Consider the following 223,173-nt stretch of genomic DNA (forward strand, 5'->3'; position numbering starts at 1 on the left):
GGGTCGCGCGGCGGCTGAGCGCCTGGATCTGTTTCGCCGACGAGTGCGGTCAGACGTTGCGGGCGAGGAAGGCCACGACCTGGGCACCGCGCGGGGGCACGCCGGTGGTGTCGGTGACCGCCGCCGGTAACGTCCGGGTCTCGGTGGCGGGTCTGGTCTGCTACCGGCCCGGTGACCGCTCGCGGCTGATCTATCGCACCATGCTGCACCGGGGCCGTAAAGGTGAACCGAAAGGCTTCCGGGAGAACGACTTCGCCCGGATGCTCGACGCCGCTCACCAGCAGCTTCACGGACCGATCATCCTGGTCTGGGACGGTCTCAACGCCCACAGGTCCGCCCGGATGCGTGCGCTGATCGCCGCCCGGCCATGGCTGCGCGCCTACCGGCTGCCGGGCTACGCCTCCGAGCTCAACCCGACCGAGAAGGTCTGGTCGGCACTGAAACGCAGCCTGGGCAACCTCGCCACCCGGACCGCCACCGCCCTGGAACACACCGTCAAGAACCGCCTCAAACGCATGCAATACCGCTGCGGCCTCTTCGACAGCTACCTCACCGCCACCGGCCTATCCCCACCCAAACCCTGACCCCGAAAGGTCTCTAGCGATGACGGTTCGAAGTTCGAGCTGCTGACCGGGGCCACGAACGGCGACAACGACGGTGAGCACTGGAAGCTCACGACGACGGACGGCACGCAGTACTACTTCGGCCTGAACCGGATTCCCGGCTGGGTGGCGGGGAATGCGGAGACGAACTCGGCGCTGCGGGTTCCGGTGTTCGCCAACCGTGGCGACGAGCCGTGTTTCAACAGCGGTTCGTTCGGTGCGTCGTGGTGCTATCAGACGTGGCGGTGGAACCTTGACTACGTGGAGGACCCGCACGGCAACACGATGTCGTACTGGTACACGCGGGAAGAGAACGTCACAGGCCTGTTCGCCAACCCCGGCGCTACAGCGGCGTACGACCGGGCGGGGTATCTGAACCGGATCGACTACGGCACCCGGAAGAACCAGTCGCTGTCGACGCCGGCGCCGATGCAGATGGTGTTCTCGGTGGGGGATCGGTGCCTGGCGTCCTGCTGGTCGGGGTCGAACCCGGTGACCGCGAACTGGCCCGACACGCCATGGGACCTGAAGTGTTCTGCGGTGCCGTGTAACAACAACATCGCGCCGTCGTTTTGGACCATCAAACGGCTGACCGGTGTGACGACGAAGGTCAGAGGCAGCACCGCCTACCAGGACGTGGATGAGTGGACGCTGACGCATCAGTATCCGTCGACGAACGACACCACAAGCCCGTCGTTGTGGCTGGCCAGTATCACGCACGCCGGCAAGGTCGGCGGCAGCAAAGCTCTGCCGGCGGTCACGTTCGGCGGCACCGCGTACGCAAACCGGATGGACTTCAACGTCTCCGCCGGCGTGCCGCAGACGAACAAGTACCGGGTGACCAGGGTCAGCAACGGCACCGGCGGCGAACTGCAGATCACCTACGACCCGACCGACTGTTCCATCTCCGCGCCGCCGGACCCGGACAACAACGACAAGCGATGCTTCCCGCAGTACTACGCGCCGCCGCTGGCACAACCCGGTTGGTCGTGGTGGAACAAGTACCGCGTGTCGAAGGTCCTGGAAGTGGACCTCGTCGGTGGTAGCACCACCCCCGTCGAGTACAACTACGACTACACCACTGCGGGTTCCTCCACGCCGGTGCTGTGGCACCACAATGACAGCATCTGGGACACGAAGGTGTCGAAGCGGACCTGGTCGGCCTGGCGCGGCTACTCAACTGTCAAGGTCACCAAGGGCCCGGCCGGCGATCCACGCGGCTACACCGAATTCCTGTACATGCGCGGCATGCATAAGGACCGCACCGACGCTGGCCTGTACACCCGAACGGCGACTATCACTGCGTCCGAAGGCGCCGTGCTCAACGATGATGACCGTCTGCACGGCTTCCTCCGCGAGGAACGCCACTACGACGGGCCGGGTGGGCAGCTGCTCTCGGCGACGTTGAACGACCCGTGGCAGCAGCAGACCGCCTCCCGGACCATGACGCCCGCCTGGGCGGCACCGAACGTGCAGACCGCGGCGTTCCTGCAGACCTCCCGCAAGCAGAGTCGGATCTGGATCGCTGCAACGTCGACGTGGCGGCGCACAGACGTGCAGACCACCTTCGACTCGACTTACGCGCAACCGACCTTGGAACAGGACCTGGGCGACACGAGCATCGCCACCGACAATGTGTGCACCTCGACGACCTACGCGCGCAACACCACCAACTGGCTGATCGACTACAAGGCGCAGACGCTCACGACCGATTGCACGGCCAGTCCAGCGCCGGCGAATCACCTGAGCGGAAGCCAGACCCTGTTTGACGGCAACACCACTGCTGGCGTCATCGGTACCCGCGGTCTGGCCACGAAGACCCTGGCATTGGAGTCCTTCACCGGCAGCACGCCGGTATGGACGCAGGCCAGCCGTTCCGTGTACGACGACAACGGTCGAGTGCTGGACAGTTTCGACGCGTCCGGCGACAAGACGATGACTCGGTACTCTCCCGCGTCCGGCGGACCCGTACTCAGCGCCACCACCACGAACCCGGCCGGCCACATCTCCACTGCGACGTTCGACGGTGTCCGCTCGCAGCCGGTGACCAACACCGACGCGAACGGCAAGACCACGACCCTGGCCTACGACCCGCTTGGACGGCTTACCCAGGTGTGGCTGCCCGGCCGGGCGTTGAACCTGACACCGAACATCGAGTACGTCTACAACGTCCGGGAAACCCCGGCCAGCTCGGTGCAGACCAAGAAGCTCGGTCCGAACGGCAACATCATCAGTAGCTACGAGTTCTACGACGGACTGCTCCGGGCGCGGCAGACCCAGGCACCGGCACCTGTCGCGAACGGCGGCCGGATCATCACCGACACGAAGTACGACGGCAGAGGCCTCGTCGCGAAGTCCTCGATCGCCTACGACAGTTCCAGCGGACCGGCCGACGCGATCAAGGCCGTCGCAGAGAACACGGTGCTCAGCCAGAACCGGTACACCTACGACACCATGGGCCGTAAGACCATCGACGCCCTCTACGGCGCCGGCCCCACCAACCCGACATTCAAGTGGCAGACGACCACCGCCTACGACGGCGACCGTACCACTGTGCTCACGCCCACGGGCGGCTACGCCACCACGTCGTTCATGAACGTCCGCGGCTCGACCACGCAACTGCGGCAATACTTGGGCAGTACGGCCACCGGGACCTACCAGGCAACGACGTACACATACGACCGGCTCAACCGTCTGACACAGGTGCAGGACCAGTCCAGCAACGTGTGGAGCACCCGCTTCAACCTGCGCGGTTGGGCGGATCAGAGTACCGACCCGGACCGGGGTACCACCAACACGGTCAAGTTCGATCTCGACGGCCGAGCGGTCACCACGACCGACGCCCGCGGCATCAGCCTCACCACCGCCTACGACTCCCTCGGCCGGGCGACAGAGTTGTATGACGGCATCGGCACGACCGGGTTCAAGCGGGCCTCATGGCTGTACGACACCGTCGCCAACGGTCAGCTGACCTCGACCACCCGATACGTCGGCACGGACAGCTTCACCAGTACGGTCACCGGTTACGACGACGGCTACCGTCCGCTCGGCACCACCACGGTCATTCCCTCAAGCCTCAGCATGCCGTGGCTGCCGAGCGGCTCCTACACCACGTCGATGACGTACAAGGTCGACGGGTCCATCGCCACGCTGACCTACCCGGGCGCCGGCAACCTGCCCGCAGAGACGCTGACCACCACCTACGACGACACCGGCAAGGCGCTCACCCTGACCGGTATGGAAACCTACATCGCCGGGACGAGCTATTACGCCTTCGGCGACCCGTACCAGCAGATCCTCGGCTCCGGTTCGAAGCGGGTCCGCCAGACCACCGTCATCGACGACTCGACCCGCCGGCTTACCAGCACCAAGACGGAGACCGAGAACTCCGCGAACCCGAACACATGGATCGAGCGGCTCACCGAAGGGTACGGCTACGATCAGGTGGGCAACGTCAAGAACATCACCGAGACCCTCGCCGGGTCAGTCGTGTCGAACCAGTGCTTCAACTACGACGCGCTGCGGGAGCTGACCGAGGCGTGGACGACCGCCGCGGCTGTCTGCCAGGCAAACCCGTCCGCGGGCGCGATCGGCGGACCGGACCCGTACTGGACCAGCTACCGGTACGCCACCGGCACCAGCGACTACAACAACGGCAACCGTACGCAGGAGACTCAGCACTCGACCAGTGGCGGGACCGACACCACCCGCAACTACACCTACCCGACCACGGGCAAGCGGCACACCCTCACCAGTGTGACCGCCACCGGCGGCAGCAACGGCACCGACAGCTACACCTACGACGCCGCCGGCAACACCCAGACACGCAACATCGCCGGCAAACCAGGGCAGACTCTGACCTGGGACAATGAGAACCACCTGGCCTCCATCGCTGACAGCAATGGGACCAGCAGCTATATCTACGACCCCGCTGGTGCCCGCCTCGTGGCCAAAGATGCGGCCGGCGCGACCGTGTACCTCTCCGGCTATGAACTGCGCAAGGTCGGCAGCACCGTAACCGGCACCCGATACTACGGCGTTGCCAGCCGTACCCCGTCGGACCTGACCTGGCTCGCCAAGGACCATCACGGCACTGGGCAACTCGCGATCGCCGCGGCGACTCAGGCAGTCACACGGCGCAAGACGGATCCCTTCGGCAGGCCCAGGGGTGCCGACCCGAGTTGGCCCAACACACAGGGGTTCGTCGGTGGCACCCGCGACGTCACCGGGCTCACCCACCTCGGAGCGCGCGAATACGACCCGCTCAGCGGTCGGTTCATCTCCGATGACTCGGTCACCGATCCAGCTGATCCGCAACAGGTCAACGGATACTCCTACGCCGCGGCGAGTCCGGTGACGAACATCGACGCGACCGGGATGCGGACCTGCTCCGATCCGACCGACTGCGCTGGCGACGACACCAACGGGAACATGGCCTACAGCCCTGAGGCGGCGAAGCGGGACAAGTTCAAGAGGGAACTGGCCAAGCTCAAGAAGAAGACCTACAAGAAGGGCAAGGACTACGACCGAGGGGACTTCCTTCCGTATGTAATGTCGCAGACCATCGTCGATGCCGCCCAGTGGGTCGGGATCGACGCCCGGATGCTGATGGCAATCATCTTCAGGGAGGGCGGCCGTCAGGGGCAGAAGACTTTCTACGAGGCGATCGACTACGGGGCGCTCTGGTGGAGTGATTCGCCGTCGATCGGCGTCGGTCAGCTTATCGAACGCAGATTCGACGAGACCGTCGCGAATCACCCCGAGCTGGGCATGTTCAAGTTCACCGACATGGTTGAGAACGACCAGCTGGCGATCGTGGTCGCTGCCTATCACATCAAGGATATTCAGGATGGGATCGAGGCGAACAAGGCCGATTTTAAGGGACCGGCTAAGGGTAAGAGCCTGGAGTACATGACGGCCTACTCGTACAACAGGGGGCCTGCCGACGCGATCGCGGACGCGAAGAAGGGTGAACTCTACGGCGGGAAGTCGGACAACACCGGCACCTACTATGCCGACATCATCATGAGCCACTATGATGCCGCCGAACGCTTCCTCTGCAATTCCGACTATTGGACCTGCTCGTGAGTCGACGGTACCGCCTGGTCGCCCTCGTCGTCGCCGCTGCCGCGGTGCTCGGCATCGGCGTTGTGCTGTACCTGCGGCCGTGGAACTGGTGCGTGCAAGGCGACTGCCGGGCCGCGAACTGGACCGCTGACAGAACTTCGATCGCAGGCTTCACTCAGTCGGATCGGCAGTATCTGCAGGGTCACGTGGAAGTGGTGCTGGTCGGTCCGTCGGACCGCATACCGGGCATTCTCACGTACTACGCCGGCCCGATTGATCTGCAGAGCGCCAACGACCGCAGTCAGGGGCTGTACGAACAGATCGCACACGGTGTGGGAAACGTCGATGGTGGCGGCGGTTCGCGATGCAGCGTGCTGCTGACGCGGTTCGCGCAGGGGCGAGCGCCGCTGCCGAGCTTCCGCCTTTCCCGGGAACAGGTCACGGCCGTCGCCAATGGGCAGTCGGTGGTGCTGGTGCTGAGTGTCGGATGTGGCTACTCGCAGACTTCGAACTGATCGAACGGCGATGGAACCGATCGGCTGACATCGACGTGTAGCCGGGTATGGACGCGAACGTGTGCTTCTCGGGGCGGTGCGGCCGGCCTGGTACCAGCCGCCGACGTCCGGAAAGGTGCTGAACTCTCCGCCGCCATCGTGCCGTGAGCCGCGCACGTCGGCGCAGCGGATGCGGACGGGGACGCGGGCGTGGACGTCTTCAAGGACGGACGAACACTGCCATCCGCGGAGCCGGCCTGAAGCCGTTCTTCTCGTAGAACAGTGCAGCGTCGCTGTCCCGGGCGGTCAGCAGGTACCAGTGACGGACGTCGGGCTTACGGTCGGCCAGGGCTCCGAGCAGCGCGCTGCCGTGTCCCTGCCGTTGGCGTGCCGGCCGTACACACAACTCCTGCAACAGGAAGTGGTCCTCGGCTCCCGAGCGTTCCAGGTGCCCGATCGCGAACCCCAGCAGCTCGCCGTCCGGGGCGCGTAGACCGACGCCGTGCGCACGGGGAGTCGCGAGAAAGTCCCCGAGGCGCCGCGTGGCGTCCTCCACACGCCAGGACTCGTTCCACGGCGGCGCGTTGAACGTGGCGACGTACAGCGAGGCGCAGGAGCCGAGGTCCTGCTCTGTCAAGGCGCTGATGATCACCCAGAGAGGATCCCACGACCACGACCGGCGACCTGGTATGCCGGTGAATTCGGAGCCCAGGTCCGGGATCACCTGCGCGATGTACGGCCGAGCCAAGCTCGATCTGCTCGCCGGCTACAGGTTGTAGGGGTAGATCTCGACCTGGTCGGACGGCACCCGCAGCTCGATCCAGGAATTCCATGCCTCGGCCGGCACCGGCCCGTCAAATTCCAGCAACACCAGCGAGTCGCCGAACTCCAGATCCGCCAACTCGGCCGGCCCTCGGAGCCGGGCGCGGAAGACGACCACCCCGGCGGCCATCCACAAGCCGGGCTGGGCCACAGCCGAGAACCAGGAATTTCGGCCCCAGTCCGCATTCACGTTGATCGTCCACTCGACGTGAAAGGACCCCGCCGAGACCGACGGATCTCCGCACCACCGCATCCTCGCCTGACCGAACGGAACCCGGCACACCACCGACACGCCATCCGGCGTGCGGACCGCGTCGCTCACCTCAACCAGCACAAACTGATCTTGCCTGATCAGTGAACGGAAGACGCGCCAGAACCCAGCTCCTCACGGACGGAGGACCGCCACTTCCCAGGCCCGTTGAGGGTTTCCGGCGCAGGCAAGCGGAGAACTGGTCGCAGAGCCTCGATCGACTGTTCAAGGATACGATTCATGGACATGGCACAGAGCACGCACACCGTGTCCGGAGACTTCGACCTGACGATGGACGAGCTGCGCGTCGTTGCGCGGTACGTGGTCGGGCACGCCGAGGACGTCCTGCCGGTCTTCGAGCAGGCCGTTCCCGACGATCCTCGCCCCCGCGCGGCGATCGACGCGGCCTGGGTGTTCATCAACGGCGCCAACAGGACGAAGTTGCAGCGCGTCACCTCGCTCGACGCGCATCGAGCCGCCCGGTCCGCACCCTCCGAGGCCACGCGACTGGCCGCGCGATCCGCCGGCGACGCCGCCTCGGCCGCATACCTGCACCCCATCGCCCAGGCCAGCCAGGTCGGCCACATCCTGCGAGCCTCCGCGAGCGCCGCCCGCATCGGGGAGCTGATGGCGGGCGGTTACCCCACGGTCGGGGACGCGCTGCTGGAACGGTCACGGCAGCGCGCGACACCGCCGATCATCGACGTGCTCCGCCGCTACCCGCCGGCCCCGACCGGCAGCAACCGTGTCGCCCAGCTGATGAGCACACTGGACCACGCCCTGCGAACCGGGCTACCGCCGGGCCGGACACCGACGATCTCCGAACCAGCACCGGCAGAACGGTAGCGGTGACGGTCAGGGGCCGTAATCAATCCACGGGGCGGCCACGCCGTTCAGTCTCACACGGCGGCGCTCCCGGGTGAGACTCGAAACCGCCCCTGAGCGGCTCTGAGCCGTTCGGCGGGTGCCTGCGCTCCGGCCGGGCGCCTACGCTCTGGCGATGTCGCCCGTCTGGAAGATCACCGCCGCCGTCGTTGCCGTGGCGGCGTTCACCGCGGCCGGCTCGCCGGTGTTGCCCGGTCTCCGGCCGTCCACCGTCCGGGCATGACGCTTGCCTGGCGGGTCACCGCCATCCTCGTCGCCGTCTCCGCGGCCGGCTACGTCGTGCTGGACAAGTTCGTGATCCAGCCGCTGACCTGGCGGATCGAACCCGGGATCCTCGGCCTGTACGCCGGGTTGATCGCCTTCGCGTCGACGGTCGCCGTGCCGGTCCTCACGTTCCTCTGGCTGACCCGGCGCCTGCGGCCCCGACCCGCCACGTTCACACTGTCCGCGGACCTGGATCGGCCGGCCTTCGTGGCAGCCGAGTCGCCGATGTACCGCGGCATCGCGACCATCGTGTTCATGATGATGGCCGCCAATCTGATACCGACGGAGCGAGTGCCAGACAGCTACCGGATGCGTCTGTCGACGCCGCTGGGCTTCGTCCCCGTTCTCGTGGTCGAGGCTGCCGTGCTGGCCGTCTTCGCGCTGGTTCTTGTGTGGCTGCCCAACTCGTCGGTACGGCTGACCCCGACCGGTCTCACGGTGCGGTATCTCCTGGGTTCCCGGAGCATCGACTGGCACGACCTGTTCCCGGGCGGCCCGCCGCCGACGGTCCGCAGGACCATGCCGCTGCGCTACCGCGGCCGCACCGGACGAGCCAGGCAACTGGACGTCCTGGTGTACACCTACCACGTCGACCGCGAGTTCCTCGCCACCGTCGTACGGCACTACGCCGAGCGCCCGGAGCACCGCCCCGACATCGGCACCCAGACCGAACTGGACCGCCTCCGGATCGGCTTCCAGCACCGGGTGCGGCGGCCCGCCGGCGCCGTGACTATCCTCGCCGAGGCGGCACGGAGCCGCCCAACGGGAGGAAACTGATGAAGTCCCGCAGGAATGTCCTGCTTGCTTTGGCGCTGTCCGGCGCACTCACCGTCACCGCGGCCTGCGGCGACAAGAACCAGAACGGCGACGTCGCGCCGGCGGCCAACGGATCGACCAGTGCCGCGGCGTCACCGACGGCCGACGCGCGCGCGGAGCTGACCAGCGCGTTCAGCAAACTGAGCGGCGTCACCGTGACGTACACGTCGACGACCGATTCAGGCGCGATGGCCAGCAGCAAGTTGACGGGCTCCAGCGACCCTGCCAAGAAGGCCAACAGCGGCACGATGACCATCACCGCGCAGGGGCAGCAGATCAACGGCGATGTCATCGTCGTCGGCACCGACCTGTACCTGAAGCTGAGCCTGCCGATTCCGGGCGTCGACCCGAAGAAGTGGATGTACATCGACGGCACCAAGACGTCGCTGAGCAAGCTGGGCCTCGGCAGCCCGGACGACCCGGCCAACGTCAAGGGCCTCGCTGACACGATCGTGTCGGTCGAGCGGACCGGCACGGGCACGTACAAGGGCACGCTCGACGCCACCAAGCGCAACATCCCGGCAGCCGCCGCCGCCCTGCTCCAGCAGATGGGCGACGCGGCGAAGTCGGTGCCGTTCGAGGCGGCGGTCAGCGCCGAAGGCTACGTCACCTTGCTGACGGTGAAGATGCCCGGCGTCGGCCAGGTCCCGCCGTCGACGGTGACGTCGACGTTCGCGGACTTCGGCAAGCCGGTCTCGATCAGCAAGCCCGCCGCCACGGACGTGCAGCCCGCCCCGGCGGCGCTGCTCGCCCAGTTCGCCTGACCCACCGGCAGGGCCGCTACCGCGACGGTCGGTAGCGGCCCTGCCGCTGTCATCGGCAGCACAGGTCTGAGACCGCTGGGTCCGCCCGGTGGGCAGGTAGTTAGAGTCTGCCGATGGTGCAGCGGTGGCGGCAGGTTCTGGCACGGCGGTGGCGGCACGTGGTCATGTTCGGGCTGCCGCTCGCCGCGGTCCTGCTGTCGCTGGTCGTCAAGCCCGCCGCCGAGCCCGCACCGTCGCACGGCGGGCTGGATCCGGCGGTCGGTGCGTGCTGGCAGGGGCACGGGCTGCACGTCGTGCTCACCGCCGAGGCGACCCCGACCGAGAGCGTGGCCTGCGAGGTGCCGCACCAGCTGGAGACCGTCGCCGTCGGGCATGTCCCGAAGGCCCTCGCCCGCCGTGACGCGCCGCCGCAACGGGCCGAGCTCATGGGCGAGTTCGCCGGCTGCGGGCGGACGGCGGGGGAGTATCTCGGCGCGGACTGGCGGACGCTGGACGTGTCGCTGCTGCTGTTCGCCCCGACGGCCGAGCAGTGGCAGGCGGGCGCCCGCTGGTACCGCTGCGACGTGGTGGCGCTCGGCGGGGACATCGACAGCGTCCGGGACCGCGAAGGCTCGGTGCACGGCGACCCGGCCGGTCACGGACCGTCCAACGACCTGACCCTGAACTGTGCCGTCAGGTTCGTCGCCGACGACGAGTGGGCCGGCACGAAACGGACCCCGTGCACGGAGCCGCACGACATGGAGTTCGCCGGCGTGGCCGAGTCGGCGGCGCCCGCGTTTCCGGAGACCGCGGCGGCCCGCGACGCGGCGTTCGGGGACCAGTGCCGGGACCGCGCCCTCGCGTACACCGCGATGCCCGGCGACCTGATGCGCGGCCGTGCCGTCACCGTCGGGTTCCTGCCGACCGGCGAACCGTCGACGTGGCCCGGCGGCGACCACTACGGCCGCTGCTGGGTGTTCCTGCCGCACCCGGTCACAGTTTCCATCCGCGGGGCCGGCGACCTGCCCGCCTGACCGCGGCGTCGTCCGGGGACGAAGCGTATGGACGGCGCCTCCTAAGATCAGCGGATGTCTTGGCTGCGGTGGGTACGCCGTACCGTCGCTGTGGCTGTCAGCGTGTGTGCGCTGGTGGGTGCGGTCCGGCTGGTCGCGCCAGCCACCGGCGGCACGGGCGGCGAGCCGAATGGGGTGCGGCGGCAGCTGGCGTTCCTGCGCGCCGCGCTCGACGACGGCGCCGGTGAGGACGCGCAGCAGCTGTACCCGGAGGGGTACTTCTTCCTTCATGTGCTGTACGGCCTGACCTGGGTCGAGCTCGGCATGCGCGGCCCCGCGGGCGAACGGGCGACGGCGCTGCGCGAGGCCCGGTGGGCGTGGCGGCACCTCGACGACCCCGCCGGCAAGGCACCGTTCAGCGAGAGCCTCACCCCGCCGTACGGCGTCTTCTACCAGGGCTGGAGCAACTGGCTGCTCGGCGGCGTGCTGAGCCTGCAACCCGCCGGGCAGCGCGACCCGGGGGAGCGGGCGCGGTTCGCGGCGGCGGCCGAGGCGCTCGGCACCGCGTTCGCCGCGTCGGCGTCGCCGTTCCTGCAGGCGTATCCGGGCCAGGCGTGGCCGGTGGACTCGACCGTCGCCATCGCGTCGCTACGGCTGCACGATGCGCTGTTGCCGCCACGGTACGGCGCGACCGTCACCCGCTGGGTCGCCGGCGCCCGCGAGCGGCTCGACCCGAGGACCGGCCTGCTGCCGCACCGCGCCGACCCCGCCACCGGCGAGCCCCTCGAGGTGGCCCGCGCGACGTCGCAGAGCATCATCCACCGGTTCCTCGGCGACATCGATCCGGCGTTCGCCCGCGAGCAGTACCTGCGCTTCCGCGACCAGTACGTCGTGCGCCCGCTCGGCCTCGGCCCCGCCGTGCGCGAGTACCCGGCCGGTCTGGACGGCCCGGCGGACGTCGACTCGGGGCCGCTGCCGCTCGGCGTCAGCCTCTCCGCGACCGTGGTCACCATCGGCGCCGCCCAGGTGCAGCACGACGCCCCGCTCGCCGCGGCCCTGGCCAACTACGGCGAGCTGGCCGGCCTGCCGCTCGGCACGCCGTGGACCAAGCGGTACGCCCTCGGCCTCGTCCCGGTCGGCGACGCGTTCCTCGCCTGGTCGAAGACCGCCCGGCCGTGGGTCGCCCAGACACCGTCTGCGCCGCCGGAGACCATCCACTGGTGGTGGCGGCTGCCCCTGCTCACCCTGCTCGCGGTCCTCGGCACCGCCCCGTGGATCCCGGCCCTGGTCCGCCTCCGCAAACGCCGCCGATCCCGACCAGCCGGTGGCGCCTGACGGCGGGGGCGCCTGACCGCGGTGGCGCCTGATCAGCTGGTGGTGATGACCGTGGTGGCGACGGAGACGGCGGTCATCGAGGCGATGAGGGCCTGGATGCGGGCGACGGCCTGCTGGACGGCGTCGGCGGCCCAGTTGTCCTTGCCGATCGCGTCGATGCGCGCCTTCAGCTCCTTCTTGTCCCGGCCGGGGAACAGCTTCCGCGCGAGGTCGACCGCCTGCACGAGCCCGAGCAGCGCCGCCGTCCGCGCGGGCACGGGACCGTCACCGTCGAGGGCGGCGGCGAGGTCCCGCCGGACCGCGGTCTCGGCGGCGGGCTCGGTGCCGGTCGCCGACGCGTACCGGGTGCGGGGAAACACCCAGAGGACCCGGTCCTGCTCGCGGCGCAGCACCCCGGCCTCGACCTGCCGGTCGAGCAGCCGCCCGCGCAGCCAGTCGGCCAGCGGCTGGATCCAGGCGTCGGGCTTGCGCGGCTTCTTCTCCAACACGACACGGTCCAGGGCCGCGTCCGCGACCGGGTCCCCGGTCGGCGTGGCGTCGGTGACCACGACCTGCTCACCGGCGAGGTCGATCCGCCCGGCCAGCATCAGGTCGAGCAGCACCGCCCCGGCGAGCCCGTAGTCGAGCGCCGGATCGCCGACCAGGTGGTTGCCCTCGTCGTCGAGAGCCAGCAGCAGGAAGTGATCCGCGAGACCGTCGCTCATGATCCCACCGTAAGCCGTCCGCGCATCCCGTGCAGCACGCGGCGGCGTCACCCGTGAACCCGCAGCCAGCGGCGGCGGGTGGCCGCGGCGATGCCGTGGACCAGCCGGGCCAGGTCGGCCGCTCCCTCGGCGTCGTCGGCGCGGCGCACCGTCGTGAGGATCGGCGCGACCTCGTCGAGTTCGACGCCCTCGCGCAGCAGCACGAACTGGAGCACCAGCCCGGCGAGGCGGGCGTTGCCGTCGTCGTACGGGTGGAAGAAGGCGACGTCGAGGTAGGCGCGTGCGGCCCGGGCCGTCACCGGTGTGTCCCGGTCGGCGGTCTGCGCCAGGCAGGCGCCGAACCGGTGCTCGGTGTCGGCGTGCAGCCCGTACCGTTCCCGGCCGTTCTTCGCGTGCGCCGGCGCCCGGCGGAACGTGGCGACTGGGACCCCACGGACGGTCCGGTTCCAGCGGGCCAGGAGGTCCGGGGTGAGGTCGGCGCCGGCGGCGGCCTCGCGCCGCACGTGGTCGTACGCGGTCAGCAGCCGGCACTGCCGTCGCGAGTCGGACCCGGCGGCCCAGCCGGCGAAGCCGTCACGGATCGCCGGCACCGGCACCTCCGGGTGCGGGACGAGCTCCCGCCAGCCGACGGTCTCCCGCAACCGGAGCCACACCGTCAGGTGATCAGGTTCGGTCAACGGCCACCCGCTGGGCCAGGTCCTCGGCGACCGACAGCACGACCGCTCGCTTCGGCTCCACCCAGCTGCGGAACCGGCCGCCGACCGCGTGTTCGATCAGCTCCCCCCGCCGGGCCGACTCGATGCCGGCCGCTTCGAGGAACCACCACAGCACCGTCGTGCAGCAGCCGTACCAGCCAGCCTCGTACTGCGTGCGGTCACCGACGGCGGTCACCAGGTGAGCGACCGCACGCTCCCATCCGTCGATGTCGTCGCCGAGGTGCGGCAGGAACCGGTCGAACCGCTCCGCCAGGTCGTCCAGCCAGGCGCGCCACTCGATCAGAGCCGCCGAGATCGCGGCAACGGTCGCTTCGGGTGTGGTGACCGAGTGCCGGACGCAGCACCAGGAGCCGACCGGGCCACCGTCGAGGTCGCCCTCGCCGACCGACCAGCGCCAACCCACCGCCCACCGCCCGTACCGGGCGGCAAGCCCGGACGACACGCTGTCCAGCCACAGGCCTCTGAGCCGCCTGCCGGCGCCCGGAAACCCGGTCGCTGCGACAAGGTCGCCCACCACCGCCCGGACCGTGTCCGGATCGAAGGGCCGATCCTGGACGTCGGTGTCCGCCCAGCTCAGCTGCCACGGATAGGGCAGCGGGCCGTCCGGGGGCACGGTGTACCGGATGACCTGGATGTCGCCGCGAACGGCCCGCCAGGCCGGCGGCCCGCCGGTGCCGTCCACCTCCGCCGGGGCCGCCGCCGCGAAGCGGCCGCGGGCGTCGGTCGCGAGCTCGACCAGCAGTTGGTGCCAGGCCACGACGGCGTCGGCGAGGCGGGACAGCGTCTCCTCCGGGGTCGGGGCCGTCACCGCGGGACGCTCCGTCCGCCAGACCGGAACGGACCCGCGACCTGGACGTCCTCCATCGCGACGGTGTACCACCAGCTCACCACCCAGTCGCCCAGGTGCTCGATCAGCGCCTGCGTCATCCGGTCGTACCAGAGGTCGACGAGCCGCCAGTCGGTGCCGGCCGGCGGGACGTCGGCGGCCGGCGGCAGCGCCCGCACCAGGTCCGCGACACCGGCCGGGTCGACCGCGGGACGCGTGGCGGGATCGACGTCCCGCCACGCGAGTTGCCAGAACTGCGGGAGGGCTACTGGGTCAGTCGTCACGCTCGGCCTTCCGTACGGCAGCCGGCCAGCCTAACGGGTTCGCCCTCCTGCTCGCCGCCCTGTTTACGCCGCGGCGCGCTCGGCGACGGGGCGGCGGCGCAGGACCGGGTCCGTCAGCGACCGTGGGCGCCAGGCGCCGTCCGCCCGGTACAGGTCGGTGCCGGGCGGCACGATCTCGTCGATGCGGTCGAGGGCGGCGTCGTCGAGGGTCAGGCCGGCGCCCTTCAGCGAGGCGTCCAGCTGGGCCATCGTGCGCGGGCCGATGATGACGGACGTGACCGCGGGGTGCGCGATCGGGAACGCCTGTGCCAGCTCCGGCAGCGTGCAGCCGAGGTCCTCGGCGACGGCGACGAGCTGCTCGACCACGTCGAGCTTGCGGGCGTTCTCCGGCAGCGACGGGTCGAACCGCGCCGGGTTCAGGGCGGCCCGCCCGGCGGACAGGTCGATCGGGTCGCCCTTGCGGTAGCGGCCGGTCAGGAACCCGGACGCGAGCGGGCTCCAGGTGAGCACGCCCATCCCGTACCGGGCGGCGACCGGCAGGACGTCCTTCTCGACGCCGCGGGCCAGCAACGAGTACGGCGGCTGCTCGGTCCGGAACCGGTGCAGCGCCCGGTGTTCCGCGACGTGGTGCGCCTCGACGATCTCCTCGGCGGGGAACGTCGAGCAGCCGAACGCCCGGATCTTGCCCTGCCGCACGAGGTCGGTGAGCACCGACAGGGTCTCCTCGACGTCGGTGGTCGGGTCGGGCCGGTGCACCTGGTACAGGTCGATCCAGTCGGTCCGCAGCCGCCGCAGGCTGTCCTCGACCTCCCGCACGATCCAGCGCCGCGAGTTGCCGCCCCGGTTCGGCCCCTCACCCATCGGGAAGTGCACCTTCGTAGCGAGCACGACGTCGTCCCGCCGCCCCTGCAGCGCCTCGCCGACGATCTCCTCCGACTCGCCGGCGGAGTACATGTCGGCGGTGTCGACGAAGTTGATGCCCTGGTCGAGTGCGGCGTGGATGATCCGCACGCAGTCGTCGTGGTCGGGGTTGCCGACGGCGCCGAACATCATGGTGCCGAGACACTGGACGCTGACCTGCATGCCGGTCCGGCCGAGAGCGCGGTATCGCATGTCGCGCAGCGTAGGACCTGGAGTGGACTCCAGGTCAACCGCCAGACCATCGACGTCGTTCACGAGCGCCCGAGATGATGTTGGGTGGCCGGGGTCGCCGCGGTGCGACATGATGACGCCGTGTCCCCATCCCGTCCACGGCGAGTGCCGCGTCCGCGCTGGCGGTGGCTGGCCACCGTCGCTGTCGTCACAGGGTCGATCACCGTCGGCTGGGGCCTGCAGCCGTTCGGTCGCGCGGTGGACACGATCGGCCTGGTCGCGGGCCTCGGGCAGCTCGTGTTCGCGGCGATCGCCTGGCGTCAGTCGGTCACGGCGACCGGGCCGGGCACGCCCGACCATCAACGCCTGCTGGAGGCCGCCAGGTTCCTGCGCCGGCAGATCCTCCAGCAGTGGCACGAAGAGGTCGGGGACCGCCGGCTGCGCCACCCGCGGCCGCTGCAGCTGCGCTGGGAGAACGCCGTGCCCGGCCGGCCGGCGTCGCTGACCGTCACGCCCGGCAACCTCGTCGACGAGACGACCGGACGGGAACCGGCCGCCGCACTGGTGGACGCGTTCCGCCGGCTGCAGCACCGTCAGCTGGTCATCCTCGGCGAGCCGGGCGCCGGCAAGTCGACCGTGGCGATGCTGTTCGTGCTGGCCGCGGCCGGCCGGGACGACGACCCGGTGTCCGTGCAGCGGCCCGTGCCGGTCCTGCTGAGCCTCGCCGCCTGGCGCGCCGACCAGGAGACGCTGCACGAGTGGATCGCGCGGCGGCTGGTCGAGGACTACCCGGAGCTCGCCGACGCCGCACGGTACGGCCCGGACGCCGCCGCGCGTCTGGTGGCCGAGCGGCTGGTCCTGCCGGTGCTGGACGGGCTGGACGAGATGCCCGCCGGGCTGCTGCCGGACGTGTTCGACGCGCTCAACGACGTCGCCGGGGTCGGCGGGCTGCAGACGGTGGTCACCTGCCGGCGGGCCGAGTTCAACGCCGCGCTCGCCGACGTCGCGCCGCTGCGCCTCGCCGCGCTGGCGGTCATCAGGCCCATCCGGGTCAGCGACTCGATCGCGTTCATCACCGGCGAGCAGGTCGACGCCGACCGCTGGCGTGAGGTGGTCGAGCGGATGCGGCAGGATCCGGCGGGTCCGCTCGCCACCGCCCTGTCGACGCCGCTGATGACGGCGCTCGCACGGGCCGTCTACGAGCGGCCGCACACCACGCCGGCGGAGCTGTGCGCGCTGCCCGACGTCCCCGCGATCCAGCAGCACCTGCTCGACCGGCTCCTGCCGACGGTGTACCCGGCCGCCCGCCTGCCGGTCGCCGAGCGGGCGCTGTCGTTCCTGGCGGCGCATCTGCAGGAGCGGCTCGCGACACCGAACCTCGCCTGGTGGCACCTGGCGCGGGCGGTGCCGACCGGGGTGGTGGTCTGGTCCGTCGCGGCCGTGATCGCGGCGGTGGGTGCCGCCGCGACGGCATACGTGCAGCCCTTCGGGTACGGCGCGGCGCCGGATGCCCTGTTCGGCGCCGGGATCGGGCTCGCGGCCGGCACGGTGGCCGGGCTCAACGCGGCCCGCGGCATGACCGCCACCAACACGCCCGCGACCGGCCGGCGGCGCTGGACGGGGCTCGTCGGCGCGGCGGCCCGCGACGGGCTCGCCGGCGCGCTCGTCGTCTGCGCGGCGACCGGCTGGTACTTCGCCGGCCGCGCCACCTCCGGCGGGATCGGCCTGCTCTACCAGCTCATCCAGCTGCTGGTCTTCGGTACCGGCCTCGGCATGGCGCTCAGCGTGGTCCTGCAGGGCCTGGCGCTGGGCCGCGGCTCCACGCCGAACCGGGCGGCGCCCCGCCCCGGCCTGCTGGTGCCGCGGCTGGTCTCCGGGCTCGGCATGGGCCTGGCGTTCGGGCTGCCCGCCGGGCTCACGCTCGGCGTGGTCGCCGGGGTGTCCGAGCGCGACCTGCGCAGCGGCCTCATCGCCGGGCTGCTGACGGTGCTCGTCGTCGGCGCGACCGTCGGCCTGCCGGTCGGCGTCGGGCGGTGGTTCGCCACGCCGGTCGAGGCCGACACCCCGCTCACCCCGCGCACGGTGCTGCGCGGCGACCTGATCAGCCTGACCGTCACCGCGTTGAGCTGCGCGGTGACCGCGGGCCTCGGCGACGCGCTGCTTACGATGGTCACGTCCGGCATGAGCAGCGGGTCGCTGGTCCAGTTCGCCGGGATGTCGACCGACTCCCCGCTGGAGGCGGCGCCGTGGGCGGCGCTGGTCGCGTTCGGCGCGGTGCTGCTCGGCTCCGGCGCGCCGAGCGTGTCGTACATGATCGCGCACGGGTGGCTGGTCCTGTGGCGGCGGCTGCCGTGGCGACTGTTCACGTTCCTCGAGGACGCGCACGAGCGGGCGATCCTGCGGCAGCTGGGTTCGGTGTACCAGTTCCGCCACGCCCGCCTGCTGGAGCGCCTCGCCGCCGGGCACCGCCCCGGCCGCTACGGGCGGCTGGTGGAGACGGGCGCGGAGGTCGGCGCGATCCTGCGCGGTGAGCGCCCGCCACCGAGGCGGGCCGCTCGCCTCGGCGTCACGGCGGTGGCGATGCTCGTGCTGCCGGCGCTGCTGGTGACGGTGTCGTTCCCGGTGGCCCGCGACCGTCTCGAGGCGGCGATCGCGGCCGAGGACAGCGACGACGCGGCCGAGCTCATCGACAAGGCGGACACCCTGCAGGAGTCCGATCCGATGACGGCGCTGCGGCTGCGCGCCGCCGCGGCGGAGCTGGACTCCGACAAGTCGTCACTGGTGGACCTCGGGTCCGTCCTGGACCTGCTCGCGACGGGCGAGGTGCTGACCTGGCGGCGGGCGGCGAACGAGATCGTCGAAGGCGACCAGTGGCTGATGATCAACGATGCCGGCGGCCGTGGCACCGCGTGGGGGCCTGCCGACACGTCGGCTGCCGGTCCGGTCCCGCTGGGTGACACCGGACCGCTGTCGGACTTGTTCAACGACGGCAGTTGGGCGGTGTCGGACAGGTCGCCCCGCCTGGTGTGGCAGCTGTCGAATCCACGGCTGGAGTCCGCCCACATCGACGACGAGGCCGAGCTGAGCGCCGGCCCGGACGGCTGGCTGCTGTGCCGGTACCCGGACGGGCGGCTGACCGCCTTCGACGCCCGCGCCTGGCCGGCGCGTGAGGTGCCCCTGACGACCGACGTCACGGAGACGGTGACCAGCTCCGCAAGGTGGGTGTTCGCCGGCGGTGGCGGCGGTACTCACGTCCGTGTGATCGACTTCGCGGCCGACCCGCCCCGGGTCACGCCGCTCGCCGACGCGGCCGGCAAGCTCGACGCAGAGGTCAGCGACGGGATCCTGGTGACCGGTTCGGCCGACGGAACCGTCACGATCTGGGACCCCGCTGATCCCGGTCGCCCGCGCTTGCGGATCGACGCCGACGCGGCGGACCTGACCTACGGGAACCGGCTCGTCTTCGTCGACGGCCGCCTGATCGACGTGCGGAGCGTGCCTGTCCGCTCGGTCGAGGCCGACGAACTCGTGAAAGTCGTCCCCGGTCATGACGACCGTGCCGTGGTCCTGTCCGATGGCGTCGTCGCGTTCGTCGACTTCGGCGTGGACCCGCCGGCGAGGCGGACGCTGGCGACCGGTGTGGACACGGCCGAGCTCGTCAGCGACGATTCGGTGCTGCTCGGATCCGATTCCAGCGACACCACGCGGCTGCTGGACCTGACCCAGGATCCGCCGCGGGTCACCGCCACCGGCGAATTGCTGATGGACGGCGGCGTGTTCGCGGACGCCTCCGGGAACTGGTCGGTGTGGAACCAGCACCTGCCACCGGTGTACGTCGGGCCCGGCGACCGGTACACCTCGGCCGCGGTCGGCGACGACGTCGCCGTGCTCGGGCAGCGGGACGGCAGTCTCCGGATCGTGCGGCTCGCCACCGGGCAGCAGCGGGTCGTCCCGCTCGGCGGTCCCTTGACGTCGGCGGTCTACCTCACCGACGACGGGCGATGGGCATCCGTCATCGTGGCGGGCAAGAAGCAGGCGGTGAACGTCTCGACCGGCGAACTCCAGCTGATGGGCAAACGCGACGACTACCGGGCGGTCCGCGTCTACCGGACGAACGGGCGTATCGGTGACTGGATCGCCGTCTGGAAGAACCCCGCCCAGCCAGGCACGACACCGACCCTGCGGCACATCGCCGGCGACCCGATGGTCGCCGCGTGCCGGCTCGTCCAGAAGCCGTTGTCGCCGCACGAGTGGAGGACGCTCGTGCCACGGCTGGCCTACGTCAACCCGTGCTGAGGAGCCTGATCCCCATGGCGAGCCTTTCCGAGCAGTTCGCGCACATCGCCACCGGCGCGATGTACGACGACCTCACCGCCGAGCTGATCGGCGCCCGGCAGCGGGCGGTGCTGGCGACCAACGCCTACAACGCCTCGTACGGGCGACCGCAGGCCGAACGGGAGGCCCTGCTCCGCGAGGTGCTGGGCACCGTCGGCGAGGGCGCGCAGTTCGAGCCGACGTTCCGGTGCGAGTTCGGCACGAACATCCACGTCGGCGCGAGGTTCTTCGCCAACTTCGACTGCGTCATGCTCGACGGCGCACCCATCACGATCGGCGACGATGTACTGATCGGCCCGAAGGTGGGCCTCTACACCGCCGACCACGCCCTGGACCTCGCCGAGCGCAAGGCCGGCGGCTGCCGGGCGAGGCCGATCACGATCGGCGACGGCGTGTGGATCGCCGGCGGCGTGACGATCCTGCCCGGTGTGACCGTCGGCCACGGCGCCGTCGTCGGCGGCGGCAGCGTCGTCACCCGGGACGTGCCCGCCGGCGCGCTCGCCGTGGGCAACCCCGCCCGGGTGCTGCGCCAGATCACCGACGCGGACCGCACCGGCTACGTCCCCACGCACTGAGCACCGCCGCCCGGGCCGCGAGCGGTCAGCCGGGCAGGAGCGCGCGGCGCATGCTGGTGGCCAGCCAGCGGCGGAACGCGTCCTCGGGCCAGCCGCGCTGCGACACCAGGGCCGCGTGGTGGCCCGGGTCGTTGTAGATCCACAGCACGTCCGTCGCGGTCTCCGTGTCGAGCGGCGGGGCGAGGGTGCCGAGCGTCTGGACTTGCCTGACGACCATCGCCGCGCCCGCCCGGCGGTTGCGCTGCAGGGTGTCCCACAGCTCGGCGACCTCCGGCGCGTCGTCGGCCGCCCTGCGGACGGTTTCGAACAGCAGCGCGGCGCGGCGGGCGATGACGACGCACGCGTCGGCGTAGGCGTCGAGGACCGTGCCGGGCGTGGTGGCGTCCCAGACGGGGCGGAACCACGGCCTGTCGGCGACGGCCACGGGCTCGTCGTCGCCGGCGAGCGCCTGGTCCAGCACCTGCTTGAGGAGGGCGGGCTTGGAGCCGAAGGCGGCGAAGACGGTCGGCCGGGCGACGCCGGCGGCGGCGCCGATCTCGGCCAGCGAGGTGACGACATACCCGCGCTCGACGAACAGTTCGCCGGCCGCGGCCACGATCGCGCGGCGGGTCCGCTGGGCGCCCTCCTCGCGGACGGACGACTGGTACCGCCGCCGCGGCTTGCCGTTGACATCACTCATGGTTCCGCCATACTAGCAACGTATTCATTAGACAGCGGTATGGCGAATGGAGTGGGGCATGTCAGACACGGAACAGGTCCGTCCGTACGTGCGGCGCGACGGCGAGGGCGAGGCGCTGTGGTTCCTCGGCAGCCTGGTGACGGTCAAGGCGGCCGGTGCGCAGACGCGGGGGCGTCTCACGGTCGTCGAGTTCGTCAATCCGCCCGGCTTCGCGCCACCGCTGCACCGGCACCTCGAGGAGGACGAGCTGTTCTACGTGCTGTCCGGCACGGCGCAGTTCCACTGCGACGGGCAGGTGCTGCCGGCCGGCCCGGGTGACTTCGTCCTGCTGCCGACGGGACTGCCGCACTCGTTCGTCGTCGGCGCCGACGAACCCCTGCGCACCCTGCAGATCACCACGCCGTCGGGTTTCGACCGGTTCGCCGCGGCGGTCGGCGAGCCGGCGCGGGCGCCCCGGCTGCCCGACCCCGGACCGATCGATCCCGTCGCCCTCGGCCACGCCGCGGCCCAGCACGCGATCGAGCTCCTCGGACCCCCACCCGGGCACTGAACGGGCCGTGGAGACGTTTGTCCGGACCTGCCCGGGGTAGTCCGGAAGGCCTGCATGAGCCCACTTCATGGAGGTACTCGCCATGGTCACCAGCAAGCCCGCGAAGGCCGTCAAGCACGCCGTCGAAGCCGCCGCAGAGAAGGTGGCCGACCTGCTGACGCCCGACGTGCCCGGGTCACCGGGCAGCGGGACGCCGACGGTCGAGGAGCCGACGGCGCCGGCGCCGCCGCTGCCGGCGAAGCAGGACCAGGGTGGCCCCGACACGCGCACGCCGACGGGGGAGAAGACCGGCGCGCCGCCCGCGGCGAACGGACAGCAGGGCGCATACCTGACCACGGCGCAGGGCGCGCGGCTGCGCGACACCGACCACTCGCTCAAGGCCGGGCCGCGCGGGCCGACCCTGTTGCAGGACCACCACCTCCGCGAGAAGATCACGCACTTCGACCACGAGCGGATCCCGGAGCGGGTGGTGCACGCGCGCGGCGCCGGCGCGCACGGCGTCTTCACCGGCTACGGCACCGCGGACACGTTGACCCGGGCCGGCTTCCTCAGGAAGGGCAAGGAGACCGACGTCTTCGTGCGGTTCTCCACGGTACTGGGGTCCCGCGGCTCCGCCGACACCGTGCGCGACACGAGGGGCTTCGCGACGAAGTTCTACACCGAGGAGGGCACGTTCGACCTGGTCGGCAACAACATGCCGGTCTTCTTCATCCAGGACGGCATCAAGTTCCCCGACATCATCCACGCCGGCAAGCCGCACCCGGACCGCGAGATCCCGCAGGCGCAGAGCGCACACGACACGTTCTGGGACTTCGTGTCGCTGCACACCGAGGCGCAGCACCACGTCATGTGGAACATGTCCGACCGGGGCATCGCCCGCTCGTTCCGGATGATGGAAGGCTTCGGCATCCACACGTTCCGGCTGGTCAACGACGCCGGCGAGACGGTGCTGGCGAAGTTCCACTGGAAGCCGAAGCTCGGCGTGCACTCCCTGGTGTGGGAGGAGGCGCAGCTGCTCAGCGGCATGGACCCCGACTTCCACCGCCGCGACCTGTACGACGCGATCGAGTCCGGCGCCTACCCCGAGTGGGAGCTGTGCGTCCAGGTGTTCCCGGACACGCCGGACGAGACGTTCGCCGGGATCGACCTGCTCGACCCGACGAAGATCGTGCCGGAGGAGCTCGCACCCGTGCAGGCGGTCGGGAAGATGGTCCTCAACCAGACGCCGCGGGACTTCTTCGCCGAGGTCGAGCAGGTCGCGTTCCACCCGGGCCACCTGCCGCCCGGCATCGACGTCACCAACGACCCGCTGCTGCAGGCGCGGCTGTTCTCCTACCTCGACACCCAGATCACCCGGCTCGCCGGCCCGAACTTCGCGCAGATCCCGATCAACCGGCCGCACGCGCCGGTCAACGACATGCTCCGCGACGGCTTCCACCAGCAGGCCGTGCACGCCGGGGTCGCACCGTACCGGCCGAACTCCCTCGACGGAGGCAACCCCTTCGTCGCCGGCGACGCCGAGCACGCCTTCTCCGACACCCCGGTGACCGTCGCGGAGGCGCCGAAGATCCGCGCCAACCCGGCGTCGTTCGACGACCACTTCAGCCAGGCCCGGCTGTTCTGGGCCAGCATGTCGCCGGTGGAGCAGGAGCACATCGTCCGCGCGTACACCTTCGAGCTCGGCAAGTGCTACGAGCAGGCGATCAAGGAACGGCAGCTGCAGGCCCTCGCCAACATCGACCCGGTGCTGTGCGCGCAGGTGGCCGCCGGGCTGGGCCTGCCCGCCCCGCAGCCGGCCGCGCCCGTGGCCGCGGTGACGCCGAGCCCTGCCCTGTCACAGGTGGGGCGCGTGTGGCCGCCGGACGGCCGCACCGTCGGCGTCGTCGTCGACCCTGAAGGCGACATGGCCGATGTACGAGCCCTCCGCGAGGCCGTGTTCGCCGCCGGCATGGTGCCGCTGCTGATCGCACCGCACGGCGGGATGGCCGGCGGCCTGCCGGTGCAGCGGACGTTCGCCACCGGCCGGTCGATCGAGTTCGACGCCCTGCTGCTCGCCGGCGCGCCCGTCCCCGCACCCGACGCGCCCCCGTCCCGCGACGCCAAGCCCGCCGACGCCGCTGTCGACCCGCGGGTCCTGCTGCTGGTCGAGGAGTGCTGGCGGCACGCCAAGGCGATCGGCGCCTGGGGCGCGGGCACCACGGTGCTGACCGCGACCGGCGTCACCGGCTCACCGGGCGTCGTCACCGGCGATGCCGCCGAGCAGGTCTTCGCGGACGTGCTGCGGCTGATGGGCGCGCACCGGGTCTGGGAGCGGTTCCCCGCCACGATCGTCTGACCGCCGCGTGGGCGGTGAGCGCCGGGGATCGGTGGCACGATGACCGGGTGTCGCATCGGCGGGCGGTGCTCGGGGTGGGTGCGTTCGTGCTGACCTTCGCCGCGCTCGCTGTCACGGCGCTGGTGATCGAGCGGATCGAACCGGCCGCTGCGCCGGTGCCGGAGTCGGTGCCGGCGTGCGTCGTCGGAGCGGTCACCGGTCTCCCCGAACGAATCGGCGGCCGGGTCGCGGGCACGCTGGCAACCGGCGGCTGCGACTGATGCCCGGCACCACGGCACCGGCATAACGGCCGGATCGGCGGGTAGCGTGCCGCGGTGAACGCACGGACGAATGAGCCACGCGTCGGGATCACACCGAATCTGTTCGGCATCGCGTACGGGCTGACAGGCCTTGCCGGCTGCTGGGGCTACGCCGCGGTGCTGGGATTCGCGCCCGCCCTCGTGTCCGACATCCTGTGCATACTGGCGGCCGCGGTCTGGCTGACGCTGCTCGTCGGCTACGTCACGCAGGTGTCGCGGCGGGCCGGCGGCTGGGGCGCCGAACTGACCGACCCGGTGCTGGGACCGTTCATCTCGCTGATCCCGATCGTCGGCATGCTGCTGTCCATCGGCCTGATGCGGCACGACCGCGGGGCGGGTCAGTGGCTGTTCGGGGTGTTCGCCATCGTCACGGTCGTGCTGGCCGGGTGGATGACCGGCCAGTGGATCGCCGGCGGCCTCGACATGGACAAGCTGCACCCTGGGTACGTGCTGCCCACGGTCGCCGGAGGGCTCATCGCCACGATCGGCGCGGCGCTCGCCGGCTGGCCTGGCCTCGCCCGGGTGTTCTTCGGCCTCGGGCTCGTGTCGTGGCTCGTCATCGAGTCGATGATCCTGGCCCGGCTGTACTTCCGCGGGCCGCTTCCCCCGCAGCTGCAACCCACCCTGGCGATCCTGGCGGCGCCGCCCGCCCTCGCCGGCCTGGCGTACCTGGCCATCACCCACGGCAAGGTCGACGCCGTGGCCTTCGGGCTCGCCGGCTACACGCTCCTGGCGGCCCTCGTCCAGCTCCGGCTCATCGGCATGTACCGCCACCTGCGCTTCAGCTCCGGGTTCTGGGCGTACGCGTTCCCGTACGCGGCGGTCGCCACGTTCGGGCTGCACTGGATCGCCTACGGCCACCCACCGGGAGCCCGGATCTGGGCCTGGGTCGTCATCCTGGCGATCACCGCGCTCGTCGCCGCCCTCGCGGCCGAGACGACAGCGGCGCTCGCCCGGCACCGCTTCCTGCCGCAGCTGCGCTGAACCTCACCGCCGGCGGGTCGGCCGGTACACGAGCTCCTGGGTGCGCCCGTCGAGGGTCCGGCTCTCGAGCAGCTCGAGGTCGAAGTCGGCGGCGCCCTTGAGGATCGGGCTGGTGCCGGTCAGGCCGGAGATGACCGGGAAGATCGTCACCTGCAGGCGGTCGACCAGTCCGGCGGCCATCAGCGCCCAGTTCAGCGACAGGCTGGCCTGCGAGCGCAGCGGTACATCGGACTCCTCCTTGAGCCGCTTGACGATGTCCACCGCGTCGCCGCTGACGATGGTCGCGTCGGGCCAGCCGAGCGTGTCCCGCAACGTGGAGGAGATCACCGTCGCCGGCATCCGCATCGTCCGGACGTTCCACTCGTCGAGCGTGTGGGGGTCGATGCCGGAGGACATGATCTCGGCGTTCTCCCGGAAGGTGGTGGCGCCGAAGACCATGCGCTGCGGGGTGTCGAACAGCGCGGCGCGGTGCGCGAGCAGCTCGGGGCCCTGCTTGCTCCAGTAGCCGCCCCAGTCGCCGGGCTCGGCGTAGGAGCCGTAGCCGTCGAGCGTGGAGAAGACGTCCCAGGTGTAGATCGCGGTCATGTCGGTTCCCTTCGGTTCGTGCGGCGGCCCTCTGTCGGCCGCCCTCACTCATGTCTACGAACGGCCGCCACCCGATCCGACATCGCACCAGAATATTTCCGCGGGAGTGCGCGTGCCCGAAGCAACGGCGGAGAACTGGATGTTCGGCGGTGCCCTTGTCGCCGGCCGACGTGCACGATTCGGTCATGACGGCACGCGACGACGATGTGGACACCGATGCCCCCGAAGGTCCGGTTCCGGCGGCCGGACGTGGGCAACGGGTGCTCGACGTGCTGGACAAGGCGATCGGCGTCCACGGCTCGCTGGTGGCCAGGAACATCGCCCGGGCCCGCCAGCGGAACCCGGACGCGACACCAGCGCAGGTGATCCGCAACCTGGAGCGGATGTACGTCAGCGCCCTGGCCGGGACGGGTGCCGCGGTCGGCGGGGCCGCGGCCGCGCCCGGCGTCGGCACGGGGGTCGCGCTGGCGCTGTCGGCGGGCGAGGTGCTCTCATCGCTCGAGCTGACCGCCCTGTTCGCGCTCTCGGTCGCCGAGATCCACGGCGTCCCCATCGACGAGCTGGAGCGCCGCCGGACGATCGTGATGGGCATCATGCTCGGCGGGACCAGCTCCGCCACCATCAGCAAGGTCGCCGAGCGCACGGGGCAGCACTGGGGGCGTCAGGTCGTCGCCAAGGTGCCGACCGAGACGTTGCGGCAGATCAACAAGATCCTGGGCAGGAACTTCATCACCAAGTACGGGACCAGGCAGGGCATCATCGTGCTCGGCCGGGTGGCGCCGTTCGGCATCGGCGCGGTGATCGGCGGTGGCGCCAACGCCGCCGTCGCCAGTCTGGCCGTGCGGGCCGCTCGCCGCGCGTTCGGCCCGCCCCCGGAAGTGTGGACGTACGAGGGCGAGGTGGTGGATGTCGTCGACGTTCCCTAAGCGGCGTTTCCGACCCGCTGGACGTCGCCGTCCCACCAGTCGCCGGTGATGCCGGAGGCGAGCGCGATGTCGCGGGCCGCGGTGTAGGCGGCGAGCGCGCCGTCGCGGTCGCCGAGTGCCTCGCGGGCCCGGCCGACCGAGCCGAACAGCGCATTGGCGCGGAAGAACCGCTCCCGGTCCTTGCCGCCCTCCACGGTGGTGGGTGTCGTGTCCGCCGCCTCCGGCCCGGCCGTGCGCAACGCCTGCTCGCACAGGTCCTGGGCGCGGGCGCGCAGCGCGGCGGCCTCGGCGTCGCCGGGCGTGTAGGCCCGCTTCTTGAGCAGCCGCTCGATGCCTTTGCGTGCGGTGTCGCGGCCGTACCGGCGGACCTGCTCGACGAGCCACAGATCCTCACCGGCGGCCCGCAGCGCGGTGGCCTCCGCGGCCCGGGCCAGGGCCACCGCGAGCCTGGCGGCGAGACCGCCCGAGAACCGGACGTCGTTCCAGTACGCCTCGCCGCGGTTCCGTTTGGCGTCCGGTGCGCCGATGGTCCGCTCGACCAGGGCCCAGTCGTCGTCGGCGGCAGGGTCGCCGACCGCCAGCCGGCACTCGTGCCGGGCCGCGGCCAGCTCGGCCACGCGGACGCCGCCGTCGATGCAGGCGGTCAGCCACGGGATCGCCTCCGCGTACGCCCGCTGCCGGGCCAGCGCCAGCCCCATGTCCTCGGCCCCGCCGAGCGCCACCATGCCGGCGGCGTCCGGGTCGGTCGTCAACGCCAGCAGGAACCGGAGCGCCTCGTCGTGCTTGAGCCCTTCCGACCACATCCACTCACCGATCGCATGCGCGGAGAGGTGCGCGAGGGCCAGCCGGTCGAACGGGTCGCTCACCCCGACGCCGGCCTGCAGCGCCTTGACGGTACCGGTGGCGTTCCAGGACTTGCGGCCGGCGATCCGGTCCACGACCGGGCTGCGGCGCCGGACCTCCGCCAGTAACGACACCGGCACCTGGTGATGGCCGGTGTAGTCCTTGTCGCTCGTCCACGGCGGGACACCCCAGTCGCCGTCGGTGGCCGCCAGGAGCCGATGGACCAGGGCCGCCTCGGTCCGCTCGCCCGCCGCTTCGAGGCAGGCCGCGGCCTCCCGCAGCGGTGCTCCGGCGTGCTCGTCGTCGAACTGTGCCCAGTCGCGTCCCTCGTTGCCCTCGCGGATCAGCGACGGGATGACCACCGGCGGCGGCAGGACCGCGGCCCAGAACCGGTGCGCCAGCACCGCGTAGGCGGACAGCCGCCCGACCACCCGCCGCTCGCTCCCGTCCACCTCGACCGTGAGCTCCAGGTCCGGCCCGTGCACCTCGACCCGGAACTCCGGCACCGGCCGCGACACCCCGAGCCAGAACTCGGCGTACCCGGCGAACACCGCCGACAGACTCCCGGCCAGCTTGGACATGCGCCGAACCCTACCGGCCCTGGTGGTCGTGGCGGCCGGCAGTGTCCGTGCCGAACCCGGGCGTGTCGGCGTCTGATGCTGGCACGATGGATCGATGGTGACGATTCGACGCTTCGACAATGCCGACGCCCACGCCGTGGCCGGCATCATCGAACGCTGCCTGCGCGAGGTCAACAGCCGCGACTACCCGAGCGAGATCATCGAGCGGATGTGCGTCCACTTCACGGCGCAACGCGTCCAGGAACTCGCCGCGCAACGGCAGATGTTCGTCGCCGAAACAGACGGGATCACCGGCACGATCTCCCGCGCCGGCAACAAGGTCCACAGCATGTTCGTCCACCCGACGTCCGCCGGCCGCGGCATCGGACGACTCCTCCTGCGCCACATCGAGGCGCTGGCCGTGACCGACGGCTACGACCACATGGAGACCAGCGCGAGCATCACCGCGCACGACTTCTACCGCCGCCTCGGCTACGTCGACGTCCGCTCCATCGAGACGGACTTCGGCCTGAACCACATCCTGCGCCGGGACCTACCCTGACGGCCGTTCACCTCCTGCCGCGGTACCGTCACCGGCCGCACAGCGAGTCGGCGGCGGTGCCGAACCTCCCACGATGTCCCGCAGCCCGCCGGGGTACCGGTCACGAATACTCGCCCAGGACGAGAACTCCACGGCCGCCCCGAGCGTGTCCCCGGCGTGCACACCCAACAAGCCCCCGGCCACCCGATCCCGACGATCCACTACCCGCCCTGTCGCGTCGACGCCCACCGCACCGCTACTCGGCGCTCTGATCTGGCTCGGTGATGTCCTCGGCCATCGCGAGCAGCTCCGGTGCAAGCTTCGTGCGCGCGGCCAGCACCTCGACGCCGACGAGGCGGCCGGATCCGTCGAAGTCCAGATTGATCATTCCGTCGACCCCGATCGGGTCGCACGCGTACATGCGGGCCACTCTGGCGCCCTCGGCTCCGGGCTTGAGGTAGATGTAGGCCGCATTCACGGTCTCGTCGTAGGTGACCTTCAACTGAGCCATGCCCCAGCGTCCCACGACGGTCAATCTTGCCTGTTGCAGGCGAAATGCTTCCAGAGCTTCAACGACGTTCACGCGTCGGCGTAGCCTGAAACGCCATGGCGGTCCGGACCGTGCCGTACGGCGGCTGAAGCCGGGCGCCACTCGCGCTGTTCCGTTACAACTCGAAGTGCCGCCAGGACGGACCGGCGTACGCCGGCGGGTCCTCGCGGCCCCCCTTGATGCTGTGCCACCGCGCGGGCCAGTCGGCGGTGGGTCCGGCGAGCATCGCCCGCACCGCGGCGGCGCTCTCGTCGGGCCGCTGCGGGTCCCACGGGGCGTCCACCCAGATCTGGTACTCGTCCGGCTCCTCGAGCCACACCTCGAGTTCTCCGGTGCCGATCACGCCGACCCGCACGCCCTCGATCCCTGACGGCAGGGCAAGGCCGGCGAGGATGAGCCGCCCGGCCCGGTGCATCGCCGTCTCCCAGCTGCGGTCGGCCTCGATGCGGGCAACCTCGGCGTCGTACGCCGCGGCATCGAACAGGATCGTGCGCCGCTCGCCCACATGACGAACGCCGCGCCGGTCACCCACCTCCCAGCGCACCACGTCGCCCTCGCGGCGGACCCGCGCTTCGATCGCGCAGCAGTCCGGGCCGCAGCTCGGGCAGCAGGCAAGCGTTGCGGTCGTGAGGTCGCCGGTCGCCACGAAACGGTTCACCGGCACCAGCGCGTCCCACGGGTCCGGGCCGTCGTCGCCGTTGGCGTGGCTGATGTCGACGCCGTCGATCCGCACGATCACCCGCACCTGCTCGGCGGACCGCGCATGCAGCGCTCTCTCGAGCGACAACGACAGCGACGACACCACGACCGCATCCTACGGCTACGCGTGCAGCCGATGAGTTGAGACGTTCGGCCTCAGCCCTGTACGAGGACCCAGACTCGGTCGAAGCAGCCGATGGCAAGATCCTCACTGCGGATCCAGAAGTACAGCTTGCCCATGTCGCCCCACATCCACTCGATCCCGAGGCCGTGCAAGTCGGTGTCCACCTGCCACAGCAGCCGCCAGCCTGCGGCGTCAGCCTGAAGATCCGGGACGCGTGGGTCGCGGTAGCCGGCCGCCGTGAGTTCGATGCCGTTGGAGACGAGTTGGCAGTCGAGATGCATCGGATGCTGTTGCGGATCCGGCCATCCGAAGGCGCGGTGAACGCGACCGGGTCCAGTATCGAGCCGGAGGCGTTCGTAGGTCAGGGATGCAGGAGTGGCCAGGCCCAGATGGCTTCAATCGCAGGTTCCTCCGAATGCGGCATCGTCAGCACCCGGCGTCCCTCCGCAGCAATGGCCGGATAGGTGACCGCGCCGGCGGGCGACTGCGCGGGGGAAGCGGTGGCAGTGTCGGTGACAGTGACCCGCCAGCCCCGGACGTCCTGCGGGGTAAGGCCCCAGCCGGCCTGTTCCTCCACGTCGAAGAAGAAGCAGAGCAGGCTGTCGGCCGGCAGGAGCTGCTCGCCGATCCACCGGTTCAGCTCGTCGCAACGCCACTTGCCGATCAGACTCAGCGGTCGGCCGTCGTCCTTCGTCGGCCACGCGAAGCCCATGCCAACGAGTGGACACCCCCGAACCGGGTCACCGCAGCGTCCGCGTCACACGCTTCGGTTGGCTGGATGCGCACCGACGGCAACTATGAGTGCACGATCTGCCGCAGGTAACGCGCGCAGGGATCACCTTCGCGAGTGCTGGCGGTACTGGCCAGGGGCTAGGCCTTGCTCCCGTTTGAACGCTTTGGCGAAGGCGAATTCGGAGGTGTATCCGGCGCTCTGCGCTATGGTCTGCACCGATGTGTTGCTGTCGCGCAACAGTCGCGCTGCCAAGGTCATCCGCCACCAGGTCAGGTAGCCGAGGGGTGGTTTGCCGACCAGTGAGGTGAACCGGCGAGAGAAGGCCGCCCGCGACAGCCCGGCCTTCGCGCCCAGCGCTTCGACCGTCCACTGCCGGGCGGGTTCCTGGTGGATGTGGCGCAGCGCCGCGGTGATCGCGGGATCGGCCAGCGTCGCGGCCCAACCGGTGGCCGGGCCGCCCTCGGTCTGGTCGGCGAGCCAGGCCCGCAGGATGTAGAGCAGCATCATGTCCAGCAGAGCCGAAACGACGGCTTCGGTTCCGTGGCCGGGGTTGGCGATCTCGTCGCCGAGCAGGTTGACAGCAGCGTGCAGCGGCGAGCGGTGGCCGAGGCGAGCCGGCAGGTGAATCACCTCGGGCAGTTCCTGGAACAGTGGATGCGGCCGGGTCTGGTCGAGCGTGTAGGCGCCGCACAACAGGATCGTGGCGGCGCCTTCGCCGTCGTCGGCACTCGGCACCACCTCCGGCAGGGCGGCCGAGGGTGCGCCCGCCAACGGCCTGGACAGGCTGTCGGCCAGCGCGTGCCCGCAACCGTGCGGCAGGCACACCACATCGCCCGGACCCAGCGCGATCGCCGCGCCATCCGGCGGGATCAGCCAGCACGTCCCTTCCAGCACCACGTGAAAGCCGGCCCCGGAGAACGGCTCGGCCCGCACTCCCCACGGGACACGTTTGCGGATCTCGGCGGAATGTGGCCGTCCCGTGCGCATGACGCGGATGGCGTCACTGAGTACGTCCATCTCCAGATCGTATCGCCCGACGGCACCGATCGAGACGATCAGACATGGATCGAAGACCTAGAACCATGGAGAGCGGTCTTTGATCTCCATACGGTGAATGCAGTCAACTGATCGGTCTGTTACCAGAGGAGCAGGACATGAGCCACTACACCGCCGTCGCGACCGCCACCGGCCGCGACGGCCGCGCCTTCAGCTCGGACGGCAAGTTGGACGTCACGCTCGCCCTCCAGAAGGAGTTGGGCGGCACCGGCGACGGCACCAACCCCGAGCAGTTGTTCGCGGCCGGCTACGCCGCCTGCTTCGCCACCTCGATGCAGCTGGTGGCGCAGAAGAAGAAGATCGACGTCTCCGGCATGTCGGTCACCGCTGAGGTCGGCCTCGTCCCGAACGGGCAAGGCGGCTTCCGTCTCGAAGTCACCCTGCGGACGAAGCTGCCGGAAAGCCTGCCCCGGGAAGCCGGTCGCGAACTCATCGAGGCCACTCACCAGGTGTGCCCGTACTCCCACGCCACACGCGGCAACATCCCAGTCGAACTGCTCGCCGGGTAACCGCCGGACGCCGCCTGGATCGCGACCACCGGAGTCCGCGACGCAGGAACCCGCCGCATGACACAGCTCGGTGAGCCCACCAGACTCATCAGCATGACAAGGACCAGAGGGAGCACATCGTGACCGAGTGGACCAACGACATGGCCATCCAACGCTGGGGAACGATGCCCCGCACCTTGTTGGAGCAGATGGCGCACGACGGCGACTTCGCCAAGCGCCACCTGATCAACCCCGTCCTGTTGCACATGCTCGGCGACGTGGCCGGGCGGCGGGTGCTTGATGCGGGCTGCGGCAACGGCTATCTCAGCCGGATGCTGGCCGGGCGCGGCGCCCGGACCGTCGGCGTCGAGCCCGGCCAGTCCCTGTTCGACTTCGCGGTGGAGCAGGAAACCGTTGCGCCGCAAGGCATCCGGTACATTCAGGCCGACCTGTGCGCCCTGCCGGACCTCGGCGCACCGTTCGACGCCGTGGTCGCCAGCATGGTCCTGCCCGCGATCCCGGACTGGACCGGCGCCATGCAGGCGTGCGTGCACGCGCTCAAACCCGGCGGACTGTTCGTGTTCACTGTCAACCACCCCTGCTTCGAACAGCTGTGGACCGCCTGGCGCGACCACGGTGAGTACCGCACGCACCGCTACCTCGCCGAGTACGAGATCCCCGGGCCCAGCGGCGCCAACTTCCACCGCACCCTCTCGACCTACCTCAACCAGCTCACCAGCCTCGGCTGCCACCTGACCGAGATCGCCGAGCCCGGACTCGCCCCCGACGTCGCCTCCGACGGCCCCGACGGCATCGACGCCTACGTCCACTTGCCGAACTTCCTCATCGTCGCCGCACGACGCGCAACCTGACCATCGCGGCCCGACCCGCCGCGCCACCGGTCACGATCTTGGCGTCCGGAGCCGCTGTCCGCTCGTTGCTGCGCAGTGAGAATCCGCGTGCCGTCGCTGTCGGCGCCGACGCCGTTCGCTGCCCGACTTGATCTGTGCAGGGCGCGAAGCCGGTTCGCTGCGGGCGTAGCGGTCGAGGCTGCTGGACGCGGACCCGCTGCTCTACCGTTCGGTCATGTCCGACGTCCTGCTGGTGCATGACCTCGTCGAGCGGCTCACCGGCTGGCTGCCGCGGCTGATGCCATCCGGCGCGCGACGCGACGCGCTCATCGCCGTGCTCACCGAACGGTTTGGGGCCGCGGACACCCCGGTCACCGGCGCCGACTGCGTGGCGGTCGAACAGTGTGCGTGGACGGTCTCCCGCCATCTCGCGCTCACCTTCGAGCCCGGCGGCACCGGCCGGCCCGACACCGTGTCGCCGGGGTGGCCGGATCCCGACCCGGACGTGGTCCGGGCTCGGGCCGCGTGCGTTTCGCAGGTGCGGCGGCTGGCGGACGGCACCTGCCTCATCAGCGTCGATGACCTCGACGCCGTCAGCCTCGCCCAGCCGTATCTCGACGCCGCGTTCGCCCTCGCTCACGGCTCGGCCCGGATCCTGCTCGACCTGCGCGCCAACGGGGGCGGCGACCCGGCAACGGTGGCGCACATCGCCGGCCGGCTGCTCGGGGATGCGCCGACGCAGCTGTCCGAGGTCGTGTACCCGGACCGGCGGCGCCAGTGGTGGACACCCGCCCTGCCGTCCGGCACGAGTCTGCGGCAGCCGGTCGCCGTCCTCGTCGGCCCGGGCACGTTCTCGTCCGGCGAAGCGCTCGCGTATCACCTGCAGGCACGGGGCAGGGTGGCCGTCGTGGGTGAAACCACGCCCGGCGCCGCCGATCACATCACGCCGATCCGGCTGGCGCCGACGGTCCTGGCGTACCTGCCCGAGGCGTACGTCGTCGACAGCATCACCGGCACCAACTGGGAGGGCGCCGGCGTCGTGCCCGACGTCGTCAGCCCGCCCGACACGGTGATCGAGACCGCGGTGGAGGCGCTGCGCTGACGGCTGCTGGGTGAGCCGGGCCAGGATCAGGGCAGTTCGCAGGGCCGTCAGGAATCTTTCCGCGCGGGTCAGCCGCTGGCCTTCGGGAGCACGAGTTCGGCGAACACGGCCCGGTGGTCGCTCCCCGCGATGCGATGGATCACGACCTTCCGCACTCCGACGCGCTTGTCGGCGAGGATGTGGTCGAGCGTCACGCTCGGGAAGTACCACCGGTTGTCGTAGGGCCACGACGTGGACAGCCCGGCACCGGCGGTGTCGGCGGCGTCGTGGTACCCCTTCGCCACCACCCCGCGGAACGCCTCATGGTCGAGGGTCGAGTTGAAGTCGCCCATGAGCACGCTGACCGGTCCGCTCGGGGTCGCCGCCGGCTGCGCCGCGAGATCGGCGTGCCAACAGGCGTCCGTCACGCGGCCCATCGGGGCGCACGGGTGCGCCGACTCGACGTACACCTCCGGGGCGCCCGGCACCTGTACTCTGCCGTGCGCCTGCATGAAGCCGCCGGCGAGCTGCCGGTACCCCTTGTCGGTGAGCGGGAAGCGGCTGTAGACGGCCGAGCCGCCCGCGTCGGCCCGCGGGTAGGTGACCGCGTCCGGCATTGTCTCGTCCAGCCCGGCCGCATGCAGTGCGGCACGCGCTTCGGCGGTGTACTCCTGGACGGCGAGCAGGTCGACGGCGCCGTCGCGGACGAGGCGCACGATCTGGCCGGGGTCGGCCTGGCCGTAGAGCATGTTGACGGTCATCACCCGCAGCGTCGGTCCTGTCTGAGCCCCGGCGCCGGTGTCGGCGATCCAGCGCGGCAGGACGCACGCGGCCAATGCGACCACCACCCCCGCAGCCACGACCGCCGGCCAGATCCGTTTCGTCAGCACCGCGAGCGCCAGCGGCACGAACGAGACCACCGCGACGTACGGGGTGAAGGCGAGGAGCTGGATGGTCGGGTAGCCGCTCTCCAGGCCGAACACCCGCACCGCCGCCCATACCGCGAACGGCGCCATGATCAGCCACAGCAGCACGGTCAACCACCGCCGCCGCTGTAGGGTCGCAGCAGCCGACGTGCCCGGCAGAGTCTCCTCGGTGCTGATCATCCCGCTAAGGGTAGGGGACCAGGCGAGTCGTCACGTGGCGGGTCGTTGGACGAGCGCGCAGTCCCCTGGGGTGAGGCGGAACACCGGCCAGCCGATCTCGGTGCGCCAGTCGGCCGGCGTCGGGGTGTCGCGGGGGCCGACCACGTAGGTCTCGTCGACCGGGCCGTCGACGGCCAAGGCATGCTCGACCACCCAGGATCCCAATCGGCCGTACGTCACGTCGATGTCGTCGTGCCGGCCGGAGTGCACGGCTACGGCGACGTCGACCGGTGGCAGTTCGACGATCTCGATGGGGCCGCTCACGCGGGGTTCACGGACCGGGCGGTACACCGTCATCGTCCCGGCGCCGGCGGTGAACAGCTCGTTGGCGTAACGCCCGCCGGGTGGGCCGGTGCGTTCGGACGGGCCGAACGCGGCGTCGAGCTCGGCCATCGTGGCGTCGTACCAGCTGGTCGAGTCCTCCAGTGTGACGTGGCCGCGGATGGCGGCGACGGTACGGGCGGGCACGGAGCGCAGCTCGACCTGGAGGTCCTCCGGGTCGGGGCGCAGCAGGCGGCGCAGCGACACGACGGCGGCCCGGGTCCGGTCGAGCTCCGCCTCCAGCCGGCGCAGGTGCTCGGCGATGAGGTCCGCGCGCCGTTGCGGGTCGCCGGAGGCGAGGATGGACTTCACATCCGCGAGGGGTACGTCGAGCTCGCGCAACCGGTGGATGACCTGTGCGGACGGGATCTGCTCGGGGGAGTAGTAGCGGTAGCCGGTGAACGGGTCGACGGTGGCCGGCTCGAGCAGGCCGGCTTCGTGGTACCGGCGCAGCGTCCGCACGCTCAGGTGGGTCAGCGTGGCGAACTCCCCGATGGTCAGTCCTTGGCGCATGCCTCCAGTGTTGACCCTCTCCCTGCGGGAGACTCCACCGTTGGCCTCATGAACCTTCCCCCAGCGATCACGACATACCTGACCGCTCACAACGCCCGGGACGTCGACAGGGCGATCACGTCGTACGCACCCGACGCCACCGTGATCGACGACGGCCGCAGCCATCACGGCACGGATGAGATCCGCGAGTGGCTGGCCGGCGCGGCGTCCGAGTACACGTACACCACCGAACTCATCTCCGTCACGCGGCTCGGCGAGGATCGCTACGACGTGGTGCAGCATCTGGAAGGCGACTTCCCGGGCGGGGTGGTCGACCTGCACTACCGGTTCACCCTGCGCGGCTCCGCCATCGTCCGGCTGGTGATCGAGCCGTGAGGACGTGGTTCGCCGCAATGGCCGAGGACCCTCCTCCGCGCCGGGGACGTGAGGCAGGACCTCCGGCACCCTCGCCGGGCGGTCACGTCAGCGGGAGTTGTTTCGGCCCGGCCTGCCCTTGAACCGCCTCTGTACGATGCACCCCGCGTTTCAAGATCGCATCGCGTCAACGTACACAAGGCATTCAGGAGCGTTCCACATATGCTGTCCCAGCTGCAGTATCACGCGCGTTCGTTGGCCCTGGCCGGGCGAACCGCGGAGATTTCACCCGACGCCGTCGCGGCCATCGACCGGTTCGCCGCTGCGCGCGGCTTCCCGCTGCCCGCATCGGTGCGGGAGTGGTATTCACTCACCGCCGGCCAGGAGACGCTGCGCGCGTTCAGCAACGAGGACCGCGTGTACGCGGCCCACGAGCTGGGCCGGATGGAGGAGTACTGGCCCGGCGACGAGTCCGACCAGGAACGCGAGTGGGATCTGGTCGCCGAGCGTCAGCTGCTGCCGTTCATGATCGAGAATCAGGGAGTCTGCTTCTGGGCGGTCATGCTCGACGGCAGCGACGACCCGCCCGTGATGATCTCGTTCGACGACCTGGAGCCCACCGACGAGTGGACGATGCTCACGGCTTCGTTCTCGGATCTGGTGTACACCCGGATCTGGGACCACCAGGCGATGTGCGGCGAACGGACGCTCCGGGCACCGGTGACGAGCTTCGACCCGGCCGCCTGGGCGGGTCTCGGTACACGGTTGGAGGAGCGGCCCACGGACAGCAACGGCCAGCGGCACCGGTTCGCCGGAAGCGCCGACGACCAGCGGGTCCTGCTGGAGAAGGACGCGTGGGGCCAGACCGGCCAGTGTTACCTGTGGGCGGCCAGCGACGACCTGCTCGTCGACCTCGTCACCACCGTGCGGGCAGCCAGCGGCCTGGCGACGCAGCTCAGCACGTACTGGGGCGCGGAGGCCCTCGACCGCATTGGCCATCGCCTGGAAGCCTGAACCATCTCGCCGACGCGCGCGGCACGGCCCGGGGGCTCGTGGTGTCGAGCCACCGTCCCCGGCCGGCCGCCCTGTCGTGGTTCAGGCGGAGAGCAGGCCGCCATCGATGATCACGGACTGTCCCGTCAGGTAGGCCGAGCCCGGACCGAGCAGGTACACGATGAGGGCGGCCACCTCCTCCGGATCGCCCTGCCGGCCCAGCGGCACCCGCGCGACGATGCCGTTCAGGGCAGCGTCGGTGTCGGCCTGGGCGTTCCAGTACGGATCGTTGAACGGGGTGTCGATCCACCCCGGGCACACGCTGTTGACGCGAACTCCGCGGCCCGCGAGCTCGACCGCCAGTGATCGAGTCAGGCTGATGAGTGCACCCTTGGACGCGGCGTAGGCGAACGTGCCGGGGCTGCCGCGGTGGGCCGCGGTCGAGCCCGTGAACACGATGCTTCCGCGGGTGTCCGCCAGCGCCGCCACGGCCGCCTGGGCCAGCAGGTAGGGCGCCCGCACGTTCACCGCCATGGTCGCTTCCCACGCCTCGAACGCGAAGGCCTCCAGGGGGGCGACGACGTGCAGGCCGGCGGTCACGACAACGTGGTCGAGCCGCTCGAATGCCTCCAGGGCGGCGTCCACGGCGGCCTTCGGCGCGTGCCTGTCGGCCAGGTCGTGGTGCCCCACGACGATCCGTCCCGGGGCCTCCTGCGCCGCCACCTCCCGGGCCGCCGAGTCATTGACGTCGGCCAGGTAGACGTCGGTGCCGGCGGCGCGCAGGGCTCGCACGGTTGCCCGTCCGATGCCGGTGGCGCCGCCGGCGACCAGCGCGACGGTCACTCGCCCGCCACCGCGTACGCCCGGTAGTTGGCCGATCCCGGGCCGGCCGCACGGTTCTTCACCACGGCGGCCGCGCGGTAGACCGCCGAGCTCGGCGTGGCATCACGGACGACGGCCGGGACGTCACCGCCCTTCGCGTCGCTGCCGGCCAGGGCGTCGAGGATCCGTGCGAGGAACTGGGGCAGGTCGTTGGGCAGCTGTGAGGTGATGAGGTTGCCGTCGACCACGACGGCCTCGTTGCGCCAGTCGCCACCGGCGTGAATCACGTCGTCCTTGATGACGGGGACCGACGTGACGGCCCGCCCCTTCACGATGTCCGCCGTCGCCAGCAGCCATCCCGCGTGGCAGATCGCCGCGACCGGGGCGGCCCGGTCGTTCAGGGCGCGGACGAACTCGACGAAGCGCGGTTCCCGGCGCAGGTACTCGGGCGAGAACCCGCCGGGCACGATCACCGCGTCGAAGTCGTCGGGCGACACGTCCGCGATGCCGACCTCGGCCACCGCCGGGTAGCCCAGCTTGCTGGCGTACACCTCGCCCGCGCGGGAGCCCACGATCGTGACCCGTACACCGGCCTCCCGCAGCCGCAGGACCGGATACCACAGCTCCAGCTCCTGGTACAGGTTCTCGGCCAGGACGGCGACTCGAGCCTTCTGCAGTTCCATTCAGTCCTCCGTCAGACCGCGATCGACAGGATGCGTCGGGGGTTGTGAATCATGATCTGGTCGAGCTGTTCGTCGGTGACGCCCTTGGCCTTCAGGCGCGGCACCCAGCTGGTGAACATGTAGTTGAGGTTGACCTTCTCGTTCTCCAGCTGCGGGTCGGTCTCGGTGACCGTCGCCCGGGGGTTGAAGAACCACCGGTCGAACGACAGGACGATGCGGTTCAGGTAGCCGTCCTCGATGAGCTCGATGAGGGCGTTGGCCATCGCCTCGTCCAGCTCTTCCGCGCTGCCGACGCGCCAGGGAATGCCGATGTGGTCCAGCTGGACGTTCGCGCCCATCTTGAGGACCTCGCGCATCATGTTGACCTGCGGCGGCACGAAGGCATGGCCGATGATCACCTTGGAGAGGTCCATGCCGACCTCGTCGAGGATCTCGAGCTGCTCGCGTCCCGGGTTCGTGACCTCGAAGTCCATCGGGTCGATGTGGGTGTTGATGCCGCAGCCGGTCGCCATGGCCGCCTTGCCGGCCGCCCGGATCAGGCGGTCCTCCACCTCGTGGACGTGGCGGCCGTACGCGCCCACCGGGCTCGGCTTGGGGAAGACGCTCTCCTGGCCGGTGGCGATCTTGATGGCGCCGGCCTTGTACGGCGTCTGCTGCCAGGCGAACACCATGCCCTCGGTGAGGTCACGCACGAAGAAGTCGGTGAGCTCCTCGACGGTCTGCCGGCGCCAGTAGTACGGCACGCCCATGCGTTCCGGGAAGAACCCGGTGATCGCCACGACGTTGATGCCGGTGCGCTTGGCGACGTCCACCATGAACTGCGGGTGGCGGCCGACCTCGGCCGGGGTCATGTCGATGAGGGTGTTGTAGCCGTTGGGGATCATGCCGGTGACGATTTGATCGCTGACCCGCTCGACGGCGGCGGGGTGGTCGAACACGGTCCGGTGGTCCAGCTCGGCCCCGGGGTAGCCGTAGAGCAGGTGCTCGTGGGTGAGGATGCGGCCCGACTCCTCGGCCGGGACGTCACCGAGCACGGTACGGAAGATCTGCATGACGAATGCTCCTTCGACGTCGGCGAGCGGGGCTCAGCCGGCCAGCTCGGTCCGCAGCCGGGTGAACAGGGAGGGAAGGGCGTCGGCGTCCACCGCGACGCGGTCGGGATCGACGTCGAGGACGAGCTCCCGGACCAGGTGGGCGCCGGAGCCGCTGGCGAAAATGGGCACCTCCGCGGCGCGCAACCGGCGCAGGAGCGCCACCTGCTCGTCGCTGGCCGCCGGGCGGCCGGTCACCGTCCCCGGCACGACCAGTGCGTCCACGTCCTCGGACACGACCTCGTCCGGGACCGTGTCCCCGAGGATCGGGTAGCCCAGGTGGCTCTCACACGGGCCGTCCCCCGGACCGACGACCTTGACCTCCGCCCCCTCCTCCCGGGCGCGCAGGACCGGGTACCAGAACTCGAGCTCCTGGTAGCCGTCGAAGGCGAAGACGACGATCGAACGGTTGGACAACGTCATGGGGATTGACCTGGCCTCTCAAGAGAACTGGTCTATTACATGAACCAGTTGCAGTTTGCCACACGATGGATCGGCTGGGAAGTTCGGCAGGAGCCGGGCTGAGCCGCTACAAAGCCGCGGTGAACCTGTCGAGTGCGTGCGACGCCGCCCCGAGCAGTGCCGCGTCCTCGTCGTCGCGCACGTGGTGCAGCTCCGTGCGGGCCCAGCGCGGCCGGGTGCGGTCCCAGTGGGTTCGCACCGCCCGGCCGAACCACGTGTCCGGGGCCAGGGGTGCCCCGGCAAGGACGATGCGCTGCGGATCGTGCGTCGCGACGATCGTGCGCAGGCCGGCGGACAGGGCGAACGCGGACCGGTCGAGCACACCGACCGCCTGGCCGTCGCCGTTCTCGGCGGCGTCCTGCAGGTCTCCGGCGTGCAGGGCGCGCCCGCTGTGTGCGCGGGCGGCGAGCAGGGGGCTCAACCCGTCCTCCGCGAGCGCGCCCGCGGCTTCGGCCAGGACCCGTCCGGAGACCAGCGCCTCGAGGCAGCCGGTGCCGCCGCAGGGGCAGCGGGGGCCGTACACATCGACCACCACATGGCCGAAGTCGCCGGCGCCGCCGAGCCCGGGGTCCAGCGAGCCGTCCCTGATCACCGCTCCGCCGATGCCGGTGCCCATGGTCAGGACGGCGGTCGTGCCGTGCGGCCAGCGCGCCGCCACACCCAGCGCGGTGGCCTGCGCGTCGTTGAGCAGATAGGTGGGCAGCGGCAGGTGCGGGCGCAGTGCCGCCGCAACGTCGGTCCCGTCGGTGAAACCGAGGTTGAGGGCGGTGCCGACGATGCCTTCCTGCACCACGCCCGCGAGTCCCACGCCCACCGCCGCCGGAGGCTGGGCCAGGTCCGCGGTGGTGTGCAGGACCATCTCGGCAACGGTGACGTACTGCTCGGCCAGGCTCGCCGGCTTGGCGCGGCGGTCCTTGCGCACGATCCGGCCGCCCGACACGGCGGCCGTCCGGATCCAGGTCCCACCCCAGTCGACGGCGGCCACGAGAGTGTCGTGACCGCCGTCGACCGCGAGGTCATTCAACGCAGCCCGGCCGGTACTCGCCGGCCACCGAGAACAGGCACGAGGCTGGCTCGTGGCTCATGTTGTAGAACGAGTGCGGCGTGCCGGCCGGGATCCGCACGCCGTCCCAGGCGTCCAGCTCGACCCACTTCTTCGTGCCGGTCAGCTCGACGTGCAGGTTGCCCGACTCCACGAAGATCACCTTGTCGGCGCCGTGGCTGTACACGTCGCTGCGCTGGCCGCCCAGGAACGACATCTTCCCGCCGGTGAGGTGCTCGGTGCTGGCCAGGATGCCCACGAGGATCTCGCGGCCCCGCGTGGTGCCCTCCATCCGCCAGAGGATGTCGGCCTCCCGGATCATCCAGGTGGTCCGCTCGCGCGGAAGGTCGCGGGCCATCGGCCAGTTGCCGAGCAGCTCGTCCTGCCCCTGCTTCGGCGGGCCGTCGAGCGGGGGCTGGGCACGCGCGTAGGCGCCGCCCGTTCCGGCCTTGGGGGCGGGCTGGAAGAACTCGAGCATCCGCAGCTGCGTGTTGCTGTGGTTCCACTGGTAGTGCCAGGTGTCCTTGCGGAAGAAGATGGCCTCGCCGGGGTTGACCACGAAGACCTCGCCGGTGACCGGGTTGCTCTGGACCATGCGCCCTTCGAGCACGTAGAAGAGCTCGTCGGCGCCGAACACCGTGGGGTGCTCCGGCGAGGAGATCGCGGAACCGTTCGGCGGCATGCCGACGATGTTGAGGTTCATCGTTGCGTCGTCGGCGTAGAACCAGTCGCACAGCCGTCCAGTGGTCTCGTCACCCCACGTGCGCCGCTCAAGGTCTCGGTACCGAAGGACCTGCGGCTCGCGGATGCTCTCGTCTGTCATATCGCCTTCTCGGGTCGGACGCTCTCGCGTTGAGGCCAGCCAAGCGGTCAAGCTAACTGGTCTACATGTTGAACCAGTCTGATGGATCGGGTCGACGGTGTCAAACGACTGCGGCCTGCGCAACAAGCGACTCCCCGGCAGCGGACGGCCTGGCGCTAGGATGCATCCCGGCCAGCGCACACCACAGCGCACCGCAACAAACCAAGGAGGGCAGCCCCGTGGTGAAGGCACTCGACCTCAAGGTCTCCCCGGCCCGGATAGAAGGCCGCAACAACGCGGTCGAGGCCTACCGCGCCCTCCAGGAAGCGCTGACCGTCGGGCAGTTCCCGGCCGGCACCCGGCTGCCCGGTGAGCGCACCCTGGCCGCCGAGCTCGGGGTCAGCCGGGCGACGCTGCGGCAGGTGCTCAGCGCCCTGGCCGACGCCGGACGGATCATGCCGTCGCCGCAGCGCGGCTGGTTCGTTGCCGAGAACCGGCTCGTGCACGAGCCCAACCGGCTGCGCGGGCTCAGCGAGGTCGCACGCGAGCGCGGCATGGAAGCGTCGTCCCGGGTCACGCGGGCCACGGTCCGCCCGGCCACACTGGCCGAGGCGGAGGTCCTGGGCATCGACACGTCCCAGCCGGTGTTCGAGCTGCGCCGGGTCAGGTTCCTGGACGGGTCACCGCTCAGCGTCGACCATTCGTGCCTCGACGCCGTCCGGGTCCCCGGCATCGAGGACGTCGACTTCACCGGCCAGTCGCTCTACGACGTCCTGCGCGACCGGTATGACATCGCGGCCAGCCGGTGCGACTACGAACTCGCGGCGGAGGCGGTCAACGCGATGGAGGCCAAGCTGCTCGGCCTCGAGCCCGGTGATCCGGTGCTGGTCGGTTACCAGAAGACCTTCGACCAGCACGACCAGTGCTTCGACGTGGGCCGTCAGCTGTACCGCGGGGACGCCTACCGATTCCAGGCGTCGCTGTTCCGCTTCTAGCCCTTCTGCTAGCCCTTCATGGCGCCCGATGCCATTCCCTGCATCAGCCGCTTCTGCACGACGAGGAAGAAGATCACCACGGGGATCGTGAAGATCACGCTCGCCGCCATCACTCCGCCCCAGTCGGTGTAGTAGCTGGAGAAGTACTGCTGCAGGGCGACAGGGAGCGTTTCGATCTCGGGCCGCTGCATGTACGTCGCCGAGAACATGAGCTCGTTCCACGACGTGATGAACGCGTAGACGGAGCTCGCCGCCAGCCCCGGCCAGGCCAGCGGAAACACAATCGATCACACGGCCCGCAGCCGACGTCGGGTCTGGTCCGAGTTGATCTGCCGTTCACCCGGCCAGCCCCACTGCCCCGCACGGCCGGACACCGGCGGGCGGTCGGTGTGGACTGGGGCTACAACACGCTACTCACCGGCGTGACCGCCCGCCTCGGCAACGACCGCGCCGGCCGGGCCCGGGTCACCACGACCGGTAAGCCCCTCACCTTCGACGCGACCGGCGTGTCCGCGAAACTGCTACGCCTGCGCACCATCCGTGAACAGGTCCGGACCCGCCTCGACCGCTACGACCGGCTCCTCGAAGGACGGCCCGACCCCGCACTGGCCGTGAAACGAGGCCGGCTCGAGGTTGAGCACGACCGGGTGTGTGCCCGGATCCGGTTTCTTCGCAAGAGCCTCGCCTGGGCCGCCGCGCGTTGGACAGTCGACCATGCCTCCGCCGTGCGATCCACCGTCATCTACATCGAAGACCTCACGTCGATGGAGACCTGTGGGTTGGGTCGGACGTTGAACCGCCGTCTCGGCGTACACGTCCGCGGGCTCGTGTTCACCGCACTCACCCATCTGGCCGCGGTCGAAGGCATCGCGGTCGTAACCGTGCCGGCGCATCCGCGACCGGCGGGCCCACCGCGGATTCCACCAGCATGTGACAGCGACACCGTCACATGCTGGAACAGTGCCGCGGCATAGCCTTTCGTAGGATTTCAGAGACGCTCACGCCGGGATCTGCGGGAGCCGGAGGGGAACCCCCTCCGGCTACCCGACAAGGCGCCTGTTCGCAATTGATCCACCATGCGGACAGCCCTTAACGAAGGGCCGAGGCCTAGTGACTACCCCTTCATCGCGCCTGATGTGATCCCGTGGGCGAACGACCGCTGCAGCACGAGGTACACGGCAATGACGGGGAGGGCGGTCAGAATGGCGCCGGCGGACAGGTAGGTGTAGTCGGTCGTGTACTGGCCCTGGAAGGTGGCCAATGACATCGGTGCCGTCAGTTCGCGACCGCCGGAGAGCATGACGAGCGGCACCAGAAGATCGTTCCAGGTCCAGACGAATGACAGGACGATCAGCGCCAGCAGTTGCGGCATTGCCATCGGCAGCAGCAGGCGTACCAGGATGACGAAGCTGTTGGCCCCGTCGACCCGTCCGGCGTCGGTGATTTCGTGTGGTGCGTCCCGGAAGAACGTGCGCATCCAGAAGCATCCGAAGGGGAGGCCGAGCGCCGTCTCCACCAGGACGACGCCGATCAGGTTGTCGGCCAGCCCCACCTCGCGGAAGTCGAAGAAGAGCGGGATGATCAGCGACTCGTTCGGCAGCATCAGTCCGGCCAGGAGGATGAAGAACAGCGCGTTGCGCAGCGGGAGCTTGAACCGGGCGAGGGCGTAGCCAGCGGGCACCGAAAGCAGCAGTGTCAGCAGCGTCGCTGTGATGCTCACCTTGAAGCTTGTCGCCAAGGCTGTCCCCATGTCGGCGAGGTCCCAGACGGCCTTGAAGTTGCCGAAGTGGAAGGAGTCGCTCAACCTGATGGTGCTGTCCTGGGTGTCGGGCTCCCCCAATGCCATGATCACGACTCCGATGAGGGGGACCATCGCGAGCGCGGCCGCGCAGGTGACGACCACCTGGCCGGTGAGGGCGTGTGCCCGGCTCGTTCTCATCCTTTTCTCCATGGCCGGAGGATCAACATTGTCAGCACGAGGATCACCATGGTCAGGAGCACACCCATGGCTGAGGCGAGGCCGAGGTCTCCGACGAAGAACGCCTTCTGATAGACGAGGAAGGATGGCACCTCGGTGGAACTTCCCGGTCCGCCCTGGGTAGTCACATAGATCAGGTCGAAGTTGCGCAGCGCGGCGGTGACCGCGAGCACCGTGACGACCGTGATCTCGTTGCGAATGCTGGGCAGCGTCACCGCGAAGAACTCGCGGACGGGGCCCGCACCGTCCATCCGCGCCGCCTCGTAGAGTTCCACGGGTATGCGCTGCACACCGGAGATGAGCAGCACGAGGGCCAGGCCGAGGAGCATCCAGGTGCCGATCAGCCCGACCGAGGGCAGCGCCCAGGTGAAGTCGCCCAGCCAGCCGCGGGCCCAGCCGCCGAGGCCGACCGCCCGCAGCAGCGAGTTGATCGGTCCTTCTGGGGCCAGCAGCCAGCGCCAGGCGACACCGGTCACCACCGGGGCGATGACGTACGGCAGGAACAGCGCCGCCCGGAATACGGTCAGCCCTCGGATCCGTGTGCTGCCGATGATGCCCACCAGCACTAGGGCCAAGGCCGTGGTGAGGAGCGCGTAGAAGCCGATCAGCACGAACGCGTGCCCGAACGCGGCGCGGTTTTGCGGGCTCTCCAGGATGGTTCGGTAGTTCTCCAGACCAACCCAGCGTGCCGGGCTGATGCCGTCCCATGCACTGAACGACAGGTAGACGCTGTGCAGGAAAGGCAGGATCAGGAACAGACCGTAGAAGATCAACGCGGGTGCCAGGTACCCGAAGCCGACAAGGGTCGTGGACCTGCGCTGCTTGCGAGCGGCGACTCCCGCCCCGTTCGGTTGAACGGGGCGGGAGGTCACCGTCAGTCTCGACGCCAAGAGCCTGCCGCCTTCGCGAGCGGGTGGAACATGCCGATCAGCCCTTCGCCAGCGATTCCACGAACGGGCCGTAGGACTTCTGCAGTTCCGCCAGCAAAGCGTCGACGCTGAGGGCGCCGGACATGAGCTGGTCGAATGTGCGGGAGATGGTTGGGTACAGCTCCGGCGCGCCCCAGTCGACGTACGGCACGGGTGTGCCCTCGCCCACCAGCTTGAGGCCGTTGCGCAGCGCGTCCTGTGACGGGACCGGCAGGTTTGCCGCGTTGATCGCGGTTTCGGCGTCCGCCGGTGGCTTCGATGGGATGGCGCCACCGGCCAGGAACTGCTCGGCTGCCTTCTGGCTGGTGACGAAGTCGATGTACTTGGCCGCCAGGTCCTTCTTCTTCGCCTTTGCCGGGATGGTCCATGGAATATCGCCAGCACCGACGGCCGCGATTCCCTGCCCGGACACCGACGGGAAGAACACCATCCGAAGCTTCTTGGTCTGCTCCGGCGTGCCCTTGAGCGGAGTGAAGCGGGAGCTGGTCAGGGAGAACAGGCCCTTGCCGGAGATGAAGTTGGCGAGAACCTGGTCGGTCTTGTACGCCGTCCAGTCCGGCGCGAAGTAGCCCTTGTCGCCCCAGGACTTCATGGTCTTGGCGGCCCAGGTTGCGCTCTCGGAGGTGAAGTTCGCGTTCGCGTGGTGGAACACCAGGTCCTGCACGGCCTTCGGACCGCCGTGGGCCAGCAGCAACTCACTGAGCAGCCATGCGGCCAGCTCGCCGCTGGCCGATCCGAACTGCATCGGAATCTCCCCGGCCGCCTTGGCACGCTGCATTTGGTCTTCGAGCTCCGCGATGGTCTTCGGCGCCTCGGTGATGCCCAGCTTCCCGGCGATCTCCGTGTTCATGAGCAGGCCGATCCATGCCGTAGTGGCTGACATGCCCCACAGCGGGCCCTCGCCCATCAGCTTCCCGTCCGTGCTGAAACGGTTGAGCTGAAGCTGGGAGGCGGTCTGGCGGGTGTCCCAACCGTGCTTCTTGGCGTAGTCGTCCATGTTGGTCAGCAGACCGCCCTTGACGAAGGCGCCCAAGGCCTGGTAACCGCGGTTGACCTGCGTAACATCCGGCGGGTTGGTGCCGGAGAGCTGAAGCTTGGCGATGGAGGCCAGGTCGTCGAAGCTCTTCGCGACAAAGTCGACCTTTACGCCTGGGTTTTCGTCCTCGAACTGCTTGTTCAGCTTCTGGTAGACGGCCAGGTTGCCCGGCGAATTGGCCAGGCCGCTCTGCACGACCAAAGTGCCGCCGCCGGTTTCCTCGCCAGCCGGCGAGGACGAGCAGGCGGTGACAGCGACTGCGACGACGGTGGCTAGCAAGGCGGTAGCGAACCGGGCATGGCGCCCTTTGGCGTGTCTATTGGGCATTTGCGGGTTCCTTCTCTACTCGGCGCGGCCGGCTGGCCGGGCTCGCTGGTGCTGCACCCCGCGGAGCGAGGGTCGGAATCGCAGGGATTAGGTGGCCTGGGAGCGGACGTCGGAGCGCCGGCGGAACCTTCGGGCGGTGGACATCAACGGCGCGGCGGAGACGTGAACCGATCCTTTGCCGCCTCGGGTCTTCACTTCCAAGCAGCAACTGGTCTGCGGAGGAGACCAGATTGCAATTCCATGATCGGGCTGTCAAGGCTCGCTGGCGATCATTGCGGCCTTCGTTACCCACCCGTGATGCAGGTCATACGGGTCGTCACGTCGTGCGCGACGTGACGGAGACAAATCGTCGTGAAGGCCTCGACTCCGCCGACTTCCTGCCCGGCTCGAGACTTCCCGGTGAATGCGCGCTCGCCGCCCAGCTGGAGATGATCCTGCGGCAGGTCACGGAGCCGCGCATGAAGTTCATGCTGGTCGTGCGCACTCCGCCGGATCTTGCGCTGACGACGTATCCGGTGCTCGCCGCGTCGATCTTCGAGCCGGCGGCGCACGATCCTGGCGTGTCGTTCCGGCTCGCTCCGTGGCGGCACGAGCAGGCATGTCAGGTGTGGGAGTCGGCTGAGGGTGAACACAGACACCGTTCACGGACCTGCCGCCATCCGTTCAACAGCTTGCAACGGTGCCGCTCTACCTGGCGCTACTTCATTCGGCCGGGCGGGCCGGCCCTGAACGTGCAGCGTCGGCGTACCGGCTGGTCGACCACTGCATCCGCGGCATCCTCCGTCGGGCGGGCGTTGACGCAGCGGTCACGTTCGAGTCCCTGTCCGACCTCGCGATGGCCCAGGCCCCATTCTGCTGGCCCGTCACTCCCTGCGCACATGCTGCGGCGGACCCCGCCGGGCAGTGCGGGACCAAGCCCCGTCAGGGCATTGACCGAACTGCCGCCGCTCGTGGTCAACGCCGGCCTGGAACCCAGGTTCGCGCACGACGTCATCCGCGAATACTTCGTTGCTGCCCGCATCGCCGACGCACTCGTGGAGATGGGCCGTTCCGTTCCAAGTGTCAGCGCGATCAACGACCTGGCGGAGCAGGCTACCGTGTCCGCGGCAGCGCAGGGGATCCTCGAGTTCGTCGTCTGCCGGGTCGACGACCGTGACCAGAACCTCGTGCCCGCCATCGCTACGTCGCCCGCCATCTCTGTCGACGTGGCGTTGCCCGTGCTGTTACGGAACCCTGCCGCAGCGACGAGATCACCGCAGGTACTGCGGTCGTGCGCTGCCCGCGCGACGCACCCGCAGACGCTGAATCTCGCCCGGGCCCTCCTGTCCAAGCCGGAACTCGCCACCGCTCTCAGCGGAACGTACAGCGAATGGGTCGTCACCGCGCTGCGCACATTCGGCCCGTCAGTGTGGACGGAGATGCTGGCGCATCTTGAACGGTCTCTTGACGCCGGAATGGCGGAGGCCCTGCTCGGCACAGCCGACTTCGAGCAGGGGAGGAGGCGGCCTTCTTCGCGCGCCGTGCTGTGCTGTTCCATGGTCTGTCCGATGATGGCTGGCTTGAAGCTCTCGTTGCTCACGAGGACTGGCGCGTCCGGGCGGCGCTGGCGAAGGGTCTGCTCCTCGAAGTGGGCAGCCGGCAACGACGTGACCAGGTCAAACAGGCTGCCAAGCTGCTCGGCCTCGAGCCCGGTGATCCGGTGCTGGTCGGTTACCAGAAGACCTTCGACCAGCACGACCAGTGCTTCGACGTGGGCCGTCAGCTGTACCGCGGGGACGCCTACCGATTCCAGGCGTCGCTGTTCCGCTTCTAGCCCTTCTGCTAGCCCTTCATGGCGCCCGATGCCATTCCCTGCATCAGCCGCTTCTGCACGACGAGGAAGAAGATCACCACGGGGATCGTGAAGATCACGCTCGCCGCCATCACTCCGCCCCAGTCGGTGTAGTAGCTGGAGAAGTACTGCTGCAGGGCGACAGGGAGCGTTTCGATCTCGGGCCGCTGCATGTACGTCGCCGAGAACATGAGCTCGTTCCACGACGTGATGAACGCGTAGACGGAGCTCGCCGCCAGCCCCGGCCAGGCCAGCGGAAACACGATCGACCAGACGGCGCGTAGCCGGCTCGCCCCGTCGACCAGAGCGGCCTCTTCCAGCTCGTACGGGATCTCCACGACGAACGAGCGCAGCATGAACGTGCACAGGCCCACGGTCAGAGCCAGGTGGCTCAGGGTCAGCCCCTGGAACGTGTTGAGCAGGCCGGCGTTGCGGAACAGCGTGAACAACGGGATGACGAGGATGGTCTGCGGCAGCAACTGCGTGACGAGGATGACGACCGTGAGGATGTGCCGGGTCCGCAGCCGGTAGCGGGCCAGGGCGTAGCCCGCCAGCAGGGCGATCAGGCCGGTCAGCACCGTCGTCGCCACGGCGACGATGAGGGAGTTGCGGAACTGGGTGGGGATGTTGCCGTCGAGCAGGTGCGTGTACCGCTCCACCGTCGGCGACGTGACGATGAACCGCGGGGTGCGGGTGAACAGCTCGCTGTCGGGCTTGACCGACGTGACCAGCATCCAGAAGAACGGGAACAGGCTGCTCACCACGATCACGGCAACGAGCAGGAACAGCGCACCACGGCGCAACAGCGACGTCATCGAACGTCCTCTCGGTTCAGCCGGACGTACAGCACGCTCACCGCGGCCAGCATGAGGAACAGGACCACGGCCATGGCCGCGGCGGAGCCCTGGTCGAGCTGGGCGAACGCCTCGAGCCAGGTCAGCAGGGACAACACCTCGGTCGAGTGGTCCGGGCCGCCGGGCGGTGTGGTCATCACCAGGAAGTGGTCGAAGGACTGATACGCCCAGATGGTCGAGATCGTGGTCATCACGACCAGCAGGGGACGGATCATCGGCAGCCGGATCCGTCGCAGGATCTGCCAGGCGCTGGCGCCGTCGACCCGGGCCGCCTCCACCACTTCACCGTGGGTGCCGCGCAGCCCGGCGAACAGGGAGACCGCCACGAAGGGGACCGAGTGCCAGACGACAGCGATCGTGATGGCCACCATGGCCGGTGTACCCGTGCTGAACCAGGAGTAGCCGTTGAAGGAGTCGAGGCCGAACCAGTTGACCAGCAGCCAGTTGACCACGCCGTACTGGTCGTCGAACAGCCACTTCCAGACGATGCCCGACGCGACCCGCGGCATGGCCCAGGGGAGCAGCACGATGACGCTGAGCACCCTGGCCGCGCGGGGTGCGGAGTCAAGGACCAGGGCGATGGCCAGGCTCAGCAGGATCGTGGTGACGACCACCGCGGCCGCGAACAGGGTCGTGCGCAGCAGCGCGGCGGTGTAGTTCGGGTCGGCGAAGATGTCGCGGTAGTTCTGCAGCCCGACGAACGGTCCACTCTGCAGGTACTCACCGTCGAAGAACGACAGCCAGATCGTGCGCGCCACGGGGTATCCGACCACGCCGACGATCACCGCGAGCAGAGGCGCCAGGAAGGCCCACGGCAGGAATCGTTTCTCGAAGCTCTGCTGCCGGTGCGGCAAGCGCGGCGCGCGCAGCGCCCTCGGGATGGCCGAGGACGCCGCGCGACGGATCGTGGTCTTCACATTCTCAACCAATTGCCTGGTTCACCTGGTCCGCGAGTTCCTTCATGGCGACGTCGGCCGTCTTCTTGCCGCTCATGATCGATTGCATGGCGTTCACGATGGAGTTGGCCCCCTCGACCTTGCCCCAAGTGGCCACCGGCGGAATGGAACGGGTGTGGTCGGCCTGTTCGGCGTACGCCTTGAACAGCGGGGCGGAGAACGACCCGGTGGCCTTCTCCTGGGCCAGCGCGTCGTTCGTCGCCGGAAGCAGGCCCAGGTTCGAGGTGACCGGCACGAGGTTCTCCTTGGTCATCATGAACTTCACGAAGTCGTTCGCCACCGCCTTGTTGTTGCACTCGCGGAACACGGCGAGGTTGCTGCCGCCGGCGAACGTGTCGTTGTTCCCACCCGGGCCCTTGGGCAGGACGGCCGTGGCCAGCTTGCCCTCCAGATCGGGGCTCTGCTTGAGAATGGTCCGCAGATCCCACGATCCGCCGACCATCATCGCCGTCTGGCCCAGGCCCATGGACTTGTCGACGTCGGCCGCGGTCCAGGCCGAAGCGCCGGCGGGCGACAGGCGATCCTTGGTCAGCAGGTCGGAGTAGAACTGGAACGCCTGGACGGACTGCGTCGAGCCGGCCTCGGAGACCCACTTGTCGCCGCTCTGCTTGGCGATCTCCCCGCCCCAGTTCCAGATCAGCGGCAGGTAGTACCAGTGCGCGCCGCCGATGATGCCGAACCCGTTGACGCCCTGGTTCTTCGCCTGAATGGCGAGGGCGTCCTCGCGCAGCTCCTGCCAGGTGGCGGGGGCCGCCGTCTTGCCGATCGCCTCGAGCATGTCCTTGCGGTAGATGAGGGCGCGGACACCGGTGTCATAGGGAACGGCGTACGACTTGCCCTTGAAGATGGTCGACTCGATCATGCCGGGCACGTAGGTGCCCTGCAGCGTCTTGGGGTCGTTGGCGTAGACCTCGAGGGCGTTGAGTGCCGCGAATTCGGGGGTCCAGGTGTTGCCGATGAGCGCGACACAGGGGACGCTGCCGCCGGCGATCGAGGTCAGGTACGTCTGGTGTGCGTCTTTACCGAGGAACCGGAGGTTCACCTTGGTCCCCGGGTGTGCGGCGGCGTAGTCGTCCGCCAGCTTCTGCATGATTGGCTGCTGGGTGTCCCCGATGGGGTCGCCCATCCAGAAGTCGATGCTTCCCTTGATCTCGCCCGAGCTGTTTGCGCCCGAGTCGCTTGCTCCGCCACAGGCCGCGAGGGCCAGAGCCCCCGCCAGCCCGATGGCCACGGCGACACGGCCGCGCCATAAGTTCCTTGCACGCATCGCTGCTCTCCTCTGCTCGGGACCGAAGACCTGCTAAGCGCGGGGTACGCGGTGCCTCCGGACCTGTCAACCTGCCCGGCTGTCTGACAGCCGGATAAGTTGTCCCTCAGGGTGCACCGTGGTGAGGTGGATCGCAAGGCCCTCCGCTCGGTTCGTTACGAAGTTTCCTTGCGCCCGGGGCCCACAGTTTGGTACACACGCGGGAGTGATCAGTTTAGGATCACCGCTGGTCAGAGCGGTGTCGGACGGCCGCAAGGCGGCTCGGAAGGATGAACATGTAGTAACACGACTCAGTATCTTGACCTTGTGCTAGCAGGTCAAGAATGGTTTGGTCGTAGGCATGTTCCTGCGGTTCACCTCGCGGACCAGCGCCGACGGCGCGGTGGTGCGCTACGTCGCCCTGGCCCACAACCGGCGGGTGGACGGGCAGATCAAGCCGGACGTACTGATGAATCTGGGCCGGGAGGACCAGGTTGACGTGGCCGGGCTGCAGCGGCTGGCCGCGTCGATCGGCAGGCACTTCGGCGGCGACGATCCGGCCGGTGTCGCGCCGGCGGGTGCGGCCGCCAGGGCCGCGTCGCTGGAGGTCGTCGATGTCCGGACCATCGGAGCCACCTGGCTGCTCGACGCGCTGTGGCACCGCCTCGACGTGGGCGCGGCGGTGCGTGCGGCCACCGGCGCGCGGCGGTTCACCGCCAACCTGGAACGGGTGTTGTTCGCGCTGGTCGCCCACCGGGCGGTGGCCTCGACGAGCGGGCTGCCGGCCGCGGAATGGGTGCGCGAGGAGGCCGCCGTGCCGGGACTATCCACAATGGACGATGAACACGTCCGCCGGGCGATGGATCTGCTCGTGGACGCGGACACGCAGGCGCGGGTGCAGGAGTCGCTGTTCCTCGCCGTGACCGACCGGCTCGACCCGTTGTTCTTCGACACCATCGAGTTCGCCTGCGACAACGGGGAGCGGATAGTCATCGGCGTTGCCGCGACCAAGGAAGGCATCCCGGTCCGCTACTGGTGCTGGACGGGTGGCGCCGGTGCCGGCTCCGTCCCGGCCGAGGTCCGCGACGACCTGCTGGACCGGCATCCGGGCCGGGTCATCACGTTGGTCGAGCGCGGCTTCTCCGGCGCGGACGACCTGGCCGGCCTGGGTCGCGCCGGCGATCACTACATGGCCGGGATGCGTATGTGCGACGGCAACCGCCTCGTCGAGGCGGTGTTGTCCCGCTCGGGCCGCTACCGGTACGTCCGCGACGATCTGCGCGTCCGGGAGGTCCGCATCGACGGTCAGGACGCCCGGTTCGTCGTCTGCCACGACCCGGATCAGGCGCAGCGCGACCGCCGGCAGCGCGACGAGGCAATCGTCCACATCCAAGCCGAACTGGCCCGGATCGCCGACCAGTGCGCCGGAGACGACGCCGGCCGCGTGCGGGCCGAGTGCGCGCTACGCGACCACCCCACCCTCGGCCGCTGGCTTGTCCGGCGGCCCGACGGACGCCTGAAGGTGGACCTGGCGAAGGTCAAGGCCGAGGCCAGGCTCGACGGCAAGCACCTCATCGCCACCTCCGACCCGCACGTCAGCGCCGAAGACGTCGCCTTGGGCTACAAGAACCTCCTGGAAGCTCGTGACCTCAAGGCGCGGCTGCTGCCCGGAGCGGCCGCCCACAGCTCGGGACACCGCATCCGCGCGCACGTGCTGATCTGGTGGCTGGCCCTGCTGCTGACCCGCGTCGCCGAGCAGTCCTGCGGTCAGACCTGGCGGATCATCAACCGGCAGCTCGGGCGGGTGGCCCAGGTGACCCTCACCGGTTCGGCCGGCACCGTCACCCAGACCACGCCGCTGAGCCCCGAGCAGGCGGCCATCTACCGGGCGCTGACCATCCAGCCGCCGGCCCGGGTCACCGCGTCCGCCCCCGGTCGCCGACGAGCTCGCGGGCATTCTCGCTGAGCACGGCCGAGCGATGCGTGTCGCCGAGATACTCGCGCAAGAGGTTGAAGCGCTCGGCCACCTCGTCGAGCGACGAGAACGGGAAGTCCGTTCCCAGCACGACCCGCGAGTCGTCGACGAAGGACAGCAGCGCGCCGAGGTCGGCGGCGGTGTGGGACAGGGCGGTGTCATAGCGAAACGCCGCCAGCGCGCGCAGGACGCCCTGCGCGGCGACGGCCGCGAGCTCCGGCATGCCTTCGGCCAGCACCATGCGCGGAGCGACGACCGGCATCGCGCCGCCGCAGTGCGAGAAGACCCACCGGATCCGCGGAAATCGGCGCGGCACATCGGTGAGGAGCAGGTTCGTGATGAGGCGCGTCGAGTCGAAGAGATACTCCAGGACCGACGGCCGGAGGGGGATCTCGCCCTCGGGCCACCACGCGGGCAGCACCGGGTGCACGTGGATGAAGGCACCGCGGTCGTTCAGGGTCTCCAGCAGGCCGTCGAACTTGGGATGGCCGACGTACGACCCGGCGTAGCTGGTGAGCAGGCCGACGCCGACGAACTCCGGCCGGTCGAACACCCGCTCGATCTCGGTGAGCGCGGCGTCGACCGAGGGCAGCGGCAGGCAGGCGACAGCCGCGAACCGCCCGTCGCCATCGCGGACCACCTCGGTGAGCTCGTCGTTGGTGTCCCGGCACAGGGCCGTGGTGAAGGTCTGATCGCCGAAGTAGAACCCGGGCGAGGCGACGGACAGCACGGCCAGGTCGATGCCCAGCCGATCCATCATCCGGACCGAGTCCGCCGGCTCCCACACCGGAAACGGTGCGCCCGGCTGAGCCTGGATTCCCAGTGCCGTCAACCGGCTGACATAGGACGCCAATGGCGCGTGGTGATGAAAGTCGACGATGGTCATGACACCAGCTCTCGGACGGCACGGATGGTTCGCAAGAGGTCTTCGGGCCCGCCCGCCTCGTGGCCGTTGAACTGCCACACGGTCATCTCCTTGGGCCCGGCAAAGGCATTGTATGCAGCGAAAACGGTGGAAGGCGGGCTCACGACGTCATGCAGGGCGACGCAGAACCGGCCGGGACAGGTGGCTCGCCGCGCGAAGGACACGGCGTCGAAATAGGCGAGGGTCTCGAAGGCGAGCCCCACCGAACCGCGGTGGGCGGCCAGCCATTTGACGATCTCCCCATGGGGACTGTGGTCCGTCACCTCGACCGCGCGCCGGAAGGCGGACAGGAACGGCACGTGCGGCATCGCCAGGCGGACATCGTCCCGCAGGCCGGCCGCCACGAGCGCCATGGCACCCCCCTGGCTGCGTCCCGTCACCGCGATCCGGTCGCGCGCCACGGCCTCGTGGGTCGTCACGGCATCGACGAACCGGTACGCGTCGGTGAACAGGCGGCGGTAGTAGTACCGCTCGGGATCGAGGATGTCCCTGGTCATGAACCCCGGCGCGGACGGGCCCGCCCCATGCGGGTCCGCGGTGTGGCCGGCCCGCAGGGCGCTGCCCTGGCCGCGGGAGTCCATGACGGCGTGCGCGAAGCCGGCACTGGCGTAGGCGAGCGACTCGACCGGGTGCCCGCGTCCGCTGCCGTAGCCCAGGTACTCCACCACGAGCGGCAGGGGGCCGGTTCGCTCGTGCGGCAGCAGCAGCCACCCCCGTACGTCGTCCCCGGCGTATCCGCCGAAGGTGACGTCGTACACGTCAACGGTCCGGACCAGGGCATCCACCCGCTCAAACCGCGGATTGAGGGGATGAGCGCCCTGTTCGTGCAGGGTCCGGCTCCAGAAGGCGTCGAAGTCCCCGGGCTCGGGGTGCGGGTACTCGTACCGCACCAGTTGATCGAGGGGGAGGTCTACCCGCATCGCACGACTCCTGTCCGACTGTCCGACAGGAGTCTAAGCAATGACGACCGCGGCGGGGAAGGGACAACCTGTCATGCAACCTGATAGCCTGCCAGGCGAGTGAAGCCAGGAGCTACAGGTGGAGGAACGGGCATGGCGCGGACAGTCGCCTCCGGGTACGACGTCATTGCCGTCTCGGGTGACCCGGAAGAGCGGGGATACCAGTACGGCCTCGCTGCGAAGACCCGGATCGAGCAAGCGTTGCGGACCTATGCCGACGTGTTCCGGCACTACGCATCGTGGGACTGGGACGCCGTGCGGCGACACGGACTCCGGTTCGCCGGTCCTATCGAGGACTTCTCGCCGGCGTCCGCGCGGGAGATCCGGGCGATCGCCCGCGGGGCCGGCGTCGAGGTGGCCGACATCCTGGCCCTGAACACCCGTAGCGAGATCATGTTCGCCGCTCCCGGGCGAGCCCGGGCGGTGGCATCCACCGAGTGCACGTCATTCGCGCTGACCCCGGAGCGCACGACCTCCGGTGCCGCGCTGATGGGGCAGAACTGGGACTGGATCGAGGGGGCCCGGGAAACCGCGATCGTGCTGCAGGTGCACCGGGACGACGGCCCGGACTTCGTCACGGTGGTCGAGGCCGGGATGCTGGCGAAGGTCGGGATCAACTCCAGCGGTGTCGGCCTGTGCACCAACACCCTCATCTCGGACGGCGACGAGGGCCGGTTCGGCGTTCCGTACCACGTGCTGCTGCGATCGGTGCTCGACAGCGACAGTGGTGCGGAGGCCGCCCAGCGGATTCAATCCACATCGCGGGCAAACTCCGCAAATTATCTCATCGCGGATGCGGCCGGGTTCTGCGCGGACATAGAGACCGGACCGGGCGACGGCCCGTGCGGCGTGATCACTCCCGTCGACGGTGTGGTCACGCACGCCAACCACTTCCTGGTCGACGGTCTCACGGGGGTGGACCGCTATCTCGAGCGCAAGGCACACACGCGCAACCGGCTGCACCACCTGACCGCGCGCGTGCAGCAACACGACACGCACACGATCGAGAGCCTGCAGGAGGCGCTGGCCGACCACGCGGACGCACCGCACAGCGTGTGCCAGCACCCGGACGCGGCCCAGCCCGTGGCCGAGCGCACCTGCACCATCGCGGGGATCGTGATGGACCTGTCGGCTCGCTCGCTGGTGTACGCCGCCGGCAGCCCGTGCGAGTCGACCTGGTCAGTGCCGGTGCGCTTCGATGCCTAAGTCTGACCGGCCGGCTGCCCGACAGGCTGTTAACCTGGCAGCCGTGAAGGTGATCCCTGTCGCGCAGCGCACCGCGGCGGAACACGTGCGATCGCAACTCGTCGAACTCATCGAGTCGGGTGAGTTCGCGGTGGGTCAGCGGCTGCCCTCCGAGGCCGAGCTGTCCAAGTCGTTCGCGGTCAGCCGTTCGGTGATCCGTGAGGCACTGCACAGCGTGAACGCGCTCGGTCTCACCCGTTCGTACGCCGGCAAGGGCACGTTCGTCGACGCGCAGTTCGCGCCGTCCCAACTGCTGACCGGCAAGTATCTCCCCCGCGACCTGCACGAGGTCCGCCGGACGCTGGAGGTGCCCTTGGCCGCCCTCGCGGCCGAGCGCCGTTCGCGGACCGACCTCAAGGCGATGACCGAGCTGCTCGTGCGGTTCCGTGAGGAGCAGGACCCCTCCATCCGAGTCGGCATCGACGCCGACTTCCACGTGGCCATCGCCACCGCGACCGCCAACCCGCTGTTCCCCAGGCTGGTCTCAGAACTCCGCTCGGTCCTGCAGGAGCAGGCCATAGCCGCGGCCGCCGTACCGGGCCGGGCGACCCAGGCGGCCGACGAGCACGACGCCATCCTCGCCGCCATCTCGAAGCGCGACGCCGACGCGGCGGCCAATGCGATGAAGCTGCACCTGGCCGCCGTGGAGGACACCGTGACCAAGCCCGGACGCCGGAAGTAGCAGCGCACTCGGGGACGTCCTGACCGTCCGTCAGGACCACTGCTGGTGACCGGGACTCCTCTCTCCGGGGCGTCCTGTCGTGCCGAGGTCACCGCACTCGATCGTGCTGCTGGCGCGTGCCCCTACCAGAGGGGCACCTGATCGGGATGCAGGACGATTCGGTGCCGCTCGGTGGCCTCGGCCTGTTCGCGGTCCCAGGACTCGGGCCCCAGCCTGAGCCCCGGCCTGGCCCAGACGTCATGGGAGTCACCCGCCAACCAGGCACCGAACCATTCAGGCAGGGTGAGATGCAGCTTGCACGACTCGTACTCATCCGACCACCACATCTGCCCCTGCGGGTGCCGGCAGTCCAGCAACGCCCACATCGCACAGCCGAGATCGCAGAAGAACACGACACCGCGCGGCGGCGGTGGGTGTTCGCCTGGCTCGGCCTCAGCGCTGACAAGCTCCAGGTACCCATCGACCATGGGAATGTTGGACCAGCTGTTCGTCAAGCCCTGGATGCCGCCGTGAGGTCCGATACCACCATCGCCGAGCTCACGGTAGATGCGGCGCAACAACGGCGGCAGGCGATATCCGATCACCGCCTCGGCATCCCTGATGACCTGCTCGGAGACCGGCGGAGGCAACAACGACGCGGACGGCGAATCCGTCGGGCGACCTGCCTCCACCCGCGCCCGAATCGCATCGAAGATCTCGTCCTCAGTCATGCTGCCGGTCCCCTCAGCGTGAGCGTGTCCACCACGATGGTGGCCGAACCGGCGCGTCATCGGGGTACGCCACGACGCAACGAGGAAGCGCCGAAGTCACCGACAGCACCGGCACCCGTCTCGAGAGCGGCCATCAGCGCCCAGAGGAAATCACCAGGAAGTGGAACGCGCTGCGGCAGCAGATGAGCGGCGACACGGCCTCGAACCCGATTCCGGAGGGAGGCCCGAAACGGAGCTTCTACGTTGACCGAGGGCACTCTGTGACCGATTGATCGCCAAACCGGAGGCCGTAGACCGGCCAGCGCCCAGCGCTTGCGGCTTGATCGACCCGGCTCAGATCTCACCGCGGAGGTCTGCTGTGGCGCACCGAGACCTGACCGGTGACCACCAGGAGGTTGCGGGACACGGCCCTCGCCACCGGGCCGATGACCAGGTCTTGCCGTGCGATCCGTTACCGTGGGCTGGTGTGCGTGGAAGTTGAGGACGTCTTGCGAGCGGCCGCTGCCCAGGACGCTGCAGATGGCCGGACCGACCGTTTCACATACCAGCTTGCGTAGCGCTGCACGGCGGCAGGTGGTCGACGGGTTGGCGGACCGGATTCTCGGGCTGCGGCTGGAGCACCCGGCGCGGGTGGGGATCGACGGTCACTCCGCTGCCGGCAAGACGACGCTGGCCGACGAGGTGGCCACCGCCCTTCGAGGGAAGACGGCGCGGCCCGTGCTCCGGGTCGCGGTCGACCACTTCAAACAGCATGTCGACCAGCGCACGCGGTATCCGTCCGGCTCGCCGGAGAGCTACTACTTCGAGATGTACGACGTCGACGCGATCCGCAATGAGCTGTTGGTGCCGCTCGGTCCCGGCGGCGACCGCCGCCACCGCACCCAGATCATGGACTTCAGCGGTCGCACGCCCGTCGACTCCGGCGTCCAGGTGGCCTCGGACGACGCGATCCTGATCGCGGATGGCGGCTTCCTGCAGAAGCCGGCCCTGGCGCGGCACTGGGACCTGCGGGTCTACCTCCACATCGACGTGGCGGACGTGCTGTCCCGCGGCACGGCCCGTGACCAAGCGTGGATGGACTCGGCGGAGGCCGCCGCCGAGCGGTACCGCACGTACTACATCCCCGGCGAGGAGCTCTACCTGGCCGAGATCCGCCCCGCCGAACAGGCCGACATCGTCATCGACAACCGGAACTTCGACGACCCCCGCATCATGCCGAGGAGCAGGACCGAACAGCGGTGAACTGAACCGTCAGCGGCCGGTGGTGCCGTCGAGGTGTTCGCGGAGGATGTCGGCGTGGCCGGCGTGGCGGGCGGTCTCCTCGATGAGGTGGACCAGGATCCAGCGCAGGGACGGGCCGCCGGCGCGTAGCGGCCTGGTGAGGTCGGGGCAGGACTCGACGAGTTCGTTGGCGCGGGTGATGGTCTGCCGGTAGTCGGTGAGGATGCTCTCGACGGTGTCCTTGGTGGTGGGCCGCATGGTGCGGCGGAGGCTGGTGATGCGGTCGCCGAAGAAGTAGTACCGCTCCACGTGCGCCAGGTGTTTGGCGAGGCCGAGCAGGTTGGTGCCGGAGGGGACGCCCGCGGTGCGGGCCTGCGGCTCGGGGGCGCCGGAGACCTTGGCGGTGATCGCGTCGCGCAGGTAGTTGAGGAAGCCCAGCAGGACCGACTTCTCGTCGGGGGCGGTCGACGGTGGTCCGGAGTCTCGGTGCGCCATGTCGCCAAGCATCGCCGCCGGGGTTGCGTCACGGCGAAGGAACGTGCGGATCCGCAACAGGCGGCAGCGCCGCGTAGCCGGCGAGGAGGATGTCGACGGCCTCGGCGAAGCGGTGGTCGAAGTCCAGGCCGGCGCGGGTGGTGATGACCTCCAGGAGGTTGGGGAACTCGGCCGGGTCGAGGTCGCCGGCGTGCTCGTCGAGGTTGGGGTCGGAGTCCTCGTGGCCGGGGGTGCGGCCGGCCTCGGCGAGGGTGTGTCCGATCGTGAAGGTGGCCACGACGTTCACGACATCCATGGCGCGGCCGAGGGGCAGTCCGGCGGCGCGCATCGCGGCCAGCCAGCGCTCCGACATGCGTAGCGCGTCGGGGGAGTTCACGGGGCGGGTCGCGGCGAGGGGGAGCACGCCGGGGTGGGCGAGCAGCGCGGCCCGCAGCGAGTGCGCGAAGGACCGCATCCACGGCACCCAGTCGTCGAAGTCCACGGACAGTCCGGCGAAGGCGTGCTCCATCACCCGGTCGACCAGGCCGTCGAGCAGCGCGTCCTTGTTCGGTACGTGCCGGTAGAGCGACATCGCCTCCACGCCGAGGTGCGCGCCCAGCTTGCGCATCGACAGCGCCGGCAGGCCGTGGGTGTCGACGTAGTCCAGCGCGGCGTCGAGGACCCGCTCCCGGCTCAGTCCGGCCTTCGGCACGCGCGCTCCCTTGACGATGTTTACGGCGTAAGCAAAACTACCAGACAGCGGCATGCTTACACCGTAAACATGGAGGCTGACGTGCTCGTCCTCGCCCTGGTCCTGATCCTTGCCGTGGTCGCCTACTTCCTGGTGACGACGCTGGTCGACCTGTACCCGTTCAACAACGTGCGCGACGCGAAGCGCGAGGAGCAGCGCACCGAGGTCGCGATCAACGCGCCGGTGATGGCGCTGCCCGCGGTGCTGCTCGGGCTCGGGAAGGTGCTGCACCTGCCGGTCCTCGGCTACGCCGCCGGCACCCTCGCCGCACTTTCCGTGGCCGGCGGGCTGATCCTGTGGTGGATGCCGTACCTCGCCGGCCGCACCGCACCGTGGGCGACCGCCGGCGCCGGCGTCACCTGGGCGGAGCTGCACGCCCGCACGTACGCCCGCACCGTCACCGTCCTGCCCCGCATCGGCGACCGCCCCCGGCCCAACCTGGAGCACATGATCCTGCACACCCTGATGCTCGCCGCGGCCGTCTGTACCTTTGCGGCGGTGTGAAAACCCGGGTATGCAAGGTGCATGGACCCCGAGGAAGTGGCCCGCCGCTGCGCGCGGACCGTGTGGGACGGTGACGAGGCGAGCCGCGCGCTCGGCATGCGGCTCGGCGACGTCTCGCCCGGCCGGGCGACGATCGCGATGCGCGTCCGTGACGACATGGCCAACGGCCACGGCATCTGTCACGGCGGGCTCATCGCGAGCCTCGCCGACAGTGCGTTCGCGATCGCCTGCAACACCTACGACGAGGTGACCGTGGCCGCCGGCTTCGACGTCACGTTCGTCGCGCCCGCGAAGCCCGGCGACGACCTGACCGCCGTCGCGCAGGAGCGGGTCCGGCAGGGGCGCAGCGGCCTGTACGACGTCACCGTGCGCACCGCCGACGGGTCGGTCATCGCCGAGTTCCGCGGCCGCAGCAGAGCACTCGGCCGCCGCATCCTGGAAGGGCAGGAACGAGCGTGAGAGACCTGAGCCCGCGCCCCGGCGACCTGGAGCCGATTGAGACCGCGTCCGTCGACGAGTTGCGCGCCCTGCAGCTCAAGCGGCTCCGGTGGACGCTGCGGCACGCGTACGACAACGTGCCCCTCTACAAGCGCAAGTTCGACGAGGCCGGAGTGCACCCGGACGACTGCCGCTCGCTCGAGGACCTGGCGCGTTACCCGTACACGACGAAACAGGACCTCAGGGAGAGCTATCCCTTCGGGATGTTCGCGGTCCCCAGGGAGCGCATCGCCCGCATCCACGCATCCAGTGGCACCACCGGACAGCCCACCGTCGTCGGCTACACGCGGGCCGACGTCGACATGTGGTCCGACGTGATGGCCCGCTCGATCCGCGCGGCGGGCGGGCGCCCCGGCCACCGGGTCCACGTCGCGTACGGCTACGGCCTGTTCACCGGCGGGCTCGGCGCGCACTACGGCGCCGAGCGGCTCGGCTGCGCCGTCATCCCGGTGTCCGGCGGCATGACCGAGCGGCAGGTGCGGCTCATCGTCGACTTCGAGCCCGACATCATCATGGTCACCCCGTCCTACATGCTGACGATCCTGGACGAGCTCGACCGGCAGGGCGTGGACCCGAAGCGGCTGAGCCTGCAGGTCGGCATCTTCGGGGCGGAGCCGTGGACCGAGGACATGCGCCGCGAGGTCGAGGAGCGGCTCGACATGCACGCCGTGGACATCTACGGGCTGTCGGAGGTGATCGGGCCCGGGGTCGCGCAGGAGTGCGTGGAGACGAAGGACGGCCTGCACGTCTGGGAGGACCACTTCTACCCCGAGATCGTCGACCCCGTGTTCGACCATGTGCTGCCCGACGGTGAGCGCGGCGAGCTGGTCTTCACGTCGCTGACCAAGGAGGCGCTGCCGATCATCCGGTACCGCACCCGCGACCTGAGCCGCCTGCTGCCCGGCACCGCCCGCACGATGCGCCGGATGGAGAAGGTCACCGGCCGCTCCGACGACATGATGATCCTGCGCGGCGTCAACGTGTTCCCGACCCAGATCGAGGAGCTGATCCTGCGGGTGCCGGGCCTCGCCCCGCACTACGTCTGCGTCATCGACCGGCCCGGCCGCCTCGACGAGCTGACCGTCCGCGTGGAGGCCCGCACCGAGCCCGTCGACGACACGCTCGCCGCGCAGCTCGTCGCGCTGGTGAAGCACAACGTCGGCGTCACGGTACGGGTGCAGGTGCTGCCGCCCGGCGGGCTGGAGCGGTCGGTCGGCAAGGCGAAGCGCATCCTCGACAACCGCCCGCGGTGAACTACGTCCTGGTGCACAGCCCGCTGCTGGGGCCCGCGTCGTGGGCGCCGGTGGCGGCGCTGCTCGATGCGGCGGTGCCGGCGTTGCACGAGATGCCCCCGTCCGGTCAGGCCATCGTGGAGCGGGTCGTCGCGTCGGCCGGGGAAGGCCCGGTGATCCTCGTGGCGCACAGCAACGCCGGCTACTTCATGCCGGCCGTGGTCGGCGCGATGCCGCGGCGGGTCGCGGCGTGCGTGTTCGTGGACGCGTCGCTGCCCGCCCGCACCGGCCCCACCACGGGCATCGTCGCGCCCGGCGCGCTGGACAGGCTGCGGGACAGGGTCGTCGACGGCCTGCTCCCACCGTGGACGACGTGGTGGCCCGGCGCCGACTTCGCCGAGCTCGTCCCGGACCCACTGATCAGGCGCGCGGTCGAGGCCGAGCAGCCGCGGATTCCGCTCTGGTACTACGAGCAGCGGCTTCCCGTCCCGGCCGGCTGGGACGCGGTGCCGTGCGGATACCTCCGGTTCTCCGCGCACTACGCGCCGGCCGCGGCGCAGGCCGAGGACCGCGGCTGGCTCGTCGAGCACCTCCCGGGCCAACACCTGCACCAGCTCGTCGACCCGCGAGCGGTCGCCGACCGCCTCACCGCCATGGGCACCGCGCTGAGCGGCAGGAGCTGACCGCCGCCCGGTTGCGCATTCGCCGTTCCGGTCCTGCCCGGCGGGGCACGCCCATAGGATCAAGGCGCGAACACCCACAGCCGTGAACGGCCGGGTCCGCGCGGCCGCCAGTTCTAGGGAGCGGGCGTATGGCGACGATGCTGTACCGTCTCGGCGTCGTCGTGGCGCGCCGTCGCTGGGTCGTGGTGGGCGGCTGGGCCGCGGTCCTGGTCGCCGTCGCGGTGTCGGCGACGCTGCTGGCCAAGCCGACGACGTCCGCGATCAGCATCCCCGGCACGGAGTCGCAGCGGGCGATCGAGCTGCTGTCGAAGAAGTTCCCGGGCACCGGCGGCGCCAGCGCGCGCATCGTGGTGGCCGCCCCGCCGGGGCACACGCTCGACGAGGCCGAGTACACCGCCCGCGCGGCCGACGCGCTCGTGGCGCTGGCGAAGGCGCCGCAGGTCATCGCGGTGACCGGGTTCAACGAGGCGACGCTGAGCGCGGACAAGCAGATCGCGTTCGCCGACGTCCAGTACGCCGTGCCCGTCTCGGAGGTCACGCAGGAGGCGAAGGACGCCCTGCAGCGGCTGGCCGGCCCGGCCCGGGCGGCCGGGCTGCGGGTGGAGTTCTCCGGCGGTGTCGTGTCCACCACCGAGGCGCACGGCGCCAGCAGCGAACTGTACGGGGTGATCATCGCGTACCTGGTGCTGGCGCTGACCCTCGGCGGGCTGGTCATCGCCGGGATGCCGCTGCTCAACGCCGGTGTCGGCGTCGGCATCGGGATGCTCGGCATCCAGGTCGTGACCGGGTTCGTCGAGCTGAACTCGACCGCGCCCGCCCTCGCCACGATGCTGGGCCTGGCGGTCGGCATCGACTACGCGCTGTTCATCGTGGCCCGGCACCGCCAGCAGCTGCGCGACGGCATGCAGGTCGAGGAGTCGATCGCCACCGCGTCCGCCACCGCCGGCAGCGCCGTGATCTTCGCCGGCGTCACCGTCATCATCGCGCTGTGCGGCCTCGCCGTGGCCGGCATCCCGTTCCTGACCGTCATGGGCCTGTGCGCCGCGGCCACCGTCGCCGTCACCGTCGTCCTCGCCGTCACGCTCACGCCCGCCGTCCTCGCCGTCGCCGGCCACCGGATCACCGCCAGCCGCATCAGGACGCTCAACCGGCGCGCCGAGCCGAAGGCCCACCCGTTCGGCGCGCGGTGGGCGCGGATCGTGACCGCCCGGCCGTGGCTGACCGTCGTCGCCTGCCTCGCCGTCGTCGGCGGCATGGCGCTGCCCGTGCTCGACCTGCGCCTCGGCCTGCCGTCCGACGGCACCAAATCCACCGGCACCACCGAACGCCGCGCCTACGACCTGCTCGCCAAGGGCTTCGGACCCGGGTTCAACGCGCCGCTCACCCTCGTGCTGTACGGGCCGGGCCGCACCGACATGAAGGCCATCGGCGAGCAGGCCGCGCCGCTGCTGCGGGCCGACCCCGACGTCGCCGTCGCCGTCCCGGCCGCCACCAACCAGGCCGGGGACGTGGTGATCCTGTCGGTCATCCCGAAGTCCGGGCCCGACTCGCAGCAGACCAAGGACCTCGTCCGGCGCATCCGCGCCGCCGGCGAGCAGGCCAGGCAGCAGGCCGGGATCACCGCGTACGTCACCGGCACCACCGCCGTCAACAACGACGTCTCCGACAAGCTCAGCGCCGCCCTGGCCCCGTTCCTGGTGCTGATCGTCGTGCTCGCGCTGCTGCTGTTGCTGCTGGTGTTCCGGTCGATCCTCGTGCCGGTGAAGGCGGTCGCCGGGTTCCTGCTGTCCCTCGGCGCGTCGCTGGGCGCGGTCACCTGGGTGTTCCAGCAGGGGCATGCCGGCGGCGTGTTCGGCGTTCAGGCGCCCGCCCCGATCCTGAGCTTCCTGCCCGTCCTCGTCATCGGCATCCTGTTCGGGCTGGCGATGGACTACGAGGTGTTCCTCGTCTCCCGCATCAAGGAGGCCTTCACCCACCACGGCGACGCCCGCCGCGCCATCGGCGACGGCATGCGCGACAGCGCCCGCGTCGTCACCGCCGCCGGCCTCATCATGGCCGCCGTCTTCACCGCGTTCATCTTCGGCGGCGACGTCATCATCAAGGCCATCGGCTTCTCCCTCGCCGTCGGCGTCGCCGTCGACGCGTTCATCGTCCGCATGACCCTCGTCCCGGCGGTGCTGCACATCCTCGGCCGCGGCGCCTGGTGGCTGCCAAGACCGCTGCAACGGCTGCTGCCGAACGTCGACGTCGAAGGCGCGACCCTGGTGCGACCGGTCGTCGTGATCAAGAAGGCGCCGGAGCCGGTCAGCGCCAGGGGATCTGCGCGGAACGGTGGTAGTTGACGCCGTCGGCGTCCCAGCGCGGCCCGTACGCGGCGAGCCGGCGGGCGAAGGAGTCCCAGTCGTGCGCCGACCGCGGCGACCAGCCCAGCTCGGCGACCGCCGCCAGGCGCGGGAACGCCATGGCCTCGACGTCGGCGTACGAGCGCAGCGTCTCCGACCACAGCGGCGCCTCGATCCCGAGCACCGCCGCCTCCGGCACACCCTCCATGTGGGTACGGTGCCGACCTCCGACAGGCCGATCGGCTTGCCGCCGGCGATGCCCAGCATGGCGTTGTACCAGGCCTGCGTCGGCTGCTTGTTGACCCACGCGTCGAGCGTCGCGAGGTCCACATAGGACGCTCCGGGCCAGTAGTCGGCGACGTGGCTCTCGCCGCCCGCGATGTCCTTGAGGTTCCAGACCCAGACGAGGTTGTTCAGGCCCTTGGTGCCGGACAGGTAGTCGTGGGTGATCTGGAACAGCTTGCGGCTGCCGTTCGCGCCGGGGCGACCGCCCCACCACGACCAGCCCTCGTTCATCTCGTGCTGCGGGCGGAACAGCACCGGGATCCCGCTGTTCTTGAGGTCCTGCAGGTAGGGCACGGCCTCGTCGAGGCGGCGCTTGAAGGCGGTGTTGAGGGCGGTGCCGTTGGTGACGAGCTCGTTCCACTGCGCGTCGCTGAGCCTGCTCATGATGGCGCCGGTGCCGTAGTCCCAGTGGCAGGACTGCGCGACCGTCGGCGGGCACATGTGCCACACCAGGGCGGGGATGGAGCCGGCCGCCCACACCGCCTTCGCCTGGGCGATGACGGCCGGCCGGGCGTTGATGTCGTTCTGCTCGAAGGCGAAGTCGCCGGCCCACGACCCCGGGTATTCGCCGGTGATGTCGTGCACCTTCTGCTGCCAGGTGTTCGGTGCCGAGCTGGGCCCGTCCTGCTGGCCGGACAGGATGTTGCGGCCGGTGATGCTCTGCAGGTAGGTGACGACGTCGGCGACGGTGGCGGTGCCACTGGGCGTCGGCGCCGCCGCGGCGGGCACGGCCGAGGCCGCCGCCCAGACGACGACGGCCGACACCGCGAACGCGGCAAGTCGCATGAGGGGTTCCTTCCGCTGGCGGTCGGTGCGAACTGAACCGAGTAAGTCAGCTAAAACGGGTTAAGTCAACCGGCTACAGTTGCGCGTGATCGAGCGACGGATCTTCGGGCTGACCCGCACGCTGCGGGCCGCCGCGGCGGGTGACGTGCAGCGGATCCTGATGTCGGCGGACCCCGGCGAGGACCCCTCGTACACCTGGCGCGACGACGAACGAAGGGTCGCGGTGGTCGTGTCGGTCATCGATGCCGACCACTGCCAAGTCGCGCTGCTGGACGGCGGGCGGTGGCACGACCTGGTCGACTCCGACGATCCCACCCTGGCGTGGGTGTCGCTGACCGGGACGCCGGGGGTGGTGCCGCTCGCGTCGATCCTGCCGTGCCGGTTCGCGGTCGACGCCCTGGAGACGGTCACCATCGGCGCAGGGTTCGACCAGCTGCGCGCCACCCGCCGCTGGCGGCCCGCGCCGGCCTGGGTCGGCGACCGGCGCGGGTACCTGCTGCGGGACCTCGTCGAGGTGCTGTGGGACGCGGCCGGTTCGCTGCCTGTCGATGAACCGGAGGCCACCGCCGGACCCGTCGGGCTGCGGCACCTGGCGCTGCTGCGGCGGCTGCACGACCGCGCCATGGGCGGTGGCCTGGACGCGGTGCTGGCCGAGTTCCCGCCGGACCGGCTCGACGCCGCCGCGCGCGCCGCCGACTACCTGGGCCTGCCCGACCTGCGGGCGGTGCTGCGCGACGCCGACGACGACGCCTACGAGCGGCTCGCCTCGCCGGACGGGGAGGACGCCGGAGCGATCCGGGCGGCGGTGCAGCGCAAGCTCGACGCCGCGCCTTGGGAGTTCGGGGTGACGGACGTGCCGGGGCGGGCCATCACCGAGTTCCTGGCTGATCCGGAGCGGGTCCGGTAGGAGGCCAGCTGGCTCAGCCGGTGATGACGCGCAGGAAGGCGTCGGCGATGACGGCGTGGCCAGGCAGGCCCGGGTGGACGCGGTCGTCGGCCCACAGGTCCGGCGGCGACACCTCGAGGACGGCGTCGAACGCGTGCTGCGTCGCCACGTGCGGCGCCCCGAACTCCTCCGCGAGCCTCGCCACCACCGCGGCGTAGCGGTCGCTCTCGGCGCGCTGCGGCTCCGTGCGGTCGGGTTCGATGAGGTACGGGTCGGCGAGCAGCAACCGGCAGCCGGTCGCGTCGACCGCGCTCCGCAGCAGGGTGCGCAGGGTCGCCTCGTACTCGTCCAACGGCACCGCCTCGTGCGGCCGCCCGGCGAACGCCCGCCACACGTCGTTGATGCCGATCATCACGACCAGCCAGTCGGGCCGCTGGCCGATCGCGTCGCGGTCCCAGCGTGCGGCCAGATCCCGGACCGTGTTGCCACTGATCCCACGGTTGACCCAGGTCAGCGGGGTACCGGGGAAGCGGGCCGTGACGAGTGCCCGCACCAGGCTCATGTACCCGTCACCGTAGGGCGCCCGCACGTCCCGCCGCCCGCAGTCGGTGATGCTGTCGCCGATGAACACGATGCGCTGCCCAGCCTCGAACATCATCGCGCCATGATCTCATCCGCCCGGCACGATGTGTGCGACCTCCCAGATCGGGGCACTACGGACAGCGTGCGGATCGTTGTGGTGCTGGTCCTCGTGGGTCTCCTGGCCGTGGGCTGCGGCGACGGCGGCCGGCGTGACGCCGCTTCGGCCACGGCGACGCGGCTGCTGACGGCGGTCCGCGACGGCGACGGCGCCACCGCCTGCCGGCTGCTCGCGCCCGGGACCGTCAGCGCCCTGGAACGGTCCGCCGACGCCCCGTGCGCCGCCGCGATCCTCGACGAGGACCTGCCCGCCCCCGACGCGGTGCGCCACGTCGACGTGTACGGGCAATGGGCCCGCGTCGTGCACGCCGGCGACACCGAGTTCCTGGCGGTGTTCCCGGGCGGCTGGCGGGTCGTGGCGGCGGGCTGCCAGTCCCGCGGCGAACGCCCGTACCAGTGCGCCGTGGAAGGAGACTGAGATGCGGCTGATGTTCGTGCTGTGCCTGACGGTCGTCGGCGCCGGTCTCGCCTACGTCATCACGATCGGGCTGCTGCACCGGTGAGCGGGGCACGGCGGGTCCTGCGAGAGCACGCGCTCGGCGTGGTGTTCGGCGTCCTGTTCGTCCTCGCCCTGGTCGGCCAGGGCCTCGCCGGGCACGCCGACTTCAACCAGCAGCAGGTCACCGACGGTCTCCTGCCGGTCTCCCTCGGCCGGTACCTGACGTCGGCGGACTTCGCCGTGGACGTCGCGGAGAACTGGCAGTCGGAGTATCTGCAGTTCTCCCTGTACATCCTGGCGACGGTCTGGCTGCTGCAGAAGGGATCCCCGGAGTCCAAGCCGCTCGACCGGCCCGGCACCGAGTCCGACAAGGACCAGCTCGTCGGCGCCTTCGCCCGCGACGACTCACCCGCCTGGGCCCGCACGACCGGCTGGCGCCTGCACCTGCTGTCCAACTCCCTCGGCCTCGTCATGGGCGGCATCTTCGCGCTGTCGTGGCTCGCCCAGTCGATCGCCGGCGTGGCCGCCTTCAACGAACGCCAGCTCAGCCACCGCCAGCCCCCCGTCTCCTGGGCCGCCTACCTGACCGAACCCGACTTCTGGAACCGCACCCTGCAAAACTGGCAGTCCGAGCTCCTCGCCGTCTTCTCGATGGTGATCCTCTCCGTGTACCTGCGCCAACGAGGCTCCCCAGAGTCCAAACCCGTCGGCGCCTCCCACACCTCCACCGGCATCGAAGGCTGAGGCGGACAACACGGCCGGCGTCGGTCTACCGTGGCCTGGTGATCGACCTTCCGCTCTTCGGTGCTCGCCTCGCCCGGCTGCTGGAGCATCGGGACGTGCCTGCGGCCGGCCTCACCGAAGCCGCGGGGGTGCCCATCACTCAGGTCGACGCGGTCCTCGCCGGGGCGGAGCCGGACGACGAGCAGCTACGTGCAGCGCTGCACTACCGAGACGGCTTGCAGGCCGCTGGCGGCGTTCCCTACATGGTCGGCCACTGGCACTGACCCGCACGCTCATTGGCCGGAACCGGTCGTTCGTCGCTGGGAGGTGCCGCGCGGATCGCGGCATGAGTGCGCACGTGATCTTGGGTGAAGCGTTGCACGGGAGTTCGAGGGCGTCCGGCCCCTCGCGGCGTCAGGTAGCGCTGGGGGCCAGCAGCGCGGTGAACGCGAACGCGGTGTCGATCGTGGCGGTGAGGGCCGGGCCGTCGGTGGTGTTCCGGGCGGCCCAGGCGGCAAGCGCGGTGATGAACGTGGTGAGGCCGCGGTGGACGCCCTGGAGCAGGTCAGCGAGGTGGGCGCGGGTGAGGGTGATGTGCGGGCCGGAAAGGATCGGAGCGTGGTTTTCTGGTGGCCCGGCGTCCTGCCAGACGGTGATCCGGTCGCCGATCGACATCGTGGGGGTCGGGTCGTGGCCGAGCCAGGGCGGTTCGCTGCCGCTGAGGGCGCGGGCCCAGTCGCGCCAGTCCTCCAGGCTGGAGCAGCAGCCCGGCACGATCGCAGTGTTGGTATCCGTCAGGATCAGGCCGGCACCGCCGTGGCCGTGATCGCCGTCAGCTGCGACGAGGAACGGGCCACGACGCTCTGCGTCGTCCTGAACCCTGCGAAGCTGCGGGGCTGGCACCGCCGCTGAGCCTTGTACTGGCAGTACATGGTTGCGAACGAGCAGCGGCGTCAGCGTTGAGGCATGAAGAAGGTAACCATGCGGAATACCATTGATCTGACCGGACGGCTCGCCGTGGTGACCGGAGCGAGCAGCGGCCTCGGACTCGGCCTGGCGACCCGTCTGGCTGCGGCCGGTGCCGAGATCCTCCTGCCGGTCCGTGATGAGGCCAAGGGCGAGGCCGCGCTGAGCCGCATCCGCGCCGAGGTGCCCGGTGCCGACGTGTCGCTCCGTGAGCTTGACCTGGCCTCGCTGAAGTCGGTGGGCGCGCTGGGGGACACTCTGAACGCCGAGGGGCGGCCGATCCATATCCTGATCAACAATGCCGGGCTGATGACGCCGGCCACGCGGCACACCACCGCCGACGGCCTGGAGCTGCAGTTCGGGACCAACCACATCGGGCACTTCGCGCTCACCGGCCGGCTGCTGCCGCTGCTGAGCGCCGGCGGGGCCCGGGTGACGACCATGACCAGCAGCGCGGCGCGGCACGCCAAGCTGAACTGGGAGGACCTGCAGAGCGAGCGGGCGTACGCGCCGGTCCGCGCGTACAACCAGTCGAAGCTCGCGAACCTGCTGTTCGCGCTCGAGCTCGACCGGCGTTCGCGAGCGGCCGGGTGGGGCATCGTCAGCAACGCCGCCCACCCGGGCACGACCCTGACCGGCCTGTACGCCGCCGGTCCCAACATGGGCCGAGAGAAGCCCTCGCCGATCGAGGCCGTCATGAAGCGCCTGGCGAGCTGGGGCGTGCTGGTCCAGGGCGTCGACCGAGGCCTGCTCCCGGCCCTGTACGCGGCCACCAGCCCCGAGGCGGGGGGCGGCCACTTCTACGGTCCGGACGGGTTCGGCCAGTTCACCGGCGGTCCGGCCCAGCTGGACCCCTACCGACCGGCACGCAACGAGGCCGCGGCCGCCAGGCTGTGGGACGTCTCGCAGCGTTTCGCCGGCGTCGAATTCGTGACGGTGTGAGCATGGACCGCGCCCGGCTGGCCGAGTACCTGCGTACCCGTCGTGAAGCCCTGCAACCGGAGGACGTCGGCCTGCCCCGCGGGCGGCGGAGGCGCACGCACGGCCTCCGCCGCGAGGAGGTCGCGGTGCTCTCTGACATGTCGATCGACTACTACAGCCGCCTCGAGCAGCCGCGCGGTCCCTATCCCTCCGAGCAGATCCTCGGCGCGCTCGCCCGCGGGTTGCGCCTGTCCATGGAGGAGCGTGACCATCTCTTCCGGCTGGCCGGGTACGCCACTCCGCGCCGCTCCACCGACGACCACGTCAACCCTGGGATGATGCGCATCTTCGACGGTCTGCGAGATGCCGCGGCGCAGGTGGTGAGCCCGCTCGGCGAGACGTTGCTGCAGACCCCGCTGTCCGTCGCCCTGATCGGCGACGAGAGCGTCCACGAAGGTCTCACGCGCAGCCTGCACTATCGCTGGTTCACCGACCCGGCGACGCGGTTGCTCCGGCCCGCGGAGGGGCCGCTCATCGTCGCGGACCTGCACGAGTCGTACATCCGCGACGGCAAGGATTCCCGGGCGGGTGCGCTGGTCGGCGCGCTGCTCGAGGAGAGCCCGGAGTTCGCCGCGCTCTGGCGCGAGCATCCGGTGGCGAACCGCTACTGTGGTCCGGTCCAACTCGTGCACCCGGAGGTCGGGCCGATCGACCTGCACTGCCAGCGGCTGATCGACCCGGACCAGTCGCAGCAACTGGTCGTCTACACCGCGCAGCCCGGCAGCGAGAGCCACGAGAAACTGGAGCTCCTGAAAGTGATCGGCGGCCAGCACCTCGAGGCGCCGGCCGCCGATCTCGGCGACGGCCGGTCACGCTGAGCAACACTGGTTGAATCTCTCCCAACCCCTGCCCGGCGCCAAATCAAGCCGTCACCCGAGATGCTCTTCGAACAGTCTGGGGCCAAGTCAAGCCGTCCACGTGGGGGCCGGCGAAGGCCGTCAGAATCAGTGATGGATTTCACCCGGAGGCCGCGCACGACTCGCGGCATGAGAGCGTGGCTCGGAACCGACATGCATCCGGCGGTCGCAAGTACGCTTGGCGGGTGCGCCGGGCAAAGGCGGATGGGAAAGTCCGTTACTAGCTTTTTTGCTAACGACCGCAAGGTATGAGCCGGTTCGAGTCCGGTAGCCCGGCGCGCCTGGTCAGCGGCTACTTCTTTTATTGGATCTACGACCCGTGCACGGCCGATCATGGTCGGGCGGACATTGCCGGACGGCGGGCCTCCGGCTCGGGGAACATGCCGCCCGCGGCCTCGCACGGCTGAGCAGCCCATAGCTGTGCGCTGTTCTGCGCAACCACTCAGCGGGGCTCTACGGCGAGCGCGAATGCGAGATCAGCGAAGGTCGGAGGGGTGGTGCCGGCGTGGTTGCACGCGTACGACCGCTCACCGTTCGGTAGCCGCGTCACGATCATGCCTGCGTTCCCCGACCAGCGATCGATCCGGTCCCAACCGGTGCCAGTGACCTTGTAGACGTTGCTGACCTGCAGCAGATGCTGCGGCGAGTCGTAGTGCACCGTGAAGGGGACTGCGGCGTCTGACGGCCAGAGCACGGTCTCGGCGCCCTGACCATTGATCGTGCCTCGGGGAACGCGGAGGGCGACACCATGTTCGTGCCGGGTGTCCGGTGCGATCACGCGTATCGTCGTCACGCCATGTTCCGGCACGTCGAGCCACGTGTCGCCTGTGATGACCTCGAACTCACCCCAGCGGACTGACTCCGGCGGGTCGAACGGCACGCCCAGACGACGAGCGCGCTTGCCGTGGTCAAGCATCGCCGTGGCGATCGACAGCTCCGTTCCCGCATAATCCATCGCTGCCCAGCGATCAACGTTCGACGCCCGGGTAAAGGTACCGGCAACCGAACCCCACACGTCACGCCAGACCACCGGGGTGGCGGCGGTGCAGTGCAGGATCGCCTGGTGCACATCGAGGATATCGACATCATCGACCGTCTCAACAGAGTGGTCGGCACCTTCACTGAACCGAACGCTCAACGAGCCGTTCGGCCGCATCACGACCTGAATGAACCGCCGTGCGACGTCTCCGGCAGCGATAGTCGCGGTGTGGCTGTCCGACTCAGGCAGTGCGTCCAGCGCGGCGTAGAGGAGGTCCGGCATGGGCAGGGCGTCCTCGTCGAAATCCGTCGCCAGCCTGTATCGAACAGCCATCTAACCTCCAGCTTGTCACGTCCTCTCATCACATTATGGGATTGACCGGCGACCGTCCGGCTAGACACCGGTTGACGAGGTCTAGCCCGTGTTTGGTAAGTCGTTGTGGGTTGTTAGCTGTTCGTCGGTGTGGCGGTGATCGAAAAACGGCGAGGTCTCCGGTAGTTGGTGGTTCGACCAAGAAGCACCAAGCCCGGAGACCTCGTGGATACCATAGCGGTGGCGAGGCGGCACGACCTTACCGACGCGCAGTGGGCGGCGCTGGCCGCGGTGTTGCCTGCGGCGTCGGTGCTGGGTCGGCCGCTGAAGTGGAGCAGGCGGCAGCTGATTGACGGGATCCGGTGGCGGATCCGGGTGGGTTCGCCGTGGCGTGACGTGCCGGCGGAGTATGCGCCGTGGCAGACGTTGTACTGGTTGTTCCGCCGGTGGCAGCGTGACGGGACCTGGCAGCGGGTGCTGACCGCGTTGCAGGCGCACGCTGATGCGGCTGGGCGGATCCGGTGGGACGTCAGTGTGGACTCCACCAGTGTCCGGGCGCATCAGCACGCTGCCGGTGCTCGCCGTGATGGTGGCTCACAGAAGGAGCCGCCGGGTGGGGTGGACGTCGAACCGGACGATCACGCCCTCGGCAGGTCGCGGGGTGGCCGCACGACGAAGGTGCATCTGGCGTGTGAGCAGGGGCGCAAGGCGTTGTCGTTGCTGCTGACTGCTGGGCAGCGTGGTGACAGTCCGCAGTTCGTGCCGGTGTTGGAAGGTATCCGGGTGCCGAGGCTTGGTGCCGGCCGGCCGAGGACCTGTCCGGATCGGGTCCTGGCCGACAAGGCGTACGCAGGTAAGGGCAACCGGGATTATCTGCATCGGCGTGGTATCCGGGCGACGATCCCGATCAAGGCCGACCATGCGGCGAACCGGCGCAAGCGCGGGTCGAAGGGTGGCCGCCCGCATGCCTTCGACCCCGAGGTCTACAAGCAGCGCCACGCGGTGGAGTGCGGCATCAACCAGCTCAAACACAGCCGCGCCATGGCCACCAGGTACGACAAGCTCGCCGTGCGCTACCAGGCCACCGTCACCATCACCGCCATCAACAAATGGCTCTGACCCGACTTACCAAACACGGGCTAAGAGCTCGCGACGTTCAGAGGTCCTTACCGGCATCCGCTCATCGGCAGAACAGGAAGCCCTTGGCCTCGCCGTTCTGGTCACCCGCTGTGACGTGCACGGGCCGGCCGACGCGCACCAACGGCGGCAGATGCGTGCGTTCCCGCGCTAGACCGTCGCAGATCCCTCAGGATCGACCCGAGTCGGCGTCGCGGTTGGAGGGTCCATAGCGTCTGCGGTGAGCAGGCCGCGCGCTGCCAAGAATGTTCGGAGTTCGGCGTTCTGCCGCTCGGTCAGCACGGCTCGAGGCAGGTCGAAGATCCCGAAGTGTTCCACCCCGAAGATATATGCTTCCGGAACGACCCATACGCGTTGCACCAGTGGCCAGTGATAGGTCACGGCGGACAGTTCAGTGGTAGCGTGCACCGCTTCGTCGTCAATCACGTAGTGGCGCGCGGCGAGCCAGAACGTTGGTACGGCCATCAGCGCCACATACTTGCGCCAGGCCCGCCACAGCGCGAAACCGACGGCGACGGTGAACAACACGCTGACCCAGACAGCGGTGACGCCATCGACGTCGTCTCCGAACGTGACGACCACGTATCCGAGCAGCGCAAGTCCGACCGCGACAGCCACCCGCGGAACAGCAGCACGCCTGGCACCCGGCACCAGATGCCTACGGAAGTACTCCTGCGGCCGGGCGAAGGTGAACTCGATGAGCACGCAGCGATGCTACGGCGTCCGACCATCTCGAAGATCACCGCACACGCTCATCGGTCGTGCTCCAAGGTCAGGTTCCGGAGGCCATGTAGGCCGCGAGGATGTAGTTGGGATGGCGGTCGAGGTTGTTGCGAGCTCGGTCATAGCGCATCGTCGTACGCGGGTCTGCGTGGCGGGCGGCGATCTGCACGTCGCGCAGGCTGACGCCGGCGTCGAGCATGGTCGTGACGAACGTGTGGCGGAGCATGTGCGGGTGCATCCGTGGCATCCGGACGCCGGCGGCCGCGGCCAGGTGCCGGAGCCGGCGGGATGCGGCGTGGCGATCCATGCGTCCGCCGAGCGTGTTGCGCAGGATCGGCCCGTCGGAGTGGTTGCCGACGGCGCGTTCGATTGCCCGGGCCACAGCTGGCGGCAGTGGGACGAGGACGACCTTGCCGCCCTTTCCGCGTACCCGTAGGACGCGGTGGCCGTGCTCTTCGCCGAGGTCGGTGATGTTGGAGCCGCAGGCTTCGAAGATCCGTAGCCCGAGCAGGCCGAGAAGCGCGATGAGAGCGAAGTCGTTCGGATTCGCCGACAGCCGGGCGGTGGTGATCAGGGCCTCGAACTGCAGATGCCCGAGCCCGAGCGTTGGTGACTCAGCGGGGACGGCCGGCCGGCGGACGTAGTCGGCGGGTGAGTGCGGCAGGATGCCGTCGATGACGCAGGTCCTGTAGAAGCCGGTCACGATCGACAGGCGGCGTGAGACGGTAGACGGCTGGTAGCACCGCACGTCCTGCAGCCAGCGCACATACCGTTCGATGTCGATTCGGACCGTGGCGAGCGGGTCGAGCTCATGGTCGGCGCACCAGCGTAGGAAGACCCGCAGGTCGGACTCGCTGTGCTGTCGGGTCAGGCCGCGGTAGCGACCGAGGTAGGCCGCTACCGCGGCCCGCAAGACAAGCTCACCCGAAGGCTCGAGATGAGCGCTGGGGACAGGAAACGCAGCCATGTACTACGGTGCGTCACCGGCCTTGATGAACGCCAGCGCTCCCGCCGCGGCATGAGCGCGCACGTGATCAAGCACGTCGGGTTCTTCGCAAGGCCCGGCGCGGTGTGGCAAGCAGGGCGATGTCGTTCGCCGTGGGCCGCGCGGCTGGCTGCCTGCCACGACGGCTGTCAGAACGGGGGTGCGTCGAGCGCGTCTGGTCCGTTCCCGTTCTGATTGGACGGCGCGGGCTCTGGTACAGGCCGGTTCCAGTGGGCGAGTAGCCGTCTCGCACGGCCCGGTGGTCGCCGTCGGCATCGTTGTCCAGCACTGCCCGAAGCCGGATCGCCAATTCGGTGCGGAAGCCGAGCAGGGACGGGTCGTCGGTGAGGCGGCCGGCGGCGACGACAGCCGCAGCACGAACTGCCGGGTCGCCGTCATCCACGAACGAGGCGACGACCCGGAAGATCGTCGGTCGAGCGGCCCCCAGCGCAACGACGGCGGGCGCATCCCGCAGATCGTCGCCGTACTTCAGGGCCAGCACCGCTACCTCGTTGCCGACGTCGTCGGCCATGTCACCGAGCCAGTCCAGCAACACGACCCGCAGCGGCCGAGGACCCACGACGCCACGGTGGTCGATGGTGACCGGCGCCACTGTGCGGGGATCGGGCAGGATCGTCGCGAGGTACACGGCGGCGGGAGCGGTCGCCGGGTAGATGGAGTTCCCGTGGTTGATCCGGTCGAGGTAGCGCAGCGCCTCCGTGCGCGCCGATGCGTCGTCGTCCAGCAGTCGCACAAGGACGGCCGGAAGCTCGGTCGCCAGCCCGGTGGCGTGCTCCAGCGCCGGCCAGTCCGTGTCACTGAGCACGGTGGCCGCGTCCGGCATCGTGCCCGCTTCATCGGACTCGGAGGACGAAGCAGCCAGCACAGCAGGACACTACGCGACGACTCCGGTCGTCCCTGTCAGGGCGGCGACGAACTCCCTGCCCTGTGCCGTGACTCAGCAAGCAGCGCCCCCAGTAGGTCGTCGACCGGACCGCACCCCTGCTGTCGCGGTAGACCGTCAAGCTCGGCCCCTCCGGCAACAAGACCGATGACATCAGGATGCACCAATATCGACAGGCAGGATGGGTGCGCCACCGTCGTTAGCTACGCCAGGTAACAGACGTGTGATGGCCTCCGCCCGTGACGCGGCAGATGTGCTCACCCGATCAAGGCCAAGCTGGCCGTCGGTGCCGGGCCTGACTGGCAGATGTAGGTGTCAAGCCGAACGTGACCCCGGCCGGTGGCTTCAGCCGGGGTGGTTCGGCGACGGTGGTGCGCACGATCCGTAGCAAACCCGGATGCCGGGTGCTGTCGGGTTCGGGCAGTATCGCGCTGTGCCTGAGGTGCTATGGGACGAGGTTCAGCAGTGGTTCGACCCGGTCGAGAACGGCAGCGCACCTGACGTGATCGTGGCCGACACGACGGTAGCCGACTGGGGTCGACTGCTCGGATTGGTCCAGTCGCGTGAATGGGCGTGCAGGTATGAGGTGGGTGGCCGGGTACTTCCGGTGCCAGACCGCGCAGCGCAGCTGTTTGCTCGTGGCGTCGACGGAGAACTGCCGCTGTTGAGGGTGTGGCCGGACCGCGACCTGGAGTGGATCGTACGGCCGTGGGCAGCGGAGGAGATTCTCAGCGATGCGAGTCTCTACGAGATTCAGGGCCAGGATCGGCTGGACGTGTTCTGCCAATTCCTGCGGACGTTGGGCAGTGCGCTCGGGAAGAGCGTTCTCGTGTACAGCGAGGGCGACAACACATATCCGCCGATGATGGTCTATAACGTGACGGACGACCATGAACCCTTTTCATCCTGCTTCTCGCGGTTCGGGGGACGGCCCGGCACCATCGCTGTAGACGATCCGCTACTCAAATCCGCCGATCATGTTCGACCACATCGACTGGTCGCTGGCCACCGCGACGGGATCCCATGCGCGGAACTGCTCGCGAACGATGTGGCACAGTGCTCGGTATGTCCCGTGGAAGTCGATGTCCCGTACGGCGTCACCGGACTCTCCAGCCGCACGCCACGCCGTCACATCGGCCGCGTCGGCGATCTCTTGCTCCCTGATAAGGATGGCTGCCAGTCGGCACCAACGCCATGCGAACTGTACGAAGGCACCCGTGCTGGAGTTGACGAGCTCGTCGGGTATGCCGTTCGGATGCTGGTGAGCGAGCGCCGGGGGCAGGTCCCGAACGGGTGGAACAGCGAAGACGGCCCCGGTGGACTCGCAGGAGACCAGGAGCACGTCCAAGCACTCTGCGATGACATACCCCGTGACGTTCCCTGCGGAGTACCCGGGGTCTGCGCTTCCCTGGAATGCGGCACCGACTCGCAGCAAGGAATCGGGTTGCACGATCCTGGGCATGCCATAGGTACGCAGGATCCGTTTGTCCTCTTCAGGGATCCGCCACAGGGCCAGTGAGGCGGGCGGCTTCACGCTGAGGGTTCCCGAGTCGGTCAACTCGTCAAGCTTCGCGTCCAGGACCCGCGCCACCGCCTGTCGCGGCGTGTCGGCCGTCCAAGTCTCGTCCCACCTGAGGAAGCCCTCCATGCCAACAGTCTCCATCGTGGTGATGCTCGTAAGCGCGCCGACCGAGCCGTGCTGAGGCGGTCTGATGCCTGACCAGGATCTTCCTGTCCTACGCTGCCACCATTCCGCCTTCCACCCGTACGCAGAATTGCCTGGCCGACCGCATCCGCCAACGCCGGGTCACGTGAGCCGTTCTCACGACAGGTAGCGATTCGTCTCGATGCGGCACAGGACAGTGATGGCCTGCACGATGGCGGTGGACCGACGTGGGCAACAGCGCAGTTTGGTCAGGATCTTCCAGCTTTTGAGGGTCGCGACGGCGCGTTCGCCGATGCCGCGAGCGCGGGCGTGGCAACGATTGACGCTGCGCTGCCGACGGTAGAGCCGAGGACGGTGGCGCTGGCGTTTGAACGGGGTGCGAATCGTACCGCCGGCACCTTGGTATGCCTTGTCAGCCAGGGTCATGACGCAGTGGCCAGTGAGCCTCTCGATGAGATTGTGGGTGCGTGCGGCGGTCAGGTCGTGGATAGCACCGGGCAGGGCTGGTGAGGCCCAGACAAGCCGGCCGGCGGGGTCGGCGAGCAGTTGCACGTTGACTCCATGGCGCTTGTGCTTGCCGGAGTAGTACGGGCGCTGGTTGGCGACGCGATCAATCGGGATGAGGGTGCCGTCGAGAATGCCGTAGGCCAGCCGGGCCGCGCGGCGGGCGGCGGCAGCGACATCGTCGCCCAGCCCAGCGAGCAGATCGATGCCTTCTCGAACGTAGCGCCAGGCGGTGCTGGTGCCGATGGCGAAACCAGCAGCAAGCCGGGCGTAGGTGTCGCCATTACGCAGGTGTGCCAGAACCAAGAGCGCTTGTTTGCCTGGCTCCAGGCGCCGCCATCGGCTTCGACACTGGTGGCGTTCCCGCCGGATCAGGTCCGCGAGGTAGTTCAGCGTGCGAGTGGATACCGCAATCGTGGCAGGATAAGACAGCAACGAGGCTCCCGGTTGACGTTGGTCTTGGTCGACAGCTGTCTTACCGGAGCCTCGTCTTACGTCGATCCGCGTCCGACACACGATCGATGAGCTGCGGCGTCAGGATGAATAGGCTCCATGTCGTGTTCCTCTCCGGGCTGTGGTCGTAGCACGACGACGGCCGTCTGCGCCGCAAGCATTCGGTGGCCAGTCGTGTGGCGCGCGAGAGAAGCCGGCCGTCTCCTTCGCGACGTGCTCCACTCGACACGACGTCGTTGGGCGTTCGGCCTCCGTTGCGAGGTGTTACGAGCGACTCGCGGCAGATCCGGATGCCGGGAGCGAATCAAGCCTGTGGACTCCGGTTGTGTGGAACGTAGTGCCCGACACTGCCCCGGATCTCGGCAACGAATTCGATCAGCAGCGGCGATAGTTGGGCGGTGCCTACGTATTGGACGGCCTCTCGGATCGCGAATCAACTGCACCACACCGCCCTGGCGCCGTTTGGCTTCGTCCGGGCCGGCCGGATTTGTGAGCGACTGGACGGTGGCCTGCGCCGCACGCTGAGCGTGCACACCCGCACCAGCGGATCGCGGCCCCAGGTTCAGCTGAACGTCGGCGTTGCGGTCGCTGATTTGCCCACTCCGGTGACCAGCCATCGCTGTGACAGTCTGAACGGCACCGCCGAAACGGCAGTCGGCCGCGAATGGTACCCACTGCCTGCGAGCGATCAGCCACTTCCGTCGGACCTGCTCGCCGACGTGTCTGGTCCACTGCTGGAGTTCTTGCTGGCTGCGAAGGACCTTGACGGTTTCGTCCTGTGGGCCCAGGACATCTACCTCGGCCACGAGCACCCAGGATGGTGGGGCCGGTTCCGGCCGGTACTGCCACAGGGCACCGGACCGTTGGAGGCGGCGGCGTTCGCTGCAGCCGCCAAGGGCGACACGAAGCTCGTGGAGTTCCTCACCGCGCGTGTCGAGAACGAGCAAGTCGGTGAACATCACTTCGACGATTTCCTGGCCGAGCTCCGGCAACTCCATCCGGGCGTCCAGCAGCGTCATCCGATAGTCCGACCAGTCACGTAACGCGTTTCTGCCGCCACTTCCACAGGTAGGGGCACGACCCGCGCCGACCTTGATCAGGTGCGCGCTCATCGGCTGGACAGGAAGCGTCGGCCACGGCGAGCCGTTGACGGTCCGTGACCACCACGGTCGACCCCGCCGCGACGCGCACCAACGGCGGCAGATCCGTGCACCATCAACTGGTGGGCCCGCGTGTTCTGACATCATCACAAAAGTGATTGACCTGGTCCTCGTCAACGGTTTGCCGGGCTCGGGAAAGACGACCTTGGCGACCGGGCTGGCGCCGGTGCTCGACGCGTCGCTGATCTCCAAGGATGCAATCAAGGAGGCTGTCGCGGAGATCGTGTCCGCCGCTCCCGGCCAGGCTTTAGGGATCGCGGCCAGCGAGATGATGTGGACGCTGGCGGCGGCCATGCCCGGCAGCGTGATGCTGGAATCATGGTGGTTCAAGCCGCGGGATCTCCGTTTCGTCGAGGCTGGACTGCGCCGGTGCAGTCCAGCGAACGTGGTAGAGGTCTGGTGCGACGTGCCAGCTCACGTCGCAAAGGGGCGGTTCGCGGCCCGGCAACGACACCGGATCCACGATGACCGGCGTCAACTCGCCGATGCGTGGCCCCGGTGGGAGACGGAGGCGGAACCTCTCGGTATCGCCCCCGTGGTGCGTGTCGACACACGCGGTGCAGTTGATCTGGTCGACGTCGCAGGTCGGATCGCGAAAGCCAAGACGTAGGAATGCGTGGCAGGCGCGACAGCTCAACGCTCATCAGCGGCTACTGTGCGCGCACGTGATCAAGGAGATCGACGGCGTCGCGGAGCGCGCTTGTGCCTAGTGACGATCACGGGAACAATCTGTTGGTGCGTCGCTGGATCGTCGGTTCTGCCGTCGTCGCAGTCGTCGTTGTGGCGACAGCGGGGGTCGTGCTGTGGCGCCGTGTGTTCGACCCGCGGCAGTACCCGCACAGTGATCACGTCACGCTCAGCAGCGCACTGAACTGGGCGCAACTGACGCTCCCGGAGTGCGGTGAGCGCGGGACGCGGTACTGGCACTTCGGCAACCTCTTCGGCGAGGTCGACCTGCTGCTGCGGATGACCGCGCCGCGCGGGTGCGTCGAACAGTTCCTGGCAGCGAACGCGGCCGAACCCATCGACCTCGAGGACAGGCATCCCACGTTCGTCACCAGCACGCCAGATGCGTGGGGCTGGCCGGACGAGCGGCCCCTCAACCACTACTCCATCCCCGCCAAGCGACCCCCCCGACCGATCACGGAACTCGCCGCCGACCTGGACGCCACACCGCTCGCCGACCTGTTCATCCACGTGTCCAGCCACTGACGCCCTTCGCCCAGTCGACACGTTCGCCGAGGTGACCAGTCCTGCACGCAGCCAGATCCGCTGGGAGATGAAGAAGGAACGGCTACCGGCAGCCGTCATGCACGAAGCGCTGCACCGTCCAGTCGTGGGCGGCCGCCGGCACCGAGCCGACGGCGAGAACCCACTCGTCGCCGAGCGTGCCGATAACGAGGTCGCCGTTCTCGAACCGCAGCACGAGGCCAGCAGCGACCGCGTCGCCGTCGTGGCCGACGATCACGGCGCCGTCGGTGAGCCGAGCGCCGATGAACCCGGACAGCACGTCCGGACGCCGTGCCGGGCCGACCCTGGTCTCTCCGTACTCGTCCATGTCGTAGGAACGGTACGGATAATCCTTCGCGAGCAGAAGTTGGTCGCCGCGGCCGTGCAGACCGACCGGCATCGCGCAATCGAAGAACAGCCAAGCGTGGAGCAGGCTCTCAGCGTCCGGTCCACGCCGTCCCTCGTACCAGTGCCGGGCCTCCGTCACGGCGTCGAGCCGTCGGCCCACCATGCTTTTCAGCCACGACGTGACCATCTCGGGATCGCTGAAGCCTATGTACGGCACCCGGTGCTCGACCCGCAGCGCCTGCCACACGGCGCGGGCAGTGGCCTCGTAGACGTCGCCCACGCTGGTGTCGACCTCGGTGATGACCACGGCGGTCACGACTGCCCTCGCCGCCGCGGGCAGTCCACGCAGAGCCCACCGAGCGCCCAGCTCAGCTTCCCGCCGGTGTTCGTCGACCGCGACGGCGGTCACCTCTACCTCGGACCGGCTCGACGCTGCGACCTCGACGGTGACCTGAGCGAATCGCGAGAAGCGATTCGTCTGCCGCAGCAGGCGGAAGGTCGTCATGGTTCTGATGATTCCAGGCAGGTTCCGGCCTCGGCATGTCGAGGCCGGACAAACCGGCAGGACCGGCGAACGGTGAAACACAAAAGTTGGTCGCACGGACCTGCCCACACCCCCCGACTGCCACCTGACCAACCCGGCAACATCCGCTCATCGGCTTCCGCGCGCCGCAACCAGCCCGGACAGTTGCGCCCCGTAGCGATCGGATCGCGGCATGAGCGCGCACCTGATCACGTCGGTCTGACGGCCGGGCGCCGAGCTCGCTCGGCGGCGTGTCCGGACGTTATGATCGGCTCGATAGCTGGCTGAACCCCGTGGTGCGGCGGTAGACCGAGCTCAGACCTGCGTTCTTCAGCAGCGCCTCAAGGACTCCGCGACGAGGTTCATTCCACCCGGGCCCAGGATGAGGTCCGTGCCAGCGGCTCGCAGCGTTGCCGCATCCGCCCGCGCCGTGACCAGACCGATGCTGCGCATGCCCAGCTCCCGCGCTATCCGTACGTCCAATGGTGTGACGCCGACGAACACGCACGTGTTGACGTCAACCTTGACGAGCCCCGCAGCCAGTTCGGCCGACCATGTGGAAGGCTTGAACGCCGTGGGTGAGTAGTTGCACCGGCCGACGGCGGTCACCAGCGAGGCCAAGTCGTGCCGCCGCAGATAGCCGTCGATCGCCATCTGCGATGCGTCACTGGCGATCGCCACGGGTTTGCCCGCTGCGTGCGCTGCTCGGATCACCTCGTGCCCGCCGGGCGTCGGCACCGCTTTCGGTACCGCCTCCCATTCCATGTTCGTCATGAGATCCTCGGCAGCCAGGTGCAGGCGCGCATCGTCGCGGGTCAGCGCGTACCGCAGCAGCGGCATCGGGTCGTCAACGTCCCGCAGCCACCCCTCCACGGCATGACCGCGCTCCTCGATCGCCTGACGGAGACGGCCAGCGACCGCCGCATGCCGTATCACAGCCCACAAATCACATACCGGCCCGTTGAACGACATCAACAGCCCACCCGCCCGAGCCACAACCGCATCAAGCGCGGCCCCACCCACCCGCGCCTCCACCATGGCCGACATGCTATCCATCGGCGCTCACACGGCGGCATGAGCGAGCACGTCGCCAGTGCGGCACTGGATTGGTGGGGATACGGGTCGATCAAGCTGCCGGATCGGCCCCGCCGCGCGGGGAGCCGGGAGTAACGCCCACTCGCCGGCGCACAATTCCGGATTGCGGATGCCTGCAACGAAACGACCGGAATGAGTACGGCTCAGACAAGGTCGCGCCAGAACTCGACGCTCGCTTGTGGCTCCCACGAGCCTTCGCCTGGGCCGAGGCGACCGAACTCCCGGTCGATGTAGTCGGCGAGATTCAACCCGTAGTAGATGATGTCGGTCTGCCACATCGAAAGCACTGGGTGACCGAAGGTCCTCGACTCACCAGGGAGATACCGGTGCCCATACACCGGCACCATCTTCGGGACCTGCGCCAGCATCGCCGTCGCCGTCGCCACGGCGGATGCGGTGCCGCTTGGGCGTGACCCCCAGCCGTCGTACCAGAAACCGTTGTTCTCGACGTCGAACAGCACTCCCTCGCGGGGCCAGTCCAGCAAACTGCGAAGCTCGTCGCGCTTCCCGCTGCGCCAGTCGGGCCACGGCTCCGGATGCGTATAGATGACGCCCGGCTCGCGTGGCTGGGGCCGGGTGTTCACCGGAAGTCCTGCGGACAGGAAGCCGCGGTGGTCCGCGGCGAACCGGAACCCGAATTCTCGCTCGATCTCGTCAAGTTCCGAGTCCGTTAGTCCAGGAGCGACCACACAGACGGACCTGAGCCGTAACCGCCGCATCGCTTCCTGACCGAGACGACGGCCATCACCCTGTTGATCAGTCTCTTCCGCCACGACCCGAGAGACTACCTCGCCGACGTGCCACGGAGCTGCGTCTTCGTCATCGCACCAACGCACTCACATCGGCACGACAGGAAGCGTCGGCCACGGCGAGCCGTTGACGGTCCGTGACCAGCCACGGTCGACCCCGCCGCGACCGCGCACCAACGGCGGCATGAGCGTGCGCCGGAGCACGCCTCGCCGAGTGTTGTCGGCCACGCCTGGGCAGCGCGCCCGAGCCGTAGTCTTACGCGGTACCAGTACGGAAATTTTGGTCGATGAGAGCGGCGGTCAGGTTCGGGCGCGCACCAGAGATCGGGACCACATCGGGTTCGTTACGCGGGTAACTGCCACATTTTGACCCTGGAGAGGGTTCGGCCTGTGTCGACAGACGGCCACAACTGTATACGCCAGGCGTCGCCGGGAGTGGTCGAACCGGGCCATCGGCGGTTGACGAAGATCCTGTTCGGTCTGCTGGCCGATCTTGGCGAGTGCAAGAAATTGGCGATCTTCCATATCTGGAGTCCACAGCGGCCTCGGCGACGCCCTCCGGGGCCGTTATCGTTAGGACCCGAATTCCGGAGCCCGCGACATGCGCCCGGCCGCATTCCTCCCGGCCCCGTCCGGCATATTTCGCGGCCGGTCGCGGCGGCCGGCAGGACCACCATTCACAGCACGGCGGCCCGCGCTACGGCGTGTAGACGGTCGCCTCGCGAGAGGTCTGCCGGATGCCGTTCGGGCCGTCGAACACCCGCCGTCCCCACCAGGTCATCGACTTGGCGTCGAAACGGTTCACGATGTCGAGGTTGCTCACGTCCCCGCTGTTGCCGCTCCAGGACCACGCGAGATAGCCGATGCCGTGCGCCTGCGCCTCGGCCATGACCGCGTCCTCGTCGACGTCGCCGTCGTGGTGGGTGTACGCGAACTCGGTCACCGCGATGGGGAGCTTCGCCTTCAGGTACCGCCCGGCATAGTCGTGGATGTTCGTGGCCCGGCCGAAGGCGCCGTAGATGTGGATGGAGAAGACGGTGTTGTGCTGCGGGTCGGCGGCGAAGACCTCGGCGGCGTGGTCGCGCATGGTGAACGACAGGTCCTGGCCCCAGTCGGGCGCGTCGACCAGCAGCGTCTGCTGGATGCCCGCCTGGCGCAGGCGGCGGATCGAGTCCGTGGTGTCGCCGGGCCAGGTGCGGACGTTGTCCAGGACGTACGGTTCGTTCGCGACGTCGACGACGGCGTAGCGCTCCTGGTCGATGAGCGCCTTGCGAATGCCGATCCAGTAGTCCACCGCCCGCGCCTGCGGAATGGCCTCCGGCCGGTAGCCCCAGCCCGTGGTGTCGTTGACCACCAGGACGCAGATGAGGCGGTTCTGCCGGCACAGGGCGATCACGTGCGCGACGTCGGCCGCGTCGTTGCGCTTCGCAACCACGCCGGTGGACAGCTCGACCCGGACGGTGTTGGCGCCCATCGCCTTGACGTCGCTGAACACCTGAGCCGTCTTCTCCGGGAACACGGCGTGGTTCTCGCCCACGCCGCGCATGACGAAGACGTGGTTGTTGGCGTCGTAGAGGAGCCCGTCGCGCACGTGGAACCCGGGCCGGACCGCCGCATCGCTCGGCCGGGAGGAACCACCGGGCCCCGGCTCCCGGTGCGAGTGGTGCAGCCGCCCCGCGAGCACGAGCGTGGCCACGACGGCGAGCGACGCCCCCGCGACGGCGGTGCGCTTCCTCATGAACCACCTCGGACGGGATGTCCCGGCAACTGCCTGGCAACGTCGTAGCGCAGCCGGAGCACTTCCCCGAGGCCGGTCGTCTAATCCGGCAGCAGCGGCTTCTCCCAGACGGAGACGTGCTGGGCGCTCTCGCTCGCAAAGCGGCATGAGCGTGCACGCACCCATGTGGAGCACGAGCTACCTCATGCCCATCCCGCGAGCGACGTCTTAGGATCTCGGCACGGGTCCGTGCGGCATGGCAATGAGCCATTGTTGAGATTGACGTCCGTGCCGATCCTCGAACCAGGGACTCCACCGTGGCTTGGCATCTTCATTCAAAGAGAGGAAGCGGCGGTTGTGTGATGATTGAATAAGGTATCCGGCGCCGTCGGCCGATTCCTCCAGCCTCCAGCGCTGCCACGGCTCACCATTCGGCTCCCACATGACCGGGTGGACGTCACCCGAGGTCTCGGTCGTGGAATCGAGCGCGAGCCCGTTAGCAGCAGAAACGACGCCCACTTCGCCGGCGACGCCGGTCGGACGAAGGTACCACAACTGGTGTCGGTGAGCGTGCGGTGGCCATGACAATGCCCAACTGCCGTTGTCGACCGCGAACGCGGTGTCGAGGGCAAGGCCGCTTGCACGACCGATGATGAGAAACGGTCCAGCGACTTTCGACTGACGCTTGAATACAGTCCGAATGTCATCTATACCGATGACAATTCCTGGCAAACGAAATTCGACCCTAAACCGGACCATGTCGGCACGCTACCCGCGTGGTCGCTTCCGCAGTCCATCCATGCGGCCAGCGATCATCGACCATACGGTTGAGAGTAGGCGGGTTGGATGCATCGATAGCAAGATCGGTGAACGTAGATCCACATGACCGCCGGTTTGGCCGCTTGGTCATGTGCACTGTCATCGGCACGAGCGCGCACGGGCCCAAGGGGCACGCACGCTCCACCGGGGGTACGGAGCGTCACGAAACTGATGAGCCGCAGCGCGCGACCGGCGGCATGAGCGGACGTCAAGATCGTTCTTGTCCAGCCGCAGTGTCCTTATCCGGTCCGCTTGAAGTCGTAGGCCGCTCGGCGAGCTTGCGTTCCATCGCTCCCCACAGAACTTCGTGATCGTCCACCACGATCATGCTCATGTACTCGCGCAGCAGGACCGAGTACTCGATCACGAACGCCTGCTCTGGCAGCCGCCGGATCCAGGCGCCAAGGCGCGGCAAGCCGAAGTAGTCGTGTGCCGCGGCGGCCTGCTCGATCTCCACGGCCGTACGCTGTTCAACCGCGCTCTCGGTGCCGTACGCAGAAATCGTGGTAAGGAGGTCCACCACCGCCCACAAATGCCGGTCGCCCGCCAGTCCATCCGCTGGCGGCGCCGCCGCGCACACCCTGTTCCACGCAGCACGCGGATCAAGATCCATCCGAAGACTCTTGCACGGCCTCGGCATGCCCGAGGCCCGCGCCCGACCCGCAACCAGACGGGGTTCAACAGCCACGACCAGCTGCATGCTCATCCGTACAAGCGGCGAGTCGTCCTCCCGCTGCGGCGTCAGGATCTCGACCGCCCAGCGTAACGATCACCAAGTCGACCCGCGCCCGCCCTGCGGCAGATCCGGACGCCATGATCGTCGTCAGGGACGATCGTGTGACGAGCTGGAGCTGGCCTCACGCCAACGTCCTCCAACGCTGGTCTACGCCAAGGCAAGCGATCAGCCGGGTCGCGGACACGTTCAGGAAGAGCTGGAAGTGATACGGCGGATCGTGTACGTCGACAGCGCCGATGAGTATGGACTCGTCGCCGCGCGCACGCAGCGACTGCACGGCGTCGGCGAAACCGACCTCCGAGGTACCGCGTCGCTGGACCAGGCGCAGTCGCCGTGCGTAGATGGCGGCAAGCTCTGAGGCTGGCGTGCTGCCTTCCCAGACCTGGATGTTGGCGCCCGCCGCCACTGCATGCCGGCACGCCGCGAACGCCTCACCGTCTTGGTCCAGCAGGCGAGCGAGATGACCGCGGTCCATCGACCCAGCCTACCGAGTCCCATGACCCACTCCGGTCTCCACAATGACCCACCCGACCTGCAGCCAGACTCCATGAGGGCATCGAGCACCGAGTCGTGCTCTACCAGCGGCAGAAGCGCGCATGTGATCTTCGTGTGGACCGCTGTGCTCAGGGCGGCGGTGAGGCAACGACGCGGGATGATGAGACCGTGTTGATCAGCGAGACGAAAACACTGCTGACGTCGATGCTTGACCATGCCGGGGTACGCCCAGGCAAGGCCGCCGACGACGTGCTGACGACGGTCGAGGTCTTCCGGCGATTCGCCGCCGTCCCGGTCGATGACGCCGCGCCGCCCGAGGAGGACGGCGACGGGGTCCTCGCCCAGTTCGGAACGTTCGACTTCGGTGGCGTGCGTGAGTTCTGGGCCGATCTCACCCGGCAGTTCATCGAGGCCGACGACGAGGACGTGCTGTGGCAGCTGCGCTGCACCCTCCACTGGACTCCCAGTGCCGAAACCGAAGCGCTCGGGTCCGGGAGCCTGTGGTCCTTCGGCATGCCTCTCGGCGATTTCTTTGCCGAGGCTCTCGCCCTTCCCGGCTGGGCATGGGCGCTGGCCGGCGTACAGGCCCCTCAACACCTCACGATCGAACTCGATGAGATCTGAATGAACTTTGTCGGCACGAGCGCGTACTGGCCGGTGGGCCGGGCAGACGGGAGCGGCGTGCGGAGCGTGATGATCGATGGGGAGCTGCTGTGCCCGGTCGGCGGCATGACAGCGCGGTGCCGTCCGCTACGCCGACGGTGGCGTGCGGGCGGCCAACGCGCGTTTTAGTCCCCGGCGCATTCGCCTGGATGCACCGGGGAGTCGGCCGAGCGGGCGGATCTCTTCCGATCGCAGCTCGGGTCGCTCGGCGAGCGTCAGGGCCGCGGCGTACGGCCGGACGCCGGCACGTAACAGTTCCGTCACTCGGTCGAGCACCGCAAGCAGCACCGGACGGTCGGCGCCGGCGTGCCGGGCGACGAGCAGGAGTACCGCGTTGGAGTCCCAGTCGGTGTACTTGCCGTCGAGCAGACGCCGTAGATGTGGCGCCGCAGCCCGCGGATGCCGGGCAACGGCAAGCCGAACGAAGGAGTACGGGCTGCCCGCCAGCACAGCCAGCCCGCTGTCGTTCAACCGCGGATCATCGAGGACCCGCAAGTAGTCTGCCGGTGATCGGGCGGCTGGCAGCAGGTCGTCAAGGTCCACCCTCGTATCCTGCCGAACTGCCGACGCGTCCCGACCGGACGCGTCCAAGGTGGGAGATGCACGCTTCTCGGCACGGCCGCACGCCGGCGTCCAGCGCTTCACCACCTTGGTTGGCGAGCAGATCGCGGCATGTGCGTGCACGTGATCAAGCGCCCTGTCCTCGACGAGCAGGAAGGGTCGGAAGTTGCGGATGCTCCCGGCTGAGCTCTCGGATGCCTGTCTAGGCTCGCCGAATGGCCATGCCGCAACGCATCCCGATCGCTCATGAGCCGGATCACCGCACCGACACCATCGGGCGCTACGCGGCTGGCTACTTCTACGCGGCGGTACACGGTGCCAGGCGGGACGTTGACGACCTGGATGAGAGCTTCGCCTGGTACGCCTACGTCCACCGCTTCGACCATGACGGCCGGCACGAGGCATCCACGATTCGCCGGATCGCCGTCAGCCGCTACCTGACCGACCCGGAGGCCGCCAACCGTATCCTCGCCACGCTGCTGGACGAACTCGATGCACCGCGTTTCGACGACATCGCCATCCAGCCCTTTCGCCTCACCTACGACGGTGTCCTGTTCGGCCTGGTCGACGAATCCGACGCCGACCGCGGCGACTGGGCCGAGCTCTACCCCGACAGGCTCGGCTTCACCCAACCATGGGACGGCAGCTACAGCACCTGACGCCGCCGGATCGCGGCGGGTCCGGACACGTGATCACGGTGGTTTGTCGGCGGTCTCGCCCGTGTCATTGTCGGCGATAGGAGCCGCGCATGGGGTGGTCTCGTGACGGGTTGCTGTGATGGGTTGGTGGCGGTCATGATCGCCGTGTGGTTCAAGCGGAGGTCGATGTTGCTCGGCTGCTGTTGCAGGCGCGGGAGGTGTGTGCTGCCGCGCATGCCGAAGGCTGGCTGACGTCGCCGGTGGTGGGGTCTTCGCCGTTGCGGCAGGCGGTTCGGCGGCTGGCCGAGCTGCTCGGCGTGGAGGACAGCCGGCCTGGCGTGCCGACGGTGGACGACTTGGTGTCGTTCGCATGTGCGGTGCCCGACGATGGGTACCGCGCGTCGGTGTTGTCAATGCTTGTGCCGTATGTCGATGAGGCCAAGTTGTCGACGCTGCTGGCCGCTGGTCACGCGATCGACGAGGAGTATCAACGGTGCCGGGTGTTCGTGGCGGTGGCCCCGCGCGCCTCGACCGGGCAGTTGGCTGGCATGGTCGCCGCTGTGCGCGGGTGCGCGCTTTCCCGGGACCGTATGTTCGGGTTGGTGTCGCTGGTGCCGTACCTGGTCGGTGTCGACCGGGCAGCTGCTATCGACGCGGCCCTGGACGCGATCGAGGACAACGGCCAGTTCTATTTCGTGTCCAACAATGTCGGACGGCTCGCACCGTACCTGACCCCGACCGAGCTCGACCGGGCACTCGCCGCCGCGGACCGGGCGGTGGCCGACGAGAAGGATCGGTCGAATCTCCAGACCCGGTTCCCATCGCTGCGACCAACCGCGTGGTGGGCCGAGGCGGTGTCCGCGGCGGCGACCATCAAGGACGGGAACCTCCGCGCGGTGACGTTGCGGGACCTGGCGAAGGAGGCGCCTGGTGAGCACCTCGACGCGGTGGTCACCGCGGCCCACGCCATCCGCAACGGCAGCGCCCGGACCCGCGCGCTTGCCGAGATCGCCCCGCACCTTCCCGAGACCCGACGCCCGGAGGTGATCGACGCCGCGCTCGCCGCGCTGCTCGCCACGCCGGTCCGCGACGAGCTGCGCTACCTCGCGCGGAACGTGCTGCTACCGCTACTCAACCACGACCAGGTCGCCGCGATCATCGACACCGATTCCCGGAAGCGGCACGCGGGCGCCGAGTCGCTGGCTGCGGCAGCTCCGTACGCCGCACCCGAGCACCTCGCTGCCGCCGTCGCTGCCGCGATCGCACCACACAAACTCGGTGACCCGCTGCCCGACCTGCCGTTCGGACTGCGCCACGGGTTTCCACGGATCGTCGAGTACCTGCCGGCCAGCCACCGCAACCTCGCAGCGCTCAGCGCCGTCTCCATACGCGACCAGATCGGTGTCGGTGAACACCTCTGGGCCCAGAATCTGGCGCTGGTCGCCAAATACCTCACACCCGCCCAACTGGACCAGGTGCTGGCCTCGATCGACCCGAACGGCCCACCCGTCGCGGTCAGCAACGCCATCGAGCACCTCGCCGCGCACCTCGACCACGGCCAACTCGACACCGCACTGACCACCATCCTCGCCATCGACGACGAAGAAGGTCGCGGTCTGGCACTGACCGGCATCGCCCCACACCTCACCGAGGACCACATCGGACGGCTGGTCACCGCCGTGCTCGACCTGCACGACCCGCGAGTCCTCGCCGAAACCCTCACCACGGTCCTGCCACACGCACCCGCCGAGCAGCAACCACTTCTCGCACAGACCGTACTGAACGCCGCATCCACCATCGACGACCCCGAAGACCGAGCCGGATGCCTGCTCGCACTGGCCGCGACACAACCCGGCCTCCACCGCGACGCCGCACTGGCCCGCGCCTTCACCGCGATGACCGCTCTGACCGACGCCAACGCCCAGGTGCGCATGTTGGACTGCTTAACCCCGCTCGTCGCTACACCACAGCACGACGCAACGACCATCGGCACGCTCGAACAGCAAGCCCCATGACTCGGCGGACAGCAACGACCCGCACCCGAGCGACAACACGACCGAACCGTTCCCAGACATCGATCCGAGGCGGACGTCGCCAGCACACCCGGCAGCGCCTGTAACTCTCGACAAGAGCGCGCACTTCTCGTCCGTGGTCGCCGACCGGCCAGCCGCCTACCGAGCGTGACGTGGCTAAGGGAGCCGGCGCGGGTGCTCAGCGGCAGATGTGCGCACCTCATGGCGGCCACAGAGAGCACGTGACGAGCCTGCCGTCCTGGCGACGAATACCGCGGACTGGACCGATGGCGCGGGGTGGTTCATCGGGTGGTTACAGTGACGACGGGTCAGGCACAGGCCGGACCTTGCCACGATCTCGTTTGTGCGAAGCAAGCGCCCTGTCTCGGCCTGTCTTGGCCTCGTCGTCGCTGCGTTCGTCGCCGGTGCCGGTGGCTGTACGAATGTCGCCGAGCCGGTCACTGTCGAGCGGTCGGTGTCGCCATCCGCCGCGCCCCCAGCCCGCCCCACGACGCTCAGCGTCGTCGCAGCGGGGGACCTGTTCGTGCCGCCCGACCTGACCGCGCAGGCCGCCGCTGACGCACGCGCGGCCGGCAAGCCTGGCCACGACTTCACACAGATTCTCGCCGCGGTCGCCCCGACCATCCGGTCGGCCTATGTCGCGGTCTGTCATGTGGAACAGCCGCTCGCCCCACCAGAGGGACCGTTCACCGGATATCCGACCTTCAGCGCGCCCCCGCAGCTGGCCGACGCCGCGGCCCACGCCGGCTTCGACACCTGCTCCACCGCCTCGAACCACACACTGGACCACGGCGAGGAAGGCGTACGGCGCACACTGGACAACCTCGACCGGGTCGGACTGCACCACAGCGGATCGGCGCGCTCCGAGGCGGAAGCCGCCACGCCCAACGTCTTCAGCGTACGCGGCGTGAAGGTCGCGCAGCTGGCCTACACGTTCAGCTTCAACGGCATCAAACGGCCGCCGGACAAGCCGTGGGTCGCCAACCCCATCGATGTCCCGAAGATTCTCCAGGAGGCGCACGCGGCCAAACAGGCCGGCGCGGAGATCGTCATCCTGTCCATGCACTGGGGGTGGACCGAATACCAGAACACGCCGGACCCCGACCAGATCAACCAAGCCACGCGGCTGCTCGCCAGCCCTGACGTCGACCTGATCATCGGCATGCACGTCCACGTCGTGCAGCCGCTGGAGAAGATCGGCGACAAGTGGGTCGCGTACGGCTTGGGCAACCTCTTGTGCCGATTCTCCGACGGCGCGCCAGAGAACACCCAGGACTCGGTCGTGCCCCGGTTCACATTCACCGAAGTCACCCCCGGAACCTGGCGGGTCACCGACGTCGCGGTACACCCGATGTTCATGGCATACCACCCGCAGGCCCGCTTGGTCGACGTCGCGGCAGCGGCCAACGGCGCCGCGCCCGGCACTGGCTACGCCCGCGTCCTGCAGCGCATCTCCGGCTACGTGAACATGCGCGGCGCCGCGGCCGCAGGGCTCCGGATGGTGGGCCCGACCGGCCACTGAACCGCGAGACTCCCTCTGCCAGTGCAGTAGGCGGTTAGGCGCACGCATCGAATTCGGCCGACGTGGCCGGGGTCGTGTCGGTGCAACCGCTGCGCCCGCATACACATGCGTAGGGGAACGCCGGGAGGTTCGCTTCGATGTGCCGCTCGTGCGCCACGATCTGACGATGGATGACGGCGTTCTCATGGCGTCGTCGTGACGACAGTTCCCGCCCTGGCCGAAGCCGCGCGAATGACGCCGTGGCCGTGTTGACGGCTTCACGCACCGCTGCCAGTACACGATCCCAATCAACGTCGGTCGGAACCTCGACGACGGCACTCCCGGCATCCAAGGCTGCGGATCGAAGCCGTGCGCCGATCAGCTGGTCACGCTCGACCAAGGCCTCGACCCGAAGGCGGGCCGCGTCTTCCCCTGCTACGAGCCGGTTCAATCTCGCCGTGCGCGTACGCTCGGCGGTGGTGATCAGCCAGATCGAGCCGATGGGTGACCACATTGCCTCCGCTCGCGGGTGGAGTTGCGGCCCCTCGACGAGCGTCGGTACCCCCGGAACCTGTGCCGCTCGGACATCGTCCATCACGGTGGGGAGTCTGAGTGCAGACGTGCGGTCGAACTCGTCCGCCGCGGCCACCGAGCCCAAGGCGAGGACGTCATCGAGTGCCGGCCCGAGGGGGCCGAGGCGTTCCAGGTGGTCGTAGGTGTAGGCGTCCACTGGGTGCAGCGCGAGGTCAAGCTCGCGGGCGACCTGGCGGACCATCGTCGACTTCCCGGATCCCGGTGTGCCACCAACCCAGAACATCGGCGTGCTCGTCACCATGCACGCCATGCTGCCACGCGACCACCAGGCGCCGTCCGCGCATCAGCAAGGACGGGAAGCCACGACCTCGCGGAGCGGTCGCCGTCTGTAGCCCGCAATGGCGGGCCGCCGCGGACCAACCGCGGCTGACTACTTGTTAACTGGCGTTACGACCGCAGCCTGGCCAGGCTTGGTCGAGGTGACCGGTGGGATCGCTCGTTCGGCGGCTGCCCCCAGCGGTTCGGTGTGGCTCCGTCGGCCCAGTGCCGAAGCGCCGGGCAACCGCTCGGCGAGCCGAGCGGTGCTGTGTCAGGACGCCGGGACTTGCGCCGGTCTGCCACGATGCGCCGCATGTCCGAGGAACCGATCTTCGACCGGGACGCGGCGCGCCGCCTTGCCGGCGCCGGGCAGTGGGGCGGCCTGCGCCGGCTCCTGGCCGCCACGGTCGACACCGAGTTCGGGCCGGTGAACGCCCGGTGCCACGCGCACCAGACGCACGGCTCGATCGACGATTACCTCGACGAGGTCGAGCCCGCCCGCCGGCACGCCGCCGAGCTGACCGACGCCGCCGTCTCCGCCGGTCAGCCGGCACCCGCTCTCCACGACGAGATCTGGTTCGGGCTGGTCACCGCGGGTCTGCGCGGCCGACGCTACGGCATCAGCGCCGACCTGCTCGAGCTGGCGGTGACCGAAGGCATCTGGACCTCGCGTCGGGCGCTCACGCAGCTGCACCGTGACGGCCGGCTCGTCCCGGGGCACGGCAGGTCCATCCTTCAGCTGCTCCCGCACGTGCCGGAGGACGACCGCCGGCGGCTGATCGCCTTGGCGTCGGCCAGTACCGCGGCCGCCGAACACGACTACGCCCGGGTCTACGGATGGGTCGACCTGCTGCCGCATCTGACGCCCGAGGAGAGGCCCGCGACGACTGCGAGGATCCTGGACGAGCTCCGCGCCATGGACGAGTTCACGTTCCGGAACATGCTGCCCGTCGCCGCCCCGCACCTGTCGCACGATGAGCTGCGGCAGGCGTTGGCCGCCGCGGCCGATCATCACCCGGGGCTCTGGCGCGCGCTCGTGGCCGAGGTCGCGCCGCTGCTGTCCTGGGAGCAGGTGCTGCAAGCCATGGAGACGCTGCACACGCTGGAGTCCCCGGCATGGCGGGCCGAGGTCTTGGCCGCGTTTGTGCCGCGCCTGCCGGCCGACATGCGCGCCCGGGCCCTCGACGACATCCTGGACGCCGCCGCTGACTGTTACGAGGATTTCCGAGAGCAGCTGCTCGCCGACATCGCCGTGCACCTGTCGGCCGAGCAGCTCGATCGTGCCGCGGTCCTCGCCGCCGACAGCGCGTATCTGGTGTCCCGGGCGCGGATGTTGGCCGTGCTCGTCCCGCACGCGCCGGACCGGTGGCTGCCGCAACTGTTCTCCACCGCTCTGGAAACCGCCGACGAACAGGCGCGGGCGCATCTGCTGGCCGCACTGGTGCCGCGCCTGCCGGATGCTCCACGCCGCAAGGCCCTCGCCTCCGCGTCCGCGCTGGCCGGCCCGTGGGCGCGGGCGCAACTGCTGACAGCGCTCGTACCGCACCTGCCGGACGGCACCCGCGGCATCGTCATCGACCGTGCGCTGGCCGCGGCGGCCGCCGTCGGTGGCCCATGGCGGGGCACGGTGTTGCGGGCCCTGATCCCGTACCTGTCACCCGAGCGCCTCGACTCGTGGCTCGACACCGCGCTCGCCGAGATGGCAGCGAGCCCGGACGCCGTCGACCTTCAGCTGATCGCCGAGCATCTGGCGGACCGGCACTGGCCCTCCGTGTTCACCGCGGTGACAGCCGCCGGACACGACCCGAAGCGGCTGCTGCACGCCTTCGTCCCGCACCTGCCGGACGATCAGCTGGAATCGGCGCTGTCGCTCGCCACGACCATCCTTCGCGGGCACGAGCTGCAAGCGGTGATGACGGCGCTCGCTCCGCGACTGCCGCCCGAGCGTCGCGTCGCGGTGCTGCGCAAGGCCCTCGCCGACGCGACGGTCGTCATCGGCGACGCGAACGAGCGCGCGCCGGTGCTCGCCGCGCTCGTGCCCCACCTGCCGGCGGACCGGCTGCCGGAGGTCCTCGCCGCCGGTGCCGCGCTCAGCGACCCGTCGCACCGGGCGGAGGTGCTGGTCGAGGTAGCCCTGCGCCTGCCCGCCGCGCTGCCGCAGGCCCTCGACGCCGTCTTGGCGGTCAAGTTCCCGGCTCGCCGGGCCGCGCTGCTGACCCTGCTCGCCCCGCACCTGCCCGCCGACCTGCTCCGACGGGCCGGGCCCGCCCCGCTCGCGCCGGCCGGGGACCGGGAGCATGACGTTGCCGTCGCGTTCGAGGAGGCGATCGCCGCCCAGCGCGCGTACGCGCTGCGCGACAACCTGCCGCCGCTGCTGCCGCAACTGTCCGCGGACCAGCTCGAGCGTGCCCACGCCACCGTCCTCGCGCTCGACTCCGCCGCCGATCGGGCAAGGATGCTCACGGCGCTGGTGCCGTGGTTGCCGGTGGACCGGCGCGTTGGCGCGCTCCGGGAGGCCCTCGACGCGGCCGGCGAGATCGTCGACACGCCCTGGCGGATATGCACCCTGGCCGGGTTGGCCCCGCTGCTGCCCGTCGCCGACCGCGATTTGCTCGTCGCCGACGCGCTGGCGTTGACCCTCAGCACCGCCGTCGCCGAACACTCGCGCCCACAGACACTGGTCGCGCTCGGTCCGGTGCTGTCCGAAGCACAGCTCGACCGGGCGATGGCCGCCGCCGTCGCGTTCGACGACGGCAACCGTCGGCGGCAGGCCATGGATGGCCTCGCGTCGCACCTGCCGCCACCGCTCGTCACCCGGTACGCCGGCGTGGCCGCGCGGGACACCTTCACCATGACGGCGATGGCGCGACGGGCCTCGGCGATCGTGACGGCCGAACCGGGCCAGGCGCACGTGGCGCTCGCGGTGCTGCGGGCCGGGCTCGCCGCGTCGGAGCGCCGCATCGCGTACGCGGCCCTCGCCGAGCTCACCGGGTTCGTGGCGGCGGTCACGGACGGCGACCTCGGACCCACTCTCGACGCGGTGCTGCAAACGGCCGCGTGGTGGCGCTGACACGGCCCGAATCCGGGTGAGGCCGCATGATCGTCCCGATACTGCGGTGGCCAACTGCTCAGGCATTGCGTCCATTCGGCTGCGCACCCTCCGCTGACGGCGGCAGCGTTCAGCGGCATCTTCGTGACGTAACTCTGTTCCGCAGCCCTGGCCCCTTCGCCGGGCGGTATCTCCATGCCGCCCGGCTCCACGACGAGCTGGAACCAGATCATGAACAAGCGGGTACGTACTTCATTCATCGAACCGACCGCGGCGACCAACCTCGCCTGGGGCGATGAACTGCCGGCCAGGAGCCGGGTGCATGTCCGCGCCGACGGTGTCCGGGTCATGCTGGGCGGCCCGGGTCGTGCTGTCCGACGTCACCGTGACCGTGTCGGTCGGCTCCCGGCTGGCAATCGTCGGCGAGAACGGGCGCGGCAAGACGACGCTGCTGCACGTCGTGGCAGGCATGACGGTGCCGGATCACGGCGCGGTGCACCGAACGGCACGATCGGGGTGGCCCGGCAGGCACTAGAGTTCGGCCGAGGTGCCACGGTCGGCGCCCTGGTCGCGGGCGCGATGCAGGCGTCGCACCACGCTCTGCGCGCCCTCGACGAGGCCATGGCCGAGGGCCGCGGCGGCGCCAACGCGGCCCCCGCCGTCGTGGCGGCAGTGTCGTCGAAGCGCGCATCACCGCCATGATCGGATGCACTGACATCGGCATGAGTGCGTACCGGATCGTGGCTGATGGAAGGCTTCAATGCCTTGCGCTGGTGTCCGGTGACGTCTGGCGGACGGGGCTGCCGCCCCGATGCGTTGTCGAGCGCTCGGATCGCTGCAGATGGGGATGCCCAACGTCGCCAGTCATGGTGAGCGGGTTCAGCCGTTCGCGGTGGGGCGCCGTCGACGAGATCGGCTGGGCAGCGGTCGCTGCCGCCTCCGCCTCGTCGCTGATCCGAGTCATGCCTGCCCTTGCCCGAGCGTCGAATGGGCAGTTGCTGTCCCTCGAGCCCTCGGCTGCGACGCACGGGCGGGGCGGGCGCGTCCATCGACCGGTTGACCCGCGGACGTCGCGGACCGGTCACGATGGAGATCGTGACCGATGCATATGCCATCGAGGCCAAGGGCCTGCGCAAGACCTACGGCGCCCACAATGCGGTCGACGGGCTTGACCTCACCGTCGAACGGGGCGAGGTGTTCGCCCTGCTCGGGCCGAACGGTGCCGGCAAGACCACGACCGTCGAGATGCTGGAGGGCTTCCGCAAGCGCAGCGGCGGCGAGGTACGTGTTCTCGGCGTCGATCCGCAGCGCCGCCCGCTGGACTGGCGATCCCGGATCGGCATCGTGCTGCAGTCCACCGGCGAGTTCGAGGAGCTCTCGGTGCTGGAGGTCGTGCAGCATTTCGCGAAGTACTACCCGAATGCCGACCGTCCAGATGAGGTGATCGAACGGGTCGGGCTGCAAGGGAAGCGTAAGGACCGGGCCAAGGTGCTTTCCGGGGGGCAGCGCCGCCGGCTCGACGTGGCGCTGGGCATCATCGGCCGGCCGGAGCTGCTGTTCCTCGACGAGCCGACGACCGGCTTCGATCCGCAGGCCCGCCGCGAGTTCTGGGACCTGATCCGGGACCTCGCCGCGGGCGGGACCACGATCCTGCTCACCACGCACTACCTGGACGAGGCGGAGACGCTGGCCGACCGGGTCGGCGTGATCGCCCGCGGACGGCTGATGGCGGTCGCCACGCCGGCGACGCTCGGCGGCCGAGGCAGCGCGGCGGCGAAGGTCCGCTGGACCGCCCCGGACGGCCCGCAGGAGCACGACACCGACACCCCGGCGAAGTTCGTGGCCGACCTGGTCGCCCGGTTCGGCGGCGAGGTGCCGGAGCTGACGGTCACCCGGCCGTCGCTGGAAGACACGTACCTCTCGATGATCCAGGAGACGGCATGACTCTCACGCTGCGTCTCGGGCTGCTGCGCAGCGGCCTGGAACTGCGCCAGTTCTTCCGCGGCCGCGAGTCGGTCATCTTTTCCTTCGCGCTGCCGATCCTGCTGCTGGTCGTGTTCGGCTCGGTCTTCGGCGGCGTCGACGTCGCGCCGGGGGTGACACTGACGCAGTACTTCGTGGCCGGCATGATCGCCGCCGCGCAGCTCACCAACGGCTTCCAGACCCTCGCGATCCAGATTCCGATGGAGCGCGACCGGGGCGTGCTGAAGCGGCTGTACGGTGCGCCGATGCCGGCAGGCTCGTACTTCATCGGCAAGGTCGCGATGGTGTACCTCATCGGTGTGGGCGGCTGCGCCATCATGCTGGCGATCGCGACCGCGTTCTTCCACGTGACGCTGCCGTCGACGGGCAGGCAGTGGTTCACGCTGCTGTGGGTCTCGCTGCTGGGCATCGCCGCCTGCACGCTGTGCGGGATCGCGTTCTCGTCGATTCCGCGGGAGGCCAAGCGGGCGCCGGCCGTGGTCACCCCAGTGGCGCTGGTGCTGGAGTTCATCTCGGGCGTCTTCTTCGTGTTCACCGACCTGCCGGCGTGGATGCAGCAGGTCGCGGCGGTGTTCCCGCTCAAGTGGATGGCGCAGGGCATGCGGTCGGTGTTCCTGCCGGACGCGTTCGCCGCGAACGAGCCGGCCGGGTCTTGGGAACTGGGCCGGGTTGCCATCATGCTGGGGGCGTGGGTGATCGTCGGGCTGGCGCTGTGTCTGCTGACGTTCCGCTGGACCAGCCGGGAGGACAGTTGAACGAAGTGCCGCCGGGCGGGCACGCGTGGGACCGGTTCAATGCCGTCTGGCATCTGGTGGCCGTGGCGGCGCCGGTGATGGCCGGCGTGCTGGTCTGGGCCGATGACGCACTGGGCACGCGCTCCCGCCTGCTGGCGTCCCTGCTGCTGTGCCTGTTTCTGGTGTGGTACTGGCGGGTCGGCGCCCGCGCCGTCCGGAGCCCCGGCGAACGGCGCGGGATCGTGCAGCTCGCCGGGGCCCTCGTGCTCTTCGCCGGGCTCATCATGGTGACGATGACCGCGGCGTTGCTGCTGTCCGTGCTGTTCCTGCACCTGTTCCTGTTCCTCGAGCGGTGGCGCGGCCGGCTGATCGTCCTGGGTACCGTCGCCGCGCTGCTCATGGCCGGCATGTTCGTCCATCTCGGGATCTCCGCATCGACCGCGGTCGCACTCCTGCCGACGGTGGTCGTCCCCGTGCTGTCGGCCGGGCTCCTCGGCGCCTACATCTCCGCGCTCATCTCACAGAGCCGCGCCCGTAGCGTGCTCATCGCCGAGCTGACCGAGACCCGCGCCGCGCTGGCCCGCGAACGACACACGGCCGGCATGACGGCCGAGCGCGAGCGGCTGTCGGTCGAGATCCACGACACGCTGGCGCAGGGCTTCACCAGCATCCTCATGCTGACCCAGTCGGCACGGCTGACCCTGGAGCGCGACGCCTCCCCGGTCCCCGACCAGCTCGACCTCATCGAGCGCACCGCCCGGGAGAACCTGGCCGAGGCGCGCTCCCTGGTGGCCGCACTGTGCCCGCCCGACCTCAGCGCGCGCAGCCTGACCGAGGCCCTGGCCCGACTGGCCGAGCGGCACACCCGCGACACCGGCGTCCCCGTGGATGTCGAGAGCGACGATCCGCCGGGCGGCGGGATGCCCGAGCGCGACGCCGTGTTCCTCCGGGCCGCTCAAGAGGCCCTCGCCAACATCCGCCGGCACGCCAAGGCATCGTCGGTGCGCATCGTGCTCTCGCCCGCCGCGCTCACGGTCAGCGACGACGGGCAGGGCTTCGAGCCGGGGCGCGGACACGGCGGCTACGGCCTGCCCGGGCTGCGCAGCCGGGTCATCGGACTCGGCGGCACCTGCACGGTCGTCTCGGCGCCGGGCGCGGGCACGACGGTCCGCCTCGAGCTGCCGATGCCTTTGCCGGAGGAAGTTTTGACCGTACCGCCGGACTCACGGTGACGGTCCGTGTCCTGCTTGTCGACGACCACCCGGTAGTCCGGGTCGGGCTTCGCGGCATGCTGGAGATGACCGAGGACCTCCACGTGGTCGGCGAGGCGGCGTCAGGCGACGAGGCATGGACCCTCACCGCCACGCTGCGGCCCGATGTGGTCCTGATGGATCTGCGGATGCCCGACGTCAACGGCACCGAGGCGACCGCGCGCATCACCGCGCGCTTCCCCGATGTCCGGGTCCTGGTGCTCACCACGTACGACACCGGCGAGGACGTCCTGCGCGCCATCGAGGCGGGTGCGGTCGGCTACCTGCTCAAGGACACCCCGCTCGCGCAGCTGGTCGACGCGATCCACGCCGCGGCCCGGGGCGAGTCGGTACTGGCGCCCCTGGCCGCCGCGCGGCTGGCCGATCGGCGCCGGGCACCGGTCGCCGAGCAGCTCACGCCGCGGGAGGCCGAGGTGCTCGGCCTGGTCGCCCGCGGACTGTCCAACCCGGAGATCGGCCGCGTGCTGTTCATCAGCGAGGCGACGGTCAAGACGCACCTGGTACGCGCGTTCGTGAAGCTCGGCGTAAGTGACCGGACGGCCGCCGTGACCGCCGCGCTGTCCCGCGGGATCCTGAGCCCACCGCCGTAGTGCCGTGCGTCCGGGTTTCCTCAATCACGAAGACCGGGCCTGGCCAGCGGCAGATGCGGACACGCAGGCATGGCGACCTTGGGGGAGATCGACGGACGCGCCGTCGAGGCCGGGTGGTGGTCGCTCGTCCTGGAACAGGTCGACGACGGGTTCTTTGACGAGCCACCGCTTTCGCGCGGTCCGGTCCCAGTTCGCGCCGCGGGTCACACGGTGCGCTACGACGTGGGCGTGGGTGACGGTCGTGCGGCATGATCTGGCGCTGTGGATTGGACGTCGGTGTTCGAGTACCGGGATCCTCGGCCGGGAGCTACGCAGCGGCAGCTTGCCGACTTCGTGACCGAGGTGCGTCGGGCGCCCACCGAGCAGGAGATCACCGACGTCGCCGCGCAGCAGCACAACCTGTTGCCGCCCGGCGGCCCGGCACCCGCCTCACACCGGCCGATCGACGCGAGCCGGTGGCAGCTGCCCGAACGGCCGCTGCCACCCAGGTACCTCGCCCTGCTGGCGTGGTCGGGCGGCGGCGCCTTCGGCAACGGTGAGCGGTGGCTGCAGCTGTTCCCGGTCGATGGCCCAAGCGGAGTACGGGCGATGACGCTGGCCTACCACCTTCCTGAGTACATGCCCGGGGCACTGCCGTTCGCGTTCAACGGCGGCGGCGTGTTCTACCTGTTCGACATGCGCGAGCCCGCCAACGCCGACGGCGAGTACCCAGTGGTCGCCGCGCACGCAGGCAACCTCGGCTGGGCCACCCACGAGGAGTGCTACCCGCCGGAGTGCTGGCCCGTGGCCGACGACCTGGCGCAGGCCTGCCGAGGGCGAACCGACATCGAGGAACTCGCCGACTGCGACTGCCACGCTCCGCCGACCGGGTTCACCCCTGACCTGCCCGAGACCGCCGACATCTACGTCGACCAGGTGCCGCCCGACTCCGTCGCGACCCTGCTCCAGCTCAGGAAGCTGCTCGCCGTCACCTGGCGGATCGGCGCCCTTCGCGACCTGCTGGCCGGCCAGCCGATCCTTGCCGTACAGGGCGGCCGTCCGTACGCACTCCACCGCGTGCTCGAGCAATCCGCGGAGCTTCGGCCCTACCTGTTCTACGACGCGGACGGGAGGCTCGAACCGGTATGGCCCACGGCGACGCGTGCATCGCTGCACCGCGGGCTATGGCACTCTCGGACCGTGAGCGACGAAAGCGCGACCCCTTCGCCGGGCTACCCAGGCCCGAGGGCTGATCACGCTGATACATCGAGCCTGCCGCTCCGCAGCCCGGGCATGACCGACGACGAGATCATCGCCGCCGCGCGGACGGCCGCCGCCGCGCGGGGGCGGAACTCACTCGCCGATGCGCGGATCACACGGAGCCAGGCGGAGGCCGAGGTACTGCTCTCCGACCCGGCCTACGCCCGCGGCGGGGGCCTTCTCGTGGTCATCGACCCGGTGACCGGCACGGTGCTGCGCGTCGTGCCTCAGCTGTAGCCCCAGCCGCGGGCGCCCGTGCACACGGCAGTGAGCAGTCGGCGGCACGAGCGCGCACAGCCGCACGGTTCGATGCGCCCGCCAGTCACCACGAAGCGTGAGGATCCTCGAGCCGGTTGCCCCCAGATGAGACACGCTGAGCGCCCGCCCGTCGGCGGCTGCGCCGTGACGTTCGGGGGCAGTCCGGGTTCGGATCTCCTTGTAGGGTGTGCGCCATGATTCACGCGGGGACATTCAGGAGAGCCGCTTGGCTCACGGCCGGTGTTCTGTCAGTCAGCTTGCTCGTCGTTCCGGTTTCGCCGACGTGGGCGACGTCGGTCAGCGGGACGCTTGACCCGACGTTCGGTGGCGACGGCACGGTGCTCGCCGACGGCAGCGGCAGCGGCAAGTCCGACGAAGCCGCCGACGTCGTCGTCGCACCCGACGGGAAGATCGTGGCGGTTGGGTATTCGCTTGTCCGCCCGTTGGGCGAGGAGGAGGGAGACCAGCCCGATTACGACTTCGTGGTGGCCCGGTACAACCCCGACGGCAGCCTGGACAGCACATTCGGTGCCGGCGGCGTGGTGCAGACCACCTTCGGCGGCACCCAGAGCCGGGATGAGGCCAAGGCCGTGGCCCTGCAGCCCGACGGCAAGATCGTCGTGGCGGGGAGCACGGACCGGGACCTTGAAGACGGGAGTCACTTCGCGCTCGCCCGGTACAACTCTGACGGCAGCCTGGACACCACGTTCGGCGACGGCGGCCTGGTTGTCGCCCAACCCAGCACTTTCACCATCGACGCCGCCGAGGGGATGGCCATTCAGGAGAACGGCCGGATCGTGGTCGTCGGCAGTTCGGACGCGCTGGCCGGCGGCTCGGACTTCGACTTCGCGGTGATGCGGTTCATGCCCGGCGGCGCGCTGGACACCAGCTTCGGTGCCGGCGGCAAGGTCCTGACCTCGTTCAACACCGGCCGGAGCCTGGACACCGCGAAAGCGGTCGCCATCCAGTCCAACGGCCGCATCGTCGTCGCGGGAATCTCCAACGCGGGGGGCAGCGACGACTTCGCGGTGACCCGGTACAACCGCGATGGAACCCTGGACGCCACGTTCGGCACGGGAGGCAAGGTCCTGACCGACCTGGGTGGCCTGCATGGCGTCGACCGGGCCGGCGCAGTCGCCCTCCAGGCCAACGGGAAGATCGTGGTGGCGGGCTCGGGAGGCGGCTTCAGCCTGGTCCGCTACCTCCGCGACGGCACCCTGGACCCCACTTTCGGCACCGGCGGGTTCGTCAACACCCCGCTTGACGGGCGGCCGCTGGCGGTGGCTGTCCAGCTCGACGGCCGGATCGTGGCCGCCGGGGTGTCGTGGCCGGCACCCTTCAGCACCGACTACAACTTCACCCTGCTCCGCTACAACCGCAACGGCACGCTGAACACCTCGTTCGGCGACGGCGGCAAGGTGACGACGGACTTCAGCGGCAGCGGAAGCCACGACCAGCTCAACGCCCTGGCGATCCAGCCGGACGGCGGGATCGTCGCCGCGGGGTCGTCCTACTCGCCGGGCCACCAGAACGACTTCGCCCTGGCGCGGTACCTGCCGTAGGCGTCAACGACGCGGGTGAGGCCGACGCCTTCGGCCTCACCCGCGGCCGTGCCCGCACTGATCCGCCACTTCGATCTCGCCTGGCGCGATCCTCAGGGCGACCCACCGCCGGCTCTTCGACGTCCAGCACCTGGTCGCGGCGCTCGTCACGTTCGGCGCCCGTGCCCTTCTGCCGGTATGGCGCCGGGCGCGGTCCGGACGTGCGGTCGTGGCCGCCCGCCGTAGAAGTTCCCGCCGGGCCTGGGTTTCGGGTGGGCGGAACCGCGGTATCTGGCCCGGAACGGGCCGGCTGACCCCGCCCGCCGGCGCGGTGTCATGGCCCGCCGCCGACCTGGTGAGGTGTGCCGTGCAGGATGCGGGCGGCACGGCCGGCCGGATGCCCGCAGGCTCCGGCTTCCTGCGGCGCGAAGTGGGGCTGTGGGGCCTGACCTTCGTGTCGCTGGGCTCGATCATCGGCTCCGGCTGGCTGCTCGGCGCGCTGACCGCGGCGCAGGCCGCCGGGCCCGCGTCGCTGATCTCCTGGCTGCTTGCCGGTGGGATGCTCGCGCTGCTCGCCCTGGTCCACGCGGAGCTCGGCACCTCCTACCCGGTCGCCGGCGGCACCGCGCGGTTCCCCGGGTTCGCGTTCGGCGCGCTCGCCGGACTCACCGCGGGCTGGGCCGCCTGGCTGCAGGCCGTGACGATCGCGCCGATCGAGGTGGAGGCAAGCCTGCAGTACCTCAACAACATCGCATGGGTACGCAGCCACCTCGGCCTCCTGCACGCCGACGGCACGCTGTCACCGGCCGGGCTGGGCTTCGCCACCCTGCTCATGTTGCTGTTCACCGTGATCAACGTGCTGGGGGTGCGGCGGCTCACCAGGAGCAACGCCGCCGTCGTGCTCTGGAAGCTCGCGGTTCCGGTGCTCACCGTCATCGTCGTTGCCGCGCTGACCTTCCATCCGTCCAACTTCACCGCAGGCGGAGGGTTCAGCCCGTACGGTGCCCACGGCATCTTCGCCGCACTGCCCGCCGGTGTCGTCTTCTCCCTACAGGGCTTCGAACAGGCGATCCAGTTGGGCGGGGAGGCGCGCGATCCGCAGCGGGACCTGTCCCGCGCCGTGATCCTGGCCATGCTGATCGGAACAGTGCTGTACATCCTGCTGCAGATCGTCTTCATCGGCGGTCTGGACCCGCGCTACCTCGCCGACGGGTGGACGCATCCGGTGGGCGCCGGGGACTTCGGCCCGTATGCGACCATCGCCGCCGCGGCGGGCGCCGGCTGGCTGGCCGCGCTGCTGTACGCCGACGCGTTCGTCTCACCCGCGGGGACGGGACTGGTCTACCTCGGCGCCTCGGCCCGGCTCTCCTACGCGCTGGCCCGGCAGGGCACCCTGCCGCCGGCGCTGAGCTACGTCAGCCGCCGCGGCGTCCCGGTGTACTCGATCGTGCTGGCGTTCGTCGCGGGAGAGCTGGCCTTCCTGCCGTACCCCAGCTGGCAGTCGCTCGTCGGGCTCGTCACGTCGGCGACCGCGATCATGTACGCGTTCGCGCCGGTGTCGCTGACCGCGCTGCGCCGGCGTGATCCCCAGCACCACCGCCCCTACCGGGTGCCCGCCGCCGGGGTCGCCGCACCCGCGGCGTTCGTCTCGGCGAACCTGGTGATCTACTGGGGCGGCTTCGAGGCGACCTGGAAGCTCCTGCTGGCGATCGGCGCAGGGCTGGCACTCTTCGCGATCACCGTGGCGCACACCCCCGACCGGGCACGGCCCGCCATCGACTGGCGTGCATCATCGTGGATCTGGCCCTGGCTCATCGGGCTCACCGTCATCGGCTTCCTCGGCCGGTACGGGCGCGGCGCACGCCTGTGGCTGCCCGGCTGGATCGACCTGCTCGTGGTGATCGCCTTCAGCCTCGTGATCTTCGCCTACGCCGTCAGCGTGGCGGTGGACAGCGAACGGGTACGTGCCGCGGTCGACCGGGAACGGCCCGAACTCGCCGCCCCGCTGGAGCGTGACAGACCGTGACGATCGGGTCCCGTCGCTGGTTAGGACCGTTGCCCGTCCTGGGCGACATCGGGCACCGGGGTGCCACCGGTCCGGGTGAGTGCGCGGGTCAGTGCCGGCTGGCTGGCCGGTTCGGCCAGAAGCAGCAGTGCGCTCCGCCCCTTTGGCAGGGCCTGCATCGTCCGCTCGACAGTGGTGTCGCTGAGGCCGGCGTCGTGCCGGCGCGCCACCATCGCGACCGCACCCGCGCCGATGACCAGACCGGTTATCGGGAGGCCGACGAACGTGCCCAGCACCACCCCCCAGGCGCCGCCGGCGAGGGTGCCGTCGATCGCGTCCATGTCCCGGGTCTCCTGCACGTGTATCCGGTCCGTCTGGTCGGACCAGGCGACCACGGCGTCGTCGAGGCGCACCGGACGGTGCTGGCGCAGCGCGGTGATCAGTGCTGCGCGAGCCCCCGCTACGTCGTCGAACGAGTAGACCATGGTCCGGTCCGCGCGCAGCTGGGCCGGGCGGCGCAGGTGCCCGGCCAGCGGACGCCGCCGCATCTGCCAACCGGCCAGGAAGCCCAGGAGGACGGCCAGCAGGTGCCCGACGTCCGTGAAGGTGCCGCCGTTCAGCAACGGCACGACCACGACCGCGATCGCCAACGGCACCAGGTACCGCCGTGCACGCACGGGCAGGGTGAGCGCGAGCGCGCCGCCGACGGCGTGCGAGCCGTAGCTCGTGCCCACATCACTGGCCACGGTGATCGCGCCGCCCAACCAGCCGCCGCGGACGCCCGCCAGCAACAGCCCGTACACGAGGCAGCTCGTCACCGCGTTGGACCCGAAGAACACCACGAGCAGCCGCCGCCACCCCCACAGCACCTCGGCCACCGACAGGAGCAGCAGCAGCGGGATCATCGCAACCACGCCAGCCCGTTCGTCGAGCACGAAGGCACTGGTGACCAACGTCCAGATCCGGTGGGCCTGCAGGTTGGCCACGTTGGTGGAGTTGGCGAGGACGATCTGGGTCCGGACCTCCGCACTGACGGCGTGGTTCAGGATGACGTCGACGCCGATGACGATCAGCACGTACAGCGGGGCCAGCCGCACCTGCGCGAGGAACGACAGGCAGATCTTCGCCTTGGCCGACCGGCCCTCCGCGCCGAGAAGAGCGTCGGCGAGCTCGCCGCCAGGCAGGTAGGAGGCCGCTACAAGGCCAGGAGGATCCCGGTACAACCGGCACCGGCTCCGCACGCCCATGAGATGCGACCCATCAAAGATGATCTCCCCGTCGAGTGTACTGCTGCCGGATGAGGCCTGCTCACCGAGTCCGAGCGCTTCGTCCTGCGGGCACAAGCCGAGCGACGGGTTCCCGCCGCTCCTCGTCGGGTTCGACGAGCGCCTTGCACAACGCCACTTATGATCGTTGGGGTCGTCCGGATGGGCAGGGGTGCGGATGCGGGTCGGGATCTCCGGGACACACGGGACTGGGAAGACGACGCTTGTCGAGGCGCTGTGTGCGCACCTACCGGGCCACGTCGGGGTGGATGAGCCGTATTACCTGCTCGAAGAGGAGGGCTACGAGTTCCAGTTTCCGCCGTCGCTGGAGGACTACCGGGCGTTGCTGGCCCGCTCGGTGCGGAGCCTGAGCTCGTCGCCGTCGCCGTCCGGGACGATCTTCGACCGGACGCCGTTGGATTACCTCGCATATCTGGCCGCGACCGGCGCGGACCCCTCGGAGGAAGCCGATGGCGCACGGTTACGCCAGGCGTTCTCGAGCCTCGATCTGCTGGTCATCACGGTGATCACACCCGAGACGGAGCAGATTCTGCCGGCGGTGGAGTTGCCTGGCCTTCGCGCGCGAATGAATGACGCGCTGGTGGAATTGGTCTACGACGACCCGCTGAACGCCTGGGAGGACACGCCGGTGTTGGAGCTGAGCGGACCGCTCGACGGCCGGCTGGACACGGTCCTCGCCGCCCTGAAACAGACCTGACGGTTGTAACGGTGAGGTGGGCGGTCGCAGCCACTCCCACGCCGCGCAGCACCCGGATCTCGGCATGTCTGGGAGCCGGGCAAACCCACCGGCATGCAAGGCGTCCAGACACCCGCGTGATCGGTACAGACCACTCCGCGTGCTCACAGTGAGGTTCGATCCCGCCGATTGTGATGTGGTCGAGCCGGACAGCGGTGGCGGCGGGCGCGCATAAGGGGCATCGTCGTGGTTATGCGATCTTCTCACCGTGTGCGGGTGGCGGCGCTGCTGGTCGGCCTTGGTCTCGGGTTGACGGCGTGCGGCGGGAGCTCCGCGCCGAAGGCCTCGTGGTCGGGGGCGCCGTCGGGTCAGCAGCCGGCCGGAGGTGCGTCGCCTTCGGTGTCGCCGGCGCCGAGCGGTAAGCCGGTGCACGTGCGGTTGTACGAGAAGGACGGGGCGACGTACGGCGTGGGCATGCCGATCATCGCGTACCTGTCGGCGTCGATCACCAGCGCGAAGGACTTCGACGCGGCGACCCAGGTCACCGTCAACGGAGCACCGGTCGAGGGCGCGTGGTACTTCCAGAAGTCCACGATCTACGCCGGCTACCCGATCGAGGCACACTACCGCCCGGCCGAGTTCTGGCCGGCGCACGCCGAGGTCGCCATGAACCTCGACACGAAGGGCAAGTCGGGCGGGGCCGGGCTGGTGTACGACAACAGCCTGACCCTCGACATGAAGACCGGACCGGCGAACGTCGGCAAGGTCGACGGAAAGACCCTGCGAATGGTCGTGACCTCCGACGGCAAGCAGGTCTTCGACTTCCCGGTGTCGCTGGGCAAGGCGAGTACCCCCACCTTCAACGGCACCAAGGTCGTCATGGAGAAGAAGGCGGTCGAACACATGGTCGGCGACGGCTATGACGAGCAGGTGCCGTGGTCGGTACGGGTCACCAACTCTGGCGAGTACGTCCACTCGGCCAGCTGGAACGGCGGCAACATCGGCCAGCGCAGCACCTCCCACGGCTGCACCAACCTGACCGAGGCAAACGCCAAGGCGTACTTCAACTTCGCCCAGGTCGGCGACCCGATCACCTACACCGACACCGGCGGCCCGACGATGCCGACCTGGGACGGGTACGGCGACTGGAACGTGCCCTGGAACACCTGGCAGGCAGGCGGCGCGGTGCCGGCAAACTGACACACCTCCGGGCGAACGCGGACACCGCAGCCCGCAGCCGGCCGTGACGCCCTTCCCGCATGCGGGTCGCGCCAGACCCGGATGCCCGCTGATAGAAGCGGGCGGGCCCGTCCGACAGTTGGGCGCGATCGGCTCGTGAGCTCAGTGGCGGCGGATGGGCGATCCGCCATCGCGGACCTGCGCAACGACACTCCACCTGCCTGTGACCCCAGTTCGTGAGCCTGTTTGTCGCACCCGGTCATGGAAGACTCGATCGTCGCAACCGCAGGGCTGGGGAGGTCGCATGGCGATCGGCAGTGATCAGCGTCGCCGGGAACGGCGCCCTCGGATCATGCGCCAATTCGATCCGCGGGAGGTCGAGGCAGCGCTGGATCTGCTGGCCTTGACCGACATGGCGTGGCACGATTGCTACGGCCCGCACGAGCTTGAGATACCTGCAGGTGTTCTCGATGACGTGCTGCTGCTTGCCCGTGGCAATCTTGCGCACCTCATCCGCGTCGCCCGGGAGGCGGTCGCGGACTTTCGCGACGTCCGGATGGCCGCCGACGAAGAGCGCGCAAAGAAGACGTAGCAGACAACCACGCATCGGCGAAACGAAAGCCTCGCCCACGATGCGTCGCTGAAAGGTTTGTGACGAGCGCCGCTCGGTCCAGCGCACCACCGGCGGCATGTGCGTTTGGGCCATCCTGCACGACCGGCTTGCCGCCCGGTTCAGCCTGAACATTCGGCGCGACAGCGTCCGCGGGCGATGGCGTCAGGCCGAACCTCCGGCGCCGCCTGGAGACTCGGCCCGCCGGTGCGGCGGTGCTGCTGGCAGGGCCGCCGGCGAAGCGGACCGGCGCCCCGTTCGACGGTGAGCGCGTGGTCGTGCAGGTCCAGGCGTTCCGAGTCCCGAACCGCTGAGCCTGACGTCGAACCCCGTTTGCACCGGGCGGTGCCGTACCCGACACTGTTGGCGATCAATTTAGCGACGGGGGGTCGCGGGTGCGGCGTGCGGGTGTGCTGACGGTCTTCGTGGTGAGTGGCGCGTTGCTGGCGGGGTGCCAGCAGGAGAAGGATCCGGCGCCGGCCGCGTCGGCGAGCCCGTCGGCGTCGGTGGCGCCGTCGACGGCGGCCGGTGACGCCGCCAAACCGGTCGTGGGCAACTGCTGGACGTCCTACACCGCGACGTTCACCGGCGACAAGATCAACGAGCTGACCGTGGACGAGCTGCACCCAGTGGCGGACTGCGCGGCGCGGCACCTGACCGAGACGTTCCACGTGGGCACGTTCCCCGGTGACACGCCGCCGGCCGACCCCGAGGTGCAGCGTGTGTACGCCGAGTGCGAGGCGAAGGCGGCTGAGTTCCTCAGCGCGGACTGGCACGACGGTCGGCTGGCGCTGCTGCTGTTGCCGCCGACGGAGGCGAGGTGGGACGCGGGCGTCCGGGCATTCCGCTGCGACCTCGTCGAGCGGCGCGGTATCAGCGATGCGTCGTCATTCCGCACGGGCTCACTCAAGGACAGCCTGCGCGGCGCGCGTCCGATCGGGCTGGGCTGCGGCACGGTCGTGTACAACACGGACCCGAAGCGTACGCCGCTGTGGATGCAGCCGGCTGCCTGCGACCAGCCGCACAACGGCGAGTACATCGGGACCGTGCGCGCGCCCGCCGGTGCTGCCACCGCCCCGGGCACCGGCGATCACCTGCGGCAGGAGTGCGCCCAGCTGGTCGACCGCTATACGGGTCGCTCCTTCGCAAACCTCGCCACGCAGCTCGGGCAGCAGATCGGGCTCCTGTGGTGGCGGGTGTCGGACCACAACTGGGACGCCGGCGAGCGCAGCGCCCGGTGCGTCCTCGTCGTCGAGCAGCCGATTGCGAAGTCCCTCAAGGCCTGACCGGCGAGTCGAGAGCCGCCCGGTGTCGTCCACATGCGACATCGACGGGCCTCGCCCACCTGCGTTCGATGGAATTGCAGTTCCGCCGCGGCTGACGCGGGACAGCACGCGGCATGCTGCGGAGCCGAGAGCACCGCCCGGTCGGCAGCACGCGACCGCCCGTCACCTGAAACTGGCCTTGGCCGCGCTCGCGGTCTACGCGGTCACCGTAGTGGTCGATACAGGATGCTTGGCAGGCGGCCAAGAGACGCTATTAGCCGCCTGCCAGCTCTTTCTCAGCCAAACCCGCTAACGTTCAACCCTAGCGATGACCGATCAGAACGTAGGCAACAACTACGACGATGACGATCACGCAGAGGCGGACGGTCCGGCTATTGCTTCCTAGGGCGTACCGGACCGTTCGCCACATCTCGCGAGAGACTGGCATGGCTTCCCTCCCTTCACAGTCCATGTGGAGCGCGATTACACCGTGCACATCCGCGCGCTTGAAACGAAACCAGCAATCGCTGTGCACAGCGGACTGACAAAGCTGGGAACTTCCTGATAGTGCGCTACTTTGGCTTACGCTCCGTGCGTGCCGACCATAGTCGGCCAGGTCAGTGGCGTTGCGGTTACCCGGTTCGGGTGCTCAGCGATCGCGTGTACCACCCCGCCTTACCGGAAACCGCGACGAGGCTCGGCGGCGGCGATCTCGGCGCGCTACCCCGCACGGCGCCCCTTCCTGATCCAAAGCGCCAGGTCCGGGCTGGGAGCGCCGGCAACGCTCATCGGCATCGAGCGCGCACAGCCGCACGGTTCGATGCGCCCGCCAGTCACCACGAAACGTGACGGTCTTCGAGCTGGTTGCCGCGCGAGAACTGCGGCATGCGCGGACGTCCGATGGGACACTGCCCGGGGTGAGTTGGTCGCTGTTCGGTTTCCGCATTGCTATGCCGCGATCCGGTCGCTAGGCCGCCCCACGGTACGATCCTGGTCCCGGCCGCGCCGCAGTGCGGGCGCTGGACCACGGGTTGGCGCGGCGTCCTGATTGCAGGTCTTCGCTACGCTGCCAGGTGTGGCATTGCAGGGTCCGGGTCGCGGCATCGTCTGGGCGCCGGACTCGGTGCGGGCGAGTCTGGAGGAGCCTGTGCGGCCCCGGATCGGCCTCGCCGGATTCCTGCTGATGGTGGTGGTCGGGTGCGCGTTCACATGGGTGCCCGCGTTTGCCGTGTTCGCCGTGACAGGTGCCGTCGCGCCCTCCGTGACCGGCGGCGCGGGCGTCGGCGAGATCGCCTTGTGGGCGTTGCTGTTCGCCGTCCTGACCGGGATTGTCGAAGGCGTCACCGCGTTGATCGGGAAGCTGCGCGACCGTCGCCGTGCGAGGGAAGCGGTAGAGGACACCGAGGACGGGCCGGTCTGGGTCGCCGTCGTGCGGGTGGCCCGGCACACGGCGCAGACGGCGGTCATCGCTGGGCTGGTTCTTGCGCCGCAAGGGCTCGGTGCCGCGGAAGTTGCCTGGCTGGCCTGCGGTCTCGGCGTCCTGCTCAACGCGCTGCCGGTCGCGGCGGTCAACCTGCTGCGCCGCCGCCGGCGCCCGTCGGCTGAGCCGGCCGGGGCGTCTACGCCCTACCGCGGGCGGCTGCTGCGGTGCGGTGCCGCAGCAAGATCGGCTCCGCACATCTGGTAGCCGCAGGTCGCGCAGTGGCCGGTTCCGGGAGCGTCACGCTTCGCGGCGGAAGCCCGGTGGGGCTTCCCGCTCATCGGGGTGCACCTTTGTTTCACTCGATTTGATGTTGGTTCGAGTGCACCGGTGACCGTCGGGCCATCGCTCTGCTCGCTCGATCTTCGAGGTTCAGCATGGGTTCTGCGAGGCCCGGCGGACCGAGATGCCCCGATCGGCCACAGGGCTACTGTCACTGCCGGGCCCGTGACCACCCAACTTCCAGTCGAAGATCATCGATCAAAACTTCCAACCGTGGGCGCTCACCGCCGTCAGGGCAAGGCATCCGACCGGCATCGCCGCCCCGAACCATGCCTACTTGCGTGTACGGTGAAGATCATGTGCGCCCGGTTCAACGCCGGATCACGTGGTGCGCTTCGGCGGGGCGCACCGGCTGAGCCAGGCGGCGGCTTCGCCCGGCGGGAGTTCGTCCTCGAACTCGATCTGGGCCACCATGCCGGGGTAGATGCGAGCGGTGTTCCATGTGCGGGTGACGGTCGGCGGGTCCATCACCACCACTCGCACCCCGTCGATGGCGGCGATGTCGGCGGGGATACCGTCCCATACCCATTCGCCGGCGGCGTCGTTGAGGATGATCGTGCCGGTGATGGGCTCGTCCAGGTCCAGCACATCGCCGGTACTGGCGGCGACGAGGTCACAGTCGGCGGGGCGCTGGCCCGGTAGCTGACCCAGCGACTCGGGCCCGATGAGGAGTCCGGCCAGCAGGGTGTGCAGTTGCCGGTGGTCGCCGACCCCGGTGATGCGGAGCCGGTAGCCTCGTCCGGTTTCGCGGTGCAGCGCGATGAGCGGCTGCTCGTCGAGCACGTGCAGCAGGCCGTGCAGAAAGTGCGCCTGTTCGACGATGTGCCGCGCTATCTCGATGAGCTTGGTGAGCCGCTCCCGCTGCGGCAGCGCCGCCCGGACAGCCTGATGCTGCGCGAGGAACAGCACCGGCTGGACCCAGATGCCCACGAAGGCCCATGCTTCGGCGATCTCGACTGCCTTGTCCCGGGCCACGCCGTGGCTGCACACGACATCGACGAAGCGCTGCATATGCTCGGCGGCGGCCTCCTCGCGGGCGGCCGGCGGTGCCTGCGTGCCGAAGAGTTGGTCCCAGGACATGTTGAACACGAATGTGTTCTCAACAGCGGTGCAGGCCCGTTCGACGAACACCGGCACCAGGGCGTTGATGTCGCTGCCAAACAGGCACAGGTTGGCCGTGATGCGGGCGAGCCCGGGTGCGGCACTGAGCGGCAGGTGCTCCAGCAGCGGCCGGAGGTGCGCCAGTGCTACGTCGACCTGTTCCCGTGGCGTGTACCCGCCGGTCTGAGTGATGCCGTGCAGCGCGTCGGCGTAGGCGTCGAGGTCGTGTTGTTCGGTCGCTTCGCGAAGCGCCGTGGCGTACTCCACCAGTGTCCGCACGGCACGCATTCTACCGACGAGCCGAGGACCCGCCGGCGGAGGTGCGGGTCATCGCCGCCTTCCTCTCGACCCCCCGAGGGGACCGTTCCTGTGCTCAACCAGAACGATCTTGGAATCCGCTCATGGCACCCCTCTGTGTCAAGAGGCGGCGAGGAGGGGTGTTCTAGAGTGGGTTGCGGCGGGTCCGGGAAGTGGCTTCTCCGAAGTGCTGGCTGTCGGGATTGAGCCGGCCGCGCTGGATTGCAGAGTCGCTCCCGCTTGCCCTCCGGGGCCCGTCCGCATGCGTCGTGCGTCCTTGACCATCTGTTGATAGACCACATTGGACAGTCGGCGTTTGAGGCTGCGCATGGCTTCCATTGAGGTTTTCCCCGCGGCGAGCTTCCTGCGATAGTAGGCGCGGCCTTCGGTGTCGTTGCGCAGCTGGACGATGGCCATGATGTGCAGGACCCGGTTGATGCGTCAGTTCCCGGTCCTGGACAGCCGGTGGCGGTGTTGATCGCCTGAGGACGCGTCGATGGGTGCGGTGCCGTTCCAGGACGCGAAGTGGTCGCGGCTGGCAAATCGGTCGATGTCCCCGATATCGCCCAACAGTCGAGCGGCGCCGGATGGTCCGATCCCGTTGAGTTGCTGCAGTGTGCTGCCGGTCGATGCGACCAGCTCGGTCAGGTGGGTGTTCGCGGCCTTGATCTTCTTGTCGATGACGGCGATCTCGATGATCAGCTCCGACGCCAGCTGCCGGCGGGTGCGTCCGACGATGTCCCGCGGCCGGACGGTGTTGAGCAACGCGCGGGCCTGCGGTGCGGACAGGAACGTCTTCGCCCCGCTCGGGACGAGCTCGAGCAGCAGGTGATGCTGCCGGCTCACCGCGTCGGTCCGGGCGTGCCCCAGCGTGTCGCGGCGGTCGACGAGCAACTTCAGGGCGACCGTGGTGTCCGCGACGGTGACCTGCCGCAGGCCGCAGGCCGCTGGCGCGTAACGCGGCGACCGCCACGCAGTGCGCGTCGGCCGGGTCGGTCTTGCGGCCCTGGGCGGTGTCGAACAGCCGCGCATGAGTGAGCCACACCAAACCGCGGCGGGCAGCCGCAGAGAGAGCGATCCTCCCCGTCATCTCGACCAAGCCTGGCCGGGCTGCGGTCGTACCGCCAGTTAACAAGTAGTCATTTGTGTCCTTTGTGGACGCCCTGGCGGGGTGGAAAATTGGGGGGTGGTTGCCCGCCGACGTCGTCGCGGCTTGGTTCGATGAGACCGTCAAGTAGTCTGACGCTGGGAGCCGGTTCCAGGGCCCTGCATTGTTGCCTCGAGCACGCGAGTCCGCCTCTTGTTGTCCCTCGGCCCCGCGGGCAGCCACCTGATGGTGTCTGTGCCCGCACGACGAGGAGCAACGGGATGGAAGCTATCGACGAACCAGTCCAGTTGGTGGAGCGGGTCGCCGCATTGGACATCGGCAAGGCCGGCCTGATGGCGTGCATCCGGGTGCCGAACGACCGCGCTACGGGCCGACGACGTCAGGAGGTTAGGGAGTACGCCACGACCACTGGGGCGCTGCTGCGGCTGGCTGACCGGCTGCGGGAACTGGCGGTGACCCGCGTGGCGATGGAGGCGACCTCCGACTACTGGAAACCGGTGTTCTATCTCCTCGAAGCCGAGGGGTTCGAGTGTTGGCTACTCAACGCCACGCATGTGAAGAACGTGCCCGGCCGGCCCAAGACCGACAAGCTCGACGCGGTCTGGCTGGCCAAGGTCGTCGAGCGAGGCATGTGCGCACCGAGCTTCGTACCGCCAAAGCCGATCCGCCGGCTGCGGGACCTCACCCGCTACCGCCGTTGCCTGATCCGGGACCGGACCCGGGAGAAACAGCGTTTGGAGAAGCTCCTCGAGGACGCGCAGATCAAACTGTCGGTGGTGGCCTCGGACATGTTCGGGGTCTCCGGCCGGGCCATCCTGGCCGCGTTGATCGCCGGGCAACGCGACCCGCAGGTCCTGGCTGAACTTGCGCGTGGCCGGCTCCGTTCGAAGATCAGCCAGCTACGGGAGGCGTTGACCGGCCACCTCGACAACCACCACGCGCTGCTGTGCGCCAAGATGCTCGACCGGGTCGACGCCATGACCGCCGACATCGCCGAGGTGAGCACAGCGATCGAAGCCACGATCGCTCCATACGAGGCTCAGGTCACCCAGCTCGATGAGATCACCGGGATCGGCGTCACCTGCGCTCAGGAACTCATCGCCGAACTCGGCGTGGACATGGCCGTGTTCCCGACCGCCGCGCACCTGGCTTCCTGGGCCCGGTTCGCGCCTCGCGCCAACCAGTCCGCCGGCAAGAACAAACCCGCCACCACCGGCAAAGGCAACCCCTGGCTGGCCAGCACCCTCGGCGAAATCACCGCCGTCCTGGCCCGCAGCGACACCTTCCTCGGCGAACGCTACCGACGCCTGTCCAGACGCCGCGGCAAACTCCGAGCCATCGTCGCCACCGGCAACTCGATCCTCACCATCGTCTGGCACCTACTCAACGACCCAAACGCCCACTACCACGACCTCGGCGCCGACTTCCACGACACCCGCTACCACCAACGCCACCAACACAACCTGATCACCCAGCTCGAACGCCTCACCGGCCAGAAGGTCACCCTCACCACCGGAGACCAACCAGCTGCCGCGTAATCCCACAAGCCACCGGAGCTCCGCCCCGGTGCTGCCGCCTGCCCACTCACTGAGCATTTTTCGAGTCAGCCGCCGATCGGGCGCTGCGGCTCGCGAGCCATCGTCACGGTCTGTACGCGGCCCTGACAGACCGGGACCTGCCGATCGTGCGCACGACCATGCCGATGTGCGCGCACCCGGACGCGCCTGATACTGGTGATCTCATTTCGGGGCGATGCTGATAAGAACCGGATGCGAGGAGGGCATGTGGAGCGCGGCGAACTTTGGTGGGCTCAGATCGACGAAAAGCGGCCCGTCGTGCTGCTCTCGGGGGGCACGGGGCCGGAATTCCTGGCCATGCAGATCGTCGAACCCGCCACTCCGTCGCAGAAGCTCGGTTTCGTCCTGATGTCTGGCGAGCAGGCGGTCGATGTCGACGAGCGACGCCGGATCGTAGAGAAGGCCGGGCCGGACGCACGCGCCATCGGCATCGAGGTCGTTTTCGGAGCCGAGGAGGGCCTGGGGGAGAGCGGCGTGGTTCGCGTGGCGCTGCCCAAGGACGGCAAAATCTTCTGCACCTGGGAGACGACTGTCAGCGTGGAGTTCCTGATCGAGAAGATTGGCGTCCTATCCCCGGCCAAGCAGCACGAGCTGGACATCGCCCTGTCGCTCGCCGGCCGGGAGTGATTACGCCTCAGCCTGGGGCTGCGCAGCCGTCCTCGATCGCCCGACGGCCCACGCCGGTGGTGCGAATTCCGCACCGCTCTTCCGGGAGGTTGACGCCGCAAGCCCATGGTCACGTGCGCGGATCTGCCGCTGGGCGCTCGTGCGCAGGTGCCCGCGTCCAGCGGACCGAGCTGCCATGGACGGCCGGTTAGGTGCGCCAGGGCAGTAGGCCCGCCGGGTCGGTCAGGTGGGGATCGATGGACTGCACGAACGCTGCGTGGAATGGCCATCCTCGTTCACCTGTCTCGCGGGCGAGCAGGAAGCGAAGAAAGTGCCACAGGTCGCTGGCGACCAGGTAGTCGATGCGGTCCGGATCGGTGGTGGTCTCGATGAACGCGACCCTGCCGTCGAGCGGGCCGTGCGTGATGAGCACGTACGTGTTTCCGCAGCCGTCGCCGGCGACCGGGAGCCAGCCTCGGTCGATGAACCCGGGGTGGTACGACCTGCGGTGCTCCATGTCGATGGGCGGCCGGTCGGCGCGGGCGCCGAAGACACCACCGGGGCCGATCACATCGCCGCGGCACACGCGCAACCACGCCACGAGCGGGGGCGGCAGGGTCAGGGCCAGTCGGCGCGCCAGATCGGCGATCTCCGCGTCGTCGGCACCGCCCGCTGCCGCCTCATCCGGCGGTCGCGGCACCCGGGTGAGAAGGTCATGCACCTGAGCGACGAGGTCCTCTGTGTTCACCGCCCCAAGTCTTGCAACACCTCCAGGGATGCACGAGTCTGCCGCTGGTCTGGCCTGCGGCTCGGCGGTGACCGTCACGCTGCGTACGTCGTCCCAGCGGCCGGCGTTGCGGGACATGCGCGCTCGTAGCCGAAAAGCGTGCATGTGATCATGCCTGCCGATCATGAGCCCATGTTGATTATGAGCTGGCCGACGGCGCACTGACCCGACGGGACAGTGGTTGCGGAGCCAGTGGAGTAGCGTGGCCGGCCATGACGCAGGTTGTTACCCCGCCGATCCGGCCGCCGGCTGCGGTGCGTACGGCATTCTGGCTTGCCGTCGCATCCACCGTGGCCGGTGGGGTGAGCGCCGTGCTGATCTTCTTCGACATCGACCTGTTGTCCGGCGGCCACGGCGAAAAGGTCGCGTACGGTTCCGCGGGTTTCGCTCTGGTGGTGCTTGCGTTGCAGTTGTTGCTGGCACTTCGTATGCGCGCCGGTGCTGGGTGGGCCCGGATCGTGCTGACGGTCCTGATGGTCGTCATGCTGCTGGCCGTGCCGGGGGACGTGTCCTACCTGGCGGGTCACACTGGCAGCGTCCTCGGCTTGGCCGAGCTGGCGGCATCGTGCCTGCAGGGTCTTCTCGCGCTGGGATATCTGGGCGCCGCGCATCTCCGTGGCACCGGGGCGTGGTTTCGGCGCCGGTGACACGGCCAAGCGACCTCTCGTCCCGCAAATTGAGGCGCGAGCAGCGGAACAGTGGTTCACTGACCGGCCAGGCCTTTCGGGGCCGACGGTGGGATTCGAACTGGCGCGAGCTGTGGCCCAGTTGCTCACCGTGCTGCTGGCCCGAGCCTGGGACGGGGGAGTGTCCTTGACGCCTCCACCGGGGGCGGGGGTTACCGGCGGCGGGCGAGGTGGGCGATGACGTCGGCGATGATCTCGACCGTGGGGGGCAGGGCGCGGAGGATCCGGTCGTACACCTGCTGCCGGGGCTGCTCGGGGAGTTCCAGGTACGCCGAGACGGTGGACAGGTAGCCGACGTAGTCGGTGGCGGTCATCGTGAGGCGGCGGGGGAGCAGCGACTGGCGCACGTCGTGGAACCATTTCGAGCGTTGCAGCTCGGTGCCGGGCCACTGCATGGGCTGCTCCGGGGGCGTGCCGTCCGGGGACAGGATCTCGTCGGTGTCGAGGAACGGGGCGCGGGCCGCCTGCACCGCGGCCTCCACGGCGGGGTCGGCGAGCTGGACGGGGCCGCCGAAGTTTGCGAAGACGCCGCCCGGCTCCACCAGATCGGCCATCCGCGACCAGCGGCCCGCCGGCGCCGTCCAGTGCAGGGCGGCGCCGGCGAAGACGAGGTCGTGCCGCGAGTCCAGCGAAAGGTCCTCGAACGCGGCCTGTACGGTGCGGACGTCCGCCGGCACGTGCTTGCGCAGCTCGGCGAGCATGGCGGGGTCGGGGTCGGTCGCCGTGACCGTCACGCCCGGGCGGGCGAAGCAGCGGGTGGCCTTGCCCGTCCCGGCGCCGATCTCCAGGACGGTGCGGACGGGTCTGCCGGCGTACGTGAGGATCAGGTCGGCCAGCTCTGACGGGTACTCCGGCCGGAACCGCTCGTAGGTCTCCGCCACCGACCCGAACCGCAACGCTCGCACCACCATGCCCGTCATCCTCACACAGTGCGGCCCTATGATCGCGGGCATGGGACTTGCGGTGACTGTCGGCAACCCGTGCATCGGCTACGACGAGGAGGGGGAGGAGCACTACCGGCGGCAGTTCGCGGGGCTCGCCGCCGCGCTCGCCGCGGAGGGGCATGCGTGGACGCCGCCGGACGGGGCGCCGCCGACCGGGCTGGCCCGGCCGTATGTGGGCAGCTTCCCGTACTCGTGCCTGCACTACCTGCGGCGGGCGTATGCGCTGCACGTCGAGGGGCAGCCGGTGACGCCGGTGGTCGACGGCGATCTCAAGGACGCGGACGGGTTCGTCGACGACGCCGCGTCGATGCTCGACTCGCACCTGCTGTGCCACTCGGACTGTGAAGGCTTCTACGTCCCGGTGCCGATCGCGGATCCCGTCTTCCTCGATGAGGGCCCGGGTGGCGGCATGGTCGGCTCCAGCCACGGCCTGCTCGACGAGCTGCGCCGGGTCGCCCCGCGGATCAGCGTCCGGCTCGACGAGGACGGCTCGCTGAGCGACGCGGAGGCCGACCGGCTCGGCGCCGAGGGCGACCCGTTCGAGACCGAACAGATGGTGTGGCTGACGCTGCACGAGGCGTGCCGCGTCAGCATCGCGTCCGGTCACCCGATCGTGTTCCACTGACACACTGACACTGACTCACGCCGGGACCCGGCGCACGACCCGCAGCAGGTACGTGGCGCGGTCGAGCGGGTTGTGGTCGGTCCGGGCGCGGGCCGGCGGCGGGCCCGGCACGGGTTCGTAGCGGTCGAACGCGGACTCCAGCACGCCTTCGCCGCGGGTCAGGCCGGGCAGCCGGACCTGCAGCTCGTGCACCGCGGCCGCCGGGATGCCGCCCTCCAGGACGCAGGTCGCGCCGTGCGTGACGGTGCTCGACGGCACCGCGTGCAGGCGGGACAGGACGGGCAGCAGCGCGCCGAGCTGGTCGGCCGGGGCCTCGAGGTGGAAGCGGTGCACCGGCTCGTGCACCACGGTGCCGGCGCTCCGCAGCGCGGCCATGAGGACCAGCGGGGTGAGGCTGCGGAAGTCGTGCCCGGTGCTCGACATGCTCTTGTCGAACTGCTGGTGGGCGTGGCTCTGCCGGGGCCAGTACCCGGAGCGGGTCATCGTGACTGTGCAGTCGGCGACCTGCCAGCCGTGCAGACCCTGCTGGAGCGTGGCGGTGACGGTCTCCTGCACCGCGGTGAAGAACGCCGCCGGCATCGCGCCCGCCTCGACCTCCAGCCGGAACGTGACGCCGGCACCCGGGGGCGCCGGTTCGACGCGTAGGCCGATCGTGGCGAGGAACGGGTTGCCGTCCTTCTGCCCGATCTCCACTGCCTCGCCGGTGCCGGCGGGCCGCTCCACGCAGATCGTCGTGGTGTCCCGGAAGGTGACGTCGATGCCGTACTCCTCGGCGAGGGTCGCCTGGATGACCTCCTTCTGGACTTCGCCGTACAGCGACACCGACGTCTCGCCGCGCACGTCGTCGTGGCGGACGTCGATGAGGGGGTCCTGCTCGGCGAGCTGGGTGAGCGCCGTGTACAGCGCGCCGCGGTCACCGGCACGCACCGGCGCGACGACCGATTCCAGGCTCGGCGGCGCGAAGTGGTGTGCCGCCGTCCCGTGCGGCTCGCCGATGCGGTCGCCGATGCGTGCGGCGCCGAGGCCCCACACCTTGCCGATCCGTCCGGCCGTGAGGGCCCCTGACTCGGCCGCGCCGCCGTCGTCGAACACGGCGATGCCGGTGATCTTCTGTTCTCCGTTCGGCAGGTGTACGCGTTCCCGGGCGCGGATGGTGCCCGCGAACATCCGCACGTATGCGATCTTCTCCCCGGCTGGGCCGCGTTCCACCTTGAAGACGCTGGCGGACGCCGCCGCGTCGAGGTCGCCCTCGGCCGCGGGCAGGTGCGTCACGATGCCGGCGGTGAGCGCGTCGAGGCCGGCGCCGGTGACCGCCGAGCCGAAGTAGACGGGGTGGACCTCGGACCGGCGGGTCTGCGTGGTCAGCGCGTGCAGGACGCGTTCGCGCGGCACCGCCGTACCGTCGACGAATGCCGACAACAGGTCGTCGTCGTGCTCCGCGAGGACGTCGAGCGGTGGCGGCGCCGGCACGAAGTCCGCCGCCCTGGTGCCCAGCCCGGCCGGGGCGCCCATCGGCACGATCGCCGGGGTGAGCCGCCGGGCGAGCTCGCGCAGGACGGCGTCGCCGCGCGCGCCGCCACGGTCGATCTTGTTGACGAAGACGATCGTAGGGATCCGAAGCCGGCGCAGGGTCCGCATGAGGATGCGGGTCTGCGCCTGGACGCCCTCGACCGCGGACACGACGAGCACCGCGCCGTCGAGGACGTGCAGGACGCGCTCGACCTCGGCGATGAAGTCCGGGTGGCCGGGCGTGTCGATGAGGTTGACGGTGACGTCGCCGACGGTGAACGACACCACCGCCGACTTGATGGTGATGCCGCGCCGACGCTCCAGCGCGAGCGTGTCGGTCTGCGTGTTGCCGTCGTCGACGGAGCCGGGCTCGTCGATGACGCCGGCGGCGTGCAGGAGCCGCTCGGTGAGGCTGGTCTTACCGGCGTCGACGTGCGCCAGGATGCCGAGATTCAGGATGCGCAAGGGGCGTCAGGTCCTCGAGATAGGCGGTGATGGCCATCTGGGTGAACACAGACGCAGCTCGCATCCCTGACTCCTTCGCTCTCGGATCTACCTCCACCCTCGCCCGGTTACGGTGTCGCCGCAACCGATTTAGCTCAATCCAGCGGGGCGTACCACTGGGCGCCGGTGAGCAGGATGCGGGTGGACTGCTTGCGGTTCCACTCGACGCGCATGCCGTGCTTGCGCAGCACCGGGAAGACCAGGTCGTCCAGGAAGCGCTCCAGGTCCGCCTTGTACGAGGCCTCCTGCTCGGCCTTCGGCAGGGCCTCGTAGGCGTCCTCGTCGAAGTCCTCGGGCGGGTAGGCGCCGTAGCCGAGGTAGACCGAGCCGTTGGCGCTGGCGGCGAGGGACTCGGCGTCCTGTTGGTGGTACCAGAGGAAGCCGTGCCAGTGCCGGGAGTCGTCCCGCTCGTCGTCGATCTCGCCGGACGCGCAGGTGCCGCAGCAGCTGAAGTTCTCCCGCGCGACGACGCCGAGCTGGTTGAGCTCGGTGAACGCGGCGGTCAGGTTGCTGCGCACGGGGCCCCACTGCCGCTGCTGGTCCAACCGCGCGTAGACGGCCTGCTCGTAGGCGGCCGCGAGCTGGTCGTCGGTGAGGCCCGCGCGCTGCTCGTCGTCGTCGAAGTAGTCGACGAACCCGGCGGCGTCGTCGCGGCCCTGCACGATCCAGGACCAGATCTCGTCCTCGATCTCGCTGCGCTCGGGTTCGGCAACCTCGTCGGGCAGGAACCGGACGCCGGAGGGGCGGTCGTTGTAGGCCCATTCGCTCATGCGGACGATCATGACACGCCGCCGCACATTGACATGGATGAGTCTAGACGGTGCGTGACGGAGGTGTTACAGTCCGACAGTTAACATTCCTAACAGTAGATGAGGTGGGTATGGGCACCAAGGCACGGCTCGCGACCGCGGTCACCCTCAGCGCACTGCTCACGGCGGGCGCGCTGGCCGCCACCGCCGGAGCGGCGAGCGCCGCCCCGACCGACTGCACCGTCACGTACGGGTCCAACTGGGCGCAGAGCCTGTGCACCGGCGGTACCGGCGAACACCGCGTCTCGATGCTGCAGCAGCACTTCATGCCCGGCGCCGGCGGCATCATCTGCCAGGGCAACTGGGCGCCGGTGGGTGCCGTGTCCTACACCAGCTGCGCGAGCCACACCATCGTGCGCGTCTGGGTCGACACCCGCTGACCTACCCGAACGACGGTGCCTGGGCGCGGTCGGGCTCGATGAGCAGCACCACCCGGTCGCTGCGCAGCGGGTAGGGCGCGCCCGTGTACTTGACGGCGATGCGGTCGATCACCCGCCACGCGTCGTCGCCGTCGAGGACCTCCGTGACGCGGCCGCGGATCAGCGCGGTCGCGTACGGCTGGGCGTGGTCGATGATGGAGATGGCGACCCGCGGGTCCCGGGCGACGTTGCGGGCCTTGCGTGACCCCGGCCCGGTGAGGACGGCGAGCCGGTCGCCCTCCCGGTCTATCCAGACCGGGACCGAGTGCGGCGAGCCGTCGGGCAGCAGCGTGGCGATGTGGGCGTAGTTGACGTCCTCGACCAGGCGAGCGACGTCGGCGTCGAGCTCAGGCATGGTGGTCTCCGTCTTCGTTGTCGTATTCGTCGTGTGGGCGCAGCCAGCCCATGGTCTCGGTCTGCGGCCAGCCGGGCGGCGAGTCCTCCCAGGCCTCCTGCCGCCCGAACGGCGTGAGGTCGAGCAGGTTGAAGTCCAGACGCAGCCGATCGACGCCGCGGCCGGTGGTCGCGTAGGTACGGAACACCTCGTCCCCGTCGCGGAGCAGGACACTGAGGGCGAAACCCTCGATGCCCAGGTCGGCGTGGAAGTCGTTGCCGTGGCTGGAGTACCACGGGACCGTCCACTCCATCCTGCGCCGGACCGGCTCGATCTCCGACTGTGGCGCGCGGGCCATGAGGATGAGCCTGGTGTCGCGGGCGGCGAGGTGTGCCTGCGCGTGTGGGGCGAGGTTGTCGGTGAACGTGCTGCAGCCGGTGCACAGCCAGTCCTGGCCGGGCGCCAGCATGAAGTGGTAGACGACGAGCTGCCGCCGGCCGGCGAACAGGTCGGTCAGGCCCACCTCGGTGCCGTCCGGCGCGGCGAACCGGTACTGCGTGCCGAGGCGCACCATCGGCAGCCGCCGGCGCTCGGCGGCGAGCCGGTCGAGGGCGCGGGTGAGCTCCTTCTCCTTGACCAGCAGCGCGTCGCGCGCTGATTGCCACTCCGCCGGAGTGACGACCGCGGGCAGGGGCATGACGACCTCCCTCAGTAGGTTCCCTGAGGAAACTCTATCGCACAGAGTCTCCTGAGGGAACCTATAATGGTGGAATGCAGCGCACCCAGTTCGCCGGCATGGCGTGCTCCATCGCCCGCACCCTCGACGTGATCGGCGAGCCGTGGTCGCCGCTGATCCTGCGCGACGTGTACGTCGGCATCAACCGCTTCGACCAGCTGCACGACGACCTCGGCATCTCCCGCAAGGTCCTTACGCAGCGCCTCGCCTGGCTCGTCGAGCAGGACGTGCTGGCCCGCCGGCAGTACTCCGACCGCCCGCCCCGGCACGAGTACGTGCTGACCACGAAGGGCCAGGAGCTGTGCGACCTGCTGCTCGTCATGGTCGGCTGGGGCGACCGCTGGACCGCCGGCGACGCCGGCCCCCCGGTCCTGTACCGCCACCACGCCTGCGGCGAGATCGCCCACGCCGAACTGCACTGCTCCCACTGCGGCACCCCGATGCGGGCCACCGACGTCGACGTCCTCCCAGGCCCGGGCGCCGCCCGCTGACCCACCCCCCCGCGTGTCCGGTCAGCCGATCCAGAGACCGGTCAGCCCGTCGGCGCGCGGCGGGGTGACCTGGACGCCCTCGCCCGCGAAGAGCTCCAGCTCGACGACCAGCCCGCTGCCGACGTGCAGCACGACGCTGACGTCGCCCCCGCCGGACGCCGACACGGCGAAGTAGTCGTCGCGCCCGTTGGCGCTCAACCGGGCGACCGCGGCCGCGGGAACCGGCGGTCCGTCGCTGCGCAGTCCTACCGACCCGCAGCCACACCGGCAGGTGGAGACCACGCGCACTGTCGCGACCTGCTCGCCGAGCTCAGCGACGCCGGCGAACTCCACCAGTCGAGCCACCAGGGCGCGCTCCGCCTCGGTGAGCGCCCTCGGCTGCGGCAGCTCGACAAGCTCCGGGACCGGCTCCATCACCACAGCACGGTAACGCCGGCCCGGTCATGTGCGCCTACTGATTAGAGGCACAACGCGGCGCTGCGGTAGCAGTCGATGATCGCCGAGCCCTTGTGGGTCTGGTCGACGACCATGATCTCGACGTTGGTGATGCCGCCGGGGGTCGTGCTGGCGTCCAGGGTGAAGGTGCCGATCGTGAACCACTTGCCCGTGGTCCCACCGCAGTAGCTGCCGTTGCCGGTCACGGGTGCGTACCTGTAGTCGATCAACGTGCTTCCCTGGTAGCCCTCCGCCCGGAAGTAGCCGCACTCGCCGGCGTTGGCGTAGAACTTGACCGAGGTGAGGGTGACGGACCGGTTGCCCCAGTTCATGCCCCCGATCGCCTCGACACCGATCTTGCCGGCGCCGTTCGCGTGCACGGACGCGGCCGTGAAGCTGCTCGGGGCCGCGCTGGCGGCGGAGCCCGACCCGAGGACGGCGGCGGCGACGACGCAGATCGCGATACCTGCCTGCAGGATCCGTCCTCTGAACATTTCGGGCTCCTTCGGCTCTCCGCATGGCATTCGGCACCATTCGGTCGAGACCACCCTACATAGACCGCCGACGACTTCCGTGGACCGGTCAGCCGCGGCGTGGCTGCCCGCCTTCGGGTTTCACGACCCGGTCACCGACCTCGAGCTGGCTCCACAGGTCCCGGTCGACCTTGACGTCCACGTGTGTCCCGTCGTCGAGCCGGACCTTCAAGCGCCGGTAGAGGTTGGAGCCGTCGAGCAGCCCGCGCGACTTCTTCGCGACGGTCCCGCTCCACGCGTTCTCGTTCGTCCTCATCGAATTCCCCCTCGTGAACGACCACTTCGCAGCGGTCATGCGTCAACCGTACGAATTCGCGGGACCGGGCACACCCGTCTCGAGACGGGTCTTGCGTCTACGACTTCAGGATGAGAGCCGACAGCGGGACCAGCCCGCGCGGGCGCGGCCGCGGGTAACGTACGGCGGCATGGGGGACGGTTACACGGCGCGCTTCTCGCGGCGCTGGCGGGTCGCCGCCGCCGTGGGCGCCGTCGTCGTGTCGGCGCCGCTGCTCACGCCCGCACCGCTGGTCGTGACCGGGGCCGCCGGGCGGACCGTGACGGTGCTGCTCGTGCTCGCCCAGGCCGCCGGGTTCTGGTGGCTCGGGGTCCGGCACCGGCTCGGGACCGCCGTCGTGCTCGCGGCCGCCGCCGGGCTGCAGGTGCTGTACCCCGGCGCGGGGCCGGGCCTCGCGTTCGTCGCGGTGTGCACGTATGCGTGGCTGCGACCCGCCACCGAGACGCTCTGGGGGCTGGGCCTCGCGGTGCTCGCCGCCTGCGGCCCGGCCGTCGCGCGCGGGCGCTGGACGATGGCCGGGCTGTGGCTCGGCGGCGTCGTGCTCGCCTGGAGCTGGGGCGCGCTGGTGCGGGCCCGCGGCGCGCGGCGGCTCGCCGAGCGGCGGCAGGCCGTGCTCGAGGAACGGGCCCGGATCGCGCGTGAGCTGCACGACGTGCTCTCCCACACCGTGTCGGTCATGGTCGTGCAGGCGGCCGCGGCCGACGACGTGTTCGACGTCGACCCGGCGCGGGCCCGCGAGGCGCTGCGGCGCACCGAACAGGCCGGCCGGGAGGCCCTCGCCGAGCTGCGCTGGTTCCTGCGCTCCGTCCGGGCCGACGACGATGGTGACGCCGGGGCGCAGGCGGCGCCGCAGCCGGGCCTCGGCGACGTCGAGCGGCTCGCCGCGACGGTGAGCGCCGCCGGGCTGCCGGTGACGGTACACAGGGAGGACACCGACGCCGTGGACGTGCCGCTGGCCGTGCAGCTGTCGGCGTACCGGATCATCCAGGAGGCGCTCACCAACGCGCTCCGGCACGCCGGCGCGGGCAAGGCCGAGGTGGTGATCCGCAGCGGACCTTCCGAGGTGTCCGTCGAGGTCCGCGACGACGGCCGCGGCGGCTCCGGTGCCGGCACCGGGCAGGGCATCCCCGGCATGCGGGAGCGCGCCGCGCTGCTCGGCGGCACGCTGCGGGCCGGGCCGGCGCCCGGCGGCGGGTTCGAGGTGGCAGCGCGGCTGCCCACGAAGGAGCAGAACCGATGAGCGCGGCGCAGCGGAGGTGACGACATGACTATCAGGGTGCTGATCGCCGACGACCAGGCGCTCGTGCGCTCCGGCTTCCGGATGATCCTCGAGGCCCGCGACGACCTCGAGGTGGTCGGCGAGGCCTCCGACGGCGAGCACGCGATCCGGCTGGTCGAGCAGACCCGGCCCGACGTGGTCCTCATGGATGTGCGGATGCCGGGCCTCGACGGCGTCGCGGCCACCGAGCGGCTGACCGGCCGGCCCGGCGCCCCACGGGTCATCATCCTCACCACGTACGACCTGGACGAGGCGCTGTACGCGGCGCTGCGGGCCGGCGCCAGCGGGTTCCTGCTCAAGGACGTCCGCCCGGCCGACCTGGTCGAGGCGATCCGGGTCGTGGCCCGCGGCGACGCCCTGCTGGCGCCGAGCGCGACCAGGCGGCTGCTGGACCGGTTCGCGGCCACCGACGTGACGCCACCCGCCGCGCACGGGGCGTTGGAGCAGCTCACCGGCCGGGAGCGGGAGGTGCTGATGCTGCTGGCCCGCGGCGCCACCAACGCCGAGATCGCCGAGCGGCTGGTCGTGACCGAGGCGACGGTCAAGACCCACGTGTCGTCGATCCTGCGCAAGCTCGGCGTCCGCGACCGGGTCCAGGCCGTCGTGCTCGCCTACGACCTCGGACTGGTCCGGCCCCGGCCCTCCGCCTGAAGTCGTAGGCGCGGGACCAGTCGCCGGATGGAGGTGCGCCCGCCGCCGCGTTCCTAGCGTCGGTGCCATGATGACACCGCAGCAACGCCGGGCCGTTCGCGTCGTCGTCGGCCTGCTCGTCGCCGGTCTCGCGCTCGGTCTGGCCTTCGCGGCGCTGACCCTGCTCTTCCGCGGCGACGTCCTGGCGTACCAGGAGAGCCGGCACCCGCACGCGGACCCGGCCGAGCTCGCCCGCACCCTGTGGACGCGGCCGATCCCGATCCTCGTCGTCGCCGGGCTGTACGTGTGGGTGGCCCGTCAGCTGCTGGCCGGCGCGCGCCGCGCCTACCGCCGGGTCCGCATCGTGTCGGTCCTGGGTTTCGTCGCCGTCGGCTGGCTGCTCGTGTCGGCCGAGTACCCGGCGTGGCTGCGCGTCGTGCAGGGCGTCCAGTTCGCCGTCCTCGCCGCCCTCATCGCCGCCGTCAACCGGCCGGTGGTCCGTGCCGCTTTCCCGCCGGTGCCCGACCCGCGCCCCCGCAACCGCCGCGCCGCGCTGCTGCTGGCCGTCCTCGCACCGGTCGCCGCCGAGGTCACGCTGGGCACGGTGCCGCTGCGGCTGGCCTGGGCCTGGCTGGTCTTCGCCCCCGTCTACAGCGCCGGCGCCCTGTTCGTGCGCGAGGTGGTCCGCCGTACGGGTGGCGGCTACCCGCACCTGCTGCTCATGGGCGTCGCGTACGGCCTGTTGGAGGAGGGCCTGGCCCTGCAGAGCCTGACCAGCCCGCACCTGTACCACGCCGCCGACTGGGCGCCGCGGCTGTTCGGCGTCAACACCGCGTACGCGGAGCTGAACCTCGTCTACCACGCGGTCTTCAGCATCGTGGTCCCGGTCGCGCTCACCGAGCTGTGCTTCGCCCGCCACGGCACGGCGCCCTACCTGCGCCGCGGCGGCGTCATCGCGGCCGGGGTCGTCACCCTCCTCGGCGCCGCGCTGCTGCGGGTCGCGGTGCCGCCGAGCGAGGATCCGGGGTACACCATGCCGCTGCCCGCAGTCGTGGGCGTCGCCGCCGCGATCGCCGTCCTGACGTTGCTCGCCCTGCGGGTGCGGGTCCGCCCGGCGCGCCCCGCCACGCCACCGCGGCCCGCCGTCCTGGGCGCCCTCACGGCGGTGACGGCGCTGGTCTTCCTCGGCGCGATCTGGCCGTTCGCGGGAGCACGGCAGCCGCTGTTCACCCACGGCGCCTGGGCGCTGCTGCCGATGGCCGGCGCGGCCGCCGTGGCCGCCGCCATGTTCGTCGCGCTGCGCCGCTGGTCCGCGGCCGGCGGCTGGACCTCCCACCACACCGTGGCGGCGTGCACCGGGGCACTCGCCGGGCACACCGTCTTCGGCCTGCTCGGCCACGCGGACACCCTGCCGGACCGCGCGTACCTCACCGTGGTCACGGCGCTCACCGTCATCGCCGGCGTCGCGGCCGCGAAGCGGCGGTGTGCGTGAAACGGCTGGTGTTCATTGCCGCCGGTGTGGATGATCGCCGGCATGGACGAACGCGGTGCCGGCTCGCTGCCGGTGTGGTTCAGCGCGACGGCGCGGTTCGCCCTGTACACGGAAGACGCCGGCTACTACCTGCCGAGCGTGTCGGTCTACACGTTCAAGGCCACTGATCACGCGGGCGCGCTTGTCCGAGCGCTGGAGCTCGGGCGCGCCGCGGAACAGGCCTACGTCAACGCGCACGGTGTCCGCGTCCGTGTCGCGCTGGTCGAGGTCGAGTCGGTCAACATGATCGGCGACGACCTCGACGGCGCCGAGGTGTTCTGGTGGCCCGGCGAAGAGCAGGACGCATCTCCCTACGCATGGGACCACACCTTCACGCCCGAACGTTCGACGCCGCACACCGCCCTGTAAGCAATCGATCCGGGTCTGAGCCCGAAAGGACTCCATCAATGAACAGCCAGCGCAAGCCACCGACGGTAGTGAAGGCGCTGTTGTGCGGGCGGGCGCCGCTGGGTGACGAACGGTTCGCCGGGACCCTGCGAGGATGGTTCGAGACCACCCTCGCAGGCCCGGCGGGCTCGTTGTGGCAACGGCTGATCGCCCGGCCGGTCCAGCCGGGCGACGCCACCAGCTGGGGCGGTTCCCCGCCGAGCGACGTCACCGGCCCGCCGGAGCGGTACGTCGGCGAGCCGGGCGAGACCTGGGCGGAGTACGGCTTCATCCCGGAAGGGCATGAGGAAACCGTCGGCGTGCAGCCGTTCACTTTGGCGGGCTGGGCCGACTGCCTCGACAATGTCGGCGTCGCCACCGGCACTGCGGAGCTGAGCATCTTCAAGCTGCGCCGCCGGGCACACTTCGGCGCGCCAGGTTCCCCCGGTGTGTTCGTCTCCGCTGCGGTCCGCACCGGCGGAGACGGCGCATTGTGGTACAGGCTGACGTTGAGAATCCCAGTAGACCGGGCCGGCACCCTTCTGCCGGTGATCCGGGCGGCGGCGCAGCGCGGCAATCCGACGTACGGCGAGATCTCCTATGCGGCCAGACTGCGGCAGTCGGCCCGCGAGGTCGCGCTCAACCAGGACGGCGAAGCAGGGCTGCTGTCCTCGGAGCGCTTCGCCCGCGGGTACTCATGGCTGACGGTGATCGCCCAGCACCTCGGTGAACGTCTGGGTGGCGTCGAGGCGCTGCGTTACAGCGGGGCCTTCACCGAGGTCCAGGCGCTGCCCGACGGCGGGTTCTGGTTGCTCGCCACCGACCGGATAGCTGACTACGGACCGGATCAGGCAGGCCGCGTCTTCAGGGCGCTCCGACCGGTCCTCGATCTCACGAAGCGTCCTGAGGCCGAGCGGTATTACGACGAGCCGCGGTTGTTGGCGTCGGAGGATGTGGGCCTTCCGTCGTAGGCTCAGACGGCAGGCGACCGCTACTCGACCCGCGATGGTCGGCTGGCGGTGCGCCCCGCCACGGGCTTCCTCGGACAGCGACTACTGACTCTCGATGTGACTGAAGGCCATTTGGACGGCGAGATGGCCGGCTGTTCGGAATGACCTTTCGCTGGAGTCGACCTTGTGCGCCACCAGGATTCGTAGCACGACGGTCACCGCCACCTCGGCTCCGGTCACCCGGTCTGCCAAGGCGTCGGATAGACCCTCGGCCAGCGCTGCGCGGTACCCGGACAGCGCTTCCGGGTTGTTGTAGCCCGGGTAGCGGACATCCTCGGCGACGGTGAACGCGAACCCGGGCGGGCCCGGCTCGAAATCCACGGTGACGTCGGCGAACACGCAGGTGCCGCCGGTCTGAGGGGAGTGCCGCACCCGGACACCACGGACCGGATGGGGCGGGAACCTCCGATCCATCACACAACGGTACTTCAGGACGGCTGAAGCACTCCGCGTCCACCACCCACGAGGCCAGCCACCAGACCGAGCCCGATATCGATGGCCGAACGCAGCATCGGCAACCTCGCCGGCCACTAACCCCACCGATAACTACACTCGCGCAGGTGCCGCTCGATCCCGCCCCCATCTTGCGCCCGAGCGTGCGGGTACTGCTCATCGACAACGCCGACCAGTTGCTGCTGTTCTCGGCAGGTGAGCGTGCCGACGGAACCCTTCGCTGGTTCACGGCCGGCGGCGGCGTGCACCCCGGTGAGAGCCATGAGCAGGCGGCACTGCGGGAGATTCGCGAGGAGACCGGTCTCACCGACGTAACGCTGGGCCGGGAGGTGTGGCGCGGACGACCGTGGACCACGGTCCGAAACGGCGTCACCTACGAAATCGAGCAGCGCTACTTCCTCGCCCGCGTCACAGCCTTCGAGATCGACACATCCGGCTTCGAGGACTTCGAGAGGGCTACCATCACCGGCCACCGGTGGTGGACCGTCTCAGAGTTGGCCGCGACGAACGACCCATTGCGGCCCGCCGGGCTCCCTCAGCTGTTTGCGCACCTGCTCAGCGACGGACCACCGGACGAGCCGATCATCGTATCCGGCTGATCCAACTACATGCCGCTGCCGTACTGATCGACCTTTTCGTCGAGCAACACGTTTCCGGCTTTGTCGAAGTACGTGATGGTCAACCTTTCCGTGTCGAACGTCCACTTCTCAACGCCGTGGGCGGCCAGTGCTTCAGACATTTCTGCGTAGCCGACGCCTCCTTGCTCGACCTGCTGCATGTACTGCAAGAACTGCTCTTTGTCGCAGGTCTCGGCAATGGCGAACGTCTCGTGGAACACCGGGCCGACCAGCCGATGCCCGTCCACGCCGAGATATTCGGAGTGCCCGTCGGTCACGTATGAGTCATACGCCTCGATGCCAATGTTCCGCAGCGCCCGTAGATAGCCGCCCAACGTAGCTCTGCTGCCAAGGCGGTCGTGTATATCGGTGATTTGCTCAAGCGAAAACATGGCGGCAGTGTAGAGGCCCGGCGCATCGAAGTTCAGCGGTACTTCCGACACGGGCGCGACCCGTTCGACCTGTAACGGCCCCGGCCGTTACAGTGACCGGCATGCGGTTCCTCATGGCAATCATGGTCGCGGCGGTCGTCCTGTTGTCGGGTGTGGCCTGCGGCGGTGACCCAGGCACCCCCGCGTCCAGCGCCGCCGCCCGGACCGGAGGCTCCCCGGGCCCGGAGTGCCGCGGCCTCAAGGACACCACCGAGCTGTACGTGCCGGCCTTCATCGAGGCCGACGGCAAGGCCCTCGCCGCCATCAAGCGGGGCGACAACGCCGCCGCCGCGGCGGCGGCCGCGGAGCAGGACGGCTTGGCGAAGGAGTGGGCGAAGCAGCTGCGCCCGCAGACCGCCATCGTTTCCGACCCTGGCCTCAAGGAGGCCCTGAACCGGCTCGTCGCCGCCCTGGAGCAGTTCTCCGCCGCGCGCGGCACGCCCAAGACCGGGGTGGTCGACGCCGCCGACGCCGCGAAGACCGCCCTGGACAAGGTCTGCGCCTGACCGGAAGTTGGGCGTGGGCGGGATCGCGGCGTGCTTGACGCGTGAAGCGACGCGAGCGCGCCGGCGAAGGTTGGGACGGCCCGTTCGGCTGGAGATGTGCGGTTCGCCGGCGATCTCGGCGTTGGAGCGGCCGGTCGCGACGAGTCTCGCGACGTCGCGTTCCCGTCCCGTGAGCACGTCGGCGGCGGGCCGGTCGGGCGCGGCGGGCGCCTCGGTGATCAGGTGCCGCAGCAGCCGTACCGTCACCTGGGGCTGATCAGGGTGTCGCCGGCCATCGCCGCCCGGATCGCCTCGATCATCAGCGTCGGGCCGCACCGCCGCCGCCGTACCGCCGAACGCGGGAATGCCGACCAGTTCGTCGGCACGGGTCAGGGCAGGCTACGGCGCAGGATGAAGTTGAGCCCGAAGTCCGTGTCGGTGGAGCGGACGTCGACGTAGCCGAGCCGGCGGTAGAAGTCGTGCGCTGAGATGCTCGCGCCGGTCTCCATGTGGTCGTGGCCGTCGGCCGCGGCCAGCGCCTCGATGTGGCGCATGAGCTGCCGTCCTATGCCACGACCGGCGACGCTCGGGTGCACGAACATGGTGTAGACCTTGTTGCCGTCGCGGGAGACCGTCCCGACGATCCCGTCCGCCTCAGCGACGTACATCTCCCGCTGCGTGGCGAGCTCCCTGACGCGGTGTTCGGTGAAGTGCCCGCACATCCGCTCGATGATCTCGATCGGATAGTCGCGACTGTTGACCTCACGGAGGCAGCGCTCGATGATCCCCGCTACAGCGGGCGCGTCGACGTCCTGGAGCCGCCTGATCGTCGCCATCGATCCATCATGCCTCCTCGCCGGCCCGCCCCGCGGAAGACCGCCGTCGCTGCGCGGCTGATGCGTGCGCCACCACGTAACTCAACCCGCCTCAGCGGCGGGCATTGAAAGCCGTTCGTCCAATCATCGGAGGGCGGGGAGCGGGGCTACATTCACTGGCAGGAGACAGATCACGCGGGAGGCGGCGTGCTGGTCAGCGACGTGATGTCAGCGTTTCCGGCGTACATCCGGCTCGGGGCCACCATCCGGCGGGCGGCGGAGCTGGTCAGCGTGTCGGAGGTCGGCCAGCTCATGGTGCTCGACCACGACGACCGGTTCGTCGGGTCGGTCGGTGAGGAGGAGCTCGTCCGCGCCATGCTGCCGAGCTTCGACGAGGTCGCCGGGGGAGGGGGCAGCCTCGACGACGCGTTCCGGCTGTTCCTGGAGAAGGGGCGGGCGCTGGCCGAGCGGATCGTCGACCCGCTCGTCGCGCGCGACACCGCCACCGTACGGCCCGGCGACGAGCTGGCCCGGGCGGCCGTGGTCATGGTCGACCGCGGGATCCGGCGCCTGCCCGTCGTCGACGGCGGGAAGCTCGTCGGCACGCTGTCGCGGGCCGACCTCTGCCGTGCGGTGATCTACCATTCCTGACGTCCGGCTGGTCCTCGTCGACCGGCACACCGGGGAACGCGCCGAACGGGTGTGCGCGCTGCCGGCCACGCTCGGCCGCGACGGCAAGGTGGCCTCCGTGGTGCTCGACGACCGGGACGTGTCGCGGCGCCACGCCAGGCTGGAGGCGGCCGGCGACACGCTGCAGGTGACCGACCTGGGCAGCACCAACGGGACGTTCGCCGGTGAGGAGCGGGTGACCCGACGGGCGTTGGCCGCCGGCGAGGTGCTGCGCATCGGGCGGTTCCAGATCCACTGGCTCTTCATCGATCCTGAGGCGACGGCGTTCATCGACCCGGGCGAGCGGACGTCGCTCCGGCTGGTCGGCCCGCCCACGGTCCCCGCCAGAGCGGTCGTCGACAACGCCGAGGCGCACAACCGGCGGGTGGGGCACGAGCTGGACGGGTTCCTGTCCCTCGCGCACGGTTTCCTGCCGGTCGAGCCGCCGCTCACCGCTTTCCCCGAGTCGCACCGGGCCTGGGACGACATGACGGACCGGCTGCCGGAGCTGTTCCGCCGGCTGGCGCTGCGCCGGGCGTTCGACGCGCTGCCGGTGCTCGACGCGCGCCCCGAGGCGCTGCCGGACAGGTACCTGCTGCGGGCCTCGACAATGCTCGGGGTGTTCGCGCACGCATACCAGTACATGGCGGTCGACCCACCCAAGGCCCTGCCGGAGTCGTTGCTGCGGCCGTGGACGACGGTGTCGCGGCGGCTGGGCAAGGCGATGCCGGCCGTGTCGTACATCGACCTCTTCTTCTACAACTGGCGGCTGAAGGACCCGTCGGGCCCGCGGGCCCTGGACAACCTCGACCTGCTCGTCCCGACCTGGGACAACGCCGCCGAGCGGGTCTTCTACCTGGTCACCACCGAGTTCGCGATGGGTCTGACCCCGGTGCTGGGGGCGATGCTCGACGCGCAGGAGGCCGTGGTCGCCGACGACCCGGCCCGGCTGGAGCGCGCCCTGCTGGGCATGCTCGGCGGGCTGCGCCACGTCACCGAGGCCGTCTATCCGCAGATCGACCCGAACCCGCGCGGGCGGCACCCGCTCGACCAGGTGCTGTGGGCCAAGACGGTCGGCACCGCGGGCGTGCCGATCTTCGACGGCGCCCCGAGCCCCAGCGGCACCGCGCAGCCGCACTTCCACGCCATCGACGCGTTCCTGGAGCGGCGCGCCTACGGCTCGCTGGTCGGCCAGCAGAGTGTCTACCTGGCCGGGTTCTTCCCGCGGCACTGGCGCGAGCTGGTGGCGGCGCTGCGCGAGGTGTCCGTGCGGCAGTACGTCGAGCAGACCCGAAACCAGGCGCTGCGCGGCGTCTACAACGCGGTCCTCGACGCGTACGCCGGCGACCGGGGCTGGATGGGGCTGCACCGCATCAAGGCCTACGGCTTCCTCGAGGTGGCGTTCAAGGTCGGCCGACAGGTCACGACCGGGGCCCGGTTCACGGGCCTGTTCAAGGACCGCACCTGGGACCGGGTCGACGCCGAGCTGGCCGTGGTCCGCGACGAGCGGCGCCCGCCGGTCGGGCCGCCGGTGGTGTTCGGCACCGCCCGCCGCGGCCGGGTCGTCACCGCCGAGCACGGCGCGTGGACCTGCTACCTGGAGCTCGACGTGACCGGCCAGGGCGTGCAGCACCAGCCCGGCGACCGGGTCGGCATCCTCGCCGAGCACGACGACGACCTCGTGACCCGCACGGTCGCCGCGCTGCAGGCCGGCGGCGACGAGCTGGTCCGGCTGACCCCGGCCTGGCAGGCGGCGGTGTCCGCCCGGGCCGGCTACGACGGCGACGTCGACGTGCTGCCGCTGCGCACGCTGCTGCGCTTCGCCCAGCTGCGCCCGATCGGCCGCGGCGTGGCCAAGCGGCTCGCCCGGCTGAGCGCCGTCGGCTCCTGGGGGCGGATCGTGGACGCCCGCATGGAGGACCAGTGGGAGCTCTGGGACGTGCTCAACCTGCTGCACGCCGGCGGCTGGGACGTCACCCGGCTCTGGAAGGCGGACCCGGGCGAGCCCGACGCGTTCTGCGCGGTGATCCCGCCGGAGCCGTTGCGGCTGTACTCCATCGCCTCCGCTCCGCCGCCCGGCGGCCCCGTCACCGCGCTGCACCTGGTCGTCGGCGGACTGGAGTACGCCTCGGCCCGAACCCCGTGGTCGTACCCGCGGAACCGGCGCGGCGCCGCCTCCCACTTCCTGCGCCGGGCGAGCCTGGAAGGCCGGGCGAAGGTGTCGCTGCGCATCGTGCCCACGCCCCGGTTCCGGCTGCCGGCAGACCCGGCACGGCCGGTGCTCATGTTCGCGGCCGGCTCCGGCATCGCCCCGTTCCTCGCGTTCGTCGCCGCCCGCACCGGCGCCGTGCCCGACCGGCTCTACTGGGGCCTGCGGACCCCTTCGGAGTTCGTCGAACACGACGGGCTCGACGCGGCGGCCTCGGCCGGCCGGCTGCGGCTGCACGTCGCGTTCTCCCGCGCCGACGCCGCCGTCACCTTCGACGGACAGCGCCACGTCGCCGGGGACGGTGAGCGGCACCGGGTCGACGACGCCGTGCGGGCCGACGCCGAAGCACTCCAGGACCTCCTGCGCCCGGCGGACGAGGGCGGCGGCGGAGCACACGTCTACATCTGCGGCAGCGCGGACTTCGCGGCCGCCGTCGTGCGGGCGCTGACCGGCATCATGCCCGGCGACGGGCGGGAGTTCCTGCGCCGCCTCGTCGCCGAGGGGCGGCTCGGCGAGGACGTCTTCACCACGTACCTCGGCCACGCCCAGCAGGGCCCCCGCTTCGACGTGTCGGACCTCGCCCGGCGCAACACCCCGGAGGCCGGCTACTGGATGGCGATCGGCGGCGCCGTGTTCGACGTCGGCGAGTTCCTGCACCTGCACGTCGGCGGGCCGCACATCATCCGCAACCACGCCGGCCTCGACGCCACCGCCGCCTACCGCAAGGTGCTGCACCACACCCACGCCGAGATCGACGCGCAGCTCGCGATGTACCACATCGGTCACCTGCGCCGGCTGCGCTTCGGCTCCCGCTGGGGCGTCGTGCTGACCGAGGAAGGGCTGCGCTCGCTGCCCCTGGAGGAGCTCTTCCGGTCCTGGGTGCGTCTCGTGTACCTCGTCGTCGGCATGGAGAACGCGCTCAGCGCCGACTACGGCTTCGCCACCGCCACCGCGACGGCCGGCGAGGACCCGGCCGAACTGACCCCGTTCAAGGCCCAGTACGTGCTCGAGGCGCACCGGCGGTTCCTCGTCAGCTACCTCGACGGGCTGCTGCAGGAGGACCTGCGGACCCTGTGGCGGCAGACGGTCGGCTTCTGCGACCCGGCCCAGGACGTCGGCGCGTACGACGACGCCCTGGCCGCCCTGTCCGGCACCACCCACGCCGCGCTGGTCCGTCACAGCGGCCCCGCGGTACGCGAGCTGCTGCTGACCGGCGAGGACCACCGGCGGGTCACGGCCCTGTGCCACACCTACGCCCACGCCGACGTCCAGCTGCTGCGCGACGTGAAGACCGCCCTGCTCACGGGCGTGCGGGCCTTCGAGACGCACGAGGCCGACGTCGTCGAGCACGCCGCGGCCGACCTGCTGGGGGCCGCCCGCGCGCCGCTGGACGTGATCGCGGCCTACTACCGGCGCCTGGCCGGCCAGACCCGCGGCCATGGCATCACCGCCGCCGCGCCGGTCGAGGAGACGATCCCACCCGACCGCGGCCTACCCGGCCACGGCGGCCCACCCCTCACCGTCGCCCCGGAAGCCCTGTGACCGCCTCGGGGCCCGCTTCGTCTTCTGTCACGTGAGCAGCGGCGTCGGGTACCACGTCGGTACCCGACGCCGCTCGTGTCACCGCCGGGGGCGGTTCGGGATGGCCATGCAGGATGGCAAGGTGCGGACGACCGCGGGGACCGCGATTGTGGTGCGGCCGTCGCGGTCGTTGCGGATGGCGTAGCCGAAGGCCAGGGCGTCGGCGGCCGGGATCTTGTCAGGCCGGATGGTGATGACCACGCCTGTGTCCTGGAACTGGTAGGAGACCGGATAGCGGTTCAGTTGCTCAGGAGTCGCAGTGGTGAGGAACGGGAACATCGGATCCATGTCGAGCGGTGTCGTGCACTGATCGGCCGGGACCATGCGCATGACGACGGTGCGCGCACCGGCCCGCGCCAGTTCGGCGTTGAGCTTGTCCGTGTCCTTCAGGCGGTCGGCACGGAACGAGACGGCGATCGACCCGTCGGCGTGTTTGTCCACTGTGTATGCCGCAGCGGGTTCGGCGATGACGAACGCGGTGGCGGCGGCAGCCACCGTCGCACCGGCCACCGCGGCGACGAGCCGGCGACGTCCGCGCCGCCCGGGTGACACTTGTGGCACGGCGAGGACCCGCTCGAGCAGGGCCTGAGCCTGCGAGTCGCGCGGATCGGGTTCGAGCATGGTGAGCGCAGGGTCGGCCGCGCGCAGGCGGCCCAGAGTGTCGTTCATGGACTGGTACTCCCTTGGGGAACGATGGATGGCCGGGTGCGCCGGGCCGTCGAGGTGTCCTGCTCGTCCGTCGCCAACAACCGCTGGGCGAACCGTCGCCGCGCCCGGTGCAGCCGCACCTTGAGCGCTGTGCGCGTACATCGCAGGACGAGTGCCGCTTCGGCCACGTCCAGCCCTTCCCATTCGATGAGCCGTAGGACCTCCTGGTCGGCCGGGGACAGCTCAGCGAGCACCGCACGGACGCGCATCTGCTCGTCGACCCGGGCCGAGTGGTCCGCCGCGTGGACGTCGCCACCGGCAGCCGCCTTGTCGGTCAGCCGTTGCAGGCGCGTCCGCCCCCGCAGTTCGTTGGCGATGACCTGTCGGGCGGTGGAGTAGAGCCAGGCTCGGGCGTGGTCGGGCGGCAGCTCGCCGAGCCGGCGCCAGGCGATGAGGAACGTGCCGGCGACGATGTCGCCTGCCGCGTCGGCGCCTACCCGACGTGTAGCGAAACGCGTCAACTCCGCGTAGTGGGCCTCGAACAGTTCCTCGAAGCGCCTTCGAGCGGCCGCGTCGTCTGGTTCCATATCTGGGAATGTCCGCCTGGAGGCCTCTGGTTACCGGTCTCGAACTGTAGGTTCACGCGATCATGGTTTCGCTGAGCCCGGCTGGGACCAGGATGATCCCGGGGCCGGTTCCTTACCGAACTCGTACGTTGCCTTGACGTTGCGCTGAAGTCGAGCACGTGTCTCCACGTGTGCGGCCCGCCGATCCCGGTGGGCCGAGGTCACGAGAGATGGAGACGGAACATGAACACCAGCATCGCGAGGTGGGGCCGGCGACTCGGTACCGCCGCGGCACTGTCCCTCATGGCCGCTGCGGCGACCGCCGTGCTGGCCGGGCCGGCGTCGGCGTCGGGCATCTCGGGGCTCGACATCGTCGAGGACAGCAGCGGCGTCAACAGCGGCCCGGACAATGAGGCGTACGCCGAGTGCCCGGCCGGCACCAAGGTCGTCGGGGCCGGGGTCACCAACACCGGCCTCGGCCAGGTCGTCGTCGACATCCTGCGGCCGGAGACGCGGGCCGTGTACGCGCACGCGTACGAGGACGGCAACGGGTTCTCCGGCAGGTGGAGCCTGACCGTCCGCGCGATCTGCGCACCCGACGTGGAGCTGATCAACTACGAGATCGTCGGCGTGACCAGTACCCCGGACTCGAGGTCGCCGAAGGACATCACGTCGACCTGCCCGGGCGGCAAGGCTCTGATCGGGATGGGTTGGGCGCTCGCCGGCGCGGGCGGCGACGTGGGCGTCACCGATGTGATCCCGGCGTCGGATCACGTCTACGTCCGGGCGTACGAGGAGAACAACTCCGCGACGACCGCCGCCTGGAGCGTGACCGCCTACCGGATCTGCGCCTCCTCGCTCACCGGCCTGGTCATCCGCACCAGCTCGACGACCCCCGGGTCGGGCAGCCAGGGCAAGAGCCAGCCCTGCCCGGTCGGCAAGGTCGCCCTCGGTGGCGGCGCGAACATCGTCGGCGGCACCGGCAACGTCGTGCTGCACAACCTGTGGCCCGGCAGCTTCTACGCGAACCAGTGGCTCATGAGCGCCAACGCCAGCGAGGACGACGACGGCGCGCCCGCGGCGTGGCACCTGACGCTGAACCAGATCTGCGTCGACGACTGAACGGGCGCGGCGCGGAGGTGGCGGCGTACGCCTGATAATTCGTATTAGCATCTTGACGCCGGCCGATCGGAACCGCGAAACTCACTGATCGGCCGGCGTCCGATGGGACTTCCTGCGCCAAGAGCTCGGGTTCGGGTCAGCCAATTGAAAGGCAACACATGCGCCGTCTGCTCTCTGCCCTTGCGGCATCCGCCGCGACCGTGGCGCTCGTCGCGACCGCGCTCGTCGGCCCCGCGGCGGTCGCTGACGACGCCCCCGCCTTCGGTGCCCCTGACGCCATCGCCGCGGACTACTACGGGGCACTGCTGCGGCACACCCGGTGGGTCGAGACAGTGTGGGACCCGGCTGCCGGCGCCTATCAGCTGACGGACTTCAACTTCGCGGTCGTCCTGGGCAACGCCGTCCTGCTCACGCACGGCGACTACGACGCCGACCTCGCGGGCGTGAGCAAGGACGTGCTGCGTGCGCACACGTTGGCCACGATCAGGAAGTTCGCCGCGGACAACCGGCTGGTCCGGGCGAACGGCACATGGGGCAAGAGGCTCTTCTGGGACTCGACATTCGAGTCGTACTTCCTCGACGCGGGCCGGCTGCTGTGGGCCGAGCTGGACCCGGCCACGCAGGCGAACCTCAAGACCATCGCCACAGGCCAGGCGAAGTACGCCGCCGACCTGAACTTCGCGCAGGACCCGCTGTCGGGCAGCTGGGACGCGCGGTGGCCCGACGGCGCCTACCAGGGAGACACGGCGCTGGAGGAGTCCGGCGTGTACACGCAGGCGCTGGCCCCGGGCGTCGCATGGGCGCCCGACGACCCCGACGCGGGACGCTGGACCGACCAGCTGAACACCTGGGCCCGGAACGCGGCCGGTCAGCCGACTGCGGACCGCAACAACCCGGCGCAGGTCGGCGGAGCGCCGATCTCGAGCAACACGATGCACAACATCCGCGACACCTACCTCGTGGAGAACCATGGGGCGTACGCACCGCACTACCAGTCGGACATCTGGCGTTCGGGCGGCCGCAACTCCATCCAGTTCATCCTCAACGGCCGGCCCGTGCCCGAGGTCCTGCTGCACCAGCCGAACTCGGCCGAGCTGTGGAACTCGCTCCAACTCGGCATGTCGGCGCAAGGCGAGCCCTTCATGCCGATGGTCGCCGACCGCGAGTTCCTCTACGGCCGCGACGTGATCCCGCTGGCGTTCGTCGGCCAGGTACTTCGCCGCCCCGAGGCGGTGACCGCCGAGAAGCACCTGGCCGCCGGCCTGGCCGCCTATCAGGCGTATGCACCGACGAACCGGCTGACGAAGTTCTCCGGCGAGGCGAAGTACGAGCCCGAGGCGCGCGCGGAGATCGCGATCTCCTACCTGCTGCACGACCACGCAGCCAGATCGGCCGCCGGGCCCGTGCAGCCACTGACCGACGCGCAGGCCGTCGCCGCCGCCGCAGGCATGCGCGACTACGGTGCCAGCGCTGGGATCGTCATGCAACAGACCACGACGGCGTGGGCGGCCGCCCTCAGCAAGCCCGGGTACGTCAAGTTCCCGTGGGTGCCCGGCCACGACTCGTGGCTGTTCCAGGTCTCGGGCGCGACGCCGTTCCTGTACCCGTCGACGAGCGCGAAGATCGCGTCCCGCGACGTCACGACGTACACACGGCCGCGCGACGGATTCGACGGCACGGCGTCGGTCTTCCAGGTCGGGTCCGGCTACGCGGGGCAGGCGACGCTGCCGACCGGCGCGGCGGTCTACGCCTCCACGGGCGCCGGAGCCGATGACGGCATCGTCTCGGTTCGCAACCTCGACATGGGAGGCGCGTTCGGGCTCGACGGCTCGCGGACCTACACGACAGCCGAGGGCACCACCACGGTCGCCCCGCAGGCCAAGATTCCCGCCGACCCGGCCGACGCGAAAGCCGCCCGCGTGGACGACCTCACGTTCGACGCGCCCACCACCGCCCGGTACGTGCGCATGCTCGGCCAGCAGGGCAACGCCAAGTACGGCTACTCCATGTACTCGCTGCACGCGTACGGTCCGACGACGCCCACCGATGTCGCGGCCGGTCGCCCGGCGACGGCGTCCAGTGAGGACGTCGCGAGCGGGTACACGGCGGCCCGTGTCACTGACGGCAACCCGTCGACCCGCTGGGCCGTCTCGGTCGCCGAGCGCACCCGGCCGGACTCCTGGATTCAGGTCGACCTGGGTGCCCCGACCGTGCTGGGTTCGGTCCGCGTCGCGTGGGAGTCGGCCGCCGGCGCCCGTTATCTGGTCCAGGTCTCCGACGACGGGCGGACCTGGCGCACGGCCGCGGCCTACGGCAACGCCCCGGCGGACGTCAACGTCGCGCGCCTCGACACCGTGGACCTGACCCCGCCCGGGCAGACGGCACCGGCGCCGGTCACGACGCGCTACGTGCGGATGCAGGGGGTGCGGGGCAATGCCCAGTACGGCTACTCGCTGTACCACTTCCGGGCGTTCGAGCCGACCGGCACCGACGTCGCGGCCAAGCGCCCGGTGACGGCGTCGAGCGCCGACAGCGGCTTCCCCGCGAGCGCCGTCACCGACGGCAGCCCGACCACGCGCTGGGCCGTGTCGAAGGCAGACCGCCTCCGGAGCGACTCGTGGATCCAGGTCGACCTCGGCGGGCCCACCGCGCTGTCGCAGGTGCAGCTCGGCTGGGAGGCCGCCGCGGGAGAGGAATACCGGGTTCAGGCCTCGATGGACGGCGTCACCTGGCAGGACGTCGCGCGGCACCGGGAGACCGGCAACCGCGTGCTCGAGTCGGACGGCGGGTGGATCTCCGTCGAGAACAAGGGCGGGTTCGTCGTCCGCGGCTCCGACGCCCCGATCACCGTCTCCCGCGCGAGCGACACCCAGCAGGTGATCCGCCTCGCCGACGGCGGCCAGGGGCCGCGCCTGATCGAGATGGTGCCGGGCGCAGCCGCCGCGACGGCCGCGCAGTCTGCGCGCCCTGAGCCGACGACGTCGAACCCCGCCACGCAGACCGCGTTGGTCGACGGCTTCCTCGTCGTCTTCAACCTCTCCGGCACCGAAGCCACCACGGCGGTCACGATCCCGCACGGCGGCGGTGCTGTTCCGCTGTATGCCGGCACTCAGCGCGTCGGGGCGACGTCCTCCGTGCTGGACGTGACGCTCCGCCCGGGCTCGGCCGTCGTGCTCACCCCGCGGGTCACCGCGGTGACGCCGGGCAAGGGGACGGCCCCGGCCGGACTGACCGCCGTGGTCGACGACGCGCGCACCATCCGCGTCTCCTCCAACGGCACCGTCCGTTCGGTGCAGCTCCGCAACCTCGAGACCGGGGAGGTGCTGGGCGCCGGCCTGCCGCCGACGGGCATGGTCAAGACGGTGTCCTTCTCCTCCGCCCGCCCGTACCCGGTCGCGGATCTCGCGCTCGGCACAGAGACCTTCCCCGCGTCCGTGCTTCCGCAGGGCATGACGTCGCCGTCCCTCGCTGTCGACGGCGACCGGGGCACGGCCTGGGTCCCAGGACCGGACGGGCGCATGGTCGTCGATCTGGGGCGGTCCGCCGCGATCGGCACGGTCGGGCTGACCTGGGACGGGGCGCAGGCACCTGCGGCGACAGTGTCGGTCAGCGACGACGGCCTGACGTTCACCGACGTCGGCTCGGTCGCGGCGGGCACGCAGCTGGGCTCGGTCAAGCTGGGCGCCACAGCACGGTACGTCGCCGTGACCACCACGTGGCATCAGGGCGACGCCAGGCTCAGCACACTGGAGGTACGCCCGGGCGCGTAGCGCTAGGACCAGCCGTGAGCAGCGCGGTCAGGCCGAAGTGGTCGGAGACGTACCGTGGGCGGTCGTCGACGGCGAACGGCCGGTCGCCGAAGCGCTGGATCTCGACCGGGACCAGGTGCTCGCCGCGCAGCAGGATCCGGTCGAGGCGGCCTGGGCGGCCGTTGGGGTCGCCGATCGCCGCCAGGGGATTCGCGGCGGGGTCGAAGGTGTAGCCGGCGTCGTACGGGTACAGCGCCGGCCACACGTCGACGATGCCGGGCATGGGGATCGGGGTGTCGTCGCCGAAGTTGACGTCGGCGAGGATCACGGCGGCGTCGATGTCGGGGCGGGACAGCCGCTCGTCGAGGAGCCGCAGCTCGTGGGCGCGGCGTCGCGGCGCGTCCGGCGCGCGGTTGCTCGTCAGGTGGGCGGCGGCGAAGGCGACCCGGGCCCCACCGACGGGCGCGATGCCGACCACCTGCCGCCGGTGGGACTCGATGCGCAGCGGCCGGCGGCTCAGCAGGACGGTGCCGTAGGCGGCGTCGGCCGCCGGGCCGTCGGACACGTGGTAGCCGGACCGCACCCAGTCGGCGACGAGCAGCGCCGACCACAGCTCGTGCGTCACCTCGTGCAGGGCGATGACGTCGGCGCCGAGGCCGCCGAGCAGCTCGACGCACGCCGGGACGCGCCGGTGCGGGTAGGTGCGGTGGCGGTCGTGGGCGTCGGAGAGCACGTTGTACACCGCGACCTGCACCGGCTCCCCGGCGGACGGCGCCGCTCGGACCGGGGTTCCGGGCGCGGACGGACGCAGTGCTGCGAGGTCCGCGCCGACCAGGTCGATCCGCGCCTGCCGGTCCCACACGACAGTGTCGCCGGCCCGCACGTACCGGACGCGATGCCACGGCACGTCGGACCCGGCGACGAACGCGGGCAGCGGCGACTCGCGGATGCCGGCGCCGCGCTCCTCGTAGCCGATGACGAACCGGCGTGCGTCGAGCGCGGGGTCGTACCGGATCCGCGACACGACCTCCTGGATCGGGCGCATGCCGGTCAGCTCGGCCGGTCCGGGACCGTGCCGGCCGCCACCGGCGGCAACGCGGGCATCATCGGCGAACCGTACCCGGTTGAGGGCAGCGGCGGCGGGTGGTCGGTCGCCGGCCGCGTCCATACGACGCGACGCCGGCGACCTCGGCGAGGTATGGGCACCGGAGATCGTCCACCAGGACAGCAGGTACCACGTCTACTTCTCCGCCGGTCGCAGCGCCGCCCACCGCATGTACTCCGCCAACGGCAGTTGGAGCAGCAAGTACTGCCTCGCCGAGCTACGGCTCTGGGCCGGCGGCGACCCGACCTACGTGTGGGACTGGTACAAGAGCAACGGCTGCCTCTTCGGCTCCTACGCGCCGAACATGATGACCGGGTGGGATGCCACGCTGTACGTCGACGGGCCGGGGCACCACACGTTCGTCCTCGAACGCGGCGACATCGCGACAAGCCCGCCGTCCGGGAACCGGTTCCCGACGATGTACCACGCGGTCGCCAAGGGCACCCCGTACTCGTGGTCGAACCGGTACTGGTACACCGGCACCGCGGTCTGGTGGGGCAACGTCACCTACCGGCGCGCCAACGTCCCCGGCCCCACCACAGACCTCGGCTACGGCCTGAAGTTCTTCGAATAGGCGGCGATGGCGCGAGCCGGCCGGGCACCGGGAGGTGCGGGTCGACCTCGGCGAGCGGTCCTACCCGGTGCGGATCGGCTCGGGCGTACGCCACGACCTGCCCGGTGTCGTGGCCTCGACCGGTGCGCGCCGGGGCTGCTCGGCCGGATCGACCACGATCGGGTGGTTGAGCACCACGAGGTGGTCGCCGGATACGGGCTCGGCACCCGGCTCCCGCCGGCCGTCGAGGACGACGACCTGCTCGCCCTGATGGGCCGGGACAAGAAGGCGCTGGGTGGGTTCACCTTCGTGCTCGACGGTCCCGATGGTGCAGAGTTGGTCCGGGGTGTGGCGGAGCCGGTCCTGCGCGACGCGCTCCGGGCGCTGCGCAGCGGCGCCGCCTGACCCGGACAGATTTCTGCGCACAGCGCTTGAGGTTCCACCGGGTGGAAGGTGCAGGTTGAGATCCATGGACGACGCGACGGGCCTTTACACGATCGGGCAGCTCGCCAGCCGCACCGGTCTGCAGGCCCGGACCATCCGGTTCTGGTCGGACAACGGCGTGGTTCCGCCGTCCGTCCGGTCCACCGGCGGATACCGGCTCTACGACGCGGAGGCGGTCGCGCGGCTCGACCTGGTCCGGACACTGCGTGACCTGGGGCTCGGCCTCGAGGCCATCCAGCGGCTGCTGGCCCGCCAGACGACGCTGAAAGAGCTCGCGGAGACGCACGTCAAGGCCCTCGACGCCGAGATCCGCACGCTCCGCCTGCGCCGCGCCGTCCTCCGCACCGTCGCGCTACGAGACAGCACCACCGAGGAGATGGCCCTGATGAACAAGTTGGCCCGGTTGTCGGCGCAGGAACGCCAGCAGATCATCGACGATTTCGTCAACGACGCCTTCGCCGGAGTCGACGACGAGGAAGCCTCGGTCGTCGCCGGTTGGATGCGCCAGCTCCCGCTCGAGCTGGCCGACAACCCGACGTCCGAGCAGGTCGACGTCTGGATCGAGCTGGCCGAGCTGGTGTCCGACGAGTCCTTCCGGCGCAAGGTCCGCGCCATGGTGCTCAGCGGTGGTGACGACAACCGCCTGGAGTTCGGCCTGAACATCAGGCCGCTGGTCATCGAGCACGCGGGCGGCGCCGTCGAGCGCGGCGTGGCCCCCGACTCGCCCCGCGGGCGGGCCGTGCTGGACCGGATCGTCCCGGCCGACCTGCCGGACGACGAGGCCGCCTCGTTGATCGACTGGCTGGAGATGGTCGCCGACCGGCGGGTCGAGCGCTACTGGCAGCTGCTGAGCGTGCTCAACGGCGTCCCCGCCGCGCCGGCCGCCGTGCCCGCCTTCGAATGGCTGCTCGCCGCCCTCCAGGCGCACCGCCCGGCGCCGTCACCCTGATGCTGCTCCGGCACGCCCCATCGCTCAGCGGTGCGCAGATCTGCGAGATCAGGGACCGCCTCGCCGTGATCGCCCGTGACCACGGCTGGATCGAAGCCTGAGGCGGCTGCTCGCCGACGCGATGCCGGCGCCGGCTCGTCGGCGGGCCGGTGTCCCGGCCCGCCGACGAGTGACGATGGCCTGGTGCTCACGGTCGTTGCCGTGCCTGCGGAAGCTCGGGCTCCGTGGTCGCGAGGTGCGCCGCGGGTGGCCGCATTGCTCCCTGCGGCGCGCTGGGCGTCGCAGGGATCGTTCGTGACCGCGTGGATCGGTCCCGTCCAGTGCGCTACCGGTTGAACTGGAACCAGTTGAGGTTGACGAAGTCGGCGCCCGCCGTGCCGGTGAACGTGACGAACACGGTGTGGACGCCGGTGGCCGTGCCGGTCAGGTTGGTGGTGGTGCTGGTCCAGGCCTGCCAGCCGCCGGTGGAGGTGACCGGGACGCTGGCGATGATCGGGCCGGTGGCGGAGTCCAGGCGGTACTGGATGGTGCCGCTGCCCGCACCCGAGGCCAGCCGCGTGGTCACCGACGCCGCGGTCGGGGTGCCGAAGTCCACGCCTGCGTAGCCGAGCCAGTCGCCGGGCGTGACGTAGCCGACGTTCTGGCCGCCGCCGGTGTCGGTGGTGGTCTCGGTCTGGGTGCCGGACTGGCTGCTGAAGCCCTCCGCCTGCCGGACGCTGTAGGCGTTGGGGAGGCCGGCGCCGGCGGTGAACTGCAGCCAGTTGAGGTTGACGAAGTCGGTGCCCGCGGTGCCGGTGAAGGTGAGGTACAGCCGGTGCACGCCGGTGGCCGTGCCGGTCAGGTTGGTGGTGGTGCTGGTCCAGGCCTGCCAGCCGCCGGTGGAGGTGACCGGGACGCTGGCGATGACCGGGCCGGTGGCGGAGTCCAGGCGGTACTGGATGGTGCCGCTGCCCGCGCCGGAGGCCAGCCGGGTCGTGACCGAGGCCGGCGACGCCGCGCCGAAGTCGAGGTCGTAGGCGAGCGTGTCGCCGGGGGTGACGTAGCCGACGTTCTGGCCGCCGCCGGTGTCGGTGGTGGTCTCGGTCTGTGTACCGGACTGCGCGTTGTAGCTCTCGGCCTGGATCTGGGTGTACGCGCTGCGTGTCGTCGGCTGCGTGCCCCACGGCACCTGCGGCGAGCTGTAGAAGTTGATCCCCTGGACCGTCCACCGTGGACCCTGGGCGCCGAGCCGTACCTTGAAGGTGTCCCAGTTGCGTGCCGACTGCGGTGACCACGCCAGCTCGGCGAGTGCGGGCAGCCGCGGGAACGCCATGAACTCGATGCCGGCCAGGTTGGTGATCGTCTCGGTCCACATCGGAGCTTCGACGCCGAGGATCGCGCTGGCCGGAACGCCTGCGAGGTAGGCGCCCGGGTCCCAGTTGTAGGCGGTCTGCACCTCGATCAGGCCGGCCCAGGTCTGGCCGAGCGGGGTCGAGTTGGTGTACTTCATGTCGAGGTACGCCTTGTTCGCCGGCGACAGCAGGATCTTGTCGCCCTTGCTCACCGCGGCGCTCAGGTCAGCGTCCGATGTGGATGTTCCCCAGTACTGCGCGACCCGGTTCGTCGTGTGGGTGGCCTGCCCGATCTGGTGCCAGCCCATGACGGTCTTGCCGGCGGTGCCGACGAAGGGCTGGATGCGGTTCATGAAGGTGGTGTAGTCGGCCGGCGGTGTGCTCGACGCCTCGTCGCCGCCGATGTGCAGGTACGGCCCGGGGGTGAGGGCGGCGAGTTCGTTGAGCACCTGCTGCACGAACGTGTAGGTGACCTCCTTGCTGACGCACAGCGAGCTGAAGCCGACGGCCGTGCCGGTGTAGAGCGGCGGGGCCGTGTTGTTGCAGTTGAGCTGCGCGTAGGAGGCGAGCGCGGCGTTGGTGTGCCCCGGCATGTCGATCTCGGGCACGACAGTGATCTGCCGCGATGCCGCGTAGGAGACCAGGTCGGAGTACTGCGCCTTGGTGTAGTAGCCGCCCGCGCCGCCGCCGACCTGGGTGCTGCCGCCGACGGTCGCCAGCTGCGGCCAGGCGTCGATCACGATGCGCCAGCCCTGGTCGTCGGAGAGATGCAGGTGCAAAGTATTGATCTTGTACTGCGCGATCTCGTCGATGTACCGCTTCACCACGTCGGGGGCGAAGAAGTGCCGGGACACGTCGAGCATCGCGCCGCGGTACCCGTACCGCGGGAAGTCGACGATCCGGCCGCCGGTGACCGTCCACGGTCCACTCTGGACGGTCCGCGCCTCGACGGTCGCCGGCAGCAGCTGCCGCAGCGTCTGTACTCCGTGAAACAGCCCTGCCGTGGTCTGGGCGCGGAGCGTGACGACGGCGGCGGTCACGTCGAGCTGATAGCCCTCGGTGCCCACGCTGGGATCGGCGCCGGATAGCAGCAGCGCGATGCCGCTCGCCGGCGTGCCGGTCGTGGTGGAGACCGGCAGCGCGTAACCGGTCGACGGGCGGAGGATGCCGGCGAGGTAGTCGCCGACGTCGGTGGCGCCGGCCGCGGTCTGAATCGCGGCGTTGGACGGCAGCGTGTAGGTCACGCCGGCCGCGGGCTGCGCCGACACCGGCGCGGGCACGACGTCGGAGAGACTCACCGCGGCGCTGGCCGGGGAGCCTGCCAGCACCCAGGCGGCGCCGGCGGCGACGGTCACGACGGCCGTGGCGGAGGCCAGCAGCAGGCTGCGCGGGGAACGGTGCACGGCATCCTCCGGCAATTGTTAAGTTTCCTGCTAATTTGACGGCAGGCTATGTCCTGGGTGCGAATGTGTCAAGGTCTCCCTCTGTGGACAGTCCGCCGACGCCGTGGGAGGTCGAGGCCTCCGGCGGAGGCCGGCGTCGCTGAGGAGCGCTTCCGCCTCACCCATCGACGCCGTCCTGAAACTCGCCGAGAGCCGCGGCTGACCTACCGGTCCAGGAGGAACTCTCCGATCAGGCGGTGGACTGCCGCGACGCCGGAGCGAGCTTCGAAGGGTGGCAGCCGTGACGAGCCCCGCACGAGACGAGCAGGACCGGCGCGACGAGGACAACCGGCTGTGGGCCCACGGCATCCACATCGACGACAGCATCGTCCAGCGGGGAACTACTTCCTGGTCGCCCAGTCGATGCTGGTCGTCGCGTACTCCATCCTGCTGTCGGTCAGTCAGCAGGTGCACCGGCTGGCCGTCGCCGTCTCCATCATCGCCGTCGTGGGCATCGTGCTCGCCGGAGTCTGGGGGTACGTGAGCTGGTGGGGCGTGCAGTACCTGCGCCACGTCCAGTCGATGGCCGTCGACCGGCTGCCGGAGTACCAGCAGACCCGCGAGACCTAGCGGTCGCGGCGGCGCGTCTCGGCGCTCACCGTGTTCACCTACGTCATGCCGAGCATGGCGGGCGTGATGTGGGTCGCGTTCTTCGTCTTCATCTGAGCGCGGAAGCGCCGTGCCCTCGAACCCGGTGAGCGGGGGCAGCGCGGCGAGGGGCTCATCGCCACGGTCGGGCACGGGGGCGCGGCGGGGTACCGGCTGGACCTGGAGCCGGCGTGCGTCGACGCCGTCCGGTTCGAGGAGTCGGTCTGGGAGAGCCGCCGGCTGCTGGCGCTCGGCGACGCCCGGCAGCTGCGGACGCGACCTGAACCACAGCATCGGAAGGTTGAGCGCATCCACTGATCGGTTGATCGGGAGGCCCACCGACTGAGGTGCCGCGCGGTCGATCCGCCGCGGCGCGCCGTCACGGAGGCTGAATGGCGTGGGCAAGTTGCGTGAACACAGGTGCCTTCGGTGCGCCCGGCGGGATCCGGTACCTGTCGCGGTCACAGCCTGCCGAGAAGCTTTCCAGAAAGTATGCGAGGGGACGATCGAAGATGCTGGCAACGTACACCGTGGACCTGTCGCCACTCCCGCCGGCCGAGCGATTCGACCACTGGGCGGAGCTCGTGGCCAAAGAGGTCGCACCCAACCAGATCGGCAGCACGCACGCCCACGACTTCGATGCCTGGATGCGAACGAGCAGTCTGGGGGCGCTCACCCTCACGACGCTCCGGTTTCCATCGCTGACCACCCGGCGGACGGCAAAGCTGATCCGCCGCTCCGATCCTCAGCAGTACCAACTGGCGCTGCTGACATCGGGTTCCGGTGCGGTCGAGCAGGGCCAGTGTGCGTCGGCCATCCAGCCGGGCCAGTTCACGCTGCTCACCTCCTCCCGCCCCTACGAGGCGTCCCACGGCATCCGGGCGGCTGCGCCGGAGCCTGCGGGTTCCGTCGTCGTGGTCATTCCGCACGCACAGCTGCCCATACCGCACGACAAGGTCAGCCGGCTGCTCGGCGAGCCCCTGCCGTCAACCGGGGGGATCGGCAGCCTGCTGGCGCAGCACCTGCAGCAGATCAGCGTCCATCCTGAGCAGTACGAGGCGTCGGACGCCACGCTCCTCGCGGGGATCGCGCTCAACTTGATCACCGCGCTGCTCGCGCAGGAGCTCGACGTCGCAGACTCCTTGTCGGGCAACGTCCAGCAGGAAGTGCTGCGCACCCGCATCGACGCGTTCATCGACGCCAACCTCGGCAGGCCGGACCTCGGACCGCAGATGATCGCCGCGGCGCACAACGTCTCGATGACCACGCTGAAGCGTCTCTTCCGGACCGGCGAATCCCCGGTAGCCGAGGTGATTCGCACCCGGCGGTTGCAGCGCTGCCGGAAGGACCTGGCCGACCCCGGACTGCGCGACCGCCCCGTGCACGCCATCGCAAGCCGCTGGGGATTCCGTTCCACCGCCCACTTCAGTCGCATCTTTCGGGAGGAGTACGGGATGCCCCCCAACGAGTACCGGGTGCGGCACTGACCGGCCTTGCCAGGCGAACAACACCGATCTGGTGCCGCATGCCTCGACCTCATCCGTCGGATCATGTGTCTGCTGGGCGCCGGGCACGGCCGCGGCGATGAACTCCGCCGGGCTCATGGTGCCGCCGGTTCAGACGTCCGGGAACAGCACGGAGCCGATGCCGTCGGCGGTACCGTCGGGGTACTTGCCGGACACCTCGGGAGCGGCCTGCAACGCCAGGATCCGGGCCGGCTCGCCGGGATGGGCGACCCGGATCTCGGATCCGTCGTCCGGCAACACCCAGGCCTGCACCCTCACACCCGGTGCCAGCGCCGCAGCGTCGGCGGCGCGCAGGCGGTACCCGATGAAGTCCAGCACGTGCTCCTCGACACCCTCGAAGCGCAGCTGCAGCCGCACGTTCCGGCGCTCTGAGCGAGCATTCCCGGGCGCGACGTCGGCCGCGACGATCTCGGCCGTCATGCGCACACCCCGCCGCAGGATACGCCGGTTCCGCCGGTGCGCTCCGATGCCCACCGCCGCGGCGGCGCCCACGCCCACGACCGCGAACACCGACGCCCACATCAGCACTTCGGACAGCGTCGAGATCTGCATCCCCATGGACGACAGTATTGCGTGCGACTTCCACACCATCTTCGATGGCCGTTGACCCGGGCTTGCCACGCTGCCCGGCAGGGTGTTCCGCTGAGGACGTCCGTGCAGGTCGTCACGCCACGGATCGCGCGAGGTCCTCGGCGTTCTTCTCACTTCAGCGGGTCCATACGTGTCCCTGATCGGCGACCGGCAGCCGTTGCAGGATCTTTTCGAGCAGCTCTCCGAGACGACGGGCGGCTGCCACTTCGTCCTCGCCGAGGACATCTACGAGGCCGGCCGGCCGCAGTCCGTGGCAAGGGTCCGGGGTCCAAGAGCCGAATCTGGACCGCATCGACAACAACGTGGTCCGGATAGGCAACGTCCGCAGCCGCGCTTACCCACAGACTGACATCGATCGCCGTGATCGTTGGCGGCGACGACACAGGTGAAACGGGGGGTGCGATGAAGCGGCAGAACGTGCCGACCCATCGCTCCGCGTCGCGAACGGCCGCTGGGTCTCTGCATGCCATCGCCAGCGGCCGCTCGGCCCGCAGTCCTCGCCTGTAAGGCAGGCATTCGCGCCGGGGGCGGGGAACTCCGGCTGCCTGCACATTCATGTCCGTAAATGGCTGACGGGAGTTACGTTGCCGACACGTTGGCGTTCGCATGATTTCATCGCGCTGAGCTGGCTCCGGGTGTCACGTCCGGTGACCCTCGCCCTGACTGCGTTGCTGGTGCTGGGCGGGCTGGACAGCATCGACCACCAGGCCGCCGCAGCGGCACCCGCCAATCCGTCGGGGGTCGCGAATCCTCAAGCGCAGTCGGTCGCGGTGTCCGGCGTGTCAGGCCGCGCCCGGCCGGGGGTCGAGTCCGACAAGGCGGCGCTGGGGAAGGTGCCGGCGCCCGTGTGGCCGGTGGCCGGGTCGGCGGTGGTGCCGGTGAGCGGGACGGCGCAGGCACAGTCGAAGCAGCAGGGTGCCGTGGTGGCGCCTGGTGGGTTGCCGGTGACGGTCCGGGCCGGTGGCCCGGTCGCCGAGCCGCGCACGGCGGGGGAGCAGGCCGCGCAGAGCGTCGCTGCGACGGTGTCGCAGGTGCGGGTTTCGGTGCTCGGCCAGGACGTGGCCACGGCGTTGGGTGTCAAGGGTGTGGTGCTGACGGTGAACCGGGCGGACGGTGCCGCGCGGCCCGGGTCGGTGGGACTGGACGTGGACTATGCGGCGTTCGCTACGGGCTACGGCGGTGACTACGGCGGCCGGCTGCGGCTGGTGTCGCTGCCCGCGTGCGCGACGAGCACGCCGGCGTTGCCGGAATGTCAGGTGCAGACGCCGCTGAAGTCGTTGAACAACCCGGTGTCGAAGCGGGTGTCGTTCGACTCGGTGTCGCTGCCGGGTGACCCGGCAGCGGTGGCGGGCGGGTCGAAGTCCGCCGGCTCGGGGTCTGCGGGTGCGGTGCTGGCGCTGACGTCGGGCACGGCTTCGCAGGCGGGTGACTGGTCGAAGACGTCGTTGTCGCCGTCGGCGTCGTGGTCGCAGGGCGGCTCGTCGGGCGACTTCACCTATTCGGTGCCGTTGGCGGTGCCGCCGTCGCTGGGCGGTCCCACCCCGAATCTGCAGCTGCAGTACAGCTCGGGCGGCCTGGACGGCAAGACGGTGGCGACGAACGCGCAGGCGTCGTGGGTCGGTGACGGCTGGGACCTCGACCTCGGCTACATCGAGCGGTCGTACCGGGGTTGTTCCGACGACGGCAACGCGACCGGCGACCTGTGCTGGACGTCGGCGAACGGCGACAACGAGCCGATCTCGATCGTGATGGACGGCGTGTCCGGGCAGCTGGTGCGGGACAACGCCACCGGTGAGTACAAGTCGGCGGTCCACACCGGGTGGAGCTTCAAGAAGTACACCGGTGCGGTCAACTACGACAACGACGGCGAGTTCTGGCAGGTGATGTCGCCGGACGGGACGCAGTACTTCTTCGGTCACGGCGGCGCCTACAGCGCGACGGCGGCGCAGACGTACTCCACGGGGATCGTTCCGGTGTACGGCAACAACAGCGGGGAGCCGTGCTACAAGACGGCGGCACAGGGCGGGTATGCGGCGTCGTCGTGTGCGCAGGCGTACCGGTGGAACCTGGACTACGTCGTGGACCCGCGTGGCAACAGCGAGACGATCTTCTACCAGAAGACCACCGCGAAGTACGGCCACAACAACAACAACGGTGTCGCGGACTACGACGTCAACGTCTACCCCGTGCGGATCGAGTACGGCACCCGGCAAGGTTCGGAGGGTGCGGCTGGTAAGCCGGCGCCGATGCGGGTCGACTTCGGGCTCGAGTCGCGGTGCAACGATGTCGGCACCTGTTCGATCGACGTGCCGTGGGACCAGTACTGTGTGGCGTCGTCGTGTCCGAACCTGACCAGCCCGGCGCATTTCATGCAGTGGGCCCTGGCCTCGGTCACCACGAAGGTGTTGACGGATCCGGCCACCGCCACCTACCAGGACGTCGACAAGTGGACCCTTGACCACGACTTCCTCAACCCCGGCGACGCCAGCCCGGCGGCGTTGTGGCTGGAAGGGTTGCAGCACACCGGGTACAAGGGCGGCACGGCGCTGTCGACGCCGCCGATGGCCTTCGGTGGCGGGGCGTTGGACAACCGCGTCGACTACAACCTTCCCGCCGGTGTGCTGAAGTTGCGCCGGTTCCGGCTCAGCAGCATCGAGAACGGCACCGGTGGTCTGCTGACGGTGTACTACGCGGGACAGGACTGCAGCCCGACGAGCATCCCCGAGGGCAGCGCGAACAACAACATCTACCGATGTTTCCCGCAGTACTGGGCCCCGGAGGGCGGTGCGGCAGGGTTCGGCTGGTTCCACAAGTACGTGGTCACCGCCGTGCAGCAGTCGGACCTGGCGGACGCGACCGCGCCGCCGGTGCTGACCAGCTACAGCTACAGCCTCACGCACTCCTCGACGAACGTGCTGTGGGGGCACGACCCGTCCGAGACGTCGCCGCTGTCGCGGCGGTCGTGGTCGGACTGGCGCGGCTACACCGACGTCACCACCACGACCGGACCGGTCGGCGGCACGCAGACGGTGTCCTCGGCGCTGTACTACCGCGGGCTGCACGGTGACCGGGCCAGCGCCACCGGCGGCGCCCGGACAGTCACCGTCACCGACTCGCAAGGCACCACGACCGACGTCAACGTGCTGCGCGGGAAGCTGCGGGAGGACACGTCGTTCCGGCCCGGTGGGCTGGCGTACTCCTCGACGCTGCACTCCTACGGTTACGGCACGGTCGCGATGCGAGACCTGGCGTACGGGATGGGAAATCTGGTCGCGAACAACTTCGCCGAGACCGAGACCCGCACCCGCACCCACATCACCACCCCGGCCGGGGTCGAGGGTTGGCGGTGGACGAAGACCACCACCACGACCGACAGCTACACGCTGCCCACCCAAATCCGTGACTGGGGCGACGAGGCCGACCCGAATGACGACCGCTGCACCGATATCACCTACGCCGACCGCAGCGTCGACCCGGCCAACGGCCGCTACCACGTCAACTACCAGCGCACGAACACTCAGACCACCTGCACGATCGTCGACGGCAACGACTTTCTGGCCGGGACGTTCTACTACTACGACGGCAACACCACCGGCACCGGCGCGGTTGGCCAAGGCCTCGTCACCAGGGTCGACTCGATGAACGGGACGACCGGGACGAACGGGACGTCTCCGCAGTGGCAGAACACCACGAACACCGGCTACGACGCCTACGGCCGGGTCGTGTGGACCCGTGACCCGATGAACGACAACGCGCACAAGACCACCATGCAGTACACCCCGGCGACGGACGCTCCGGTCATCACGACGGTGACCACGAACCCGCTCGGCCACGTCACGACCGTGACGTCGGACGGTGCTCGCGGCGTCCCGGTCACGGTGAAGGACGCCAACAACAAGACCACCACCGCGGTGTACGACCCGCTGGGCCGGCTCACCGACGTGTGGCTGAACCGCGCCGCCACCGGTGCTGCGGACCTTCACTACGCCTACACGCTCTACTCGGGCGCAGGGACGACCAGCTCGATCACCACGACCAAGCTGGGCCCGAACGGCAACGGGATCACCAGCTACGACCTGTACGACGGCAACCTGCGGCAACGGCAGCAACAGCGGCCAGCCCCGCAGGCCAACGGCGGACGGATCGTCACTGACACCCAGTACGACGGGCGCGAGCTCGTGGCCAAGACGACCACTTTTTGGAACTCGAGCGCCCCGGCCGCCACGATCGCCGGGTTCGCCGACACCGACTCGGGTGTCAAGAACCAGCACCGGTACACGTACGACAGCCTGGAGCGGCAGACGACCGATGCGCTGTACTCCGTCAACACGCTGAAGTGGCAGACCACCACCGCCTACGACGGGAACTTCACCACCGTCACTCCTCCCGCCGGCGGCACCCCCACCACGACGTACGTCAACGGCCGCGGCAAGACCACCGAACTGCGCCAGTACCTCGGCGGCGCACCCACCGGCAGCTACCACGCCACCGCCTATACCTACGATCGCCTCGACCGGCTACGGACCACCACCGACCAGTCCAGCAACACCTGGACCACCAGCTACAACCGGCTCGGCCGGGTCGACTCGGCGACGGACCCGGACAAGGGCACGACCAGCGTCAGCTACGACCTGGGCGGCCGGCCGACCACGGTCACCGACGCGCGCCCCGGGTCCAGCACGACCATCAAGTACGACGAGCTCGGCCGTAAGACGGGCTTGTATGACGGGGTCGGTACGACCGGGTTCAAGCGGGCGTCGTGGACGTACGACACGCTGGCCAAGGGCCAGCTGACCTCGTCGACCCGGTACGTCGGTTCCGATGCGTTCACCAGCACCGTCACCGGCTACGACAACGGCTACCGCCCGCTGGGCGTCACGACGGTGATCCCGTCGAGCCTGACCATGCCGTGGCTGCCGAACGGCTCGTACACCACGTCGATGACGTACAACGTCGACGGGTCAGCCGCCACGCTGACGTACCCGGCGGCGGGCGGCCTGACCGCGGAGACGTTGACCAGCACCTACGACAACTCCGGCAACGCGCTGACGCTGAGCGGCCTGGAAACCTACGTGGCCGGGACGACCTATCAGGCGTTCGGCCCGGTGTACCAGCAGGTCCTCGGCTCGGGTTCGAAGCGGGTCCGGCAGACGACCGTCATTGACGAGGCGACCGGTCGGCTCACCAGTGCCAAGACCGAGACCGAGAACTCCGCCAGCCCCAACACGTGGGCGGAGCGGCTGACCGAAGGTTACGGCTACGACGCCGCCGGCAACGTCAAGAACATCAGCGAGACCCTCGGTGGGTCGGTCGTGTCCAACCAGTGCTTCGGCTACGACGCGCTGCGTGAGCTGACCGAGGCGTGGACGACGACCGCCGCGACCTGTCAGGCGAACCCGTCCACGGCCGTGGTCGGCGGGCCCGACCCTTACTGGACGAGCTACCAGTACGCCACCGGCACCAGCAACTACAACAGCGGCAACCGCACCCAGGAGATCCGCCACGCCATCGGCGGCGGCACCGACACCACCCGCACCTACACCTACCCGACCACCGGTAAGCGGCACACGCTCACCAGCGTGACCGCCACGGGCGGCGGCACCGGCACCGACAGCTACACCTACGACGCCGCCGGCAACACGCTCACCCGCAACATCACCAGCAAGCCGGGCCAGACCCTGACGTGGGACAACGAGGGCCACCTCGCCACGGTCACCGACAGCACCGGCTCCAGCAGCTACATCTACGACGCCGACGGCACCCGCCTCGTCGCCAAGGACCCCGGCGGGGCGACGGTGTACCTGCCCGGCTACGAGCTGCGTAAGGTCGGCAGCACCGTTACCTGCACCCGCGACTACGGCGTCGCCAGCCGCACCCCGGCCGGCCTCACCTGGATCGCTGCGGACCACCACGGCAGCGGACAACTCGCCATCGACGCGGTCAGCCAGACCGCCACCCGGCGCAAGACCGACCCGTTCGGCAGCCCCCGCGGCACCGACCCCACCTGGCCCAACACCAGAGGTTTCGTCGGCGGCACCCGGGACGCGACCGGACTGACCCACATCGGCGCCCGCGAGTACGAACCACTGACCGGCCGATTCATCTCCGACGACCCGATCACCGACTACAACGACCCGCTCCAGATCAACGGCTACATGTACGCCGCCGCAAACCCCGTCACCAACAGCGACCCGACCGGCCTGCGCACCTGCTCCGGCCCGGAGGACTGCGGCCAAGGTCTCGGAGGTACCAAGGAGGACTACTCGCACGGCAACCCCTTCTGGGGCAGCGGCGTGGACAAGAAGCACTCAGCCAAGAACAAGAAGATCTGCGGCGGCAACGGCAACTGCTGGCGCGGCAAGCCGCAGAAGTCGAAGCCGGGCCTGTCGGTGCAGCAGCAGAACTGCGCCGGTATGAGCGCCCGCGCCTGCGAGGCGTACACCGAGAGGGAGGCCCAGTTCCGGGCGGAGCACCAGAAGCCCAAGCTTTCTGCGGCAGCTGGCACCGTGCATGGTGCCGACGACTCGAAGTGGAGCTTCGGCGTGTGCTCTGGCGCCTCCGGCGCGTTCGGGGGCGGGTACGGTCATACTGAATGCGTTGGTTTCGACCAGGACGGCGTCGGTACCTTCCAGACAACGGGGTGGAGCGTGGGACCGAACGTCGGCTTCTTGGCCGGCGGTGGGGGCTTCGTCTCCAACGGCGACATTCATGATCAGGCTGGCCCGTTCCGTACCGGTGAGGCCAGCGGCGGTGCGGATGTTGCCGCGAGCGTCGAGATCGCGTCCGGAACCGGAGCGGACGGCCAGCAGGTGCACACACTGACCGCACTGGGCGGTGTCGGTCTCGGTGCCGGTGCTGCCGTCGGGCAATCGAACACGAAGATCACCTCGTACCACACCTGGTACGAAATCTTCCACCCGAAGAAGTTCTGGTAGCCGTGACACGGCGGTCAGCAGGACGGAGCAGCGATGGGATCACCGGCGTATGAGCCGTTCCGCCGAATGCGGGCGTCGGCGGCGTATCGGGTCTTCATCACGGGGATCGAGGTGCTGCTGGTCGTCGTGGCGGTCCGTGGCCTGGTGTGGCTGCTCGACGTGCTGCACGCACCTCGAGCGGTTATCGTTCCCCTCGACGTGGCCAGCACCGTCGTCTGGTTTCCCGCGGTCTTGACAACCGCCGTGTCGATGGTCGTCCTCGTCGGCATCGGCAGACGATGGGGTAGTCCAAGCGGTATCAGCATTTCCGGACAGCTCGAGTTCACACTGATGGTTCTCGACGACCTTCGCCATCCCTTCAGCTGGCCGAGCCGACCATACATCCGCTGGTGACCCGACCCCCGACGACCGTCCCGTGCGGGCGGTCGTCGGGGGAGCCTGCGGCCGATCGACCGCGGGCGTGCACGGGATCAGGGCACGGCGAACCCACCCGTCTTGGCGGTGAAGGTGACCGGGACGGACATGAAGTCGCGGACGCCGGTGCCGGGCGCATGCGGGCGTAGTACAGGCGGACGTCGCGGCCGGAGCTCTGGTCGCCGCCGTCGCCGATGAGGGGCGGGGTACCAGATCCGGTCGTACGGCGGTGCCGGGGCGAGCAGGAGGACCGGTGGGGTCCAGTTGAGCAGGCCGACGCCGCTCAGCCGGAAGACCCGCATCAGCCCGGTTCGGCACCACCGACGGGGTGCCGACCGACGCCGTGAACGGGCCGGCGTCGACCACGGCGGCGCGGGCCGCGGGCGGCGCGACGAGCAGGGCGCCGAGCCCGATCAGGACGGCCCGTACCCCGCGCGGTGACGTTGTCGAACGTGGCGGCGGCGTTGAACGTGCGCACGCCGGTCAGCCCGGTGCCGAAGGTGCGGTCGGTGACGGTCAGCTTCGGGCTGATCGACAGTCTGCCGGAGGCAGTGACCGCCTGGCCACCCTGCTCACCTGGGCCAAGCGCAGGGCTGATGGTGAACCGGCCGCCTACCTGCGCATTGAGCCGTTCTTAGGCGGCGCTTGAGCGGCCGTGGCCAGGCTGTCGGCCATGAAAATCTTCCGGCGCCGCTTCGGCGCGTTGCTCACAGCGGCGTTGGCCGCCACGACCGGTGCCAGGCGGATCTCCACCGAGGGAACTTTACATTGACGAGCGCCGTGCCACCGGCCCTTCCGGGCGCACGGCGCGAAGGTTTGACGCGGTCGGCGGCCGGCCCGGCGGCGTACCACCGTCTGCTCGAAGCCCTGCCGGCGCCGGGCCACGGGCGTGGATCGGTGGCGCAGCGTGCAGTCCTATCTGCGCCGGCACGCGGTCCAGCACGACGTCGACGCCGGGCTCCTCGACGACCTGCTGTCCGACGGTGGATTGCTGGTCAACGCCGACCCCGCGAACGCCACGGCCGTGCTCCAGGCAGGAACGTTCCACACGCCAGACCTGCGACGCACAGGGCGGCCTGTCATGCGGCGGTGGGTGCGGGCCGTCAACTTCTTGCGCACAGTTTGCCCACCGGGCCGGTCGTACGGTCACCGCGCTGCACCGACGCGTGGACCGTACCGAAGGAGAACCCGATGACCGTGCCTGATCCGGTGGCAGGCGATGCACCGCCGTTCTGGTTCCTCGGCGGACAGGCACGCATCGTCGTGCCGGGCGCCGTGACGGGACGGGCGATGAGCGTGCTGGAGTTCCGGGACCCCGGCGGGCAGGCGCCGCCGCTGCATGTGCACGACGCCGAGGAGGAAGTGTGGGTCGTCCTCGACGGGGAGATCAGCTTCTTCGTCGGTGACCGGTGGCTGGATCTCGGTGCCGGGCAGATCGCCCACGGGCCGCGGGGAGTGCCGCACAGCTACGTGGTGCGCTCGCCGCAGGCCCGGATGGCCGTCGTCTACTCGCCGTCCGGGATCGAGGAGTGGTTCGCCGCCAACGTTACCCCGGTGTCCACTGTGGACGAGGTGTCGCCGGCGTTCGACATCGGCGCGATCGTCGCCTCCGCGGCGGCGTTCCGCCTCACCGTGGTCGGGCCGCCGCCGGACGGGACCGCTGCGCACCCGACGCTTGCCAGCTGACATGCCGAACCACGCAGGAGACGAAATGACGACTGAACACCAGACGAGCCGTCGCACGGTCCTCGGGCTGCTGAGCGCCGCGGCCGTGCCCACCGCGGCCCTGATGCTGCCGGGCGGTGCGCACGCGGCACCCGCCGGCGCGGGAGGGCTGCCGGACTACCTGCCGATCCCCAGCGGCTCGGCCGGGCCCGAGCTCAACGCCGACGGATACCATGTCGGGCGGATCAAGGACGAGCTGTACTGGGTCACCGACGGCTTCTACCAGGCGATGCTGCTGAGCACCCGCGAAGGCGTCGTGCTCGTGGACGCCCCGCCGACCATCGGCCACAACCTGCTGCGGGCGGTCCAGGACGTGACGAGGGCGAACGGGCGGCCCGGACGGGTCACGCACCTGGTCTACTCCCACTCCCACGCCGACCACATCGGCGCCGCCGTGCTGTTCGGCCGGCGGGTCGAGCGCGTCGCGCACGTGGAGACGAAACGGCTGTTGCGGGCCGCGGGTGACCCGAACCGGCCGCTGCCGACGGTCACGTTCGAGGACCGGCACGTGCTGCGCGTCGGCGGTGAACGGCTGGAGCTGGCGTACCACGGGCCCAACCACTCACCGGACAACATCTTCGTCCACGCGCCGGCCCACGCCACGCTCATGGTCGTGGACGTGCTCTACCCGGGATGGGTGCCGTTCAAGAACCTCGCCGTGTCACAGGACATCCCGGGCTGGACGGACGCGCAGCGCAGAGCGATGCAGTACCCGTGGACCACGCTCGTCGGCGGTCACCTCGGCAGGCTCGGCACCCGCGCCGACGGTGACCTGCAACGCCAGTACGTCATCGACCTGGAGGCGAGCGCCCGGGCCACGCTGGCCGCTCTCGACCCCGCGCCGTTCTTCGGCAAGTACCTGCCGGCCGGCAACGCGTGGGCGATCTTCAAGACCTACCTCGAGGAGGCCGCGCGGCGCACCGCCGAGCCCGTCGCGGCCAAGTACGCCGGGGTGCTGGCCGCGGCCGACGTGTTCACCGTCGACAACGCCTTCGCCATGCTCGAGTCGTTGCGCATCGACGCCGGCGTGCTCGGACCCTTCAGCATCCGCCCCTGATCCGCCCCGAGCGAGGAGATCACCATGCCGTTCTTCACCGTCGGCACCGAGAACAGCGCCGACATCGACCTGTACTACGAGGACCACGGCGCCGGACGCCCGGTCGTGCTGATCCACGGATACCCGCTGGACGGCGGCTCCTGGGAGCGGCAGGTCCCGGCGCTGCTGGACGCCGGACACCGGGTCATCACCTACGACCGGCGCGGGTTCGGCCGATCCGGGCGCCCGACCACAGGCTACGACTACGACACCTTCGCCGCCGACCTGCACGCCCTCATGACGCGGCTCGACCTGCGCGACGCCGTCCTGGTCGGCTTCTCCATGGGCACCGGCGAGGTCGGCCGGTACCTCGGCACGTACGGCTCCGAACGGGTCGGCGCCGCCGCGTTCATCGCAGCGCTCGAACCGTTCCTGCTGCGCACCGACGACAACCCGGCCGGCGTCGACGGCGCCGTGTTCGCCGGCATCCTCGAGGCCGTCACCAGGGACCGGTACGCCTACTTCACCGACTTCTACAACGACTTCTACAACGTCGACGAGAACCTCGGCACCCGGTTGAGCAGCCAGGCCGTCAACGCCAGCTGGGTGGTGGCCGCGGGCGCGTCGGCCTACGCGTCGGTCGCCGCGGTCCCGACCTGGACGACCGACTTCCGCGCCGACATCGCCAGGATCGACGTCCCGGCCCTGATCGTGCACGGCACCGCGGACCGCATCCTGCCGATCGACGCGACCGCCCGCCCGTTCCGGCGCCTGCTGCCGCAGGCGTCCTACGTGGAGATCGAGGGCGCACCGCACGGCCTGCTGTGGACCCACGCCGAGGAGGTCAACGCCGCACTCCTGACCTTCCTCAAGCAGTGACCCGGCAGTGACCACGGTCATCGAGTCGGCGGCCCGAGCCACCACCTGACGCCGCAACCACCTCCACAGGAAACGGACAATCATGCGTCTGAACTTCCGGTCGCGGGTCGCCGCGGCCGTCGCCATCGGCCTCGTCCTCATCCTCACCCCACTGCGGTCGGTGGCCGCACCGGGCGGGCATCCGCACGAGGAACCGCGGCTCCCGGCCGGGTTCACCGAACAGCAGGTGCAGGCCGGCCCGGTCCGGATCAACTACGTGCGTGGCGGGCGCGGCCCGACGCTGGTGCTGCTGCACGGGTTCCCGGAGACCTGGTTCACGTGGCGCAAGGTCATGCCCGAGCTCGCGAAGCACTACACGGTCATCGCCCCGGACCTGCCCGGCGCCGGCCGCAGCGACGCCCCCGCCGGCGGCTACGACAAGAAGAGCATGGCCGCGGTGGTGCACGCCCTGCTCGGCCGGCTCGGCCTCGACCGCGACATCCGGCTCGTCGGCCACGACATCGGCACCATGGTCGCCTACGCCTACGCCGCCGCGCACCCGGCCGACGTGCGCAAGCTCGCGCTCAGCGAGGCACCGCTCCCGGACCAGTCGATCTACGACTTCGCGGCGCTGACCAAGGACGGCCCCGGCGCGTGGAACTTCGGCTTCTTCAGCCTCACCAACGGCCTTCCGGAGCAGCTCGTCGACGGCCGGGAGGCGCTGTGGGTGCAGCTGTTCACCGACTCGCTGGAGGTCCGCAAGGACGGCGTCGGGCCGGTGGAGGTCCGGGAGTTCGCCTCGTACCTGCGCGACGATGCGCACCTGCGGGCCAGCTTCGAGTGGTTCCGGGCGTTCCCGCAGGACATCGCCGACAACGAGGTGTACGGGCGGACGAAGCTGACGATGCCGGTCCTCGCCATCGGCGCCCGGGGCAGCCTGCGTGAGCTGGTGGCCGAGCAGGTCGAGCGGTACGCCACCGATGTCACCGGCACCGTGGTGGAGGGCTCCGGCCACTGGCTCTACGAGGAGCGGCCCGCCGAGATGACGAGGCTGCTCATCGACTTCCTGCGCTGAGTCCGCCGGCCAGCTGGTCCAGCCTCGGCTGGACCAGCTCCGGCTGCGGGGACTGCAGACCTTGCAGGATGCGCAGCGCCACCCGCCAGACGAGCCCCGCGGCGTCGGCGTCACCGGCGTCGTGGTGCACGTCGCCCAGCCTGATCAGCGACGCGGCCTCCTGACACGAGTCGCCCTCCCTGGCGTACAGCTCGACCGCCCGCCGGTAGTGACGGACCGCCTGCGGGTGGTCGTGCAGGCCGTGGTGGATGGCGCCGAGACTGTCCAGGCATGCCGCCTCGCCGTGCCGGTCGCCCAGCTCGCGGAACAGCGCCAGCGCCTGCTCGCAGCGCGGCTCGCCGAGGCGGGGCTGACCGAGCCTGGTGTACGCGAACCCGATCTCGTTGAGCGCCTTGGCCAGCCCGAGCCGGTGCCCGGCGGCCCGGTACAGCTTCTCGGCCCGCTGGCAGTGCAGCAGCAGCCGGTCGTACCGGCCGCCGACCTGGTACGAGTAGCCGATGCCACGCTCGACGTGGGCCTGGCAGGCGAGGTCACCGAGGGCGACGTAGCCGTCCAGGGCGGCGGCGAAATGGGTGCGCGCCTCCTCCGGACACCCCGCCCCGGTCAGCGCGTGACCGAGGTCGCGGTGCGCGTCGGCGAGGACCGCCGGGTCGGCCAGGCGCCGTGCCGCGGCGAGCGCGGTCCTGCGGTTGGCGACCAGATCGTGCACATGCCCCTGGCGGCGCTGGAACGTGTCCAGCGTCCACGCCAGCTGCCACGTGAGCTCGTCCGCCCCGGCGGCGGCGAGGCGGGCGACGAACGCCTGCAGCGCCCGGTATTCCGCGGTGAGCCAGGACAGAGCGCGGTCCTGGTCGGCGAGCGGCTCGACGGTCGTGCCCGGCCCGGGTGCGGTGAGGACGATCGGTTCCCGCCCCGGCGCCAGCAGCAGCGCGGCCCGGTGCGCGGTGTGGAGGTAGTGCTCCACCAGCCGGGCACCGGCGGCACCGCGTTCCGCGTCGGGCTCGACGGTGTGGACGAGGTCCGCGGCGTACGCCCGGACCAGGTCGTGAAAGGCGAACCGGGCCGGGGTGTGCTCGGTGACGAGGCCGGTGCGGACCAGCTCGCCGAGCTGCGGCCTGACCCGTCCCGGCGCGAGACCGGCGAGGCTCGCCGCGGCGAGGACCGGCACGTCCGCGCCGGGGTGCAGGCCGAGCAGCCGGAACAGTCGTGCCGCGTCGGCGTTGAGCGCACGGTACGACCAGGAGAACACCGTCCGGACGTCGCTGTCCGGGTCGCCGGTGGTGAGCGTGTCCAGCCGGCCGCTCTCGTCGCGCAGCTCCGCGGCCAGGACCCCCATCGGCAGGTGCGGGTCCGTGGCAGCGCGGGCGGCGACGATGGCCAGGGCGAGCGGCAGCCCGGCGCACCGGCCCACGATCTCGTCGACGGCCCGCGGGTCGGCGGCGACCCGTGCGGCGCCGAGCCGGTGCACCAGCAGCTGGCGGCCTTCGTCGGGCGGGAACAGGCCGAGCGGGATCGGGGTGGCGCCGTCGGAGGCGATGAGCCCGGCGAGCCGGTCGCGGCTCGTCACCAGCACGAGGCAGCCGGCCGTGCCGGGCAGCAACGGGCGGACCTGGGCGGTGTCGCGGGCATTGTCGAGCAGCACCAGCATGCGCCGGCCGGCCAGTTCGCTGCGGTACAGGGCGGCGCGGGCGTCGAGGCTCGCCGGGATCCGGTGCGGCTGGACGCCGAGTGCCTCCAGGAATCGGGCCAGGGCCTCGGACGGGTCCATCACCTGCCCGGTGGGGGAGAAGCCGTGCAGGTCGACGTACAGCTGGCCGTCGGGGTAGCGGCCGGCGACCCGGTGCGCCCAGTGCACCGCAAGGGTGGTCTTGCCGATGCCGGCCATGCCACTGATCGAGCCGATCACGACCGAGGCCGGGGATGCGTCGCCGGGCAGCAGGGCCAGGGCGGCGGCCAGTTCGGCGCGGCGGCCGGTGAATGTGGCCGGGTCCAGTGGCAGCTGGGCGACCCGCGGGGTCACCGGCACGGTCGGCGCCGGCACGGCTGACGGGTCCGGCGCGGTCGGGCGCAGGACGCGGTCGCGTGCGGCGGCCACCTCGGCACCGGGGTCGAGGCCGAGGTCGTCGCGCAGACGGGCCCGGACGGTGTCGTAGCGGCGCAGCGCCGCCGCCTGCTGGCCGGTCGCGGCGAGCAGCAGCATGAGTCGTGCCTGCAACGCCTCGTCCAGCGGGGCCCGGTCGGCGGCGGCCTCCACGGCCCGCAGCACCACCGCCGGTGCCCCCGCGGCGAGCGCAGCGTCGGCCGCTTCACGGGCCGTGGCCTCGTACTCCCGGTCCAGTGCGGCGAAGACCGGCAGCCCGCGGATCTCCGCGGCGACGGTGCCGGCCACGGGCCCCTGCCACAGGTCCAGCGCCTGCCCGAACAGCGCCACCCGGGACCCCGCGTCGCCGTCGGCTCTGGCCTGCGTCAGCAACCGCCGGAACCGCAGCAGGTCGACCGTGTCGGCGTCGCCGTCGAGCCGGTACCCGCCGCCGGCGCGGGTCAGCCAGCGGCCCGCGCTGCGGGTCGCCAGGTCCGGCTCCAGGGCCCGGCGGAGCATCCCGACGCTGCGGTGCACCGCGTTGACGGCCGAAGCCGGCGGGTCCTCGCCCCACAGGACGTCGACGATCTCCGTCAGCCCGACCGGCTGCCCGGCCCGGGCCAGCAGCACCGCGAGCACGGACCGCTGCTGGGGGGCGCCGAGGTCGACCTCTGCATCGGACCGCCAGACCCGGACCGGCCCCAGGACGGTGAACCACATGTTGGCCATGACCGGACGGTAGAGCCCCGGCGGCGGGCGTCGCTTGTGTCAGATGACGGTACGTGGCATGACGGCGAAGTTCGGTTCGTTGACGTTCGACATCGTCAGCTCCTCTCCGTGTGCGGCGATGACAGGGATCGGTTCCGCAGCCACGTCAGGGCGGCGTCGGCGACCGCCCGCCAGCGGCTGTCGATGGTCAGGCAGTGGCCGCGGTCGGGGAACACGACGACGTCGGTCGCCCGGGTCGCCGGGGCACGGTGCTGCCCGCCACCGGTGATCAGCAGCAACGGGCCACGCGGCGCCTGGGCCGGGTCCCCGTCGGCGGAGCGGTGCGGGTCGAAGCCGGCGGCGGTGGCCTCGAACAGCGGCCTGCAGGGAGCCGGGATGCTCCAGCGGTCGTACAGCTCGGCCGACTCCTGCGCACTGACGGCGCTGCCGAAGACGGACCGGAACTGTTCCGCGGTCAGCGACACCGCCTTGCGCCGGTTGGCAGGGTTGCTGAACAGCGGCAGTGCCGGCGGCATGTCCGTGATCCGTGCGGCGTCGATGGCGACGGCGGCGGCCGCGAGGCCCTGCCCGAGCAGCCGCTGGGCGATGATCCCGCCGAAGGAGTGCCCGACCAGGACGGGTCGGTCCGGCAGCGCGGCGATCAGGGCGGTGTAGTGCTCCACGATGTCGTCGATGCCGTGGTCGGCGATGCTCTCGGGGTTGTCGCGGGCGTCCTGCACGGTGTCGGGATGCCCTGGCCAGCCCGGCGCGGACGCCCGATGGCCCGCCGCGCCGAACAGCTCGATCCACGGGCGCCACGAGCTGGCGTGCAGCCAGGGACCGTGGATGAACAGCACAGGCGGTCCGGTCATGACGTCCTTCCGCGACGGCGAAACGGTGGTGACGTCACGAAACCACCGGGGCGTGACCGCTCGCATCGGGGTCACACCCCAGTCGTTGACGGGCGGCGCCCGCTGGGGTCAGGCGTCGGTGCGCAGCGCGGCGCCGAGCTGCCGGCGGGAGGTGACACCGAGCTTCCGGAACACCTTGTTGAGGTGGTACTCCACGGTCGAGGCGGTGATGTACAGCCGGGTGGCGATCTCGGCGTTGGTGACACCGTCGGCGGCCAGACCTGCCACCTGCCGCTCCTGCGGGGTGAGGTCGTGCTCGGTCCGCGGGTCGCGCCGGCGGGCCTGCTCGCCGGTGGCGAGCAGCTCCACCCTGGTCCGTTCCGCGAAACCGGCCGCGCCCATGGCGGTGAACATGTCGTAGGCGGTGCGCAGCTGCACCCGGGCGTCGGCGCGGCGCTTGCGGCGGCGCAGCCACTCGCCGTAGAGCAGGTGGGCGCGGGCGAGCTCGGTGACGATCAGTGTCTCGTTCAGCCGGGCGATCGCCTGTTGGTACAACGGTTCGGCGTGCTCGTCTCCGGCCAGCAGCGCGCCGGCCCGGGCGAGCAGCCCGAGCGCCCACGGTGTCGCGGTGGCCTCGGCCTGATTGGCCAGGCGGGCGTACGCGGCCTCGGCCGAGGCCCGGTCACCGGCGCGTACCCCGGCCTCGACGACGTCGGGCAGCATCCGGTTGCCTTCGCCCGGCAGGTCGCCGCGGCAGGCGCGCAGGATGCTGGCGAGCGCCTCGGGGTAGTTGCCGAGGCTCAGCTCCAGCAGGCAGAGCGTGTAGTGCGCGTGGTTGGCCATGGTCGCCACGCCGAAGCCGCCGCCCCAGTCGTTGATCGCCACGGCAGCCGCGGCGCGGGTCTCCTCCACGCGACCCTGCCACGCCAGCAGCTCCACCCGGTGTGCCGGCCCTTCCGGGATACCCATCGCACGGTCGATCTCCTGCGCCTCACCGAAGTAGGCCTCGGCCAGGTCGAACCGCCCGGCGTACAGCTCGCAGCTCGCCAAGGCCTTGAGCGTGTCGTTGACGGCGTGCAGCCCGCCACGCTCGCGGCTCAGCATCAGGATCCGCTCGGCCACCGCCCGGAACCCCCGGTCGTCCCAGGACTCCTCGGCCGCGAAGCACCCCACGAACGAGATCGGCATTCCCGCCTGCACGAGGTCGTCGGTGCACAGCGCCGCGACGGCCGCGCGCATCAGCGGAAGCGCCCGCACATGCCCTTCGGTGATCCGGACCGTGCAGGCCTCGACCAGTCGGTCGGTGACAGGAGAGCGGTCCGACACCTGCCACGGCATCGCGCGGATAGCCCGGCAGAACTCCTCCAGGGTGGTCCCGGCGGTGTGCTCGCGGGTGATCAGCGCCGCGGTGAGCGCGTCGAACGCCATGTCCCGGGCCAACCGCTCATCGTGCGGGGCCGCCTCCCCGATCGCCGTCAACAGCATCGACGCCGCGACCTTCACCTGGCCGAACATCGACGCGATCGACGCCCGCAGCCGCTGGACCGAGGCCCGTCCCACCGGCGTGTCCGGGTCGGATGTGAGCTGCGTGAGGACGGTCTGCGCCTTGACCGCGTCGCCGATGAGGAAGTGGGCCTGGGCGGCGGCGACGAGCCGGCGGGTCCGCGACTGCCGGTCGGGCGTCATCGCCGCCGAGCGGGACAGATACATCGCCTGGGCGGCGTAACCGCCACGGCTCCCGGCGCGCTCCGACGCGCGTTCCAGCTGCGCCGCGACGTCCTCGTCGAGGCCGGGGGCAGCCTCGGCGAGGTGCCAGATCCGCTGGTCCGAGCCGGGGCCGGCGGCGTCGGCGAGCGCCAGGTGGACGCGCCGCCGGTCCGCTGTCACGGCGCCGCCGTAGACGGCGGAGCGGATCAGCGGGTGCCGGAACGCCAGCCGGTCCCGCTGGGTCAGGATGCCGGCGGCCACCGCGGCTTCCGCGGCGTCGAGCCCCACGCCGAGGTCGGTGGCGGCCTGCCACAGCTCGCCGGGATCACCGGTCGAGGCGGCCGAGATGAGCAGTAGCAGCGTCTGCGTGTCCGCCGGCAGCGTCCGGACCCGGCGCAGGAAGTGCGCCTCCATCCTCGGCCCGACCGGCAGCGGCGCCGGCGAGAGCGGACCGGTGATCTGTTCACCGCCGAGCTCCAGCAATGCCAGCGGGTTGCCGCCGGTCTCCTCGATGACCCGCTCGACGGCGCCGGGGGCCACGGTGCCGCCCGTCTCCAGCAGCAACCGCCGCGCGTCCGGCGCGGCGAGACCGTGCAGCGCGAGCACCGGCAGCCCGGCGAGGACCTGCCCGACCGGCTGTTCGTCGCGGGTGCCCAGCACCATGCCGATGCCGTCGGCCTGCAACCGGCGCCCGATGAACGCCAGCACCTCCACCGTCTCGCGGTCCAGCCAGTGCACGTCGTCGACCAGGCACAGCAGCGGCCGCTCGACGGCGACGTCCGACAGCAGGGTGAGCGCGGCCAGCCCGACCAGGAACCGGTCCGGTGGCGGGCCGGCGACCATCCCGAACGCGGCGCCGAGCGCGGCACGCTGCGGGGCGGGCAGCGCCGGCGTCCGGTCGAGGAACGGCAGGAGCAGCCGGTGCAGCCCGGCGAACCCGAGCTGCGTCTCCGCCTCCATGCCGACCACCCTGGCCACCAGGACGTCCGGCGCCTGTGCGGCCGCGAAGTCCAGCAGCCGGGTCTTGCCGATGCCAGGCTCGCCGACCAGCACCAGCGCACCGCTCAGGCCGTCGCGGACCGTGCCCAGCAGGGCGTCGAGGGCCGCGCACTCCTCCTGCCGGCCGAGCAGCGGCGGAACCGGACGTCCTTCGCCGGTCGGAGGCACCCTTCCTCCGTTCCGGGCCGGAACCAGCCCAGTCGATCTTCTGCCGTCGCCGGAGCATCCTCGCACACGTGGGAGCGCTCCTCGAACCGACCGTGCCGGCATGTGTACCCTCAGGACCGACACGGGCGGGCCGACCTGGACGGGTGACCTTCGGTATGCCAGGCGAGCACCTGTACGGCCGCGACGCCGAACTGCGGCAGCTGACCACGCTGCTGCACGGTGTCCGCGAGCGCGGCGGCGCGCTGGTGCTGCGCGGCGAGGCCGGCATCGGCAAGACCCGGCTGCTGACGGAGGCCCGCCGGGTCGCCGCCACCGGCGGGATGCTGGTTCTCACCACCGCCGGCGTCGAGGCGGAGGCCAGGGTGCCGTTCGCGGGCCTGCACAAGTTGCTGCGTCCCGTCCTGGCCCGCGCGGAGGCGCTGCCCGGCCCGCAGCGCGACGCGGTGCACGGCGCGTTCGGCATGGCCGACGTGGCCACCCCCGACCTGTTCCTCGTCGCGCTCGCCGTGCTCAACATCCTCGCCGACGCCGCCACAGGACCCACCGCCCTGCTCGTCGTGGAGGACGCGCACTGGCTGGACCCGGCCACCGCGGAGATCCTCGGGTTCGTCGCACGGCGCCTCGACGCGGACCCGGTGCTGCTGCTGGCCGCCGTTCGCGACGGCTTCCCCACCTCCTTCGGCGCCGACCTGCCGCAGCTGCGCCTGGACCGGCTCGACGAGACCGCCGCCGCCGCCGTCCTCGACGCGCACGCCGCCGACCTGCCGGCCGGCGTGCGACGGCAGCTGCTGCTGGATGCCGCCGGCAACCCCCTCGCCCTGGTCGAGCTGTCCACGATCACCGCCGGGCACACCGCGGCGTCCGGACCGCCCACCCCGGCGGCCGCGGCCCTGCGCCCGCTCACCGACCGGCTGCAGGAGGCGTTCGCGGCCAGGGCGGTCCAGCTTCCCGCGGCGACCCGGACCCTGCTGCTCGTCGCCGCGACCAACGACGGCGACGCCCTGTCGGAGACCCTCGCCGCGGCGACGCTCGTCGCCGGCACCGCCGTCACCGTCGGCGACCTGCCGCCGGCCGTCGCGGCGTCGCTGGTCGACGTCGACGGTGACCGCATCCGGTTCCGGCACCCGCTGATGCGTTCAGCGATCCACCAGCACGCCGACCTCCAGCAACGGCACGCCGCGCACGCCGCACTGGCCCAGGTCCTCGCGGGCCAGCACGACCGCAGCGGCTGGCACCGGGCCTCGTCCAGCCACGGACCGGACGAGGACGTCGCGGCCGACCTCGAGCAGATCGCCGCCGCGGCCCGCCGTCGCGGCGCGGCCGTCGCGGCGCTGACCGCCCTCGAACGCTCCGCGCAGCTCACCGACGACCCGGTCCGGCGGGCCGCCCGGTTGCTGCGCGCCGCCGAGGCCGCCGTCGAGCTCGGTCGGCAGGACGTGGTCCACCGGCTGCTGCGCGACGCCGCAACCGTCGAGCTGTCCTCATGGCAACGGGCCCAGCTGCTGTGGATCGAGGCCAGCTTCGGCGACGGGCTCCGCGACGAGCACCGCCAACCGGCACGGGTCGCCGACGTCGCTGAACGGGTCGCTGCCGACGGGCACGTCGACGTCGCACTCCGGCTGCTCAACGGCGCGGCGCTGCGATCATTCTGGACCGAGGCGGACCTGCCGAGCAGGCACCGGCTCGTCAGCGTCGCCGAAGCACTGCCGATCCCCGCCGACGACCCGGACCTGTTGGCGATCCTCGCGTTCGCGGCACCGATCGAACGCGGCGCCGCGGTGATCGACAGCCTTCGCCGCGGCGCGGAGCGGGCCGCCGGCAACGCCGAGGCGCTCCGCCTGGTCGGCAGCGCCGCGGTCCTGGTCGGTGCGTTCGACCTCGCCGAGGCCTGCTGCACCGCGGCGCTGCCGGCATTGCGGGCGCAGGGCCGCCTCGGGCTCGTCGCGCGGGCGTCGGGGGCGCAGGCGTGGAGTGCCGCTCACCTCGCCGACCTCAACGTCGGCATCCCCGCCGCCGAGGAGTGCACCCGCCTGGCCCGGGAGACGTCGCAGCCGCTGTTCGTCGGCATCGGCCAGGCGACCGGTGCCGTTCTCGCCGCCCTGCGCGGCGACGAGCCGGGCGTGCAGGCCCTTGCCGGCGCCGCCGAGCAGGGCGCCATGTCCGGCCGGGTCCGACCGGTCCTCGCCACCGCGCGGCTCGCCCGGGGGCTCGCCGCGCTCGGCGCCGGCCGCTACGCCGACGCGTTCGAACAGTTCCGCCGGATGCACGACCCGGTCGACCCCTCGTTCCACCCGGCGCTGCGCTGCTTCGCCCTGGCCGAGCTCGCCGACGCCGCCGTGCACAGCGGTCAGGCCGGCGCCGTCGCCGGGATCGTCGCCGAGCTCGAGACGTTCGCGCTGCAGACACCGTCACCGGCCCTGCACGGTGGGCTGCGGCACGCCCGTGCGGTCCTCGCCGGCGACACCGCCGCCGAGGCGCTGTTCCAGGCCGCGTTGCAGGTCGACGTCGGACGCTGGCCGTTCGCCCGGGCCCGGCTGCAGCTCGCCTACGGACGCTGGCTGCGCCGCCAGCGCCGGGTCGCCGAGTCCCGCGCCCTGCTGCGCACGGCGATGGACACGTTCCACACCCTGGGCACCGTCCCGTGGGGGGAGCAGGCGCGGCAGGAGCTACGCGCCGCCGGTGAGACCAGCCGCAGGCGCGGCGTCGACGCCCGTGACCGGCTCACCGCGCAGGAGCTGCAGATCGCGCAGCTCGCCGCGGAAGGCATGACGAACCGCGAGATCGGCGAACGGCTGTACCTGTCGCACCGCACCGTCAGCTCACACCTGCACCGCATCTTCCCGAAGCTGGAGATCACCTCGCGAGCCCAGCTGGCCGGCCTCGTCCACGTCCAGGCCGGCCGCTGACCTACAACGTGCTGACTACAACGTGCTGACCAGGCCGCCGTCGACGGCGAAGTCGGCGCCGGTGACGTTCGCGGTGCGGTCACTGGCCAGCAGCAGCACCAGATCCGCGACCTCCTGCGGGCGGGTGAACCGGCCGGTGACGGACTCACCGGCGGCCCGGTCGGCGACCGCGCCGGGGTCACCGCCGCCCAGCGAGCGGGCGACGGTTGCCGCGACCCCGTCGTCGCCGAGCCACAACCCGGTGCTCACCGGCCCGGGGCTGACCGTGTTGACCCGCACCCCACGCCCTCCGAACTCCTTCGACAGCGACTTGGAGAAGCTGGCCAGGGCGGCCTTCGCGGCGCTGTAGTCGATGACGAGCGGGTCGGGCAGCGTGGCGTTGACCGACCCGACCGTGACGATGCTGCCCGCGCCACTGGCCAGCAGGTGCGGCAGCGCCGCCCGGGTCGTGCGGACCGCGGCGAGGAGGTTCAGCGTCAGCGTCGCCGTCCACTCCTCGTCGGTGACGGCCAGGAATCCGGCTGTGCGTGGCCGCACCGCTCCGACGTTGTTGACCAGGATGTCGAGCCCGCCGAACGCGGTCACGGCGGTGTCGACGAGCCTTGCCGGTCCGTCCGCGGTGCTCAGGTCGACCTCGACGACCCGCACGTCGGCGCTACCGCTCAGCTGTGTGAGGTCGGGTCCGGCGGTCCTGGCCCCCGCCACGACCCGGACCCCCTCAGCGGCCAGGGCCTGGGTGACGGCCAGGCCGATGCCTTTGCTGGCGCCGGTGACCACCGCGGTCTTGCCCGAAAGATGCAGATCCATGGCGTGTTCCTCTCTGGTACGCGCGGCGGCCGTCGCACGGGACGGCCGCCGCGCCGGCCGGTCAGTCCCGCGTCACCTCAGAGCCCGTTGCGCCGCAGCCACGCCAGGCTCTCGTCGGCGACCGCCCGCCAACCGCTGTCGATCGTCAGCGAGTGGGCGCGGTCGGGGAAGTCGAGGATGTCGGTGACCGCGTGGGAGTGCCGGTACTGCTTGAGAGTCGCCCGGGTCACCGACTCCGGCACCGTGTGGTCCCGCCCGCCCGTGATGAGCAGCAGCGGACCCCGCAGCTCGTTGGCCGTGTCCACCTTGGCGGGGGAGTGCGGGTCGAAGTTCGCCGCCGCCGCCTCGAACAGCGGCTTGCCCGGCGCCGGGACCGCCCACCGGTCGAACAGCTCCTGCGACTCCTGCTCGGTGACGGCGTTGCCGAACGCGAACCGGAACTGCTGCGCCGTCAACGACACCGCCCGGTGCTTGTTCGCCGGGTTCCGGAACACCGGCAGCGTCGCGCGCAACGCCGACAGCGGCAGCGGCAGCACACCTTTGATCTGTGCCGCGTCGACGGCCACCGCCGCGGCGGCGAGATCCTGGCCGAGGAGCTTCTGCGCGATCATGCCACCGAACGAGTGCCCGATCAGGATCGGCTTCGCCGGCAGGCCCGCGATCACCTTCGCGTAGTGCTCGACGACGTCGTCGATGCCGTGGTCGGCGACCGCCTCCGGATGCTCCCGCGCCTCGGCGACGGTTCCCGGCTCACCCGGCCAGCCCGGGGCGACCGGCTCGTAGCCTTCCGCCCGGAACAGCTCGACCCACGGCTGCCAGGACGATGCGTGCAACCACAGTCCGTGGATGAAGACGACAGGCGTGCTCATCGCTGCGCTCCTTCGTTGTCCGTCAAGACCGTCGACGCCGGTCTCCCCGCACGTTAGGCCTGCCTTGTGCGCAATCAGTGGGCAAAAACTTGTCGCCCACCACCGCGCCACCTGCGGAAGGTCACCGTCTGATTCCCGTACGTCTTTAAGCCAAACTTAAGCCGGAAAAGCGTAATCGAGTGGGGTCCGCGACCGGGCCAGCAACGCTGGGAAAGCGCATTTCTAAGAGTTCCTTTGCGACTTGAAGTAAGCCTCTGAGCTGCCGTAACTTGCTGACCGCACGGATTCCACGACGTCAGCCCAGGACGGCGGAGACAGACGTATGCGCAATGATTCCCAGAACCCGCGAGGAAGACGCCGGGCCCGCAACATCCTCATCGCCGCGACGGTCGTGTCGGCGGTCGGTGTGAGCGGGGCCTACCTGGCGACCGCGAACGCCGACGAGACAGCGCCCGGCAGGATCGAGGCGGAGACCTGGTCGGCCCAGAACGGGGCACGGACCGAGAACACCGCCGACAGCGGCGGCGGCAAGAACGTCGGGTGGCTCGCCGCCGGCGACTGGCTGCAGTACGACAACGTGACCGTCGGCGCCCAGCTGAGCGCCCGGATCGCGGCGAACAACCGGGCCGGCGGCTCGATCGAGCTGCACCTCGGCTCGCCGGCGGGCGAGCTCGTCGCGACGTTCCCGGTCGCGTACACCGGCGGCTGGCAGAAGTGGACGACCGTCAACGCCACCGCGGCGCGCGTCCCCTCCGGCCCGCAGACCCTGGTCGCCGTGATGAAGAGCGACCAGCAGAGCGACTTCGTCAACGTCAACTGGTTCGCGCTCGGCTCCGGCACGCGCCCGCCGGCGACCGCCACGGTCGCGCCGCCCCCGCCGAGCAGCGCCGCCCCGACCGGCGGCACTTCGCCCACCACCTCACCGACCGGCTCCGCCCCGGCCGGCGGCTGGGTCGACGTCGACCAGGCCAAGTGGCAGGCGGAGCTGGCCGCGTTCAACCAGCTCAAGCAGCTGCCGGTGCCGGCGGGCACCACCCGGGTCGCGGAGTTCCACACGGACTGTGCGGTGTCGAACGAGGCCAAGGACGACCCGATCGTGCTGCCCGGCCTGCCCGGCGCGTCGCACATGCACACGTTCTTCGGCCCGACCGTCGACGCCACCACCAAACCGGCCGACCTCTTCGCCCGCAAGACCAACTGCAACGCCCCGGGCGACAACAGCGCCTACTGGGTGCCGCAGCTGCTCAAGAACGGGCAGCCGGTCAAGATGAAGAGCTTCCGGGTGTACTACGGCTCGCGGCTGCCCGACCCGTCGGCGACGGTGCCGTTCCCGCCCGGCCTGGTCATGGTCCACGGCGACGCCAAGCGCCAGGTCGCCACGCAGAAGGGCGCCCCGGGACAGTTCTGGTGCGCCGGCAGCGCCGAGGTCGGCCGCAGCGCCGACGGCAACTGGCCGGTCTGCGCCCCCGGCGGCAACCTCATCTTCCAGCTGACCTTCCAGGACTGCTGGGACGGCAAGCACATCGACTCGCCCGATCACAAGTCGCACATGGGCGGCGCGAAGAACGGCAAGTGCCAGGGCGACTACCCGGTCGCCATCCCGAACCTGTCGTTCATGGTGAACTACGAGTCCCTCGGCGGCGACGGTCTCGCGCTGTCGTCGGGGATGGCCTCGTCGATGCACGGCGACTTCATGAACGCCTGGAAGCCGGAGAACCTCGGCCCCCTCGTGAAGGTCTGCCTCAACGCGAAGGCGAAGTGCGGCACCACCCCGTCCTTCACCGGCGGCTGACCTCGTCCCTCCGAACGGCCCCGCCCCGGTGGCGGGGCCGTTCCTCATACCCAGTGGGGTGTGTTGTGCGAACCGCGGCGAAGCTCTTCGCGGCGTCCAGCCTGGCCGTCGCGACCGTGTTGTGGGTGCTCGGCCTGCCTACGTCCGCGCCAGGGCTGGCCGCCGCCGGCCGCCTCGCCGCGCTGTGGTCCACCGACCTGCTGCTGTTGCAGGTGCTCGGCATGGCTCGGATCCCGTGGCTGGAACGCGCCTTCGGCCAGGACTCCCTCGGCCGCTGGCACCGCTGGACGGGCATCGCGTCCCTCGCGCTGCTGCTCGCCCACGTGGTCTTGGCGCTCGTGTCGCACGTCGAACGCGCCGGGCAGCTGTGGGCGCTCCTCACCGGGTACCGCGGCATGGTCCCCGCGACCGTGGGCCTGCTCGCCCTCGTGCTGGTGGCGGCGACGTCGCTGCGTCCGGTCCGCCGCCGCCTGCGCTACGCCACCTGGCATCTGCTGCACCTGTACGCGTACGCCGGCATCGCCCTCGCGGTGCCGCACGAGCTGTGGCTGGGCAGCGACTTCGGCACGCCGCTCGCGTCGGTGTTCTGGTGGACGATGTACGGCGCGGCCGCCGGCTCGACCGTCGTGTTCCGCGTCGGGATGCCGGTGTGGCGGACGCTGCGCCACCGGCTGCGCGTGGACCGGATCGTCGAGGAGGCGCCCGGCCTGGTCTCGGTGTACCTGCGCGGTCGCCGCCTGGACCGCCTACGGGCCCGCGCCGGGCAGTTCTTCGTGTGGCGCTTCCTGGACGGCGAGGGCGGCTGGCGCGGCAACCCGTACTCCCTGTCCGGCCCGCCCCGCGCCGACCGCCTCCGCATCACCGTGAAAACGGTCGGCGAGGCCACGGCCCGGGTCGCCAACCTGCGCCCCGGCACGAAGGTCGTCATCGAGGGCCCGTACGGGCGGATGACCGCCGACACGTACCGCGGCGGCTCGGTCACCATGTTCGGCTGCGGCGTCGGCGTCACCCCGTTGCTGGCGCTGCTGTGGGACCTGCCGTACGGCCACGGCCAGGCGACCCTGGTGTACCGCACCCGCCACGCGCAGGACGTGGCGTTCCTGCACGAACTGGAGTGGCTGGCCCGGGAGCGTGGCGTCCGCCTGGTCCCTCTCGTCGGCCCGCGCGCGGCTCCCGGCTCGTGGCTGCCGGTGGTGTACGCCGACTACGACGACATCGCGGCGCTGCGCTCCCTGGCCCCGGACCTGGCCGACCACGACGTCTTCGTCTGCGGCCCCGACCCGTGGACCGACGCTGTCCTGCGCGCCGCCCGCCGCGTCGGAGTCCCCGCCCCGCGCCTGCACCGCGAGCGCTTCGCCTGGTGACGACCGCTTTCAGTGCGGATCGGTTGCAGTACCGCTGACGGCCGGAGCGGTCCGCCCGCCGCGCTCAGGTCGTCGTGCCGCCGGTCGACTGGGCGGGTATGGCGCAACGGTCCCCGGTCGGTGAGCTCCTGCGTGACCCGGCGCTGCTCGGCCTCGCCGGGCTGGCCCTGGTCGTGCCGGTGTGGTTCCTCGCCGGGCCGGGCGGCGGCGCCGTCTCCTGGGGGATCCAGGCGGCGCTCGACGTGTCGATCGTGGTGTTCGCCCGCCAGCTGCAGGCGCACGGCGGCACGGACCGGCACCGACGCCGGTTCTGGCGGGCGATGGCGGTCGCCGGTCTGCTGTGCGCCGTCGGCGACGGCACGCAGACCGTCGTGATGGTCGCCGACCCCGGCGCCGCGGTGAGCATCGTGCAGTCGTTGTGCGTCGTGTGCGCGATGACGCTGATGGCGGTGGTGATGCTGCGTCACCCGCTCGGCGACGGCGGCCGGCAGCGGATGCGGCTGTGGCTCGACGCGGGCGCCGTGCTGATCGGTGTCGCCGTCTTCCTCTGGTACTTCTCGATCGGCGCCGAACTGGACAGCCCACGCCTGGGGGACCGGCTGGCCGCCGCGGCCGGCGCCGTGGTCATGCTGGTGATCGTGCTGGGCGTGCTCAAGCTGATCCTCAGCGGCACCGCCCCCTTCACCCGGCAGGCCGGGATCGCCGGTTGTGTCGGGGTCGGCGGCACGGCCGTGGGCACCTCCGTCGCCGCGATCCTGACCGGCGCCACCGATGCGCGGATCGAGGCGGTCGCGTCGCTGCTGCCGTGCATCCTCACCGTGGCGAGCCTGCGCGTGCAGGGGATCCAGCAACGCCGTCCGGCCGGACACGCCGAGGCGCGGCAGCGCCGGTTCAGTGTCATGCCGTACGTCGCCGTCGTCGCCACCGAACTGCTCGGGATCGTCGCCCTGCACGTCGCCGGGGCGGACGCACGCACGTGGGGCGTCGCGGTCGGCATCGTGGTGATCACCGCCGTGGTCCTCACCCGCCAGCTGATCGCCTTCCACGACAACGACCGGCTGCTCACCGACCTCGACCGCAGCATGCTCGAACTGCACCGCCTGCACGACGCGCTGCGCCACCAGGCGACCCACGACGCCCTGACCGGCCTCGCCAACCGCGCCCTGCTGACCGAGCGACTCGCGGCGATCGACACCGCCGCCCAGCTGAGCGTCCTGGTCATCGACCTCGACGGCTTCAAACAGGTCAACGACGTCCACGGCCACCACGCCGGCGACGCGCTGCTCGTCGAGGTCGCCCGCCGCCTCGAGGCGCCCGCCGGCCCGGACGCGCTGGTCGCCCGCCTCGGCGGCGACGAGTTCGCTCTGCTCCTGCCGGGCGTCGACGCCGACGCGGCGCACCACCGCGCCGCCTCGATCAGCGCCGCCATCACCCTGCCGTGCCACCTGCCCGGCACCGTGGCGCACGTCGGCGCCAGCATCGGCGTCGCCACCGGCACCCCGGCCGATGCCGACGCGCTGCTGCGCCGTGCCGACGCCGAGATGTACCGCCGCAAGCGGCAGGTCCGGCTGGCTGTGCCGACCTGACGTCGGGCGGGCCGTCGTCACGGCGCCATTCGCGAGTTCGGACAGTCATCACCGCCGCACGGAAGCGATACCATGCCATAGATATGCATGGATCTCTATGGTTCCGTGAAGGGATGGTCATGACACAGCGATTCCGGCGCGTTCTGGCGCGGCTGGCCCTCGGCGTCGTCGCGGCGACGGCGGGTGCGGCGGTCGGCGCCACCCCGGCGCAGGCGTTCGGCGGCGAGACCTTCGGCTGCCGGGTCTCGCCCGGCACCATCCTGACGTGGAGCACCAACTGCCACAACAACAAGCCCGCCTCGGTGTACAACGCCGGCTTCAACGTCAACAACCTCTCCGGCACCGGCTACACCTTCTCCTGGAGCTACACCGGGCCGGTCCTCTACGTGGTGTCGGGCTGCACGTCGACCGCCAGCGGCTGCGGCCTCGCCGTGGCGAACAGCGACGCGGTGATCTCGGTGACGGTGACCTACACGCAGAACGGACAGAGCGCCACCAAGACCTCCAACGCGTTCATCATCCAGTACTGCGGCAACGTCTACTGCTGACCCACGCTCCGGGCCGCTGTGGCAATGCGGCCCGGACACCCGGCCGCAACGGATGGAACGGGTTCTGGCCCTCTTCCGTTGACCGACGGGTGCCGCCGCACAGTCGCTGCTGTTCAGGGAGCCTCCTCGACGAGCGGGCCGTCTCCTTCCGCCGGTGTCGGCCAGCCCGGTGGAAGCACTGACCGCAGCGCGTCGAACACCCGCCGGGCGGCGGCATGGTCGTAGTCGGTGAGCCGCCCGGTCGCCTGCGCCCAGATACCACCCGCAGGCAGCGCCACGACCTCGTGGAACGCGCCGCCGGCCGGCAACCCGGCGGCGCCGCCGAGCCGGGCCGCCACCTCCGCCGGGATGACGGTGATCCAGGAGTATCCCTTGAGCCGTTCCCGCGGTGGAGTCCGCCGTATCGCGTCGCGTGTCCTACTGTCGAGGCCGACCAGGAACCGCTCCAGCAGCGACTCGACGCCGTAGTGCCCGTCCAGGTCGAGCGACACCTCACCGTAGGCCGGATCGCTCACCGCTGCGACCTCCCGCAGGAACCCGCACAATGCACGCTCGGCATCCGCGGTGCCGACCAGGAACTCGGGCGACGCCGACAGCCCGAGCCGAACCCCGCCTTCAAGCCACGTCCGCACATGCAGGTCCGGAACGCCGGGCATGCGCCCTCCGGGCATGCGCTCCGCGCGTTGGACGACACCGGCCTGCAGGTAGGCGGTCGCTCCCGGGTGCTGGTCCAGACCGTCCAGGAACACGCTCCAGCTGCGCGCATGCATCAGCTGCGCGGTAGCCACCTCGTCGTCGAACTCACCTTCGAAACGGACGAGTTCGCACCAAGGCATGCCGACCGGCGGATAGGTCTCCCAGATCCGCCCGGCCATGAGCGTGCCGGTGACGTCCTCGCCGGCGCGGGGGTTGGCGTCCAGCCCGTCGTGCAGCCGAACCGCCAGCCTCGACCACGCCAACTCGAACCACATACGCGTGACACGTCCGGCGTCGGCCCGGGAGTCCAGACACAAAATCACATGGAGCCGGGCCATCGAACCACCTTTCACTGGTCGTCCCTCCGCCCGTAGTGTCCGTCGCGGGTTGCTTCGTCGGGGCGGATACTCTGTGTTGATGGGGCCGGATTTGGGGCAGGCCGTTGCGTTATGCGACGCATTAGGGGAAATATTCTGTCTCACGTTCGCCCGCGGAGTTGACGCGAGCGAGGCGCTGCGACGGTTCGGCGCCTATCCGGACACGTTCGCTGACCTGAGCCGGGAGCAGATGCACGAGCGGCAGACCTCCTTCGATCTCGGGTACCCCCGCATGGCCGGCGCCGTCGTGTTCGGTGACTGGACGGTCGTTCTGGAACCGGCCGGTTTCCAAGGTGTGGGGCCGGTGCTGGGAGAGGTGTCCCGAGGCACGGCAGCCGTCGGCGTCCTGCGGCACGAGCATGCCGAGTCGCGGTTCGTGTACGCCGTCGACGGCACGGAGATGACTGCGTTTCTTCCTGGATGGATGGACCATGTGTGGGGCGCGGACCCGCAGCTCCTGCGCGGCGAGCTCCACGCGGCCGGCCTGGATCCGGTCGCCGCGGACAGCGACGGCTGGGGGCCTCGGGACGCTGTTGCGCGGGCGGTCCTGCTGGCGGCTTCGATCACCGGTGTCATGCCGTCAGTGCAGCAGATGTCGGGTCCGATGCTGTCGGCGCAGTTCGATCCGTGGTTCACCGGCGCACGGCCGCGCGGCGGTGGCGTCCTGGCCGCGGACTCGACCGCGCCCCGACCGGAGCGGGAGGCGCTCGTCGCGGCCGTCGACGGCGCCTCCCCGGCGGCGAAGCGCGCCACGGCGGTCGCCGAGATCCGGCGCATCGCCGGCATCCTCGGTGTTGCTGACACACCCGGCCTCGCCGAGGCGCTCGCCGACGCCGAAGCCGAAAGGTTCCCCGAGGTGCCGGTCACGGCACCGCTGGGCCGCGCGGTCCGCGGCTGGTTGCGAGCGGCCGTCACGGCTGGCGAATCCCTCAACGGACCGGCACGCCAGCGGATGGGCGACGCCGACCGGCGGCACGGCTACCGGCTCGGCTGGTTCGCGTTTGCGTTGCGCGCGACGCTGTACCCCGACGAAGATCTCGCCGTGCGTGCGGCGCTCTACTCGCTCGGCAACGGGTCCGCGCCCCTGGCCGACCCAGCCGCACACGAGGCGGCGATCGGCCGCCTTCGACCCTGACCGCCGGATCCGATCGCGTCGCCATCATGATGCTCATGACCGTCGTGCGCATGATCGGGCAACGCTGACGCACGGCAGGGGCCCGGCCGCGGCACCGGCATGCGGCACCGGCATGCTCAGGCTGTGAGCGACACGTACATCCGGTTGATACCGACCGATCGAGACTGGCAGCCTGACCGCTCGACCGCCGCATCCGTCGCTGCCCACGTGGCAGCCCTGCTCTCAGGGCCCGGCGACGCTGTCGAGCGGGTGGAGGACAGGTTCTACGACCGGGTGACCCTGATCGACGCCGGCATGTACACCACGCGGATCACCTGCCCACGCTGCGGCGGCGAGATTTCGATGGAGTGGCTGGGCGACGTGGTCAACAGCAACGGTGGCTTGAGCTTCGATCACCTGGATGTGACGGTTCCCTGCTGCAGGGCCGCTGTCCAGCTGGACAGCTTGCACTACGAGAACCCGATCGGCTTCGCACGGTTCGAGATCAGTGCGATGAACCCCACCCGGTCCGCGGACGAGCTCGACGCCGGCGAACTCGGGCAGGTGTCCGACCTTCTCGGTCATCCGGTCGCGCAGATCATCGCGCATTACTGATCGACATCAGCTCGGGATTGCACCACCTTGAACCTGGAACTGTGGCACCGGATATCTCCGGGACAGGGTCAGTACCAGGAAGTACAGCAGGCCGGTGGGGACGTCCCAGGGTGCGGTGCCCGGGCTGGTGATCCGAAGGCCTTGCCAGAGGTTGTCCCAGGTCGGGTCCATGAGCAGTGACACCGTCGCCCCGTTGGCGGTCGTGGCCACGGGCAGCATCCGCGCTGTGGTGATCCGCAGCGCGCCGGCTGGCGGTCCTGGTCCCGGCTGGGGCAACGCCGCCGTCGAACTGAGCGTCAGGTAGCCGTCGAACGTGCCGGGACCGTAGTGCTCCATGAGCCAGCGGTAGTCCTCCGGCAGCTCGACGCCGATCCGAGCGGACACCGTTTGCCAGTCGACCGGTTCGGCGCGCGCCGGCGCGGCCACCAACTGAGCGAGCCGGCCGGGCAGGTCGGCACCGTACGTCAGGTTAACCTCCACCAGCAGCGGCAGGTCGGGGTCCTCCTGCACCGCCGCCACGGTCACCGCCCAGTGCCCTGCGCGCAGCCGCACCCGGCTTCCGTAGTCGGCCCGCGGGTCCACTGCGAGCGGGTCCGCAGGCTCGAGGCCGAGCCGCTCGACGACGACCCCCACCATCGCTTCAGCGTCGTCGTACAGCCGGTCGACTGCGGCGCAGTAGGCCGCGTCGTCGTCGAAGTCGTCTGGGTCGAGGTCGCGAGGACAACCGAAGCTGTCCAGGTCGACGGACACGGTCGCAGTGGTCCAATCGGTCAGGACCGCGGCCCTGACACCACCTTTCGCGAAAACGCCACGCCGGCCTGCTCCTTCAGCGTCCCAGCCAGCACCGCTCAGCACGTCGGCGAGCTGCTCACCTGTCGGCAGATCAACCAGGCGCGCCAGCCTGCGCGCGAGCACCGCAATGCTGTCCGCCGCCGCACGGCACCGCTCGGCCCGATTCTCGCGCCCGGCATCACCGATCACGCCGAGATGCTAATCCAGTTCACAGGCGGTGGATGCCTACGTGGACGTGGTCGGCGTGGTCGATGCGGGCGCCCCACAGGATCTGGACGCGGAACTGTGCTCCGTCGACCTTGACCACGAAGGAGTCGTAGCTGTTCGGCTGCCAGGAGCGGTTGCCCATTGCGCGGGCCAGGGCGCGGGCCTCGTCCTCGCCGGAGAAGGTCGGGTAGTCGATCGCGTAGGAGGATCTGCTGCCGACGAAGTGGTCGGAGGTGGCGGGGCCGGGGACGGAGTCGGTCGGGCGCTTCTGCGAACCGGCGGCGAGGCCCTCCTTGCGCAGGAACGGCGTCACGAACTGGTCGAAGATCGACTTGCTGCCGCCCCAGGCGTGGCCGAGGTTGACGGCCGACAGCCCGGGCGGCCGGTGCGCGGGAGGTGACGATGCCGGGGATGTCGGCAGGTGCTTTCGGGTGTGGGCGCTGTCCCGCCGGTACAGGTCGCGGAGCAGGTGGGCGACGTCCCTGCGGGTGCCGGTGCCGTGCCGGGCGGCCAGCGAGGCGATCAGGCGCTCGACCCCGCGCCGTTCGTGCCGGTTGTCGCTGTCGGCGCGCAGTGCCCGGTCACGGGCCTCCAGGAGGTACCCGACGTCGCGGCTCAGGTAGCCGGGGACGAGCCTGAGCCCGTGCTGGCCGTCGAGGACGTCGTCGAGGGCGGCGTGCAGGCGCCGGCCGGTCGCCGGGTCGGCGAACCGCATCCGGTGGACGTCGGCGGTGGCGCGCTTCGTGCGGTGGTACACCGAGTCGACGGTCGCCAGGTTGTCGGTGAGCTGCCGGGCGAGCCGGGACAGCAGCGGCGGGTCGATGGCGATGCGCCCGTGCTTGCCGGTGATGTTGCGCGGCAGCTGCCAGGGCCGCATCGGAAGGCCCTCGCCGCCGCCACCACGAACGCCACCACTGCTCCCGCCACCATTCCCCTGAGTCCCGCCACCCCCGCCGGCCGCCAGGCCGGCCCGGTGCAGCACCCGCTGCACGTACGCCGACGTCGGCAGGTACCCGTCGCTGAGCCGGTTGAGGTAGGACGGGTCGTGCGCGACCCGGCGGGCGGTGCCCTCGCCCGCGTGCCAGGCCACGGCCACCAGGTCCCAGCGGCCGAACTCCCGATGGTAGGACGACATGAGCTGCGCCGCCTTCTGGTCCTGGACGGCCGGCGGGGCGCTCCTCGCGGTCGGGTAGCCCTTGAAGTTGTTCCAGGTCGAGTCGATGAACTGGTACGCGCCGCTCGCGCGGCCGTACGGGGTCGGCGGGCCGGCGATGTGGTAGTCGCCGCCGGACTCGACCGAGCGGATCGCGGCCATGAACCGGCTCAGGGCACTCGGCATGAGGCACTCCAGGACAAGAGGTGGTCAAGGGATTCGCGGACGTCGCCGGGGTCGGCCGGAGCGACCCGGTGGAGTCCGCCGTGGACGGCGGTGACCTGCCAGGCGGTGCCGTCGCCGGCGACGAGCCACCGCAGTTCCCCGGCGGCGGACCGGCCCGTCGCCGGGTCGTGGTGGGCGACCCGGACCGCGGCGGCGGACCGCCGGCCGGTGATCGCGCCCAGCCAGCTCGCCGCGGGCCCGGCCGGCACCCCGGCGCGGCACAGGACGTCCAGCGCGGCATCCTCGGCGCCGCCGGCCACCAGCTCGTCGGCCTCCGCCAAGGCGTCGGCAGGGACGTCGAAGCCGGTCGCCTCGGCCTGGGCGGCGGGCAACAGCAGCAGCCGCGGCACGACCGCCGCCGGCGACCCGTCGAGGAGCTCCACGTCCACGAGCCCGTCGGGGCCGCCGGCGAGCACGGTGGTGGACGTGTCGCCGGCGGCCGCGTACCAGCGCCGGGTCCCGGCCTCGTCGGCGTCGATCTCCACGGCGGTGCGTGGTCCGGTCAGCGGTGCGAGGACGCCGGCCAGGGGCTCCTCGCCGGGCACGAGTCCACGCGCGGCGAGGCCGCGTACCGCCGCCAGGTCGATGCGCAGGTCGGCGTCGTCGTCGTCGGTGGCGTCGGCGGGCAGCCAGTGGTCGGCGAGCCGGGAGAGGGCGCGCAGCTCGTCGAGGGTCAGTGTCAGCCGGGTCGTCACGGTGCCGGGGTCCCGCCGGTCTGTGCGGCGGCGAGCCGGTCGCGCTGCTCCTCGGCGGCCAGGCGGGCGAGCCGTGCGGTGTCGCGGAGCCGGTCGGCGGCGTGCGCGAGGTGCTGCTGCCGGTGCCGGCCGTCGAGATGGGCCCGGAACCGGTCGGCGACCAGCCCCTCCCACCCGCCGCGGGTGTCGTGGACGGCGTGCCGGAGCTCGTCGCGGACGCGGTCCAGCTCGCCGGCGTGCCGGTCGAGCGCGGCGGCGAGGTCGTCGAGCTCGTCGGGTGGGGTCAGCGCCATGTCAGCCTCGGTTCGCGCGGGCGGGGACGGGTTCAAGGAGGAGCTGCCGGAGCCAGGCGGTGACGTCGTCGACGGGTTCGGCGGCCACCGTGTCGTCGTGGACCTCGACGGTCCACAGCGGACCGGACTCGGCGGCGAGCAGCACGGCCGAGGCGGCGTGGTAGGTGCCGTCGGCGGCGCCGCCGAACGGGGTGACCCGGGCGGCGTACCGGCAGCCGGCGACCGCGTGCGTGAACGGCGCCGCCGGGCCGTGCTCGACGCGCCGGCGGAGCTCGGTCCGGGTCAGCCGTTCCGCGCCGGCGCCGTGGGGCGGGTGGGCCGGGGCGGCGAGCAGGTCCCGCACGGTGGTGAGCAGGTCGGTGGGGGAGTGCCGCAGCCGGTGGTCGCCGTCGGTGGTGGCCTCGTGCAGGACGACCGCGCCGCGGCCACGGGACACCAGCGTCATCGTCGAGGCGGCGGGGGTGCGCACCCGGACACCGACGACCAGGTCGGGGTCGAGCGTGGCGTCCAGGAGCTCGCGGTATGCGGGGGCGACCTGCCAGCCGCCGGCGCACGACTGGACGATCCCTCGCATCCGCAGCCCACCGGTGAGCCGGCGGGCGACCGCCGCCCGCTGCTCCGGCGCGGCGGCGGCGACCAGCGTCGGCCCGAGCCCGGGGAAGCCGGCCCCGGGGAAGCCGGCCCCGGCGAGGCCGTAGGCGAGGGCGTCCAGCTCATCGGCGGTGGCGAGCAGTGCCGGCGGCGTGACGGGGCCGTTCACAGGATGCCACCCACGAAGTCCTTGACCTCGCCGGCCGCGTCGCCGACGGCGTGCACCACGTCGTCGCCGTGTTCGAAGCCGACGAAGTCGACGGCGTCCAGGGCCATCACCGACGCGTCGAACGTGAAGAAGACGGCGGCGTCGACGCCCTTGTCGGCGACGGTACCGGCGACCGGGACGACGTTGAGCACGTCGCTCGCCAGGTGCAACCCGGAGCCGACGGTCGCGGTGGTGTCCCGCAGCACCTCGAGGCCACCTCGCGCGCCGGTGTGTTTCTGGTTGAACAGCTGACGGCCGTCCTCGAGCAGCAGCGCCGCCGAGCCGCCGGGGATCGCCCAGTTGCCGACGCGTCTGAGGCGGCGCAGGCCGTGGCCGTCGCCCGCGAGCCGCCGGATCCAGTCGGGTCGCTTCGCGGCCGGCACCCCGGCGCGCCGGGCGGCATGACGCAGCGCGTCGGCGGCGGCCGTTGCGTGCCAGGCGAGCGGGTAGCGCAGCTGCCACAGCGCCCGGTCGACCGCCTTGAAGTGCTTGAGCCCCTGGTAGTAGCGCATCGCCTGCTGCGGCAGCTTCGAACCGGTCACGTCCTCGCCGAACAGGTCGACGCCGGTGCGGGTGATGTTGCCCAGCCGCCGGGTGGCGCCGGCGTCGCGTCCGTACCGTCGGCGCAGCGCGCGGTCGCCCTGGAACGCGCTGGTGACCTTGCCGAGACCGGCCCCGGCCCAGAAGGTGGCGTCGAGCGCGGCCAGCTTGCCGACCGTCGCGGCGAGCCAGCCGGCGTCGGCGCGCAGCCCGCGGGCCGCGGCCTCGAACCGGACCGCGATGCCGCCGGCCACCGCGGCGGTGTCGCCGCCGATCCCGGGCAGGTCGGCGACGGCCGCCTGCGCCACCCGCACCGACCCGGCGGCGTCGTCGAGCGCGTGGGCCGCGCCGCGCAGGGTGCCGGCGAGGCCGTGCAGGTCGTCGAGGTTGAAGACGTACCGGACGACCGGGTTCATGGTTGGACCGCCTTCCACGCGAGGTAGAGGTCGCCGTAGTGCTTCGACATCCGGTCGAGGTCCTCGGCGAGTTCGGTGAGCCGGTCGGCGGCGGCACGGAGGTCGTCGGTCATGTCGCCGGTGCGTTGCTTGAACCGGCTCGCCGACGGGCTTTCGAACGCGGCGCCGGCGGTGCCGCGTCCGACGGCTCGGACGGCCGCCTCGGCGCGGATCGCCGCGGATCGCAGGACCGCCGCCTGGGTGGTGGCCGTCTGCGCGTACTCGGCGTAGCGGGCACCGTCGATGAGAACAGGGTCGCGCGGGAGCATGCCCCAAGCGTTGCCGGTGGCGGGGAACCCTTCAATGGGAAGGGTTCCCCGCGACGTCGCGGCGCGTGACGGTTACGGGCGCGGCCAGACGTGGCAGAGGGTGAAGTCGTACTGCGAGCCGAACCCGGCGGCCACGAAGGCGTTGTACTCGCCGCTGCCGGGCTCCGCCCAGGCCCACGCGGCGGCGCCCGGGTGGAACAGCGCCCGGATCGGCACGGTGCCGGGGATCTGGTCGACGAAGCAGGCGAACGCCGGCCCGTCCATGACCCAGTTGGCTTGCGTGTTCGGGTTGGCGGAGTAGTAGTAGCCGCCTGCCTCGCCGCAGCCCCGTTCGCAGTGCGACTGGTAGATGACCATGAGGCCGGGTACGCCGCCGGCGGCCGAGACCGGATACAGCCGCCCGATCGTGCTCTGCTGCGACCAGCCGGCGGGCCCGCCGCCGCCCGGCGACAGGAAGTTGCCGCGTCTGGCGCCCGGTGCCTTGAACCGGTTCATCGGCACCGGGGTCCTCGACTGGTAGGCGATCGTGACGGCGGTGCCGACCGGGAGCGCGGTGCCCGGCGGCTGGTCCTGCGCGACGACGACACCGATCGGCGACAGGATCTGGGCGGTGTCGCTGCGGTTGCAGCCCAGCTGCTGCTGCGCGAGGTTCGCGCACGCCTCGTCGGGGCTCATCCCGACCAGGTTCCCCACGCCGCCGTGCGCGTAGTGGTCGAGGGTCACCGTCGCGCCCGGCGCCAGGCCCGTGCCGGCGGCCGGCTGCTGGGCGATCACCACGTACGCCGGGGTGCCCGGGCCGAGGCTGTGCGGGGCGCAGGTCAGACCCGCGGGGCAGGCCACGTTGGACGGCTGCCCGACGAGGTTCGGCACCGCGATCATGTCCGGGTAGGTGACGGTGACCGGCGTGCCGGTCGCCGCGGCCGTCCCCGGCGCGGGGCTCTGCGCGGTGACGACCCGGACCTGGCTGCCGTCGGCGGCCAGCCCGCCGACCTGTTCCCGGCAGGTCAGGCTCGCCGCGATCAACGCCCGGCAGGCCTGGCTGGCGGGCAGCTTCGTGACGTCGGGCACCTGCGCGGGCCCACGGTAGAAGACGGTCACCGTGCTGCGCGGGTTGACCCGCGACCCGGCCGGCGGGTCGGTGCCGGTCACCTTGTCGGTGTCGGCCGGGCCGTCCGGCTGGGCCACGAGCCTGCACCGCAGTTGGCGGCTGAGCTGCGCCAGCCGCGCGCACGCTGCGGTGCGGTCGACGCCGACCAGGTTCGGCAGAGTGACCGGCTGCTGCGGCGCCGCGCTCGCCGAAGCCGACGGCTGGGAGCCGCTGGGGCTCGCCGACGGCTTCCCCGATGGCTTCGGCGCCGCTTTCGGCGACGGGCTCGGCTTGGTCGCGTCGGTGAGGTCCGTGGTGGTCGGCCGGCCGTCGGCGTCGAAGGTGATCACCACGGCGTTGTCGTGCGGGTCGTTGACCCAGACGTGATCGTCGCGGGTGAAGACCTGGAACGAGTCGGAGCGGCCGGGGACCGGTTGCTCGGTCTCCACCTTGCCGCTCGCGGTGTGCACGACGATCACGTGCCGGGCGGTGAAGTCCGGCAGGTACACGCGGTCCTTGTGGATGACCGGCGGGCCGAACCGGTGACCGGCGCGGCCGGGCAGCGCGATCCTGCGCACGTCCCGTTCGTCGCTGAACTCGCCGAGGACGAGCTCACCCGTGCGGGCGACGGCGACGGCGACGGTCGCGGCCGCGCCGGGGGCGGCCAGCACCCCGAACGTCGCGTCGAGGTCGAGCACGCGCTTCGGACCGTCCGGGCCGTACATGCCGGCCTGCCCGGTGTGCGGTACGTAGATCACCGGTGCGCCGCCGACGAGGGTCAGCTCGGCGCGCTCGCCGGCGCTGAGCACGCGCTGTCGTGACTTCACCTTGTCCTTGACGATCTCCACGAGCTCGCCGGAGGCGGGTGCGTATCCCCAGGCGGTCCCGGCTCCGTCGACCACCGCCCGGTCGACCGGCGGCAGGTCGGTCACCTGGGTCTGCTGCCCGGCGGTGCCGTCGAGCCGGCTGACCGTGCCGCGTTGCGAGTCGAGGAGGTACGCGTCGCCGCCGCCGCTGACCACGGTGAGCTTGCCCTGGGAGTCGGGTCGCTTGTCGACGGTCTTCGGATCGAGGGTGTCGGTCGGCAGCAGGGTGACCGTGCCGGTGTCGTTGTTGACGACGTACACGACGCCGGGCCGGACCTGCACGACCTCGAGCGTCTGCTTGCCGGTCGCCAGCTGCTTGGCGACCACGGCGTCGGCGTCGCGGTTGTCGGCGTTGACGTGCACGATCCTGGTGTCCTTCTGCAGGAACGCCCCACCGTCGCCGTACGCGGCGCGTGAGGACCGGTAGCCGACGCCGAGCCCGACCGCGATCACAGCACCGCACAGCACGACGGCCAGGGCGGCTCGGTTGACCCGTTCTCCGGTCAATGACGCGCGGCCCGGTAGGCGCAGCGGCATGGACCTGAGCCGGGCGGTGAAGCCGGACATGGCACTCCCTCGGTTTGTCGGCGTGGCCGAGAATAGCGACGATGCCGGTCAATCGGAGCGGCGGTCGGACGGGAAGGGTTTCCCAACGGATGCGTGTTGAAAGCGGTGGACAGGCGCTGACCTTGGTCGATGAAGATCGACTGACGTTCGGGCGGGCGAAGGAGTGCACGATCTGTCTGGACCCGGGTGACGCGGCGATCTCGCGGATCGCCGGGACGATCACCAGGGAGGGGGACGTCTGGTGGTTGACGAACGCGTCGACCACCCGGCCGTTCGCGGTCGCCGACGAGTACGGCTTCCGCAGTGTCCTGCCGCCGGGCCGGCGGGTCGCGGTCGAGCGGCCGGTCACGGTGCTCGTCGATGGCAGCCTCGCCCAGCACGATCTGCGGCTGACACCGCCGTCCGCACCGCTACCGGCCGGCGAGCCCGTGGCGGAGCCGCTCACACCTGCCGTGCCGACCGAGGTCGGTGCCGCCGTGGTGATCAGCGCGGCGGACCGCCTGGCGATGGTGGCCCTGTTCGCGGGGTACCTGCGGGAGCCGCCGCAGTACGACCCGCACCCTCGCACGTACGCGGCCGCGGCCGCGCGCCTGGACTGGCCGCGCACGACCCTCGTGAAGCGGATCGAATACCTGCGGGCCCGACTTGACGAGGCCGGTGTGCCCGGCATGACCGGCCACAACGCACTCGTCGGCCTGGCCGAGTACGCGCTGAGCCGGGAGCTGATCACCCGCGACGACCTGCGTCTGCTGCGCTGAGCACCCGCCGGGGGCACCGGGATTGGGGAGCCTTTCCGATGTCGCCGGTGCCGGCGCGGTCCCTACGTTGAGTGGCGAACAGTCCACCAGCGAAGGAGAGTCCCATGTCGGTGATCGGCGGCGAGATCGGGCAGTTGCACACGCTGAACGGCAACTTCGCCCGGCAGAGCAGCACGGTCGACAGTCTGCTGCGTGATTTGCGCACCGCACTGGCCAACACGTACTGGCAGGGCGGCGCGTCGGAACGGTTCCGCTCGTCGTGGAGCAGTGAGTACGAGCCGGCGCTGACCCGCCTGTCGGTGGCGTTGCAGGACGCGGCGGACGAGGTGCGGCGGCGTGCCGACGCCCTCGAGCAGGCCGGCGGCTGAACCGGCGACATGCGGATCACGGGCATGGAGCGTGAGGTGCGGGTCGCCACGGACGGCCGGGAGTTCGCGACGAGGGTCCGGGCCGGGGCACGGGCGACCGTCGAGGATCTCGCGCGGGCCCTGGACTGCGCCGGACGGCAGCTGTGGCTGGCCGGCCGGCCGCTGCCCGGCACCGCGCGGCTGGTGGACCTGACAGTGCCGATCGGCGCGCTGCTGCGCACCGACGCCGGACCAGGCGGTCCGGAACATGACCGGGACGGGGTCGAGCTGGTCGCGGTCGGCGGGGCGGGCGGCGCGGCGCGGGCCGCGCTCCCCGCCGGCAGCACGGTCAGCGTCGGCCGGGCACCCAGCAACGACCTGGTGATCGCCGACCCCGAGGTCAGCCGGGTCCACGCGACGGCGCGGCCCACCGCGACCGGGTTCGAGATCGCCGACGCGGGCTCCCGCAACGGCGTCGCGCACCGCGGGGTGCGGCTCGTCGGCGCCGCCGAGGTCGCGCCCGGCGAGGTGTTCTCCGCGGGCGAGACCGTCTTCACCGTCCGGCCCGTCGATCCGGCCGACGGGCCGGTCGGGCCGGTCGCGGAGGACGGGACGGTCCCGTACAACCGGCCGCCGCGCATCGGCGCATCCGCGGCGGTGGCGCGGTTGAGCGTGCCGCGGCGGCCGGAGCGGCCGCGAGCGGTGCGCTTTCCGCTGCTGGTGATCCTGCTGCCGCTGGTCATCGCCGGGGTCATGTACAAGCTGCTCCCCGGCGCCGGCTACTTCCTGATCTTCCTGGCGCTGTCGCCGGTGCTGATGCTGGCGACGGTGCTGTCCGACCGGCGCAGCGGCCGCAACGAGCACCGCGCGGCGGTGAAGGAGTACGAACGGGCGCGGGCCGCCCTGGTCACCGATCTCGAGCGGCTCGCCGACGAACAGGGCCGGGCCGGCCGTGACGCCTGGCCCGACCCGGCCCGCCTGCTGGGGATCGCGAGCGGTCCCGGCCGGCGGCTGTACGAGCGCCGGCCGGCCGACCAGGACTTCCTGCACGTCCGACTCGGACTGGGCACCGCGCCGGCACGGGTCGACCTCGACGGCGAGTTCGACATCCCCGCCGTCGAACACCTGCCGTCCACCGTCGACCTGGCGGCGGCCGGTGTGCTCGGGCTGGCCGGTCCCAGGGAAGCGGTCCTCGCCACGACCCGCGCCGTACTGGCGCACCTCGCCACCCTGCACGCCCCGCACGACCTGGGCATCGTGGTGCTGACCGGCACGGACGAGGCACCGGAGTGGGAGTGGGCGAGCTGGCTGCCGCACACCGTCCCGCACACCGCCGACCTGGCATGCCAGCGGATGATCGCCACCGACGCGGAGCAGGCCCGGGCGCGGCTGACCGAGCTACGCCGGATCGTGGCGGCGCGCCGGGCCGAGCGGCAGGCGGCGCTGCGCGCGTCGGTGCCGGCCGGCCGCCGGATGATCGTGGTCGCGGACGGGGCCCGGCGGCTGCGTGGGCTGCCGGAGCTGGCCGAACTGCTCACCGACGGTCCGGATGCAGGGGTGTACGCGATCTGCGTGGACGTCGAGGAGACAGACCTGCCGGCTGAGTGCCGGGCCACTGCCGTGATCAGCGCCCCGTCGGGGACGCGGGCCCGGCTGCGGCACCCCGACGGGCGGGTCCTGGACAACATGCTGCTGGACCGGCTCAGTGCGGCCGACGCCGCCGCGCTGGCGCACGCCCTCGCTCCGTTGCGGGTCCTCGGCGGCCGCTCCGGCGACGACGGGGGACTGCCGGACACCGTGCGCCTGCTCGACCTCGCCGGGCTCGGGCACACACCCACCGCGGAGGCGGTCGCCCGCAGGTGGGCCGCCAGTCCCGGCGGGCGGTCCGCGACCGTGCCGCTGGGGGTCGGCGCCGGCGGACCGTTCAGCATCGACCTGAGCCGGGACGGGCCGCACCTGCTCATCGCCGGCACCAGCGGCGCCGGCAAGTCCGAACTGCTGCAGACCCTCGTCGCGGGCCTGGCCCTGGTCAACCCGCCGGACGCGCTCGCCGTCGTGCTCGTGGACTACAAGGGCGGCAGCGCGTTCGCCGAATGCCGGAACCTGCCGCACTGCGCCGGCATGGTCACCGACCTCGACGGGCATCTGGTCGCGCGGGCGCTCGCCTCGCTCAGCGCCGAGCTGCGCCGCCGGGAGGCGCTGCTCGCCGAGGCCGAGGCCAAGGACATCGCCGAGTACTGGGCCACGACCGGCGGCCGGCTGCCCCGCCTGGTGATCGTGATCGACGAGTTCGCGTCGCTGGTCGAGGAGGTGCCGGAGTTCGTCACCGGCGTCGCCGGGATCGGCATGCGCGGGCGCAGCCTCGGCGTCCACGTCGTCCTCGCCACCCAACGGCCGGCCGGTGTGGTCAGCGCCGAGCTGCGCGCCAACCTGAACCTCCGGATCTGCCTGCGGGTTACCAGCGCGAGCGAGAGCAGCGACGTCGTGGACGTCCCCGACGCCGTGCGACTGTCCCGGCACCTGCCGGGCCGGGCCTACCTGCGCGCCGGCCACGGTGACCTGGCGCTGCTGCAGGCGGCGCGGATCGGTGGTCCGCGCTCCGCCGTGGTGGACTCCGACGAGTCGGAGGTCCTCGTCCGGGCCCGGACGGTCGGCTCGCTCGGCCACCAGCCGCCGCCGCCCGCCGCGCTCGACGACGGGGCCGAGACCGACCTGGCGGTCCTCGTCGACGCGATCCGGGGCGCCGCGGAGCACGCGGGACTCGCCGCGCCGGCCAGCCCGTGGCTGCCGCCGCTGCCGCCGGTCGTGGTCGCCGCCGATCTCGCCGGGCCCGCGGTGGACGGCCTGGTCCGCGTCGCGGTCGGCCTCGCCGACCTGCCGTCGCAGCAGGCGCAGCGCCCTTACGTGCTGGACCTCGCGTCGACCGGCCCGGTCCTGGTCGCGGGCATGGCCCGCAGCGGCCGGTCCACGGCGCTGCGGACGATCGCGGCCGGGCTGGCCAGCGCCGCCGGGCCCGCCGACGTCCACCTGTACATCCTCGACCAGGGCAACCACGCCCTGGCCGGGCTCGCCGGGCTGCCGCACTGCGGCGCGTACGTGGACGGCGACGACACCGACCGCACGGCGCGTGTGCTGCGGCTCCTGGACGCCGAGATCGGCCGGCGTCAGCGGCTCCTCGCCGCCGGCGGGCACGCGTCGCTGGCCGAGCAGCGGGCCGGCTCCAGGGACCCGCTGCCGTACCTGGTGCTGATCATCGACCGGTACGAGACGTTCCACGCCCGGTTCGCCGAGCTCGACGGTGGCAGGCTCGTCGACGCCGTCGACGCGCTGCTGCGGCGGGGCCCCGCGGCCGGCGTGCTGACCGTCCTGTCCACGGACCGGTCCGGGTTCACCCACCGGCTCGCCGGTGCGGTCGCGACGCGCCTGGTGCTCGTCCACGCCGACCGTGACGACCTCGCCGCGTACGGGATCAACCCGCGGGAGGCGCCGGGTGAGATGCCGCCCGGCCGGGCGATCGCCTGCCCCGGCGGGCAGAGCGTGCAGGTCGCGCTGCTCGACCCGGAACCCGACGGCGCCGCGCAGGCCGCCGCGCTGGACCGGCTCTGCGCGGCGACCCGCCACCGCTGGGACGGCGTGCCCGCCGACGCGCTGCCCCAACGGGTCGACCCGCTCCCGTCGATGATCACGAGCACCGATGCAGAGGCGCTGCGCAGCGCGCCGCGGGCCGTCGGCGCGGTCACCGTCGGCGTCGGCGGTGACCAGCTCGGCCCGGTCGACGTCGACCTGGCGGAGCTGGGCAACGCGTTCCTGATCTCCGGGCCACAGCGCTCCGGCCGCAGCGGCGCGCTGCTGCAGGTCGCCCGGTCGCTGGTGGCGCGGCCGGCGCCCGTCGTGGCCCTCTGCCCGCGCCGGTCGCCGCTGACCGACCTCGACGGGCTCGCCGCCGCCCTCGTCGGCACCGAGGACGCCGCCGACCTCGCGCTCGTGCTGCAGGAGGTGGGTACGCCGGTAGCGGTGCTGGTCGACGACGCGGAGCTGCTCGCCGAGGGCCCGGCGGCGCTGACCCTGGAGACGCTGGTACGAACGGCCCGCGACGCCGGCAGCGTGATCGTCGCCGCCGGCACCACCGACGACCTGCAGCAGCACCGTTACCGGGGCTGGCTGGCGATGCTCCGGCGGGCGCGGACCGGTCTGCTGCTCAACCCACTGTCGCATGTGGACGGCGAACTGTTCGACATCCGGCTGCCGCGCTCGACCGCCGGCGGCTGGCCGGCCGGCCGCGGTCTGCTCGTCACCCGTGGACAGTACTCGGCGGTACAGGTTCCGGCGTCGTCGAGCACCGAACCCCGTGAGTCGGTGCGATGAGCGGGAGTCGCTATGGTGTGGACACCGCGGTGCTGTCGCACCGCCCATCCGCTGCGGACCACACCCCCACTGTGGAGATCATGACCGACGATCCGGCGGCTCAGCCGACGCTGCCACCGACGACGCCCTACACCCCGGCCGGGTCGCCGCTGGGCAGCGGATACCTCCGTGACAGCGTGATCGGCCAGGGCGCCAACGGCCGGGTCTGGCGCGGGATCCGCCGCGCGGACAGCCAGCCGGTGGCGATCAAGGTGCTCCGGGAGGAGTACGCGGCGGACCCCGAGGCGGTCGCCCGGTTCCTGCGGGAACGCAACGCGCTGCGGGCCGTCGTCCACCCGAACCTCGTCCGGGTGCTGGACCTCGTCGTCGAAGGCGACACCCTCGCGATCGTGATGGAGCTCGTCGACGGGCTCGACCTGCGCGGCGCGGCGAAGCGCGGTTTCACGACCGACCGGGCGGTGACCGTGCTCGCCCAGGTCGCCGCGGCACTGGCCACGGTCCACGCCGCCGGCATCGTGCACCGCGACGTGAAGCCGGAGAACGTACTGATCACCTGGCGCGGCGGCGAGCCGTGGGCCCGGCTCACCGACTTCGGCATCGCGAAGGTCGCCGGCGGCGAGGACCTGACCCAGCAGTCCATGGTCGTCGGCACCCCCGCGTACCTGGCGCCCGAGCTGGCGATGGGCCGGCCCGCGAGCCCGGCCGTCGACGTGTACGCCCTCGGCGTCACCGCGTACGAGCTGCTGGCCGGCCACCGGCCGTTCGCCGGCGACCACCCGATGGCGTTGCTGCGGGCGCACCTGGAGGAGGAACCGGCCCGCCCCGACGGGCTCGCCGACCCGGTGTGGTCGGTGATCCAGGCCTGCCTGGCCAAGCGGCCCGCCGACCGGCCCGAGGCGGCCGCCCTCGCCGAGCGGTTCGCCGACCTGCAAGGGCACACCGGGACGTTGCCGCCGGACGCGCCGCCGCCGACCCCGGCCCGGCCGGCCGGCGTCGCCTTCCGGGACGCCGCACCGGACACCGGTGCACCGCCTGAGGGAGAGCCCGCGCCGGACACCGGCGCACCGCCTGTGGGGGAGCCCGCGCCGACCGGCCCGCGGTCCCGGTCGGTCGTCCACGACGATCTGCAACCCACCGCCGGGGCGACCCTGCCGGTGCCGGACGCGCCCGCGCCCGCGCCGGCCCGGCGGCGCCTGCTGGCGCCGATCCTCGGCCTGCTGACGCTGCTGGTCGCGGCGGCCGCGGTCGGCCTCTGGACCGGCCGGCCCGACAGCACCGGCAGCCCCGCGACGGCCGGGACCAGCAGCGCCGCCGGTCCGAAGAGCCAGCTCTACCCGGTGCCGGTGACCGCCACGTCACCCCAGGCGGGCGTCGTCCGGCTGGACTTCCGCGACGCCTCCACCATTCCCGGCTTCGTCTCGTACGTGATCTTCCGGGACCGCGAGAAGATCGGCGACGCGCCCAAGGACCAGCCGTCGCCGTACCTGGTGCGCGGGCTCGACCCCCGGACCGAGTACTGCTACCAGATCTGGGCGCTCGTCATGACCGACGTGCCGCCGCCGCCCGGACCACCAGCCCCGTGCCTGGCCGCCACCGGCGGTAAGTGAAGGAGTGCCCCGATGTCCCAGGCAAGCGACCCGGCCGGCTACTTCGCCGAGCAGTACACCGCCGTCCATGGCAACGTCTCAGGCGCGCTCACCGGCAAACCCGACGCCATCCGTCTCGCGCTGACCTGCTTCTTCGCCGGCGGGCATCTCCTCGTCGAGGACGTGCCGGGCGTCGGCAAGACGACCCTCGCCAAGTCGATCGCCGCGTCGATCGACGCCGACTGGCACCGCATCCAGTTCACCCCCGACCTGCTGCCCTCCGACATCACCGGCAGCACCGTCTACGACCAGCACAGCGGCGAGTTCTCCTTCCGGCCCGGCCCGACCTTCGCCCATCTGGTCCTCGCCGACGAGATCAACCGCGCGTCGCCGAAGACGCAGTCGGCGCTGCTGGAGGTGATGGAGGAGCGGCAGGTCACCGTCGACGGGCGCAGCTACCCGGTGCCCGTGCCGTTCCTGGTCGTCGCCACCCAGAACCCGGTCGACCTCGAAGGCACCTACCGGCTCCCGGAGGCGCAGCTCGACCGGTTCCTGCTGCGGATCAGCATCGGCTACCCGGACGTCGACGACGAGCGGGACCTGCTGCTGGGCCGCTCCCGCACCGGGACCGCCGCGCGGCTCACCCCCGTCACCACCGTCGAGCAGATCCGCTGGATGATCGAGTACGTCCAGCAGGTGCACGTCGCCGAGCAGATCGCCGACTACGTGGCCCGCATCGCCGCCGCGACCCGCGCCGACCCGCGGCTGCAGCTCGGCGTCAGTCCCCGCGGCAGCCTCGCGCTGCTGCGCGCCGCGCAGTCCTGGGCCGCGACCGACGGACGCGGCTACGTCGTCCCCGACGACGTCCGGGCCGTCGCGGTCGCCGCGCTCGCCCATCGGCTCCTGGTCCGCCCGCAGGCCGAGATCGAGGGCGTCCACCCCGCAGACATCCTCCGCGACGTTCTCGAAACGGTGCCGGTGCCGGTGCCGGAGGTGGCCGGACGCCGATGAGACCCACCGGCACGGGCCTGGTCGTCGGGCTCGGCGGCGGCGTGCTGGCCGCGGCGGGCCTGACCGCCGGCCTGCCGGCGCTCGTCGGGATCGGCGTCGCCGGGCTGACCCTGCTGCTCGGCGCGGTCGCCCTGGTACTCCTACCGGCCCGCCTCGACGTGACCCGTGCCGCCACCCGGACCCGGCTGACCGTCGGCGACGCGGTTCGCGCCGACGTCACGGTCGTCAACGCCGGCCGGCTGCCCACCGGCGTCTTCGAGGTCCTCGACTCCTTCGACCGCGAACCGCAGCGGATCACGGTCCCGCCGCTGGCGCCCGGCGCGCGGTTCGCCGACTCGTACGAGATCAGCACCCGCCGCCGCGGCGTCATCGCGCTCGGACCGGTCCGGCTGGAACGCCGCGACCCGCTCGGGCTGGTCCGCCGCGGCGAGCCGCTCGCCCCCGCACTGTGGATCTGGGTGCACCCGAAGATCCACCCGCTCAAGGCACTGCCGATCGGCGTCGCCGTCGACTTCGAGGGTGAGATGATCGACCGCGCGCAGCACGGCTCGACCGCGTTCGCGTCGCTGCGGGAGTACCGCGCCGGCGACGACTTCCGGCAGATCCACTGGAGGACCACGGCCCGCGTCGGTGACCTCGTCGTGCAGGACCGCGTCGACACCACCGAACCGTCCACCACGGTCCTGCTGGACACCCGCGCGGCGGTGCTGTCACCGGAGCGGTTCGAGGAGGCGGTTGCCTTCGCCGCGTCGGTGGTGTCGGCCGCCGGCCGCGGCGGCCACCCGGTCACGCTGCTGTGCAGCACGCCGACGGACCCGCCGCCGGTCACCGCGCTCGACCGGCTCGCCGCGGCCGTCCAGGACGGCGGCGACGAAACCGGACTGCTCGCGATGGTCCGCGGCACGCCCGGCGGCGGGACGATCGTCGTCGTCAGTGGTGAACCGGGCGGGCTCGTCCCGCTCCTGGGTGCGCAGCGGCGACGGTACGCCCGCATCGTGCTCGTGCAGATCGGCGACTCGACCGGGACGTCGCTGCGCTCCGGGGTCTCGATCATCTCCGCGCCGACCGTCGAGGTGGCCGCGCAGGCGTACACCCGGCTCGGCGGTGGACGGTGACCGAAACGGCGACCCGACCGGCCGTGACAGGCCCCACCGCGAGGAAACCCGGCGCGGCGCTGCCGCGCGCCGGACTGGCCGGACTGCTCGCGTTCGCCCCGGTCGTCGCACTGGCGCCCGCATACGGGCGGACCGGCGTCGAGGCGCTGACCGAACCGGCGTACGCGCTGCCGATGCTCGGCGCCGTCGCGCTCGCGCCGCTGACGTGTCTGCTCGTGACGGCCGCGTCCGGCGAGGCCCGGCGCGTCCCGCCGGTCACCAGGCTGACGATCGCACTCGCCGCGCTCGCCGGGTACGTGCTGCTGATCTTCGGGCTGTCCCCGGCGGAGCTCGCCGCCGGCCCGTTCCGGCTGCTGACCAGCATCCCGCCGCTGGACCCCGACGGCGCCGAGCTCGCGGCCTGCACGCTGTTCGCCGGGCTCGTCGCGATCGGCACGGTCGAACCGGCGCTGCGCCGCACCGCCGCCGGGTGGTCGCTGATCGCCCCGGTCCTGGGCACCGGCATCGCCGTCCTGCTCGCCGTCCCGGGCCGTCCGGCCACCTGGCTCGCGCCGGCGTTCGTCACCGTCACCGTCGGGCTGCTCGCGATGACCGCCCGCGAACGCCGACCGGTCTCGACGGCCTCCGCCGGATTCCGGCTGCTGCCATCGGTCGCCCTGCTGGCCCTCGCCGCCATCGGTGCCGCCGGCGGGCTGCTCGCCACTCCGCTGCTGACCCTCGCCGGTGACCCGGAACCGGTCGACCTGCGGCTCCTCGCCGACCAGACCGTCCAGCCACGGGAGGGGACCAGCCCGCTCGCCCAGTACCCCGCCCTCAGGTCCGGCAAGCTGACGTTGCGGCTCACCGTCCGGTCGGCGCAGCCCTCGACGCGACTGCGGTTCGCGACGCTGGACCGGTTCGACGGGACGTACTGGACGAGCGCCGCCACGTACCGCCGTGCCGGGACCCGCCTGCCGGCCCCCGACCGGGACGGCGTCACCGTCGAGGACGAGGTGCACGTCGAGGACCCCGGCACCTTCGGCTGGCTCGTCGCGACCGGCCGACCGGTCCAGGTTTCCGAAACCGGGCTCGGCGTCGACACGCAGACCGGTGACGTCGTCATGCCGGCCGGCCGCCCGGTTCCGCGGCAGTACACGGTCCGCAGCCTGGTGACCGAGCCCGACCCGGCCGCGCTCGCCGGTGACACACCCGCCGCGTACACCGGAGAACGGCCGCCCGCGACACTCGTCGGTCACGCGACCCGGCTGGCCGGCGCGAACGGTGGATACCCGGCGCTGCGCCAGCTCGCCGACCAGCTCGCGTTCGACGGCGGCTTCTCCGTGAGTTCGTCCAACCGGCCACCGACCGGCCACGGCCTGTTCCAGATCGACCGGCTGCTGACCAGCCACTCAGGCACCGCCGAACAGTACGCGTCGGCGTACGCGCTGATGGCCCGGGCCCTCGGCTACGACGCCCGGGTCGTCGTCGGCTTCCGCCCGTCGACACCCGGCAGGATCACCGAACGGGACGTCGACGCCTGGGCCGAGGTCCGTTTCGCCGGCGCCGGATGGGTCGGGTTCTACCCGACGCCGGGCTCGCGTCAGCGTGCGCCGGAGCCGCAGCCGGCCGAGCAGGACGAACCCGTCGAGCCCGCACCCACCACGACCCCGGCACCCCTGACCGCACCCTCCAGCGACTCCACAGTGGACTCCTCGGCAACCGGCGGACCAGCGGCCGGCAACGGTCCACAGTGGATCATTGCCGGACTGGCTGCCGGCGTCGCCGTCATGCTGCTCGCCGCCCGCCCCGTTTCGCGGGGCCTCGTCAGACGGCGCAGACGGACCGCGCCCGACCCGCGCCGGCGCATCTACGGCGCCTGGCTGGACGCCCTCGACCGGTACGCCGACGCCGGCCTCGCCTGGCCACCGTCCACGACATCCGGGCAGGTCGCCGCCGCGGCGGCGGAGCGCTTCCCCGCCGTCGGCGAGCCGACCCGCAGACTGGCCCGGCTCGCCGACGCCGCCGGATACGCGGCCGCGCAACCGACCGCCGGCGACGCTGATCACGCGTGGACGCTCAACGGGGTGGTGCGCGGCGAACTGGCGAAGGCGACCCCCTGGTGGCGTCAGCTGCTACCGAGGCTCACCAAGGGCCGCGAGAGGCGTCAGTAGCTGAAGGTTTGAGTGTCATCTACTCATGCGTCCGGATCGGAGCACCTCGATTCTGGTCCTGTCGGTGACCGCTCGCCCGCGAGGTGTCGCGGGGTGGTCGAATCCGCCGCGCAGGAGGGACCATGCTCCGTCGACCCCTGTTCGTCCTGTTCACGATCGTCGTGGTGCTCGCGGCCGCGGCCCCCGTACACGCCCGGCCACCGGCCGACCCGCTCGCCGCATCCGCCGTGACCGGCTGTGGCACACGGCAGACGCCGTCGGTGGTCAGCGCCAGCACGTACGAGGATGTCAACCCACCCGCTCAGGCCGTCGACGGGAATCTGGACACCCGCTGGTCCGGCTACGGCTTCGGCGCCTACCTCCAGCTCGAACTGCCCGCCCGGGCCACCCTGTGCGCGGTGCAGGTGGCGTGGTTCCGCGGTGACGAGCGCTGGAACGACTACACCGTCTACACGTCCGCGGACGGCACGACGTACCGCAACGTCAACGCGGGCCGCAGCACCGGCACCACGCGGGCGATGGAGACCTACGCGTTCACCCCGCACGAGGCGCGCTTCGTCCGGATCGCCTTCTGGCAGAACGCCTCGCAGCACCTGTGGGCCAGCATCAGCGAGGCCGCGGTCCTCGGTGTGGACGCCACGGGCGGCACGCAGACCGTCGTGGCGGTCGGTGACATCTCGCAGACGTGCGTGACCGCCGACTGCCCGACCGCCCGTACGGCGGCGCTGACCGGGCAGATCAACCCGGCGCGCATCCTCGGGCTGGGCGACCAGCAGAACGGCAACGACACCTACGAGGACTTCCTGCGGTACTTCGACAAGACGTGGGGGCCGTTGAAGGGACGGTTCCACCCCACGCCCGGCAACCACGAATACGAGGTGGCCGGCGCCGACGGCTACTTCCGCTACTTCGGCCCGGCGGCGAAGCCCCAGGGAGCCAGCTGGTACAGCTTCGACCTCGGCAACTGGCACATCGTGTCGCTCAACTCGGAGTACGACCGCAACGAGGGCGGCGCCCAGCTAGCCTGGCTGCGGGCCGACCTGGCCGCGACCACCAAGCCCTGCATCGCCGCCTACTGGCACCGGCCGAAGTTCAGCTCCGGCAGCGGCCACGGCAACTTCCCCAACGTGAAGCCGTTCTGGGACGCGCTGTACGCCGCCGGCGCCGACCTGGTCCTCAACGGCCACGACCACGACTACGAGCGGTTCGCGCCGCAGCGCCCCGACGGCGTCGCGTCCCCGGCCGGCATCCGCGAGTTCGTCGTCGGCACCGGCGGCGCGGGCCTGCGCCCGTTCGGCGCCACCGTCGCCAACAGCGAGCGGCGCATCGCCGGCACCCACGGCGTCCTGCGCCTCGACCTCGGCACGAACGACTACACGTGGCGGTTCGTCGACATCGACGGCGCCACGCGCGATCAGGGTGGCCCGGTCGCCTGCCACTGAGCCGCCCGACACCTTCGACAGCGAACACCCACAGAGGAGGTACCCCCGATGACATCACGATGGCGGCCGCTGCGGGCGCTGCTGGCGTGCGGTCTGGCCGCGGCCGGACTGGCGCTGGTGTCGCCCGCGGCCCCGGCCCAGGCCGACCCGGTCGGCGTGTTCGAGACGCTCAATTTCGAGGATCCGGCCGACCGTACTGTGCCCCCGCCCGGCTGGATCAAGCAGGCCGCCCGCACCGATTCGATCCAGATCGTCAGCGACGTGAAGCGCGACGGCGGATACGCCGCCAAGTTCGACCTCAAGAAGGACGACGCGATCGTCTCCAACGGCAAGCGCTCCGAGCTCAACCAGTACGACAACCAGCCGGCCAACGTCGAGCGGTGGTACGGGTTCAGCATCTACCTGCCCACCTCGTGGGTGTACGACCGGTCGCCGGAGATCGTCAGCCAGTGGCACCAGTGCGACGCGGGCCGGTGCACCGGCGGCTCCCCGCCGCTGGCGCTGATGACCGAGAAGGGCCGGTGGATGCTCGACATGCCGCTGCGCTCGCAGAAAGTGGACCTCGACGCCTACAGCACGGGCACCTGGACCGACTGGGTGTTCCACGTCGTCTGGCGCACCGACGGAGGCGGGCTGCTGGAGGTGTGGCGCAACGGCGTGTACAAGTTTGGCTTCCAGGGCCGCACGCACGCCGACTCGCAGGGCTCGCCGTACTTCAAGTTCGGCATCTACAAGTGGGACTGGAAACCCGGCAGCACGAACCCGTCGGACACCACGCAGCGGACCATGTACTACGACGCACTGCGCATCGGCGACCAGCGCGCCACGTTCCCCGACGTCGACCCGGCCCGCTCCGGCGGCGGCCCCTGCAACCGCGCGCAGCCGGTGGCGGGGGTGTCGGCCAGCACCTATGAGGCCATCAACCCGCCGCAGAACGCGGTCGACGGCAACCTGACGACGCGCTGGTCGGGTTCCGGTTTCGGGGCGTTCCTGACGGTCGATCTGGGCGCTCAGCGGAGCATCTGTGGTGCCGGGGTGGCGTGGCATCGTGGTGACGTGCGGTGGAACGACTACACGATCTACACGTCGGTCGACAACGTGACCTACGTGAAGGCGTGGGAGGGCCGCAGCAGCGGCAAGACGTTGCAGCCCGAGGTCACCACGTTCCCGGCCCGGCAGGCCCGCTACGTGAAGTACGCGTGGTGGAACAACGCCGAGGGCAACGGCTGGGCCAGCATCACCGAGGCGACCGCGCTCAGCCAGTGACGCGGCGGGCCGGCGGCGGGCCTCACCCGCCGCCGGCGGCCAGCGGGGCGAGCGCGAGCCGCTCGGCGAGGTGCCGGCGACTGCCGATCGCCAGCTTCGTGTAGGACAGCTGCAGCAGGTTGCCCACGGTACGCACCGAGATGCCGAGCCGCTGCGCGATCTCGCCGTTGCGCAGCCCGGCGGCGGCGAGCGCGCACACCTCCCGCTCCCGGGCGGTCAGCCGGGCGGAGGCGGTGGGGGACGGCAACCACGGCGGCGCGTGGCCGGCGCAGCGCTCGGCCGCCCGCTGCCGCGCCCGATTCGCCGCCGCCGGCGCGGCCGGGCCGTGGGCGGCCGCGGCGGCGGCCTCGAGGGCGAAGCCGTGATACCCGAGCGCGTCGAACCGGTCCGCCACCCGCAGCAGCGGCGCCGCCCGGCCGCGCAGCAACGCCTCGGCGTGCTCGGCGAACAGGTCGAACAGCGGACTGTCGCAGCGGGCAGCGGCGTCCCGCAGCCGCCGGACGGCCGCGGACCGGGCGGGTGCCAGCCGGACGTGCAGGTACGCGCACTCGACGCCGGTCGTGAGCCGGCCCGCGGCGAGGTACCGCTCGGCCAGCCGGTCGGCGCGGTCGGCGGCGTGGGCATGCCGGCCGCCGTAGGCGAGGACGAGCACCCGGTCCAGCTCAACCCGGTCGCACAGCGTGCTGCCCGGGGCCACCCGGTCGTCGATCGCGGCGAGGATCCGCCCGGCCCGGTCCGCCTCGCCGAGCGCGGCCAGGCACACCGCGTACTGCCCGGCGATGAACACCCGTACCGGGAACGGCGTCCGCTCGTCCGCCAGCGCGTACGCCTCGCGCAGCGCCGGCAGTGCCCGCGCCGGCTGGCCAGACCACCACTCGGCGACGCCGACGGCGTGCGCGGCTACCGCGGCCTCCTCGACGCAGGACCGCCGCAGCGCCCCCGCGTAGTGCCGCCGGGCCAGCGCGAGCCCCTCGCGGAGCCGGCCGGTCAGGACCAGCGCATACGCCTGGCAGGCCCGGGTCGACATGCGTACCGCCGTCCAGACCGCCGGCGCCGGTTCCGGGTCGCGCTCGACACACACCTGTCCCGGTTGCCCGCGGAAGGTCAACAGGTAGGTCCCCAGCGCCTCGGCGACGTCCCGGATCAGCGGCCCGCCGCCCCGCGCGTCGACCGGCGCCCCGGCCCCGCCGGTGAAGAGCGCGACGGCCTGTGCGGCGATCGTGAGCTCCACCGAGCCGTCGGGACGTGGCACATGCTGCCGGGCCCGCTCGACCTCGGCCGCCGCCTCGTCGGTGCGCGACAGTCCCCAGAAGAGGTTCAGCACGCGGGTGGCCGCGGCGCGCGGATCGTCGGGCCGGTCGAGGCACAGCTGGCACAGGATCCGCTCGGCCTCACCGGCCCGGCCCAGCGCCACCAGCGCCTCGGCGTGCAGCAGGGCGCCGTCGCGGCCGGGCACGTGCCGAGCCAGCCGGGCAGCGAGCGCCGGACGCCCGGTGCCGAGCGCGTCCCCGGCCGCGGCCAGCAGTGTGGCCGGCGGGACGGGCTCGGCCGCCTCCAGCCGCCACCACGCCTGCAGCGGTCCTCTCGGCCGATCGCCGCCGGCCGGGTCGGCGGCCCGCACCAGGTCGCGGAAGAGCCGGCGACGGCGCAGCGACCCGACGGACGGCAGGACGCCCTCCACCTGCAGCGGGTGCGCCGGGCGCAGTACCGTGCCCGCGGCGCCGGTCGTCCGCACGACCCGCCCGGCGCTGACGAGAGCGTCGAGGGCGGGACCGGCGACCACCGCGCGCAGGACCGCCTCGGGCAGCGGCCCCGCCACCGCCAGGTACTCCAGCACCTCAGAGCCGCCGTCCGGCAACGGCTCCGCGTCCACCGCCGTCAGGTCGAGCCAGCGACGGGGATCGCCGACCGCACCGCGCCAGGACCACACGTCCCGGACGGCGACGAGCCGGCCGCAGGTGAGCCCGACACCGACCAGCCGGCGCAGCACGAGCGGGTTGCCCCGCGCCGCCCGCCACAGGCCGCGGACCGTCATCCCGTCGACCGGGCCGCCCAGCGCGCCGGTGAGCAGGGCCGCCGTGGCCCGCAGCGGCAGCGGCCGCAGCGGCAGCTCCACGACCGGTCGCCGCTGCCACCAGGGCGGGCTGGCACCGGCGTCGGGGCGCGCCGTGAGCAGCAGGCCCGCGCCGGTCCGCTCCGCCAGTTCGTGCACGAGCGCGGCGTCCGCCGGGGTCAGGCGGTCCGCGTCGTCGACGCTGAGCACCGTCGGGCGGCCCCCGGCGAGCGCACGCAGCGCCCGCGCCGCGGCGGCGACCGACGGTGCCTCGGCCAGGGAGGAGCCGGCGCCCGCGTCCGTGAGCAGTGCCGCAACGGCCGGCGGGGCGACCGGGGAGGCGGTGGCGGCGGTACGGGCGACAAGCGCGCCGCCCGTACCGCAACGGTCGAGGACCACCCGGGCCAGCCGCGACTTGCCCAGCCCCGCCTCGCCGGTGACCACCACGGCGGAGGACCGCCGCAGCAGTTCGACGGCGCGCCGGGCGATGTCCGCGCGGCCGACGAGCGGCCAGCGCTCCACGGCCGCGGACACCCCGGGCCCCGTGGTCATCGGAGTGTCCCCGGCAGTGCGGCACGGCGATTGAGTACGGATCGCTCATGACCGGCACCCGCCGCCAGGACGACGGTGAAGGCACGGTGCGCAGGTGTCGCGTCGTGTAGCCCACCGGAACGGAGGCCGTACCCATGCCCACAACCGCACCCCGATCCAGACCCGGACCCGACCGCGCACCCGCACCCGGGCGCCGGGCGCTGCTCGGGATGACCGTCCTGGCGCTGGCCGCCACGACCGTGCTCACCGCGGCGGCGGCCGGGCCCGCGGCAGCCGCGGCCGCGACTCCGATCGGCAACGACGTCGACGGCGTCGCCATGATGTACCCGACGAAGGCCGGCGGGCAGGAGTGGCGACTCGACGACAACCCGGCCGCCGACGATCAGCTCGACGGGCCGGCGCTCAAGCGCAACCCGGACGGCACCTTCAAGGTGACCGAGGCGGACACCAGACTGGGCGTGTTGAGCGCCACCTACGACCACGACGACGAGGACGACCTGGTGTGGTCGCAGCCGACGCTGCGCAGGGTGGGGTACCAGCACGACGCGTCCGACTGGCGCGACGTGGAGCTCACCGGCTACGTCCGGCTCAACAAGACCTCCAACACCGACGAGGAGTTCACCTGGTACGCCCGCGGCGCCCGGCACACCGGAAACGGCGACACCCCGGAGACCTGCTGGGGTACGGCGTACAAGGCGAACCTGCGTTACCGCGACGGCGCCACGCGGTGGCAGAAGGAGCTGTTCCACGACGGCGGTGACGGCTACGCGAGCGGCTCCTGGCAGCATTCCGGAGCATCGGTGCAGGGCAAGCTCGTCGGCTTCAAGGCCGTCATGTTCAACACCCCCACCGGGGTGCGGATGGAGACGTACCTGGACCGTTCCAACACCAACACCTGGACCGCGGTCGCATCCTACGACGACCAGGGCGGCTGGGCGATCGACGAGGACAACCGCTGCGGTGGCACCCGCGACGAGGTGGTGCGCTGGGGCGGGCCGATCGCGACGCTCCGGTGGGATCTCGCCTCCGACGTCGACGTGACCCGCCTCAGCGTCCGGGAGATCGACCCTCGGGCCACGTGCAACCGTGCGCAGCCGGTGGCCGGAGTGTCGGCCAACACCTACGAGGCCGTCAACCCACCGCAGTACGCCGTCGACGGCAACCTGACCACCCGCTGGTCCGGCTACGGCTTCGGCGCCTACCTCACCGTCGACCTCGGCACCCAACGCACCATCTGCGGCGCCGGCGTCGCGTGGCACCGCGGGAACCTGCGCTGGAACGACTACACCATCTACACATCGGTCGACAACGTGACCTACGTGAAGGCCTGGGAAGGCCGCAGCAGCGGCACCACACTCCAACCCGAAGTCACCGGCTTCCCCGCCCGCCAAGCCCGCTACGTGAAGTACGCCTGGTGGAACAACGCCGAAGGCAACGGCTGGGCAAGCATCACCGAAGTCACCGCACTCAGCGCGTAAGGACCGTGCCCCGTCCCGGCCGGTGGTCATCCGATGGCCGTCCGGGACGCGGGCGCGGCCAGCACCCGGGCGAGGCCGTCACGGCCGGTTACGCCGAGCTTGCGGTACACGCGGTAGAGGTGGTTGCCGACGGTCCGCACCGACAGCCGCAGCTGCTGGGCGATGGCCTCGTTGGGCAGGCCGGTGGCGGCCAGGTCGGCGATCTGGCGTTCCCGGCCCGTCAGCGCGGCCGGCCGGGCGACACCCTCCGCCCACTGCGGCACGAACCCCTCGCACCGCTCCCCCAGTGTCGCGAGCAACGGCCGGAACCTGCTGTCGCGCACCGTCCCCTCCAGCCGGACGCCGGATGCCGCGGCCTCCAGCGCGACCGCCGCGTAGCCCAGCCCGGCCAGGCCTTCGCAGGCGGCGGCGAGCCGGTCCGCGTCGCTTTGCACCAGCGCCTCGACGTGGTCGGCGAAGAGCACGAACAGCGGGCTGTCTGCGCGGTCCGCGGCCAGCCGCAACGCCGCGGCCACCGAGGCACACGGCCGCAACCGACCGGCCAGGTACAGGCTGTCGGCGGCGCTGGTGAGCCGGTTCAGGGCGAGGTACCGCTCGCCGAGCGCCGCGGCGAGCCGGGCGCCGCCGGTGGCGTCACCGGCGTGGGCCCGGCTCCGCGCCTCCGCCATGTCGAGGTGCCCGGTGAGCACCGAACCGGACGGTAATCGCGCGCGCATGTGCCGCACCGCCGAGGCGGCCGCCGCGCCGCGGCCGAGCGCGGCCTGACAGGCGGCGTACTCGCTGAACACGTACGTCTGGATGGGGAACGGGGTGTGCTCGTCGACGAGGGCCCGGGCCTCCCGCAGGTACGGCAGCGCACGCGCCGGGCGTCCGGCCCACACCTCGCAGACCCCCAGCTCCAGCGACAGCATCGCCACCTCCGACGCGGCGCCGCGGGTCAGCGCCGCCCGGTGGTACGCGCGCCCGGTGGACAGTGCGGCGGACAGCTCGCCGGCCATGACGAGCGCGTGGACGTGACAGGCGGCGGCCGCGCCGCGCATCGACGCCCACGCTCGGGGTGCCGCCAGGTCGCCGTCCCGGAACCCGGCGACGACCCGGGCCGGGGCGCCGGCGAAGACCGCGGCGTACGCGCGGATCGCCGACGCAGCGCCGCCGACGACACTGCCGGTGACGCCGTCGAGCAGGGTCCCGTCGCCGTGGCCGGCACCGAACACGGACAGCGCCAGGGCGGCCACGCCGAGCCGCGGGTCGTCGCGCTGCTCCGCGGGCAGGGTCCGGCGGGCCCGGGCGACGACCGCCGCGGCCAGCTCCGGCCGGCGCAGGCCCCAGAACAGGTTGAGGGCGCGCAGCGCCGCCACGCCGGCGCGATCGGCCGCCGGCAGGTGCTCGTGCTCCGCGTCGAGCAGAGCCTCGGCCGCGACCGCCTTGTCCTGAGCGACGAGCGCACCGGCCAGCACCTCCACCCCGGCCGCTCCAGCGCTGCGCGCGAGGGACTCGGCCCGGACCGCGTCGCCGCGGTCCAGGGCGTCACGGGCGGCGCGCAGGATGTGCGGCACGGGCACCCGCTCCTTGGCCGCCAGGCGCCACAGCACGGACCGCAGGTGCGCGCCGGGGCCGGGCATGCCGGCCGCGTCGACCGCGTCGGCCAGCCGCCGGTAGACCTCCCGGCGCTCCCGGGCCGTGGCGGTGGCCCGCATCAGCTCGCCGTACAGCGGGTGGCCGCAGCGCACCAGCAGCCCGTGGGCGGAGCGGTCGACCCGGATCAGCTGCCGCCGCTCCAGCGCTTCCAGGACCGGCAGCGGTGCCAGCGTCTCCAGCGCGTCGGCGCACATCGGCTCGCCGTGCGCCACGTACCGCAGCGCGGCGCGCTCCTGCGTGTCGAGGCGGCGCAGGACGTCGGCGACGAGATCGCGCAGGCCCTGGTGGGAGCAGATCGTGCCGTGCCAGCGCCACAGCCCGTCGACCGGGCGCAGCTGCCCCGCGGCGAGCCCGGCGTCGACGAGATGGCGCAGGAACAGCGGGTTTCCGCCGGTGATGCCGGCGAGGCGGCCGAGGGTGAGCCGGTCGACCGGGCCGCCGAGCGCGGCGCGGATCAGCGCGTCGACGGCCGCCGGTCGCAGCGGGCCGATCGAGACCCGCTGCAGCGTCGGCCGATCCCGTAGCGCACGCAGCGCCGGGGCGTCCATCGCCTCGGGCCGGGCCGTCACGAGCAGCTTGGCGGGCACGGCGCCGGCCAGGTGCTGCACGAGGGCGGTCGACGCGGCGTCGAGGTGCTGGGCGTCGTCGATGTGCAGCAGCACCGGCCGGTCCGCGGCCCGCTGCCGCAGCGCCCGGGTGGCCGCGGCGTACGCGCGGGCCAGCCCGTCGCCGCCCGCGGCGGGCAGCAGCGGGGCGGCCGCGGCGAGCGGCAACCCGTCGGCCGCCTCCCAGCCGGACAGGGTCGACACCAGCATGCCACCGTCCGTACACCGCTGCGCAACCTCCTGCGCCAGCCGGGACTTGCCGACGCCGGCCTCACCGATGAGCAGGACGCCCGCCTCGTCGGTGGCGCCGAGCAGCGCGGACAGGTGCTGTACCTCGGTCGATCGGCCCACGAGCGGCCAGTGCACCGCCGTGGTGGCAAGCGTCGTCGCAGTCACGGTGGCTCCCACGCATGTCGGCGGCGACGCGCGGTGTGCGACACCATCGGTGCGGTGCCAGAATGTCGCCGCGCACCCATGCTCGCCGCCGGAACCGGCCCGCGCAACCTCAAGGACGGATTCGCGCTGAGCAATGGATACTCATGCGGGTTCGAGACACACGTAGTAGGCGACCTTGCTCGGATTGGCGATGCTGCGCCGCGCCAGCAGCCGATGTCCGCAGTCGGGGTCGGCGCAGCGGCCGGATCGGTACCACCGCCCAGTCGTAGAACCGCTCCCCGTGGGCGCCGGCACCACAACACAGTGTCGATGCGCTTGCCGACGCAGAGGTCAGCCGGACGTGGCGGGCCGGGCCGGCGCGTCGGCGTCGTAGTAGTGCACGCCCGAGCGAGGATTGTGGGTGAGCCAGGCGAGCATCTCGTTGACCTGGAGCGAGTACCACTCGGTGTAACCGCACGCCGCGCAGATCCACACCTCGAAGCGCCCGGTCTCGATGCGCTTGTCCGTGCTCCCGCCGTCCGCCGATCCGGACGCCCACCGGGTGACGGCCGGCAGGACGTCGACGACGTTGCGGTTGTCGGGTTCGGGAAGCATGACCGGGTCGATGTGCCACACGCGCGCACACTGACACTTGACACAGCGACGACTCGTACGCATGAGCGCACTGTAGAGGCCCGTCCCACCCGGCTCTGGCGCGTCCACGACAGGAACACCGTCGGATGAGCGTCCGGCTGGTAGTGCTGGGCCACGGTGTCCAGGATTCCCTCGATACGTTCGTCGGCGAGCATCGGCTTGCAGGCGTCCAGGTCATCGATCGGGCCACCGGGAATGCTTGAAGCCGCCGTGGGGAATTGCCCTCAGTCGCAGTCGTGTCCGCTTTTCGACTTCGATCCGCTCTTCGACTTGCTCTTGCTGCTGCCACCGCTCTTCCCGCCTGGTTTGCCGGCGATGCTCATGGTGATCGTGTCGCAGGTGCCGCCCGAGACGAGGTTGCAGGCGGTGAGGGCCGGCGTGAGCAGCAGGGCCGCGAAGGCGGCGATGATGGCTTTGCGGGTGCGGGTCATGGCGGTTTCCATCCGTGGTCGGCGCTGTCCTCGGAATGATGCACGGCGTTGTCAATTCCGTAGATCAGGTCTCCGACACACGGATGCGGCGTTGCTCACTCATCCACCCAGCAGGTCGCGGACGGCGCCGTCGACCATGCGGCGCACGGCACACTCGACGGCGACAGCGGGATCGTGATGCCGCGCCCACGGTGACGCTGTGCACGGCAGCGCTGCTGGCCGTCGCGCGCGGAAGGGGCGCGGGAGCCTGTCCGCTCCCGCGCCCTGACCGTCAGCGTGCCCCTCGGCCGGCCGTCACGCGGCCTTCACGAAGTACTGTGCGGCCGATCCGTTGCAGTCCCAGATCTGCAGTCGCGCGCCGTCCGCTGTCGAGCCTGACGGGGAGTCCAGGCACCTGTTGGAGTTCGGGTTGCGCAGCCGGTTACCTTCCTGGACCCAGTTCTGTGCGCCGCTGCCGTTGCAGTCCCAGAGCTGCACCTGCGTGCCGTTGGCCGTGCCCGCGCCGGTGACGTCGAGGCATCGGCCCAACGTCCGCAGGGTCTGGCCGTTCCAGCTCCACTGCTGGTCCTTCGAAACAGCGGACCCCTGGCACGTCCACAGCTGCACGGCCGCGCCGTTGCCGCCGGTGTCGTTTCCGGCCACGTCCACGCACTTGCCGCCCGGCCCGTTGATCTGCGTCGCGGGTCCGCCCGGCGTCGTGCCGCCGTCCTGGTAGTAGCGCACGTAGTCGATCGATGCGGTGAGCGGGAACTGGCCCTGCACGGGGTTCTGTCCGGGGTACGTGCCGCCCAGCGCCAGGTTGAAGATGACGTGGAACGGCTTGCGGAACTCTTCCAGGGTTGCCGGTGTCGTGTCGATCACGTGCGTCTGCGTACCGTCGACGTACCAGCGGATCTGCGCGGCCGTCCATTCGATCGCGTAGACGTGGAAGGCTGCGGCGTTGTTGACGGCGGGGTTGGCGACGTAGTTGGCGTTCTGGCCCGCTGTCCACGGGAACACGCCGGTCCGCAGATCCCAGAAGATGTTGTTCGTGACGGTCGCGTTCGCGTTCGCGTGTTCCATGATGTCGACCTCGCCGCAGCTGGCCCAGTTGGTGGGCAGGCGGTCGTAGTAGGTCTGCGCGGGGTTGTAGGCGCTCGTGGACGACTCGTCGCACGCGTCACCGAGCATCCAGAACGCCGGCCACGAGCCGGTGGCGGTCGGCAGCGCCATGCGGGCCTCGATGCGGCCGTACTGGAAGGACCGCTTCGTGTCCGTCGTCATGCGGCACGACGTCTGGTACCAGTTGCGGCCGTTGACCACCATGGGCGTCGTGAGCCAGTTGGCGCGCATCACGAGGTTGCCGCCGGACTGCGTGCAGTTCTCGGGGCGGTACCACTCCCACTCGCCGTTGCCCCAGCCGTCGAACGTGTTGAGCCCGGGGTTGAGGCCGTTGCCGACGTTGTAGTTCCAGTTGGCGCTGCTGGGCGCGCCGGACCCGTTGAACTCGTCGGACCACACGAGGTTCCACGCGGCTTGTGCGGGCTGCTGCAGGACGACCACGCTGCCGACGAGCGCAGTGACGGCCGCGGTGAGGAGGATCATGAGGCGGCGGGGGATGCGGGGTGTGCGTTCCTGTTCGGTCTCCACGGCGATTGTGCCCTTCTCGAGCAGGGGCCTCACGTGGCGGCGTGAGAGCGCTCTCAGCATCGTGATTGACTGGAAACCTTGTTGTCAACAACCTGTCATGCTCCAGTAACGGAATTTGTGCAAGACGCGACAAACTGGTGTCGCCGCACGGAAGCCGGCGGCGACACCAGCGTGCCTGTCAGCTCAGCGGTTCGATCCAGATGTTGCGGAAGCGGGGGTTCGCGCCCGGGTCGCCGTGGTCCTGCAGGGCTATCGAGCCGGGCGTTGACCCTTCAGGCTGCCCGTTTCCGGTGGGGCCGTTGATGGCGACGTTGTTGTGCACGACGACGCCGTTCCACACCACGGTGACTCTGGCATCTTCGAGCTTCGTGCCTGTCGCGCTGAACCGCGCCGCGCGGAACGTGATGTCGTACGTCTGCCACGTGTTGGGCGCGGTGGCCATGTTCCGGTCGGGGGCACGCTTGAGGTAGATGGCTCCGGCCTCGTTGTTGGCCAACGTGGTGTCACCGTAGGAGTCAAGGACCTGAATCTCGTATCGTTCCTGGAGGTAGAACCCGCTGTTGCCGCGAGCCTGTCCGGTGACCTCCGGCGGGTAGGTGGGTTCCAGCCACTCGCCGTGCAGCTTGAAGTCGCCGAATTTCGCTCTGGTACGGATGTTCCCGCCGAGCGATTCCATCGATCCGCCCGCTACCGGCCAGGTCGCAGGGTTGCCGTCAGTGGTCTCCCATGCCGCCAGGCCGGCGCCGTCGAACAATGCGATGCGCGGTACCGCAGCGACGGCGACGTTGTCGAGGTTGGCGCCGTTGGCACCCGTCGTCGTCACCCGGATCTTGCTCGGCCCGGCCGGTAGCGTCGTGGACAGCGATACGGTTCGCCAGGTGCTCCACGCGTTTGTCGGCGGGAACGAAAACGCTGGGCTGACAGTCGTGCCGTTGACCGCGACGGCCAGCGGTCGGTCGGCGGTCCCGCCGTTGGCGTAACGGAATGCCAGCGAATAGCTTCCCGCGCTCGGCACGTCGACGGTCCATTCGGTGTACCCGCCGGTGTTGGCAGTCGTTGCGAAGTCCGCGTAACCGGTCCCGCTGTACCCGGCATGCTCGGTCGACACGGTCGCGCCGCTGAGCGCCGCCTGCTCAGCCTCGTAGGTGCTACCGGGCAGCGCATTGAGTGTGTACCAGGCCTCCGTGCTCCACAGGGACTGCCCTGAAGCCGAACTGAACGGCCGCGGCGACTGCACGTGGACCACCCGCCCGGCCTCCAGGCCGTTGATCCTCAACGTGACCTTCTTGCCGTCGGCCGAAGGGACGGCCGAGCTGACGCTCAGCGTTTCCAGATCGACCTTCGGCCCGCCATAGCTGGAGGTCGGCGTGTACCGCCATTGCTGGACGGCGTACCGCGACGTCAGCGAGCTCAGCGTTGCAGCCGACAGAGGCTGGGTGTATTCAAGTTCGAAGCCGCCGGCCACCGCCCGCATCGCCAGGATGTCGAAGGCGTTGCTGCTGGTAGGGGTCAGCTTCTGCAGACCGAAGCGGAGCTTGCCCTGCTGACGCCAGTTGCTGCTGGCGCGTTCGTCGCCGATGCCGCCCGCGTAGATCGCGCCGTCGGGCCCGAGGGTGAGCCGGCTGATGCCGGCCTCAAGTCCCTGGGCGAACCGGAAGACCGCGCCCTGGTATTCGCCGTTGACCTTCTCCAGATACCCGCGTTGGATCCCGCCATAGGTGACATCACCAAACAGCATCTGCCCGGCGAACAGGCCTTGGGTGAGCATGATCGGTGTGCTCGGCGAGTTCGCGATCTCGTTGTGCGGCAGCCACAGGACCGGCTGCGTGACCGCGTTGGTGTCGAAGGGACCTGCCGGATCGTTGTAGTGGTTGAAGAACCGGCCGGGTTTCAGCTGCACCAGCTTGTTGGCCGACAGCCAGTCGCCCTGGTTGTCGGTGACGAAGATGCCGCCTTCGGGGCCCCAGCCCATGCCGTTCGGAGTACGCAGTCCACTTGCCGTGTATTCGACCTGCCCGGTCGCTTTGTTGACTTTGATAGCGGTGCCGCGGTTGGCGGCGAGCTGCGGTTTGGTGGTGCGCCCGCCAGGAGTGATCTGCACCGACAGGTTGAGATAGAAGTATCCGTCCTTGTACAGCAGGCCGAACGCGAACTCGTGGTAAGTCCCGCCGAACGGCCAGGTCGCCACCGTGCGCTTGCTGTCGATGACGTCATCGCCGTCGGCATCGTTGAGCTCGACCAGCCGGGACCGCTCCGAGACATAGAGCTTGCCGTCCACATATTTGATTCCCATGGGGTCCTGCAACCCTGTGGCGATCTTCTTCACGGTCACCTGCTGGGCGGAGGTGGTGCCGGTGACGTTGCCCAGCAGGTAGACCTCGCCGAGCGGCGCAGTGGTGCCGTAGTCGCCGCCCCACGTGGTGATGGCCAGCCTGTTGTCGGGCAGCCAGTCCATCCCGGTGACTTTTGGCTCGAACCCGCTGGGACGCAGACTGGTCAGCGTGTAGTTGGGGTGCACCGCGTTCAGTGGCAGCCCGTCGCCCGGGGTGTCCATCCCCTGGACGCATTCCTTGGTGCCAGGTGCGGTCACCCGGGTGACTCCGGATTCGGTGCTCAGCGCTGTGGTCGGCACGAGCGCAAACTGTGTGGCGCCCGGTGGCTGCCACTCCAGCTTGAGCGTCTGACCGCCGGTGTTGTCGAAATGTTCGACGCGCAGCTTGTGATAGCCGGCGGACAGGTCGATGGTGCCGTCTTTCGGCGACGCGCCGTGCAGGCCGTCGTGGCTGATGACCGTCGTGAACGTGCTGTTCACGTCGTCGTTGTCGACGACGGTGCTCTTGTCGATGCGTAGGCGGGAGCCATCGTCGCTGGTGAGCCGGAACGTGTACGAACCGGCTGTTGGAATATTGATGTTCGCGATGACCTGGGTGTGGAACCTGTCGGCGATGCCGAAGTCGGCCTGGGTCGACCAGTTGATCACCGGCATCAGCTTGTCGAAGTTGGGGGTCTGTCCTGGCTTGAGCGTGCAGAGTCCGGGTAGATCAGACCCGATGTTGTAGGTGCGCAACGTGACTCCGGGATCCTGCGGTGGGATCGCGGCGTATGCCGGCACAGCCACCAGCGACAGCATCACACTCAGCCCGAGAGCGACGACTGGCGCCCGGTGCCGCCGGCGGGCGACTTCTGGGACGGTCTGGGAACTCATGGCGACCCTTCTCGTGATCGCATCCGCGCAGCAGCGCACACACCGGCCCGGATGACAGGGGTGGGATCAGGCGGGTGCCTGACGTAGGTCGGACGCGCGCCGCCGCGTCGTCTTCTCAACGGACCGGGCTACTCTCGCTCCAAGCGAAACTCCCAGCGTCGGGGTCAGGAAAGCGCTTTCCGGAGCAGTGAGTCACTCTAATTGAAGTATCGTGCTGTTTCAATGTCTTCACACTGCCGGTCCCGGGGCTCCCGCCAGTATCCGATGACACCTTTGCCCGACGTCGTGCATCGCGACGAGACGTACCTCGGCCGCACCGCACACCGCGACGGCCCTACCGCGACGTTCGACCTCGACGACGCCACCGTCACCCTGGTCGTTGGGACGCGATGCCCGGCCGGGCCGAATGCGGCGAATCTTGCCATTACGCCTTGGAGTGCACCAGGTCAAGCTTAAATTTGGTGGCAAACCGGATGATTCTGTCGCCGAGCGTCCACGGGGGTTGACGTGTTTGGTGCATTGCGATCCCGTGGCCGCCACGGCTGGCGTTGGCGCAGTTCGTGAGCCACCCCCGCTTTCATGGAGCTTCTTGATCATGGTCTGATGGCCATGGGAAGGAAGATTCGTGCCAGCACCGAAGAAGTACTCACCTGATCTGCGGCAGCGTGCCGTGCGGTTGTATCGGGA

Annotated in this window: 201 protein-coding genes and 3 pseudogenes; 106 read left to right on the forward strand and 98 right to left on the reverse strand. The window is 70.7% G+C overall.

Annotated elements, in window-relative coordinates; genetic code table 11:
* The 3 genes from ABD332_RS42900 to ABD332_RS42910 form a co-directional block, all read left to right on the forward strand.
* The coding region (locus ABD332_RS42900; RefSeq protein WP_344509765.1) for a transposase at positions 1–584 on the forward strand (584 nt) is incomplete at its 5' end.
* A 144-nt stretch (positions 585–728) separates the two neighbouring features.
* Entirely contained in the window at positions 729–5,690 is a 4,962-nt protein-coding gene (locus ABD332_RS42905) for an RHS repeat-associated core domain-containing protein (RefSeq protein WP_344509767.1), read from the forward strand.
* Positions 5,675–6,184, forward strand: coding sequence for a hypothetical protein (locus ABD332_RS42910; protein ID WP_344509769.1), 510 nt, complete (start codon positions 5,675–5,677; stop codon positions 6,182–6,184). Before ABD332_RS42905 ends, ABD332_RS42910 begins: the two co-directional genes overlap by 16 nt.
* 199 nt (positions 6,185–6,383) lie before the next feature.
* Here ABD332_RS42910 and ABD332_RS42915 read toward each other — a convergent pair whose 3' ends face one another.
* Both ABD332_RS42915 and ABD332_RS42920 read right to left on the reverse strand, forming a co-directional pair.
* Positions 6,384–6,815, reverse strand: coding sequence for a GNAT family N-acetyltransferase (locus ABD332_RS42915; protein ID WP_344509771.1), 432 nt, complete (start codon positions 6,813–6,815; stop codon positions 6,384–6,386).
* Between the two features lie 114 nt (positions 6,816–6,929).
* Positions 6,930–7,319: a hypothetical protein gene (locus ABD332_RS42920; protein ID WP_344509773.1), complete on the reverse strand. Its 390-nt coding sequence runs from the start codon at positions 7,317–7,319 to the stop codon at positions 6,930–6,932.
* Between the two features lie 162 nt (positions 7,320–7,481).
* Here ABD332_RS42920 and ABD332_RS42925 point away from each other — a divergent pair, with 162 nt between their 5' ends.
* The 5 genes from ABD332_RS42925 to ABD332_RS42945 all read left to right on the forward strand — a co-directional run bounded on the left by ABD332_RS42925 (position 7,482) and on the right by ABD332_RS42945 (position 12,291).
* Positions 7,482–8,081, forward strand: a complete 600-nt coding sequence (locus ABD332_RS42925) for a putative immunity protein (protein WP_344509775.1) — start codon at positions 7,482–7,484, stop codon at positions 8,079–8,081.
* 258 nt (positions 8,082–8,339) lie between these two features.
* Complete coding sequence (locus ABD332_RS42930) at positions 8,340–9,161, forward strand: hypothetical protein (RefSeq protein ID WP_344509777.1); 822 nt, start codon at positions 8,340–8,342, stop codon at positions 9,159–9,161.
* Positions 9,161–9,964 carry a hypothetical protein gene (locus ABD332_RS42935; protein ID WP_344509779.1) on the forward strand — a complete coding sequence of 268 codons (804 nt, stop codon included), beginning with the start codon at positions 9,161–9,163 and terminating at the stop codon, positions 9,962–9,964. The genes ABD332_RS42930 and ABD332_RS42935 overlap by 1 nt, the downstream gene beginning before the upstream one ends.
* A gap of 113 nt (positions 9,965–10,077) precedes the next feature.
* Positions 10,078–10,977: a septum formation family protein gene (locus ABD332_RS42940; RefSeq protein ID WP_344509781.1), complete on the forward strand. Its 900-nt coding sequence runs from the start codon at positions 10,078–10,080 to the stop codon at positions 10,975–10,977.
* 54 nt (positions 10,978–11,031) lie between these two features.
* Entirely contained in the window at positions 11,032–12,291 is a 1,260-nt protein-coding gene (locus tag ABD332_RS42945; protein ID WP_344509783.1) for a hypothetical protein, read from the forward strand.
* A gap of 32 nt (positions 12,292–12,323) precedes the next feature.
* Here ABD332_RS42945 and ABD332_RS42950 read toward each other — a convergent pair whose 3' ends face one another.
* The 5 genes from ABD332_RS42950 to ABD332_RS42970 form a co-directional block, all read right to left on the reverse strand.
* Positions 12,324–12,995: a GOLPH3/VPS74 family protein gene (locus tag ABD332_RS42950; RefSeq protein WP_344509784.1), complete on the reverse strand. Its 672-nt coding sequence runs from the start codon at positions 12,993–12,995 to the stop codon at positions 12,324–12,326.
* 47 nt (positions 12,996–13,042) lie between these two features.
* Positions 13,043–13,672, reverse strand: coding sequence for a Fic family protein (locus tag ABD332_RS42955; RefSeq protein WP_344509786.1), 630 nt, complete (start codon positions 13,670–13,672; stop codon positions 13,043–13,045).
* The gene (locus tag ABD332_RS42960; protein WP_344509788.1) at positions 13,659–14,519 is read right to left on the reverse strand and encodes a hypothetical protein; all 861 of its coding nucleotides are present in this window, start codon (positions 14,517–14,519) and stop codon (positions 13,659–13,661) included. Before ABD332_RS42960 ends, ABD332_RS42955 begins: the two co-directional genes overlap by 14 nt.
* Entirely contained in the window at positions 14,516–14,821 is a 306-nt protein-coding gene (locus ABD332_RS42965; protein WP_344509790.1) for a hypothetical protein, read from the reverse strand. The genes ABD332_RS42960 and ABD332_RS42965 overlap by 4 nt, the downstream gene beginning before the upstream one ends.
* A gap of 63 nt (positions 14,822–14,884) precedes the next feature.
* Positions 14,885–15,934 (reverse strand): aldo/keto reductase, encoded by a 1,050-nt coding sequence (locus ABD332_RS42970; protein ID WP_344509792.1) that lies wholly within the window; start codon positions 15,932–15,934, stop codon positions 14,885–14,887.
* Positions 15,935–16,171: 237 nt separating this feature from the next.
* Between ABD332_RS42970 and ABD332_RS42975 the strand changes: the two genes are divergently transcribed.
* Positions 16,172–20,209 carry a hypothetical protein gene (locus ABD332_RS42975; protein WP_344509794.1) on the forward strand — a complete coding sequence of 1,346 codons (4,038 nt, stop codon included), beginning with the start codon at positions 16,172–16,174 and terminating at the stop codon, positions 20,207–20,209.
* A 14-nt stretch (positions 20,210–20,223) separates the two neighbouring features.
* Positions 20,224–20,823 carry a sugar O-acetyltransferase gene (locus ABD332_RS42980; protein WP_344509796.1) on the forward strand — a complete coding sequence of 200 codons (600 nt, stop codon included), beginning with the start codon at positions 20,224–20,226 and terminating at the stop codon, positions 20,821–20,823.
* A 25-nt stretch (positions 20,824–20,848) separates the two neighbouring features.
* Here the strand turns inward: ABD332_RS42980 and ABD332_RS42985 are convergent, their stop codons facing one another.
* On the reverse strand, positions 20,849–21,502 hold the full coding sequence (locus ABD332_RS42985) for a TetR/AcrR family transcriptional regulator (protein ID WP_344509798.1): 654 nt from the start codon (positions 21,500–21,502) through the stop codon (positions 20,849–20,851).
* Positions 21,503–21,560: 58 nt separating this feature from the next.
* Here ABD332_RS42985 and ABD332_RS42990 point away from each other — a divergent pair, with 58 nt between their 5' ends.
* The 4 genes from ABD332_RS42990 to ABD332_RS43005 all read left to right on the forward strand — a co-directional run bounded on the left by ABD332_RS42990 (position 21,561) and on the right by ABD332_RS43005 (position 25,670).
* On the forward strand, positions 21,561–22,052 hold the full coding sequence (locus tag ABD332_RS42990) for a quercetin 2,3-dioxygenase (RefSeq protein WP_344509800.1): 492 nt from the start codon (positions 21,561–21,563) through the stop codon (positions 22,050–22,052).
* A gap of 82 nt (positions 22,053–22,134) precedes the next feature.
* Positions 22,135–24,387: a catalase gene (locus tag ABD332_RS42995; RefSeq protein WP_344510138.1), complete on the forward strand. Its 2,253-nt coding sequence runs from the start codon at positions 22,135–22,137 to the stop codon at positions 24,385–24,387.
* A gap of 86 nt (positions 24,388–24,473) precedes the next feature.
* Complete coding sequence (locus ABD332_RS43000) at positions 24,474–24,647, forward strand: hypothetical protein (protein WP_344509801.1); 174 nt, start codon at positions 24,474–24,476, stop codon at positions 24,645–24,647.
* 54 nt (positions 24,648–24,701) lie between these two features.
* Positions 24,702–25,670 carry an SLAC1 family transporter gene (locus tag ABD332_RS43005; protein WP_344509803.1) on the forward strand — a complete coding sequence of 323 codons (969 nt, stop codon included), beginning with the start codon at positions 24,702–24,704 and terminating at the stop codon, positions 25,668–25,670.
* 3 nt (positions 25,671–25,673) lie between these two features.
* On the opposite strand, the gene ABD332_RS43010 is transcribed toward ABD332_RS43005, so the two are convergent.
* Positions 25,674–26,255, reverse strand: a complete 582-nt coding sequence (locus tag ABD332_RS43010) for a dihydrofolate reductase family protein (RefSeq protein WP_344509805.1) — start codon at positions 26,253–26,255, stop codon at positions 25,674–25,676.
* 185 nt (positions 26,256–26,440) lie between these two features.
* On the opposite strand from ABD332_RS43010, the gene ABD332_RS43015 reads away from it, so the two are divergent.
* A complete protein-coding gene (locus ABD332_RS43015; protein WP_344509807.1) occupies positions 26,441–27,181 on the forward strand; it encodes a hypothetical protein in 741 nt (246 codons plus the stop codon).
* On the opposite strand, the gene ABD332_RS43020 is transcribed toward ABD332_RS43015, so the two are convergent.
* Positions 27,178–28,605 (reverse strand): hypothetical protein, encoded by a 1,428-nt coding sequence (locus ABD332_RS43020; RefSeq protein ID WP_344509809.1) that lies wholly within the window; start codon positions 28,603–28,605, stop codon positions 27,178–27,180. The two genes, ABD332_RS43015 and ABD332_RS43020, sit on opposite strands and share 4 nt — an antisense overlap.
* A 94-nt stretch (positions 28,606–28,699) precedes the next feature.
* On the opposite strand from ABD332_RS43020, the gene ABD332_RS43025 reads away from it, so the two are divergent.
* Complete coding sequence (locus ABD332_RS43025) at positions 28,700–29,146, forward strand: GNAT family N-acetyltransferase (protein WP_344509811.1); 447 nt, start codon at positions 28,700–28,702, stop codon at positions 29,144–29,146.
* 235 nt (positions 29,147–29,381) lie between these two features.
* Here ABD332_RS43025 and ABD332_RS43030 read toward each other — a convergent pair whose 3' ends face one another.
* From ABD332_RS43030 to ABD332_RS43050, 5 genes and pseudogenes are all read right to left on the reverse strand, one after another.
* Entirely contained in the window at positions 29,382–29,708 is a 327-nt protein-coding gene (locus ABD332_RS43030; protein ID WP_344509813.1) for a DUF2283 domain-containing protein, read from the reverse strand.
* A gap of 82 nt (positions 29,709–29,790) precedes the next feature.
* Positions 29,791–30,480, reverse strand: a complete 690-nt coding sequence (locus ABD332_RS43035; protein ID WP_344509815.1) for a hypothetical protein — start codon at positions 30,478–30,480, stop codon at positions 29,791–29,793.
* A gap of 50 nt (positions 30,481–30,530) precedes the next feature.
* A complete protein-coding gene (locus tag ABD332_RS43040; RefSeq protein WP_344510140.1) occupies positions 30,531–30,887 on the reverse strand; it encodes a DUF1963 domain-containing protein in 357 nt (118 codons plus the stop codon).
* Positions 30,860–31,216: pseudogene (locus ABD332_RS43045) on the reverse strand (DUF1963 domain-containing protein); the annotation flags it as partial. The pseudogene ABD332_RS43045 and the gene ABD332_RS43040, both read right to left, overlap by 28 nt.
* 117 nt (positions 31,217–31,333) lie before the next feature.
* Positions 31,334–32,248: an AraC family transcriptional regulator gene (locus tag ABD332_RS43050; protein WP_344509817.1), complete on the reverse strand. Its 915-nt coding sequence runs from the start codon at positions 32,246–32,248 to the stop codon at positions 31,334–31,336.
* Positions 32,249–32,385: 137 nt separating this feature from the next.
* Between ABD332_RS43050 and ABD332_RS43055 the strand changes: the two genes are divergently transcribed.
* From ABD332_RS43055 to ABD332_RS43065, 3 genes are all read left to right on the forward strand, one after another.
* Positions 32,386–32,796 carry an organic hydroperoxide resistance protein gene (locus ABD332_RS43055; RefSeq protein WP_344509819.1) on the forward strand — a complete coding sequence of 137 codons (411 nt, stop codon included), beginning with the start codon at positions 32,386–32,388 and terminating at the stop codon, positions 32,794–32,796.
* 119 nt (positions 32,797–32,915) lie between these two features.
* Positions 32,916–33,647 carry a class I SAM-dependent methyltransferase gene (locus ABD332_RS43060; protein WP_344509821.1) on the forward strand — a complete coding sequence of 244 codons (732 nt, stop codon included), beginning with the start codon at positions 32,916–32,918 and terminating at the stop codon, positions 33,645–33,647.
* Positions 33,648–33,861: 214 nt separating this feature from the next.
* Positions 33,862–34,728 carry a S41 family peptidase gene (locus ABD332_RS43065; protein ID WP_344509823.1) on the forward strand — a complete coding sequence of 289 codons (867 nt, stop codon included), beginning with the start codon at positions 33,862–33,864 and terminating at the stop codon, positions 34,726–34,728.
* 68 nt (positions 34,729–34,796) lie between these two features.
* Here the strand turns inward: ABD332_RS43065 and ABD332_RS43070 are convergent, their stop codons facing one another.
* Positions 34,797–35,813, reverse strand: coding sequence for an endonuclease/exonuclease/phosphatase family protein (locus ABD332_RS43070; protein WP_344509824.1), 1,017 nt, complete (start codon positions 35,811–35,813; stop codon positions 34,797–34,799).
* Positions 35,814–35,843: 30 nt separating this feature from the next.
* Complete coding sequence (locus ABD332_RS43075; RefSeq protein ID WP_344509825.1) at positions 35,844–36,686, reverse strand: MerR family transcriptional regulator; 843 nt, start codon at positions 36,684–36,686, stop codon at positions 35,844–35,846.
* Between the two features lie 48 nt (positions 36,687–36,734).
* Here ABD332_RS43075 and ABD332_RS43080 point away from each other — a divergent pair, with 48 nt between their 5' ends.
* Entirely contained in the window at positions 36,735–37,061 is a 327-nt protein-coding gene (locus tag ABD332_RS43080; protein WP_344509827.1) for a nuclear transport factor 2 family protein, read from the forward strand.
* A 201-nt stretch (positions 37,062–37,262) separates the two neighbouring features.
* Positions 37,263–38,054 carry an SMI1/KNR4 family protein gene (locus tag ABD332_RS43085; protein ID WP_344509829.1) on the forward strand — a complete coding sequence of 264 codons (792 nt, stop codon included), beginning with the start codon at positions 37,263–37,265 and terminating at the stop codon, positions 38,052–38,054.
* 81 nt (positions 38,055–38,135) lie between these two features.
* Here ABD332_RS43085 and ABD332_RS43090 read toward each other — a convergent pair whose 3' ends face one another.
* The 6 genes from ABD332_RS43090 to ABD332_RS43115 form a co-directional block, all read right to left on the reverse strand.
* A complete protein-coding gene (locus ABD332_RS43090) occupies positions 38,136–38,876 on the reverse strand; it encodes an SDR family NAD(P)-dependent oxidoreductase (protein ID WP_344509831.1) in 741 nt (246 codons plus the stop codon).
* Positions 38,873–39,538: a type 1 glutamine amidotransferase domain-containing protein gene (locus tag ABD332_RS43095; protein WP_344509833.1), complete on the reverse strand. Its 666-nt coding sequence runs from the start codon at positions 39,536–39,538 to the stop codon at positions 38,873–38,875. Before ABD332_RS43095 ends, ABD332_RS43090 begins: the two co-directional genes overlap by 4 nt.
* 11 nt (positions 39,539–39,549) lie before the next feature.
* Positions 39,550–40,590: a phosphotriesterase family protein gene (locus ABD332_RS43100; RefSeq protein ID WP_344509835.1), complete on the reverse strand. Its 1,041-nt coding sequence runs from the start codon at positions 40,588–40,590 to the stop codon at positions 39,550–39,552.
* A gap of 33 nt (positions 40,591–40,623) precedes the next feature.
* A complete protein-coding gene (locus tag ABD332_RS43105; RefSeq protein ID WP_344509837.1) occupies positions 40,624–41,052 on the reverse strand; it encodes a DJ-1/PfpI family protein in 429 nt (142 codons plus the stop codon).
* Positions 41,053–41,158: 106 nt separating this feature from the next.
* Positions 41,159–42,115 carry an ROK family protein gene (locus ABD332_RS43110; protein WP_344509839.1) on the reverse strand — a complete coding sequence of 319 codons (957 nt, stop codon included), beginning with the start codon at positions 42,113–42,115 and terminating at the stop codon, positions 41,159–41,161.
* The gene (locus ABD332_RS43115; protein WP_344509841.1) at positions 42,108–42,956 is read right to left on the reverse strand and encodes a cupin domain-containing protein; all 849 of its coding nucleotides are present in this window, start codon (positions 42,954–42,956) and stop codon (positions 42,108–42,110) included. The genes ABD332_RS43110 and ABD332_RS43115 overlap by 8 nt, the downstream gene beginning before the upstream one ends.
* Positions 42,957–43,174: 218 nt before the next feature.
* Between ABD332_RS43115 and ABD332_RS43120 the strand changes: the two genes are divergently transcribed.
* On the forward strand, positions 43,175–43,930 hold the full coding sequence (locus ABD332_RS43120; protein ID WP_344509843.1) for a GntR family transcriptional regulator: 756 nt from the start codon (positions 43,175–43,177) through the stop codon (positions 43,928–43,930).
* Between the two features lie 8 nt (positions 43,931–43,938).
* Here ABD332_RS43120 and ABD332_RS43125 read toward each other — a convergent pair whose 3' ends face one another.
* Positions 43,939–44,211: an ABC transporter permease subunit gene (locus ABD332_RS43125; protein ID WP_344509845.1), complete on the reverse strand. Its 273-nt coding sequence runs from the start codon at positions 44,209–44,211 to the stop codon at positions 43,939–43,941.
* Between the two features lie 141 nt (positions 44,212–44,352).
* Between ABD332_RS43125 and ABD332_RS43130 the strand changes: the two genes are divergently transcribed.
* A complete protein-coding gene (locus ABD332_RS43130) occupies positions 44,353–44,904 on the forward strand; it encodes a hypothetical protein (protein ID WP_344509847.1) in 552 nt (183 codons plus the stop codon).
* A 140-nt stretch (positions 44,905–45,044) separates the two neighbouring features.
* On the opposite strand, the gene ABD332_RS43135 is transcribed toward ABD332_RS43130, so the two are convergent.
* From ABD332_RS43135 to ABD332_RS43145, 3 genes are all read right to left on the reverse strand, one after another.
* On the reverse strand, positions 45,045–45,881 hold the full coding sequence (locus ABD332_RS43135) for a carbohydrate ABC transporter permease (RefSeq protein ID WP_344509849.1): 837 nt from the start codon (positions 45,879–45,881) through the stop codon (positions 45,045–45,047).
* Positions 45,866–46,681, reverse strand: coding sequence for a carbohydrate ABC transporter permease (locus ABD332_RS43140; protein ID WP_344509851.1), 816 nt, complete (start codon positions 46,679–46,681; stop codon positions 45,866–45,868). The genes ABD332_RS43135 and ABD332_RS43140 overlap by 16 nt, the downstream gene beginning before the upstream one ends.
* Positions 46,682–46,835: 154 nt before the next feature.
* Positions 46,836–48,152: an ABC transporter substrate-binding protein gene (locus ABD332_RS43145; protein ID WP_344509853.1), complete on the reverse strand. Its 1,317-nt coding sequence runs from the start codon at positions 48,150–48,152 to the stop codon at positions 46,836–46,838.
* 1,573 nt (positions 48,153–49,725) lie between these two features.
* Here ABD332_RS43145 and ABD332_RS43150 point away from each other — a divergent pair.
* The gene (locus ABD332_RS43150) at positions 49,726–50,013 is read left to right on the forward strand and encodes a UTRA domain-containing protein (protein WP_344509854.1); all 288 of its coding nucleotides are present in this window, start codon (positions 49,726–49,728) and stop codon (positions 50,011–50,013) included.
* 8 nt (positions 50,014–50,021) lie between these two features.
* Here ABD332_RS43150 and ABD332_RS43155 read toward each other — a convergent pair whose 3' ends face one another.
* From ABD332_RS43155 to ABD332_RS43165, 3 genes are read right to left on the reverse strand one after another with little or no spacing between them, the layout of a single operon-like run.
* Complete coding sequence (locus ABD332_RS43155) at positions 50,022–50,846, reverse strand: carbohydrate ABC transporter permease (protein ID WP_344509856.1); 825 nt, start codon at positions 50,844–50,846, stop codon at positions 50,022–50,024.
* Positions 50,843–51,802: a carbohydrate ABC transporter permease gene (locus ABD332_RS43160; RefSeq protein WP_344509858.1), complete on the reverse strand. Its 960-nt coding sequence runs from the start codon at positions 51,800–51,802 to the stop codon at positions 50,843–50,845. The genes ABD332_RS43155 and ABD332_RS43160 overlap by 4 nt, the downstream gene beginning before the upstream one ends.
* A gap of 4 nt (positions 51,803–51,806) precedes the next feature.
* Positions 51,807–53,072, reverse strand: coding sequence for an extracellular solute-binding protein (locus tag ABD332_RS43165; RefSeq protein ID WP_344509860.1), 1,266 nt, complete (start codon positions 53,070–53,072; stop codon positions 51,807–51,809).
* A gap of 376 nt (positions 53,073–53,448) precedes the next feature.
* Between ABD332_RS43165 and ABD332_RS43170 the strand changes: the two genes are divergently transcribed.
* Positions 53,449–55,053, forward strand: coding sequence for an IS1634 family transposase (locus ABD332_RS43170; RefSeq protein WP_344509862.1), 1,605 nt, complete (start codon positions 53,449–53,451; stop codon positions 55,051–55,053).
* Here ABD332_RS43170 and ABD332_RS43175 read toward each other — a convergent pair.
* Both ABD332_RS43175 and ABD332_RS43180 read right to left on the reverse strand, forming a co-directional pair.
* Positions 55,004–55,948, reverse strand: a complete 945-nt coding sequence (locus tag ABD332_RS43175; protein ID WP_344509864.1) for an amidohydrolase family protein — start codon at positions 55,946–55,948, stop codon at positions 55,004–55,006. The genes ABD332_RS43170 and ABD332_RS43175 overlap by 50 nt on opposite strands.
* Positions 55,945–56,907: an acetylxylan esterase gene (locus ABD332_RS43180; protein ID WP_344509866.1), complete on the reverse strand. Its 963-nt coding sequence runs from the start codon at positions 56,905–56,907 to the stop codon at positions 55,945–55,947. Before ABD332_RS43180 ends, ABD332_RS43175 begins: the two co-directional genes overlap by 4 nt.
* Positions 56,908–57,039: 132 nt before the next feature.
* Between ABD332_RS43180 and ABD332_RS43185 the strand changes: the two genes are divergently transcribed.
* Together ABD332_RS43185 and ABD332_RS43190 are read left to right on the forward strand one after the other, a co-directional pair.
* Positions 57,040–58,152 (forward strand): C45 family autoproteolytic acyltransferase/hydrolase, encoded by a 1,113-nt coding sequence (locus ABD332_RS43185; RefSeq protein WP_344509868.1) that lies wholly within the window; start codon positions 57,040–57,042, stop codon positions 58,150–58,152.
* A gap of 43 nt (positions 58,153–58,195) precedes the next feature.
* A complete protein-coding gene (locus ABD332_RS43190) occupies positions 58,196–58,873 on the forward strand; it encodes a FadR/GntR family transcriptional regulator (RefSeq protein ID WP_344509870.1) in 678 nt (225 codons plus the stop codon).
* Between the two features lie 122 nt (positions 58,874–58,995).
* Here the strand turns inward: ABD332_RS43190 and ABD332_RS43195 are convergent, their stop codons facing one another.
* Complete coding sequence (locus ABD332_RS43195; RefSeq protein ID WP_344509872.1) at positions 58,996–59,583, reverse strand: SMI1/KNR4 family protein; 588 nt, start codon at positions 59,581–59,583, stop codon at positions 58,996–58,998.
* A gap of 549 nt (positions 59,584–60,132) precedes the next feature.
* Here ABD332_RS43195 and ABD332_RS43200 point away from each other — a divergent pair.
* Positions 60,133–60,825, forward strand: coding sequence for a nucleoside/nucleotide kinase family protein (locus ABD332_RS43200; RefSeq protein WP_344509874.1), 693 nt, complete (start codon positions 60,133–60,135; stop codon positions 60,823–60,825).
* A 9-nt stretch (positions 60,826–60,834) separates the two neighbouring features.
* Here ABD332_RS43200 and ABD332_RS43205 read toward each other — a convergent pair whose 3' ends face one another.
* Positions 60,835–61,299, reverse strand: coding sequence for a DinB family protein (locus ABD332_RS43205; RefSeq protein ID WP_344509876.1), 465 nt, complete (start codon positions 61,297–61,299; stop codon positions 60,835–60,837).
* Between the two features lie 28 nt (positions 61,300–61,327).
* Entirely contained in the window at positions 61,328–61,990 is a 663-nt protein-coding gene (locus ABD332_RS43210) for a TetR/AcrR family transcriptional regulator C-terminal domain-containing protein (protein WP_344509878.1), read from the reverse strand.
* A gap of 69 nt (positions 61,991–62,059) precedes the next feature.
* Between ABD332_RS43210 and ABD332_RS43215 the strand changes: the two genes are divergently transcribed.
* The 5 genes from ABD332_RS43215 (at position 62,060) to ABD332_RS43235 (ending at position 67,288) form a co-directional block, all read left to right on the forward strand.
* Complete coding sequence (locus tag ABD332_RS43215) at positions 62,060–62,533, forward strand: hypothetical protein (RefSeq protein WP_344509880.1); 474 nt, start codon at positions 62,060–62,062, stop codon at positions 62,531–62,533.
* A gap of 21 nt (positions 62,534–62,554) precedes the next feature.
* Positions 62,555–62,992 carry a hydroxyphenylacetyl-CoA thioesterase PaaI gene (gene paaI / locus ABD332_RS43220; RefSeq protein WP_344509882.1) on the forward strand — a complete coding sequence of 146 codons (438 nt, stop codon included), beginning with the start codon at positions 62,555–62,557 and terminating at the stop codon, positions 62,990–62,992.
* The gene (gene paaK / locus ABD332_RS43225) at positions 62,989–64,284 is read left to right on the forward strand and encodes a phenylacetate--CoA ligase PaaK (RefSeq protein ID WP_344509884.1); all 1,296 of its coding nucleotides are present in this window, start codon (positions 62,989–62,991) and stop codon (positions 64,282–64,284) included. Before paaI ends, paaK begins: the two co-directional genes overlap by 4 nt.
* Complete coding sequence (locus ABD332_RS43230; protein WP_344509886.1) at positions 64,281–64,946, forward strand: alpha/beta hydrolase; 666 nt, start codon at positions 64,281–64,283, stop codon at positions 64,944–64,946. The genes paaK and ABD332_RS43230 overlap by 4 nt, the downstream gene beginning before the upstream one ends.
* Positions 64,947–65,074: 128 nt before the next feature.
* On the forward strand, positions 65,075–67,288 hold the full coding sequence (locus ABD332_RS43235; protein ID WP_344509888.1) for an MMPL family transporter: 2,214 nt from the start codon (positions 65,075–65,077) through the stop codon (positions 67,286–67,288).
* Here the strand turns inward: ABD332_RS43235 and ABD332_RS43240 are convergent.
* Positions 67,251–67,496 (reverse strand): family 20 glycosylhydrolase, encoded by a 246-nt coding sequence (locus ABD332_RS43240; protein WP_344509890.1) that lies wholly within the window; start codon positions 67,494–67,496, stop codon positions 67,251–67,253. The two genes, ABD332_RS43235 and ABD332_RS43240, sit on opposite strands and share 38 nt — an antisense overlap.
* A 92-nt stretch (positions 67,497–67,588) precedes the next feature.
* Positions 67,589–68,359 (reverse strand): annotated as a pseudogene (locus ABD332_RS60235) (glycoside hydrolase family 26 protein); the annotation flags it as partial.
* An 85-nt stretch (positions 68,360–68,444) separates the two neighbouring features.
* On the opposite strand from ABD332_RS60235, the gene ABD332_RS43250 reads away from it, so the two are divergent.
* Entirely contained in the window at positions 68,445–69,266 is an 822-nt protein-coding gene (locus ABD332_RS43250) for a hypothetical protein (protein ID WP_344509896.1), read from the forward strand.
* Between the two features lie 13 nt (positions 69,267–69,279).
* On the opposite strand, the gene ABD332_RS43255 is transcribed toward ABD332_RS43250, so the two are convergent.
* Positions 69,280–69,903, reverse strand: a complete 624-nt coding sequence (locus ABD332_RS43255; protein WP_344509898.1) for an SGNH/GDSL hydrolase family protein — start codon at positions 69,901–69,903, stop codon at positions 69,280–69,282.
* Positions 69,904–69,969: 66 nt separating this feature from the next.
* Here ABD332_RS43255 and ABD332_RS43260 point away from each other — a divergent pair, with 66 nt between their 5' ends.
* The 3 genes from ABD332_RS43260 (at position 69,970) to ABD332_RS43270 (ending at position 71,390) form a co-directional block, all read left to right on the forward strand.
* Positions 69,970–70,362: a hypothetical protein gene (locus ABD332_RS43260; protein WP_344509900.1), complete on the forward strand. Its 393-nt coding sequence runs from the start codon at positions 69,970–69,972 to the stop codon at positions 70,360–70,362.
* A gap of 81 nt (positions 70,363–70,443) precedes the next feature.
* Complete coding sequence (locus tag ABD332_RS43265) at positions 70,444–71,127, forward strand: DUF6766 family protein (RefSeq protein ID WP_344509902.1); 684 nt, start codon at positions 70,444–70,446, stop codon at positions 71,125–71,127.
* Positions 71,128–71,165: 38 nt separating this feature from the next.
* Positions 71,166–71,390, forward strand: a complete 225-nt coding sequence (locus tag ABD332_RS43270) for a hypothetical protein (RefSeq protein ID WP_344509904.1) — start codon at positions 71,166–71,168, stop codon at positions 71,388–71,390.
* Positions 71,391–71,520: 130 nt separating this feature from the next.
* Here the strand turns inward: ABD332_RS43270 and ABD332_RS43275 are convergent, their stop codons facing one another.
* On the reverse strand, positions 71,521–71,880 hold the full coding sequence (locus ABD332_RS43275; RefSeq protein ID WP_344509906.1) for a hypothetical protein: 360 nt from the start codon (positions 71,878–71,880) through the stop codon (positions 71,521–71,523).
* Positions 71,881–72,087: 207 nt separating this feature from the next.
* Here ABD332_RS43275 and ABD332_RS43280 point away from each other — a divergent pair, with 207 nt between their 5' ends.
* Entirely contained in the window at positions 72,088–73,014 is a 927-nt protein-coding gene (locus ABD332_RS43280; RefSeq protein ID WP_344509908.1) for an SDR family oxidoreductase, read from the forward strand.
* Between the two features lie 2 nt (positions 73,015–73,016).
* Positions 73,017–73,871: a helix-turn-helix transcriptional regulator gene (locus ABD332_RS43285; RefSeq protein ID WP_344509910.1), complete on the forward strand. Its 855-nt coding sequence runs from the start codon at positions 73,017–73,019 to the stop codon at positions 73,869–73,871.
* A 481-nt stretch (positions 73,872–74,352) separates the two neighbouring features.
* On the opposite strand, the gene ABD332_RS43290 is transcribed toward ABD332_RS43285, so the two are convergent.
* Complete coding sequence (locus ABD332_RS43290) at positions 74,353–75,222, reverse strand: hypothetical protein (RefSeq protein WP_344509912.1); 870 nt, start codon at positions 75,220–75,222, stop codon at positions 74,353–74,355.
* Positions 75,223–75,426: 204 nt separating this feature from the next.
* Here ABD332_RS43290 and ABD332_RS43295 point away from each other — a divergent pair, with 204 nt between their 5' ends.
* Positions 75,427–76,320 carry an IS5 family transposase gene (locus tag ABD332_RS43295; RefSeq protein ID WP_344509914.1) on the forward strand — a complete coding sequence of 298 codons (894 nt, stop codon included), beginning with the start codon at positions 75,427–75,429 and terminating at the stop codon, positions 76,318–76,320.
* Positions 76,321–76,488: 168 nt separating this feature from the next.
* Here ABD332_RS43295 and ABD332_RS43300 read toward each other — a convergent pair whose 3' ends face one another.
* From ABD332_RS43300 to ABD332_RS43320, 5 genes are all read right to left on the reverse strand, one after another.
* Entirely contained in the window at positions 76,489–77,043 is a 555-nt protein-coding gene (locus ABD332_RS43300) for a YcxB family protein (RefSeq protein WP_344509916.1), read from the reverse strand.
* A gap of 67 nt (positions 77,044–77,110) precedes the next feature.
* The gene (locus tag ABD332_RS43305) at positions 77,111–77,974 is read right to left on the reverse strand and encodes a tyrosine-type recombinase/integrase (protein WP_344509918.1); all 864 of its coding nucleotides are present in this window, start codon (positions 77,972–77,974) and stop codon (positions 77,111–77,113) included.
* A 121-nt stretch (positions 77,975–78,095) separates the two neighbouring features.
* The gene (locus ABD332_RS43310) at positions 78,096–78,932 is read right to left on the reverse strand and encodes a hypothetical protein (RefSeq protein WP_344509920.1); all 837 of its coding nucleotides are present in this window, start codon (positions 78,930–78,932) and stop codon (positions 78,096–78,098) included.
* Positions 78,933–79,908: 976 nt separating this feature from the next.
* Positions 79,909–80,598, reverse strand: a complete 690-nt coding sequence (locus ABD332_RS43315; RefSeq protein ID WP_344509922.1) for an SUKH-4 family immunity protein — start codon at positions 80,596–80,598, stop codon at positions 79,909–79,911.
* A 174-nt stretch (positions 80,599–80,772) separates the two neighbouring features.
* Entirely contained in the window at positions 80,773–81,555 is a 783-nt protein-coding gene (locus ABD332_RS43320) for a transposase family protein (RefSeq protein WP_344509923.1), read from the reverse strand.
* 416 nt (positions 81,556–81,971) lie between these two features.
* Between ABD332_RS43320 and ABD332_RS43325 the strand changes: the two genes are divergently transcribed.
* The 3 genes from ABD332_RS43325 to ABD332_RS43335 all read left to right on the forward strand — a co-directional run bounded on the left by ABD332_RS43325 (position 81,972) and on the right by ABD332_RS43335 (position 83,945).
* On the forward strand, positions 81,972–82,616 hold the full coding sequence (locus ABD332_RS43325) for a hypothetical protein (protein WP_344509925.1): 645 nt from the start codon (positions 81,972–81,974) through the stop codon (positions 82,614–82,616).
* Positions 82,617–82,827: 211 nt separating this feature from the next.
* Entirely contained in the window at positions 82,828–83,343 is a 516-nt protein-coding gene (locus ABD332_RS43330) for a P-loop nucleotide/nucleoside kinase family protein (RefSeq protein ID WP_344509927.1), read from the forward strand.
* A gap of 125 nt (positions 83,344–83,468) precedes the next feature.
* The gene (locus ABD332_RS43335) at positions 83,469–83,945 is read left to right on the forward strand and encodes a hypothetical protein (protein WP_344509929.1); all 477 of its coding nucleotides are present in this window, start codon (positions 83,469–83,471) and stop codon (positions 83,943–83,945) included.
* Positions 83,946–84,027: 82 nt separating this feature from the next.
* Here the strand turns inward: ABD332_RS43335 and ABD332_RS43340 are convergent, their stop codons facing one another.
* The 7 genes from ABD332_RS43340 to ABD332_RS43370 all read right to left on the reverse strand — a co-directional run bounded on the left by ABD332_RS43340 (position 84,028) and on the right by ABD332_RS43370 (position 90,425).
* Positions 84,028–84,816, reverse strand: coding sequence for a hypothetical protein (locus tag ABD332_RS43340; protein ID WP_344509931.1), 789 nt, complete (start codon positions 84,814–84,816; stop codon positions 84,028–84,030).
* A 348-nt stretch (positions 84,817–85,164) separates the two neighbouring features.
* Positions 85,165–85,872 carry an HAD family hydrolase gene (locus ABD332_RS43345; protein WP_344509933.1) on the reverse strand — a complete coding sequence of 236 codons (708 nt, stop codon included), beginning with the start codon at positions 85,870–85,872 and terminating at the stop codon, positions 85,165–85,167.
* Between the two features lie 200 nt (positions 85,873–86,072).
* Complete coding sequence (locus ABD332_RS43350; protein ID WP_425552385.1) at positions 86,073–86,648, reverse strand: hypothetical protein; 576 nt, start codon at positions 86,646–86,648, stop codon at positions 86,073–86,075.
* Between the two features lie 727 nt (positions 86,649–87,375).
* On the reverse strand, positions 87,376–88,416 hold the full coding sequence (locus tag ABD332_RS43355; RefSeq protein ID WP_344509937.1) for a cellulase family glycosylhydrolase: 1,041 nt from the start codon (positions 88,414–88,416) through the stop codon (positions 87,376–87,378).
* Between the two features lie 207 nt (positions 88,417–88,623).
* On the reverse strand, positions 88,624–89,154 hold the full coding sequence (locus ABD332_RS43360) for an RICIN domain-containing protein (protein ID WP_344509938.1): 531 nt from the start codon (positions 89,152–89,154) through the stop codon (positions 88,624–88,626).
* 268 nt (positions 89,155–89,422) lie between these two features.
* Positions 89,423–89,827, reverse strand: a complete 405-nt coding sequence (locus tag ABD332_RS43365) for a hypothetical protein (protein WP_344509940.1) — start codon at positions 89,825–89,827, stop codon at positions 89,423–89,425.
* Positions 89,828–90,071: 244 nt separating this feature from the next.
* Positions 90,072–90,425, reverse strand: a complete 354-nt coding sequence (locus ABD332_RS43370) for a hypothetical protein (protein WP_344509942.1) — start codon at positions 90,423–90,425, stop codon at positions 90,072–90,074.
* Positions 90,426–90,613: 188 nt separating this feature from the next.
* Here ABD332_RS43370 and ABD332_RS43375 point away from each other — a divergent pair, with 188 nt between their 5' ends.
* Positions 90,614–91,069 (forward strand): hypothetical protein, encoded by a 456-nt coding sequence (locus ABD332_RS43375; RefSeq protein ID WP_344509944.1) that lies wholly within the window; start codon positions 90,614–90,616, stop codon positions 91,067–91,069.
* A 126-nt stretch (positions 91,070–91,195) separates the two neighbouring features.
* Here ABD332_RS43375 and ABD332_RS43380 read toward each other — a convergent pair whose 3' ends face one another.
* Positions 91,196–91,651, reverse strand: coding sequence for a hypothetical protein (locus ABD332_RS43380; protein ID WP_344509946.1), 456 nt, complete (start codon positions 91,649–91,651; stop codon positions 91,196–91,198).
* Positions 91,652–91,884: 233 nt separating this feature from the next.
* Here ABD332_RS43380 and ABD332_RS43385 point away from each other — a divergent pair, with 233 nt between their 5' ends.
* From ABD332_RS43385 to ABD332_RS43395, 3 genes are all read left to right on the forward strand, one after another.
* Positions 91,885–92,328 carry a hypothetical protein gene (locus ABD332_RS43385; RefSeq protein ID WP_344509948.1) on the forward strand — a complete coding sequence of 148 codons (444 nt, stop codon included), beginning with the start codon at positions 91,885–91,887 and terminating at the stop codon, positions 92,326–92,328.
* A gap of 392 nt (positions 92,329–92,720) precedes the next feature.
* Complete coding sequence (locus tag ABD332_RS43390; RefSeq protein ID WP_344509950.1) at positions 92,721–94,322, forward strand: hypothetical protein; 1,602 nt, start codon at positions 92,721–92,723, stop codon at positions 94,320–94,322.
* 361 nt (positions 94,323–94,683) lie between these two features.
* Complete coding sequence (locus ABD332_RS43395; RefSeq protein WP_344509952.1) at positions 94,684–95,862, forward strand: CapA family protein; 1,179 nt, start codon at positions 94,684–94,686, stop codon at positions 95,860–95,862.
* Positions 95,863–95,896: 34 nt separating this feature from the next.
* Here the strand turns inward: ABD332_RS43395 and ABD332_RS43400 are convergent, their stop codons facing one another.
* On the reverse strand, positions 95,897–96,676 hold the full coding sequence (locus tag ABD332_RS43400; protein ID WP_344509954.1) for a hypothetical protein: 780 nt from the start codon (positions 96,674–96,676) through the stop codon (positions 95,897–95,899).
* A gap of 330 nt (positions 96,677–97,006) precedes the next feature.
* Between ABD332_RS43400 and ABD332_RS43405 the strand changes: the two genes are divergently transcribed.
* The 9 genes from ABD332_RS43405 to ABD332_RS43445 all read left to right on the forward strand — a co-directional run bounded on the left by ABD332_RS43405 (position 97,007) and on the right by ABD332_RS43445 (position 109,384).
* Positions 97,007–99,763: a hypothetical protein gene (locus ABD332_RS43405; protein WP_344509956.1), complete on the forward strand. Its 2,757-nt coding sequence runs from the start codon at positions 97,007–97,009 to the stop codon at positions 99,761–99,763.
* A 301-nt stretch (positions 99,764–100,064) separates the two neighbouring features.
* Positions 100,065–100,277 (forward strand): ATP-binding cassette domain-containing protein, encoded by a 213-nt coding sequence (locus tag ABD332_RS43410; protein ID WP_344509957.1) that lies wholly within the window; start codon positions 100,065–100,067, stop codon positions 100,275–100,277.
* 551 nt (positions 100,278–100,828) lie between these two features.
* On the forward strand, positions 100,829–101,686 hold the full coding sequence (locus tag ABD332_RS43415) for an ABC transporter ATP-binding protein (protein WP_425552383.1): 858 nt from the start codon (positions 100,829–100,831) through the stop codon (positions 101,684–101,686).
* Positions 101,683–102,480: an ABC transporter permease gene (locus ABD332_RS43420; protein WP_344509960.1), complete on the forward strand. Its 798-nt coding sequence runs from the start codon at positions 101,683–101,685 to the stop codon at positions 102,478–102,480. Before ABD332_RS43415 ends, ABD332_RS43420 begins: the two co-directional genes overlap by 4 nt.
* Positions 102,481–102,485: 5 nt before the next feature.
* Complete coding sequence (locus tag ABD332_RS43425) at positions 102,486–103,691, forward strand: sensor histidine kinase (RefSeq protein WP_344510142.1); 1,206 nt, start codon at positions 102,486–102,488, stop codon at positions 103,689–103,691.
* A complete protein-coding gene (locus ABD332_RS43430; RefSeq protein WP_344509962.1) occupies positions 103,688–104,320 on the forward strand; it encodes a response regulator in 633 nt (210 codons plus the stop codon). Before ABD332_RS43425 ends, ABD332_RS43430 begins: the two co-directional genes overlap by 4 nt.
* Positions 104,321–104,653: 333 nt before the next feature.
* Positions 104,654–105,796 carry an SMI1/KNR4 family protein gene (locus tag ABD332_RS43435; protein WP_344509964.1) on the forward strand — a complete coding sequence of 381 codons (1,143 nt, stop codon included), beginning with the start codon at positions 104,654–104,656 and terminating at the stop codon, positions 105,794–105,796.
* Positions 105,797–106,074: 278 nt separating this feature from the next.
* Positions 106,075–107,379 carry a delta-60 repeat domain-containing protein gene (locus ABD332_RS43440; RefSeq protein WP_344509966.1) on the forward strand — a complete coding sequence of 435 codons (1,305 nt, stop codon included), beginning with the start codon at positions 106,075–106,077 and terminating at the stop codon, positions 107,377–107,379.
* Between the two features lie 346 nt (positions 107,380–107,725).
* Positions 107,726–109,384, forward strand: coding sequence for an APC family permease (locus ABD332_RS43445; protein WP_344509968.1), 1,659 nt, complete (start codon positions 107,726–107,728; stop codon positions 109,382–109,384).
* Between the two features lie 20 nt (positions 109,385–109,404).
* Here the strand turns inward: ABD332_RS43445 and ABD332_RS43450 are convergent, their stop codons facing one another.
* Complete coding sequence (locus tag ABD332_RS43450) at positions 109,405–110,610, reverse strand: rhomboid-like protein (RefSeq protein ID WP_344509969.1); 1,206 nt, start codon at positions 110,608–110,610, stop codon at positions 109,405–109,407.
* Between the two features lie 196 nt (positions 110,611–110,806).
* Here ABD332_RS43450 and ABD332_RS43455 point away from each other — a divergent pair, with 196 nt between their 5' ends.
* The 5 genes from ABD332_RS43455 to ABD332_RS43475 all read left to right on the forward strand — a co-directional run bounded on the left by ABD332_RS43455 (position 110,807) and on the right by ABD332_RS43475 (position 116,066).
* On the forward strand, positions 110,807–111,346 hold the full coding sequence (locus ABD332_RS43455) for an AAA family ATPase (protein WP_344509971.1): 540 nt from the start codon (positions 110,807–110,809) through the stop codon (positions 111,344–111,346).
* A 255-nt stretch (positions 111,347–111,601) separates the two neighbouring features.
* On the forward strand, positions 111,602–112,525 hold the full coding sequence (locus ABD332_RS43460; RefSeq protein ID WP_344509973.1) for a L,D-transpeptidase: 924 nt from the start codon (positions 111,602–111,604) through the stop codon (positions 112,523–112,525).
* Between the two features lie 283 nt (positions 112,526–112,808).
* Positions 112,809–113,096 carry a hypothetical protein gene (locus ABD332_RS43465; protein ID WP_344509975.1) on the forward strand — a complete coding sequence of 96 codons (288 nt, stop codon included), beginning with the start codon at positions 112,809–112,811 and terminating at the stop codon, positions 113,094–113,096.
* A 446-nt stretch (positions 113,097–113,542) separates the two neighbouring features.
* Positions 113,543–114,400, forward strand: coding sequence for a septum formation family protein (locus ABD332_RS43470; protein ID WP_344509977.1), 858 nt, complete (start codon positions 113,543–113,545; stop codon positions 114,398–114,400).
* A gap of 1,054 nt (positions 114,401–115,454) precedes the next feature.
* Positions 115,455–116,066, forward strand: a complete 612-nt coding sequence (locus ABD332_RS43475; protein WP_344509979.1) for a hypothetical protein — start codon at positions 115,455–115,457, stop codon at positions 116,064–116,066.
* A gap of 396 nt (positions 116,067–116,462) precedes the next feature.
* On the opposite strand, the gene ABD332_RS43480 is transcribed toward ABD332_RS43475, so the two are convergent.
* Positions 116,463–117,509: a hypothetical protein gene (locus ABD332_RS43480; RefSeq protein ID WP_344509981.1), complete on the reverse strand. Its 1,047-nt coding sequence runs from the start codon at positions 117,507–117,509 to the stop codon at positions 116,463–116,465.
* Between the two features lie 471 nt (positions 117,510–117,980).
* Positions 117,981–118,433: a transposase gene (locus ABD332_RS43485; RefSeq protein WP_344509983.1), complete on the reverse strand. Its 453-nt coding sequence runs from the start codon at positions 118,431–118,433 to the stop codon at positions 117,981–117,983.
* 504 nt (positions 118,434–118,937) lie between these two features.
* Here ABD332_RS43485 and ABD332_RS43490 point away from each other — a divergent pair.
* Together ABD332_RS43490 and ABD332_RS43495 are read left to right on the forward strand one after the other, a co-directional pair.
* Entirely contained in the window at positions 118,938–120,185 is a 1,248-nt protein-coding gene (locus ABD332_RS43490; RefSeq protein ID WP_344509985.1) for an IS110 family RNA-guided transposase, read from the forward strand.
* A 246-nt stretch (positions 120,186–120,431) separates the two neighbouring features.
* Positions 120,432–120,851, forward strand: a complete 420-nt coding sequence (locus tag ABD332_RS43495) for a hypothetical protein (protein ID WP_344509987.1) — start codon at positions 120,432–120,434, stop codon at positions 120,849–120,851.
* Between the two features lie 187 nt (positions 120,852–121,038).
* Here the strand turns inward: ABD332_RS43495 and ABD332_RS43500 are convergent, their stop codons facing one another.
* Positions 121,039–121,743: an SMI1/KNR4 family protein gene (locus ABD332_RS43500; RefSeq protein WP_344509989.1), complete on the reverse strand. Its 705-nt coding sequence runs from the start codon at positions 121,741–121,743 to the stop codon at positions 121,039–121,041.
* A gap of 86 nt (positions 121,744–121,829) precedes the next feature.
* On the opposite strand from ABD332_RS43500, the gene ABD332_RS43505 reads away from it, so the two are divergent.
* Entirely contained in the window at positions 121,830–122,264 is a 435-nt protein-coding gene (locus ABD332_RS43505; RefSeq protein ID WP_344509990.1) for a hypothetical protein, read from the forward strand.
* Between the two features lie 191 nt (positions 122,265–122,455).
* Here ABD332_RS43505 and ABD332_RS43510 read toward each other — a convergent pair whose 3' ends face one another.
* Positions 122,456–123,223: a class I SAM-dependent methyltransferase gene (locus tag ABD332_RS43510; RefSeq protein WP_344509991.1), complete on the reverse strand. Its 768-nt coding sequence runs from the start codon at positions 123,221–123,223 to the stop codon at positions 122,456–122,458.
* 31 nt (positions 123,224–123,254) lie between these two features.
* Between ABD332_RS43510 and ABD332_RS43515 the strand changes: the two genes are divergently transcribed.
* Entirely contained in the window at positions 123,255–123,872 is a 618-nt protein-coding gene (locus tag ABD332_RS43515; protein WP_344509993.1) for a hypothetical protein, read from the forward strand.
* Positions 123,873–123,887: 15 nt separating this feature from the next.
* Here the strand turns inward: ABD332_RS43515 and ABD332_RS43520 are convergent, their stop codons facing one another.
* Positions 123,888–125,846: a GTP-binding protein gene (locus tag ABD332_RS43520; RefSeq protein WP_344509995.1), complete on the reverse strand. Its 1,959-nt coding sequence runs from the start codon at positions 125,844–125,846 to the stop codon at positions 123,888–123,890.
* 134 nt (positions 125,847–125,980) lie between these two features.
* Positions 125,981–126,655, reverse strand: coding sequence for a DUF6891 domain-containing protein (locus tag ABD332_RS43525; RefSeq protein WP_344509996.1), 675 nt, complete (start codon positions 126,653–126,655; stop codon positions 125,981–125,983).
* 110 nt (positions 126,656–126,765) lie between these two features.
* Here ABD332_RS43525 and ABD332_RS43530 point away from each other — a divergent pair, with 110 nt between their 5' ends.
* The gene (locus tag ABD332_RS43530) at positions 126,766–127,074 is read left to right on the forward strand and encodes a hypothetical protein (protein ID WP_344509997.1); all 309 of its coding nucleotides are present in this window, start codon (positions 126,766–126,768) and stop codon (positions 127,072–127,074) included.
* 1 nt (position 127,075) lies between these two features.
* Here ABD332_RS43530 and ABD332_RS43535 read toward each other — a convergent pair whose 3' ends face one another.
* Positions 127,076–127,468 carry a PPOX class F420-dependent oxidoreductase gene (locus tag ABD332_RS43535; RefSeq protein ID WP_344509999.1) on the reverse strand — a complete coding sequence of 131 codons (393 nt, stop codon included), beginning with the start codon at positions 127,466–127,468 and terminating at the stop codon, positions 127,076–127,078.
* Entirely contained in the window at positions 127,461–128,144 is a 684-nt protein-coding gene (locus tag ABD332_RS43540; protein WP_344510001.1) for a DUF899 domain-containing protein, read from the reverse strand. Before ABD332_RS43540 ends, ABD332_RS43535 begins: the two co-directional genes overlap by 8 nt.
* Positions 128,145–128,218: 74 nt before the next feature.
* Between ABD332_RS43540 and ABD332_RS43545 the strand changes: the two genes are divergently transcribed.
* The gene (locus ABD332_RS43545; RefSeq protein WP_344510003.1) at positions 128,219–128,674 is read left to right on the forward strand and encodes a winged helix-turn-helix transcriptional regulator; all 456 of its coding nucleotides are present in this window, start codon (positions 128,219–128,221) and stop codon (positions 128,672–128,674) included.
* A gap of 21 nt (positions 128,675–128,695) precedes the next feature.
* Here the strand turns inward: ABD332_RS43545 and ABD332_RS43550 are convergent, their stop codons facing one another.
* The 3 genes from ABD332_RS43550 to ABD332_RS43560 all read right to left on the reverse strand — a co-directional run bounded on the left by ABD332_RS43550 (position 128,696) and on the right by ABD332_RS43560 (position 129,898).
* The gene (locus ABD332_RS43550) at positions 128,696–129,091 is read right to left on the reverse strand and encodes a hypothetical protein (protein WP_344510004.1); all 396 of its coding nucleotides are present in this window, start codon (positions 129,089–129,091) and stop codon (positions 128,696–128,698) included.
* A 41-nt stretch (positions 129,092–129,132) separates the two neighbouring features.
* Positions 129,133–129,603, reverse strand: a complete 471-nt coding sequence (locus ABD332_RS43555; protein WP_344510006.1) for a hypothetical protein — start codon at positions 129,601–129,603, stop codon at positions 129,133–129,135.
* An 88-nt stretch (positions 129,604–129,691) separates the two neighbouring features.
* Positions 129,692–129,898 carry a DUF7489 domain-containing protein gene (locus tag ABD332_RS43560; protein ID WP_344510008.1) on the reverse strand — a complete coding sequence of 69 codons (207 nt, stop codon included), beginning with the start codon at positions 129,896–129,898 and terminating at the stop codon, positions 129,692–129,694.
* Between the two features lie 169 nt (positions 129,899–130,067).
* On the opposite strand from ABD332_RS43560, the gene ABD332_RS43565 reads away from it, so the two are divergent.
* From ABD332_RS43565 to ABD332_RS43585, 5 genes are all read left to right on the forward strand, one after another.
* Positions 130,068–131,177: a sensor histidine kinase gene (locus ABD332_RS43565; RefSeq protein WP_344510010.1), complete on the forward strand. Its 1,110-nt coding sequence runs from the start codon at positions 130,068–130,070 to the stop codon at positions 131,175–131,177.
* 24 nt (positions 131,178–131,201) lie between these two features.
* Complete coding sequence (locus ABD332_RS43570) at positions 131,202–131,867, forward strand: response regulator (protein WP_344510012.1); 666 nt, start codon at positions 131,202–131,204, stop codon at positions 131,865–131,867.
* 67 nt (positions 131,868–131,934) lie between these two features.
* On the forward strand, positions 131,935–133,338 hold the full coding sequence (locus ABD332_RS43575) for a hypothetical protein (RefSeq protein WP_344510014.1): 1,404 nt from the start codon (positions 131,935–131,937) through the stop codon (positions 133,336–133,338).
* Positions 133,339–133,380: 42 nt separating this feature from the next.
* Positions 133,381–133,746 (forward strand): DUF4288 domain-containing protein, encoded by a 366-nt coding sequence (locus tag ABD332_RS43580; RefSeq protein ID WP_344510016.1) that lies wholly within the window; start codon positions 133,381–133,383, stop codon positions 133,744–133,746.
* 38 nt (positions 133,747–133,784) lie between these two features.
* Positions 133,785–134,735, forward strand: coding sequence for a hypothetical protein (locus tag ABD332_RS43585; protein ID WP_344510018.1), 951 nt, complete (start codon positions 133,785–133,787; stop codon positions 134,733–134,735).
* Positions 134,736–134,816: 81 nt separating this feature from the next.
* Here the strand turns inward: ABD332_RS43585 and ABD332_RS43590 are convergent, their stop codons facing one another.
* Positions 134,817–135,146 carry a hypothetical protein gene (locus ABD332_RS43590; protein ID WP_425552384.1) on the reverse strand — a complete coding sequence of 110 codons (330 nt, stop codon included), beginning with the start codon at positions 135,144–135,146 and terminating at the stop codon, positions 134,817–134,819.
* Between the two features lie 188 nt (positions 135,147–135,334).
* On the opposite strand from ABD332_RS43590, the gene ABD332_RS43595 reads away from it, so the two are divergent.
* A complete protein-coding gene (locus ABD332_RS43595; RefSeq protein ID WP_344510021.1) occupies positions 135,335–135,826 on the forward strand; it encodes an NUDIX hydrolase in 492 nt (163 codons plus the stop codon).
* 5 nt (positions 135,827–135,831) lie between these two features.
* On the opposite strand, the gene ABD332_RS43600 is transcribed toward ABD332_RS43595, so the two are convergent.
* Positions 135,832–136,287, reverse strand: a complete 456-nt coding sequence (locus ABD332_RS43600; RefSeq protein ID WP_344510022.1) for a DUF1398 family protein — start codon at positions 136,285–136,287, stop codon at positions 135,832–135,834.
* A 50-nt stretch (positions 136,288–136,337) separates the two neighbouring features.
* Here ABD332_RS43600 and ABD332_RS43605 point away from each other — a divergent pair, with 50 nt between their 5' ends.
* Positions 136,338–136,781, forward strand: a complete 444-nt coding sequence (locus tag ABD332_RS43605) for a hypothetical protein (RefSeq protein WP_344510023.1) — start codon at positions 136,338–136,340, stop codon at positions 136,779–136,781.
* Between the two features lie 93 nt (positions 136,782–136,874).
* On the opposite strand, the pseudogene ABD332_RS60240 reads toward ABD332_RS43605, so the two are convergent.
* The 3 genes and pseudogenes from ABD332_RS60240 to ABD332_RS43615 form a co-directional block, all read right to left on the reverse strand.
* Positions 136,875–137,027, reverse strand: a pseudogene (locus ABD332_RS60240) (LuxR C-terminal-related transcriptional regulator); the annotation flags it as partial.
* On the reverse strand, positions 137,024–137,146 hold the full coding sequence (locus ABD332_RS43610; protein WP_344510024.1) for a hypothetical protein: 123 nt from the start codon (positions 137,144–137,146) through the stop codon (positions 137,024–137,026). The pseudogene ABD332_RS60240 and the gene ABD332_RS43610, both read right to left, overlap by 4 nt.
* 3 nt (positions 137,147–137,149) lie before the next feature.
* On the reverse strand, positions 137,150–137,596 hold the full coding sequence (locus ABD332_RS43615; protein WP_344510025.1) for a GNAT family N-acetyltransferase: 447 nt from the start codon (positions 137,594–137,596) through the stop codon (positions 137,150–137,152).
* Positions 137,597–137,782: 186 nt separating this feature from the next.
* On the opposite strand from ABD332_RS43615, the gene ABD332_RS43620 reads away from it, so the two are divergent.
* Together ABD332_RS43620 and ABD332_RS43625 are read left to right on the forward strand one after the other, a co-directional pair.
* Positions 137,783–138,226 carry a CBS domain-containing protein gene (locus ABD332_RS43620; protein WP_344510026.1) on the forward strand — a complete coding sequence of 148 codons (444 nt, stop codon included), beginning with the start codon at positions 137,783–137,785 and terminating at the stop codon, positions 138,224–138,226.
* Between the two features lie 49 nt (positions 138,227–138,275).
* Entirely contained in the window at positions 138,276–141,995 is a 3,720-nt protein-coding gene (locus ABD332_RS43625; protein WP_344510027.1) for an FHA domain-containing protein, read from the forward strand.
* 78 nt (positions 141,996–142,073) lie between these two features.
* Here ABD332_RS43625 and ABD332_RS43630 read toward each other — a convergent pair whose 3' ends face one another.
* A complete protein-coding gene (locus ABD332_RS43630; RefSeq protein WP_344510028.1) occupies positions 142,074–142,655 on the reverse strand; it encodes a hypothetical protein in 582 nt (193 codons plus the stop codon).
* 44 nt (positions 142,656–142,699) lie between these two features.
* Positions 142,700–143,269, reverse strand: coding sequence for an RNA polymerase sigma factor (locus tag ABD332_RS43635; RefSeq protein WP_344510030.1), 570 nt, complete (start codon positions 143,267–143,269; stop codon positions 142,700–142,702).
* Between the two features lie 222 nt (positions 143,270–143,491).
* Between ABD332_RS43635 and ABD332_RS43640 the strand changes: the two genes are divergently transcribed.
* Together ABD332_RS43640 and ABD332_RS43645 are read left to right on the forward strand one after the other, a co-directional pair.
* Positions 143,492–144,370: a hypothetical protein gene (locus tag ABD332_RS43640; protein WP_344510032.1), complete on the forward strand. Its 879-nt coding sequence runs from the start codon at positions 143,492–143,494 to the stop codon at positions 144,368–144,370.
* 158 nt (positions 144,371–144,528) lie between these two features.
* Complete coding sequence (locus tag ABD332_RS43645; protein ID WP_344510034.1) at positions 144,529–148,140, forward strand: discoidin domain-containing protein; 3,612 nt, start codon at positions 144,529–144,531, stop codon at positions 148,138–148,140.
* Here ABD332_RS43645 and ABD332_RS43650 read toward each other — a convergent pair.
* Entirely contained in the window at positions 148,109–149,164 is a 1,056-nt protein-coding gene (locus ABD332_RS43650) for an RNA repair domain-containing protein (RefSeq protein ID WP_344510036.1), read from the reverse strand. The two genes, ABD332_RS43645 and ABD332_RS43650, sit on opposite strands and share 32 nt — an antisense overlap.
* A gap of 79 nt (positions 149,165–149,243) precedes the next feature.
* On the opposite strand from ABD332_RS43650, the gene ABD332_RS43655 reads away from it, so the two are divergent.
* The 3 genes from ABD332_RS43655 to ABD332_RS43665 all read left to right on the forward strand — a co-directional run bounded on the left by ABD332_RS43655 (position 149,244) and on the right by ABD332_RS43665 (position 151,170).
* The gene (locus tag ABD332_RS43655; RefSeq protein ID WP_344510038.1) at positions 149,244–149,798 is read left to right on the forward strand and encodes a glycoside hydrolase family protein; all 555 of its coding nucleotides are present in this window, start codon (positions 149,244–149,246) and stop codon (positions 149,796–149,798) included.
* A 162-nt stretch (positions 149,799–149,960) separates the two neighbouring features.
* Positions 149,961–150,182: a hypothetical protein gene (locus tag ABD332_RS43660; protein WP_344510040.1), complete on the forward strand. Its 222-nt coding sequence runs from the start codon at positions 149,961–149,963 to the stop codon at positions 150,180–150,182.
* Positions 150,183–150,246: 64 nt separating this feature from the next.
* Positions 150,247–151,170 (forward strand): helix-turn-helix domain-containing protein, encoded by a 924-nt coding sequence (locus ABD332_RS43665; protein ID WP_344510042.1) that lies wholly within the window; start codon positions 150,247–150,249, stop codon positions 151,168–151,170.
* A gap of 325 nt (positions 151,171–151,495) precedes the next feature.
* Here the strand turns inward: ABD332_RS43665 and ABD332_RS43670 are convergent, their stop codons facing one another.
* Positions 151,496–153,904 (reverse strand): family 20 glycosylhydrolase, encoded by a 2,409-nt coding sequence (locus ABD332_RS43670; protein WP_344510044.1) that lies wholly within the window; start codon positions 153,902–153,904, stop codon positions 151,496–151,498.
* Positions 153,905–154,306: 402 nt separating this feature from the next.
* Here ABD332_RS43670 and ABD332_RS43675 point away from each other — a divergent pair, with 402 nt between their 5' ends.
* A complete protein-coding gene (locus ABD332_RS43675; RefSeq protein ID WP_344510046.1) occupies positions 154,307–154,513 on the forward strand; it encodes a hypothetical protein in 207 nt (68 codons plus the stop codon).
* Positions 154,514–155,043: 530 nt separating this feature from the next.
* The gene (locus tag ABD332_RS43680) at positions 155,044–156,018 is read left to right on the forward strand and encodes an AraC-like ligand-binding domain-containing protein (protein WP_344510048.1); all 975 of its coding nucleotides are present in this window, start codon (positions 155,044–155,046) and stop codon (positions 156,016–156,018) included.
* A 129-nt stretch (positions 156,019–156,147) separates the two neighbouring features.
* On the opposite strand, the gene ABD332_RS43685 is transcribed toward ABD332_RS43680, so the two are convergent.
* A complete protein-coding gene (locus ABD332_RS43685; protein WP_344510050.1) occupies positions 156,148–156,762 on the reverse strand; it encodes a hypothetical protein in 615 nt (204 codons plus the stop codon).
* A 521-nt stretch (positions 156,763–157,283) separates the two neighbouring features.
* Between ABD332_RS43685 and ABD332_RS43690 the strand changes: the two genes are divergently transcribed.
* Together ABD332_RS43690 and ABD332_RS43695 are read left to right on the forward strand one after the other, a co-directional pair.
* Positions 157,284–163,583 carry an RHS repeat-associated core domain-containing protein gene (locus tag ABD332_RS43690; protein ID WP_344510052.1) on the forward strand — a complete coding sequence of 2,100 codons (6,300 nt, stop codon included), beginning with the start codon at positions 157,284–157,286 and terminating at the stop codon, positions 163,581–163,583.
* A gap of 33 nt (positions 163,584–163,616) precedes the next feature.
* Positions 163,617–163,976, forward strand: coding sequence for a hypothetical protein (locus ABD332_RS43695; protein ID WP_344510054.1), 360 nt, complete (start codon positions 163,617–163,619; stop codon positions 163,974–163,976).
* 77 nt (positions 163,977–164,053) lie between these two features.
* Here the strand turns inward: ABD332_RS43695 and ABD332_RS43700 are convergent, their stop codons facing one another.
* Both ABD332_RS43700 and ABD332_RS43705 read right to left on the reverse strand, forming a co-directional pair.
* Complete coding sequence (locus ABD332_RS43700) at positions 164,054–164,299, reverse strand: hypothetical protein (protein WP_344510055.1); 246 nt, start codon at positions 164,297–164,299, stop codon at positions 164,054–164,056.
* A gap of 310 nt (positions 164,300–164,609) precedes the next feature.
* Positions 164,610–164,750 (reverse strand): hypothetical protein, encoded by a 141-nt coding sequence (locus ABD332_RS43705; protein WP_344510057.1) that lies wholly within the window; start codon positions 164,748–164,750, stop codon positions 164,610–164,612.
* Positions 164,751–165,188: 438 nt separating this feature from the next.
* Between ABD332_RS43705 and ABD332_RS43710 the strand changes: the two genes are divergently transcribed.
* The 4 genes from ABD332_RS43710 to ABD332_RS43725 all read left to right on the forward strand — a co-directional run bounded on the left by ABD332_RS43710 (position 165,189) and on the right by ABD332_RS43725 (position 168,691).
* Positions 165,189–165,683 carry a cupin domain-containing protein gene (locus tag ABD332_RS43710; RefSeq protein ID WP_344510059.1) on the forward strand — a complete coding sequence of 165 codons (495 nt, stop codon included), beginning with the start codon at positions 165,189–165,191 and terminating at the stop codon, positions 165,681–165,683.
* Between the two features lie 25 nt (positions 165,684–165,708).
* Positions 165,709–166,779, forward strand: coding sequence for an MBL fold metallo-hydrolase (locus tag ABD332_RS43715; protein WP_344510061.1), 1,071 nt, complete (start codon positions 165,709–165,711; stop codon positions 166,777–166,779).
* Positions 166,780–166,803: 24 nt separating this feature from the next.
* Entirely contained in the window at positions 166,804–167,637 is an 834-nt protein-coding gene (locus ABD332_RS43720; RefSeq protein WP_344510063.1) for an alpha/beta fold hydrolase, read from the forward strand.
* Positions 167,638–167,719: 82 nt separating this feature from the next.
* Entirely contained in the window at positions 167,720–168,691 is a 972-nt protein-coding gene (locus ABD332_RS43725; RefSeq protein WP_344510066.1) for an alpha/beta fold hydrolase, read from the forward strand.
* Here ABD332_RS43725 and ABD332_RS43730 read toward each other — a convergent pair.
* The 3 genes from ABD332_RS43730 to ABD332_RS43740 form a co-directional block, all read right to left on the reverse strand.
* Complete coding sequence (locus ABD332_RS43730; RefSeq protein ID WP_344510068.1) at positions 168,672–171,500, reverse strand: AfsR/SARP family transcriptional regulator; 2,829 nt, start codon at positions 171,498–171,500, stop codon at positions 168,672–168,674. The two genes, ABD332_RS43725 and ABD332_RS43730, sit on opposite strands and share 20 nt — an antisense overlap.
* A gap of 95 nt (positions 171,501–171,595) precedes the next feature.
* On the reverse strand, positions 171,596–172,351 hold the full coding sequence (locus ABD332_RS43735; RefSeq protein ID WP_344510070.1) for an alpha/beta fold hydrolase: 756 nt from the start codon (positions 172,349–172,351) through the stop codon (positions 171,596–171,598).
* 108 nt (positions 172,352–172,459) lie between these two features.
* Entirely contained in the window at positions 172,460–175,204 is a 2,745-nt protein-coding gene (locus tag ABD332_RS43740) for an ATP-binding protein (protein ID WP_344510072.1), read from the reverse strand.
* 143 nt (positions 175,205–175,347) lie between these two features.
* Between ABD332_RS43740 and ABD332_RS43745 the strand changes: the two genes are divergently transcribed.
* Complete coding sequence (locus ABD332_RS43745; RefSeq protein ID WP_344510074.1) at positions 175,348–178,110, forward strand: ATP-binding protein; 2,763 nt, start codon at positions 175,348–175,350, stop codon at positions 178,108–178,110.
* Between the two features lie 15 nt (positions 178,111–178,125).
* Here ABD332_RS43745 and ABD332_RS43750 read toward each other — a convergent pair whose 3' ends face one another.
* On the reverse strand, positions 178,126–178,917 hold the full coding sequence (locus tag ABD332_RS43750; protein WP_344510076.1) for an oxidoreductase: 792 nt from the start codon (positions 178,915–178,917) through the stop codon (positions 178,126–178,128).
* A 77-nt stretch (positions 178,918–178,994) separates the two neighbouring features.
* Positions 178,995–179,786 (reverse strand): alpha/beta hydrolase, encoded by a 792-nt coding sequence (locus ABD332_RS43755; RefSeq protein WP_344510078.1) that lies wholly within the window; start codon positions 179,784–179,786, stop codon positions 178,995–178,997.
* A 322-nt stretch (positions 179,787–180,108) separates the two neighbouring features.
* Between ABD332_RS43755 and ABD332_RS43760 the strand changes: the two genes are divergently transcribed.
* From ABD332_RS43760 to ABD332_RS43775, 4 genes are all read left to right on the forward strand, one after another.
* A complete protein-coding gene (locus ABD332_RS43760; protein WP_344510080.1) occupies positions 180,109–181,578 on the forward strand; it encodes a DUF1996 domain-containing protein in 1,470 nt (489 codons plus the stop codon).
* Positions 181,579–181,643: 65 nt separating this feature from the next.
* Positions 181,644–182,942 (forward strand): ferredoxin reductase family protein, encoded by a 1,299-nt coding sequence (locus ABD332_RS43765; RefSeq protein ID WP_344510082.1) that lies wholly within the window; start codon positions 181,644–181,646, stop codon positions 182,940–182,942.
* A gap of 98 nt (positions 182,943–183,040) precedes the next feature.
* Entirely contained in the window at positions 183,041–184,528 is a 1,488-nt protein-coding gene (locus ABD332_RS43770) for a diguanylate cyclase domain-containing protein (protein WP_344510084.1), read from the forward strand.
* Between the two features lie 119 nt (positions 184,529–184,647).
* Positions 184,648–185,076 (forward strand): hypothetical protein, encoded by a 429-nt coding sequence (locus tag ABD332_RS43775; RefSeq protein WP_344510085.1) that lies wholly within the window; start codon positions 184,648–184,650, stop codon positions 185,074–185,076.
* Between the two features lie 113 nt (positions 185,077–185,189).
* On the opposite strand, the gene ABD332_RS43780 is transcribed toward ABD332_RS43775, so the two are convergent.
* Complete coding sequence (locus ABD332_RS43780) at positions 185,190–186,047, reverse strand: hypothetical protein (RefSeq protein ID WP_344510087.1); 858 nt, start codon at positions 186,045–186,047, stop codon at positions 185,190–185,192.
* 4 nt (positions 186,048–186,051) lie between these two features.
* Between ABD332_RS43780 and ABD332_RS43785 the strand changes: the two genes are divergently transcribed.
* Together ABD332_RS43785 and ABD332_RS43790 are read left to right on the forward strand one after the other, a co-directional pair.
* On the forward strand, positions 186,052–187,284 hold the full coding sequence (locus ABD332_RS43785) for a DUF6461 domain-containing protein (RefSeq protein ID WP_344510089.1): 1,233 nt from the start codon (positions 186,052–186,054) through the stop codon (positions 187,282–187,284).
* A gap of 123 nt (positions 187,285–187,407) precedes the next feature.
* On the forward strand, positions 187,408–187,878 hold the full coding sequence (locus ABD332_RS43790) for a hypothetical protein (protein ID WP_344510091.1): 471 nt from the start codon (positions 187,408–187,410) through the stop codon (positions 187,876–187,878).
* A gap of 6 nt (positions 187,879–187,884) precedes the next feature.
* On the opposite strand, the gene ABD332_RS43795 is transcribed toward ABD332_RS43790, so the two are convergent.
* From ABD332_RS43795 to ABD332_RS43830, 8 genes are all read right to left on the reverse strand, one after another.
* Complete coding sequence (locus ABD332_RS43795; protein WP_344510093.1) at positions 187,885–188,859, reverse strand: hypothetical protein; 975 nt, start codon at positions 188,857–188,859, stop codon at positions 187,885–187,887.
* A gap of 19 nt (positions 188,860–188,878) precedes the next feature.
* Positions 188,879–190,216, reverse strand: a complete 1,338-nt coding sequence (locus tag ABD332_RS43800) for a lysozyme family protein (protein WP_344510095.1) — start codon at positions 190,214–190,216, stop codon at positions 188,879–188,881.
* Positions 190,201–190,950, reverse strand: a complete 750-nt coding sequence (locus ABD332_RS43805) for a hypothetical protein (RefSeq protein WP_344510097.1) — start codon at positions 190,948–190,950, stop codon at positions 190,201–190,203. Before ABD332_RS43805 ends, ABD332_RS43800 begins: the two co-directional genes overlap by 16 nt.
* On the reverse strand, positions 190,947–191,243 hold the full coding sequence (locus ABD332_RS43810) for a WXG100 family type VII secretion target (protein ID WP_344510099.1): 297 nt from the start codon (positions 191,241–191,243) through the stop codon (positions 190,947–190,949). Before ABD332_RS43810 ends, ABD332_RS43805 begins: the two co-directional genes overlap by 4 nt.
* Position 191,244: 1 nt before the next feature.
* On the reverse strand, positions 191,245–192,003 hold the full coding sequence (locus ABD332_RS43815; RefSeq protein ID WP_344510101.1) for a hypothetical protein: 759 nt from the start codon (positions 192,001–192,003) through the stop codon (positions 191,245–191,247).
* Positions 192,000–192,998 (reverse strand): hypothetical protein, encoded by a 999-nt coding sequence (locus ABD332_RS43820; protein ID WP_344510102.1) that lies wholly within the window; start codon positions 192,996–192,998, stop codon positions 192,000–192,002. Before ABD332_RS43820 ends, ABD332_RS43815 begins: the two co-directional genes overlap by 4 nt.
* Positions 192,995–193,306, reverse strand: a complete 312-nt coding sequence (locus ABD332_RS43825) for a hypothetical protein (RefSeq protein WP_344510103.1) — start codon at positions 193,304–193,306, stop codon at positions 192,995–192,997. The genes ABD332_RS43820 and ABD332_RS43825 overlap by 4 nt, the downstream gene beginning before the upstream one ends.
* 72 nt (positions 193,307–193,378) lie before the next feature.
* Positions 193,379–195,826, reverse strand: coding sequence for a PASTA domain-containing protein (locus tag ABD332_RS43830; RefSeq protein ID WP_344510105.1), 2,448 nt, complete (start codon positions 195,824–195,826; stop codon positions 193,379–193,381).
* An 89-nt stretch (positions 195,827–195,915) separates the two neighbouring features.
* Here ABD332_RS43830 and ABD332_RS43835 point away from each other — a divergent pair, with 89 nt between their 5' ends.
* From ABD332_RS43835 to ABD332_RS43875, 9 genes are all read left to right on the forward strand, one after another.
* Positions 195,916–196,584, forward strand: coding sequence for an FHA domain-containing protein (locus ABD332_RS43835; protein WP_344510107.1), 669 nt, complete (start codon positions 195,916–195,918; stop codon positions 196,582–196,584).
* Between the two features lie 104 nt (positions 196,585–196,688).
* On the forward strand, positions 196,689–196,952 hold the full coding sequence (locus ABD332_RS43840) for a WXG100 family type VII secretion target (protein ID WP_344510109.1): 264 nt from the start codon (positions 196,689–196,691) through the stop codon (positions 196,950–196,952).
* A 24-nt stretch (positions 196,953–196,976) separates the two neighbouring features.
* The gene (locus ABD332_RS43845; protein ID WP_344510111.1) at positions 196,977–201,296 is read left to right on the forward strand and encodes a type VII secretion EssC family protein; all 4,320 of its coding nucleotides are present in this window, start codon (positions 196,977–196,979) and stop codon (positions 201,294–201,296) included.
* 80 nt (positions 201,297–201,376) lie between these two features.
* On the forward strand, positions 201,377–202,903 hold the full coding sequence (locus ABD332_RS43850; RefSeq protein ID WP_344510113.1) for a serine/threonine-protein kinase: 1,527 nt from the start codon (positions 201,377–201,379) through the stop codon (positions 202,901–202,903).
* A gap of 12 nt (positions 202,904–202,915) precedes the next feature.
* A complete protein-coding gene (locus ABD332_RS43855) occupies positions 202,916–203,893 on the forward strand; it encodes an AAA family ATPase (RefSeq protein ID WP_344510115.1) in 978 nt (325 codons plus the stop codon).
* Entirely contained in the window at positions 203,890–205,008 is a 1,119-nt protein-coding gene (locus ABD332_RS43860; RefSeq protein WP_344510117.1) for a DUF58 domain-containing protein, read from the forward strand. Before ABD332_RS43855 ends, ABD332_RS43860 begins: the two co-directional genes overlap by 4 nt.
* A gap of 23 nt (positions 205,009–205,031) precedes the next feature.
* The gene (locus ABD332_RS43865; RefSeq protein ID WP_344510119.1) at positions 205,032–207,158 is read left to right on the forward strand and encodes a transglutaminase TgpA family protein; all 2,127 of its coding nucleotides are present in this window, start codon (positions 205,032–205,034) and stop codon (positions 207,156–207,158) included.
* 122 nt (positions 207,159–207,280) lie between these two features.
* Positions 207,281–208,600 carry a discoidin domain-containing protein gene (locus ABD332_RS43870; RefSeq protein ID WP_344510121.1) on the forward strand — a complete coding sequence of 440 codons (1,320 nt, stop codon included), beginning with the start codon at positions 207,281–207,283 and terminating at the stop codon, positions 208,598–208,600.
* Positions 208,601–208,648: 48 nt separating this feature from the next.
* Positions 208,649–209,866 (forward strand): heparin lyase I family protein, encoded by a 1,218-nt coding sequence (locus tag ABD332_RS43875; protein WP_344510123.1) that lies wholly within the window; start codon positions 208,649–208,651, stop codon positions 209,864–209,866.
* A gap of 22 nt (positions 209,867–209,888) precedes the next feature.
* Here the strand turns inward: ABD332_RS43875 and ABD332_RS43880 are convergent, their stop codons facing one another.
* Positions 209,889–212,471, reverse strand: coding sequence for a helix-turn-helix transcriptional regulator (locus tag ABD332_RS43880; RefSeq protein ID WP_344510125.1), 2,583 nt, complete (start codon positions 212,469–212,471; stop codon positions 209,889–209,891).
* Positions 212,472–212,680: 209 nt separating this feature from the next.
* On the opposite strand from ABD332_RS43880, the gene ABD332_RS43885 reads away from it, so the two are divergent.
* Positions 212,681–213,949: a discoidin domain-containing protein gene (locus ABD332_RS43885; protein ID WP_344510127.1), complete on the forward strand. Its 1,269-nt coding sequence runs from the start codon at positions 212,681–212,683 to the stop codon at positions 213,947–213,949.
* 26 nt (positions 213,950–213,975) lie between these two features.
* Here the strand turns inward: ABD332_RS43885 and ABD332_RS43890 are convergent, their stop codons facing one another.
* From ABD332_RS43890 to ABD332_RS43910, 5 genes are all read right to left on the reverse strand, one after another.
* Positions 213,976–216,588 carry a LuxR C-terminal-related transcriptional regulator gene (locus ABD332_RS43890; RefSeq protein WP_344510129.1) on the reverse strand — a complete coding sequence of 871 codons (2,613 nt, stop codon included), beginning with the start codon at positions 216,586–216,588 and terminating at the stop codon, positions 213,976–213,978.
* A gap of 330 nt (positions 216,589–216,918) precedes the next feature.
* Positions 216,919–217,203 (reverse strand): hypothetical protein, encoded by a 285-nt coding sequence (locus ABD332_RS43895; protein ID WP_344510131.1) that lies wholly within the window; start codon positions 217,201–217,203, stop codon positions 216,919–216,921.
* A 242-nt stretch (positions 217,204–217,445) separates the two neighbouring features.
* A complete protein-coding gene (locus tag ABD332_RS43900; protein WP_344510133.1) occupies positions 217,446–217,652 on the reverse strand; it encodes a hypothetical protein in 207 nt (68 codons plus the stop codon).
* Between the two features lie 294 nt (positions 217,653–217,946).
* Entirely contained in the window at positions 217,947–219,281 is a 1,335-nt protein-coding gene (locus ABD332_RS43905; RefSeq protein WP_344510135.1) for a ricin-type beta-trefoil lectin domain protein, read from the reverse strand.
* A 178-nt stretch (positions 219,282–219,459) separates the two neighbouring features.
* Positions 219,460–222,411 carry a 3-keto-alpha-glucoside-1,2-lyase-like domain-containing protein gene (locus ABD332_RS43910; RefSeq protein ID WP_344510137.1) on the reverse strand — a complete coding sequence of 984 codons (2,952 nt, stop codon included), beginning with the start codon at positions 222,409–222,411 and terminating at the stop codon, positions 219,460–219,462.
* Positions 222,412–223,173: the final 762 nt, after the last annotated feature.

The organism is Dactylosporangium maewongense (assembly GCF_039531485.1).
In the GTDB taxonomy this organism is placed as follows: domain Bacteria; phylum Actinomycetota; class Actinomycetes; order Mycobacteriales; family Micromonosporaceae; genus Dactylosporangium; species Dactylosporangium maewongense.

Coding starts and splice junctions, on each gene's coding strand:
- ABD332_RS42925 (WP_344509775.1), top strand. CDS start 7,482: ATGGCACAGAGCACGCACACCGTGTCCGGAGACTTCGACCTGACGATG.
- ABD332_RS42930 (WP_344509777.1), top strand. CDS start 8,340: ATGACGCTTGCCTGGCGGGTCACCGCCATCCTCGTCGCCGTCTCCGCG.
- ABD332_RS42935 (WP_344509779.1), top strand. CDS start 9,161: ATGAAGTCCCGCAGGAATGTCCTGCTTGCTTTGGCGCTGTCCGGCGCA.
- ABD332_RS42940 (WP_344509781.1), top strand. CDS start 10,078: ATGGTGCAGCGGTGGCGGCAGGTTCTGGCACGGCGGTGGCGGCACGTG.
- ABD332_RS42945 (WP_344509783.1), top strand. CDS start 11,032: ATGTCTTGGCTGCGGTGGGTACGCCGTACCGTCGCTGTGGCTGTCAGC.
- ABD332_RS42950 (WP_344509784.1), bottom strand. CDS start 12,995: ATGAGCGACGGTCTCGCGGATCACTTCCTGCTGCTGGCTCTCGACGAC.
- ABD332_RS42970 (WP_344509792.1), bottom strand. CDS start 15,934: ATGCGATACCGCGCTCTCGGCCGGACCGGCATGCAGGTCAGCGTCCAG.
- ABD332_RS42980 (WP_344509796.1), top strand. CDS start 20,224: ATGGCGAGCCTTTCCGAGCAGTTCGCGCACATCGCCACCGGCGCGATG.
- ABD332_RS42985 (WP_344509798.1), bottom strand. CDS start 21,502: ATGAGTGATGTCAACGGCAAGCCGCGGCGGCGGTACCAGTCGTCCGTC.
- ABD332_RS42990 (WP_344509800.1), top strand. CDS start 21,561: ATGTCAGACACGGAACAGGTCCGTCCGTACGTGCGGCGCGACGGCGAG.
- ABD332_RS42995 (WP_344510138.1), top strand. CDS start 22,135: ATGGTCACCAGCAAGCCCGCGAAGGCCGTCAAGCACGCCGTCGAAGCC.
- ABD332_RS43010 (WP_344509805.1), bottom strand. CDS start 26,255: ATGACCGCGATCTACACCTGGGACGTCTTCTCCACGCTCGACGGCTAC.
- ABD332_RS43015 (WP_344509807.1), top strand. CDS start 26,441: ATGACGGCACGCGACGACGATGTGGACACCGATGCCCCCGAAGGTCCG.
- ABD332_RS43020 (WP_344509809.1), bottom strand. CDS start 28,605: ATGTCCAAGCTGGCCGGGAGTCTGTCGGCGGTGTTCGCCGGGTACGCC.
- ABD332_RS43025 (WP_344509811.1), top strand. CDS start 28,700: ATGGTGACGATTCGACGCTTCGACAATGCCGACGCCCACGCCGTGGCC.
- ABD332_RS43050 (WP_344509817.1), bottom strand. CDS start 32,248: ATGGACGTACTCAGTGACGCCATCCGCGTCATGCGCACGGGACGGCCA.
- ABD332_RS43055 (WP_344509819.1), top strand. CDS start 32,386: ATGAGCCACTACACCGCCGTCGCGACCGCCACCGGCCGCGACGGCCGC.
- ABD332_RS43065 (WP_344509823.1), top strand. CDS start 33,862: ATGTCCGACGTCCTGCTGGTGCATGACCTCGTCGAGCGGCTCACCGGC.
- ABD332_RS43070 (WP_344509824.1), bottom strand. CDS start 35,813: ATGATCAGCACCGAGGAGACTCTGCCGGGCACGTCGGCTGCTGCGACC.
- ABD332_RS43075 (WP_344509825.1), bottom strand. CDS start 36,686: ATGCGCCAAGGACTGACCATCGGGGAGTTCGCCACGCTGACCCACCTG.
- ABD332_RS43080 (WP_344509827.1), top strand. CDS start 36,735: ATGAACCTTCCCCCAGCGATCACGACATACCTGACCGCTCACAACGCC.
- ABD332_RS43085 (WP_344509829.1), top strand. CDS start 37,263: ATGCTGTCCCAGCTGCAGTATCACGCGCGTTCGTTGGCCCTGGCCGGG.
- ABD332_RS43095 (WP_344509833.1), bottom strand. CDS start 39,538: ATGGAACTGCAGAAGGCTCGAGTCGCCGTCCTGGCCGAGAACCTGTAC.
- ABD332_RS43100 (WP_344509835.1), bottom strand. CDS start 40,590: ATGCAGATCTTCCGTACCGTGCTCGGTGACGTCCCGGCCGAGGAGTCG.
- ABD332_RS43105 (WP_344509837.1), bottom strand. CDS start 41,052: ATGACGTTGTCCAACCGTTCGATCGTCGTCTTCGCCTTCGACGGCTAC.
- ABD332_RS43115 (WP_344509841.1), bottom strand. CDS start 42,956: ATGACAGACGAGAGCATCCGCGAGCCGCAGGTCCTTCGGTACCGAGAC.
- ABD332_RS43135 (WP_344509849.1), bottom strand. CDS start 45,881: ATGGAGAAAAGGATGAGAACGAGCCGGGCACACGCCCTCACCGGCCAG.
- ABD332_RS43155 (WP_344509856.1), bottom strand. CDS start 50,846: ATGACGTCGCTGTTGCGCCGTGGTGCGCTGTTCCTGCTCGTTGCCGTG.
- ABD332_RS43170 (WP_344509862.1), top strand. CDS start 53,449: ATGTTCCTGCGGTTCACCTCGCGGACCAGCGCCGACGGCGCGGTGGTG.
- ABD332_RS43175 (WP_344509864.1), bottom strand. CDS start 55,948: ATGACCATCGTCGACTTTCATCACCACGCGCCATTGGCGTCCTATGTC.
- ABD332_RS43180 (WP_344509866.1), bottom strand. CDS start 56,907: ATGCGGGTAGACCTCCCCCTCGATCAACTGGTGCGGTACGAGTACCCG.
- ABD332_RS43185 (WP_344509868.1), top strand. CDS start 57,040: ATGGCGCGGACAGTCGCCTCCGGGTACGACGTCATTGCCGTCTCGGGT.
- ABD332_RS43195 (WP_344509872.1), bottom strand. CDS start 59,583: ATGACTGAGGACGAGATCTTCGATGCGATTCGGGCGCGGGTGGAGGCA.
- ABD332_RS43205 (WP_344509876.1), bottom strand. CDS start 61,299: ATGGCGCACCGAGACTCCGGACCACCGTCGACCGCCCCCGACGAGAAG.
- ABD332_RS43215 (WP_344509880.1), top strand. CDS start 62,060: ATGGAGGCTGACGTGCTCGTCCTCGCCCTGGTCCTGATCCTTGCCGTG.
- paaI (WP_344509882.1), top strand. CDS start 62,555: ATGGACCCCGAGGAAGTGGCCCGCCGCTGCGCGCGGACCGTGTGGGAC.
- ABD332_RS43235 (WP_344509888.1), top strand. CDS start 65,075: ATGGCGACGATGCTGTACCGTCTCGGCGTCGTCGTGGCGCGCCGTCGC.
- ABD332_RS43240 (WP_344509890.1), bottom strand. CDS start 67,496: ATGGAGGGTGTGCCGGAGGCGGCGGTGCTCGGGATCGAGGCGCCGCTG.
- ABD332_RS43255 (WP_344509898.1), bottom strand. CDS start 69,903: ATGATGTTCGAGGCTGGGCAGCGCATCGTGTTCATCGGCGACAGCATC.
- ABD332_RS43280 (WP_344509908.1), top strand. CDS start 72,088: ATGCGGAATACCATTGATCTGACCGGACGGCTCGCCGTGGTGACCGGA.
- ABD332_RS43285 (WP_344509910.1), top strand. CDS start 73,017: ATGGACCGCGCCCGGCTGGCCGAGTACCTGCGTACCCGTCGTGAAGCC.
- ABD332_RS43290 (WP_344509912.1), bottom strand. CDS start 75,222: ATGGCTGTTCGATACAGGCTGGCGACGGATTTCGACGAGGACGCCCTG.
- ABD332_RS43315 (WP_344509922.1), bottom strand. CDS start 80,598: ATGGAGGGCTTCCTCAGGTGGGACGAGACTTGGACGGCCGACACGCCG.
- ABD332_RS43340 (WP_344509931.1), bottom strand. CDS start 84,816: ATGACGACCTTCCGCCTGCTGCGGCAGACGAATCGCTTCTCGCGATTC.
- ABD332_RS43345 (WP_344509933.1), bottom strand. CDS start 85,872: ATGGTGGAGGCGCGGGTGGGTGGGGCCGCGCTTGATGCGGTTGTGGCT.
- ABD332_RS43350 (WP_425552385.1), bottom strand. CDS start 86,648: ATGCGGCGGTTACGGCTCAGGTCCGTCTGTGTGGTCGCTCCTGGACTA.
- ABD332_RS43355 (WP_344509937.1), bottom strand. CDS start 88,416: ATGAGGAAGCGCACCGCCGTCGCGGGGGCGTCGCTCGCCGTCGTGGCC.
- ABD332_RS43360 (WP_344509938.1), bottom strand. CDS start 89,154: ATGGTCCGGTTTAGGGTCGAATTTCGTTTGCCAGGAATTGTCATCGGT.
- ABD332_RS43365 (WP_344509940.1), bottom strand. CDS start 89,827: ATGGATCTTGATCCGCGTGCTGCGTGGAACAGGGTGTGCGCGGCGGCG.
- ABD332_RS43370 (WP_344509942.1), bottom strand. CDS start 90,425: ATGGACCGCGGTCATCTCGCTCGCCTGCTGGACCAAGACGGTGAGGCG.
- ABD332_RS43385 (WP_344509948.1), top strand. CDS start 91,885: ATGGCCATGCCGCAACGCATCCCGATCGCTCATGAGCCGGATCACCGC.
- ABD332_RS43390 (WP_344509950.1), top strand. CDS start 92,721: ATGCTTGTGCCGTATGTCGATGAGGCCAAGTTGTCGACGCTGCTGGCC.
- ABD332_RS43400 (WP_344509954.1), bottom strand. CDS start 96,676: ATGGTGACGAGCACGCCGATGTTCTGGGTTGGTGGCACACCGGGATCC.
- ABD332_RS43405 (WP_344509956.1), top strand. CDS start 97,007: ATGTCCGAGGAACCGATCTTCGACCGGGACGCGGCGCGCCGCCTTGCC.
- ABD332_RS43410 (WP_344509957.1), top strand. CDS start 100,065: ATGTCCGCGCCGACGGTGTCCGGGTCATGCTGGGCGGCCCGGGTCGTG.
- ABD332_RS43415 (WP_425552383.1), top strand. CDS start 100,829: ATGGAGATCGTGACCGATGCATATGCCATCGAGGCCAAGGGCCTGCGC.
- ABD332_RS43420 (WP_344509960.1), top strand. CDS start 101,683: ATGACTCTCACGCTGCGTCTCGGGCTGCTGCGCAGCGGCCTGGAACTG.
- ABD332_RS43450 (WP_344509969.1), bottom strand. CDS start 110,610: ATGGGCGTGCGGAGCCGGTGCCGGTTGTACCGGGATCCTCCTGGCCTT.
- ABD332_RS43455 (WP_344509971.1), top strand. CDS start 110,807: ATGCGGGTCGGGATCTCCGGGACACACGGGACTGGGAAGACGACGCTT.
- ABD332_RS43465 (WP_344509975.1), top strand. CDS start 112,809: ATGGCGATCGGCAGTGATCAGCGTCGCCGGGAACGGCGCCCTCGGATC.
- ABD332_RS43500 (WP_344509989.1), bottom strand. CDS start 121,743: ATGATCGGCAGGCATGATCACATGCACGCTTTTCGGCTACGAGCGCGC.
- ABD332_RS43505 (WP_344509990.1), top strand. CDS start 121,830: ATGACGCAGGTTGTTACCCCGCCGATCCGGCCGCCGGCTGCGGTGCGT.
- ABD332_RS43510 (WP_344509991.1), bottom strand. CDS start 123,223: ATGACGGGCATGGTGGTGCGAGCGTTGCGGTTCGGGTCGGTGGCGGAG.
- ABD332_RS43515 (WP_344509993.1), top strand. CDS start 123,255: ATGGGACTTGCGGTGACTGTCGGCAACCCGTGCATCGGCTACGACGAG.
- ABD332_RS43525 (WP_344509996.1), bottom strand. CDS start 126,655: ATGAGCGAATGGGCCTACAACGACCGCCCCTCCGGCGTCCGGTTCCTG.
- ABD332_RS43530 (WP_344509997.1), top strand. CDS start 126,766: ATGGGCACCAAGGCACGGCTCGCGACCGCGGTCACCCTCAGCGCACTG.
- ABD332_RS43535 (WP_344509999.1), bottom strand. CDS start 127,468: ATGCCTGAGCTCGACGCCGACGTCGCTCGCCTGGTCGAGGACGTCAAC.
- ABD332_RS43540 (WP_344510001.1), bottom strand. CDS start 128,144: ATGCCCCTGCCCGCGGTCGTCACTCCGGCGGAGTGGCAATCAGCGCGC.
- ABD332_RS43545 (WP_344510003.1), top strand. CDS start 128,219: ATGCAGCGCACCCAGTTCGCCGGCATGGCGTGCTCCATCGCCCGCACC.
- ABD332_RS43555 (WP_344510006.1), bottom strand. CDS start 129,603: ATGTTCAGAGGACGGATCCTGCAGGCAGGTATCGCGATCTGCGTCGTC.
- ABD332_RS43560 (WP_344510008.1), bottom strand. CDS start 129,898: ATGAGGACGAACGAGAACGCGTGGAGCGGGACCGTCGCGAAGAAGTCG.
- ABD332_RS43565 (WP_344510010.1), top strand. CDS start 130,068: ATGGGGGACGGTTACACGGCGCGCTTCTCGCGGCGCTGGCGGGTCGCC.
- ABD332_RS43570 (WP_344510012.1), top strand. CDS start 131,202: ATGACTATCAGGGTGCTGATCGCCGACGACCAGGCGCTCGTGCGCTCC.
- ABD332_RS43575 (WP_344510014.1), top strand. CDS start 131,935: ATGATGACACCGCAGCAACGCCGGGCCGTTCGCGTCGTCGTCGGCCTG.
- ABD332_RS43580 (WP_344510016.1), top strand. CDS start 133,381: ATGGACGAACGCGGTGCCGGCTCGCTGCCGGTGTGGTTCAGCGCGACG.
- ABD332_RS43585 (WP_344510018.1), top strand. CDS start 133,785: ATGAACAGCCAGCGCAAGCCACCGACGGTAGTGAAGGCGCTGTTGTGC.
- ABD332_RS43605 (WP_344510023.1), top strand. CDS start 136,338: ATGCGGTTCCTCATGGCAATCATGGTCGCGGCGGTCGTCCTGTTGTCG.
- ABD332_RS43615 (WP_344510025.1), bottom strand. CDS start 137,596: ATGGCGACGATCAGGCGGCTCCAGGACGTCGACGCGCCCGCTGTAGCG.
- ABD332_RS43630 (WP_344510028.1), bottom strand. CDS start 142,655: ATGCTCGAACCCGATCCGCGCGACTCGCAGGCTCAGGCCCTGCTCGAG.
- ABD332_RS43635 (WP_344510030.1), bottom strand. CDS start 143,269: ATGGAACCAGACGACGCGGCCGCTCGAAGGCGCTTCGAGGAACTGTTC.
- ABD332_RS43640 (WP_344510032.1), top strand. CDS start 143,492: ATGAACACCAGCATCGCGAGGTGGGGCCGGCGACTCGGTACCGCCGCG.
- ABD332_RS43645 (WP_344510034.1), top strand. CDS start 144,529: ATGCGCCGTCTGCTCTCTGCCCTTGCGGCATCCGCCGCGACCGTGGCG.
- ABD332_RS43650 (WP_344510036.1), bottom strand. CDS start 149,164: ATGCGCCCGATCCAGGAGGTCGTGTCGCGGATCCGGTACGACCCCGCG.
- ABD332_RS43665 (WP_344510042.1), top strand. CDS start 150,247: ATGGACGACGCGACGGGCCTTTACACGATCGGGCAGCTCGCCAGCCGC.
- ABD332_RS43675 (WP_344510046.1), top strand. CDS start 154,307: ATGCTGGTCGTCGCGTACTCCATCCTGCTGTCGGTCAGTCAGCAGGTG.
- ABD332_RS43680 (WP_344510048.1), top strand. CDS start 155,044: ATGCTGGCAACGTACACCGTGGACCTGTCGCCACTCCCGCCGGCCGAG.
- ABD332_RS43695 (WP_344510054.1), top strand. CDS start 163,617: ATGGGATCACCGGCGTATGAGCCGTTCCGCCGAATGCGGGCGTCGGCG.
- ABD332_RS43700 (WP_344510055.1), bottom strand. CDS start 164,299: ATGCGGGTCTTCCGGCTGAGCGGCGTCGGCCTGCTCAACTGGACCCCA.
- ABD332_RS43710 (WP_344510059.1), top strand. CDS start 165,189: ATGACCGTGCCTGATCCGGTGGCAGGCGATGCACCGCCGTTCTGGTTC.
- ABD332_RS43715 (WP_344510061.1), top strand. CDS start 165,709: ATGACGACTGAACACCAGACGAGCCGTCGCACGGTCCTCGGGCTGCTG.
- ABD332_RS43720 (WP_344510063.1), top strand. CDS start 166,804: ATGCCGTTCTTCACCGTCGGCACCGAGAACAGCGCCGACATCGACCTG.
- ABD332_RS43725 (WP_344510066.1), top strand. CDS start 167,720: ATGCGTCTGAACTTCCGGTCGCGGGTCGCCGCGGCCGTCGCCATCGGC.
- ABD332_RS43730 (WP_344510068.1), bottom strand. CDS start 171,500: ATGGCCAACATGTGGTTCACCGTCCTGGGGCCGGTCCGGGTCTGGCGG.
- ABD332_RS43735 (WP_344510070.1), bottom strand. CDS start 172,351: ATGACCGGACCGCCTGTGCTGTTCATCCACGGTCCCTGGCTGCACGCC.
- ABD332_RS43750 (WP_344510076.1), bottom strand. CDS start 178,917: ATGGATCTGCATCTTTCGGGCAAGACCGCGGTGGTCACCGGCGCCAGC.
- ABD332_RS43755 (WP_344510078.1), bottom strand. CDS start 179,786: ATGAGCACGCCTGTCGTCTTCATCCACGGACTGTGGTTGCACGCATCG.
- ABD332_RS43760 (WP_344510080.1), top strand. CDS start 180,109: ATGCGCAATGATTCCCAGAACCCGCGAGGAAGACGCCGGGCCCGCAAC.
- ABD332_RS43770 (WP_344510084.1), top strand. CDS start 183,041: ATGGCGCAACGGTCCCCGGTCGGTGAGCTCCTGCGTGACCCGGCGCTG.
- ABD332_RS43775 (WP_344510085.1), top strand. CDS start 184,648: ATGACACAGCGATTCCGGCGCGTTCTGGCGCGGCTGGCCCTCGGCGTC.
- ABD332_RS43780 (WP_344510087.1), bottom strand. CDS start 186,047: ATGTGGTTCGAGTTGGCGTGGTCGAGGCTGGCGGTTCGGCTGCACGAC.
- ABD332_RS43800 (WP_344510095.1), bottom strand. CDS start 190,216: ATGCCGAGTGCCCTGAGCCGGTTCATGGCCGCGATCCGCTCGGTCGAG.
- ABD332_RS43810 (WP_344510099.1), bottom strand. CDS start 191,243: ATGGCGCTGACCCCACCCGACGAGCTCGACGACCTCGCCGCCGCGCTC.
- ABD332_RS43820 (WP_344510102.1), bottom strand. CDS start 192,998: ATGAACCCGGTCGTCCGGTACGTCTTCAACCTCGACGACCTGCACGGC.
- ABD332_RS43825 (WP_344510103.1), bottom strand. CDS start 193,306: ATGCTCCCGCGCGACCCTGTTCTCATCGACGGTGCCCGCTACGCCGAG.
- ABD332_RS43830 (WP_344510105.1), bottom strand. CDS start 195,826: ATGTCCGGCTTCACCGCCCGGCTCAGGTCCATGCCGCTGCGCCTACCG.
- ABD332_RS43835 (WP_344510107.1), top strand. CDS start 195,916: ATGCGTGTTGAAAGCGGTGGACAGGCGCTGACCTTGGTCGATGAAGAT.
- ABD332_RS43840 (WP_344510109.1), top strand. CDS start 196,689: ATGTCGGTGATCGGCGGCGAGATCGGGCAGTTGCACACGCTGAACGGC.
- ABD332_RS43845 (WP_344510111.1), top strand. CDS start 196,977: ATGGAGCGTGAGGTGCGGGTCGCCACGGACGGCCGGGAGTTCGCGACG.
- ABD332_RS43850 (WP_344510113.1), top strand. CDS start 201,377: ATGACCGACGATCCGGCGGCTCAGCCGACGCTGCCACCGACGACGCCC.
- ABD332_RS43855 (WP_344510115.1), top strand. CDS start 202,916: ATGTCCCAGGCAAGCGACCCGGCCGGCTACTTCGCCGAGCAGTACACC.
- ABD332_RS43860 (WP_344510117.1), top strand. CDS start 203,890: ATGAGACCCACCGGCACGGGCCTGGTCGTCGGGCTCGGCGGCGGCGTG.
- ABD332_RS43870 (WP_344510121.1), top strand. CDS start 207,281: ATGCTCCGTCGACCCCTGTTCGTCCTGTTCACGATCGTCGTGGTGCTC.
- ABD332_RS43875 (WP_344510123.1), top strand. CDS start 208,649: ATGACATCACGATGGCGGCCGCTGCGGGCGCTGCTGGCGTGCGGTCTG.
- ABD332_RS43880 (WP_344510125.1), bottom strand. CDS start 212,471: ATGACCACGGGGCCCGGGGTGTCCGCGGCCGTGGAGCGCTGGCCGCTC.
- ABD332_RS43885 (WP_344510127.1), top strand. CDS start 212,681: ATGACCGTCCTGGCGCTGGCCGCCACGACCGTGCTCACCGCGGCGGCG.
- ABD332_RS43900 (WP_344510133.1), bottom strand. CDS start 217,652: ATGACCCGCACCCGCAAAGCCATCATCGCCGCCTTCGCGGCCCTGCTG.
- ABD332_RS43910 (WP_344510137.1), bottom strand. CDS start 222,411: ATGCTGTCGCTGGTGGCTGTGCCGGCATACGCCGCGATCCCACCGCAG.